Source organism: Stenotrophomonas maltophilia complex sp. Om-AH-Sm3 (assembly GCF_059337855.1).
Window position 1 is genome coordinate 1 of the sequence record NZ_JBYBLQ010000002.1, and the last position, 224,416, is coordinate 224,416.

A 224,416-nucleotide genomic window follows, 5' to 3' on the forward strand; every position below is an offset into this window, starting at 1 on the left:
CGCAACAGGTGATGGATCAACTGGCGGCCGGCACTACCGCGGCCTGGGGTCGCGCATCCACGCATGGCGTGGATCTACTTTAAGCCGAGCCCACGCTCGGCTTACCGCTGCGACGGCCCCCAATACCCCAGGTCCTTGCGGATCTGCAGGTCGCGCACCCAGCTCCCGAACGGCTTGCGCCGCAGCGCGCCCATCTCGCCGGACAGGAAATCCTCGGTGGCCGCGATCACGCGCTCGCTGGACAGGCCATCGCGGTACGGGTGGATGGCATCGGCGTAGCGCACGATCTCCGCCTGCAGCGTGGCGTCGGGATGCAGCGCGCGCTGCAGCATCGCCGGCAGCTGCACCGGGTCGTCGAAGTCGATCATGTGTGGCTTGGGCACCCGGTTGCGGAAGGTCACCACCGGCTTGTGCTGGACGATGAACTCCGAAACGATTGAGGACGTATCGGACACCAGCACATCGGCGGCGCGCTGTGCGGCCATCACCTGCTCCGGCTCGATGAAGCGCGCATTGGCACCGGCCAGCGCGCGGTAGCGTTCGAACAATTCCGGTGGGCACTTCGGGTGCAGGGTCAGCAGCCAGTAGCGCTTGCCCTCTGCGATGTCGGCAGCAATCTGCGCATGCAGGTGCGGGGCTGCGCTCAGGCGTTCGGTGAAGGTCGAACCGAACAGGATCACCGGGCGTCCTCCAGCGGCGGCGCGCAGCGCGGCGCTCTCGCCACCATCGTCGCGGAACAGCGGATCCAGCTTCGGCCAGCCGGTCTCGGCCACCGCGAAGTGGCCCTGCAGGGCCGCGATCTCGCGGAACGGCCCGGTGGTGGCCGGCCCCTGCGTGCAGTACAGGTCGAACATGCCGCGCACCCGGAAGTGGCCGCGCGCACTGTCCCGCTTCTCCACGTTGAAGCCATGGAACAGCTGCACCTTGGTTCCCGAAAGGAAGGTCGGCACCCAGTTGGCGGCGCTGAACACCGCCCGCGGCCGCATTGCCAGCGCCTGCTTGAGGCCGATGTTGGGCACTCCCGGCAGCTGGCTGCCGGCCGCGCCGCCCTCGAACCAGGCTGCCACCTCCTGCCCGGAGGCGTGCAAGGCCTGCGCCAACGGGGCGAGAATAGGCAGCGCATAGCGCTCCGTCGCAAACAACAGGTACCCGGCCATCATGTCCTCCACGACCGCTCCCATCGAACGGCCTCGCATCTCGGCCTGCATTATCGCGTTCAACGAGGCCGGCCGCATCGGCGACTGCCTGGCCTCGCTGGCCTTCTGCGATGAGATCGTCGTCGTGGACTCCTACTCCACCGATGCCACCGTGGCCATCGCCGAGGCCGCAGGCGCCCGCGTGCTGCAGCGCCCGTTCGACGGCTTCCGCAGCCAGAAGGCGTACTGCGTCGAGCAGGCCCGCCACGACTGGGTGCTGTGCCTGGACGCCGATGAGCGGATCAGCCCGGAACTGCGTGCGGCCATCGAACAGGCCCGCGATGGTGGCTTCGCTGGCCATGCCGGCTATCGCTTCGCACGCCTGTCGGAGTACTTCGGCAAGTTCCTGCGCCATGGCAATGCCTACCCGGACCGGGTGATGCGCCTGTTCGACCGCCGCCGTGGCGGCTGGCGCGGCAAGCGCGAGATCCACGAGGCCGCCAGCGTCGATGGCAGTGTCGGTACCCTGCGCGGCGACCTGGTCCACTATCCCTACCGCTCCTTGCAGCAGCAGCTGGCCAAGACCGAGAAGTACGCGCGGATGATGGCCGAGCACGAGTTCGCGCGCGGCAAGCGGGCCACGCTGGGCAAGCTGGTGCTGGCACCGGCCTGGCGGTTCTGGCGCGGCTTCGTGTTCCGTGGCGGCTTCCGCGACGGCTGGCATGGCCTGGTCTACGCCTATGTGCGCGCCAACTACGTGCGCCAGAAGACCATCATGCTGTGGATGCTGGGCAACGGCCAGGCCGTGGCCGACCCGCCGAACCCCTGATCGCCGGGCCCTGCCCGGCGCGCCGATGCGTCACGCCCCGGTGACTGCCCGGTGGCGCGCGCCTTCGACGATCGACAGGCCGGTCAGCAGGCCGACCAGGGTCACATAGAAACTGGCCGTCATCTGGTGCGCGAACATCGACTGGGTCAGGCCGCACAGCGCATAGGTGATCACCAGCATGATGCCGGCTGCGGCCGGCCCCCGGAAGGTCGTCCGTCCGCTGCGGCGATGAAGCCGCACGAACAACCCTAGCGGGATGCCATACACCGCCAGCAACAGCAGCAGGCCCGGTACGCCCTGGGTCGCTGCCCATTCGGCAACATCGTTGTGTGCATGCCCCAGGTGGCAACGCAACTCTTCCGGATTCTCACGGCAGACCGGCACGCGCAGCATCGCGCTGTCGAAATGCCCGATGCCAACGCCCACCAGCGGGTGATCGAGGAAGGTCTCCCAAGCCACCTGCAGGCGTTCCACGCGCGCACCGGCGGAAGAATCACTGTCGCCCAGTTCCATCCGCTGCACGTCACTGTGCAGCTCGCTCAGGCGCACCTGGTGACGCAGCTCCGGCACCGACAGCACCAGGGTCGCGCCGATCGCCAGCATGCCGGCCAGCACCGACAGGCGCGCCGCACCGGTGCGCCAGCGCAGGCTCAGTGCCAGCACCACCAGAAGCGCCAGCAGGGCGGCGAACACGCCGCGGCTGCCGGTCAGCACGATGGTGCCGCAGCCGGCGGCCGTGCCGAGGATCACCAGCGACCAGCGCCGCGACGGGCGACAGAACACCAGCAGCACCATCAACACCATCACGATGTCGGCCAGCACGATGGCGTTGGTGAACAACTCTGCGCGCGGGGCGCCACCCAGCACCTGCCACAGCGACATCGCGAAGGTGGCGAGCAGGCCGGTCAATGATCCGTACCAGAGCCACCGCAGGTTGGGACGCAGCGCGCAGACCCAGAGCGCGATCCACGGGATCACCACGAATCGCGAGCGGTTGTCGACGTCACGCAGGCCCTGCTCGAACAACACCACCGACAGTACGCCGAGCGCCAGCACCGCCAGCATCAGCCAGGCCAGCACTTTCACCGGCTGACCGGCCATGCCGCGCGCGCGCCACAGCAGCTCCGGCGCAAGCAGCGTGCTGAGCAGCAGCAGCAGGCCATACGGCAGCAGGTTGATCGGCACGGTCAGCACCAGTGCCGGCAGGCAGAACAGGCCCAGCTGGGCCAGCGCATGCGCGGCCCCATGGCGCCCACCGGCGGGAACGCCCAGCGGGTCGTCGGCCATGGGGTTCAGGTTGTCCGATGAAGCTGGCACGTCGGGAAGTATCGCTGCAATCTGCGGGAAGAACGGGAAGGACCAACGGAGGCCGTCCCAGCCTGCTGTTTTACTGCCTTTGGGCCCGCTTGGGCAGACTGGACAAGCCGGAATCGTGGTGGCTAGTCATGTTCCTGCAAACGCCGTTCACGTTCGCGCTCCTCTGCAGTGACCACGCAGGGCACCTTCACCGCTGCTGCCGGCACCAGCCACCAGCGCCGCCGGTTGGCCACGCCGGCCAGTTCAGAACGGTTGCGGTCGACGCACGACAGCATCGCGTATTCGTGCACCAGCAACCAGCGGCGTCCGGGCGCCAGCCGCTGCCAGCGCGTGGCCGCAATCAGCTGCTCGTCCCAGTCCGTCTCGAAACCGAAGGTCGCTGCGGGGCGGTCGGCCAACAGCAGATGCTGCTCCTTCCAGGCCACCAGCCCCAATTCGGCATCCGGTCCCAGACGGTCACCAACCGTGCGCATCAGGCCGCGGGCGGAACTGGAATCGTTCAGCAGCGGATAGCCGACCAGGCTGTACAGCACCCAGACCATCGCCAGGGTCGACACCAGCGCCAGATGCCGGCGACGGCCGCAGGCCAGCAGGCTCAATCCGCCCCACACGCCCATCGCCAGGATCGTCCAGGCCAGTGCGTCGACGGCGCCGGGCGCCAGCCCGCGGCTGTGGGTCAGGCGCAGCTCGAAGGCCGGCTCGCCCAGCACCGCCATCGCACCGGCCAGGGCCAGGCCCAGTGACAGCAGGCCGGTGAACACCCCCATCACGGCCTGCACATCGCGCCGCCTCAGCAATCCAGGCAACAGCGGCGCCAGCACCAGGCAGAACATCGGCAGTGCCGGCAGGATGTACACATCGCGCTTGCCGGCGGGAATCGAGAAGAACAGCACCACCATCAGCCACCAGGCCAGCGGCAGCAGGTAGCGCGGGTCGCGGCGGCGCAGCCGGCGGCGCCACGCCGGAATCGCCCAGGGCAGGGCCAGGAACGCCGGGATCCACATCAGCGGCATCGTCGCCAGGAAGTACCAGGCGGGCTGGTGATGGTCCCAGGAATGGGCGTAGCGCCGCGCCGTCTGCTGGAACAGGATGTCGTCCATGTAGGCCCGGTACTCGTCCGAGCCGGTGGCAAAGCCGGCCAGCAGCATCGGCGCCAGCCACAACGACACCGCCAGCAGGAAGGCCAGCGGCGCCAGCCAGAAACGCGCGTCGCGCGCATGCAGTCCCACCCGTGGCCACTGCAACGCCGCGGCGATGGCCGCAGGCACGAGCATCAGCAGCGCCAGCATCCCCACGCCCTTGGTGATCACGCCGATGCCAGCAAAGAACCAGCCCAGCCACCACCAGCGCCAGCTTGGTCCCAGCAAAAGGTGGCGCAGCAGGCCGTAGTTGGCCAGGGTGATGAACAGCAGCAGCAGTGGGTCGATCTGCGCCTTCTTCGCCTGGAAGGTGAACTGCAGCGCGAACAGCAGCGCCCAGCCGGCATACAGCCCCACCCGCCGCGTCCACAGGCGCCGCCCCAGGTCGACCACGCACCACAGCGTGCCCAGGGCCGCCAGCAGCGACGGCAGCAGGAAAGCCACGCGCCACTGCCCGACCAGGCTGTACAGCGTGGCCTGCCACCACATCAGCATCGGCGGCTTGTCCGAGTACAGCTCGGTGCCGCGATGCGGGAACAGCCACTGCCCGCTGTCGAACATCTGCTTGGCCACCAGCGCGAAGCGCGGTTCGTCCGACGGCCACGGATCACGAAGGCCCAACCCGGCCCCCAGCACCAGCAGGGCCATCACCACGAACAACCACGTCTCGCGCGACGCGCGGGATTTCAGCATGGGACTCGGAACGTCAGCGGGGTCAGGCTGTTTTTAGCAGACGCGCGTAAAAGAAACCGTCAGCATCGTTGTCACCCGGCAGGCGCTGGCGCGCAATCCCCTCGCAATCGAGGCCGAATGTGTCATCCAGAGGCTGTGCCGCTGCGTCCGGATGCCACTTCAGGAAGGCTCGCACCTGGTCGACGTTCTCGGCGCGCAGGATCGAACAGGTGGCGTACAGCAGCACGCCTCCCGGGCGCAGCATCGACCAGCAGGCCTCCAGCAGGCGGGCCTGCACGCCGACCAGCGCATCGATGTCCTCGGCGCGGCGGTGGAACATCACGTCCGGCTGGCGGCGGATCACGCCGGTGGCCGAGCACGGGGCATCCAGCAGGATGGCGTCGAACGGTGTGCCGTCCCACCAGGCCCCGGGATCGCTGGCATCGGCCACCCGGGTCTGCGCGCCCTCGCCCACACCGGTGCGGGTGTAGGTATCGCGGGCGCGCGCGAGGCGACGCGCATCGATATCGAGCGCCAGCAGGCGCAGACTGGGGTCACGTTCCAGCAGGTGCGCCGACTTGCCACCGGGTGCCGCACAGGCGTCCAGCACGCGGGCGCCGGTCGCGGGCGCCAGCGCGTCGGCTGCGCATTGCGCCGACAGGTCCTGTACCGACAGTGCACCGTCGGCAAAACCCGGCAGCTGGTTCACCGCAACGGGGGCCGCCAGGCGCAGTGCATCGGCGCAGAGCGCGCTGGGTTCGGCGGCAATGCCCGCCTCGGCCAGTGCCGCCAGTGCCTTGTCACGGCCGCCGTGCTGGCGGTTGGCACGCAGCCACAACGGTGCCGGTTGCAGGCTGGCGCTGAAGATCGCCTCGGCCTGTGCCGGCCAATCGCGTTCCACCGCATCGGCCAGCCATTCCGGGAAGGCATCGCGCGCCGGCTGCTCCGGGAAACCTTCGCGCTGCGCGCGGCGCAGGATCGCATTGACCAGGCCGGCCTGGCGCTCACGGCCCAGCGCACGCGCGGCATCGACCGTGGCCGACAGCGCCGCATGCGCCGGCAGTTCCAGAACGTCCAGCTGGGCGAAGCCCACCATCAACAGGGTGCGCAGATCGGCGTCGCGCGCCGACAGCGGCTTCTGCATCCACGACTGCAAGGCAGCGTCATAGGTACTGCGGCGACGCAGCACCGCAAAGCACAGCGCTTCCAGCAAGGCACGATCGCGGCTGTCGGCCAGCTTCGGCAGCGCCCAGGCCAGTTCGGCCTTCAATGAACGGCCACGGGTGAACACCTGTGCCAGCACACGTGCGGCCAGCATGCGGGTGGCCGCGCCCGGCGCCGCCTTGGCCACGGAGAAATCGTTCTGCTTCGACACCGCTTATGCTCCCACGCGCAGATCACGGCGGGCGTTGAGGTAGTCGGCGGCGGTGATCGCCTTGCCGCCTTCGCGCTGCAGCGTACGCAAGCGCAGTGCGCCCTGGCCGCAGGCGATGTCGATGCCATCGCGGCTGGCCGCCAGCACCGTGCCCGGCGCTTGGCCGTGGGCCTCCTCCAGCGCCACCGCGCCATGGATGCGCACGCGTTCGCCAGCCAGCGTCGCTTCGGCGATCGGCCACGGATTGAAGGCACGCACGGTACGCGCCAGCACATCGGCGCCCTGCGCCCAGTCCAGACGGGCTTCGGCCTTGTCCAGCTTGTGCGCATAGGTCACGCCCTGCTCCGGCTGCGGCCGCGCGATCGGCTTGATGCCGGCCCGCAGCAGGCCCAGGCCGTCGGACAGGACCTGTGCACCCAGCTCGGCCAGCTTGTCATGCAGCTGGCCACCGGTATCGGTGGCAGCGATCGGCAGTTCCTGGTGCAGCAGCACCGGGCCGGTATCCAGGCCCGCTTCCATCTGCATCAGGCACACACCGGTCTTTGCGTCACCGGCCTGGATCGCGCGCTGGATCGGCGCCGCCCCGCGCCAGCGTGGCAGCAGCGAGGCATGCACGTTCCAGCAGCCGTGGGTCGGGATCGCCAGTACCGCCTTGGGCAGGATCAGGCCGTAGGCCACCACCACCATCAGGTCCGGCTGCAGGTCGTGCAGCTGCTGCTGTGCAGCCTCGTCCTTCAGTGATTCGGGCTGGTAGACCGGAATGCCACGGGCCACGGCCTCGAGCTTGACCGGCGACGGTGCCAGGCCACGGCCACGGCCGGCCGGCCGGTCAGGCTGGGTATAGACGGCCACGACCTCGTGGTGGCGCGCCGCGGCGCGCAGCGACGACACCGCGAATTCCGGCGTACCGGCAAAGACAATCCTCATGGCTACCCCACTTGCAGGATGGATTCGTGCAGGAAAGAAAACGGCGCCGTCGGCCGGCGCCGTGCAGCCCGCGCGCGTCGCGCAGGCACGGGCCACCCGAAGGGCGGCCCGGATGGGCGATCACGCCACGTGCTTGCGCTGCTTGGCCAGCTTCTTGCGGACCATCTCGCGCTTGAGCGGCGACAGGTAGTCGATGAACAGCTTGCCGTCCAGGTGGTCCATCTCGTGCTGGATGCAGGTGGCCAGTACTTCACCCGCCTCCAGCTGCTGTTCCTGGCCGTTGCGGTCCAGGTACTTCACGGTGATGGTGTCGGCGCGGGTGACGTCGGCGAAGATGCCCGGGACCGACAGGCAGCCCTCCTGGTACACCCGGCCCCCGTCCCTGGCGACGATTTCCGGGTTGATGAACACATGCGGTTCATTCTTTTCTTCGCTGACATCGATGACCATGAAGCGCTTGTGCACGTCCACCTGGGTGGCCGCCAGGCCGATGCCCGGGGCGTCGTACATGGTCTGGAACATGTTGTCGATCAGTTCCTGGAAGGCCGGCGTGGTGACTTCGGCGGCGTCGATCAACGCAGCCTTGGTACGCAGGCGCGGATCGGGGAACTCGAGAATGGGGAGAAGGGCCATGGCTGTTTCCGGATAGGGGGCCGGCACGCCGGCATACGTCGCAGATTCTAGCTCCAACGCTTGCCTTGCGCCCCGGTTTCTGGACTATAGTGCGCGGACCTGTTGGGGAATCAGGGCTTCACACCTATGTTGCTTCGTTTTCGTACGGTCGTCGCCGCGGCGATGCTGACCGTGGCTGCCTATGCTACCGCCGTGGAAGTGAATGGCGGGCACCCGGACACCTATGTGGTCCGAAAAGGGGATACGTTGTGGGATATCGCCGCACGTTTCCTGCAGAAGCCTTGGCTGTGGCCGGAGATCTGGCAAGCCAATCCGCAGATCGCCAACCCGCACCTGATCTATCCAGGTGACGTGCTGAGCCTGGCCTACCTGGACCGGGTGACCGTGTCCCAGGCCGGCCCGCGCCAGGAGGCCCCGATCGACGCCATTCCGCTGGCCCAGGTCGAGCCGTTCCTGAAGCAGCTGAGCGTTGTCGACAGCATCAAGCAGCTGCCCTACGTGGTCGGCCTGGAGGACAGCCGCCTGCGCGTGTCCGGCGGTGACACCGTCTACGTGCGCCTGGCCGATGCCCAGGTGGGCCAGCGCTGGGCCGTGGTACGCCCGACCGTACGGTACGCCCAGCCCAAGCCGACCGAAGACCTGACCGCCAATGGCGACGTGACCCCGGGCAGCGGCAACCTGTGGAAGGCCTACAACGCGCCCAACGCCCGCCGTGGCGTGCTCGGCTACGAGCTGGCCCAGGTCGCTACCGGCACCATCACCCAGATTGCCGGCGGCAAGGTCGAGGCCTCCACGCTGGTGCTGGACAAGAACGACGGCGGCCGCGAAGTGCGCGCCGGTGACCGCCTGGTGCCCGTCGAAGCCAAGCCGTACGACCTGCAGTTCATCCCTCATGTACCCGCTGCCGGTGTCGAGGGTGTGGACGTGCGCGTGCTGGCCGTCACCGACATGTTCAATGCCGGTGGCCCGCGCGACGTGATCGCGATCTCGGCCGGCCGTGCCCAGGGCGTGGACAACGGCACCGTGTTCTCGCTGTGGCGCCCGGGCCGCCATGTGGCGCACCGCATGAAGTACCCGAACTCCTCGCGCATGGACGACTCGCTCAGCACCGGCGCGGGCCGGGTCTCGCTGCCGGATGAGTATGCCGCACACGCGATGGTGTTCCGTACCTTCGACAACGTCAGCTACGCGCTGGTGATGCAGGGCGTGAAGCCGGTGCAGGTCGGTTACAACGCGCTGCACCCGGACGCGAAGTAACCGTTGCCGGGCGTGCCGGCCGCTGCCCGGCAGGCGTCTGCGGGAAAACCTGACGATCACGTGCGAAGGCGCCCTAGGGCGCCTTTGTTGTGTGCGGCCGATAGTGGGGGATGACCACGCATGCATATGAGGCGCTGCTGCGCCTGTTGATGGCGGGAGGCGCACTGGCGCCACGACGGGCCCTGCTGCAGGCCGCGGGCGGTGCGCAAGCCGCCATCGCGCAAGGCCCGGCGAACTGGCGCGCGCACGGCTGCACGCCGGAGCAATGCGCCGCGCTGGAACGTCCCGACGCCCGGGCGCGTGCAGCCGCCCTGCGCTGGCTGGAACAGGACAACCATCACCTGCTGCCCTGCACCGATCCGGCCTTTCCACCCTCGTTGCTGGAGGTGCCCAACCCACCACTGGCGCTGTTCGTCGCCGGTGACCCCAGCCTGGCCTGGCGCCCGTCGGTGGCGCTGGTCGGCAGCCGTTCCCCCACCCCGGGCGGGCGCGCACTGGCCGCGCGTTTTGCCGGCTGCTTCGTCGAGGCGGGCCTGGCGGTGACCAGCGGCCTGGCCGCAGGCATCGATGCGGCTGCGCACCAGGCCACGCTCGAGGCCGGTGGCTGCACCGTGGCGGTGATCGGCACGGGCCCTGACCGCGCCTATCCGGACAGCCACGCCCAGCTGCAGGCGCGCATCGCCGCCGAGGGCGTGGTGCTCAGCGAGTACCTGCCGGGTACGGCGGCCCGCCCAGGTCACTTCCCCGCGCGCAACCGGCTGGTGGCCGGGCTGGCGCTGGCCACCGTGGTGGTCGAGGCCGCGCAGCGTTCGGGCGCGCTGATCACCGCGCGCCTGGCCGCCGAGGCAGGCCGCGAGGTCTGTGCCCTGCCCGGGTCGGTGCTCAACCCGCGCGCGGCTGGTTGCCACCGCCTGATCCGCGAGGGCGCGGCGCTGGTCGAGCGCCCCGAGGAGGTTCTGGAACTGCTCGCCCCTGCCCTTCGACTGCAGCTGCCGGGCTTGCAATCGCGGCTGTCCACCCCCACTGAACAGGCACTGCCGGCCCTCCTGCCGGCGCACTGGGCCGACGACCCTGACTACCAGTGCTTGTGGCGAGCCCTGGACCACAACCCAAGCGGTATGGATTCACTGATCACGCGCTGTGGATTGACGGCGCCCCAGGTGTCCTCCATGCTGCTGGCCATGGAACTGGCGGGAATCGTGGTGTGCGTACACGGCCGCTACTGTCGAACTCCCTAGTTTCTTCACCTCCACAGCGTCGCGCGACGCAGGCCGAGGGGCAATGAAAGAGAGCATCCTGGATGTACTGCTGTACCTGTTTGAACACTATTTCAGCGAAGATGCGGACCTGATCCGTGACCGCGATTCGCTGCAGAACGGCCTGATCCAGGCCGGTTTCAGCCCCACCGAGATCAACAAGGCGTTCGACTGGCTCGATGCCCTGGCCGCGCAGCGGCCGAGCGTGGCCCAGGCGCGGGTCGATGGCCCCGTGCGCATCTACCATGGCCCCGAGCTGGACAAGCTGGATGTGGAATGCCGCGGCTTCCTGCTGTACCTGGAACAGCACGGCATCCTCGACGCCGACCAGCGCGAGCTGGTGCTGGACCGGGCGATGGCCCTGGACCAGGACGAACTGGACCTGGACGACCTGAAATGGGTCGTGCTGATGGTGCTGTTCAACCAGCCCGGCTCCGAAGCGGCCTATGCCTGGATGGAGACGCAGATGTTCATGGACGAGCCAGAACCCCTTCACTGACCGTACACTTGGGGGCATAGCGCATTCAGGAGCGTCCCCGTGAGCGAGTGGTTCCATGCAGAAGGCAACCGGCAGCAAGGCCCGCTGCCGGCGGAACAGTTGGTCGAGTTGTTCCGAAACAACCAGATCACCCTGGACACCCTGGTCTGGCGCGACGGCCTGCCGCAATGGCAGCCGTTGCGCACCGTTGTCGACGAGCTGGGCCTGATCGTGCCGGCGCTGGACGTTGCTGCGCCGGCCCAGCAACCCGAGCCGGAACCGGAACCGGTCCCCCCCCCTCCGCCGCAGCCGCCTGTGCTGCCGCCGTCCACGCCCTATGCCACCCAAGCAGCGGCCGGGGTCCTGCCGCCGCCGAAGAAGAAGCTCTCCGGTTGCGCCCTGACCGCGATCATCGGCGGCGGCCTGCTGCTGGTACTGGTACCGATCCTGGCCATCCTCGCGGCGATCGCGCTGCCCGCATACAACGACTACACCGTGCGTGCCAGGATCGCGACCGCGGTCAATGCCCTGCAGCCGCTGAAACAGCAGGTGCAGCACTTCGCCGACGATGAAGGCCGCTGCCCCGGCGCCAACGATGCCGGTTTCCCGGCCCCGGGTGACTTCACCCAGGCCGGCCTGTCGGCGGTGAACATCGGCCGCTTCAACAACGGCCACTGTGGCATCGAAGCAACACTGGCCGTGCCCGGCAAGAGCCTCGATGGCGACCTGCTGTGGCTGGAATATGATCGCGACAGCGGCCGCTGGGAATGCAGCGGTGAAAGCGACGACAAGTACCTGCCGACGTCATGCCGCGGCTGAGCCACGCGCACGGCAGCACCTCCAAGGACGATCCAACAGGGAACATGCAATGACTGAGTGGTACTACGCCGTAGGACAGCAACGCCAGGGCCCGCTGTCGGTCCAGGAGATCCGCCAGCGCTTCCAGCGCGGCGAACTGAACCTGGACACCCTGGTCTGGCGCGAAGGCATGGCCCAGTGGGCTGCACTGCGCCAGGTGGTCGATGAACTGGGCCTGCAGACGCTGGCCGACGCCAGCACCGCCACTGCCAGTGGCGGCTTCGACCTGCGCAGCGACTACGCCGCCATCGACAACGGCACTGCGCCGCTGCCTGGCACGGGCGCGCTCAGCAGCTCGCCCTACAACGCCCCGGCCGCCACCGCTGCCGGTGGCGCGCGGCCGGTGATCGGCGGCGAGGTGGTCTACGCCGGCTTCTGGAAGCGCGTCGCGGCCTACATGATCGACTACTTCGTGCTGGCCGTACCGGGCGGCATCATCGGTGCCATCATCGGCGTGGTGCTTGGCGCCAGCATGGGCGCGGTGGGCAGTGGCGAAACCTCCATCGAAATCGTCGCGCAGCTGGCCAGCGCGCTGATCAACATGGCCATCGGCGTGGCCTACTACACCTGGTTCCATTCCTCGCAGGGCGGCGCCACGCTGGGCAAGATGGCGGTCGGCATCAAGGTCGTGCGCAGCAACGGTGACCGCCTGACCCGGGGCCGCGCCTTCGGTCGCTACTGGGCCATGCTGCTGAGCAGCTTCACCCTGGGCATCGGCTTCCTGATGGCCGCCTTCACCGAGCGCAAGCAGGGCCTGCACGACATGATCTGCGACACCCTGGTGGTCGACCGCTGGGCCTATACCGACCAGCCGCAGCTGCAGCGCCATGAGCTGGGTACGGTCACCATCGTGATCCTGGTACTGACCGGCCTGCTGACGGTGGCGGGCCTGGTGCTGCTGGTGGCTGCGGTCGGCTTCATCGCCAAGATGGCCTCATGAACGGCCATCCTCACGTCTGGCTGCTTGACAGGGGCTGGCCGGGCGTGATTCCTCTAATAAGGTGAAACCTGAACGCCCGGCACACTACCGGGCGTTCAGCGTATTGATTTGTCCGTGGCCGCTTCACTAATGCGGCCGTTTGCTCCACCCTAGCGGCCCCTTCCCTGCGGCTCGCCCCACAGACACTGCTGCCATGCCCAAGCACCTGCTCATCGTCGAATCGCCGGCCAAGGCCAAGACGATCAACAAATACCTCGGCAAGGACTACACCGTCCTGGCCTCGTATGGGCATGTGCGTGACCTGATTCCGAAGGAAGGCGCGGTCGACCCGGACAACGGGTTCGCCATGCACTACGACGTGATCGACAAGAACGAAAAGCATGTCGATGCGATCGCCAAGGCCGCCAAGGGCGCCGACGACATCCTGCTGGCAACCGACCCGGATCGCGAGGGTGAAGCGATCAGCTGGCATATCGCCGAGATCCTGAAGGAACGCGGGCTGGTCAAGGACAAGCCGATGCAGCGCGTGGTGTTCACCGAGATCACCCCGCGCGCCATCAAGGAAGCGATCAGCCAGCCGCGTGCGATCGCCAGCGACCTCGTCGACGCCCAGCAGGCCCGCCGCGCGCTGGACTACCTGGTCGGCTTCAACCTGTCGCCGGTGCTGTGGCGCAAGGTGCAGCGCGGCCTGTCTGCCGGCCGCGTGCAGAGCCCGGCGCTGCGCATGATCGTCGAGCGCGAGGAAGAGATCGAAGCCTTCATCGCCCGCGAGTACTGGTCGATCGCTGCCGAGTGCGCGCACCCGTCCCAGCACTTCAATGCCAAGCTGGTCAAACTGGACGGGCAGAAGTTCGAGCAGTTCACCGTCACCGATGGCGACACCGCTGAAGCGGCGCGCATGCGCATCCAGCAGGCCGCGCAGGGCTCGCTGCACGTCACCGACGTCGCCAGCAAGGAGCGCAAGCGCCGCCCGGCGCCGCCGTTCACCACCTCCACCCTGCAGCAGGAAGCCTCGCGCAAGCTCGGCTTCACCACCCGCAAGACCATGCAGGTGGCGCAGAAGCTGTATGAAGGCGTGGCCATCGGCGAGGAAGGCACCGTCGGCCTGATTTCGTACATGCGTACCGACTCGGTGAACCTGTCGCAGGACGCGCTGGCGGAAATCCGCGACGTGATCGCCCGCGACTACGGCATCGCCTCGCTGCCGGACCAGCCCAACACCTACCAGACCAAGTCGAAGAACGCCCAGGAAGCGCACGAAGCGGTGCGCCCGACCTCGGCCCTGCGCACGCCATCGCAGGTCGCCCGCTTCCTGACCGACGACGAGCGGCGCCTGTACGAGCTGATCTGGAAGCGTGCGGTGGCCTGCCAGATGATCCCGGCCACGCTCAACACGGTCAGCGTCGACCTGTCGGCCGGCAGCGAACACGTGTTCCGCGCCAGCGGCACCACCGTGGTGGTGCCCGGCTTCCTGGCCGTGTACGAGGAAGGCAAGGACAACAAGAGCGCCGAGGACGAGGATGAGGGCCGCAAGCTGCCCGCGATGAAGCCGGGCGACCGCATCCCGCTGGAACGCATCCTGGCCGAACAGCATTTCACCCAGCCACCGCCGCGCTACACCGAAGCGGCGCTGGTGAAGGCGCTGGAAGAGTACGGCATCGGCCGTCCCTCGACCTACGCCTCGATCATCCAGACCCTGCTGTTCCGCAAGTATGTGGAAATGGAAGGCCGCAGCTTCCGCCCGTCCGACGTGGGCCGCGCGGTGTCCAAGTTCCTGTCCAGCCACTTCACCCAGTACGTGGATTACGACTTCACTGCCAGGCTTGAGGACGAGCTCGATGCCGTCTCGCGCGGTGAGGAAGAATGGATCCCGCTGATGGCCCGTTTCTGGGAGCCGTTCAAGGAACTGGTCGAAGACAAGAAGGAATCGGTCGACCGCGCCGAGGCCAGTGGTGCGCGCGAGCTCGGCACCGACCCCAAGACCGGCAAGCCGGTCAGCGTGCGGCTGGGTCGCTTCGGGCCGTATGCCGCCATCGGCAGCACCGCCGAGGACGCCGAGGAAAAGCCGAAGTTCGCCTCATTGCGCCCCGGCCAGTCGATGCACACCATCTCGTTGGAAGACGCGCTGGAACTGTTCCTGATGCCGCGCGCACTGGGCGAGGACAATGGTGAGCCGGTCAGCGTCGGCATCGGCCGCTTCGGCCCGTTCGCCAAGCGCGGCAGCACCTACGCCTCGCTGAAGAAGGAAGACGACCCGTACACCATCGACCTGGCCCGCGCCGTATTCCTGATCGAAGAGAAGGAAGAGATCGCGCGCAACCGGATCATCAAGGAGTTCGAGGGCAGCGACATCCAGGTGCTGAACGGCCGCTTCGGCCCGTACATCAGCGATGGCAGGATGAACGGCAAGATCCCCAAGGATCGCGAGCCGTCATCGCTGACCCTGGCTGAAGTGCAGCAGCTGATGGAAGAAACCGGCAAGCCGGTGCGCAAGGGCTTCGGCGCCAAGAAGGCCGCTGCGAAGAAGGCACCGGCCAAGAAGGCTGCGGTGAAGAAGGAAGCAGCGCCGAAGAAGGCCGCGGCCAAGAAAGCGCCGGCCAAGAAGGCTGTGAAGAAAGCTGCCGCAAAGAAGGCACCGGCGAAGAAGGCCGTCAAGAAGACCGCTGCAAAGAAGTAGATCCACGCCATGCGCGGATGAGGGGTAGTGCCGGCCGCTGGCCGGCAACACCTGGAAGCCTCGGATGCCGGCCAGCGGCCGGCAATACCGAGCGGGCGCGTTCCACCCCTTCTGCACGCAGCGGGGGGATAATGGAGGCCCACGCCGGGCCGGTCGCCGTCATGAAAGAACTCACCCTGAACTCTGCTGTCGCCACGCTCCGCGCCGGTGGCGTGATCGCCTATCCGACCGAAGCGGTCTGGGGCCTGGGCTGCGATCCGTCACATGAAGCCGCGGTGCACGCGGTGCTGCGGCTGAAACAGCGCCCGATCGAGAAGGGCATGATCCTGGTCGCCGCCGAACTGTCGCAGCTGGAGGGCTGGGTCCGCCTGCAGGCGCTGCCCGACGCCCGCCAGCGTGCGGTTCTGGCCAGCTGGCCGGGCGCCAACACCTGGATCCTGCCGGCCGGTCCGCGCGCCCAACCGTGGGTCACCGGTGAACACAGCGGCATCGCCGTACGCATCAGCGCCCACCCGCTGGTCGCCGCCCTGTGCCGCGCCTGGGGTGGCCCGCTGGTCTCCACCAGCGCCAACCTGGCCGGTGAACCACCGGCCCGCAGCCGTGCCGAGCTCGATCCGCGCCTGCTGCGCCTGCTCGATGGCCTCCTCGACGGCGAGACCGGCGGCCTGGCCCAGCCAACCCCGATCCGCGACGCGCTCAGCGGCAACGTGCTGCGCTCCTGAACCGACGATTGCACTGCCGCGGACAATCACGCACCCTGCCGCCATGAACCTGCTGCGCACCGCCCTGGGCCTGTGCCTGTTGCTGCCATGGACCGCACCCGCCGCCGAGGACGTGCGCGTGTACCGCTGTGTCGCCAGCAACGGCGCCGTGGCCCTGCAGGACAAGCCATGCAGCAGTGGCCGGCAGGAAGTGCGTGACCTGCAGCGCCCGCGCGACCCGACGCCACGGGTGGTGCGCAGCGATGCGACGCCCGCGCCTCCCGACGAGGTTCCGGTGATGCGCGATCGCGAAGTCCGCCACGTCTACATCCAGCCGCCACAGCCGTTGTACGAATGCGTGAGCGACGACGGTCGCCGCTATACCAGCGACAACAACGAGGGCAATCCGCGCTGGGTACCGTTGTGGACCAGCGTCTACGGGCACCACGGCCCGGTCCATCCCGGCCCACGCCCGGCCTTCGGCACGCCGGTCGGCACCCCCATCGGTGAAGGAACCGGCTACCGGCCGCCTGCGGTGGGTGTCGGTGTGCAGGTTCCGGCCGGCAGCGTGCTGGTCCGCGACAGCTGCCATGCACTGCCGCCGCAGGAAGTCTGCGCGCGCCTGCGCGACCGCCGCTGGGAACTGGACCGCCGCTACAACAGTGCGCTGCAGAGCGAGCGTACTGCCATCAGCAACGAACAGCGTGGCATCGACGCACGCCTGTCGCGGGACTGCGACCGCTGAGCGCAGCACCTGCCGTGGCATGTACGCTGTGCGCATGAAGAACCTGATCTGGCTGGCCCTGGGCCTGTTCGCCGGCAACGCAGTGGCCGACGACGGGGTGATCTACCGCTGCACCTCCAGCAACAGCGATGTGCCCACCCTGCAACGTACGCCCTGCCCTGGCGGCAGCAAGCAGCAGGTGGTGCGGATTCCGGCCGCTGCCAGTGCGTCGCCCACGCCGACCCCTGTGCCGTCGCCACCCGAACCGGCGGCGGCGGGTATGCCGCCGGCTTTCGCGCCCAGCCCCCGCCGCCCCGGCGAAGGACGCACGATCATGGAAGCCGGCATGGTCGAACGCGAAGGCGGCGATCTGATACTCGACAGTGCATCGCTGCCACGCCAGGCCGATGCCGCGCCGGACAGCAATGCGCCGCCGAAGCCGCCGCTGCCGCCCATCTTCCAGTGCACCGACGGCCAGGGCGGTGGCTACCTGCACGAATACGAAGCTGCCCCCGGCCGCTGCGAACTGATGACCGTGCAGGGCCTGGGCGGCGCCACACCGGTCAACGCTGCAGGCTGCGAAGTGGTGCGCGACCGCTGCGAGGAACTGCCGGACGCGCAGCGCTGCAGCAGCTGGCAGCAACGCTTCCGCGACGCACGTGGCCGCGAGCGGTTCGCCTCGCCGGAGAACCGCGACAAGGCCCGCGGGGAACGCGAACGGTTGCAGGGCGTGCTGGAGGCCAGCAACTGCCCGGTACCGGGGTGACTGCCATGCGGTAGTGCCGGCCGCTGGCCGGCAACCACAGGATCTTCAGATGATTGCAGTTGCCGGCCAGCGGCCGGCACTACCCGCTGAAAGATCAGAACCCGTAGCGCAGGAAACCGCCATCCACTGCGATGCATTCGCCGGTGACATAGCTGGCCGCCGGCAGGCACAGGAAGCCCACGGCTGCGGCCACTTCCTCCGGTTCACCGATGCGGCGCATCGGCGTGCGGTTGACCACTTCCTCGTAGTAGTCCGGGTCCGACAATGGACCGGACGTGCGCCGCGTGCGGATGTACCAGGGCGCCACCGCGTTGACCCGGATGCCATCCTCGGCCCACTCGACGGCCAGGTTGCGGGTCATCTGGTGCATCGCGGCCTTGGTCATGCCGTAGACCACGCCACTGCGCACGTGGGTCAGCCCGGACACGCTGCCGACGTTGACGATGGACGACGACGCATGCCGCGCCAGCAGCGGATGCGCGTAGCGCGACAGCTCGAAGGCCGAGAACAGGTTGGTCTCGAAGATCTTGCGCCACTCGTCCTCGGAATACTCCGTGGCTGCCTTGGTGACGTTGCCACCAGCGTTGTTGACCAGGATGTGCAGGCCATCACTGTGGTCTTCCACCCAGTCCAGGATCTGGCGGCGGTCCTCGTCATCGGAGACGTCCGCGGCCAGCGCATGCACCTGGTGCTGCGGATACACATCCAGCAGTTCGTCGCGCGCGGTCTCCAGCATGTCGATATCGCGGCCGACGATCATCAGATCGGCGCCGAGCCCCGCCAGTTCATGCGCGATGGCCAGGCCGATGCCGGCGCTGGCGCCGGTGATCAGGGCCGTCTGGCCGTCCAGGCGCCACCGTTGCTGGGTCATGTGTCCTCCGGGGCCGCGCCCGCTGTGTTTCGATGCCGCAAGGATACGCGCTCACGGCAGGGCGTTGCCGGAGATGCGACACTGCGCGAACGCCCACCGCGGAGTACCGCCATGCGCATCCTGATCCTGTTCTTGTCCCTGCTGGCCATCGTGCAGCTGGTGGCCTGCCAGCGTCCGCCGACGCCGAACCCGGAGAAGCCACCGGTGCCCAAAGCGATGTCGCGTGCGATGCAGGAGCCGCTGGACCGCGCCAAGGGCGCGCAGAAGGCCGTGGATGAAGCCGCCGCACGCGAGCGCAAGGCCGAGGCCGACGCGGCGCAATGACGAGTGGCCTATGGGGTCAGAGCCCTTTACGAAGCCAAGGGATCCGACCCCATGAACGAAAACGCCCGGCCTGAGCCGGGCGTTTTCATTCGATAGCGTTGCCGGTCAGAACCCGCAGAAGCAGTACGCCAGCGCCTTCACCGGTGCGCCGTTGCCCTTTTCGCGGGCCGCGTTCTCGACGAAGCGCAACTGAGTGTCCACTTCCGGCATCGTGCGTGCCAGCATCATCCGCGCCATGCCCGAATCGGACAGCATCCAGGCACCGGCACGACTGCCAGCGAAACCGCTGACGAACTGCGCGAACGGCGTGGCTGCCTTCTCGATGTAGCGCACGCGATAGGTATCGGACTTGCCCAGCTTGGCGCGGCTGGCCGCATCGGCCACGGCATCCTTCAGGCCACCGAAGGCATCGACCAGGCCGCGTTCCTTGGCCTGCGCACCGCTCCACACGCGGCCGCGAGCCACCTCGTCCACCGCCTCGACCGGCTTCTTGCGGGCGTCGGCGACGCGACCGGTGAAGTCGGCGTAGCCCTTGTTGATCACCGACTGGATGACCTGTCCCACGGCCGGGTCCATCGGGCGGGTGACATCGAATGCACCGGCGAAACGGGTGGTGCCGACACCATCGGTGTGCACGCCGATCTTGTCCAGCGCGCGGCTGAAGTTCGGCACCATGCCGAAGATGCCGATCGAACCGGTGATGGTCGACGGATCGGCGTAGATGCGATCGGCATTCATGCTGATCCAGTAGCCACCGGAGGCAGCCAGGTCGCCCATCGACACCACCACCGGTTTGCCGGCGGCCTGCAGCGCCACCACTTCACGGCGGATCTGCTCGGAGGCGAACACCTCACCGCCCGGCGAATCGACGCGCAGCACCACGGCCTTCACGTTGTCGTCGTCGCGCGCGGCGCGCAACAGCGCTGAGGTCGACTCGCCGCCGATGCGGCCGGCCGGCAGGTCGCCACCGCTGATCTCGCCGGCAGCCACCACCACGGCCACCTGCGGACGCGAGTCCACCGGGTTGCGGCGCGCGTCGAGCAGGGCCAGATAGCGGCCGAAGTCGACGTTGCGGAAACCACCGTCGGCGTCTTCGTCGGCCACGCCGCGCTCGATCATCAGATCCTCGAACTCCTCGCGGGTCTTCAGCGCGGTCACCAGCTTCTGCTGCAGGGCGAACTTGGCCAGGTCACCACCGGCGGCGGCAATGCCTTCTGGCAGCGTGTCGATGCCGGCAGCCAGCTGCGCCGGATCCAGGCGGCGCGCCTTGGCGATGTCGCCCAGGTAGCGCTGCCAGACATCGTTCATCCAGAACAGGTCGGCTTCCTTGGAGGCCGGCGACGCGGCATCAAGCACGTACGGTTCGGCCGCGGACTTGTACTCGCCCACCTTGAACAGGTGCACGTCCACGCCCAGCTTGTCCTGCAGGCCGGTGCGGAAGTACTGGCGGTAGCGGCCGAGGCCTTCGAGCACGACCGAACCCATCGGGTCCAGGTAGACCTCGTCGGCCTGCGCGGCCAGCAGATACTGCGACTGGCCCATGCTCTCGCTGTAGGCCACCAGCTGCTTGCCGGAAGCGCGCAGATCCTGCAGCGCGGCGGCCACTTCACGCAGCGAAGCGAAGCCCGACGGCTGCAGCTTGTCCAGCTCCAGCACCACGCGCTCGATCTTCTTGTCGTCCTTGGCCGACTCGATCACCCGCAGCAGATCGCGCAGCTGGATCTCTTCGGCACCGTTGTCACCCACCGCCTTGGCGAGTGCGCGGCTGACCGGATCGGCACTGAACTGCTCGACCAGGCGGCCTTCCGGCGCGATCACGAGCGTCGTGCGGTCCTGCAGCGACTTGCTGGCACCGGCACCCATGCCGGCGGCGATGACGAACATCACCAGCAGCAGGAACAGCAGGCCGAAGAACACCAGGTTGAGGATCAACCGGCGGGTGAAGTTCATGACGTCCCACAGCCCGATGAAGAAACTGGCGACGGGGTTGCGACGCGCCGGGGGCAGCGGGGGCACGGGTTGATTCATGGAACGCTCCGGATGGCTTCTTGCCGTGGTACCAGCATAGCCGGTGCCGCGTGATGCGGCATCGGACACAAGTCAGGGGATCGCCCGTCACGGGTGAACGTGGCGGGCAGGAAGATCAGGACAGCGCGGACTGCCCGATGCGCTGGCTGCTGCGGCGCAGGCGCCAGCCCATCAGGATCGCAGCGGCGGTCAGGCCGACGATCAGGCCGATCCACATGCCCTGCGGGCCCATGCCCAGCCCCAGGCCGAGCCCGGCGCCGAGCGGCATGCCCAGGCCCCAGTACGCGAACATGGCGATGAACATCGGCACGCGGGTGTCCTTGAGGCCGCGCAGCGCACCCGCCGACAGCACCTGGATGCCGTCCGGGAACTGGAAGGTGGCCGCGTACAGCAGCAGGGTCGAGGCCAGGCCGGCCACTGCCAGGTCGTTGGTGTACACACCGACGATGGCATCGTGGCCGAACAGCAGCACCGCCGCTGACAACGTCTGCGTGCCCATGATGATCGCGTAACCGGCCCAGGCCGCACGCCGCACGCCGAAGCCGTCACCACGGCCGACCGCATGGCCGACGCGCACGGTGGTGGCCTCGGCCACGCCCATCGGGATCATGAAGCACAGCTGCGCGACGTTGATCGCGATCTGGTGTGCCGCCGCTTCATTGGCGCCCAGGCGGCCGATCAACAAGGCGGTAACGATGAACAGGCCACCTTCCATCAGCACGGTGATGCCGATCGGCAGGCCGGTTCGCAGCAGCTCCCAGATCGCCTTCCAGCGCGGTCCCTCGAAGTGCGAGAACAGCTGCAGATGGGCGAAGCGCTTGGTCCGCCACAGATACAGGGCGAATGCGGTTGCCTGCAGCCACATCATCACCGCCGAAGCGATGCCCAGGCCCTCGGCCCCCAACTCCGGGAAGCCGAGCTTGCCATTGGCCAGCACGTAGCCCATCGGTGCCAGCACCAGCAGGCCACCGAAGCCGAGCAGCATGGTCGGCAGCGTCCAGTGCATGCCCTCGCTGAGATAACGCATGCAGAAGTACAGGGTCAGCGCCGGGCCACCCCAGCGCACCGCATGCAGGAACGCGGTCGCCCCCGGCACGATGTCCGGCGCGATGCCGAAGGCCGGCAGCAGCGGCGGCACCACGGTGAGGAAGGTGAACATGATCAGCCCCAGCCCCAGCGCCAGCCACAGTGCCTGGCGGAACAGCGGGCCGATCTCGCGCTCGCGGCCGGCGCCATGCAGCTGCGACACCGAGGCGGTGAGCGAGATCAGGGTGCCGATCGGAATCAGCATCGGCAGCCACAACAGCGCCGTACCGATGGTGACTGCGGCAAGGGTCGCCGTAGCGTGGTGGCCGGCAATCACGTTGTCGACGAAGGAGATCAGACCGGTGGACACATGGCCCAGCACGAGCGGCAGGGCGAGCAGACCGGTGGCGCCGACTTCCTTGCTGAAGCGCGGCGTGGAGGTTGCAGTAGACATAAGGTGCTTGACGCGAACTGCGGTTGCGCGCGAAGGGCACAGGCACCGGGTTGCGGGCGCCCATCTTACGCGGGCGGCGCCTGCATTCCCATGACATGGCGTGAATGCTGGGTTTCAGCCGCCCCAAGCAAAAAGGGGACGGAGGGGATTAAGTCGCATTCGGCACTGACTGGCCTGATACGACTTAATCCCCTCCGTCCCCTTTTCTACTGGCCGGCCTGGCGCTTTAGCCAGCTGTCGCGCTCGGCGGCGGGCACGGCGAGGAAGGCGCTGCGCACCGTGTCGCGTTCCTGCGGCGGCGTGCGCTGCGCGACCAGGGTCAGCTGGGCCAGCTGCGCCGGGCTGAGTTGGCGCAGCACGGCCAGCGCGGTCTCGCGTTGCGCCGGTGGAACGAATCCGAACAGTCCGTGCAGCTTGGGGAATTCCAGGCCCAGCTGCGGGCCCAGCCGCCATCCGTCGCGGAACGCCTGATCCTGCGCCTGGAACTGCTGCCGCATGCGCTGCTGTTGATCGGCCGGCAGCGAATTGAAGCGCGCAGCCGCCTGACGGATGCGCTCGCGCTCTGCTTCCGGCAATGCGCGCCAGGCGGCGTAGTCGGCACGGCGCTGTCGCTGCTGCTGCGCATCCAGCTGGGCGAACTCCGCAGGTGCTGTTGCAGCGGCCGACGCCGGCGTGGCCGGCGAACTGCCCGCAACCGGTGGCGGCAACGGCACGCTCAACGGCTGCGGTGCGGCGAACAGCGACAGCGGCAGGGCCAGCAGCAGGCTGGCGAACACGGACTTATTCATCGGCGGCAGCAGTTTCCAGCGTGGCACTGGCCGGCTCCGGCCGGCTCGGCTTGGCTTGCGATTCATCCACCGGCAGCGGGCCGCCCGCGGCAGTCCACGCGTACAGGTCGGCATCGGCGACCAGCGGGTAGTCGCGATCTGCCAGCATCGCTGCGTCATCATTGGCTTGCGCCTGGCCCGCGTCCGGTGCGGCGTCGACCTTGCTCGGTGGCAGGGCTTCCACGGTCACCGGACCGGCTTCGGCCACCACGCCCTCCGGCAAGGGTGCATCGCTGCCGAACGAATGTCCCTGCAGGTGGCGCCAACCCAGCGCCGCGGCCAGCAGTACCGCCACGGTCACCAGCAGGATCAGCGGACCGCGCCAGCGCGGCTTGGCACTCGCCCGACGGCGCTTGGCGTTGGCAGTGGCCCGCTCGTCGCGCTGGGGAGCGCGCCAGCTGGAGGCCGGTGCTTCATTGTGGGTGGTGGGTGCGGCCGGCTGCTGCAGTTGCTGCAGGCGCGCGGCCGGCAGGTCACGGACACGGGCCTGTACCTGCTCGGCCAACTGGCGCCAGGCCGCGGCATCGGGCCGGCCCTGGGCATCACGCGGGCAGGCATCGGCCAGCAGGTGCTGGTAGCCGGCCTCGTCCTGGTCGAGCACGCGCATGGCAATGCCCTCGTCGAGGCTGCCGCCCACCCGCAGCAGCAGCGCCAGTCGTGGTAGTGGCGGCATCGCGCCCAACGCGGCCAACGACGGCGCCCACTGCCCGCCCGCCGGCTCGCGCAGCGCCTGGCGCTGGCCCAGCAGGGTCCAGAAGCGGGTCGGCCATTGCGCCATCGGCAGGTCGCTGGCGACCGCCGCAAACGCGCGCATCACCGCCACCAGGGTCTGCTCGGCACGCGCGGCATCGCCGCACTGCAGTTCAGCCACCACCAGGGCGCGGCGCTCGACGCCACGCAGGAACGCCGACAGCGCGCCGGCCGCGGTCGAGGAAACAGGGGCGGGCACAGCCGTCATCGGTCACTCCAAAGGTCTGCCGGCATGATAGCGGCAGCCCATCGGCACCCGTAGGACTTGCGCCCACAGGCACTTCGTGCTGCAGGTTGTGCACAGCACCACGCTCCCCGCGCGGGAAACTGCGGCATGCAGCTGAATTCACTCTGTTTCAGCAATGTTTCACACTCAAGTCGTTGATTTTGAATGACTTTGAAGTGTGGCGATTTTTTGACCAACCCAAGGGTGAGCTCGTCGCCATCGGCCTCCTGGGTTCCCGTCGACCGGTAACGCACAACGTTATCCACAGAACATGTGGATAAGACTGAATCTCCAATGGACACCGATATTTAGGTGACATTTATGATTCAACGGTCGTCGCCCGGGCACGTCTGCCCCCTGCCATTCCAGCGCGCATGGCCCGTTACACTGGCCCGATGCTTTCACCCATTCCGACCCTGCAGGTCGCCCTGCCCGTCCCGCTGCCGCGCCTGTTCGACTACCTGTCGCCGGAGGGCGATGGCCCCACGACCGCAGTCGGCTGCCGCCTGAAGGTGCCGTTCGGCAACCGCGAGCTGGTCGGCGTGGTGGCCGGCCACGGCCAGACCGACGACGGCCAGGGACTGCGCCAGGCGCTGGCCTGGTGCGACCTGCAGCCGCTGCTGCAGGGCGAACTCTGGCAGAGCCTGCAGTGGCTGGCGCGCTACACCCATGCGCCACTGGGCGAGGTGCTGAGCACCGCCCTGCCCGGCCCGCTGCGCCATGGCGAGGTCCTGCCCGACACACACCACTGGGGTTGGCAGCTGACCACCGAAGGCCACGCCCAGCGTGAAAAGCTGCGCGCCGGCAGCCGTCCGCGGCAACTGGCCGAGCTGCTGGCCGGGGCGATCGTGGATGAGGACGTGCTCGGCGAACGCATGGCCGACTGGCGCATCGCTGCACGCAGCCTGGCCAAGCGCGCGCTGGCCGAGCGTGTTGCGTTGAGCGTGGCCCCCCAGCATGCACAGCCACTGCCCGGCCCCACGCTCAACCCGGACCAGGCCGGGGCGGTGGCGGCGATCAACGCTGCCGACGGCTTCCAGCCGTTCCTGCTGGATGGCGTGACCGGCAGCGGCAAGACCGAGGTCTACCTGCAGGCGATCATCCACTGCCTGGCGCAGGGCAGACAGGCGCTGGTGCTGGTGCCGGAAATCGGCCTGACCCCGCAGACCCTGGCACGTTTCCGCGGTCGTCTCGGCATCGCCGTGCACGCCTTGCATTCGGGGTTGAATGACAACGAGCGCGCGCGCGTCTGGGCGGCCGCCTCACGTGGCGAAGCACGGGTCATCGTCGGCACCCGCTCGGCGGTGTTCACGCCGTTTCCGCAGGCCGGCCTGTTGATCGTCGACGAGGAACACGACGGCAGCTACAAGCAGCAGGACGGCATCCGTTATCACGCGCGCGATTTCGCTCTGGTCCGGGCCAAGGCGCTGGGCATTCCGGTACTGCTCGGCAGCGCCACGCCCTCGCTGGAAACCCTGCACAACGCCTATGCAGGCCGCTACACCCACCTGCGCCTGAAGCAGCGTGCCGGCGATGCACGGCCACCGCGCGTGCGCATCCTCGATGTGCGCAAACGGCCCTTGCACGACGGCCTCTCGGCCGACGTGCTGGCCGGCATCGGCGAGCACCTGCAGCGCGGCCAGCAGGTGCTGGTGTTCAAGAACCGCCGCGGCTACGCACCGGTGCTGCTGTGTCACGACTGCGGCTGGACCGCGCCGTGCCAGCGCTGCGATGCGCCGATGACCGTGCATGGCGGCGGCCGGCGCCTGCAATGCCACCACTGTGGCGCGCGCCAACCGGCGCCGTTGGCGTGCCCGGCCTGCGGCAGCCTGGCACTGCAGCCGCAAGGTATCGGCACCGAACGCCTGGAAGAACACCTCACCGCCGCCTTCGCCGACTTCCCGGTGGTGCGCATCGACCGCGGCACCACCTCGCGACGCGACGCGCTGGAACAGCAGCTGGCGAAACTGGGCGACCAGCCCGGCATCCTGGTCGGCACGCAGATCCTGGCCAAGGGCCACGACCTGCCGAAGCTGACCCTGGTGGTGGTGGTCGGCATCGACGAAGGCCTGTTCTCCGCCGACTTCCGCGCCAGCGAGAAGCTGGCGCAGCAGCTGATCCAGGTGGCCGGTCGTGCAGGACGTGCACGTGACCCCGGCGAGGTCTGGCTGCAGACCCATCACCCTGGTCACCCGCTGCTGGAAACCCTGGTCAGCGGTGGCTACCACCCGTTTGCGCAGGCCGAGTTGAACCAGCGCCAGGCGGCCGGGTTCCCGCCATTCGCGCATCTGGCGCTGATGCGTGCTGAAGCGCAGCAGGTCGAGCATGCCAATGCATTCCTGCTGGCTGCGCGGCAGTTGCTGGGCGAGCAGAACGTGGTGGAGGCGTACGGCCCGATGCCGGCGCCGATGCCGCGGCGCGCGGGCTACCAGCGCACACAGCTGCTGCTGTCGGCGCCGCAGCGGCCACCCTTGCATGGCGTGCTCGCGCAGCTGGTTCCGCAGCTGTATGCGCTGCCGGAAGCACGCAAGGTGCGCTGGTCGCTGGATGTGGATCCAACGGACCTGTATTGAGGGGTCAGAGCCCACCCGTCGGGTGGGATCCGACCCCGATGCCCAGGGGTCGGATCCCTTTTCGCAGAAAAGGGCTCTGACCCCGGACGCCTTCGCTTACGTCAGCGGCGACATCACGCCGCGCTGGTAGGCCGGGCGCTCACGCAGCCGCGCATACCAGTCAGCCAGATGTGGCAGCTCCGGTCGCTGGATCGGCAGCTCGTACCAGGCGTAGACCAGCGAGCCCAGCGGGATGTCGCCCATCGCGAACTTCTCGCCCGACAGCCACGGCTGCCTGGCCAGGGTAGCGTCGGCCATCGCCAGGTAGTCACCGGCGCGCACGATGGCGGCACTGATGCGCGCTTCGTCGCGGTCGGCCGGCGCGGTGCGCATGATGCCCCAGACCAGGTCGCTGTACAGCGGTGCCATGCGCGAAGTGCTCCAGTCCATCCACTTCTCGGCCTGGGCGCGTTCCATCGGGTCCTCGGCGTACAGCGTGCCCAGCGCATAGCGCGCGCTCAGGTAGCGCACGATGGCGTTCGATTCCCACAGCGGCAGGCCGTGGTCTTCGATCACCGGCACCAGGCCGTTGGGATTCATCGCCTGGTACTCCGGCGTCTGCGTGCCGCCGTGGCTGCCGCCGACCTCGATGGATTGGTACGGCAGGCCGATTTCCTCGGCACACCACAGCACCTTGCGGACGTTGCTGGAATTGCGGCGGCCCCAGATCTTCAACATGCGGGTTTCCTTTGCTGGCAATGCGAGCGGCAACGATACGCCTGATCGATACAGGTGTGTGCGTGCCGGATGCGGGACCTGGCATCCGGGCATTGCCGGCAAGCGGCCGGCACTACCGGTTCTTCTTTGGCAGCGCGCGCACGTAGGAGGACTTGCCATCCTTCTTCAGCTCGAACAGGCCGATCGCCGCCAGCAGATCGCTGAGCTTGCCGTAGCCGTAGTTGCGCGGATCGAACGAGGCCTGGTTGCCGATCTGGCTGCCAACCGGGCCGAGGTGCGACCAGCCATCCTCGCCCTCGGCCGCGGACACCGCACGGCGCAGCATCTTCACCAGCCGCGTGTCGCTGCGCATCTCCGCACCGCTCTTGCGTGGACGGGCATCGTCGTTGGCCACCGGCTCGTTCGAAGCCTGCTCGCTGGACGCCTGCTCGGCATCCGGCACGCTGGCATGGGTCTGGCCCAGTGCCTCCAGGTAGGTGAACTTCGAGCACGCATTGACGAACGGCTCGGGCGTCTTCTTCTCGCCGAAGCCATATACCTTCACGCCATCGGTCAGCAGGCGCATCACCATCGGGGTGAAGTCCGCATCGCTGGAGACGATGGCGAAGCCATCAAGGTTGCGCGCGTACAGCAGGTCCATGGCATCGATCACCATCGCCATGTCCGAAGCGTTCTTGCCCTTGCTGTAGGCGAACTGCTGGATGGGGCGGATCGCATACTCATGCAGCACCGCTTCCCACCCCTTCAGTCGCGGGCTCTTCCAGTTGCCGTAGGCACGGCGCACGTTGGCCACGCCGTAGCGGGCGACTTCCGCCAGGACCTCGTCGATCTTCGAGGCCGGCGCATTGTCGGCGTCGATCAACAGGGCGATGCGCTTTTCCGGTTCGCTCATGGGCTCCTCACGGGCCGTTGCCTGAACCCGAGTATCGCCGATCCGGGCAGGCGCTGACGTGACAGGTGGCCGCCGTGCGAAGATGCCAGGCGCTTCCCCCGATGCCCCCACTGGAGTGAGTCGATGAGTCGCGAGCGCGTTCCCCACCTGGTCGTTGTCGGCGGCGGTTTTGCCGGTCTCTGGGCCACCCGTGCCCTGGCCCGCGAGCGCATACGCATCACCCTGGTCGATCGCCGCAACCATCACCTGTTCCAGCCGCTGCTGTACCAGGTGGCCACCGCCGGCCTGTCCGCGCCGGATATCGCCGCACCGCTGCGCCACATCCTCGGCCACCAGCGCAATGTGGAAGTCCGCCTCGGCGAAGTGGTGGCCATCGACAAGCGGGCGCGGCAGATCCGCATGGCCGATGGCAGCACGCTGGACTACGACAGCCTGCTGCTGGCCACCGGCGCCACCCACGCCTACTTCGGCAACGATCAGTGGGCCGATGATGCGCCCGGCCTGAAGACGCTGGACGATGCCATCGCGCTGCGCCGCAAGCTGCTGCTGGCGTTCGAACGCGCCGAGGCCGAACCGGACCCGGCGAAGAAGGCGGCGTGGCTGAGTTTCGCCATCGTCGGCGGTGGTCCCACCGGCGTCGAACTGGCCGGCACCCTGGCCGAGATCGCGCGCCACACGCTGCGCAACGAATTCCGCCACATCGACCCGGCCAGCGCCAGGGTGCGGCTGGTCGAGGCTGGGCCCCGCGTGCTGTCCTCGTTCCCGGATGTGCTTTCGCTGAAGGCGCGCCGCCAACTGGAAAAGCTGGGCGTGGAAGTGCTGACCGGTACCCCGGTGAGCGACATCGACAGCCAGGGCTTCAAGCTCGGCGAACAGTTCGTACCGGCGCGCACCGTGGTCTGGGCCGCCGGCGTGGCCGCTTCACCGCTGGCGCGCACGCTGGACGTGCCGCTGGACCGCGCCGGACGCGTGCCGGTGCAACCGGACCTGACCCTGCCCGATCACCCGGAGCTGTTCGTGGCCGGCGACCTGGCCGCGCTGAGCCAGGCCGACGGCAAGCCGGTCCCCGGTGTGGCACCGGCCGCCAAGCAGATGGGCAAATACGTGGCCGAGGTGATCCGCGCACGGCTGCACGGCACGCCCGAGCCCGGTCCGTTCAAGTACGCGGACTACGGCAACCTGGCCACCATCGGCCGCATGGCCGCGATCGTGCACCTGGGCCGACTGCAGCTGTCGGGCGTGCTGGCGTGGTGGTTCTGGCTGGCCGCGCACGTGTTCTTCCTGATCGGCTTCCGCAACCGCATCGTGGTGCTGCTGAACTGGGCGGTCGCGTACTGGAGCTACCAGCGCAGTGCGCGCATCATCTTCGGTGATGACCGCGACGACCGGCGGCCGAAGCGGTAGGGCTGCACGCAACAGGGGTCGGATCCCTTTCCGCAGGAAAGGGCTCTGACCCCTTGCAGTAGATCCACGCCATGCGTGGATGAGCGCCCGCACATCCTCCCATCTCCATCCGTGCGTCAGCCCCCTGCATTTCGAGAAGCCGCAGTCAGGAATGGTGGCTGTACTTCCCGCCGCTCTCCTCAAGCAACGTATCGAATCACTTTCCCGTTGCACTTGAAGCCAAATTCAAACGCCGTGTCGATAGCACGCTCCGCGCTACCGACGATGTACTCCTGCAGCCCTGCGTAGTCTGCAAACTGCGGATTGATGACGTGGGACTTCGCTTCATTCACGGGATGGAAGAAGCCTAGTCCATACATGGCATGGTCGGGCAGGCCGTACTCCACGACCTCGATGCAGGGCACGGGAATCGAGATACTCACCTCGAACTCCTTGTCGGAAGGAAATCGCCTCGCGCGCTTGAAGATTCCAATGGCGTCAGTGTTGCAGATCGTCACGCCCATCAGCAGTCGCCATCCTTCCAGGTCGATGATGTTTACCTGTTGGATCTTCGCCTCCAGGAATCGACTCACCTTGTCGCTGGTTTCAGCCCAGTCCAGCACACCAGTGATGCCTGATTCACTCGAAGTGAAGCTTCTGATCTGCTGTGGCATGAGCATTGCACTGATGCCTGGGGATTCACTCGAAATGAGGCATCTGATCTGCGGCGACATGAGCATTCCCCCAATAAGGCCCGGAATCACAACTTGCCAAAAGGCGATTGATCTAGCCATTGTTCCACTCAATGCGCGAAGGCACGCACAAGGTGCTGAGTGAAGCTGCAACCAGAAATCCCCTGTCCTTCTGCACTCTCTTCCGCGCCAAGACTCATCAATAGCGGCTGGGGCGAATAGATCCTGAAAGGCACTTATGTACCAAAAGCGACATAAGTGATCGAGCGCCGGCCGCGCTCTGATGCCCCGAACAGTTCCGAGATGCCGTTCACGACGACCTCAATCAAGGACTCTGACCCCTTGCAGTAGATCCACGCCATGCGTGGATGAGTACCCGCACATCCCCCATCTTCATCCATGCGTCAGCCTCCTGCATTTTTGAGAAGCCGTAGTCAGGAATGGTTGCTGTGCTTCCCGCCGCTCTCGTCAAGCAACGTATCGAATCACTTTCCCGTTGCACTTGAAGCCCAAATCAAATGCCATGTCGATAGCACGCTCAGCGCTACCCACGAAGTACTCCTGCAGCCCTGCGTAGTCTGCAAACTGCGGATTGATGACGTGGGACTTCGCTTCATTCACGGGATGGAAGAAGCCTAATCCATACATGGCATGGTCGGGCAGGCCGTACTCCACGACCTTGATGCTGGGAACCGGAACCGAAATACTGACCAAGAACTCCATGCCGGAGGGGTATCGCCTCGTGCGTTTGAAAACTCCAATGGAATCGGTGTTCCGGATGACGACGAACATCTGCAATCGCCAACCTCCCAGATCCGCAACGTTCACCTGATCGATCTTCGTCTGCAGGTAGCAGTCCAACATACGGTTAATTTCAAAGATATCGAGCGTTCTGCTGACACCCGGAGATTCGCTCGAAACAATGCATCTGATCTGCTTTCTCATGAGTGTGCTGTCTGTCTGATGGCATCAGCCTTCCGCAATTCAACTTTCGTGGCAACTATTCCACCCACTGTGCCTGGCCACAGACCGGGATGAAATCAAGCCGGGCGTCTGGGATAAGGTGATTTTTCGCAGTCGCGACTTCCAGACAAGTTGCTCAGCGGCAAACGAGAGGTTTCGTGCTACGAATTCACTTTAGTGCCGTATACGACACAGCGGAGCGGAGAGTAGGACCATTCGCACACCGCGTGGATCTACCGTTTCATCGGGCCACCGGGCACCCGCCGTTTCGACCAGGTCCGGCAGAAGTCCTCCTTCCTCGCGGTGTCGGCAATCTGCGCGGCACTCCAATGCCGGGTGATCCAGATCGTCAATGCGGTACTGCTGAGCTGCCAGCGCAGCATGCCGCGCTGCGGTTGCCGCCACAGGTGGCGCCGGGCAATCCAGAAGGCCTCCCGCTCCACTTCCGGCACCTTCTTCTTCATCCCGTCCTTGTCGAAGAACTGCGCGGCGAAACGCCAGGGATTCATCGGCTGGTATCCCGCGCGTGGTTCACTGCTGCACGCAGCCATACCACTGGGTGCGCGGTCCGCCGGCGTCGGCCGACCGTCTACCAATGCCAGCCCGAGCAGATACAGCAGGCCAGGCAGCAGCGCGATACCGGCGACCAGCACGACAACGGAGATCCATGCTTTGACGGCGGCACGCATCGCTCACTGTGCCTTCGGTTTCGGGTACCACAGCGCGTTGACGATGACCCAGCGCTGGTCGAAACGGCCCATGTGGAAGTAGTCGACAAACCACGGGGTTTCCAGTCGCACCGAGGCCGCGTTGCCGGTCACACGTCCAGCACCGTGCAGCGACGATCCCATTGATCCTTCGGGGTCCTCAACGCGCCCTGCTTCGTCAGCGAGACCAGTTCTTCCTTCGACATCCGGCGCAGGCCCAGGCGTTCGTCGGGTGTATCGCCGAGCACAGCGCGCTTGGCCAGGTCCGGGTGCAGGGAACGGGCGACGCGCTGTGGGTCCGCCTCCAGCTGGCCATCGACGTAGTCATGGCAGGTGGCTTCGATGGCCGCGAGGGTGGCCGGGTCGGCGGCGGGGCTCGTTGCTGCGGAAAGAGCGAACAGCAGGGCGATCGTGGACATCCGGGTCTCCAGCGCTGAGGGCTGGGCGATCATGGCATGTGCAAGCCGCATCCACGCATGGCGTGGATCTACTGTAGAGCCGGGCCCATGCTCGGCTTCACCATCAGGCAGCAGCAACAACAGCCGAGCGTGGGCTCGGCCCTACAGAAGCGCGGGATCCGGCGCCTGCAGCCAGGCCAGCTTGCGTTCGCGCGGCTGCTGCTTGAGTTGCCACTCGGCCCGCGAGGCGGCGGCCCGGTCCGGGTATTCGCGCACGGCCAGCACGCGCAGCGGTGGCCGGGCCCGGGTGTAGCGCGCGCCCTTGCCGGCCTGGTGGGCGGCGAAACGCGCGTCCACGTCGGTGCTGATGCCGGCGTAATAGCTGCCGTCGCGGCATTCGAGCAGGTACAGGAACCACGGGCGGAGGGACGGGGCCATGCCCGGATTATGCCGTGCTGCACTGCAGCGGATATACTGGCGCCCGAATGCAGGAGAGTGGCGCCGCGCTGGCGCCCGCCGAAGGCGCAGGCTCCCATGATCGCTCAGGCCGGTGGGCTAGAATCCCACCAACCATGCATTCGACTCGCCGAGCTGGAGAGAGGTCACCGGGCACGCCCGGGACGATCCGCCGAAGGGGCACGCGGCCTACGCCGCTGAACTCTCAGGCAAAAGGACAGCGGGAGCGGCACCGGTCATCGTCATCCCGTCATTGCGCAGGCACTGGCGGTAGTCGCGCATGGCCGGCCCCACCGCGCCCGGAGCCTGTCCCATGCTGCTGTCCATCATCTACCTGATTGCCATTTCCGCCGAGGCCATGACTGGCGCACTGTCCGCAGGCCGCCGCCGCATGGACCTGTTCGGTGTGGTCATGATCGCCTGCGTGACCGCCCTCGGCGGCGGATCACTGCGCGACATCCTGCTCGGCCACTATCCGCTGGGCTGGGTGAAGCATCCCGAGTACCTGGGCTTCACCGTATGCGCGGCGCTGATCGCCACCTGGGTCGCACGTTGGATGCACCACTTCCGCCGCACCTTCCTGGTACTCGACGGCCTGGGCCTGATCGCCTTCACCCTGATCGGCTGCTCGATCGCGCGCGAAGCCGGCCATGCGATGCCCATCGTGCTGATTGCCGGCATGCTGACCGGCGCGTTCGGCGGCGTGCTGCGCGACATCCTCTGCAACGAGGTACCACTCATCTTCCAGAAGGAGCTGTACGCGATCATCGCGCTGCTGACCGGCGCGGCCTACCTGTTGCTGCTGCACTGGGGCGTGGCCGATGCCACCGCAATCCTATGCTGCCTCGGCGGCGGCTTCGCGCTGCGCCTGCTGGCGATCCACTACCGCTGGGAAATGCCGAAGTTCGTGTACCACGACGAAGTGCATTGAACGATGGCGTGTTCGCCGGGCATGGCCCGGCGCTACAGAAGAGCGGTATCCACGCATGGCGTGGATCTAGAGCATGAACTTCATGGGGCTGCCCCCCGCGCGTATCCGCTCTGGATAGTCAGCCGACGGATACCGTTGGGGTCCGCATCCCCAATCGGCGCCGGAATCGTCGACTTCCAGCAGCGCAGGATCAATCCATTGGCACAAGTAGTCGCTATCAGATCGCCTATCGAAGCCCGGGCAGTTCACTTTGCCCTCCACGTCAATGGAGTTGTGGGTGCTGCCGAGGTAGCTAGCGGTCAGGTGCCCCGCCACTTGTGTGTAGGTGCCGGTCTCGAGGAAGGTCTGAACAGTGATGTTGCCACCTACGGACAGAATCCCATCATTGAGTGAGCACGCGTACAGATGATCGCATTCCAGCTCATCACGCACGAACACCCAACCACCACAGTCGAGATTCCGGGCCCTGAGGCTCCCCAGTACGATCACGCAGAGCGTCTCGCTCAGATCGTTCAGTATCAGCGTGCCGTCTGCGATCAGATCACCATCGACAATCACGCAGTCGGTCTCGCAGTCGGATTTCCAGTCGCCACCTAGCGTTGTCGCAGGCACTACTTTGAATGAAGGCTCGTAGTCATCGGGCGCGGGCTCGGGAGATGCCGCGATCACCGCCCGGGCCTTCAGCGCAGGCCGCAGCAGCCCCTCGTCCCCTTCGCTGCTGTGGATCCTGATTCTTTCATCAAGATCCGCCAGCAGGCGCGCCTTCTCGAGGGACGGCTCAAACCAGTCTTCGATGACAGATACGGCATCTTCAGCGATTCGCCCGCCTTTCAAGCTCACGAGCGCCTTGGCAGCTTCACCGGAAATCGACCGACAAGCTGAATCCAGAAAGTTGTCATCCGGGAAAACACGCATTGGCGGGGTCCAGTCAGGCGAGGAACCCCATCTTCGGCCGAAATCGCAGGAGGACTCCATACAACTCTTCCGAAATCCTGCCGTGTGGCTCGCTGATATCCACGCATGGCGTGGGTCTACGTCTCACACCACCCCGGCGATGTACCTAGCGCTGTCGCTCATGCGCAGCGCCAGGCGCATCGCCGGTGCAGATGGGCCGGTCTCCAACTCCGACCGGCCCTGATCGCGGCCGCACCCCCGCAGGCGCTGGCCGCCATCCACACACGTGCCGCACTCAAGCGGCTTCGGACACCTTTACGTCGCGACGGGCGCGCACGGCCGCGGCCAGTCGCTCCAGCACCGTCACGGTGGTGTCCCAGTCGATGCAGCCATCGGTGATGCTCTGGCCGTAGACCAGCGGCTGGCCTTCCACCAGTTCCTGGCGGCCCCCGACCAGATGGCTCTCGATCATCACGCCCACGATGCGCTCTTCGCCGTCTTCCAGCTGAACAGCAATGTCCTCGATCACCTTCGGCTGGTTCTCCGGGTTCTTCAGGCTGTTGGCATGGCTGGCATCGATCATCAGGCGCGCCGGCAGCTTGGCCTTGGCCAGCGCCTGGCAGGCGTCGGCAACACTGGCTGCGTCGTAGTTCGGCTGCTTGCCCCCACGCAGGATCACATGGCAATCGGGGTTGCCGGTGGTCGACACGATGGCAGTGCCGCCCTGCTTGGTGACCGACAGGAAGTGATGCGGATTGGAAGCCGCACCCACCGCGTCGGCGGCGATCTTCACGTTGCCATCGGTGCCGTTCTTGAAGCCGACCGGGCACGACAGTCCCGAGGCCAGCTCACGGTGCACCTGGCTTTCGGTGGTACGCGCACCGATCGCGCCCCACGCCACCAGATCGGCGATGTACTGCGGTGAGATCACGTCGAGGAATTCAACACCCGCCGGCAGGCCAAGCTTGTTGATGTCGCGCAGCAGGCCACGGGCGATGCGCAGGCCCTTGTCGATCCTGAAGCTGCCATCCAGGTCCGGGTCATTGATCAGGCCCTTCCAGCCCACCGTGGTGCGTGGCTTCTCGAAGTACACGCGCATGACGATTTCCAGCTCGCCTGCCAGCGCGTCGCGCAGTGGCTTCAGGCGCTGGGCGTACTCGATGGCGGCGTTCGGGTCGTGGATCGAGCACGGGCCCACCACCACCGCCAGGCGGTCGTCACGGCCGTGCAGGATCTGGTGCAGCGCCGCGCGCGAGGCGCTGACGGTGCCGGAGGCTTCATCGTCACACGGCAGCATCGCCAGCAGCTGGGCAGGCGGTGTCAGCGGTTCGATGGTGCGGATACGCAGGTCGTCGGTGTGCGGGGGCATTGCAGGAGATCTCCGGAACGTTGGGGGTCCCCAGCGCGGCGGCATGAAAAAAGCCGCCAGGTTCGCTGGCGGCTTTCGGGAATGCGTCTGAAGCTTTCTTCAGGGTGAGCGCAGTCCTTCCTCCGCCAGTGGCTTCGGAAAGTAATACCAGTAAAAGCGGGTAGCGGCTGCGTTCATGGGATCTATTGATAGCACAGCTTTTGCGCAGTGCAAAATGTTTCATCCGCAACTGGGGGCGCGGTTCAGTGATGCGCCTGACTGCGCAGCGCACGCGGTGGCCGCTGTGCAACGTCGCTCATCTGCCATGCACTTCCACGTCCAGCAGCAGGCCTTCGTGGATGTCGGCCCAGCGCTCCAGCACGCGGTCCAGCTCCTGCCGGGCCTCGTCCAGCTGCTCGGGGTTGAGCAGGGAGCGTGCGGTGTAGAGGTCGGAGACCAATCGACGCAGGGCCGATTCCGGGATGGCCACCGACGGGTTCTCCTGCCCCGGCAACTGCAATGCCGGGCACTCGCCAAGCGGACCGAACAGCGTGACCTCGAGCTTGCTCTGCATGATCAACGTCCCTGCGGATGGACATGGGCAACGCACTGTTTACCGTGTATCGGTGACAGGCGCATGTGCCGCCCATGGCGGGGATCGCAGGCCGCCGCCGTACCACTAGAGCGCGGCCAGGTCGGCCAGATGCTGGCCCATGCTGTCCACCTCACCGATGGCATGGGTGGTGGTGAAGTAATCATGCCAGCCGGTGGCGGCGATCCCGGCCACCAGCGTGTCGGCCGCTTCGCGGCTGGCGCAGTGCCAGACCGCATAGAACTGCTCGCCGCTGCCACGCGGCACGTCCGTAGCGATGCGGCCCATGGCCACCGGCCTGATGCATTCCGGGTCGAAACGCTGCATGCCCTCACCGATGCGGGCGAAGAAGGCGGTGCGTTGTCCGGGCGAGAGCGCCGTCCAGGCGGGGGTGGCGGTGTAGAGCTCGATGAAGGTGTGGGGCATTGCGGTTCTTCCTTGAGGTTCATGGGATTGCCGGCCAGCGGCCGCCATTACCGCAGTGATCGCATGGCGCGTTTGCGGATGTAGGCGTTGGCATCGCTGTGGTGCTCGCGTTGCCAACGTGCGCACAGCCCACGCAGCCATTGCGGCTGCGTCTTGCCGGCATCGTTGAGCCAATTGCCGACGGAGTCCTGCACATAGCGCTCGGGGTCGTCGGCCAACGCGTCCAGCAACGGCACTGCGTGTTGGGGCTGCTGCTTGAACAGCGCGATATGCGTAGCCCGGACGCCCCGGGGACGCAGCGCCTCGCAGGCGAAACGGCGCAGGTACGGCGATACTTCCTGCGTCCACGGTTGCAGGTACCCAAGCGCCTGCAGCGGTGCAGCAACGATGTCCGCGCGCAGTGCCAGCCAGGCCCATTCGCGCACGCCGAAGTGCGGGTCATCGGCCAGCGTTCGTATCGCCTGCAGCTTCCCTGCCAGGGGCGTGCCGGCGTCACTGCCGATCAGGTAGCAGGCCCAGCCGCGCACGGTGTCGGACGCATGGTCCTGCCATTGCACGGGATCGCCCTGCCCCGCCTCACGCAGCAGTTGCGCAGCCAAGGCCATGCGCAGTGTGATGCCCTTGCCTGAAGCATCCTGCATGCGTTGCAGCGCTTCCGGTGCAAGCGCAGGCGCTACCACCTGCAGCAGCGCGGCGAAATCCACCGCCAGACACTCGGCCAGGTGGGTGGCGGCGACGCGGCCGGTGCTGAGCGCACGCAGGCGTTCGGCCGCAATAGGCGCGCTCATGCAGCGGATTCCTGCCCGGCATCGGTGTGCTGCCAGACCTTGTGCAGCAACCGTGAAAGCTGCTGCTGTTCGTCGGCCTCCAGCCCGTTGAACAGGCCCCCGATCCACTGCGTGTGCTGCTCGAACAGCGCCTCGGCGAGGCGTGTCCCCTGTGCGGTCAACACGATCCGCAGGCGGCGGCCATCTTCGGCATCGCTGTGGCGCTGCAGCAGGCCTTCGCGCTGCAGGCCGTCGAGCAGGCCACTGATGGTGGCGCGGGTCACGCCGGCACGCTCGGCCAGCTCATGCGGCGGCAGCGAGCCACCGGCCCCGTGCAGCAGGAACAACACGATGAAGCGGCCTTCGCTGAGGCCATGCGGTGCCAGCCGTGCGGCGCAGTCGTGGTCGATGGCGGCAGACAGTGACAGCAGTTGGAAGCACAGGCGCAGCTGGGCCAGGTTTACCTCGCCGCGGCGCGCAGCTTCCTTGAGCAGAGCGGTGTGTTTTGCTTCCAGCATGCCGGCCACCATGTGATTAGGCACCTAATCATAATCGATTTTCGCCCATGGAACCACGCTGTGCGGAGCATGCGGGGCCGGGTCCGGCCAAGCCCGCGCATCGCCCAAAAAGAAAAACCCCGCCTTGCGGCAGGGTTCTTCTCTACAACGGGAAGGTATGCCGACCCAGGGCCGGCATCCCAATGCCAGGGGCGAGGACTTAGAAGTCCATGCCGCCCATGCCACCCATGCCGCCCATGCCACCGGCGCCGCCCATGGCCGGCTCGTCCTTCTTCGGAGCTTCGGCCACCATGGCTTCGGTGGTGATCATCAGGCCAGCGATCGAGGCGGCGTTCTGCAGCGCCGAACGGGTCACCTTGGTCGGGTCCAGGATGCCGAACTGCAGCATGTCGCCGAACTCGCCGGTGGCCGCGTTGTAGCCGAAGCTGCCGGTGCCTTCCTTGACCTTGTTGATGATGACCGACGGCTCGTCACCGGCGTTGGCAACGATCTCGCGCAGCGGGGCTTCCATCGCACGCAGGGCAATCTGGATGCCGTGGTTCTGGTCTTCGTTGGCGCCCTTCAGACCGGCCAGCGCGGTGATCGCGCGGACCAGGGCAACACCGCCGCCCGGGACCACGCCTTCTTCAACGGCTGCACGGGTGGCGTGCAGGGCGTCGTCGACGCGGTCCTTCTTTTCCTTCATCTCGATTTCGGTCGAGGCGCCGACCTTGATCACGGCAACACCGCCGGCCAGCTTGGCCACGCGTTCCTGCAGCTTCTCGCGGTCGTAATCGGAGGAGGTGTCCTGGATCTGGGTCTTGATCTGCGCCACGCGTGCATCAACGTTGGCCTTGTCGCCGACGCCGTCGATGATGGTGGTGTTCTCCTTGGAGACCTGCACCTTCTTGGCGCGGCCCAGGTCCTTGATGGTGGCCTTTTCCAGCGACAGGCCGACTTCTTCGGAGATCACGGTGCCGCCGGTCAGCACGGCCATGTCTTCCAGCATCGCCTTGCGACGGTCGCCGAAGCCCGGGGCCTTGACGGCCACGACCTTGACGATGCCACGGATGGTGTTGACCACCAGGGTCGCCAGCGCTTCGCCTTCGACTTCCTCGGCCACGATCAGCAGCGGCTTGCCGGCCTTGGCGACGCCTTCCAGCACCGGCAGCAGGTCGCGGACGTTGGAGATCTTCTTGTCGTGCAGCAGGATGAACGGGTCATCCAGGTCAGCGGTCTGCGACTGCTGGTTGTTGATGAAGTACGGCGACAGGTAGCCGCGGTCGAACTGCATGCCCTTGACCACGTCCAGCTCGTTGTCCAGGCCCGAGCCTTCTTCAACGGTGATGACGCCTTCCTTGCCGACTTCCTTCATCGCGTCAGCGATGATCTGGCCGATCGACTCGTCCGAGTTGGCCGAGATGGTACCGACCTGGGCAATCGCCTTGTCGTCGGCGGTCGGCTTGGAGATGTTCTTCAGCTCGGCGACGGCGGCCGACACGGCCTTGTCGATACCGCGCTTGAGGTCCATCGGGTTCATGCCGGCGGCCACGGCCTTGGCGCCTTCGCGGATCAGGGCCTGGGCCAGCACGGTGGCGGTGGTGGTGCCGTCGCCGGCATCGTCGTTGGTGCGCGAAGCAACTTCCTTCACCATCTGCGCGCCCATGTTCTCGAACTTGTCAGCCAGTTCGATTTCCTTGGCGACGGAGACGCCGTCCTTGGTGATGGTCGGGGCGCCGAAGCTCTTTTCCAGCACGACGTTGCGGCCCTTCGGGCCCAGGGTGGCCTTGACGGCATTGGCGAGAACGTTCACGCCGCGCACCATGCGCGAACGGGCATCTTCACCGAAACGGATATCCTTGGCAGCCATGTGCAGTTACCTCATCTGGTAGCGCCGGGCCATGCCCGGCGGCTGGGTGTTGGAATCAGGGGATGGAACAGGTCTCGCCGGGGCTCAGCCGATGACGGCGAGCACGTCGTCTTCGCGCAGGACCTTGTACTCGACGCCTTCGCTCTTGTACGAGCTGCCGGCGTACTGGCCGTAGATGACCTTGTCGCCGACCTTCAGCGACGGCGCGCGCACGTTGCCGTTGTCCAGCGGCTTGCCCGGGCCGACGGCCACGACCTCACCCTTGGTGGACTTTTCCTTGGCCGAGTCGGGGATGACGATGCCACCGGCGGAGATTTCGTCGGCTTCGATCGGCTTGACCACAACGCGGTCGTGCAGCGGCTTGATGCTCATAGGAGACCTCTTAAGTGATTGATTGGTCTAAAAAAGTCCGGCGATGTTAGCACTCGCCCCAGACGAGTGCCAGAACCGCACGTGAAGAAACCCGACAACGTCGGGAGCAGGGCAGAGATGGAGCCCCGCCGCCCCCTTTCAAGGGCGGAATGAAAAAAATTTTTCCACCCGCGCGCCTCGGCCAGGGCGTCGGTCCAGATCAATTTCGGTGACAAGCGTCGCACTGTCAGACATCTGACGTTCATTTACGACAAAGTGTCACTGGATCGGCCTTAGGCTCGGTCCGGCATTCCCAATCACAAGGAGGAGTCGATGCGATTGCTGTCCCCGCTTGCCGCTGCCTGCCTGCTGGCGCTGGCCGCTGCGCCGGCCCAGGCCGAGGTCTTCATCAACGAACTGCACTACGACGACAGCACCGCCGCCGGTGACGTCGGCGAAGCGATCGAGGTCGTAGCCACTGCCGGTGAGGACCTGTCCGGCTACCGCCTGTACCTCTACAACGGCAGCAATCCGTCCGCCGCCACCGTCTATGCCAACACCCCGGTCCCGGCCGGCACCGCCGCCGGCTGCGGCAGCGCCACCATCGCCGTGGTCAGTTACCCGACCAACGGGATCCAGAACGGCCCGACCGACGGCATCGCCCTGGTCGATGCCAGTGGCAAAGTGGTCCAGTTCCTCAGCTATGAGGGCGCCATCACCGCCTCCGGTGGCCCTGCCGCCGGCATGACCAGCCAGAACATCCCGGTAGCCGAGACCAACAGCACCGCGCCGGGCACCTCGTTGCAGCTGACCGGCAGCGGCAGCCAGTACACCCACTTCACCTGGGCCGAATCGGCCGGCCAGACCTTCGGCAGCTGCAACAACGGCCAGACTTTCAGCGGCGGTGGCACGCCAGGCCCGAACACGCCGCCGTCGGTGTCCACCACCACCCCGGCGCAGGGCAGCAGCACCTTCCCGGCTGCGGCCGATCTGGAAGTGGTGTTCAGCGAAACCGTGAACCTGGCCAGCGGCGCGTTCGCGCTGAGCTGCGGCACCTCCGGCAGCGTGCCGCTGACCTTCCCGGCGAGCGGCCGCAGCGTGAAGCTGTCCACCAACACCGCGCTGGTGGCCGGTGAAGCCTGCCGCTTCGACATCCGCGCCGCGCGCATCACCGACCTGCTGGGCGCGCACCCGGCCGCCGACAGCCGCATCGCCTTCACCGTGGCCAGCACCGGCGGCAATCCGGACCCGGGCAACCCGGGCGTGCCGGCCGGCTACTACTCCAGGGTCAACACCAGCAGCCCCAGCCAGCTGCGCTGCTCGCTGCACGCCACCATCAAGGGCCACACCGCCTACCCGTACAGCGGCTCGGGCACCAGCACCTGGACCATCCTGGAAATCGCCGACGAGGATCCGAACAACCCGAACCGCATCCTCGATGCCTACCGCAACCGCAGCTACGCCAAGGTCAGTGATCGTGCGGGCACCGGCAGCGGCCTGACCTACAACCGCGAGCACACCTGGCCGAACTCGCTGGGCTTTGCCACCACCACCGGTGACAAGGGCCTGCCCTACGCGCCGTACACCGACACCCACATGCTGTACCTGACCGACGCGCAGTGGAACGCCGACCGTGGCAACAAGCCGTTCGGCAAGTGCGATGCCAGCTGCGGCGAGCGTGCCACCGAAGCCAACAATGGGCAGGGCGGCGGCAGCGGTGGCTACCCGGGCAATTCCAACTGGGTGCGCGCGCCGGACGGCAACACCGGCACCTTCGAGGTGTGGGGCAAGCGCAAGGGCGACATGGCGCGTGCGGTGATGTACATGGCGATCCGCTACGAAGGTGGCAAGGATGCGGCCACCGGTCAGTCCGAGCCGGACCTGGAGCTGACCGACGACCGCAGCAAGATCGTCAAGACCAGCAGTTCGCCGGCCTACATGGGCCTGCTGTCGACACTGATCGACTGGCACCTGTCCGATCCGCCGGATGATGCCGAGCGTGCCCGCAATGACGTGGTCTACAGCTTCCAGGGCAATCGCAACCCGTTCATCGACCACCCCGAGTGGGCGACCCCGGCCCTGTTCACCTCGGCCAAGCCAGCCACCTGCCAGCTGGCCAACTGACCGCGCAACGCTGCGGTCCACTGCCGCCGCCGGGCCCTGACCCGGCGGCGGCCCTATACTCGACGGTCATGTCGACCGTCGATCCCGTCCTGCTGCTGTTGACCACCTGCCCGGACCGGGCCAGTGCCGAGCGCATCGCGCACGCGCTGGTAGGCGAGCGCTTGGCGGCGTGCGTGACCCGCCTCGACGGCGCACAGTCGACCTACCGCTGGCAGGGCGAGGTGACCACCGACGCGGAGCTGCAGCTGCTGGTGAAAACCACCTCGAGCCGCGTCGATGACGCAATCGCCCGGATCGTCGAACTGCATCCGTATGAACTCCCGGAGTGCATCGCGGTCGAAACCCGGGCCGGCCTGCCGGCGTATCTGGATTGGATCCGGGCACAGACCCGGGAGGACACTGATTGAAGACTCTGTTTGCGCGTGGCGCTGCCTTGTGCGCCCTGTTGTGCCTTTCGCTGCCCGCCTTCGCCCTGGATGAGAAAGACCTGCTGCCGGTGGACCAGGCGTTCGCATTGACCGCCACTGCCCCCGAACGTGGCCAGGTGCAGCTGCAGTTCAAGATCGCGCCAGGCTATTACCTGTATCGCCACCGTACCAGCGTCAAAGCCGACCCGGCCTTCAATGCCGGCGCGCTGCAGATGCCCAAGGGCGACAAGCACCACGACGATTTCTTCGGCGAGGTCGAGACCTATCGCGAGCGCCTGCTGGCCACCCTGCCCGGCACGCCGACCGACGCTGCCGGCACCATCAGCCTGGAAGTGCGTTATCAGGGCTGCGCCGATGCCGGTGTCTGCTACCCGCCGCAGAAGCGCGTGGTGCAGGTCACCCTGCCGGGCGCCGGTGCGGCGGCGGCGGTGCCTGCCGCGCGTGCCGGTGCGGCCAGCCCGTTCAATAACCCGCTGGCCGGTGCCGGCAACAGCGGTGGCCTGCGCCTGCCGGGCGCGGCCAACAACAGCCAGGCCCTGCCGCTGCCGTCGGAACAGGCGTTCGGCTTCGATGCCATCGCCAGCGACGGCAACACCCTGCTGCTGCGCTTCAGCCCAGCGCCCGGCTATTACCTGTATCGCGACCGCACCTCGCTGAAGCTGGAAGGCAGCGCCGGCGTGCTGGCCGGCAAGCCGCGCTGGCCAGCCGCGCAATCGCATCGCGACGAGCACTTCGGCGATGTCTCGGTCTACTTCAACCAGGTGGAAGTGCCGCTGCCGCTGCGCCGCGCTGTCACTGATGCCGTCGACAGCACCCTGGTGGTGACCTTCCAGGGCTGCCAGACCGATGGCATCTGCTACCCGCCGATGACCCGCCGGGTGAAGCTGTCGATTCCGGCCGGCAAGGTCAGCGCCAGCGCCGACCAGGCGCCAGCGCGCAATGACGTGATCAACCCGCTGCCTGCTGCCAACGGTGCACCGCGCGAAGCCGCCAACGGCGCCCCGCTGCGCCTGCTGCCAACCGTGCCCAACACGGATGTAGCGGCACCGGCCGCCGCAGGTGGCGCCACCGCCAGCAGTGAATTCGCCACCGATGCACAGGGCGACAATGCGCTGCGCACGCGTCCGCCGGTGACGACGCCGAATCCTGATCGTTCGTTCGTCTGGGTCCTGCTGCTGGCGCTGGCCGGTGGCCTGGTACTGAACCTGATGCCCTGCGTGCTGCCGATCCTCTCGCTGAAGGTGCTGAGCCTGGCGCAGAGCGGCGAAAGCGCGCAGCGCGCACGCAGCCACGCGCTCTGGTACACGCTGGGCGTGCTGGTCGCGTTCGCCGTGATCGGCGCGTTGATGGTCGGCCTGCGCGCGATCGGCAATGCCGTCGGCATCGGCTTCCAGCTGCAGCACCCGGGTGTGGTGGCGGCGCTGGCCTACATCATGTTCGCGGTAGGCCTGAGCCTGTCCGGCGTGTTCACCCTGGGCGGCGGCATCGGCAATCTGGGCCAGTCGCTGGCCAGCCGCAGCGGCCCGGCCGGTGACTTCTTCACCGGTGCACTGGCCTGCGTGGTCGGCAGTGCCTGCGTCGGCCCGTTCATGGGTGGCGCGATCGCCTACGCGTTCATTGCCCCGCCGCTGAAGGCGATGACCGTGTTCCTGTTCCTCGGCCTGGGCCTGGCGCTGCCGTTCCTGCTGATCGGCTTCGTGCCGGCGCTCGCACGCCGCCTGCCCAAGCCGGGCCCGTGGATGGAAACGCTCAAGCACGTGCTGGCCTTCCCGATGTATGCCACCGCGCTGTGGCTCCTGTGGGTGCTGGGCAAGCAGCGTGGCGTGGATGGCATGGCGCTGGTGCTGGGTGGCCTGCTGCTGCTGGCGTTCGGCCTGTGGCTGTTCGAGCGCAACCGCTGGACCGGCTCGCGTGCGGTGACACTGCTGGGCGTACTGCTGGCGATCGGCGCGCTGGTGCCGGCCTGGGGTGTGACCCAGCTCGCACCGCCGGCGCGGGCCGCACAGGCCGCCAGCGACAACGTGGTCGAGTATTCACCGCAGTTGCTGGACCGCCTGCGCGCCGACAACCGGGTGGTGTTCGTCAACATGACCGCCGACTGGTGCGTAAGCTGCAAGGCCAACGAGCGCGCCGTGCTGTCGCGGCCGGAATTCAAGGAACTGCTCAAGCGCACCAACGCGGTGTACATGCGCGGCGACTACACCAATGTCGACCCGCAGATCACCACGTTCCTGGAAGAGCACAAGGCCGTCGGCGTGCCACTGTACGTGGTGTACGGCCCCGGCGCGCCGCCGACCGTGCTGCCGACCCTGCTGACCCAGGCGGTGGTGGAGGAAGCGCTGCTGCGCACCGCACGATGAAGTGGCAACGGCCAGCGCTGCTGTGGACAGCGGTGCTGGCCGCCGGCCTTGGCCTGTGGGCCGGCCATCGATTGACACCGGCGCCGGTGGCGCCTGAGGCCGTGCCGGGAGCGCCTGCTGTGGCGGCTGCCGCACCCACCCTGCAGGTCGGCGACAGCCTGCCCGCACTGTCGCTGCTGGATCTTGAAGGCCGGCCGCTGGACCTGCGCCAGCACGCTGGCGGTCGCCCGCTGTTGATCAATGTCTGGGCCAGCTGGTGCGCGCCCTGCGTTGAAGAAATGCCCGAACTGGCGCGTTTCGCACATGTCCAGGGCGAGCACGGTGTGCAGGTGCTGGGACTGGCGCTGGATACGCCGGAGGACGTGCGCCGTTTCCTGCAGCGGGTACCGGTGGATTACCCGATCGTGATCGAGACCCCGGGGCCGCGCGATGCCAGCGTGCAGCTGGGCAATACACAGGGCCTGCTGCCCTACAGCGTGCTGTTCGATGCACAGGGGCGGCTGGTGAAGGCGAAGCTGGGACCGTTCGCCCACGGCGAGATCGACAGCTGGGTGAAGTGAGGGTGTTTTTTTGCAGGGCTTGCAGCCCTGCACCCTGCTCAATGCAACGGCAACGGCCAGAGCCAAAGCCAAAGCGGGCTTTCCGTGGGATGGCGGGGTGGGTCCGGTTGAGGGGGCGTGAGCCGCATGGATGCGGCGACCGAGCTTACATGGGCGAGGGCGCTTTGCTTGCGAAGCACTGCTTCGCAAGCGCCCGAACGCACAGCCGCCAGCGGCTGGGCCGGGCCCCGGAGGGGGACTTGCAGCGTCCCCCTCAACCGGACCCACCCCGCCAACCCACGGAAAGCCAGCTTTTGACGTTGACGTTGCTCCGGCTTGTAGCGGGTGCAGGGCTGCAAAGCCCTGCAACAAAACCCTCCTTGACCGTAGCCCGTCCGCCACGGAGAATTCCGCGATTAATTCTCATTTGCTGTTGCGCAGGATGCGGGCGGCAGCCTTCGGGGCCCCCTCCTTCGATGTTCAAGAACGTCCTGTTCCAACTGCACTGGCTGCTGGGCATCACCGCCGGCGCCGTACTGGCCGTGATGGGCCTCAGCGGCGCCGTGCTGTCCTTCGAGGATGAGCTGCTGCGAGCGGCCAACCCCGGCTTCGCCGAGATCGCTGAACACCATGCTGATGGCCAGCTTCCGCTCGAACTCAGCGAACTGGCAACGCTGCTGCAGGCCGGCGGTGATCGCCCCCTGCAGCGCCTGCGCGTGGATGCCACCGGCCAGCGACCGTCGGTGGCGCGCTTTGCTGGCGGCAAGGAACACTGGGTGTACTTCGACCCCTACAGCGGTGAGCGCTTCAGCGCCCTGCGCGGGCAGGCGCTCTTTGACTTCGTCGAGGACCTGCATCGGCATCTTGCCGCCGGTGAGCGCGGCAAATGGATCACCGGCAGCTGCGCCATCGCCCTGCTGTTCTTCACCTTGTCCGGGCTCTACCTGCGCTGGCCACGACGCTGGTGGCACTGGCGCAGCTGGCTGGCAGTGGAGTGGAAGCGCAGTGGACGCGGCTTCCTGTGGAGCCTGCACTCCGTGGCCGGCACCTGGGTGCTGTTGATCTACCTGATGAGTGCGCTGACCGGCCTGTGGTGGTCCTTCGACTGGTACCGCAGCGCAGCCAACACCCTGCTGGGCGTCGCACCGGCCGCCAAACACAAGGTCGCCGCCGACGCCGCCCTGGACCTGGAGCGCATCGAAGCCACGCTGTATGCGCTGCCCGGCGTGCGCACCGGCTACATCGACCTGCGTCTGCCGGAGAAACCGGGGCAGGTACTGAATGTGCGCGTGATGGCCGGTGACCCGTCGCAGCGCGGTGGGCGGCATGACCGCGCGCACGATCTGCTGCAGCTGGATCCGGCCAGCGGGGCCATCCTCGATTCACGCCCCTACGCGCGCCAGGGCACCGGAGGACAGCTGGCCACCAGCGTGTTCGCATTGCACTCGGGCAGTTACTTCGGCATGCCCGGGCGGGTGGTGGTGATGCTCAGCAGCCTGGGCATGAGCCTGTTCTTCATCACTGGCTGGCTGCTGTACCTGGACCGGCGCAGCAGCCAGCGCGCTGCGCGCGGGCTGCGCAAGTCGCTACCAGCAACACCTGCAGATGGCGATGGCACGCCGTGGCTGGTGGTGCATGCCAGCCAGAGCGGACTGGGCGAACAACTCGCATGGCGCGCTGCCGCGCAGCTGCAAGCATCCGGCCATGCAGTGCAGGTTCTGCCGCTGGCCCGCGTCGATGCCGCGCGGCTGGCACGCACCGCACAGGCATTGTTCGTGCTGAGCACCTTTGGTGATGGCGAACCTCCGGATGCGGCGCGGGGCGCTGCGCGACGGCTGCTGGCACAAGCGCCGGATCTGTCGGGCCTGCAGTTCGGCCTGCTCGCCCTGGGTGACCGCCAGTACCCGCATTACTGCGGCTTTGGCCGCCAATTCGATGGCTGGCTGCTGGGCAACGGGGCACGTGCGCTGTTCGAGCGCATCGATGTCGATGCCGCTGCGATACCGGCGCTGCGCCAGTGGCAGCAACATCTCGGCGCGCTGACCGGCATCGCCACCGATGACAGCGTGTTGCCGACCGCGACGCAGATGCACGAGTGGCGCCTGCTCGGCCGTGACCGCCTCAATCCAGGCAGCGTGGGCGGCGCCATCTGGCACATCCGTCTTGCGCCACCGGCCGATGTGCAGTGGCAGGCGGGCGACATCCTGCACATCGCGCCCCGCCACAACGCGCGGCACGCCGTTGCGGTGCTGAAGGCACATGGGCTGGATCCCCAGCAGCCGCTGCTGATTGACGGCCAGCCGCGCACGCTGTTGGCGCTGGCCAGCGAGCGCGAGCTGCCCGATGCCGATGCTGCGCTGGCGGTGCAGGATGCCTGCCTCTGGCTGGCAGGGCTGCCACTGCTGCCGGGGCGCGAGTACTCCATCGCATCCTGTACGGATGACGGTGCCGTCGAACTGGTGGTACGGCTGGTCCATGACGAAACCGGACGCACCGGCCTGGGTTCGGGCTGGCTGTCGCTGCATGCGCCTGTCGGTGCCAGCATCGTGGCCCGTGTGCACCGCAACCCCGGTTTCCATCGCGTTGGCGGTGCGCCAATGGTGCTGATCGGCAATGGCACCGGCATCGCGGGCCTGCGCAGCCTGCTGCGCGAAGCCGCGCATGCAGGTGAGCACGGGCACTGGCTGCTGTTCGGCGAACGCCAGCGCGCGCACGACTTCCTGTTCGCCGATGAGATCGAAGCGTGGCAGGGCGATGGCCATCTCGCGCGGGTGGACCTGGCGTTCTCGCGCGATGGTAAGGGCGGCTATGTGCAGGATCGCCTGCGTGCGGCAGCCGATGCCCTGCGCGACTGGATGCAGCGCGGTGCGGTCATCCACGTCTGCGGTTCGCTGCTGGGCATGGCCGAAGGTGTGGACCAGGTGCTGCGCGAAGCACTGGGTGATGAAGCAGTGGAAACGCTGCTGGAGACCGGGCGCTACCGTCGCGACGTGTATTGAGCCACAAGGGTAGTACCGGCCGCCGGCCGGCACTACCGGAGCAGGATCAGGCCGCAGCGCGCGCCTGTGGCATCGACTGCAACTGGAACGCGCCCACCGCTTCGGCCAGCGCGTGTACCTGCGCCTGCATCTGCGCGGTGGAGGCACCAGCCTCTTCCACCAGGCTGGCGTTGCACTGGGTGCTGGCTTCCATCTGCACGATGGTCTGCTTCACCTGCGCGATGCCGGCATGCTGGTCCTGCGATGCACTGCGGATACCGGCCAGCAGCTCGGCCAGCTGCTGCACGCTGCCAACGATCTCGCCCATCGTGATGCCCGCCTGCTCGGCCTGCTGGTTGCCCTGGCCAACACGCGCCACCGAATCCTCGATCAGTCCTTTGATCTGCTTGGCCGCTTCGGCACTGCGCTGGGCCAGCAGGCGCACTTCCGCAGCCACCACGGCGAAGCTGCGGCCCTGCTCACCTGCGCGCGCAGCTTCCACCGCGGCATTCAGCGCGAGGATGTTGGTCTGGAAAGCGATGCCATCGATCAGCTGGGTGATGTCGCCGATCCGCCGCGAGGCCTCGCTGATGCCATGCATGGTTGCGACCACCTGGCCGACGGCCTCGCCACCGCGCTGGGCCACCGCGGCCGCCCCCTGCACCAGGGCATCGGCGCGACCCGCGGCATCGGCATTGCGGCCAACGGTGTCGGTCAACTCGTGCATCGACGCTGCCGTCTCTTCCAGGTTGGCCGCCTGCTGTTCGGTACGCTGCGACAGATCATGGTGACCGGCAACGATCTCACCCACACCGGTGTCGAGGCTGGACGTCGCCTGCTGGATGCGGGTGACGATGCGGCCCAGTTGCGCGACCGTGGCGTTGGCATCGTCGCGCATGCGTGCGAACACGCCCTGCAGCTCACCTTCCATGCGCACGCTGAGGTCACCACGGGCCAGCGCCGCCAGAAGCGCCTGCAGATCGCCGAGGTTGGTCTCGAAGGTCGCCAGCAGGCGGTTGATGCTGGTCGACAACGTGCGCACGAAGCCCTGTTTTCCCTCCAGCGCGATGCGGCCGTGCAGGTCGCCATGTGCGGCGGCGTCGACCAGTGCTGCCACTTCGGTTTCCAGCAGCGTTTCCAGCGCGCGGCTGCGCCACTCCACTGCCACGCCGAGGAAATGCCCTTCGTCGGTGATGGCATTGGCGATCAGCTGGTAGCGCACGCCGGCATGGCCGATCTCGCGCTCCTCGCGCTGGCGTACGCCGGCCAGGCTGGCCAACGCCGGATGCAGGCGTACCGCGTCGCTGCCCACCAGCGCTTCGTTCGTCAGTTCAAGCAGCTGCAGCAATGCCGGGTTGGCGTAGGCGACGTGCCCTTCCGCATCGATCACCATCAGGCCGGTCTGCGCGCTATCCAATGCCTGGCGCACGCGGGTGTTGCCGCGGGCCACCGCACGCTCGATCTCGATGCGCGCGCGCAGGCGCTGCTGCATGTCGACCAGGCGCTGGGCCAGTTGGCCGATCTCGTCGTTGGCGTTGTAGACGCGCAGGGTGGTGTCGAGGCGGTCGTCGGCGATGTCGCTGGCGAAGCGCAGGGTGTCCTGGATCGGCCGGCGCACCGCACGCAGCACCAGCATCAGGCTGGTGATCAGCACGCCGGCCACCAGCAGCAGGGTCAGTGCGAACAGCACGCTCATGGTGCGCGCGCCGGCCTGCTGGCGTGCCTGCGCCCTGGCCAGCGCCGCCACCTGCGCCCGCTGGAATGCGGCCAGTGCAGGCGCTACGTCCGCAGCGGCACCCAGCAGCGACTGCGCTTCCACATCCAGGCCGACACGGGCAGCGGCATACCCCAGCAATGCGGCCTGATACGCCTCCATCCCGGTGCGCAGGGTGTCCTGCACATCCGCAGGCAGGCCCGCCAGCGCGAGGTCGAACGGCAGCTTCTCCTCGCTGGCGCGGTCGGCGTGGGTGGAATCACCGTCGAGCAGCAGCAGTGCCTCCTGCCTTCGCATCTTCTGCAGGGACAGCGCCAGCGCGGGCCGTTGCTGCACATCCACCTGCGCCTGCAGAGTGTCGGCGGACTGCTGCAGCTGCGCAGCGAGGCCGGCATCACCACGGCCCATCTCGTCGACCCGTTCGAACAGGGCGGCCACACCCTGCGAGAACGCGTCGGCGGCTTCGGTCAGCGCCTGCAGAGCCTTGCGCCGGCCAGCATCCATCGGCATCGCGCGCAGCGCCTGCAGATCGGTCTGCAACGCCTTCTGCGTGGCCAACAGCTGCGCGCGGTCGGCATCATCGAAACTGCGTGCATACTGGGCCTGCAGGCGACGCGCTTCGGCCACCCGCGTGGACAGGCTGGCAGCCAGATCGCTGCCGCGCTGGTAGCTGGCCTGGCTGCGCGCAGCCAGTGCGTTGGCATGGCCAGTCCAGGCGTAGACAGCAGCGATCGCCACCAGGCCCAGGCCGCAGATCCACAGTGTGGCCTTGAGCTTGTTGGCCACGCTGAGCCGATGTGGCTGCAGCCAGCGCAGCAGCCCAGGGGACGCCGAGTGCAACGCAGCAAGGCGCGTGCGCAGGGACCGGAGGTGGGGGACAACGGCCGACATGACAGACTCCAGGCGGAAAGACGCATCTGTATCGGCCTGACTCAGGACAACTTTAGGGCGCTCCTGGTCCACTCCCACCGATTGCTGGCGGACGCGGCCTTTGTACCCGGCACAGGCGACAGGGGGATGACACCCGCGCAATGCTTGACCTCAACCCCGGTTGGGGGAGCACAGTAGATCTCCCTCCCCCGCCCGGCGCGCGCATGACGACGCTCGATGTCCCCCGCTACCTGCAACGCCTGCAGCTGGATGCACCGCCACCGCTGACGCTGGCGGGCCTGACCCTGCTGCAGCAGCGCCACAACGCACTGCTGCCGTTCGAAACCCTCAGCTGCCTGCTGCGCGATGCAGTACCGATCGACCTGGACAGCGTGCAGCGCAAGCTGCTCGACGACCGTCGTGGCGGCTACTGCTTCGAACTCAACGGCGGCCTGCTGGCACTGCTGCAGGCGCTGGGCTTCGATGCACAGCCGTTGAGCGCGCGCGTGCTGCTGGCCGCCCAGGACGGCGAACTGACCGCACGCACCCACCTGCTGCTGCGCGTGCAGGTGGACGGCGATGACTGGCTGGTGGATGCCGGTTTCGGCAGCCTGACCCCGACCGTGCCGCTGCGCCTGCATGATCCGCAGCCACAGGCCACGCCGCACGAGCGCTACCTGCTGCGCCGACTGCCTGGCAACGGTGATTTCGTGCTGTCGGCCGAGTCCCACGATGGCTGGCGGGCGATGTATCGGTTCGACCTGCAGGCGCCGGCACCAATCGACAACGTGGTGGGCAACTGGTACGTGTGCACCCATCCCGATTCCAGCTTCCCCGGCCAGCTGCGCGCATCGCTGACCGGGCCGGACTGGCGCCGCACGATCGGCAGCGGCAACTACACCGAGTACTGCCCCGGGCAGGCACCGGAGAAGCGCCCGCTGCATGATGTGGGTGATGTGCGTGCCGTGCTGCAACAGCGCTTCGGCATGCAGCTGCCGGACGACCCGCGACTGGACCCGGCGATCAACAACTGGCTGCAGCGCTCACGCGCCGCAACCTTGTAGCGCCGAGCCCATGCTCGGCTGAGCTTGGGCTGCTGGGTCAACAGCAGCCGAGCATGGGCTCGGCTCTACGCAACCGCGCGCGCCTGCAGCGCGATACGGTTGCCTTCACTGTCGAAGATCTCGGCCACGCGCCAGTCGCCCGCGTCGGCCGGTCCGAAGCGCAGCGCAGCGCCCGCTTGCAGTGTACGCTCCAGGCTCACCTCCAGGTCATCGACGCCGATGTAGATGCGCGCACCGTGGACGGAGGGCAGATAGTCGGCCCCCCGCACCAGCGCCATGCTGGCACCGGCGGCCTCATCGGAAAACGGCAGGTAGGCCATCCGGCAGTCGTGCAGCACCATGGGTTCGTCCACCGCCACCTGCAGCCACCGCTGGTAGAACGTGATGGCCCGGCCCAGATCACTGGCCGGTATTTCGACGTGCAGGATGGGGTTCATGCCCGCAGCATAACCGGACACTGGTACCCCCTTGCAGGGCAGCAATGGCATGCTGGGAGCGCCCTCAGCGCGGAGTCCTGCATGTCCCTGTCCGACCATCGACGTACCCTGGCACCGCACGGCTTCCTGCGCGTGGCGATCAACCTGGGCAACCCTGTGCTGGCACAGGGCGATGCGCGCTCACCGCGCGGTCCATCACTGGAACTGGCGACCGCGTTGGCGCAACGGATGGGCGTGCAGGCCCGCTTCACCTGCCACGACGCCGCAGCCTCGGTGGTTGCCGCGGCCGCCGAAGATGCCTGGGATCTGGCCTTCCTGGCGATCGATCCGGCGCGTGCCGACCGCATCGCCTTCAGCGCCCCCCTATGTGGAGATCGAAGGCACCTACCTGGTGCGCGAGGACAGCCCTGCGCAGCAGGTGGCCGACCTCGACCGCGAGGGGCTGCGCATCGCGGTGGGCCGCGGTGCAGCCTACGACCTGTTTCTCAGCCGTGAACTGCGCCACGCGATGATCGAGCGAGCCGAGACGTCGGCGGCGGCCATCACCCTGTTCGATCAGCAGCGCCTGGATGCCGCGGCCGGCGTGCGCCAGCCGCTGGCGGCCTGGGCGAAGGCACATCCCGGCCATCGGGTGCTGGCCGACCGTTTCACCGTGATCCAGCAGGCGGTCGCGGCGCCGGCCTCGCGCCCCGCCGATGCACTGCGGGCGCTGTTCGAGGAAGTGGAAGCGATCAAGGCGGGCCCGTTGCTGGAGGAAGCGTTCGCGCGTGGCGGGCAGGCGGTCACGCTGGTGCGATGAGTTTGGAGTCGAGCCATGCTCGACTCGCCCTCCGCAAGCGCAGTCGAGCGTGGCCCGACTCTACAGATGCAGATGCGATGGTCGAGCATGCCGCGACGCTACGGATGCGCGTCTGCCATGTGTCGCACATGCTCAGCAGCCTGCGCGTGCAACCAGTCGCGAAAGGCGAGGAAGCCGCGATGGCTGGCCGAGCGCTGCGGGTACACCAACCAATGCGGCCACGCCGTCTTCAGGCGCTGGCTGGACAGTGCGACCAGCTGGCCGGAGTCGAGCAGCAGCCTCGCCCGCGTCACTCGGCCGAGGGCCACGCCCACGCCGTCCAGAGCGGCGCGATGGTGCGCCTCCGAATCATCCAGCACTGCCACGAACCGCGCCGGCGCACTCTGCCCACTCAATGCAAACCACGCGCCCCAGGCGCCGTCCGGATCACCCAGCAGCGGCCACTGGTTCAGCGGCACGCGCTCGATCCCTCCCATGCGTTCGATCAGCGCCGGGCTGGCCATCGGCAGCAGCCATTCATCGAACAACGGTTCCACCACCAGGCCCGGCCATTGCCCGCTGCCCAGACGCAGCGCGGCGTCGAACTGGCGCTGCCGCTCGAAATCGACCAGGCGCTCGCTCGACTGCAGGTTGATCTCGATCTGTGGGTGCTCAGCCACGAAATGACCCAGGCGCGGTACCAGCCACGCCGACGCCATCGACGGCACCGCGCTGATCGTCAGTACGTGCTCGGCACGCGCCGCATAGGGCTGGAAGGCTTCGTTGATCGCATCCAGGTGCGGCCCCACCTGGTCGAGCAGGCGCTGTCCCTCCAGGGTGAGCGAGACACCCCGCGGCTGGCGGATCAGCAGCGGCTGCCCGAGCCGCTCTTCCAGTTGCCGCATCTGATGGCTGAGCGCGCTGACGGTCAGGTTCATCGACGCTGCCGCACGCGACAGGTTGCCCAGCCGGGCGGCAGCCACGAAGCCCTGCAGGGCATGGAGCGGAGCACGGGACATCAGGCTTGAAATCCTCTCACGTCACGCTTGCGGAAATGTCGCTTCTTGCCGCTTCATGCTGCCCGTATCGTGCAATCCACTCAAGTGGAGGCGCGCTCATGAACATCTTCGGCGGTTTGTTGTTCCTGCACGGCCACGTGGCCAGCGCCGAGCTGGCACGCCAGCTGGCCGGCCCGTCCACACCGGCTCCGCCGCGCGCGCCGCAACCGGCCACGCCGGTTCAGCGGCCGCGAACCCGTTGAACGCTCTTCAACCTGCATACCAGCGTTGGACGTGTTCAGGCAGCCACGGCATTGGATCGATATCCAATGCCCGACAACCGTCGAGGGTGTCCCGCAGCACACCCTCGCCGGGGCCGCCCGGCATCCGCAGGCCTTCCTCTTCCGGAAGCTGCACCGCCGCCCAGTCGTGCAGCCGGTCCATGCGCACGCGCAGCGCAGCCCGCAGCCATGCCTTCAGCGGGAAACAGCGATAGCCCTGTTCGCCCAACGCATCAACCGCGAGCAACAACGCCTGGTTGGCACCACGTACCCACTCGGTGTGGCCTCCGGCCTTGTCCTGGACCGTCATCGGCGCCGGTGCGCGGTGCGCCTTGAACGGCGAACGCAGCTGCAGCTCCAGATCCCGCGCATCGCGCTCGCTTTCCGCTTCCACCAGTGCACCGGCGTCGAGGTCGAAGAGCTCGAACCAGCGCCGGTGCAATGCGCTGATGCGTCCGAGCGGATCACGTGAAAAGCCGATCTTCGCGTAGTCTTCCCACGCACAGGGGAAGACATAGGCAAAGACACGACCGTCGATGCGGATATCCGATTGCATGTGCGCAGGCTGCCTCGTCAACAGCCCGGGCGCAACCGGGCGTTACCGTGTGCACTGCGGCGCTTGGGCAGTGCGGCTTCATGCCGCTGCGGACTATCCTTGCTGGCTGTCGCTGTCATCACCGCCGCCATGCCCTCTGCTGCACCTGCCCCCCTACCGGCCTCGTCCATCACTCTGGAAGCGGCCACCTTTGCGGTGATTCACCAGTACAACGCGGACATCGCCAGGCAACCGGCTTCGCTGACCAAGCTGATGACCGCCTATGCGGCTTACGAATGTGTGGAAGAGCGCGGGCGTTCGTGGGACGACGAAGTCCCCATCGCCGTCGACGACGTGCATGCGGTCGCCGACGATGAAACGCGCATGGGCCTGGTGCCCGGCGAGACAATTTCCCTGGCGCGCCTGCTGGAAGGGTTGATGGTGGTTTCCGGCAATGACGCTGCATTGGCGATCGCGCGCCACCTGGACGGATCGCAGGCGGCATTCCTGGAACGCATGAACCGGCACGCACGCCAGCTCGGGCTGGGCAGCACCTGTTTTGCCAGCGTGTCGGGCATCACCACACCGCACCATGCCTCCAGCGCGCGCGACATGGCCGTACTCGCCGCCTGCCTGCTGAATGACCATCCGCAGATCCTGGCGATCACCGCGCAGCGCGCGTTCGCCCATGGCAGCTTCAACCGCAACAACCAGAACGCCCTGCTCGGCGAAGACGGCGTGGACGGCTTGAAGACCGGCTACACCCAGGCCGCAGGCTTCTGCCTGGCCGCCACCGCGTGCCGGCCAGTACCCGGGCGGGACCAGCCGGTACGGCTGATCACCGTGGTGCTGGGCTCTGCAAGCCGCGACGCGCGCGACGCGCTGGTGCGCGACCGGCTGGCCGCGGGATTCGCCGCTCTGGCCGGCGGCTGACCGCTCGTGCGGCTCAGCGCCGCTTGACCGTCGCCACGATCAGCCGCTGCAGCTCGGCCACGGCACCGGCCTTGTCCAACGCGCCGGCAACAACACCCTCTGAAAGGGCTTCAGCCGCACCGAGGATGGCCCAGCGCCCCGCCAGCGACACCGTGCCGCCGGTTGCGAACGGGCCCAGCCAGACCTGGCAGTTGTCGATGAAATCCTGCTGGTAGCGCCGTCGCACCTCATACAGTTCCGGCGCCCCCACCAGCGCGGCGAGGATGCCTTGCACTTCGCTGCCCTGGCTGAGGACGCAGTCGATGTAGCCGGAGGCGATGGCCGCCGCCCGATCGACCAGTTGCGCCCGGGCGCGGCCGATGCGCTCGTGGAAGACCACGGTCTGGCGTCCGTCATAGTCATCGTAGAGCGCCGCCAGCAAGCCATTGCGGGTCACGAAGTGATCGTAGGCCACAGGCTTGGTCACGCCCGCCGCCTCGGCCAGCCGCCCCAGCGTCAACGCTCCGGTACCTTCTCCGCGAACCAGTGCCCAGGCCACATCCAGCAACTGGCGGGTGCGTTGCTCCCGGGTCATTCGGCGGCGCGTGGGGGTGGCGTTGGCGGGCATCGGCGGAGCACGGCGATCAGCGCATCGGAACACCGATTTTACGGCCGATCGCCAGCGCGGTCTGCAGATGCGCTTCAGCGGCACCGGTATCGGCGTCCAACAGCAGGTCGGACGACAGCACGCGTGCGCCGCAATAGTCGAAGATGCCCATGTCGATCTGCGTCCTCATTGCCGCGTCGTAGCCACGACGTTCGACCATGGCTGCGTCGGCGCCGCCCAGCGCCACCAGATGCACATTCAGGCGCTGCAGCTTCTTCACCAGCCTGCCCTGCGCGTCCTGCGCGTAGGCCCAGTCGTTGGTGAACACACGGTCGATCCAGCCTTTCAGCAGCGCCGGGAACGACCACCAGTACAACGGGAACACCAGCACCAGCGTATCGGTGGCATCCAGCCTCGCGTGCTCGGCAGCGACATCGGCGGGTACCGCGCCGGTGCTGCGGAACAACGCCTGGTCCTGCGGGTTGAAGCGCGGATCGAAGCCTTCGGCCATCAGGTCGGCATAGGCCACGGTGTTGCCGGTGTCGGCCGCGGCAATGGCATCACCGATGCGACGCGCCATCGCGTGGGTCAGTGAACCGGGCTCAGGGTGGGCGATGACAATGAGGCTGTGCATGGGGATCTCCAGACATCAATACCTACCAATGGTAAGTATCGATTCCGGGGAAACCAGCGCCACCGATGGGACGCTGTTTTCGCGTCCAACGTATAGTGCGGCGGTTCCCGCTGAGCTGCCCGACGATGCACCGGTATCTGCTTGCCCTTCTGCTGGCCCTGCCGATGGCAATGGACGTTACGCCCGCGCTGGCCGGTGAACTCAGTCCGGAAGACTCGGCCGCATTGCGCAAGGAGGTGCAGGCGATGATGGGCGCCTTCGCCCGTGGCGATACCGAGCTGATCATCGCGCGTACCCATCCCAGCCTGAAGCAGCTGGCCGGTGGCGACGAGGCCTATGCGCGGGCGACCCGCGACACGGTGAAGGCGCTGCGCAAGGCCGGCGTCACCATCATCAGCGACGAGGCAGGCGTGCCGGGCCGCACCTATGCGGCCGGTGACGAGGAAGTCTGCTTCGTACCGCGCCAGTCACTGCTGCGCGTGCGCGAAGCGCCGATGCGCAGCACGTCATTCATGGTTGCTGTGCGACGCGTCGGTACAACGCAATGGCGCTATCTGGACGGCGCGGCGATGCTGGACAACCCGGCACTGCTGCGGCAACTGCTGCCGGCACTGGAGCCGGGCGTGACGCTGCCCAGGGGTGGGATGGAAGCGCTGTAGTCGCAGGCGCGCGTCCATCCACGCCCGGGCTGGATCCATTGCAGGCCTGGGTGTGTGTCAGCGGAACAGCGCGTTCAACGCCGCGCCCGAAGCCGCCTGCTGCAGGCCATCGAAGCGTCCGTCCTGCACGATCGGCTGGGTCGCCTGCATCAACCCACCCCACGCAGCTCGCGCCAGCGCACCGCCCAGGCTGACCCGTCGCACGCCGAGTGCGGCGATGTCCTGCAGGCTCAGCGGTGTCGGTCCACCCACCAGCAGGTTCACCGGCTTCGCCCCCGCAGCGGCAACCACCGCGCTGATCTGTGCGCGCGTGCTGATGCCCGGTGCATACAGCACATCGGCGCCGGCCTCGGCATAGGCGCGCAGGCGCTGCAGGGTGTCCTCCAGATCCGGCACGCCAACGAAGAAATTCTCGGCCCGCGCGACCAGCAGCACATCGCCCCCCGCGCGGTCGATGGCCGCACGTGCTGCACACAGTCGCTCGACCGCCTGCCCGATCGGCCGCAGCGGCGCATCGGCCACGCCGCTGGCGTCCTCGATCGACAGCGCCGCGATACCGGTGTCGATGGCCGCCGCCACCGCCTCGCCCACTGCCTGTGGCGTGGCGCCGAAGCCATCACCGAAATCGGCGTTCAACGGCAGCGGTGTCGCGGCCGCCATCAGCCGCAGATGTTCCAGTGTGGCCTGCAGCGAAACCGCCCCATCCGGTCGCCCTTCACTCCAGGCGCAGCCGGCACTGGTCGTGGCCAGTGCCTGGAAGCCCTGCCGCTGCAGGTAGCGGGCGCTGCCCACGTCCCACGGATTGGGCAGCACGAAACAACCGCGCGCATGCAGCTGGCGGAAACGCGCGCGCTTGCGCTGGGTGTCGGCATCAAGCGAGGTCATGGCGGGTTCCCGGGCGGCGGACCTGCACCCTAGCCCGCCCCGCGGCGGCACTCAATCACGGCGTGGGCCAACGTGCATGAGGTGATGCCGGCTGCTTATTGGACACCACCGTGCACGCTGCCCGAGCGTGCTTGCCTGCCACACAGTGCCCCACGGAGCCCCAGATGCACCCGGACCCGCAGACCCTGATCGATGCCGGCGACGATGACACCCACTGGGCCGACCTGCTCTCGCCCGCACGCCGACGCCTGATCGCTTCGGCGGGTCTGGCCGCTGGCGGCCTGGCCAGTGCCTCGACCGCCGCCGCAGCACCGCGCGGCAACGACGCGGTGAACACCACCGAGCCTGGCCGCCCCGGCTTCCGGGCCATCGTGCCGCCAGCACCGGAAGGCCGCAGCCCCTGGGGCCAGGCCACGGCCAGCGAGCCTACCCCGCGCCCGGCCAGCGTGCGTCCCGGCGAGGCCACGCTTCCGACGCGCCCGCGCGCCTACACCGACATCAAGAGCTACCACGCTCACGTCTACTTCGATGAGGACAGCTTCGAAAAGGCCGCGCTGCTACGGCGCTGGGCCGCCGAGCGATTCCCGGTGGAGCTGGGCAACTGGAACCTTGAGCCGCGTGGGCCGCATGTCACGCCCTCGTTCTATTTCGGCTTCACCAACGACCTGCTCCCCGTGCTGGTGCCCTGGCTGCAGCTCAACAGCCTGGGCCTGACCATCCTGATCCATCCCAACACCGGGGACGGCCGCGCCGATCATCTGTATTACGCGTTGTGGGTGAACCGCGCGCAGCCGGTCAATGCCTACAACTGGCCGGCGCCGAAGCCCGGGCAGCCGGAACCGCTGGAAGAGGTGTTCCCGAACGTGGTGCCGACGGTGCCGCTGGAGACCTGACCCGCCTTTCCGGTGGGTGCGTAGCTTGCTGCGCAACCGGGGCCTGCCCTTCGGTGCGTACGTAGCTTGCTGCATATGGAACTTCCTTCATCCACGCATGGCGTGGATCTACTGACCGCCGGCCCCGTCGCCCGCGCTTGGCGCGGATCGACCGGCGTGGCCCTTGCCGCCATCGTCGGCCTACGTGCATCCATCCCCCGCCCGCAAGGCATTCAGCGCGCCTTGATCCGCCGCCCCGCATAGGGCCGCAAGCGCTTCCGCAGATTTCAAACGGTCGATTGAAACGCTGCAAACTTCGCCGAACTGGACAGCATCCGCCGGTTCCGCCAGACTGCCGCCCTTTCCCGTCTTCCGGATCCCATGGCGAAGCTGCTGGTCCTGCACGGCCCCAACCTCAACCTGCTCGGCACCCGCGAGCCGGAGGTCTACGGCCACACCACGCTGGCCGACATCGACCGGGCCCTGGTTGCCCAGGCCTCGGCCGCCGGGCACGCCGTAGAGAGCCTGCAGTCCAACGCCGAGCATGTGCTGGTCGACCGCGTGCAGGCTGCGCGCAACGACGGAACCGCTTTCATCCTGATCAACCCCGCCGCCTTCACCCACACCTCGGTGGCCCTGCGCGATGCGCTGGCGGCGGTGGCGGTGCCGTTCATCGAAATCCACCTGTCCAACCCGCATACCCGCGAACCCTTCCGCCAGCACAGCTTCTTCAGCGACAAGGCGGTGGGCGTGGTGTGTGGCTTCGGTGCCGACAGCTACCGCTACGCGATGGACGCGGCGCTGCTGCGCGTATCCGCCACCTGATTGTCGACCCGGGCGCCCACGGCGCTCTCCTCACCTAGATAGAAACCAAAGAGGCCCTCATGGATCTGCGCAAAATCAAGAAGCTGATCGACCTGCTGGAAGAGTCGAACCTGGCTGAAATCGAAATCAAGGAAGGCGAAGAGTCGGTGCGCCTGTCGCGCGCTCCGGTCGCTGGTTATGCCGCACCGGTCGCTGCTCCGGTGTACGCCGCCCCGGCGGCGCCGGCGGCGCAGGCGATGCCGATGCAGTCGCCGACCGAAGCCTCCACCGGCGGCACCGCCAAGCCGGGCCCGGCGCTGCCGGAAGGCCACGTGCTGCGCTCGCCGATGGTCGGCACCTTCTATGCCTCGTCCGCCCCGGACAAGCCGGCCTTCGTCACCGTGGGCCAGCAGGTCAAGGAAGGCGAAACCCTGGCCATCATCGAAGCGATGAAGATGTTCAACCCGATCGAAGCCGACACGTCCGGCACCATCGTCGCCATCCTCGGCGAGAACGGCCAGCCGGTGGAGTTCGACCAGCCGCTGTTCGTGATCGGCTGAGGGGCGCGCCATGCTCGACAAAGTCGTCATCGCCAACCGAGGGGAGATCGCGCTGCGCATCCTGCGCGCGTGCCACACCCTCGGCATCCGCACGGTGGCCGTGCACTCCACGGTCGACCGCAACCTCAAGCACGTCGCCATGGCCGACGAGTCGGTCTGCATCGGTCCGGCGCCGTCGCCGCAGAGCTACCTCAACATCCCGGCACTGATCGCCGCTGCTGAAGTCACCGACGCCCAGGCCATCCACCCCGGCTACGGCTTCCTGTCGGAGAACGCCGACTTCGCCGAGCGCGTGGAAGAGTCGGGCTTCATCTTCATCGGCCCCAAGGCTGACACCATCCGCATGATGGGTGACAAGGTCGAAGCCATCCGCGCGATGAAGGCCGCCGGCGTGCCGTGCGTGCCCGGTTCGGGCGGCCCGCTGGGCGATGACATCGTCGCCAACACCAAGATCGCCCGTGAGATCGGTTATCCGGTCATCATCAAGGCGGCCGGCGGTGGCGGTGGCCGTGGCATGCGCGTCGTGCACGCCGAAGCCTCGCTGAAGACCTCGATCGAAACCACCAAGAGCGAGGCCAAGGCCGCGTTCGGCAATGGCGAGGTCTACATGGAGAAGTTCCTGGAGAACCCGCGCCACGTGGAGATCCAGGTGCTGGCCGACGGACAGGGCAACGCCATCCACCTCGGCGAACGCGATTGCTCGATGCAGCGCCGCCACCAGAAGGTGGTGGAAGAAGCACCGGCACCGGGCATCACCGCCGAACAGCGCGAGCAGATCGGCAAGGTGTGCACCGAAGCCTGCATCCGCATCGGATACCGCGGCGCGGGCACGTTCGAGTTCCTGTACGAGGACGGCCGCTTCTACTTCATCGAAATGAACACCCGCATCCAGGTGGAACATCCGGTCACCGAAATGGTCACCGGCATCGACCTGGTGGCCGAGCAGCTGAAGATCGCCGCTGGCCAGAAGCTGTCGATCAAGCAGAGCGACGTGGTACTGACCGGCCATGCAATCGAGTGCCGCATCAACGCCGAAGATGCTGAGACCTTCGTGCCGAGCCCGGGCACCATCACCGGCTTCCATCCGCCGGGCGGCCCCGGCGTGCGCGTGGATACCCACATCTACAGTGGCTATCGCGTGCCGTCCAACTACGACTCGATGATCGGCAAGCTGATCGTGCACGGCCCGGACCGCGAAACCGCCATCGCCCGCATGCGGGTGGCGCTGAGCGAGATGGTGGTCGATGGCATCAAGACCAACATCGCCCTGCAGCAGCGGATCATGCGCGACAAGGGCTTCCAGGCCGGTGGACAGAACATCCACTACCTGGAAAAGCGCCTTGCCGAGCGCAAGAACAAGCCGATCGCGCTGACCTGATCGTCACCCGATGCTGGACATGGAAAGGGCGGGGATATCCCCGCCCTTTTCTGTTTTCCTTCCGGCAGCGCCGAGCCGTTCCCGGCTTGCGGGCGAGTGCAGCCGAGCATGGCTCGGCTCTACTGATGCGGCCTCAGCGCGCGTCCGCCGCGGTCGCCGGAATCTGCGAATTGGCCAGCGGCCGCACGCCATTGGGCGAGGTCGGATCGACGATCACCATGGTCTCGGTCGAGCCATCCGGCCACACTACCTGGAAAGTGCTGCCAGCCGGCAGTGAAGCGAACGGCATGCCCGTCTGCGCGCGATAGACCGCAGCGACCTGGCTGGCGCCGGCGCGGCGCACGTCTTCCTGCGCCTTCACCGTGGTCAGTTCCACCTTCGACAGATGCCGGTACCGATCCTCGTAGGTATCGATCATCAGCAGGCCGACCGCACCGGCAGAGTAGGCCACGAACAGCGCCACCCAGAACCAGAACTTGGCCCCATGCAGGAATCGACGGTAATTCATCGCCCGTCCCTCTTTCCAATCAATCGCTTGATCCATTCCTTCATTTTCCCAGCACCTTGCCGCGATACCGCAGCGTCATACACGAAATCCCGGAAATCCTGCGCTCCATCCTGCGAACAGATCCCTCCGTTCGCACAAAAACTGTTGACCAGCACGCTGTCCGCTCCACACGGTAGACCGAGTTCGCAGGCCGCAAGCCGCCATGCAAGCTCACTGAGCTGTTCGCCCGCCACCAGGCCGTCGAGTGCGCTGTCACCAGCGGCACGCACGCCCATGCCCGGCGCGATCGCCATATAGGCCTCCGGGTCACGCGAAGTGCGCACGCGCTCGACCAGGTCGCGGCGGTACTCGGCACTGTCATGCAACGGCTCACCCTCGGCGAACAACGATGCTTCTGCGGCCAGGTTGCCCTGCGCGGCCGCCTTGCGGCGTTCGGCCAGCACCAGCGCAGCGCCCAGCTTGTCGCCCGGAACGAAGCCGCCACACCGCTGCGCCACGCGCTCGCGGGCCTCGATCATCGCCGGCGCCGCGGTCAGGCCCAACCCGCTCAACACGTTGTTGTCCAAGCGGTAGCCACCCGGATCGAGTGCGTACTGCGCGCAATAGTCGTACACGCGGCTGAGCATCCAGCGCGCTTCATGGTTACCTGTATCGGCCTGCACGCGCAGTCGCTGGGCGTAGGCGTACAGATCGCTGGCGTCTTCGATGTCGGCGCGGAGGTCCAGCGGCAGGCCCGACGGCAGCGTGTTGCCGCGCTCGACGGTGGCCAGCCGGCGCGCCAGGGCTTCCGGCACCACCGGCAACGCCGCTCCGCTGTCGCGGCTGGCCACGACGGTCGGCAGGTCCGGCGACGGTGATGCCACGCCCGCCGCATGGCCGCTGGCCCGGTACCCGGCCACGCCCAGCACGGCCACCGCCGGCAGCACGAGCAACCAGGTTTTCAGGGTCGGGGCGAAGGCCATCGGCGGCGGTGAGCGTTCACGGCGCACAGGAAAGTGACGAGTTTAGCAAGGCCCGGCAGGCCTGTCTGAACTGCCCCCGTTCATCTCAAGGTGGCATCTCACGCGATACGGAGACGCTCCGATGGTCTAGCATGGCCCCCTTTCCCGTGATTACCCCCACCGCCATGCCGTTCCTGGAACTGACCCTGCGCTGCACCGAAGCCACCCAGCCCCGCTATGAAAGTGCGCTGGAGGACGTCGGCGCACTGGCTGTGACCCTGCTCGATGCCGAAGCCGACACCAGCAACGAACAGGCCATCCTCGAACCCGGCGTGGGTGAAACGCCGCTGTGGGACACCCTGGTGCTGAGCGCACTGTTCCCCGCCGACAGCAATGCGCTTTTGCTGCTGGCCGCGCTGGAATCGTTCGATCCGGAACTGGACTGGAGCAACGGCAGCTTCCGCGCCGTCGAGGATGAAGACTGGGAGCGCGCCTGGCTGGACCAGTTCCAGCCGATGGATTTCGGCAGCCGTACTTGGATCGTGCCGTGGAACCATGAACTGCCGGACGCCGCGCAGGCCGCCGATGCCGCCGTGGTGCGGCTGGACCCGGGCCTGGCCTTCGGCTCGGGCACCCACCCGACCACCGCCCTGTGCCTGCGCTGGCTGGACCAGCTGGCCGTGGACGGCCAGTTGCAGGGCCAGCGCGTGCTCGACTTCGGCTGCGGCTCGGGCATCCTCGCCCTGGCCGCGCTGAAGCTGGGTGCCGCCGAAGCGGTCGGCGTGGACAACGATCCACAGGCGCTGGTCGCCACCGCCGACAATGCCGAGCGCAACGGCGAGCAGGCGCGCATGCACGTGTACCTGCCGCAGGACGAACCTGTCGCCACCTACCCGATCGTGGTCGCCAACATCCTTGCCTCGGCACTGGACGCGTTGGCCGAGCTGCTGGCCGCGCGCGTCGCTGCCGGCGGCCGCATCGCCCTGTCCGGCATCCTGCAGGGCCAGGAAGGCGAACTGCTGCAGCGCTACGCCGCGTGGTTCGACGACCTGCAGGCGACCCAGGATGGCGACTGGATGCGCATCACCGGCATACGCCGCGCCTGATCGTGATTGAATGACCGCTGGATCCGAGCCCGCACCCTGAGCATGTCCGAGCCGAACCCGCCGCGCCGCCCGTTGGCCACCTTCCTGCGCCCCGCGTCGGAAGGCGAGGCTGCACCTGCGACCGATTCACGCACGCCCGACCCGGCGATGGATGACATCCCGCCAGCCCAAGCCCGCGCCCCCCTCGAAGCGGCGCTGCCACCGATGGCGGAAACGCGACAGTGCGATGACATCGTCAACCCCGACGAAGCGGCCGTGATCGAACCCGTCCTTGCCGCTCCGGCCCCGCAGGCCGTGGCCGGAGATGCACCCAGTTTCCTGGGCACCTCGCGGCCAAGCGCACTGCCGACGCCACGCTGGCACTGGGGGCTGGTCGCCGGACTGGCACTGCTGCTGGTCCTGCAGAGCGTTCTGGCCGATCGTGCGCGACTGGCCGCCGACGCCGGCAACCGCGCCTGGCTGGGCGCACTGTGCGGCGTATTGCGCTGCAGCCTGCCGGCCTGGCATGAACCCACCGCGTTCACCATGACCAGCCGCGAGATCCGCCCCCTGCCGGGCCAGGCCGGCGTACTGCAGGTGCAGGCCAGCATCCGCAACGATGCGCGCTGGGCACAGGCCTGGCCGGATCTGCGCCTGTCGCTGTCCGATGCCGATGGCCGGGTGATCGGCAGCGGCGTGTTCGCACCGGCGCAGTACCTCGGCGAGAACCCCGGCGCGGCCGTGCTGGAACCTGGCCAGAGTGCACGCATTGCGTTCCGCGTGCAGGAACCCGCCGCATCCACCGTCGCATTCACCTTCGACTTCCTCTGAGCAGGATAGAGGCGACCAGCCGTGGCAGGTCGGGCACGCTCGCGCTAGACTGGCCGCCACCACCTCGTCCGGCCGCGCGCTCCGCGCGCACGGGCCAACCGAATCGGGAACCCCCTTGAACGCTGTCCTCTCTCGTCCTGACAACAGTCGTGGCGCTCCCCGGCCACCGCTGCGTGAACACGTCGCCCAGTCCGTGCGCCGCTACCTGCGTGATCTTGATGGCTGCGACGCGGACGATGTCTACGAGATCGTGCTGCGCGAGATGGAAATCCCGCTGTTCGTGGAAGTGCTCAACCACTGCGAAGGCAACCAGAGCCGCGCCGCGGCGATGCTGGGCATCCACCGCGCCACCCTGCGCAAGAAGCTGAAGGAATACGGCATCAGCGCGTAAGCGCGCGTGGGTCGTGCCGGCCGCTGGCCGGCAACCCCATGAACGATGGCAGGACCGGTAGATCCACGCCATGCGTGGATCGAAGCCCGGCAGAATCAGCCGCCTCCGCCCGCCTTCCAGTAGTACCTCACCACATGGAAGAACACGGGCGCGGCGAAGCACACCGAATCCAGCCGGTCGAGCATGCCGCCATGGCCCTCGATCATGTGGCCCCAGTCCTTGATGCCACGGTCGCGCTTGATCGCCGACATCACCAGGCCGCCCCAGAACCCCATCAGGTTGATCAGCAGCGACAGGCCGAACGCCTGCAGCGGCGTGAACGGGGTGATCCACCACAGCGCCGCTCCCAGCGCGCTGGCACTCAGCACGCCGCCCACGAAGCCCTCCACCGTCTTCGACGGCGATAGCTTCGGGGCGATCAGGTGCCGGCCCAGCAGCTTGCCCCAGATGTACTGCAGCACATCCGAGGACTGCACCACGATCACCAGGAAGGCAAACAGCAGCACGTTGCGCGCCGGATCATGCCCGGGCACATGCAGGTTGAGCAGCAGCGGCACATGCGAGATGCAGAACACGCAGATCATCAGCCCCCACTGCACCTTCGCGGTGCGCTCCAGGTAGTGCGTGGTGTCACCACCGATGGTCGACAGGATCGGCAGGAACAGGAATGCGTAGACCGGAATCAGCAGCGTGTACATGCCGTACCAGTCGATCCACACCAGGTAGTACTGCCACGGCAGCACGATGTAGAACGCGGCCAGCAGCGCGTAGTAGTCGCCCGAGCGGGTCGGTGCCAGAGTGATGAACTCGCGCAGCGCGAACAGCGAGATGATCGCAAACAGTACGATCACCCCCGCGCGACCGAAGAACAGCGCCAGCCCGACCACGATCGCCATCACCCACCAGGCGCGGATGCGCGACACCAGGTTGGCGATCACTGCACTGGGCTGCCCACGCTGCCGCCAGCGCAGGGTCTCGGCCACCAGCGTGGCCAGCACCAGCACCGCGCCGACGCCGGCAAACAGCAGGCCGGTCTGCTGACCCACGCTGCGCGCGGCCAGGTCACCGGACATGTCCATCAGATAGCTCATGCGCGCCCTCCATTCGGCGCCAGGTCCAGCAGCGCCTGCCGGCTGCGGGCCAGGAATGCGGCCTTGTCCTCGTCGGCCTGCAGCCGCAGCGGCGTGCCGAACGTAGCCGTGCACAGCAGCGGCAGCGGCAGGAACCGGCCCTTCGGCATCACCCGCTTCAGGTTGTCGATCCACACCGGCACGAACTCCAGCTCCGGCCGTTGCCGCGCCAGGTGGTAGATGCCGCTCTTGAACGGCAGCAGCGGCTCATCGCCCACATTGCGCGTGCCTTCCGGGAACAGGATCAGCGAGCACTCTTCGTCGACCGCATCGCGCAGCACCTGCAACGGGTCCTGCTGGCGATGCCCGGCCTCACGCTCTACCAGTACACCGTTGAACACCGCATCGATCAGGTAGCGGCGCAGGCCGTCGCGCTGCCAGTATTCGGCGGCGGCCACCGGGCGTACCTGTCGCCGCAGCGCGGGCGGCATCGACGACCAGATCAGCACGAAGTCGCCATGGCTGGCGTGGTTGCCGTAGTACACGCGGCGCTCGCTGGACGGCGCACAGCCGATCCACAGCGCACGGGCGCCCGTCACCACGTGGATCGCGCCACTGCAGGCGCGTGCAATCAGTTCGGCGAACATCGGTCCCTCCCGTTCACGTCTGCGGCCACACTACGGCCAGTACCAGTAGTGCGGCCTGCACTGCCGTCAGCAGGTACTGGCACAGCAGCAGCCGGCGCATGCCGGCCCAACGCACGTCCCAGCCGCGCAGCGGCGCATCGGCCGGTGTGCGGCGCAGGCCACTGTCCTGCAGCAACTGGTCGGTACGGCGTGCAGCGGCTTCGCCTTCCAGGCCTTCATCGCGCAACAGCTGCAGCAGGCTCGCGTCCAGCCCGACCCGCCATGCATGGTAGGCCTGCACGAGCCCAGCGCCCACACTGAGCAGCAACAGCCCGGCGGCGATCATCGCCAACCCCGCTTCGATGCCCAGCAGTAGCAGCGCCACCAGCAGCAGCCCCAGCGACAGCAGCGCGGGCCAGCGTCCCTGGCGCAGCAGCAGTTGCATGGTCGCCAGATCGGGAACGGCACTCATGCACGCGCTCCAGCCGCTGCGGTGATGGCTTGCAGATGCTCCGGGCCCAGCACGATGCCGGGGCGTGCCGCACGCACGATGGCGACCGCCGCGCCGACTTCCGCGGCACGGCCCGTGCGCAGCAGCCACGTCGCCACGCTGGCGGCACTGCGCGAATAGCCCAGTGCACAGCACACCAGTAACGGCCCCTGCGGCCGCAGACGCTCGATGGCCTCGGCGGCCTCGCGCAGCTGCTCCGGCGTGGGCACCACCAGGTCCAGCATCGGCACGCTGCGATACGCCGCACCCGGCGCGCAGCAGGACAGCTCGGCGCAGGCATCGACCACGCCCACCAAAGGTGCCGGCAATACCGTGCAGGGAATCCGGCCCAGCCACACGCCGTCCAGCACCGGCACCGGCTGCGGCGCACGCCGTGTCCACAGCCGCGAGTTGACCCAGGCGGCGCCCAGGTACGGTGCCAGCAGCCAGCGTGCCGCCATGGTCAGGCGACCATCGGCGCGCTTCTGGAACACCGCCGTGCCCAGCCCGGCATACGCCAGCGCCACCAGCATCAGCGACACCACCGGCCACAGCAGCCACAACGCCGTACCCCGCAGCAGGACCACCGGCACCAGCAGCACGGCGGCCGCCAGCAGGTACAGCGCAGCCAATCGCCACCGCTTGGCATGCCGCGCGATGCGCCAGGCCCGCAGCGGTGGCGTGCCCTGCTCCGGCCACAGCCACACGCACAGCCAGCCGGCCAGCAGCCCGGTCGGGACGTCGATGAAATGATGCTGGAACGTGGTCAATACCGAGACGCCGATCAGCAGCGCCCACACATGCAGTACCCAGCGCCAGGCACCGTGCAGGTACTGCGCGAACTTCACCCACAGCACGATCAGCAGCACGATGTGCAGCGATGGCGCCTGGTTGAACGGCTTGTCGAAACCCAGCAGCACATCGAACAGCCAACCGAACACGCCGCCGATCTCCGGCCGCTCGAAGCTGAAGCGCAGCGGCCACAGCAGGAAGCAGCTCACGGCGATCAGCTGTGCACTGAACAGCCGCAATGCGTGCCGGTCCAGTTCGAGGCGCTGCCGGCACAGGAAGAACGAGACCGCGTAGAACAGGTCGATCGACCAGTACGGCACGATCGTCCATGGCATGAACGGAATCTGCGTTTCCCAGCCGAACGCCATCACCGGCAGTTCGGCGTGGCGGCCGGCCATCCAGTTGGCGAAGCCGTAGCTGGCAAAGAAGAACGGGCCCAGCAGGGCCAGCCACAGCAGCGCGCGCCGCCAGGGGCGCCCCGCCGTGGCAAGCGGAGTTGCAGCCAGCGTCGCCATCACGCGGTCCGGCGTGCCAGCGACACAGTGAAGATGCCGAAGTCATCGATGCGCTGCGCCACTTTCTCGAACCCGGCCAGGCGCACCAGTTCATCCATTTCCTGCTGGGTGCGGCGGCGCATCACCCAAGCAGCGCCACCACGATGACTGGTCAGCGCGCGGGCGATGAACTCCAGCTGCGGGTGCCAGGGCTGGCCGGTGTAGGCCAGGTAGCCACCCATCGGCACCGTTGCGGCGATGCCCTGCAGCGAGCGCAGCACGGCGTCGTTGTCGGGGAACAGTTCGTACAGGCCCGATACCACCGCCAGCGTCGGCGCCGGGTCGACCTGCGCCAGCTGCACCGGATCGAACGCATCGCCCTGTTCGAAACGGGCGATGTCGGACGCACCGAGGCGCTCGATCAACGCCTGGCCCTGGGTCACGTTCAGACCGCTGAAGTCGCGCAGCACGATGCGCTCGGCGCGTTGCTCGCCCTGGCCCAGCGCTTCCAGTACATAACGGCCATGGCCAGCGGCCACGTCCAGCACGCGCACCGGCATGCCCTGCCCGCGCAGGCGTTGGGCGGCATCGCGCAGCAGTTCCTGCAGGTGCCGACCGCGAATGCGGATGCCGCGCCAGCCGATCGCATCCAGGTAGTTGCGGTCGACCAGGCGACCCAACGGGCCCTTGCCGCGTGCTTCGTCGCGATAGATGTAGTCCAGCGTGCTGCCCGAATCGAAACCGGTCTGCAGGCCCAGTGCAATGCCTTCGGACAGTCTGCCGCCAAAGCGCAGGCCACCGCGCACCACGCGCCAGCGAAGATCGGCCAGGCTGTTGCGCTCGGGCGGCCAGGCCAGGATTTCAGACTCTTCAAATGTCGGCCCATGGCGGTGCGCATCGCGGCGCGACAGCTCGCGCAACGGCTCGGCGAAACGCGCCTGGATGAAGCTGCGGATGCGCGCCAGTGCCGGTGCCCGATCACGCTCGCCCAGCGTGTCGTGGAAGAAGCCCGGCAGATGCACGCGCTCCTTGATCGGGCTGGACAGGCGCTCGTAGAAGCGGTCCTGCGGGCCACGGTGCACGACGAAGTCCGAGCCGGACACCAGCAACTGCACCGGCACGCTGATGGCCTGCGCATCGGCGACGATGCGATCGGCCGCCTCGTACAGGCCCAGCAGCACCCGCACCGAGATTGGCCGGGTGATCAGTGGATCGGTGCGGTAGCTTTCCACCCGCGCCGGATCGTGGGTCAGCCATTGCGGCTTGACGTAACTGTTGACGAAGAAGTTGCCGCGCAGCTTCTGCATCAAGGCCAGGCCCGGGCGTGCGAACGGCACGTACAGCTTCACCTTGAACGCCGGGGAGGCCATCACCAGCGCGCGCAGGCGTGGCGCGTAGTCGTGCACCCAGGTGGCGGCGACCACGGCACCCACGCTCTGCGCGATCACCACGATGTCTTCCACCGCGATGCCATGCTCGGCGCCGATGTGGGCGATGAAGCTGTCCAGGTCGCGCACCAGCGCCGGAAAGCCCGGTGCATCGCCACGCGCGCCCGGCGAACGGCCATTGCCGCGCGCATCCCAGGCGAAGAAGGCGGTGTCAGGCAGGTCCAGCTCATCGACCAGATGGGTAACACGCCCGGAGTGCTCGTGCCCGCGGTGCAGCAGCACGATAGCCCGGGTGGCCGGGGTGGCTGTGGTGCCCGCCCAGTACCGGTAGAACAGCGGTACCTGGTCGAAGCTGTGGAATTCCCGTTCCTGCGCCTGACGCATGCAATCTCCTGATTGTCTTTTTCTATCTGCTTGATTAATTGGGCGAAACTGCGGTTTCCCGCAGTCCGCGACGGACCCGGTTGATCATCGTCAGCACGCACAGCACCGCCATGGCCGCGGCCACCCCCGTGACCGTCATCGCGCCAACCCACTCAAACGCCAGCAGCAGGCCCAGCGCACCGATCACGAAGGCGCGGTCGCTTTTGCCCATCGGGCCGTCATAGCGGCGGCTGGCGCCGACCATCAGCCCCAGCACGCCGGCGTATTCGCTCAGCGCCGCGGTCCAGGCCAGCAGCCACAGCGCCTCCGGGCGCACGCCCGGCACGCTGAGCAGGCTCAGGTACAGCGCCGCATCGGCGATCACATCGCACAATTCGTTCAGATAGGCACCCAGCCGCGACTGCTGGCCGAATTCGCGGGCCAGCATGCCGTCCACCGCGTTGAGCGCCATGCGCAGCAGCATCCACAGCGGCAGCAGCAGGTACAGCCATGGCTGAGCCGGCGCGCAGCACCAGACGGCGCCGGCCACCAGCAGCGAAACCACGGCAGCGGCCACGGTCACCGCATTGGCGGTGATCCCCATGCGGTACAGGCCGCGTACGGCCGGACGCAGGAGGTCCTGAAAACGTCCTTTCAATGCATAGATCGACACGATCCGAACCCGCTGATCCTTGGCAGTTCCCGCACAGCCTACCCGATTGGGGCAGCGTGCCCCATCGAATTGATTGCGGACCGCCCCCGTCCAGACGGTGCTGAAGGCGGCCACAGGCCATCGGTGCGGGTTGATTGCCACCGCCAGCGCCCGCCACCGGCCGCCACCGCCTACAATATCGGCCCCGCTCCGCTGCCGATTCTGTCCCATGACTGCTGATCTGTTGCCCGTCCGCCGGGCCCTCCTCTCCGTTTCCGACAAGACCGGTCTGGTCGAGCTGGCCACTGCGCTGGCGGCACGCGGCGTGGAGCTGCTGTCCACCGGCGGCACCGCCAAGGCGATCCGCGAGGCGGGCCTGGCAGTGAAGGACGTGGCCGAGGTCACCGGTTTCCCGGAAATGATGGACGGCCGGGTCAAGACCCTGCACCCGATGGTGCACGGCGGCCTGCTGGGCCGCTCCGGCCTGGATGACGCGGTGATGGCCGAGCACGGCATCGGCGCCATCGACCTGCTGGTGCTGAACCTGTACCCGTTCGAATCGGCCACCGCCAAGGCCGACTGCACCCTGGCCGACGCGGTCGAGAACATCGACATCGGCGGCCCGGCCATGCTGCGTTCGGCGGCCAAGAACTTCGCCCGCGTGGCAGTGGCCACCGACCCGTCGCAGTACCCCGAGCTGCTGGCCTCGCTGGAGGCCAACAACGGCCAGCTGACGGCTGCCACCCGCTTCGCGTTCTCGGTGGCCGCGTTCAACCGCGTCGCCCAGTACGATGCGGCGATCAGCAACTACCTGTCGGCGGTCACCGCCACCGACGCCGCCGTGCCGGCCCGTGCCGAATACCCGGCGCAGATGAACTCCACCTTCGTGAAGGTGATGGACCTGCGCTACGGCGAGAACCCGCACCAGAGCGGCGCGTTCTACCGCGACCTGTACCCGGTGCCGGGCACGCTGGCCACCTTCCAGCAGCTGCAGGGCAAAGAGCTGAGCTACAACAACCTGGCCGATGCCGATGCGGCGTGGGAATGCGTGCGCCAGTTCGATGCGCCGGCCTGCGTCATCGTCAAGCACGCCAACCCGTGCGGCGTGGCCGTCGGCGCCGGCAACGGCGATGCCTACGAGCTGGCCTACGCCACCGACCCGACCAGCGCCTTCGGCGGCATCATCGCCTTCAACAAGCCGCTGGACACCGCCACCGCCAAGGTGATCCTGGACCGCCAGTTCGTGGAAGTGCTGATTGCCCCGGACTACGAGCCGGCCGCGCTGGAATACGCGCAGAAGAAGGCCAACGTACGCGTGCTGCGCATCCCGCATGGCGACGGCCTGAACAACTTCGACAGCAAGCGCGTCGGCTCGGGCCTGCTGCTGCAGTCGTCGGACAACCGCGGCATGACCCGCGACGAGCTGAAGGTGGTCAGCAAGCTGGCGCCGACCGACAAGCAGTTCAGCGACCTGCTGTTTGCCTGGAAGGTGGCCAAGTTCGTGAAGTCCAACGCGATCGTCTATGCCAAGGACAACCGCACCATCGGTGTCGGCGCCGGCCAGATGAGCCGCGTGTACTCGGCCCGCATCGCCGGCATCAAGGCCGCCGACGCGAACCTGGTGGTCGAGGGTTCGGTGATGGCCTCCGATGCGTTCTTCCCGTTCCGCGACGGCATCGATGCCGCCGCTGCCGCCGGCATCAAGGCGGTCATCCAGCCGGGCGGTTCGATGCGCGATGCCGAAGTGATCGCCGCCGCCGACGAACATGGCCTGGCCATGGTGTTCACCGGCGTGCGCCACTTCCGCCACTGATCCGCATCACCAAGCCGGGCCCTGCCCGGCTTTTCTTTTCCGTATCCGAGAACCCTGTCCCATGAAGATCCTCGTCATCGGCTCCGGCGGCCGCGAACACGCCCTGGCATGGAAGCTGGCCCAGTCCTCCCGTGTCACCGACGTGATCGTGGCGCCCGGCAACGCCGGTACCGCCAGCGAAGACAAGTGCCGCAACGTGGCGGTGAAGGTGACCGATATCGACGGCCTGCTGGCGCTGGCCCAGGCCGAAGGCGTGGCGTTGACCGTGGTCGGCCCGGAAGTACCGCTGGTGGCCGGCGTGGTCGACCGCTTCCGCGCCGCCGGCCTGCGCACCTTCGGGCCGACCGCCGCCGCCGCGCAGCTGGAAGGCAGCAAGGCCTACGCCAAGGACTTCCTGGCTCGCCACAACATCCCCACCGCGTTCTATGCCGTGCACACCGACGTGGACGCTGCCCTGGCCTACATCCGCGAGAAGGGTGCACCGATCGTGGTCAAGGCCGATGGCCTGGCCGCCGGCAAGGGCGTGATCGTCGCAATGACGTTGGCCGAGGCCGAAGACGCGGTGCGTGACATGCTCTCCGGCAACGCGTTCGGCGATGCCGGCGCCCGCGTAGTGATCGAGGAATTCCTCGATGGCGAGGAAGCCAGCTTCATTTCGATGGTGGACGGCGTGCATGCGCTGCCGATGGCCACCTCGCAAGACCACAAGCGCGTCGGCGACGGCGACACCGGCCCCAACACGGGTGGCATGGGCGCGTACTCGCCGGCGCCGGTAGTGACGCCGGAGGTGCATGCACGCGTGATGCGCGAAGTGGTGAACCCGACCGTGCAGGGCATGATCGCCGACGGCATCCCGTTCACCGGTTTCCTCTACGCCGGCCTGATGATCGATGCCAGCGGCGCGCCGAAGGTGATCGAATTCAACGTGCGCTTCGGCGATCCGGAAACCCAGCCGGTGATGCTGCGCCTGCAGTCCGATCTGGTCGAACTGGTCGAAGCGGCCATCGACGGCCGGCTGGACCAGGTGGAAGCGCATTGGGACCCGCGCCCGTCGCTGGGCGTAGTGATGGCCGCCCGGCCGTATCCGGAATCGCCGATCACCGGTGATGTGATTTCCGGCCTCGGCGACGTGCCGGCCAGCGCCAAGGTGTTCCATGCCGGTACGGCATTGGATGCGCAGGGCCAGGTGGTCAGTGCCGGTGGCCGCGTGCTGTGCGTGGCGGCACTGGGCGACAGCGTGCGTGATGCGCAGACGAAGGCCTATGCCGGCGTGGCCAAGGTGAGCTGGGCCAACGCGTTCCACCGCACCGACATCGGCTGGCGCGCGATCGCACGCGAAGAGTGACCGCCGTGCCGCAGCCACGCGTGGCGTGGCTCTACTGACACTGGGTAGATCCACGCCATGCGTGGATGAGAACGCCGCAAAAAACAAAAAGGCCCGGCAATGCCGGGCCTTTCTTCATTCCAACGCCATCCCGCCTTACGCGGTGAACAGCGCCTTCATCTTCTTCAGCGCGTTCGCCTCGACCTGGCGGATGCGCTCGGCCGACACGCCGTACTCGTCGGCCAGCTCCTGCAGCGTCACCTTGCTGTCGGCATCCAGCCAGCGACGACGGATGATGTCGCGCGAACGCGCATCCAGTTCGGCCAGGCCTTCGCGCAGCAGCTGCATCTGGTTGTCTTCGCTGTCCTCGCGCTCGTAGGCCATCGACGGGTCTTCGTCATCGGCAACCAGGAACGCAGCCGGCGACGGCGGGGCGTGCTCGTTGTCCTCGTCGGTCGGCGCATCGAAACCGATATCGCGACCGGACAGGCGCGACTCCATTTCCATGACCTCGCGCTCGGACACGTTCAGGTCCTTGGCCACCGCGCTGACTTCAGCCGCGTTCATCCAGCCCAGGCGCGTCTTCGACTTGCGCAGGTTGAAGAAGAGCTTGCGCTGCGCCTTGGTGGTGGCGACCTTCACGATGCGCCAGTTCTTCAGGATGAACTCGTGCATTTCGGCACGGATCCAGTGCACGGCGAAGGAGACCAGGCGCACGCCCATGTCCGGGTCGAAGCGCTTGACCGCCTTCATCAGGCCGATGTTGCCTTCCTGGATCAGGTCGCCCAGCGCGAGGCCGTAGCCGTTGTAGCCGCGGGCCACGTGCACCACGAAGCGCAGGTGCGAATGCACCAGCTCGCGGGCGGCGTCCAGATCGTTGCCGTCGCGGAAGCGACGGGCCAGGTCCTGTTCGTCATCGACCGACAGCACCGGGATCTGGTGCACGGCACCGATGTAGGCGTCCAGCGAACCGAGCGCACTGGGAATCGGGAGATTGTTTGCCACAAGGGCAGTAGAGGTGTTCTGGCTCATAGGCACCCATCTTAGCAGTCCGGGATTTGGACTGCTAAAGGAGGAAAAAGTTCCAGCATCCTATTGATGCAACACTGGTCCCAAACAGAGCCCTACCGTAGCGCGATTTGATGACAGTGGCGAGCATGCTTTTCGGGATTCACAATCCCTTGGAATTCAAGCAATTACCTGGCAGAAACCGGCCGATTTCAGTCAAGCGGAGCTGAACGGGCCGTTCTGCAGACCCATTCAGGCCCGGAGACGTTGCCCGGTGTTCAGGCCCAGCAGCCCGACGGTGCTCAGAGCGCCGAACGCGGCGGCAGCGACCAGTCGATCGGGGCCTGGCCGCGGCGCTGCAGGTACTCGTTGGCCATCGAGAAATGCCGGCAGCCGAGGAAGCCACGATGGGCCGACAGCGGCGACGGGTGCGGCGACTTCAGCACGCGATGGCGACGGGTGTCGATGACCTTGCCCTTCTGCTGCGCATAGGCGCCCCACAGCATGAACACCAGGCCTTCGCGTTCGCGGTTGAGCACGTCCACCACGTGATCGGTGAAGCCCTCCCAGCCACGCCCCTGGTGGGCACCAGCCTTGCCCTCTTCCACCGTCAGCACGGCATTGAGCAGCAGCACCCCACGTTGCGCCCACGGAATCAGGCAGCCGTGGTCCGGGCGCGGGATGCCGAGATCGCTCTCGATCTCCTTGTAGATGTTCAGCAGCGACGGCGGCACCGGCACGCCCGGCGGCACCGAGAAACTCAGGCCATGCGCCTGGCCGCGGCCGTGATACGGGTCCTGCCCGAGGATCACCACCTTCACCTGCTCGAACGGCGTGGCGTCGAACGCGGCGAAGATCTGCGGGCCGGGCGGGAACACCGCCGCGCCACTGGCCTTGCGCTGGCGCAGGAAGCTGGACAGCTCGCGCATCTGCGGCTGCAGCAGGTAATCGCCGACATGCTGCTTCCAGCTCGGTTCCAGCTGGATCGTCGGGGTGTCGGCTACTTCATCCATCATCGAATCAGGGGTCCATCGTTCAATCGGGCCAGGCGCAGCTGGAACAGCACCTTGGTGACCAGCAGCCGCTCTTCGATCGGCTTGAGCACCAGGTCATTGGCACCGGACTGCAGCAGCCCGGTCTGGTTGTGCGGGTTGCCGTCACCGGTCATCACCAGCACCGGCAGGCGGCGCTTGCCGTAACCAAAGTCCACGCGCACGCGCTGCACCACGTCGCGCCCGCTCAGTTCGCCCTTCAGGGTGACATCGGTCAGCACCAGGTCGATGCGGTGGCGGCTGCGGCCCAGCGACTCGGCAGTGAGCAGGGTGAATGCCTCTTCGGCGCTGACCACGTGCAGCACGTTCAACTGCTGCCGCTCGAGCATGCGCTTGGTGGCCTCGGCCACTACGCGGCTGTCCTCGATATAGAGGATGGTGGCGCCGGGGATGGTCTGCGGCTGCACATAGCCACGGATGAAGGTCGCCAGCGCTTCATGGCCCAGGGATTTGTCGAAATAGTCGGTGACGTACTCGGTGAAGCGGCGCTGCTCCAGGTGCTGCTGGGCGTCGCCGGAAACCACGATCACCGGCACATAGGCCTGTCCGGCCGCTTCGCGGACCATGCGCGCCAGCGCCAGGCCGTCGCCGTCACGCAGGGTCAGCGAGGTCGTCACCAGGTCCACCGGGCCCTGCGCCAGCGCCTGCTGCGCGTCTTCGATGCTGTCGCAGCCAATCACCTCCACGCCCGGCAGGTCGCGCTGCAGGACGTCGGCGATCAGCTTGCGGACCAGCTTCGAGCCATCGACCACCATCACCCGCGTCGCGGGCCCTTCAAGGTGCTTCAGCGCTTGCGGTTGCATGCCGGTCTCAGGTGTCGGTCGGGCGGGTCTGGCGGAGGAAGTGGCCGGTTACCAGCCAGGCGCCCAGCCAGCCCAGCAGCAGCGTGCCGACCAGGACCAGGCCGCCGTGCAGCAGGTCCAGGCCATGCAGCACGAACGGGCTGCCGTAGCTGCGCGAGAGTTCGGCCAGCGGCACGCGCAGGGCGGCACCGGCGGCGCCGATCAGGGCCAGCGCTACCGCGCCGGCGCCCAGCCCGTACCACGCGCCCAGGTACAGGAACGGGCGGCGGATGAAGCCATCGCTCGCGCCGAGCAGCTGCAGCACGCCGATCTCTTCGCGACGGGCCTGGATGTCAAGGCGCACCGTGTTGCCGACCACCAGCGCGGCGCCCACGCCGAGCAGCACCGACAGCACCTGCACCAGACGTGCACCGAACGCCAGCCAGGCGTCCAGGCGCTGGCGCCACAGCGCATCGTGCTGCACCAGATCGGCCTCGGGCAGGCTTTCCAGCGCGCGTGCCAGACGTGCGTCGTCCTTGCCCTGGCCCGGGGTGATCACCAGCAGCGAGGGCAACGGATTGTCGTTGAGCGCATCGATCGCCTCACCGAGGCCGGCATCGCGCAGTTCCTGCAGGCCCTGCTCGGGTGTGCGCACATTCACTCCGGCCACATCATCGCGGTCGCGCAGCTGGCCGGCCAGGCGAAGCGCACCGGGACCATCGACGTTGCTCTTCAGGAACACGTTGATGTCGCGCGACTGCTGCACGCTGCCGGCGAACTGCTTGAGGTTGTCCAGCGCGATCGACAGCCCCAGCGGCAACGCCAGGGCCAGCGCCATGACCATCACGGTCAGCAGGGTCGCCCACGGCTTGCGGCAGGCGCGGCCCAGGCTGAACACCACGCTGTGCACGTGGTGCTGGAACCAGACGCCCACGCGCGACGGGGCGGCGGCTTCGCTGTTTTCGTTCTTCGCCATCGGTTACTCCGCCAGGTCCTGCGGCGAGATGTCATCCACCAGCCGGCCGTGGTCGAGGATCAATACGCGCTTGCGCATGCGGCGCAGCAGCGGCAGGTCGTGGCTGACCACCAGCACGCTGGTACCGCGCGAGGGCAGCTCGGCGAACAGGGCCATGATCTCCGCTGCCAGGGTCGGGTCGAGATTGCCGGTCGGCTCATCGGCCACCAGCAGCTTGGGCTCGCCGACGATGGCGCGGGCGATGCCGACGCGCTGCTGCTCGCCGGCCGACAACTGCGAGGGCAGTGCTTTCTCACGATGGCCCAGGCCCATGCGCTCGAGCACTGAACGCACGCGCTTGTTGATGTCGCCCCGGCGGGTACCACGCAGGATCAGCGGCAGCGCCACGTTCTCGGCAATCGAGCGATCCATCAGCAGGCGGTGGTCCTGGTAGACCGCCCCCACCGCGCGTCGGTGGCGCGGCACGTCGCCGCCGCGCACCTTCAGCAGGTTGCGCTCGTCGAACACCACCGCGCCGCGGCTGGGCCGCTCGTCGAGGTGGATCAACTTGAGCAGCGTACTTTTACCCGCACCGGAATGGCCGGTGACGAACAGCATCTCGCCCGGCGCGACCTCGAAGCTGACATCGGTCAGCGCCTCGTGGCCACCGGCGTACTGTTTGCTGACATTGTCGAAGCGCAGGACACTCATGCCCCGATTATGCAGGACCGGCGCGACGGCGTGGAGATGGTGGGTGCCACCGGCCCCGCCTGGTGGGTGCCGACCGTTGGTCGGCACACCTTTCAAAGCCACCCGACCAACGGTCGGGTGCTACCCGCTGATCGGCAGCGCCGATCAGCTGCCCGACAGCATCCGGCGGATCTTGCGGCCGATGCGGGTCAGGAACGAGTCACCGGTATCGGCGGCGGTACGCACCGGCTTGGCCACCACCTGCACCGGGGTGACCGGGCTGGCGCCGTTGCCGGCGTTGGCCTGCACACCCTCTGCACCCTCGACCGGACGGCCGTGGCGACGACGACGGCGCTTGCGCGGCTTGTGTTCACCATCCACGGCAGCGTCCGGTGCACCTTCGGCGCGCGGCGGACGCGGTGGACGCGGGGCCTGGGCAGCGGCGCCTTCAGCACCGGCGACCGGGGCGGCAGCCCCCTGCTCGCCTTCCACGCGCGGCTTGCGCGGGCCGCGCGAACGGCGCTCGCCGCTGCGCTCGCCGTCACGGCCACCACGACCACCACCACTGCCGGAACGACCGCCACTGCGGCCGCCACCCCGACGCTCTTCTTCGGCGGCGCGGGCTTCGCGCGCTTCACGGAAGATCTGGCCGACGCTTTCGTTGTCCTCGCCTTCCTCGCCTGCAGCCGGCGCCGGGCGTTCCGGGCGCGGCAGCGGCGTCAGCAGTTCCTTGGTGACCGGCTCGGAGGGAATCTTCTGCTCGATGTAGGCCTCGATGTCCGGCAGGCCCATCGCGTAGCGTTCGCAGGCGAAGCTGATCGCATCACCTTCTTCACCCAGGCGCGCGGTACGGCCGATGCGGTGCACGTAGTCTTCGGCATCGAACGGCAGGTCGTAGTTGTAGACGTACTTGATGCCATCGATGTGCAGGCCACGCGCGGCCACGTCGGTGGCCACCAGGATTTCCAGCTGGCCCTTCTGGAAGCGGTTGAGCAGGCTCTCGCGCTTCTTCTGCGGCACATCGCCGGACAGCACGCCGACACGGTAGCCGGCCTTTTCCAGCGAGCGGGCGACGCGCTCGACGAAGACCTTGGTGTTGACGAACACCATGGTCCGCGCGCCTTCGCTGCGCGACAGCAGGCCCAGCAGCAGCGGGATCTTCTCGTCGTCGGCCGGGAAGTAGATGCGCTGGCGCACGCGGGCAGCGGTGATGGTCTCGGCTTCGACCACCAGCTTCTGCGGCTCGTTCATGTGCTCGTAGGCCAGCTCCAGCACGCGATGGCTGAGGGTGGCGCTGAACAGCAGGGTCTGGCGGATGGTGCGTTCCGGCATGCGGCGCAGCAGGAAGCGGATGTCCTTGATGAAGCCCAGATCGAACATGCGGTCGGCTTCGTCCAGCACGCAGATCTCGCAGGCATGCAGCGAAACCACCTTGTGCTGCTTGACGTAGTCGATCAGGCGGCCCGGGGTGGCGATGATCACGTCCACGCCCTGCTGCAGCAGCTCGCGCTGCTTGTCGTAATCCACGCCACCGTAGACCAGCGCGAAACGCAGGCCCAGGTCGGAACCGAACTTCACCGCATCCTTGTGGATCTGGATGGCCAGCTCACGGGTCGGGGCGAGGATCAGGGCGCGGGGATCTTCCGGCTTGCGGTCGGCCAGCGCCGGACGGGTCAGCAGGCGGTTCACGACAGCCACCAGGAAGGCCAGGGTCTTGCCGGTACCGGTCTGGGCCTGGCCGGCAACATCACCACCGGGCAGCGCGACCGGCAGGGTCAGCGCCTGGATCGGGGTGCAGCGGGTGAATCCGGCTCCTTCAAGGCCGGCCTGCAGGGCCGGGTGCAGCTCGAAGGAGGAGAAGGTCAAATCGGTCAGCGGTTTGTCGCTCATGAGTCCGTCTTGGTATGGCCGCCGGCCCGTGGGGCGGCTGGCACTTCATCGTCTGGGGGCACCGTCGCAACTGCGGCCCCTGCGGCGGGTTGGCAGGCAGGGACCACCTGGTCCGCACGCCGCGCAATGCCCCAGTTTACCGCACTCGGGCAGGCAAACCGGAATGCGGCGTCTCACGGCATGCAGAGACACCACCTTCACCCAGCCACACCGGACTTGAACGGCCCGCACGGGGCGCTGGTGTCGCCGACTGCCAGCCCCATCTTCAGGAAGACAGTGAAATCCGACACATACCGGCCATCGAAGCGATCACGATACGCTGGGTTCCAGCCGGCGCCTGTCCCTGCCCCGCGATAGGGGTACACTGCCGGCCGTGAGCGTCCAGGCATCCCGCCGAACGCACCGCGGCAGTGCGCCGCGAGGCAACGACGAGGGTCGCGCCACCGGGCAAGGCCCAGTTCACCCACCTCCGGCATGGCCGGGTGCAATCCAAGACGAGAAACCAAGATGAGCGACAAGGTTGTACATGTCGGCGACGCCGACTTTGATAGCGCAGTGCTGAATTCCAAGGAACCGGTGCTGGTCGATTTCTGGGCCGAGTGGTGTGGCCCCTGCAAGATGATCGCCCCGGCGCTGGACGAGCTGGCCGATGCCTACCAGGGCCGCGCCAAGATCGCCAAGGTCAACGTTGACCACAACCGTGCGCTGGCCGCGAAGTACCACGTGCGTTCGATTCCGTACCTGGTCGTGTTCAAGGATGGCGAGAAGGTCGGCGAGCAGATCGGTGCGGTGGGCAAGGCCCAGCTGGCCGGCCTGCTGGACAAGGCCCTGGCCTGATCCTGCCGGTCTCCGGCAGCCGCCGAGCGCGGCTGCCGGCGGGCGCACCACGCCCATGATGAATGCTGTTCCCGGCGACCCTTGCATGGCGCCGCAGGCCGATGATAGTGTCGGCATATCCGGCCGCGTTCGCGTGCCGCACCCTCTGGACGCAGTTTCTTCCAGACCCATTCCCAACGTTCGCCGCCCCAGCCGGGCGCTCGCACCGTCAAGCGAGGAATAACGCTCTTGTCCGATAACACTTCCGAAACCGGCAGCGCTGATGCGCCCGCCGAAAAGCGCGTGCGCAAGCCCCGCGTGAGCAAGGCCGCCGCCCCGGCAGCCGCAGAAACCAGCGCCGCTCCGGCGCAGCCGACCCTGCCGCTGGCAGCTGCGCCCGAAGCACCGGCGCCGGCCGCAGCACCTGCGCCGAGCGCGCCCGCCGCCGAGGCCCCTGCCAGCAGTGGCGGTGGCGAGGGTGGCGAGGGCCGCGAATCCGGCCAGCCGCGGCAGCAGAATCACCAGGGGGGTGGCCAGAACCAGGGCCAGAACCCGTACAACCAGAACGGCCAGCAGGGCCAGCAGGGCCAGGGGCAAGGTCAGGGCAACCGACGCGACCGCTTCCGCAACCGCCGCGACCGTGACCGCAACAACCGCTTCCGCGACGATGGCATGTCCAATGACGGCGGCGAACAGCAGCCGTTCGTGCCGCGCCCGCACGCCAACGTGCCCGAGGGCTTCCCGGTCTACTCGCTGAGCGACCTCAAGCGCATGCCGGCACAGAAGCTGCTGGAAATCGCCGAGCAGCTGCAGATCTCCGAAGGCGTGGCCCGTGCCCGCAAGCAGGACGTGATCTTCGCCCTGCTGAAAGTGCTGACCCGCCACGGTGACGGCGTCGCCGCCGACGGTGTGCTGGAAATCCTGCCGGATGGCTTCGGTTTCCTGCGCGCGGCCGAAGCCAGCTATCTGGCCGGACCGGACGACACCTACATCTCGCCCAGCCAGATCCGCCGCTTCAACCTGCGCACCGGCGACCACATCTCCGGCCGCATCCGCTTCCCGAAGGACGGCGAGCGCTACTTCGCGCTGAACATCGTCGACACCATCAACGGCGAGCCGATCGAAGCGTCGAAGAACAAGGTGCTGTTCGAGAACCTGACCGCACTGTTCCCGCGCCGCCGCTTCACCCTGGAGCGTGGCAACGGTTCGTCGGAAGACATCACCGGCCGCATCCTCGACCTGATGGCGCCGCAGGGCAAGGGCCAGCGCTCGCTCATCGTGTCGCAGCCGAAAGCCGGCAAGACGATGATGATGCAGCAGGTCGCCACCGCCATCACCACCAACCATCCGGACGTGCACCTGATCGTGCTGCTGATCGACGAGCGCCCGGAAGAAGTGACCGAAATGCAGCGCACCGTGCGCGGCGAAGTCATCAGCTCGACCTTCGACGAGCCGGCCGCGCGCCACGTGCAGGTGGCGGAAATGGTCATCGAGCGCGCCAAGCGCCTGGTCGAGCACAAGAAGGATGTGGTGATCCTGCTCGACTCGATCACCCGCCTGGCCCGGGCCTACAACAACGTGGTGCCGAGCTCGGGCAAGGTGCTGACCGGTGGTGTGGACGCCAACGCCCTGCACCGCCCGAAGCGCTTCTTCGGTGCCGCGCGCAACGTGGAAGAAGGCGGCAGCCTGACCATCATCGCCACCGCGCTGGTCGACACCGGCTCGAAGATGGACGAGGTGATCTACGAAGAGTTCAAGGGCACCGGCAACAGCGAAGTGCACCTGAGCCGTCGTATCGCTGAAAAGCGCGTGTTCCCGGCCATCGACATCAACCGTTCCGGTACCCGCCGCGAAGACCTGCTGATCGAACCGGAGCTGCTGCAGAAGATCTGGATCCTGCGCAAGCTGCTGCATCCGATGGATGAAATGGCCGCGATGGAATTCCTGCTCGACAAGATGAAGAACACCAAGTCCAACGACGAGTTCTTCGGTTCGATGAAGCGCTGATCCACGGCATTGCATTGAAAAGAACCTGCCGCCCGCTGCGGCAGGTTTTTTTTTGGCTGCAGGGCGACCTGTTTCACTTTGCCGCCGCTGACTTTTGGCGATAATTCGCCCGACACCCTGCCCGGCCCCAAGGGCGTGGCCACCGATTCCCGCTGTCGCCCCTTCCGGAGAACCGGTCGGGTCCAGCCTACTGCCGGATCCGTCGACGCATGCGAACGCTGTCCCCCCGCCTCAACCTGGGCAAGCTGATCCTCGCCCTGGCCCTGCTCAGCGCCATCATCGCCCTGGCCAATACCCTGCTCGCCAGTTACCGCGTGCAGCGCGACCAGCTGGTCGGCAACACGCTGGAGGCCAACCGCGTCTATGCCACCAAGCTGGCCGAGACCACCCAGAATTTCCTGCTGGCCGCGCAGCAGGAGCTGGCCTACGCCGCCACCCGGCTCGGCCAGAATGATCTCGATCCGGCACAGGCCCAGGATGAAGCCAGCCGGCTGCAGCTGCAGACCAACAGCTTCAACTCCTCGCTGGTGGTCGACGCCGATGGTCTGGTGATCGCCACCTCGCCGCAGACCCTGCAGCTGCAGGGCGAGATCCTGCACAGCGCCGGCAACAACGCCGCACTGGCCGCGCGCCAGCCGATGATCAGCGATCCCTACCAGTCGACCACCGGCAAGCTGCTGGTCTCGCTGTCGCATCCGATCTTCGACCGCCAGGGCCGCTATCGCGGCTACGTCAGCGGCACCCTCTACCTGCGCCAGCGCAGTGCGCTGCACACGCTGCTGGGCAAGCACTACTACCGCGACGGCTCGTACCTGTACGTGGTGGACCGCAATGGCCGCCTGCTGTACCACGCCGATGGCAAGCGGGTCGGCGACTACGTGGTCGGCAACCCGGCGGTGAAGGCAGTCGTGCGCGGTGAACGCGGTGCGCAGCAGGTCCGCAACAACCTGGGCGTGTCGATGCTGGCCGGCTATGCACCGGTACCGGCCACCGGCTGGGGCATCGTCGCCCAGCGGCCGACCGAGGCCACGCTGCAGCCATTGTCGCGGTTGATGACCGCGGTGATCTGGAACGCGATCCCGCTCGGCCTGCTGTCACTGCTGGTCACCTGGTGGTTCGCCCGCCGCATCTCGCTGCCACTGTGGCAGCTCGCACGCAACGTGCAGGGCGGCGAAGACACTGGCAATGCGATCAGCCACGTCAGCGGCATCCGCGCGTGGTACTTCGAGGTCGCCCAACTCAAGCAGGCAGTGCTGCACAGCTTCAATGCCCTGCAGGACCGTATCGGTACGCTCAACCGTGCCAGCCGTACCGACCCGCTGACCGGCCTGTTCAACCGCCGCGGCCTGCAGCAGGCGCTGGACGCGCTGCAGGTGCAGGGCATCCCGTTCGCGATCCTGGCGCTGGACATCGACCGCTTCAAGTCGATCAACGACAGCCATGGCCACGACGTCGGCGACGCCGCCATCGTCCACATCGCCGACCAGATGCGCCGCTATTCGCGCGACAGCGACATCCTCTGCCGCGCCGGCGGCGAGGAATTCCTGCTGCTGCTGCCGGGCATCAGTACCGACTCGGCCCGCCAGGCCGGTGAACGCCTGCGCCAGCATATCGCCGATCACCCATTCGAACCGGTCGGCACCATCACCGTGTCGCTGGGCGTGGCTCACTTCCCCAGCTTCCATGTCGACGCCGAGCAGGCATTGCGGCTGGCCGACAAGGCGCTGTACATGGCCAAGGAACAGGGCCGCAACCGGGTGGTGGTCTACCCGTACGCCGACTGACGCGGAGCCGGGCTGCCCGGCTCCGCAGCGGGTCTCAGCTCTGTTGCAGCGGGGTCAGCAGGCGCAGGCCGCGCTTGGCGCCGTCCACCATGTAGACGCCGCCTTCCGGCAGCAGATCGCTGCCGGCCTGCTCGACCGGGTCAGCCTCGTGCCACGGCACGCTCTGCCGCGGCCCCGGAATGAAGGCGCGCCAGCGGCCATAGCGTTCCGCCTCTGCATTGGGATCATGGTTCAGGGCGAAGTTCACCGGGATGCGAACCGTCCAGCTGTCCCGGGTGCTGTCCTCGCCGGTGGTCGGCGGCTTGAAGGTCCAGGTACGGGCGGTGCTGACGCTGGCTCTGGCCAGGATGTCGCGCATCTTGGCCAGGGTCCGCTCGGACGCGACCACAGCCATGTTCACCTGCTCGGCGGCCACGTCGGCCACTGTTCCGTCGCGCGCCACCTTGACCAGCAGCAGCACCTCACCCTGGCCACCGTTTCGGTAGGCTGCCTCCGGGTAGCGCGGCGGTGTCATGTGCAGCGGGGTCACCGAATCAGTGGCCTTCGGATCGTACTCGCTGAAGTCGACACTGGTCATGCTGATTTCATAACCGCCATCGGCCGCAGCCTTGCCGCGCAGGCGAACGCGCAAAGGGGCCCGCGTGGCCACCGCCTGGCCAGCGCGCAGCGTGGGCTCGAAGCGCCAGCCCCCGATGGTGCCTTCGACGAAGGAGGCGATGCCCGGAGCGACCATGGCTTTCTGGTCCAGCACCAGCGAACTGACCGCGCCCTCCGGCGTGACCTCGATATGACCGGACAGCACCATGCTCATTTCCGCAGTCGCACGTACAGCGCGTGCGGTCTGCGCAGTGGCGTCACCTGCAAGCAGGGGGGCGCCGGCACCGACGGCCAGCGCGAGGGCGAGAAACAGTGGAGAACGCATCATTGCCGGATCCTTGGTGATGATCGGCGAGAGTACCTCAGCCCAAGCGCCCAGGACAGCCGGCTCAGGCCAGCCGGTGCGCGCCCGAATAGGGCGGCGTGTCCGGATAGTCACCTCGGCCGAAGCGTTCCTGCAGGCCCTGCCACCAGCCCGGGTCGAACAGGTGCCGGTAGTGCTCGCGCACCGCTGCCAGCTCTGCAGCGGGCAGGCCCATGAACGGGCCGAAGCGCTCGGGAAACACATCGCGCGGACCAACATGGAACCACGGCTCGTCGGACATCGCTTCCTCCGGCGTACGCGGCTGCGGCCAGGCGCGGAACACGCAGTCGCTGACCAGGCACAGCTCGTCGTAGTCGTAGAATACGGCCCGCCCATGCCGTGATACGCCGAAATTCTTCGGCAGCATGTCACCGGGGAAGATGTTGTTGCGCGCCATGTCGGTGATCGCCTGCGCATAGTCCAGTACCGCCGCGCGCACGGCCTCACCGCCCTGCTCGCGCAGGTACAGGTTCAATGGCCGGAAGCGGCGCTGTACGTAGCACAGTGCCACTTCCACCTCTTCGCCATCGACCCGCACGGTCTGCGCGCATTGCTGCAGCAGCTCTTCCAGCAAGGCCGGTGCGAAACGGTCTCGCGGGAAGCGCAGGTGGCGATACGGCTGCGCATCGAGCAGGCGGCCGACGCGGTCGAGGTTGAACACCAGCGCGTACTTCTCTTCCACCTGCTGCCGCGACATCGCCTTGGGCCAGGCGAAGCGGTCGCGGATCAGCTTGAACACCAGCGGATAGCTGGGCAGGGTGAACACCGCCATGACCATGCCCGGCGTGCCTTCGGCGGGCACCAGCCGCTCCTGCGGATGCTCGTTGAAGTGGCGGAAAAAGGTGCGGTAGCGCTCGGTCTTGCCCTGCTTGGCGCGTCCCAGCACCGTGTAGATCTCATCGATGGGCTTGCCCGGCAGCAGGCTGCGCAGGAACACCACCGCATCGCCGACCGTGGCGAGGTCAGCCTGGAAGTAACTGCGCGATACACCGAACAGGTGGGCGACGTCGCGACGACGGGTCAGCACCGCGTCGGCACGCAGGCCACGCTCATCGTTGACCAGTGCGATCACGCACGGTGAGAAGCGGTGCTCGCCGAACACGCGGCCAACCAGGTAGGCACGGCGCTCGCGATAGAACACGGTGTCGAGCAGCTCGATGCTGCGCACCGGCGTATCGCCCCAGTGCGCCAGATCATCCTGCAGGCGCACGGCGATCGCCGCCGCGCAGCGCAACTGGTGCGCATACGGAATGTCGAAACGGTAGTCGGCCAGCACGCGCTGCAGGGCCTCCACCGGCCGCGTCGGCGAGACGGCATAGGTATGCCGGGCGACCGGATGGGTGATCGCGTCGGACGGCTCGACATCGAAGGCGATGAACTCCAGCGCCGGATCCACGCCACGGATGGAAAACAGGCGCCGCGACAACGTGTTGTAGAAGGTCTTGTACAGTTCGGCGTCGATCAGCCCCCGCAGCAGTGCGCTGTACTGCGCATGCACCTGCAGCCACAGCGCGCGCTCGCCGATCGCTTCGCCGGCGAGGCGGCGCAGTGCATCCATCTGCTCGGCGATGCACAGGTCATACAACGCGATGCGCTCGACTGCATCCTGGCGCGCGCCCGCCCAGTCACGCTGCTCGAAGCGCTGCCGTGCACGGGCGGTGATCGCCGCGAAGCGGGCATGGTACTGCTCGAAACCATCGCGGATGGCGCCGGCGATGCGCGGCGCCAGCTCGGCAGCGATGTCAGGCTCGGACATGCAGGGCTCACCCGGAAGGACCGGCTTCACCATACGCTGGCGTGTGCAATGGCGTCGAGTGCGAAGGTAGTGCCGGCCGCTGGCCGGCAGCACCTGGACCGTCGATGGATCGATGCAGACGCCGGCCAGCGGCCGGCACTACCGGCTCAGATCGCCAGTTCGGCCTCTACGTCCTGCACCTTGCGTCGGGCCAGTGCAAGGTTGGACTTGGTCCGGTCCAGCACGATGTAGAAGAACAGGCCCTTCTTCTTCGCGACCGGTCGCATGATGTGGTACGCCTTGCCCAGCGAGATCAGGATATCCTCGATGCTGTCATTGAGGTTCAGCGAGGCGGCGGTCTTCATCTTGGCCCGGATCACTTCGGTATTGCCGGCGGCGGCCACTTCCATGTCCATGCCGGCACCGGCTTCGCCGAGCAGCATGCCGCTTTCGTAGTCGACCAGCGCCACTGCCTGCGCGCCGTCGATGCCCATCAGTGCGTTCAACGATTCATTCAATCCAGCCACGTCGCACCCCTTGTCGATGTTGGTTCGAGCCCCTCGTTCCCCTGCGGCCGGGCTCACGATCCGCCGAGTTCGGCCAGGATCGCCTGGCCACATTCCCTGCTCTGCCACAGCACCTGCCCGATCACGCTGCGCTGGTCGCAGGCCGCCATCAGCAGCAGCGGCGCACGCCCTTCGGCCTGGATCGCCAGCATCAGCACCTTCCCGCCGATCGCTTCGAGCATCAGCGTCTGCAGATCGCCCAGGACCAGTTCGCGCCCCACCGCTGCGGCCAACGCCAGCATCGCGCTGGTCATCGCCGCCAGCCGTTCACCGCGCCCGTCGGCTCCGGCGCTGACCAGGGCGAAGCCATCAACGCTGGCCAGGACCACGGTACGTACCCCTTCGACCCGCTGCTGCAGGTCCTGCAGCAGGGGTTGCAGGCGCTCACGCTGGCCGGCGTCGGGCAATACCGCCATCTGCCCGTCAGCCATGCGCAGCCACCAGTGCGTGCGCTTCCATTTCGCTCATCAGTACGTCCATCAGCAGCAGTCCCTGTTCCCGGTCACGGGCATCGATGGCCAGCAGCGGCAGTGGCTGGTCGTCCAGGCAGGCTCGGCTGGCCCAGTCATCCAGTGCCGCCTGCGGCGCCTGGTCGAGGTGGGTGACCGCCACCACCAGTGCCAAGGACGATGCAAACGGCTGCAGCACCTGCAGGTAGTCCTGCAGCTCGCTGGCCAGGCCCGCGCGACGTGCGTCCAGCAGCAGCACCGCGCCCCGTGCACCCTGCAGCAGGATCGGCCACAGGAAGTCGAAGCGCTGCTGGCCGGGCGTTCCGTACAGCCGCAGGCGCTCGCCGTTGGGCAGGTCGATGTCTGCATAGTCCAGCGCGACGGTGGTGGAGGCCTTGTCGGCACCGAGGCGATCACTGTTGGCCACATCGGTGTCGACTACGGCGCCGGCCGCGATGCTGCGCACCAGCGTCGACTTTCCGCTGCCCATGCCGCCCAGCACCACCACCTTGTGCTCACGCATTGCGCTCACTCCCACGCAGGTGCCGCCACAGGCGGGCAAGCAATCCGTTGTCGGTGCGGGTGCCACCGGTCGCCACCATCGGCGCCGCCGGGGCGGCCTGCAGCTGCGCGTAGCCACACAGGTAGGCCGCGTGGATGAAATCGCGAACGGCCGCCGCCGGCAGCTCAAGCAGCATCGCGCATTCTTCAACCGTGCACGCGCGCTTGAGCAGCAGCGAGCACAGGCGGAATCCATCGTGGTCGTGCCCCAGCACGCGGAAATCCGGCCAGCGCAGCAGCTTCACCGAAGCGCCGCGCAGGCGTTCGTCCAGTGCCTGCCAGTGGCGGCTGCGTTGCGCCCATTGCCACAGCAGCGGCCGCAGCGGCTGGCGTGGTCGCTCACCAGCCAGTGCCTGCAGGCGCGCCGGCGTCAGCGCATCCAGCTGCAGGCGTTCGAACGCATCGGCCAGGCGCTCCACCAGCACGCTCGCGGGTTCCTGCAACAGCACGGCCTGGTCGTGCTCCAGATCCATCAACAGCAAAGGTTCGCCCGCATCACTCAACAGTGCCTGGCCATGGCGCAGCGGCAACCGCTCGCGCAGCAGGCGGGTGATGGCGTGTGCGCCATCGGCCAGACGTATCAGCGCGGGTGCGGGCATGGCCAGGGGCTCCGGTGCCAACTGCATGCGACGCAGCGCGCGGCCGATGGCACCGTCGTCGAGCACATCCTGGTGTCCGTCGCCGTCGCGCAGTTGGCCGCCGTTGTCCTCGATCCAGCATTGCAGGCGCGGTCGCTGCTGGCGCATGCGCTGGGCCGCGTTGCGCAGCGCCGGGGTATCGCGGATGACCAGCAGGTCGCAATCGTCCAGGTCCTGGCTGCGGCGGACCTGGCCGTCCGGCAGTGCCGACGCCAGGCGCAGCCGTTGCAGCAGGGCCTGCTCGCCCTGGATGTCGGTCCCCACTACCAGCACGCGTGCCATCCGTGTTCCCCGGGCGACCACCTCCCCGGTGGTCTCGCGTCGCCAAGGCTAGGGTTTGCCGACGAAGGCCGTCGTGATCGACTGCTCAGATTGAGCGGGGCTACATCGGCGTGCTGATCGGTTCTGCGACGGCCATCGCGGGCAAGTTTCATGCCCCGTTGACGGCAGTCCGACAGCTGACGGATGTCACGGTTTCATCGCTCGGGGTCGGATCCCTTTTGCGCGCAGAAGGGATCTGACCCCGAGCGGCCCCGGAAAAAGAAAACCCGCGCCGAAGCGCGGGTTTCCATGTTGCGGCAGGCGAACGGCGCTGGATCAGCCGCGCAGCTGCTCCAGCGCGGCGTTGAAGGTCGCGCTCGGGCGCATCGCCTTGCTGGCCTTGGCCACATCCGGACGGTAGTAGCCCCCGATGTCCACGGCCTTGCCCTGCACTGCGATCAGCTCGTCGACGATCTTCTGCTCGTTGTCGGTCAGCGCCTTGGCCAGCGGGGCGAAGCGCGCCTTCAGTGCGGCGTCCTCGTCCTGCGCGGCCAGGGCCTGCGCCCAGTACAGCGCGATGTAGAAGTGGCTGCCGCGGTTGTCGATGCCACCCAGCTTGCGCGACGGCGACTTGTCGTTGTCCAGGAACTGGCCGTTGGCTTCGTCCAGCGCCTTGGCCAGCACACGGGCGGCGGCGTTGTCATAGCGGTTGCCCAGGTGTTCCAGCGACGCGGCCAGGGCCAGGAACTCACCCAGCGAATCCCAGCGCAGGTAGTCCTCTTCGACGAACTGCTGCACGTGCTTCGGGGCCGAACCACCGGCGCCGGTCTCGAACAGGCCACCACCGGCCATCAGCGGCACGATCGACAGCATCTTGGCGCTGGTGCCCAGCTCCATGATCGGGAACAGGTCGGTCAGGTAGTCGCGCAGCACGTTGCCGGTCACCGAGATGGTGTCCTCACCCTTGCGGATGCGGGCCAGCGAGAACGCGGTCGCTTCCACCGGCGGCAGGATGCGGATGTCCAGGCCGGTGGTGTCGTGGTCCTTCAGGTACTGCTCGACCTTGGCGATGACCTGCGCGTCGTGGGCGCGGGCGGCATCCAGCCAGAACACGGCCGGGGTGCTGCTCAGGCGGGCGCGCTCGACGGCGAGCTTGACCCAGTCCTGGATCGGCGCGTCCTTGGTCTGGCACATGCGCCAGATGTCACCGGCTTCCACGGCGTGCTCGAACACCACGGTGCCGGCATCGTCGGTGACCTTGACCACGCCATCGGCAGCGATCTGGAAGGTCTTGTCGTGCGAGCCGTACTCTTCGGCCTTCTGTGCCATCAGGCCGACGTTGGGCACCGAGCCCATGGTGGCCGGGTCGAAGGCGCCGTGCGCCTTGCAGTCGTCGATGACGGCCTGGTACACGCCGGCGTAGCAGCGGTCCGGAATGACCGCCTTGGTGTCCTGCAGCTTGCCTTCGGCGTTCCACATCTTGCCGGAGTCGCGGATCATCGCCGGCATCGAGGCGTCGACGATGACGTCGCTCGGCACGTGCAGGTTGGTGATGCCCTTGTCCGAATTGACCATGGCCACGCCCGGGCGCTGTGCGTACTCGGCAGCCAGGTCGGCTTCGATCGCAGCACGGGTGGCTTCCGGCAGCGACGGCAGGCGCGCAGCCAGGTCACCGATGCCGTTGTTGGCGTCGAAACCGGCCTGCTTGAGCACTTCGGCGTGCTTGGCCAGCACGTCCTTGTAGAACTCATTGACCGCCACGCCGAACATGATCGGGTCGGAGACCTTCATCATGGTCGCCTTCAGGTGCAGCGAGAACAGCACGCCCTGGGCCTTGGCATCGGCGATCTGCTCACCGATGAACGCGGCCAGCGCCTTGCGGCTCATCACGGCGGCGTCGACGATCTCGCCGGCCTTGACCGCAGTCTTTTCCTTCAGCACGACGGCGCTGCCGTCCTTGCCGTGGAAGGTGATCTTCAGCGAACCCGCGTTGGCGACGGTGGCCGACTTTTCGCTGCCATAGAAGTCACCGGCGGCCATGTGCGCGACGTGCGACTTCGAATCGGCCGACCAGGCACCCATGCGGTGCGGGTGCTTGCGCGCGTAGTTCTTCACCGACAGCGGTGCGCGGCGGTCGGAGTTGCCTTCGCGCAGCACCGGGTTCACCGCACTGCCCTTGACCTTGTCGTAGCGCGCCTTGTAGTCGCGCTGCTGATCGTCGGCCGGGGTTTCCGGGTAATCCGGCAGCGGATAGCCCTGGTCCTGCAGTTCCTTGATGGCCGCCTTCAGCTGCGGCACCGAGGCGGAGATGTTCGGCAGCTTGATGATGTTGGCGTCCGGGGTGGTCGCCAGCTGGCCGAGCTCGGCCAGGTCGTCGCTGACCTTCTGCGCGTCGGACAGCAGTTCCGGGAACTGCGACAGGATGCGGCCGGACAGCGAGATGTCACGGGTTTCCACCACGATGCCGGCAGTGGCGGTGTAGGCGTCAACGATCGGCAGCAGCGACTGGGTGGCCAGGAACGGTGCTTCGTCGGTCAGCGTGTAGAGGATCTTGGACATGGGGGACTTGGACTCTGTAGCAATGCTCAGGGGAAGGCCGGCGCCAGCGCCGGGCCACGTGCAACCGTGTCGCGCGCGGGGTTGGCCCCCGCGCTTTCCCCCGTCGCCGTCAGGGTGGGCGCGCGGCGGGGAAACCCCTGCATTGTCGCGTTTTCGGCCGCGCGGGGCAAAGCTGTGCCATACGCGGCGGTACTGCATGCCGGCAACGCTGTGATCCATCGACGCCTGGATGAAGCCGACCATCATCCAACAAAAAAGGACGCAGCCTCGCGGCTGCGTCCATCGTGAGCCCTGCCGGGAGAGAGTCGGCTGGACTTACTTGACCTCGAACTCCTGCGGCGTTCCGGCCGCCTTGCCATCGACGGTGACTTCGGCGCGGTACTTGCCGGCCGGCCAGCCCTTTGCATTCTTGAAGGTGACGTTGGTGGTTTCCGCACCGCTGGTGTTCAGCGTGGCATTCTGTTCGCCGGCCACCTGGCCGTCCTGGTAGGTCAGCTTCGCGCCAACGGTGACGTTGTTGGCAGCACCGTCGGTCTTGACCGAGACGATGATGTCGTCCTTCGGCGCGAACAGAGCCGTCGTCGCAACCGACTTGTCGGCGGCTGCGGTCTTGCCGACCGTGACCGACGAGACGCTGACAGCAGCGGCTTCGGCCATCGGCGGCGGCGCGCCGGTCATCGGGGCCGGTGCTGCCGGTTCGGCCGGAGCAGTCGCTGCCGGAGCGGCATTGGTGTCGGTCGACTCTTCTTTCTTCTTGCAACCGACCAGGGCGACGCTGCCCAGCAGGGCGGCGATCAGGGCGGTCTGGAGCGGGGTGGTCTTGATCATTCGGGGTTCCTCCCAGGGATTGTCGGATGGCGTTCGATCGCCGGCTTACTTCGGCGGCAGTTTCAGGGTCTGGCCCGGGAAGATCTTATCCGGGTCATCAAGCACATCGCGGTTGGCTTCGAAGATCTTCTTCCAGGCATTGGCGTCGCCCAGATGCTGCTTGGCGATCTTCGACAGCGAGTCACCCTTCTGCACGGTATAGGTGCCGCCGCTGACAACGTCTGCGGTGCTGTCCACCGAAGCGCTGACGCCGGAGAAGTCCGCCTTCGGCACCTGCTCGGCGGTACTGTCGACACTGCCACTGACGCCGGAGAAATCGGCTTTCTTCTCGGTACTCATCCACAACTCCCGTCTGCATGACTACGTGATTGGCACGGTGCCATGGCGGTTGTTAAATGGGGATGGTGCAGATGTGAAGCCGGCCCCGGGGGCGGCTGAACAATCGGGGGAATGGACACCCGGTAGTGCCGGCCGCTGGCCGGCTGTGCCACGGGATCCGGCCTTGGCCGATTGCCGGCCAGCGGCCGCCACTACCGGTAACCGCCTGCGGCGGTTACTGCCGCAGCTCGCGGTAGGTCGCGGCCGGGGCGACGATGCCCGGGCTGGCACGCCAGGGGTTGATGTCCAGGCCACCACGGCGGGTGTAGCGGGCCTCAACCTCCAGCCAGTGCGGCTGGCAGCGCGCGGACACCTCGCTGAAGATCCGCTCAACACACTGCTCGTGGAACTCGGCATGCTCGCGGTAGCTGACCAAGTAGCGCAGCAGGCCGGCGCGGTCGATCTTCGGCCCACGGTAACGCAGGCTGACCGTGGCCCAGTCCGGCTGGCCGGTGACCGGGCAGTTGGACTTCAGCAGCGCCGAGACCAGAGTCTCCTCCACCACCTCGCCCGCATCGGCGGCGAGGAAGTCCGCCTGCGGCGGGCCGTAGCAGTCGATCTCCACGTCCAGCCCGTCGATGGATTCGCCAAGCGGCGTCTCTTGCAGCTCCGGCAGGCCGAACTCCACCTGGACCGGCGCACCGGCGCAGGCCGACAGATCCGCCACGATGCGCGCGCGCAGCGCCTCGGCGTTGTCGATGCGGGTGCTGTTGAGGGAGTTCAGGTACAGCTTGAACGACTTCGATTCGATCAACCGCGGCGAGGTGCACGGCACCTGGACGGTGGCGACGGCGACCTGCGGCTTGCCACGCGGGTCGAGCCAGCTCAGCTCGAAGGCGTGCCAGCGGTCGTGGCCGACGAACGGCAGCGCGCCGTCATCGAGACCGATCTCGGCGCGGGCGCCGCTGCGCGGGATCGGAAACAGCAGGCCGGGATCGTACTGCGACGGGTAACTGACCTCGCGACCGAGGCTGGAATCCTGTGGGGTGTTCATGGGGGTCATTGTATCGCGCGGACGGCGGGCCTTCGGCCGGGCCGGCCAACGGCGAAGCCCCTCCGTGGTGGGGTGTTGGGTCGTCGAAAGCCTGGATTCCCGGGAGTGGGCCGGGCGGATGGGGCTGGCGGGGACGCCGTGAATCCGTCCCTGGAGGCTTAGCCGCGCCATCCATGGCGCGGATACCCCGCCAGCCCCACCCGCCCGGCCCCCCGACACATTTCTGCCGCCGATCCACCACGGGAAAGATCAGAAAATCAAAATCCGATCCTTCGGACATTCTCGATGTCTGCCATCCACGCATGGCGTGGATCTACCGGCAAGCCACGGGATCGGGTCTGGAGGAAAGCCCCCTGAGTCAGGGGGCGGCCGCGAAGCGGCAGGGGTCTGGAAGCTGGTAAGGGGGGCCCACCGTTCGCGCAGCGAACTGTGGGAGCGACAGCGCGCATGCGATGTCGCGTACCCAGGGCTGCAAGCCCTGCCGGAAACCCTCACCCCGCCGGAGTGCCGGCACCGTGCAGGTAATCCAGGCTCACCTGCAGCAACGCGCGCAGACCCACATCCAGCGCCTTCTCATCCAGCAGGAACTTCGGCGAATGATTGGCCGGCGCCGTCGCCGGGTCGATGCCCACGCTGGTGGAACCGACGAAGAAGAACATGCCAGGCACTTCCTTCGCGTACAGCGAGAAATCCTCCGCGCCCATCTGAAGCGGTGGCTCGTACACGTTGTCCTTGCCCACCACCGCCTGCAGGCTCGGCAGCATCTTCGCGGTCAGCGCCGGGTCGTTCACCGTGGCCGGGTTGCCCTCCGATTCGTAGATGTCGGTCACCGCCTTGGCACCGTGCGCGGCGGCCGTGTGCTCGGCCACGTTGCGCAGGTCGGCGAAGATCTGCTGGCGCATCCCTTCGTCGAAGGTGCGGATGGTGCCGACCATCTCCACTTCATCGGGAATGATGTTGTAGCGGATGCCGCCGTTGATTGCGCCGAAGGTCAGCACCGCCGGTTGCTTGGACAGGTTGGCACGGCGGCTGACGATGGTCTGCGCGGTGCCGACCAGATCGGCGGTGGCGACGATCGGGTCAACACCGTTCCACGGTGCCGAGCCATGCGTCTGGCGCCCGATCACTTTGATGCCGAAACGGTCCGAGGCGGCCATCAACGGGCCACCGCGCACCGCGATCTGGCCGGCCTGCACGCTGGAGAACACATGCAGGCCAAACACCGCCTCCGGCTTGAAATCGGCGAACAGCCCTTCCTTCAGCATGAGTGCGGCACCGCCCTCTTCCGGCGGCGGCGCGCCCTCCTCGGCCGGCTGGAAGATCAGCATCACCTGGCCCGGCAGGTCCTTCTTCATCGACACCAGTGCTTCGGCCACGCCGAGCAGCGTCGCGGTGTGCGCGTCGTGGCCACAGGCATGCATCACGCCCACGGTCTGCCCGCGGTACTGGTCAGTGGCCTTGGAAGCGAACGGCAGGCCGGTCTGCTCGGTCACCGGCAGCGCGTCCATGTCCGCGCGCAATGCGATCTTCGGGCCCGGCTTGCCGCCTTCGATGATCGCCACCACGCCGTGGTGGGCGATGCCGGTCTTCGGCTTCAGGCCCATCGCCCGCAGGCGCTTGGCGACTTCGGCCGAGGTACGCACTTCGCGGTTGGACAGCTCCGGGTGCTGGTGGAAATCACGACGCCACTCGATCACCTTGGACTGCAGCCGCTGCGCGGCGGCGGTCACTTCCGGGCGCTGCCCGTCCTGGGCGTGGGCAAGGGCCGGCAGGGCCAGCAGCAGGGCGGACAGCAGCAGCGAACGGCGCATCACAATCTCCACGGCAGGGGGTTCCAGCTGAATGTAGGGCAACACTGCCGCCACGGGAACCTCCGGCGCGGCATCCGGTCTTAGCGCCCGTCCCATCCGTCATGCAGGAAACGTGATGTGGCACAGGTATGCTTTGCGCATTGCCCCCGGGTCGCGCCCGGTCCAGCCCTTTTGGAGTCCTCGTAATGTCACGTGTTTGGAAGATCGTGCTGCTGGTCGTGGCAGTGCTGGTGCTGGCCGTGGTCGGCCTGCGGGTCATCGGCGGCGGCAAGGACGAGGCTGGAAAACCGGCTGCGGGCGCACGCCAGGGCGGCGAAGACCCGGATACGGGCCCGGTGCCGGTGACCGTGGTCGATGCCACCCGCCAGGACGTACCGGTGTACGCCAGCGCGCTGGGCACGGTGACCGCAATGAATACCGTTACGGTCAGCCCGCAGGTCGGCGGCCAGCTGATGAGCCTGAATTTCCGCGAAGGCCAGGAAGTGAAGCCGGGTGATGTGCTGGCGGTGATCGATCCGCGCACTGCCCAGGCCAGCTATGACCAGGCCGCGGCAGCCAAGCGCCAGAACGAAGCCCTGCTGGCCACCGCGCGCTCCAACTACCAGCGCTCCAACGCGCCGGAATACCGCCAGTACGTCGCCAAGACCGATCTGGATACACAGCGAAACCAAGTGGCACAGTACGAAAGCGCAGTCGCTGCGAACGAGGCCAGCATGCGCTCGGCGCAGGTGCAGCTGCAGTACACCCGGGTCACTGCGCCGATCTCCGGCATCGCCGGCATCCGTGCGGTCGATGCGGGCAACGTGGTCAACGCCGGCACCGCGCTGGTCACGCTGACCCAGATCCATCCGATCCACGTGCTGTTCAACCTGCCCGAGCGCCAGCTGGGTGATGTGCGCCAGGCACAGGCCGCCGGCACGGTGCCGGTGGCCGCGCTGGACCGCGCCGACTCGCATGTCCTGTCCGGCGACGGCAAGCTGGACGTGGTCGACAACCTGATCAGTGCGGACAGCGGCACGTTCAAGGCACGTGCGGTCTTCGACAACACCGACAATGGCCTGTGGCCGGGCCAGTTCGTCAACGTGCGCATGCAGCTGCGCACGATCGCCGGTGGCGTGGTCATCCCGACCCAGGCGGTGCTGCGTGGCCCGGATGGCGAATACGTCTATGTCGTGCAGGGCGACAACACGGTGAAGATGCAGACCGTGCGCAGCGGCGTGGAAGTGGGCGACAGCCAGGTGCAGATCGCCGAAGGCCTGAAGGGCGGCGAGCGGGTGGTCAGTGAAGGCCAGTTCCGCCTGAAGCCGGGCAGCAAGGTCACCGCACTGAAGCCGGGCGAGACCCCGGCCGCACCGACCGAGGCCGAACTGAAGGCAGCCGAGCAGAAGAACGCAGGCGGCGGTGGCCGTCGCGGTGGTGGCCCGCGCTGAGCGCAGGCCACGGTTCTCCCTCGCGCCGGCGGACCTGCCGGCGCCGACATTGAAGTGCCAGCAAGGATCAGTCCGTGGGCTTTTCGACGATCTTCATCCGCCGCCCGATCGCCACCTCGCTGTTGATGGCGGGCCTGTTGCTGCTGGGCATCCTCGGTTACCGCAAGCTGCCGGTGTCGGCGCTGCCGGAAATCGATGCGCCCAGCCTGGTGGTCACCACCCAGTACCCCGGTGCGAACGCCACCACCATGGCCTCGCTGGTCACCACCCCGCTGGAGCGCCAGTTCGGGCAGATTTCCGGGCTGGAGCTGATGACCTCCGACTCGTCGGCCGGGTTGTCGACGATCATCCTGCAGTTCTCGATGGACCGCGACATCGACATCGCCGCGCAGGACGTGCAGGCGGCGATCCGCCAGGCCACCCTGCCCTCGTCGCTGCCCTACCAGCCGGTCTACAACCGGGTGAACCCGGCCGACGCGGCCATCGTCACCCTGAAACTGACCTCTGACACGCGCCCGCTGCGCGACGTCAACAATTACGCCGATTCCATCCTGGCCCAGCGCCTGTCGCAGGTGCAGGGCGTGGGCCTGGTCTCGATCGCCGGCAATGTGCGCCCGGCCGTGCGCATCCAGGTCAATCCGGCGCAGCTGTCGAACATGGGCCTGACCCTGGAACAGCTGCGCAGCGCGCTGACCCAGGCCAACGTCAATGCGCCGAAGGGTTCGTTGAACGGCAAGACCCAGTCCTACAGCATCGGCACCAACGACCAGCTGGCCAGCGCCGCCGAGTACCGCGACACCATCATCAGCTACAAGAACGGCCGCCCGGTGCGGCTGTCGGACGTGGCCGAGGTGATCGATGGCGTGGAGAACGACCAGTTGGCCGCCTGGGCCGATGGCAAGCCGGCGGTGCTGCTGGAAGTGCGCCGCCAGCCCGGTGCCAACATCGTGCAGACCGTCGAGCGCATCCGTGCCATCCTGCCGCAGCTGCAGGGCGTGCTGCCGGCCGACGTGCACCTGGAGATCTTCAACGACCGCACCGAGACCATCCGCGCCTCGGTGCATGAAGTGCAGTTCACCCTGATCCTGACCATCGGGCTGGTGGTGGCGGTGATCTTCGTGTTCCTGCGCCGGTTGTGGGCCACGATCATTCCCTCGGTGGCGGTGCCGTTGTCGCTGGCCGGCACCTTCGCGGTGATGGCCTTCGCCGGCATGTCGCTGGACAACCTCTCGCTGATGGCGCTGGTGGTGGCCACCGGCTTCGTGGTCGACGATGCGATCGTGATGATCGAGAACATCGTGCGCTACATCGAGCAGGGCAAGAGTGGCAAGGAAGCGGCCGAGATCGGCGCACGCCAGATCGGCTTCACCGTGCTGTCGCTGACGGTCTCGCTGGTGGCGGTGTTCCTGCCGCTGCTGCTGATGCCCGGCGTCACCGGCCGCCTGTTCCACGAGTTCGCGTGGGTGCTGAGCATCGCCGTGGTGCTGTCGATGCTGATCTCGCTGACGCTGACCCCGATGATGTGCGCCTACCTGCTCAAGCCCGATGCCCTGCCCGAGGGCGAGGACGCGCATGAGCGCGCGGCGGCGGCCGGCAAGCAGAACCTGTGGACGCGCACCGTCGGCCTCTACGAGCACAGCCTGGACTGGGTGCTTGGCCACCAGCGGCTGACCCTGGCCGTGGCCGGTGGCGCGCTGGTGCTGACCGTGCTGCTGTACGTGCTGATTCCCAAGGGCCTGCTGCCCGAACAGGACACCGGCCTGATCACCGGCGTGGTGCAGGCCGACCAGAACATCGCCTTCCCGCAGATGGAGCAGCGCACCAGGCAGGTGGCCGAAGCGCTGCGCCAGGATCCAGACGTGACCGGCGTGTCGGCCTTCATCGGCGCCGGCAGCATGAACCCCACCCTCAACCAGGGCCAGCTGTCGATCGTGCTGAAGGAACGCGGCGAGCGCGATGGCCTGGATGAGATCCTGCCGCGCCTGCAGAAGGCGGTGGCCGGCATTCCGGGCGTGGCGCTGTACCTGAAGCCGGTGCAGGACGTGACCCTGGATACCCGCGTGGCCGCCACCGAGTACCAGTACTCGCTGTCGGACGTGGATTCGGCGACGGTGGCGACCCAGGCCACGCGCCTGACCGAAGCGCTGCGCAAGCGCCCGGAACTGGCCGACGTCGACAACAACCTGTCCAACCAGGGCCGCGCCTTGGAGCTGAACATCGACCGCGACAAGGCCAGCGTGCTGGGCGTGCCGATGCAGACCATCGACGACACGCTCTACGATGCGTTCGGCCAGCGCCAGATCTCGACCATCTTCACCGAGCTCAACCAGTATCGCGTGGTGCTGGAAGTGGCACCGGAGTTCCGCACCAGCACCGCGCTGATGGAACAGCTGGCGGTCGCCTCCAACGGCGCCGGCGCATTGACCGGCACCAATGCCACCAGCTTCGGCCAGGTCACCTCCTCCAACTCGTCCACCGCCACCGGCATCGGCGCGCAGAACACCGGCATCACCGTCGGCGCCGGCAACATCATCCCGCTGTCGGCGCTGGCCGAAGGCAAGGTCAGCAGCGCCCCGCTGGTGGTCAGCCACCAGCAGCAGCTGCCGGCGGTGACCGTGTCGTTCAACGTGGCGCCGGGCTATTCGCTGTCCGAAGCGGTGCGAGCGATCCAGGAGACCAAGGACAGCCTGGACATGCCCACCCACCTGCATGCCGAGTTCATCGGCAAGGCCGCCGAGTTCACCGGCAGCCAGACCGACGTGGTGTGGCTGCTGCTGGCCTCGCTGGTGGTGATCTACATCGTGTTGGGCGTGCTCTACGAGAGCTACATCCACCCGATCACGATCATCTCCACGCTGCCACCGGCCGGTGTCGGCGCGCTGCTGGCGCTGATGCTGTGCGGGCTGAGCCTGTCGGTGGATGGCATCGTCGGCATCGTGCTGCTGATCGGCATCGTCAAGAAGAACGGCATCATGATGGTCGACTTCGCGATCGAGGCGCGCCGCGCCGGTGCCAACGCGCACGAGGCGATCCGCCGCGCCTGCCTGCTGCGCTTCCGCCCGATCATGATGACCACCGCCGCGGCCATGCTCGGCGCACTGCCGCTGGCGCTGGGCACCGGCATCGGTTCGGAGCTGCGCCGCCCGCTGGGTATCGCCATCGTCGGTGGCCTGCTGCTGTCGCAGCTGGTGACGCTGTACACCACGCCGGTGATCTACCTGTACATGGAGCGCTTCTCCGAGTGGCTGGCGCGCCGCCGCGAACAGCGTGCGCTGCGCGAGGGTTCGCTGCAGGAGCCGCAGGCATGATCCACGCCCCGCTGCCGTGGGCGGCCGCACGATGAACCTGTCCGGCCCCTTCATCCGCCGCCCGATCGGCACCGCGCTGCTGGCCATCGGCTTGTTCATGGTCGGCCTGATCTGCTACCTGCGCCTGGGCGTATCGGCGCTGCCGAACATCGAGATCCCCGTGATCTTCGTGCATGCCAGCCAGTCCGGCGCCGACGCGGCGACCATGGCCTCGACGGTCACCGCGCCGCTGGAACGCCATCTCGGCCAGCTGCCAGGCATCGATCGCATGCGCTCGTCGAGCTCGGAAGGCAGCTCGCTGGTGTTCATGATCTTCCAGAGCGGCCACAACATCGATTCGGCCGCGTTGGACGTACAGACCGCGATCAACTCGGCACAGGCCGACCTGCCTTCGGGCATGGGCTCGCCGATGTACCAGAAGGCGAACCCGAACGACGACCCGGTGATCGCCATCGCGTTGACCTCGCAGACGCAGTCGGCCGACGAGCTCTACAACGTGGCCGACTCGCTGCTGGCGCAGCGCATCCGCCAGATCAGCGGCGTCGCCTCGGTCGACATCGCTGGCGCGTCGACGCCAGCGGTACGCGTGGACGTCAACCTGCGCCTGATGAACGCGCTGGGCCTGACCGCCGATGACCTGCGCAACGCGGTGCGCGCGGCCAACGTAACCTCGCCCACCGGCTTCCTCAGCGATGGCAACACCACCACGGCGATCATCGCCAACGACTCGGTGGCACGCGCCGCCGACTTCGCCGACCTGGTGGTCAAGACCCAGGGCGACGGCCGGGTGATCCGCCTGAAGGACATCGCCAACGTCTACGACGGCCAGCAGGATGCCTACCAGGCGGCGTGGTTCGACCACAAGCCGGCGGTGGTGATGTACGTGTTCACCCGCGCCGGCGCCAACATCGTGGAGACCGTAGACCGGGTCAAGGCGCAGATCCCGACCCTGCGCGACTACCTGCAGCCGGGCACCACGATGACGCCGTACTTCGACCGTACGCCGACCATCCGTTCGTCGCTGCATGAAGTGCAGATCACCCTGCTGATCAGCCTGGCGATGGTGGTGCTGACCATGGCGCTGTTCCTGCGCCGGCTGGCACCCACCCTGATCGCGGCGGTGACCGTGCCGCTGTCGCTGGCCGGCGCCGCGCTGGTCATGTACGTGATGGGCTTCACCCTGAACAACCTGAGCCTGCTGGCGCTGGTGATCGCGATCGGCTTCGTGGTCGACGATGCGATCGTGGTGATCGAGAACATCATGCGCCACCTCGACGAGGGCATGCCGCGCATGCAGGCGGCGTTGACCGGTGCGCGCGAGATCGGCTTCACCATCGTCTCGATCACCGCCTCGCTGGTGGCGGTGTTCATCCCGCTGCTGTTCGCCAGCGGCATGATGGGCGCGTTCTTCCGCGAGTTCACCGTCACCCTGGTGGCGGCCATCGTGGTCTCGATGATCGTCTCGCTGACATTGACCCCGGCGCTCTGCAGCCGCTTCCTCAGCGCGCACGACCACAGCGCGCCGCCGTCGCGTTTCGGCCGCTGGCTGGACGCCGGCCACGAGCGCATGCTGCGCATCTACACCGTATTCCTCGACTTCTCGCTGCGCCACGCGCTGCTCCTGTCGCTGACGCCGCTGATCCTGATCGGCGTCACCATCTTCCTGTTCGGCGCGGTGAAGAAGGGCGCGTTCCCGCCGCAGGACACCGGCCTGATCTGGGGCCGCGCCAACTCCAGTGCCACCGTGTCGTTCGAGGACATGGTCGCGCGCCAGCGCCGCATCACCGACATGCTGATGGCCGACCCGGCGGTGAAGACGGTGGGTGTACGCCTGGGCAGCGGCCGCCAGGGCTCCAGTGCACAGTTCAACATCGAGCTGAAATCTCGCAGTGAAGGCCGCCGCGAAACCACCGCGCATGCGTTGGCGCGCCTCAGCGCCAAGGCCGATCGCTATCCCGACCTGCAGCTGCGCCTGCGCGCGATCCAGGACCTGCCCAGCAACGATGGCGGCGGTTCCAGCCAGGGCGCGCAGTACCGCATTTCGCTGCAGGGCAACGACCTGGCCGCACTGCAGGAATGGCTGCCCAAGCTGCAGGCGGAACTGAAGAAGAACCCGAAGCTGCGCGACGTCGGGACCGACGTGGACAATGCCGGCCTGCGCCAGAACATCCAGATCGACCGCGCAAAGGCCGCGCGCCTGGGCATCACAGTGGGCGCCATCGACGGCGCGCTGTATGGTGCGTTCGGCCAGCGCCAGATCTCCACCATCTATTCGGACATCAACCAGTACAGCGTGGTGGTCAATGCCCTGCCCTCGCAGACAGCCACCCCGGCGGCGCTGGATGAGGTGTACGTGCGTGCGCGCAACGGCGACATGGTGCCGATCACCGCGGTGGCCACGCAGATGCCTGGCCTGGCCCCATCGCAGATCACCCACGAGAACCAGTACACGACGATGGACCTCAGCTACAACCTGGCTCCCAACGTGAGCATGGGCGAGGCCAAGGCGATCATCGACGCGACCGTGGCCGGCATGCGCATGCCCGGCGACATCCGCCTGGCCGACGATGCGGGCTTCGGCTTCAACTCAGATCCCAGCGACATGCTGATCCTGGTGTTCGCCGCAATCCTGACCGTGTACCTGGTACTGGGCATGCTCTACGAGAGCCTGATCCACCCGGTCACCATCCTGTCCACGCTGCCGGCGGCGGGTGTCGGTGCGCTGCTGGCCCTGTTCGGCAGCAACACCGAGCTGTCGGTGATCTCGATGATCGCGCTGGTGCTGCTGATCGGCATCGTCAAGAAGAACGCGATCATGATGATCGACTTCGCACTGGTGGCGCAGCGCGAGCATGGGCTGGCGCCGCGCGATGCCGCACGCGAGGCCAGCATCGTGCGCTTCCGCCCGATCATGATGACCACGATGGTCGCGATCCTGGCCGCAGTGCCGCTGGCGATCGGCCTGGGTGAAGGGTCCGAGCTGCGCCGCCCGCTGGGCATCGCGATGATCGGCGGCCTGCTGTTCTCGCAGAGCCTGACCCTGCTCAGTACGCCGGCACTGTACGTGATCTTCTCCTGCCTGGCCGAGCGCTGGCGCGCCCGTCGCGCGCGCAGGCGCGAAGCGAAGCTGCTCAAGCGCGCGCAGCGGGCGTAGTAGAGCCCATCCACGCATGGCGTGGATCTAGTTTTCGGTACTGCGAATCTGCCGGCCAGCGGCCGGCACTACCACCGGCGCGGAGGGTGGGTGCGGACCGTTGGTCCGCACGCCTCCGGGTTTGACGTGCTGTAACGAAAAGAGAACAATTCCCCTCCAGCCATGGTCCTGCGCCCCTTCGCGGCGCCCCGCTGCCCTCTCCGGCAAGCCTGCGTGATCCCAGCCATCAACCTTTCCCCCCATGCGGGCGGATGGCGCGTGGCCGTTCGCCGAGGATGACTGAACCATGCTCCTGCACCCACTCTGCCGCCCGGCCCTGCTTGCCGTTTCCCTGTCACTGGCCTGTGCCGCGCATGCCCAGTCCGTACCCGAGCGCACCAATCGGAACCGCAGTGCCACCGATCTGGATGCAGTGAAGGTCACCGCCGAACGCACCCACGCCGATACCGGCGCCCTTGGTGATCGCGTGCTGCGTGATACCCCGTTCGCGATCACCGCCGTGGGCCGCGAGCAGATCGAGCAGCGCCAAGTGGTCTCGCTGGGCGAAGCGTTCCTGCTCGACCCTTCGGTCACCACCCAGGTCAACGCGTATGCCAGTGGCTGGAGTTCGCCGATCCGCAACCGTGGCATCGACCTGAACTTCGACAGCTATCGCGTCAATGGCCTGCAGGTTTCCTCGTGGGGTACCGAGTGGCCGCTGGAAGTGATGGAACAGGTCGATCTGCTGAAAGGCCCGGGTGGATTCCTTTATGGTTTCGGTGCCCCCGGTGGCATCGTCAACTACATCACCAAGAAGCCGACCGATACGCCCACCTTCTCCGCCCAGCTGGGCTGGCGCGAGCAGGGCATCGTCAGTGCCGGGATGGACGTCGGCGGCCGCTTCGGCAACGAGCAGATGTTCGGTTATCGCTTCAATGCTTTCGAGGAAAAGGGTGAGACCTTCAATGGTGGCCACGTCGATCGCAAGGTGGGCGCACTGTCGCTGGACGCGCGCCTGAGCGACGCACTGATCTGGACCTTCGACGGCGTGTTCCAGTCACGCGACCTGCGCGAGGAATCGCCGCAATACTACTTCCGCGGACTGACCTCGTTGCCGCGACCGATCGCCGGGAATACCGGCAACAGTGTCCCCGGCACCTACTACGACACTCGTTCCAGCCTGTTGTCGACCCGCTTGGACTGGCAGATCAACAGCGACTGGAAAACCAGCCTGAGTTACGGCGTCAACACCTCGTGGAATGACGTCAACAAGATCTTCGCCTACATCGATTCGCCCAATGGCGACTATGACGTCAACGTCTATGAACTGGGTGGCAAGAGCGAGTGGAGGCTGGCCCAGGCGATGCTGCAGGGCAGCTTCCGCACCGGTCCGCTGCAGCATCAGGTGGTGGCAGGCATCAGTCACCAGACCGGGCTGGGCTGGGACCGTCCCTACGAATGGAGCCTGATCGGCCGCGCCAACCTGTACCAGCGCCATGACATCCGCCATGACGCCGTCGGTTCACGGATGATGACCCGTGGCGACGAGACCGTGCAGCAGGCCGTGTTCGCAAGCGATACCGTCGATCTCGGCAGCGGATGGTCGGTGCTGGCGGGCTGGCGCTACAACGATTACGAGACCAAGGGCCGCTACCACACCTATCCGGTCACACCGACCTATGCCGTGCTGTTCAAGCCCAGCGAGGCGGTCACCCTCTACGCCAGCTACATCGAATCGCTGGAGGCGGGCAGCCGCGTAGGCAACAACTACGTCAACGCCGGTGATGTGCTCGATCCGACCCTCAGCAAGCAGTACGAGATCGGCGCGAAGGCCGAGGCCGCGCGCTGGAACGCGAACGTGGCGGCGTTCCGGCTGGAACGTGGCGCCAACATCGATGAACTCACACCGGCCGGCAAGCGCCTGGTGCAGGACGGCATCACGCTGTACGAAGGCATCGAGGCCAGTGCCGACCTGCACCTCAGCGATGTCCTCACGGTTGGCGGAGGCGTCACCTGGCTGGCCCCGACCTACGACAGGCTGTCCCCGGCCAGCGCTGCACAGGAGGGCAACCGTACCGCCGGTGCGGCGCGCTGGAGCGGGGTCGTGCACGCCACCTACCAGCTGCCGTGGGTGGATGGCCTGGAAACATACGCCGCGGTGCGCTACTACGGCGATGTCTGGTACGACGCCGACAACACCCTGAAGCTGCCCGATTACACGCTGGTCAATGCAGGCATCGGCTACCGCCTGCTCGCCTCCGGTCATCCGCTGACCGTGCGCGCCAGCGTCGAGAACCTGGCCAACCGGAAGTACTGGTCCAACGCCGGCACAGGCCTGCCACGCACGTTCGCTGTGAGCGTGCGGTTCGACATGTAGGGCCGGGCAGCACCGTGGGTGCGGACCGTTGGTCCGCACTCCATATTTCACGCGCAGCCCGCAATAATGGTGGAAGACCCTTCCACCGAGCCTGCATGTCCGCCCGCCAATCCCGCCTCAGCCGACTGTGGGCCCACGAAAAGGCCAGCTACGGCCTGCGCGTGTTCATCGCGCTGACCGCGGCCGTGGCCGTGTGCTGGCAGTTCGAGGCGCTGACCGCCCTGCCCGGCGTGTTCCTCGGCATCATCGCAAGCGCCATCGCAGAAACCGACGACAACTGGTGGGGCCGGACCAAGGCCGTGGTGTTGTCCCTGTTGTGCTTCTGCATTGCGGCGGCTTCGGTGATCTGGCTGTTCCCGTGGCCGTGGATCTTCATCGGCGCGCTGGCACTGTCCACCTTCGGCCTGACCCTGCTTGGCGCGCTCGGCGAGCGCTACGCATCCATTGCCCAGGCCACGGTGACGCTGGCGATCTACACGATGATCGGCCTGGAACAACATGGTGCCAGCGACCTGCACAGCGCACTGGAAGCGGTCAGCCATCTGCTGGCCGGTGCGGTCTGGTACGGGCTGTTGTCGATCCTGTGGGCCGCGTTGTTCGCCAACCGGCCGGTGCGCGAACGCGTGGCGCGGCTGTACCTTGAGCTGGGCCGCTACCTGCAGCTGAAGGCTGCGCTGTTCGAGCCGGTGCGCGAAGCCGACCTGCAACGTCGCCAGCTCGACCTGGCCGAACAGAACCGCCGTGTGGTGGGTGCACTGAACGAGGCCAAGACAGCGATCCTTGCCCGCTTCGGCCGCTCCGGCCGGCCCGGGGTGAACTCCGGCCTGTACCTGCGCCTGTACTACATGGCGCAGGATTTCCACGAGCGCGCCAGTTCCTCGCACTACCCGTATGGCGCGCTGGTGGACGCCTTCTTCCACAGCGATGTGCTTTACCGCTGCCAGCGCCTGCTCGACCTGCAGGGCCAGGCCTGTGCCCGCCTGGGCGAGGCGATCCGGCTGCGTCGTCCGTTCGTATACGGTGAAAGCAACCAGCAGGCCGGGCGCGACCTGGCAGACGCGCTGGCCTACCTGCGTGACCAGCAGCGCCCGCAGTGGCAGCGCCTGCTCGGCTCGCTGGACCTGCTGGTTCACAACCTGCGCAGCATCGAGCGCCGCCTGCTGGATGCCGAACGTTCCGAAGCCAGCCTGGACAACGTCGACACCCGCCTGCGCGACAGCAACCCGCATACCCTGCGCGAGATGGGCGTGCGCATCCGCCAGCAGTTCACGCCCGGCTCGGTGCTGTTCCGCCATGGCCTGCGCATGGCACTGGCGCTGATCGCCGGCTTTGCAGCGATCCGGCTGTTCAATGCACAGAACGGTTCATGGGTACTGCTGACCATCGTGTTCGTGTGCCGGCCCAACTTCGGTGCCACCCGCCAGCGCCTGGCACAGCGCATCGTCGGCACCGTCGCCGGACTGGTGCTGACCTGGGCACTGCTGCAGCTGTTCCCGCAGCTGCACGTGCAGTTGCTGATCGCCCTGCTCTCTGCGCTGCTGTTCTTCTTCACCCGCACCGACCGCTACCTGGTGGCATCAGCCGCGATCACCGTGATGGCACTGACCTGCTTCAACCTGATCGGTGACGGCTTCGTGCTGATCGTACCGCGCATGGTCGATACGCTGCTGGGCTGCGCGATCGCAGCAGCGGCAGCATTCCTGATCCTGCCTGACTGGCAGGGCCGGCAGCTGCATCTCGTCCTGGCACGCGTGCTGGACACTGCGGCTCGCTACCTGGATTCGGTGCTGGGCCAGTACCGCAGCGGCATGCGCGACGACCTGGCCTACCGCATCGCCCGCCGCGACATGCACAACGCCGACGCCGCGCTGTCCACCGCGTTGTCGAACATGCTGCGCGAACCCGGCCACGTGCGCCGCAACCTGGATGCCGGCTTCCGCTTCCTGGCGCTGTCCAACACGCTGCTGGGGCATCTGTCGGCGCTGGGTGCGCACCGGGACCAGGTGGACAGCTACGCTGGCGATCCACTGGCGCTGGCCGCGGGCGATCGCGTGCGCAAGGCACTTCAGCAGCTGGCGACGGCGCTGACCGCGCGGCAACCGGTCGCGGACGATGACAACGACGCCGACCGCGCGGTGGCCGCCGAGCTGGAGCAGATCGACGAGGCGATGCCGCCGAAACTGCAGTTGATCCGTACCCAGATGGCGCTGGTACTGCGCATGCTGCCGAAGGTGCGTGCCGCGGCCAATGAGGCGGTGACCAACCTGACCTGATCCGTCATCGCTGCGGGCATCCCATCCACGCAGGGCGTGGATCTGCATCGCCGCGTGCAACGGCGCGTTGCACCTGGCGATGCAGTTCGATCACGCCGCCACGCGGATACTGGGCAGCTCCCGCTCCGGATCATCACCATGAAAATCGAACTCAGCGGCCGCACCGCGCTGGTGACCGCCTCCACCGCCGGTATCGGCCTGGCCATCGCCCTGGGCCTGGCCACCGCAGGCGCACGCGTCGTCCTTAATGGCCGCAGCACCAACAGCGTCGAGCGCGCCCGCCAGCATCTGCTCGCGGCCGTCCCGGGAGCCGACGTATTCGGTGTCGCCGCCGACCTCTCCGATGCGGCCGGTGTCGATACGCTGCTGGCTGGGCTGCCGAAGATCGACATCCTGGTCAACAACGCCGGCATCTTCGGCCCGCAGGACTTCTTTGAGACCGATGACGCCACCTGGGAGCGCTACTGGCAGACCAACGTGATGTCCGGCGTACGCCTGTCGCGTGCGCTGCTGCCAGCGATGGTCGATGCCGGCTGGGGCCGCGTGCTGTTCATCTCGTCCGAATCGGCGCGCAACATTCCGGCCGACATGATCCATTACGGGGTCAGCAAGACCGCGCAGCTGTCACTGTCACGCGGCCTGGCCAAGCGCGTGGCCGGCAGTGGCGTCACCGTCAACGCAGTGCTGCCTGGCCCGACCCTGTCCGATGGCTTCGCCGCGATGTTCGAGGATGAACGCCAGCGCAGCGGCAAGCCGCTGGAACAGATCGGCCGCGAGTTCGTGATGGCGCACCGGCCGTCTTCGGTGATCCAGCGCACCGCTACGGTCGAGGAAGTGGCCAACATGGTGGTGTACCTGGCGTCGCCACAGGCTTCGGCCACGTCCGGTGCGGCACTGCGCGTGGATGGCGGCGTGGTCGACGATATCGTCTGAGGGTGCTGGCAGGTGTGCGGACCAGCGGTCCGCACCCACAGGTCCGCACCCACAGCGGATGGGCAGGAATGCTAGGCTGCGCCGGTCAAGGAGGCTCCATGTCCGGTCACAACCAATTCGCCCTGCTGCGCCAGCGCCGTTTCCTGCCGTTCTTCGTCGTACAGGCGCTCGGTGCGTTCAACGACAACGTGTACCGGCAGGCGATCATCAGCATGTTGCTGTTCATGGCCGTGCCGGAGGAAGAACTGGGGTTGTACGCCACGTTGGCACCGGCCATCTTCATCCTGCCGTATTTCCTGTTCTCGGCGCTGGCCGGGCAGATCGCCGACAAACTGGAAAAATCGCGGCTGATCGTGACCACCACCACCATGGAGATCGTGATCATGTCGCTGGCGGCCACCGGCTTCCTCACCCAGAGCCTGCCGGTGCTGCTGGTCGCCCTGTTCTGTACCGGCATGCAGTCCACCCTGTTCGGCCCGGTGAAGTATTCGGTGCTGCCGTCGGTGCTCAGGCCCGAGGAACTGACCGGCGGCAACGGCCTGGTCGAGATGGGCACTTCAATGTCGATTCTCTCCGGCATGATCGTTGGCGGCCTGGTGTTCACCGTGGCCGGCAGCCACGGTACGGTGGTGGCTGCGTGCGCGATCATCGCCCTGGCGATCTGCGGCAACATCGCCGCGCGCCTGATTCCCAGGGTCGATGCAGGCGACCCGACCCTGAAGATCAACTGGAACCCGTTGCCGGAATCGCTGGCGGTACTGCGCATGGCGCGCCAGCAGAAGGCCGTGCGCAACTCGATCCTGGGCGTGTCCTGGTTCTGGTTCGTTGGCACCGTGCTGACCTCGCAGCTACCGGCCTACGCGGTGACCAACCTGGGCGGCGAGCCGACCCTGTACATCTTTGCGCTGGCCCTGTTCTCGGTCGGCACCGGCGTCGGCTCGCTGCTGTGCGAGAAGCTGTCAGCCCGTACGGTGGAAATCGGCCTGGTACCGCTGGGGGCGTTCGGCATGACCGCGTTCCTGCTCGACCTCTACTTCGCCCGCAGCGGCGAAGCGACGGTGCACGGACTGACCATCGCGCCGTTCCTGCAGCAGCCCGGCAGCATCCGCATCGTCATCGACCTGGTCGGCATCGGCCTGTTCACCGGCATCTTCGTGGTGCCACTGTTCGCACTGATCCAGAGCCGCACGCCGAAGGCACAGATGTCGCGCGTGTTCGCCGCACTGAACATCCAGAACTCGGGCTTCATCGTCGCTGCGGCGTTGCTGTCGCTGGCCGCGCACACGCTGCTGCACTGGACCATTCCGCAGCAGTTCCTGGCGCTGGCCATCGCCAACGCGCTGGTGGCGATCTACATCTTCACCATCGTCCCTGAATTCCTGATGCGCTTCCTCAGCTGGCTGATGGTGCGCACCCTGTACCGGCTGCGCCCGCACGGCATCGAGGCCAACGTGCCGGACGAAGGCGCCGCGCTGCTGGTCTGCAACCACGTCAGCTACATGGACGCGCTGATCCTGTCGGCGACGATTCCGCGCCCGGTGCGCTTCGTCATGTACTACAGGATCTTCAACATCCCGGTAATGCGCTGGATCTTCCGGACCGCCAAGGCGATCCCGATCGCCGGTGCGCGCGAAGACCCGGCACTGATGCAGCGGGCGTTCGACGAGATCGACGCTGCACTGGCCGAAGGCGAACTGGTCTGCATCTTCCCCGAGGGTGCGCTGACCCGCGACGGCGAGATGGCGCCGTTCAAGTCCGGCGTCGAGAAGATCCTCGAGCGGCGGCCGGTGCCGGTGGTGCCGATGGCGCTGCGCGGCATGTGGTCGAGCATGTGGAGTCGCCGCGACAGCCGCCTCGGCCGCATGCGGGTGCCGCGCCGTTTCCGCGCCACGGTCGAGGTCGTGGCGGCACCGGCCGTCGATGGCCACGCCACCCGCGCCCCGGTGCTGGAGGCGCAGGTACGGGCCTTGCGTGGCGATCACGCCTGATCGGCCCGGCAGCCGTCGGTAGCGCTTTCAGGCGATAGCCCCAATCCCTGGAATGACGGCCTCTGTTTCATGACAGAGGCCGGTCCAATAGCGCCCAGTCAAGGGGCATGCACGCCACCATCTGACTGTAAACGCATACATGCAGCGCAGGTTGAGGTAGATTACGCACCCACAGGGGGGAGGTTCGGCCAATGCACCATGGCCGGCCACCAAGGAATGGAGTCTTGCTTTGAATCAACCGCCACCGCTCAGCCGTCCGGTCTACATCCCCAACCATCTGGTCTGGGCGATCCTGACGACGCTGTTCTGCTGCCTGCCGTTGGGCGTGGTGTCGATCGTCTATGCCTCCCAGGTCGATGGCCGCCGCGCGGCCGGCGACCTGCCGGGGGCCTACAGCGCGTCGCGCAAGGCGGGCTGGTGGGCGGTGGCTTCGGCCGTGGCCCTGCCGGTCCTGTTGCTGTTGTGGTTCGGGCTGTTCGGCGGCTTGGCCGTACTGGGCGCTCTTTCCGACCAATGATTCACCACCACCACCCATCAAGGAGCTTGAACCCATGAATACCGCCACTCCGCAGGTCCCGAACAATCTGGTCTGGGCCATCCTGAGCACCCTGTTCTGCTGCCTGCCGGCCGGCATCGTGTCGATCGTCTACGCCGCCCAGGTCAACGGCAAGCTGGCCGCTGGCGACATCGCCGGTGCCCAGGAATCCTCGGCCAAGGCCAAGAAGTGGGCCATCTGGTCGGCCATTGCCGCCGTCGTGGTCGGCGTGCTGTACGGCATCCTGATCGTCGCTCTCGGCGGCATGGGTGCGATGAGCAACAGCGGCTACTGATCCGCGTGGACGGATCCGGCGTCTGCGCCGGATCCGTTGCTGCATGTCCGCACTGCCCACCCGATCCCGACTGGCCCGCTGGGCACCGCTGCTGGCCGCCACCGGCCTGGCCGCCGGTGCCGCGCTGGTGCTGCGCAACGTCAATCCGTATGTCGCCGGCAATCCCTTGCCGAGCTGCCCGCTGTACGCGCTGACCGGCCTGTACTGCCCGGGCTGTGGCAGCACCCGCTGCCTGTATTCGCTGGTCCATTTCGACCTGCCCGGCGCGATGGCGATGAACCCGCTGCTGGTCATCAGCCTGCCCTTCCTGCTGCTGATGCTGCTGAACGTCGCCGGCATCCGTCCGCGCCTGCTGGACCCGCTGATGCGGGTGCTGGCCAATCCCACGTTCTGGCTCTGGGTACTGCCTGGGTATGCGCTGCTGCGTAACCTGCCGTGGGCACCGTTCACGGCGCTGGCACCGATCTAGGATTCCAGCCAACGGCGCAGCCCCTCGTGGTGGGCGGCGTTTGTCGGTCATGGGATTGGCCGGGCGGGTGGACTGCGCAGGGGGCGCTGCAAGTACGTCCATGTAAGCTCGGTCGCCGCATCCATGCGGCTCACGCCCCTGCGCAGCCCACCCGCCCGGCCACGGACAGTTTCCGTGTGCGTCCACCACGGAAAAGAAACAGAAGATCAAAAGCGGAAGCGGATCGCTTCGCTCTGCATCCACGCATGGCGTGGATCTACCGTGTCGACCAAGGTCGACACCCACCGGCAGTCGCAGTTGACCCACCGTCACCGGGAAACTGTCGGGGGTGGGGCGGTGTGGGGCCGCAGGACCGTTGGCGCCATGGATGGCGCCATCGAGCCCCCAGGGGTGAGGGCGCTTTGCTTGCGAAGCACTGCTTCGCAAGCGCCCGAACGCACAGCCGCCAGCGGCTGGGCCGGTTTGGGGGTTTACGGCGTGTCCTGCAGCCCCACACCGCCCCGCCCAACCCTCAGCAACCCAGAGCCGCTTTGGCTTTGGCGTTGGCCTCTGCAGGTGCAGGGCTGCAAGCCCTGCACAACAACTACGTCACCCAGCCCGCAATCACCAGCAGGGCGAGGATCGCCAGCCACAGCAGCAGCATCCGCCACACCAGGCTCATCGCATCACGCAGGTCCGGCAGCCGCTGCCACACCGGCAACAGCCCCGCCTCGGTGTAATCGTGCGCGTCCTCGCGCAGCTCGGCGTTGACGCTGGCCCGCGCCACCGCGCCCAGGAACCCGATGGTGCCGACCAGGCGTTCGCCATGGGCCTGGCGCCAGGCCTTCCACGCCGTATCGAAGTTGCCGACCAGCGCCATCGAGAACGCCATCAGCTGCGCTACCGGCCACTCGATCCAGCCCAGCAGGCGCTGCGCCAGCGCCAGCGGCTCCACCGGCACGCGTGCACGCATCGGGCTTTCCGCCATCAACGCCAGCAAGCGGTAGCCCAGCGCACCGGCCGGGCCCAGCAGCAGGAACCAGAACAGCACCGCGAACCAGCGACGCAGCGCATTGAGCACGGTCGCCTCGACCAGCGACGGCACGTCTTCGCGCAGGCTGCCACCGGCGGCCTGCAGGTTGCGCACGGCTGCCTGCCGCGTCGCGGCGTCGTCCGCATCAATGATCGCTTCGATATCCCGATCCAGGTCACGCGGCCCCCAGCACCAGGCCAGCACGGCCACACCCAGCAGCAGCGACGGCAGGCCGAACAGCACTCCGCGCAGCAGCCACGCCAGCAGCCCCATCAGCAGCAACGGCGGCAGCAGCGCCAGCGCCACTCCAGCCGGTCCCTGCCAGGCCTTGCCACCACGCGCGTCCAGCCAGCCCAGCCAGCGCCGGAAGCCGTCGAAACGGCGCATCGAGGCGGCAGCGGCCGGGGCAACGTGGCCCAGGGCCAGCGCCACCAGCACGGCGGCCAGAGTGGTGAACATGGCAGGTCTCCCTACGAAACAGAACGCTCGGCGCCGCTACCTTACCTGTCGCAGCGGTGCCCTCGCGGGTGAACCGGACTGTAACCCGGGCCGTGTTCAGGTGGCGGCAATACAGCTGCCACGACCGGCCCGGCCGAAACGCCGACTCAGCCTCGCTGCTGGCGGTACCAGTGTTCGATCAGGCCCCGCGAAATCGAGATCGGTGGCGACAGGCGGATGCCCTGGCCGTCGTCCTCCACATCGCGCGCCAACGCGGCGCCGACCTCGTCGGCACTGAACCAGCGCGCGTCTTCCAGCTCGCCATCCACGGTCGGCAGGTCGTCATGCGCCTGTGCACGGAAGCCGACCATCAGCGCGCCGGGGAACGGCCAAGGCTGCGAACCGAGGTACTGGCAGGCGGTCACCCGCACCTTGCTCTCCTCATGGACTTCGCGCACCACGGTCTGCTCGAAGGTCTCGCCGGGTTCGACGAAGCCGGCCAGCACCGAGTAACGGCGCGGGGCCCAGTTCGACTGCCGGCCAAGCAGCAGCCGGCCCTGGTTTTCCACGGCGACGATCACCGCCGGATCGACGCGCGGATAGTGTTCGGTGGAACACTGCGCACAACGGCCGACGAAGCCGCCACGGGCAAACGCCACCGCGCCGCCGCATACGCCGCAGAAGCGGGTGCGCGAGTGCCAGTAGGACATGCCACGGGCATAGCTGAAAGCGGTGGCATCGGCCATCGGCCACAACAATGCAGCCTGGCGCAGATCGAGTCGGCGTGGCGCGCTCACGGTGACATTGGTGGCTTCGACCGAGAACCATGCCTGATCACCGCGAAGCCCCAGGAAAACTGCGGCGCCCGGGCCACCGCCGACGTCGGCGCCGGTCAGCGCCAGCGGCTGGTCGTCATCGCCGGTGAAGGCGCTGCCATCGTGATCGAGGACGAGGATGCGCGCGCCCGGCCACAGGCGCGCCAGTACATCAGCATCTTCGCGCAGGGCATCGGCGCGCTCCAACGGTTCGCCAACGAAGGCGAAACCGGAAAGCGGCGAAGGAGTATTGGGCATCCGCCAAGCGTGCCGCCAATCGATGCAGGTGGCAAGCCGCAGGCTTTGCGGAAACCGCCCGTGGGTGCGGAGCTTGCTCCACACACCTTGTCGCGCGGGACACAGGCCCCGCGCCCTGGTTACATGCTGAAACTGCTGCCGCAGCCGCAGGTGGTCTTTGCGTTGGGGTTGCGGATCACGAACTGGGCACCGGTCAGGCTCTCGGTGTAATCCACCTCCGCGCCCATCAGGTACTGCAGGCTCAGCGGGTCGACCAGCAGGGTCACCCCGCTGGTCTGTACCGCCAGGTCATCCTCGGCACGGTTCTCGTCGAACTCGAACCCGTACTGGAAGCCCGAACAGCCGCCTCCCTCGATGTACACACGCAGGGCCAGGTCGGGGTTGCCCTCTTCCTGGATCAGGGATTTGACCTTGGCGGCCGCCGACTCGGTGAAGTTCAGCGGGCGCTCCAGCGATTGGTAATCGGGCGCGGCAACCGGGGTGGCGCCGGGCAGGGAGACTAGCGTGCTCATGCTGCCAGCATGGGGGTGCCGACGACGGCTTTCAAGCCATCGCCTCGGCCAGCTTGCGACGCGCGGCGGTATCGCCCCTGCCATCATGGGCGTCTTCGCCTTCCGGCGCCGGCAAGGCTGCCATCGGGGCGCTGGCATGGATCAGGCGGCCGTTCAGCTGCGCGCCCGCGTTCATCTCCACCACCTGGTAATGGACGTTGCCATTGACCCGTGCGCTCGGGGTCAACTCGACCTTCTCGGTAGCGTGTACATCGCCGTCCAGGCGGCCACTGATGACCACCACCTGGGCCCGGATCTCACCTTCGATCACGCCGTGCTCGGCAACCGTCAGGGTCGCACCACTGGCGCCTTCGGCGGCGATCACCTTGCCGTGGATGCGGCCTTCCACATACAGGCCCCCACTGAATTCCACATCACCGCGGATCACCACCTGGTTGCCGATCAGGGCATCCACCACCAGCTGGCCTTCACGGTTGGATTTGCTGCTTCCGAACATCTGCCTACTCCCCTTTGCTGGCCGGCGCACCGGCCTGTTTCCAGTCGAATACCTGGGTGGTACCCCCCGTACCACTCCCCAATGTCACCCGCACGCGTTGCGGGGTGAAGTCAGCCGGCAGCATCACGCTGCCGGTGAGCTGCTGGAAGTACCGGAACGAGTAGTCCTGTCCCGGCACCTTGCTGCGCTGGTGCAGATCATCCCAGCTGATCGTGGCCAGCTTGCCGTTCTTCACGCCTTCCACGGTGAAGCGCATCTGCCCCTGGCTGATGGCCCCGCGGTTGAGGTTCTGGGTCAGCACGGCGGTGTACTGCCAGGTGCCGGCCGCTTCCGGGCTGAACTCGATCGAATGGGTGTTCAGGCCCTTGCGCTGGCTGGTCGAGCCGACCAGCCGCTCATAGAAGGCAACATCGGCGCGCAGCCCGGCGATTTCCTCATCGCGCTCTGCCAGCGAGGACTGCACCTCGGTATTGGCGGCACGGCTGATGCGGTCGGAGGCTTCCAGCGTGGCCTGCTTCTGGCGCAGCTCGGTCAGCTGTGCCTGCAGCGCCTCGGCACGCTTTTCGGCGGCCTGCAGGCGCTGGCCCTGGGCATCGCGCGGGGTGGCCATCCAGCAGCCGCCAAGCACCGCCAGCACCAGGCTGAGCAGCCAGATGCCGCCGATCACCAGCAGGCGGCGACGGTCGGCAGGCGGTTGCGGCGCGCCGGGCAGGCGGACCTGCACGCGCATGGGAGGACGGTTGGTCATGGGTGGTTTCCGGGGTATCGCAAGGGCGACACCGGTACGGCCCCTTTGGCAAACGACGGGCTAGTGTATGACAGGACGGGTGGGTTTCCTGCGCCGTGGCCGGCTACGGTCTGTGGCGTTCAGGCACGCCATCGTCGATAGTGTGGCCCCCTGCACAGTTCCGTCGCCGGAGCACCGCCATGACCGAAGCCCACCTGTTCGTGATCGGCATCCTGCTGGCCTGGCTGGCCGGTATCCGCGTCTACCTCACCGTGTTCGGTGTCGGCCTGGCCGGGCTGCTTGGCTGGGTCGACCTCCCCCCCGCCCTGCAGGCCACCGAATCCTGGTGGGTGCTGGGCACCTCGGCGGCGCTGGCGGTGGCCGAATTCTTCGCCGACAAGATCCCTGGCGTGGATTCGGTGTGGGACCTGGTGCAGACGCTCGCGCGCGTACCGGCCGGCGCATTCCTTGCAGCGGCCACGCTGTCGCCGGATGGCCAGCTGGGCACCGGTGCGCTCGCCGCCGGTGCCGGCGTCGCCCTGGCCAGCCATGGCCTGAAGGCCGGTACCCGCGCCCTGCTCAACACCTCGCCGGAACCGGCCAGCAACTGGGTCGCCTCTGCGGCCGAAGACACCGTCGTGATCGGTGGCCTGGCCCTCGCCCTGGCACACCCGTGGATCGCGCTGATCGTGGTGCTGGCCTGCAGCCTGGCCGGTGCGCTGCTGGTGTGGCTGGTCTGGCGCGCCCTGTGGAAGGGCGTGCGCTGGCTGGCGCGCGGTGCATCGGCAGCACCGCCAGGGCACAGCGGTACCGGCTGAGCGCCGGGCTTGTCGCATAATGGACGCGAACACCAGGAGCACCGATGGCCGCAAACGAATCCCCCGCGGGCGCCCGCCCGGGACGCGCTGAAACCCCTCCGGCCGACCATTGGCAACGCTGGGCCCCCGAGACGGCACCTCCGGCCGTGGACCCACCGATGGCGGCGACCCCATCCCCTGTCGCGGCCGATGCGTCCACGCCGGCCAACAGCGCGCCGCCGCCGCTGCCCGGCCCGATCGCACTGGCCGACGCCGGCAACAACGATCTGGCCCCGTCGCCATCGGACTCGCCCTACCGCGTGCTGATCGTTGAAGACGATCGGGCGCAGGCCCTGTTCGCGCAGAGCGTGCTGCACGGCGCCGGCATGCAGGCGATCGTCCACAACGATGCCGATGCCGCGCTGCAGGCCATCAAGGAGCACCGCCCCGACCTGATCCTGATGGATCTTCACCTGCCCGGCCTGGACGGCATGCGCCTGACCGCGCTGATCCGCCAGCAGCCCGGCCTGCAGCTGCTTCCGATCGTGTTCCTCAGCGGTGATCCGGATCCGGAGCGCCAGTTCGAAGTTCTCGACAGCGGCGCGGACGACTACCTGAGCAAGCCGATCCGGCCCCGCCACCTGATCGCAGCGGTGGCCAACCGCATCCGCCGCGCACGAGCCCAGGCCGCGACCCTGCCCGGCGCCACCGGCGCACCGGCCACCAGCAATCCGGAAACCGGCCTGCCGACGCGCCACCACGTGCTGCAGCAGCTCAACACCGCACTCGCCCACCGCGATCAGGGCGGCGTGTTCTTCATCGAAGTGGCCAGCGCGCTGGGCCTGCGCGAACGCTATGGCTATGCCGCGTTTGAACGGCTGATGGTGCAGGCCGGGCAGCGCCTGGCCGAAGCCGGCCATCCGCACCTGCTGGCACGCCTGAACGACAACAGCTTCCTGCTGCTGGCCCGCAGCGCCGACGAGGACGCCCTTGACAGCATCGCTGCCAGCCTGCGCGAGCAGCTGTCGGCACGTGCCTTCGTGATCCGCGACGACGAATCCGTGCACCTGCGCGGCGTAGTTGGCTACGCACCGCTGTCACCGGGCTTCGACGATGCCAACAGTGCGTTGGAAGCCGTCGAGCGCACCACCCTGCAGGCGCGCCTGCTCAGCGCCGGGGTGGCCGGCCATGTGCACCGCCAGGCAGTCACCGAACAGGAACACCTGGCGCTGCTGGAAGGACAGCTGGAACTGGCCTATCAGCCGATCGTCGCTGTTGCCGGCGGCAACACCGCGCAGTACCAGTTGCTGCTGCGCCTTCGCCAGGCCGACGGCACCGTGCTGGCGGCCGGGCAGGTGATCCCGGCAGCGGAAGCCGCAGGCCGCATTGCCGATCTCGACCAGCAGGTGATGGATCACGCGCTGGGGCTGCTGGACCTGTACCGCCACGCGACGCAGCCACTGAACCTGTTCGTCTCGCAGTCGCTGCGCACCCTGCAGCGCGACGCCTTCGCCGACTGGCTGCTGGAATCACTGCAGCAGCGCGACCTGCCGGGCAGTGCACTGGTGATCGACGTGCGCCTGCCGGACGCACTGATCCACACCGTGCCGCTGCAGCAGTTCTGCCAGCGCATGGCCAGTGCCGGGGTGCGCTTCTGCCTGAGCCAGTTCGAACCCAGCGGCGAGGCCGATGCCCTGCTGAACCAGCTGCCGCTGTCGTTCGTGCGCATGGCTGCGCGCTTTTCCAGCAGCCATGCCAATCCGGCCACGCGCGAGGAGCTGCGCAAGGCGATCGATCAGGCCCATGCCGCCGGGCTGCAGATCATCGGCCAGCAGATCGAGGATCCGCAGGCTGCGGCGGCGATGTGGGTCGGCGGCGTCGACTACATCCAGGGCAACATGGTGCAGTCGGCCGGCAGCGACCTGAACTTCGACTTCCACAACGCGGTGCTCTGACGTGCCGCTGTGGGGCGTGCTGCTGGTTGCCCTCGCCGCGGCCACCATCGCGCTGATGGTGCTGGGCCTGCGGCTTCGCGCGCGCGACCGTGCGCTGGCGCAGCTGCAGCGCACGCACGGAGCGCTGGCCGCTGAACGGGACCAGCTACGCCATACCACTGAACGCCAGGGCCAGCTGGAACAACAGCTGCTGCAGGCCAAGCAGGCCGCCGAGGCGGCCGTGCTGGCCAAGGGCGAGTTCCTGGCCACGATGAGCCATGAGATCCGCACCCCGCTCAATGGCATCCTGCCGATGCTGGAGCTGATCGCACGCGGGCCACTGAGCGAGGACCAGCGGCAGATGCTGGCCACCGCCTCGGCCAGCTCGCAGCAGCTGCTGCGCATCGTCGACGACATCCTCGACTACTCCCGGCTGGAAGCACAGGCGCTGGAGCTGGAAATCACCAGCTTCAACCTGCGCGATCTGCTCGATGGCGTGGTGCAGCTGATGCAGCGCGCCGCCGACGCCAAGGGCCTGGCACTGGGCCTGCAGCTGGATCCATCGGTGCGCCTGCCGGTGCGCGGCGACCCGGTGCGCCTGCGCCAGGTGCTGAGCAACCTGCTGGCCAATGCGATCAAGTTCACCGCCCGCGGCCAGGTGCAGCTGCGCGTGCTGCGCCTGGGCGAAGGTGCCGCGCAGCACCAGCTGCGCTTCGAGATCATCGATACCGGCATCGGCATCGACGACGCGCTGCAGGCACGCCTGTTCCAGTCTTTCAGCCAGGCCGACGCATCCACCACGCGCATCTACGGCGGCACCGGCCTGGGCCTGGCCATCTGCAAGCGCATCATCGACCTGATGCATGGGCGTATTGGTGTGCAGTCCACGCCCGGCCAGGGTGCTACGTTCTGGTTCGAGATCCCGCTCCTGAAGGTTCCTGGCGACCTGCCGGCGATGACGCGCGCGCCGGCACCGCTGCTGCTGTTCAGTGCCGATGCATCGCTGCAGGCACGCATCGAGCGCATCGCTGCCCACCATGGACTGCAGGTGCAGGTGCTGGCGCAACTGGACAGCGTGGTCGAGCGCCTGCGCGCTCCCGCGCGGCCCGGAAAACCGGCACCCGCCTGGCTGCTGGTCGATGCGCGCGCACGCCGCAACGGCGAGGCCACGCTGCAGCTCGCACTGGGGGAACGCGGCGACGACGATGCACTGCAGGTACTGTGGCTGCAGGAGGATGCGATTGCGCAACGCCCCCGCCAGCGCCAGCTGCCCTCCCACTTCGACGACGCCGCCCTGCATGCACTGCTGGCGGCACCGGTCGCCTCTGCCCGCCCCGCTGCGCTGCTGGCCAGCGCGGAACACGAGCAACCGGCTGCCACGCTGCCGCCGCTGCATCTGCGCGTGCTGGTGGTGGAGGACAATACGGTGAACAGGATGGTGGCCGAGCAGCTGCTGCGGGTGTTCCAGTGCGAGGTGCGCAACGCCGCCGATGGCGAACAGGCCCTGGCCGCCCTCCGCGAAGGCGGGCTGGACATCGTGCTGATGGATTGCCAGATGCCAGTGCTGGACGGCTACGCCGCCACGCGCCGCTGGCGCGCCGAAGAAGCGGAAACCGGGCATGCGCGATTGCCGATCATCGCGATGACCGCCAATGCGATGGCCGGCGACCGCGAGCGCTGCCTGCAGGCCGGCATGGACGATTACCTGTCCAAGCCGATCGCGCGCGCCACGCTGCATGCGCTGCTGCAGCGCTGGGGTGGCGGTAAAGCCGCAGCACCTGCACGGCCTTCTGTAGAGCCGGGTGATGCCCGGCTGACGGCCAATTGCAGTCGCACGCCATCAGCCGAGCATGGCTCGGCTCTACAGAATCCGGAAAAGCAGGTGGCGCCAGCACCACAACCGGTGCTCGACCGCGATGTGCTGGATGAACTGCACGCGGTGATCGGCGATGCTGCCACCCAGATCGTCACGGTATTTCTTGAAGATGCGCCGTCGATGGTGCAGCAGTTGCAGCTGGCCGCGCGGAACAGCGATGAACCGCGCATGCAGGCAGTCGCACACAGCCTGAAATCATCAAGCGCGAACGTGGGGGCGTTGTCGCTGTCGGCGATCGCGCAGCGGATCGAGCACGAGACCCGTAGTGGCAGCCTGCAGCGCCCCGCAGTGGCGGTGGCGCTGCTGGTTGCGGAATTCGCCCGGGCGCGCGTTGCACTGACGGGCTACCTGGCACAGCATCGCGCCGGCCAGGACCGCTGATTCACTCTTCCAGCTTGCTCAGCAGGTACTTCGGCTCGCCGATACGCTCGATCAGGTCGAGCTGGGTTTCCAGCCAGTCGATGTGCTCTTCCTCCGAGTCGAGGATCTTCACGAACAGCTGGCGGCTGACATAATCGCCAACCGAATCGGAATAGGCCACCGCCTCGCGCAGGGTGACCACGCCATCGCGTTCCAGCGACAGGTCGCACTGCAGGATTTCGGTGGGGTTCTCGCCGATGCGCAGCTTGCCCAGCGCCTGGAAGTTCGGCAGGCCTTCGAGGAACAGGATGCGGTCGGCGAGCATGTCGGCATGCTTCATCTCGTCGATCGATTCCTTGTACTCGTGTTCGGCCAGTTCCTTGATGCCCCAGTTCTTCAGCATCTTGGCGTGCAGGAAGTACTGGTTGATCGCGGTCAGCTCGTTGTAGAGGACCTTGTTGAGGAATTCGATGACCTTGGTGTCGCCCTTCATGGGGATGCTCCTGCACGCTGAAAACGCAGGCACTGTAACGCCTTGCGTGCGGTGGTGAAGGAACGCGAATCGTGCGCATTGGCCTGCGCGGCTGCAGGTGAAGGACGCGAAAGCGCGGCGTCAACGCGCCGCGAGGAAACGATCAGGCAACCTGGGCCAGGCCCAATACCGGCAGCGGCAGATCGTGCGTCGCGCGTGCCTTGGCCAGCAGGTCGCCGGCCATGTCCAGGCACGAACCGCAGGTGGCACCGCAACCGGTACGCATGGTCAGTTCCGCCACCGTGCTGACGCCATGGCTGGCGGCTTCGCGGATCTGGTGGTCGGTGACTCCGTTGCAGATGCAGACGTACACAGGCGGGAACCGGGCTGACAGGCCAGAAGCGGCCTGTTGCGTATTCCAATGGAAACGAGAATGGTTGTCAATCAGAGACCTGAACCATTCTCGATACCGTTCACAGTCGGATTGACCGGCCCGCCGGACAGCCCGGTCCTGCCGGAAACAGCCGGCGGGGACGCGTTGTGACGGATCGGCCCGCAGCCTGCGTGGCCTCCCATTCAAACCGCCCCGGACTCCCCCTTGGCCTTGCGCGGCCAGTAGCCGCCGCGCTTGGGCGTGCGCTTCCGGGGCCTGTCATGGCCGGCCGCGTGGCCCGGCATCCAGGCCTCGGCGGCACTCTTGGGCATGGCGCTGACGCCCTGCCCGGCCACCCCACGCGCCAACGGCGCCAGGTGTCGCAGCGCGCGCGCATAGACGCCACGCTTGAACATCACCACGTGCTCCACCGGGTACCAGAAGTCCACCCACCGCCAGTGGTCGAACTCGGGCGAGTCGGTATGGTCCAGCTGCACATGCGATTCATCGCCGGTCAGGCGCAGCAGGAACCAGACCTGCTTCTGCCCGATGCAGACCTGCCGTTCATTGCGGCGGATGGCCCGCGCCGGCAGCTTGTAGCGCAGCCAGCCGGGCGTCGCCCCGAGCACTTCCACGTGCTCAGGCAGCAGGCCGGTCTCTTCCTGCAGTTCACGATACATGGCCTCGACAGGCGTCTCGTCGGTGTTCATGCCACCCTGCGGGAACTGCCAGCCGTCCCGGCGCACGCGTCGTGCCCAGAACACCTGGCCGTCCTGCCGCATCAGCACGATGCCGACGTTCGGTCGATAGCCGTCCGGATCGATCACGATGCGGACTCCTAAGAAAATCTACTGGTCGGGACTATCCCATGCCCTCTGTCGGCCCACAAGCACGGCACAAAAGTGTTGACAGGGCCGATACACATCCGCAGAATAGCGGGCTCACCAAGGCTATGTAGCTCAGCCGGTTAGAGCACAGCACTCATAATGCTGGGGTCGGTGGTTCGAGTCCACCCATAGCCACCACACTGAAAATCAAGTTGTTTTTCAGTGTGAAAAGTGAGAAAATAGCTGCACGTTTTGCCCCGTCGCCAAGCGGTAAGGCACCTGACTCTGACTCAGGCATTCGGTGGTTCGAATCCATCCGGGGCAGCCAAATTAAAAGCAAAAGGCCAGATCGAAAGATCTGGCCTTTTGCTTTTAATTTGGTCGCGCATTCCACCTGATCCCTGCGCCTGTCGGCGCGCCCCCTTGAACATCAAGGGGGCTCTTCCCCAGAGAGGCGCCCGCGGGATCGGACCCTGCTCCGCAGGAAACGGCACCACCCCACCCCTTCCGAGATGCGACGCCCCGGGTAGTGCCGGCCGCTGGCCGGCAACCAGGACATCGATGCCCCCGAAACGACAAAAGCCCGGCCGAAGCCGGGCTTTTGCTTTCCCATCCAGCGGGCTCCCGAAGGAGCCCAACCAGGCGCGGTAGATCAGCGCTTGGAGAACTGGGTGGCGCGGCGGGCCTTGTGCAGACCAACCTTCTTACGCTCGACTTCACGGGCGTCACGGGTCATGAAGCCAGCCTTGCGCAGCTCGGACTTCAGGGTTTCGTCGTACTCGACCAGAGCACGGGCGATGCCCAGACGGATCGCACCGGCCTGGCCGGTGGTGCCGCCGCCAGCGGCGGTGACCAGGATGTCAAAGCTTTCGGTGTTCTTGGTCAGCTCGAGCGGCTGGCGCACGATCATGCGCGCGGTCTCACGACCAAAGAACTCGTCCAGCGGACGACCGTTGACGGTGATGTTGCCCGAACCCTTGCGCAGGAACACGCGAGCGGTGGAGGACTTGCGGCGGCCAGTGCCGTAGTTTTGAGTGATAGCCATGATTAGATATCCAGAACCTGCGGCTGCTGTGCGGCGTGCGGATGCTCAGTGCCGGCGTAGACCTTGAGCTTGCGGTACATCTGGCGACCCAGCGGGCCCTTCGGCAGCATGCCCTTGACGGCGATCTCGATCACGCGCTCCGGGTGGCGCTCCAGCGCCTGGGCCAGGGACTCGGTCTTCAGGTTGCCGATGTAACCGGTGAAACGGTGATACATCTTGTCCTGCAGCTTCTTGCCGGTGACGGCAATCTTTTCTGCATTGATGACGACCAGGTAGTCGCCGGTATCAACGTGCGGGGTGTAGACCGGCTTGTGCTTGCCACGCAGACGGCGGGCCAGCTCGGTGGCGAGACGGCCCAGGGTCTTGCCCTCGGCGTCGACGAGGTACCAGTCGCGCTGGACGGTCTCGTTCTTGGCAGTGAAAGTGCTCATGAAGAACTCTATGTTAGGTCGGGCTCATTGCGGCGAACGGCTCGCCGGAACTCTGCCACGCGTTGTGAAAGGTGAAGCGTAAGAGGCGGGATTGTACGCAGGTCAAGCCCCCGGTGCAAGCCGGCCATGTCCCGGGTTGGCAGGGGGCCGGAGCCGGGGGAGAATCGAGGGGTCTTCCGTCCCACCGCGTACCGCCATGACCGTGCTCCGCCAGACCACACCGCTGGACCATCTGCTGACCGAAGCGCAGCGCGCCTTGGACACGGTGTTCGGCAACCCGCCGGCAGCCCGCCCCTACCCGGCCGCGGACACCAGCGAGCCGGGCATGGACAACGCTGAACGCCGCCACGCGGCCGGGCTGATGCGGATCAACCACGTCGGCGAAGTCTGCGCACAGGGCCTGTATTTCGGGCAGGCCGCCGTGGCCCGCGACCCTGCCACGCGTGAACACCTGCTGGAAGCGGCCCAGGAGGAGACCGACCACCTGGCGTGGTGTGCCACCCGGCTGGGCGAGCTGGACAGCCGCCCGAGCCTGTTCAACCCGCTGTGGTACGCCGGCAGCTACACCATCGGCACCCTGGCCGGGCTGCGCGGCGACGGCTGGAACCTCGGCTTCGTGGTCGAAACCGAGCGCCAGGTGGAAGCCCATCTGGACGAGCACCTGGTCGATCTGCCGGCCAGCGACCTGCGCAGCCGTGCGGTCATCGAGGTGATGAAGGAAGACGAAGCCCGCCATGCGGAGCACGCCGAGCAGGCCGGCGCACGCCGCCTGCCGTTCCCGATCCCGGGCGTGATGGCGCTGGCCTCCAGGGTGATGAAGACCATCGCCTACCGCATCTGAAGGGTCGCCCGCACCAACGGTGCGGGCCTACCAGGAGGTGCGGGGGGCGACGGTGGGGGCCCGACCGTTGGTCGGGCCATCAATCAGTTGGGCGAGACCAGCTTCAGGCCGATCACGCCGGCCACGATCAGGCCCACGCAGGCCAGGCGGGCCGGCGACGCACTGTCATTGAACAGGTAGATGCCGAGCACAGCCACGCCCATGGCACCGATGCCGGTCCAGATCGCGTAGGCCGTACCGACCGGGATGCTCTTCATCGCCTGGCTCATCAGGTACAGGCTGATCAGGGCCGATACCACCGTGGCAACGGTGGGCAGGGGTTTGCTGAAGCCTTCGGAGTACTTCATTCCGAGGGCGAAACCGATCTCGAACAGGCCGGCCAGCAGCAGGTAGATCCAGGGCATGGGTGGGGGCTCCTTACCTTTTTTTGAGAAAAACGAAACGGCCCGGTGTTTTCACACCGGGCCGTGGGTCGGTACATCACCGTGGAACTGTAACGCGTGCGAGGCACTGGTTCCACGGGGCGGGTCGTCCCGCCTGGGTGGCGATGCCTGCGGGCATCGCACATGGGGCTTACTCGGACAGGTTCCGGCCGTGGAACAGCTCTTCGATCTCGCGCTTGAGCAGCGCTTCGATCTTCATGCGTTCCTTGAACGACAGGTTCTTGGCCTTTTCCTCGAACAGGTACTGGTCCAGGTCGAAGTCCTTCAGGTGCATCTTCGTGTGGAAGATGTTCTCCTGGTAGACGTTGACGTCGAACATCTCGTAACGCGACTTGATGTTCTTGGCCAGGAAGTTCTGGATCGAGTTGATCTTGTGGTCGATGAAGTGCTTCTTGCCCTTCACATCGCGGGTGAAGCCACGGACGCGGTAGTCCATGATCACGATGTCCGACTCGAGGCTCTCGATCAGGTAGTTCAGGGCCTTCAGCGGGGAAATGACGCCACAGGTGGCCACGTCGATGTCCGCGCGGAACGTGGCGATACCTTCCTGCGGATGGGTTTCCGGGTAGGTATGGACCGTGATGTGGCTCTTGTCCATGTGCGCGACCACGGCGTCGGAGATCAGCTCCTTGCCGGCCAGCTTCTTGTCGATCACCGGTTCTTCGGAGATCAGGATGGTCACCGAGGCACCCTGCGGATCGTAGTCCTGGCGGGCCACGTTCAGGATGTTGGCGCCGATGATCTCGGCGACATCGGTCAAGATCTGAGTCAGCCTGTCGGCGTTGTACTCTTCATCGATGTATTCAATGTAACGCTGACGCTCCTCTTCGGTGCGCGCGTAACACACGTCATAGATGTTGAAGCTCAGCGCCTTGGTGAGGTTGTTGAAACCCTGCAGCCTCAGGCGAGGCAACGGCTTGACCACGGCGGTCGATTCCTGTGTAAGAAGGGAAAGGGGGAATTATGGGGCAAACTGCCCCCGGGGGGAACGTGAAGACGCAAGAGTTCTGGCACACTGTTTGCCCTTAACAATTGCGCTGGTTAAGCTCCGCTATCGACCCCGTGAATCCGTTCATGCGCAGAGGGAGCGCTCCTATCGTGTCAACCGTGCGCCTAGCTAGCAGTCCACTGGCCCTGGATATCGCCACAATCGATCGTTTCCTGGCGCACAGCCACAGGCGGCGATATCCCACCCGTACCGACGTCTTCCGGCCCGGAGACCCGGCGGGAACCCTGTATTACGTCATCAGCGGCTCGGTTTCGATCATGGCCGAGGAAGATGACGATCGCGAGCTTGTGCTGGGCTACTTCGGTGCCGGCGAGTTCGTCGGCGAGATGGGCCTGTTCGTCGAATCGGACCGCCGCGAGGTGATCCTGCGGACCCGTACCGCCTGCGAGCTGGCTGAAATCAGCTACGAGCGCCTGCATCAGCTGTTCCTCGGCCCGCTGTCGGCCGATGCCCCGCGCCTGCTGTATGCGCTGGGCCAGCAGATTTCCAAGCGCCTGCTCGACACCAGCCGCAAGGCCAGCCGCCTGGCATTCCTGGACGTTACCGACCGGATCGTGCGCACCCTGCACGACCTGGCGCAGGAACCGGAGGCGATGAGCCACCCGCAGGGCAGCCAGCTGCGCGTCTCGCGACAGGAACTGGCGCGACTGGTCGGCTGCTCGCGCGAAATGGCCGGCCGCGTACTGAAGAAGCTGCAGACCGACGGCCTGCTGCATGCCCGCGGCAAGACCGTGGTGCTGTACGGCACCCGTTGATTGCAAGGCAACCCAAGGCTGCCGAGCCATCCTGTAGAGCCGAGCCGACGCTCGGCTGCGGTACGTCAAAGGCAGCCGCGCATGGGTTCAGCTCTACACGGCCCCTGCGCGGCCCGCTGGGCTAGGCTCGGTACATGGAGCTGAGCAGCGAATTCTGGTGGTTCATCCTCATCGGCCTCGGCGCACAGCTGGTGGACGGTGCATTGGGCATGGCGTTCGGCCTGGTGTCCTCGTCGGTGATGCTGAGCATGGGCCTGCCCCCGGCACAGGTCAGCGCCAGCATCCACACCGCCGAAGTGTTCACCACGGGCGCCTCGGGGGTGTCGCACCTCGCAGCCGGAAATGTCGATAAACGCCTGTTCCTGCGCCTGGCCCTGCCCGGCGCAGTGGGCGGTGCCCTGGGCGCGTACGTGCTCACGCAGGTCCCGGGCGAGATCATCCGGCCACTGATCTACCTGTACCTGCTGGTGCTGGCGATCCTCATCCTGGCCCGCGCCGCTGGGCGCTGGATGCCCAAGGGCGAGATCCGCCGGGTGCCGGTGCTGGGCTTCTTCGCCGGCCTGCTCGACGCCAGCGGCGGCGGTGGCTGGGGACCGATCGCGACGTCCACCCTGCTCGCCCGCGGCGGCCAGGCGCGCACCACCATCGGAACAGTCAACGCAGCCGAGTTCGTGGTCACGTTGACGGTGTCAGCGACCTTCCTGTTGTCGATGGGCGTGCAGCATCTGCAGATCGTTGCCGGCCTGCTGATCGGCGGCATGATGGCCGCTCCGGTGGCGGCGATCCTGGTCAAGCGGGTGAAGGAGCGCTGGGTGCTGGTGGCCGTGGGCGTGCTGGTACTGGGCATCAGCCTGTTCCAGATCGGGCATGCGGTGTACGGGCACCTGGGGCGCTGAGCGCTTGCCGGCCAGCGGCCGGCACTACCGGAACGGAGAAGGGTCAGCACAACCGCGACGGAGAAGGGTAGCGCCGCCGCTGGCCGGCAGATCCGTCATCGTGCGATGGGGTCAGAACCCCCATGGGATCTGGCCCCGGGCTACGCCTTGTCGCCGCCGCGATCCACACATCCCCAGTTGAGGATGCGGGTGCCGGCCGGCAGCACGCGGCGGAAGAACGCCACCCGCCCCGGCTTCGGGTTCACCACCACCGGCGCCTTGGCCGCCAGCAGCAGCGGCAGGTCGGCGGTGCTGTCGGAATAGGCGATATCGATGTCGCCATAGCCGCGTTCGCGCAGCATGCGCATCTTTTCTTCGTTGTGGCAGTGCCGGGTCGGGCCAACACCGCCCAGCCGCGGGCCGACCTCGGTACCGATCACCGGTACGTCCTGATGGGCGACGAAGGCCAGGATCGCGCGGGCCAGCTCCGGCGGCGCGCCGGTGGCAACCACCACGCGATCGCCTTTGGCGCGGTGCGCGGCGAACACGTCCAGCGCCTGCGGCAGCAGCTTGGCGCGCATCTGCGCCTGATTGCGCAGCACGTAGGCGTCGATCACCTTGTTGAAATCGCGCGCACGGTGCAGGCCGAAGCTGCCGATCCACACATAGACCGAGATGCCCGCGCGACGGGTCGGCAGCATCGCCACCATCGGCCCGGCGATCGGCGTGACCAGCAGCGCCGCCAGCATGCGCAGCGGGTTGCGCTTGATCAGCGAGGCGAACAGGTGGGTACCCGAATCGCCGTCGTAGAGGGTGTGGTCGAAGTCGAAGACCACCAGCGGCGCATCCTCGCGCGGCGTCGGATAGTGCGTTGTCATGTTGCGAAGAATAGCTGACGCAGGCCCTCGCCCGGCTCTTCCACGCGCATGAAGGCCTCGCCGACCAGGAAGGCATGGATGCCGGCGTCGCGCATCAGCGCCACGTCCTGCGGGCCGAGGATGCCGCTCTCGGTGACCAGCAGGCGGTCACGCGGCACCGCCTGCTGCATGTCCAGCGTGGTCTGCAGCGACACCTCGAAGGTGCGCAGGTTGCGGTTGTTGATGCCGATCATCGGCGCCGGCACTTGCAGGGCACGCTCCAGCTCGTCGATGTCGTGCACTTCCACCAGCACGTCCATGCCCAGCGACAACGCCAGTTCGGACAGCGTGGCCAGCTGGGTGTCGTCCAGCGCGGCGACGATCAGCAGGATGCAGTCGGCGCCCAGCACGCGTGCCTCGTACACCTGGTAGGCGTCGATCACGAAGTCCTTGCGCAGCACCGGCAGCGTGCAGGCTTCACGGGCCTGCTGCAGGTAGGTATCGGCGCCCTGGAAGAAGTCCACATCGGTCAGCACCGACAGGCAGCTGGCACCACCAAATTCGTAGCTGACGGCAATGTCGGCCGGGCGGAAATCCGGGCGGATGACGCCCTTGGACGGGCTGGCCTTCTTCACCTCGGCAATCACCGCCGGGTCGCCGTTGGCCACGGCCGCCTGCAACGCGCGCACGAAGCCACGTACCGGCGGGGCGCTGGCCACGGCGGCCTGCAGCTCCTCGAGCGGGCGCTGGGCGCGGCGCTGGGCTACTTCTTCGGCCTTGCGGGCCAGGATCTTCTGCAGGATGTCGCTCATCGTCTTCGATTCGGTGCGGGGGCGCTGAGGACGGCCATTATCGGCCATCGACGGGGTCAGGCTGAACCGCGCGCTCAGGCAACCAGCGCGCGGGTGGTCTCCACATACTGCTGCAGGCGCTGGCGGGCGCTGCCATTGGCGATGGCGGCACGGGCGCGGGCCAGGCCATCACCGATGTCGCTGGCCACGCCGGCCACGTACAGCGCGGCGCCGGCATTGAGCGCGACGATGTCCAGCGCCGGGCCGGGATCGTTGTCCAGCACCGCGCGCAGCATCTGGATGGACTGCTCCGGGCTGTCCACGCGCAGGTTGCGGCTGGCCGACATGGCGATGCCGAAGTCCTCCGGGTGGATCTCGTACTCGCGCACCTTGCCGTCGCGCAACTCGCCCACCAGGGTGCCGGCGCCGAGCGAGATCTCATCCATGTTGTCGCGGCCCCAGACCACCATGGCGCGCTCGGTGCCCAGCTCGCGCAGCACGCGCGCCTGGATACCCACCAGATCAGGATGGAACACGCCCATCAGCACCGACGGCGCGCTGGCGGGGTTGGTCAGCGGACCAAGGATGTTGAAGATGGTGCGCACGCCCATCTCGCGGCGGACCGGCGCGACGACCTTCATCGACGGATGATGGATCGGCGCGAACATGAAGCCGATGCCGGTCTGCTCGATGGCAGCGGCCACCTGCGCTGGCTGCAGCTCGATGGCCGCGCCCAGTGCTTCCACCGCATCGGCGCTGCCGGACTTGGACGACACGCTGCGGTTGCCGTGCTTGGCCACGCGCGCACCGGCCGCAGCCGCCACGAACATCGCGCAGGTGGAGATGTTGAAGGTGTGCGAGCCATCGCCACCGGTGCCGACGATGTCGACCAGGTGGGTGCTGTCGACCACCGGCACCGCCAGCGCGAATTCGCGCATGACCGTGGCGGCGGCGGCGATCTCGTCGATGGTTTCCTTCTTCACCCGCAGGCCGGTGAGGATGGCGGCGGTCATCATCGGCGACACGTCGCCGCGCATGATCTGCCGCATCAGGTCGACCATCTCGTCGAAGAAGATCTCGCGGTGCTCGATGGTGCGTTGCAGGGCTTCCTGGGGGGAGAAGCTCATGGGAATACTCCTTGGATCAGGCCGCCGGGCGCTGCAGGAAATTGCGCAGCAGGGCGTGACCGTGTTCGGTGAGGATGGATTCGGGGTGGAACTGCACGCCTTCCACCGGGAACTGGCGGTGGCGCAGGCCCATGATCTCTTCGATCGAGCCGTCCTCGTTCTCGGTCCAGGCGGTCACTTCCAGGCAGTCCGGCAGACTGTTCTTGTCCACCACCAGCGAGTGGTAGCGGGTGGCCTGGTAGCGGTCCGGCAGGCCGGCGAACACGCCCTTGCCTTCATGGCGGATCGGCGAGGTCTTGCCGTGCATGATGTTGCCGGCGCGGATCACGGTGCCGCCGTAGACCTGGCCGATGCCCTGGTGGCCCAGGCACACGCCGAGGATCGGCGTGGTCGGGCCCAGCCGCTGGATCAGCTCCAGCGACACGCCCGCTTCGTTGGGCGTGCACGGGCCGGGCGAAATGACGATGCGCTCGGGCTTCTGCGCGGCGATCTCGTCCACGCTCATCGCATCGTTGCGCACCACCTTCACCTCGGCGCCCAGCGTCTGCAGGTACTGCACGAGGTTGTAGGTGAAGCTGTCGTAGTTGTCGATCATCCACAACATGGTCAGGTTCCGTCGCTTATCAGGAAAATGGCGTACACGTTTTCGGTGTAGGTGATGGGGCCGGCTTCGACCGACTCGGGCAGGCGGGAGCCCGTGGTCTCGATGCTGTTCATCGGTGCCTCGGGCGCGGGCGGCGAAGGCGGCGTCACCAGATCCCCACTGCTCGGCCAACTGCCGGCCTGGATGCCATAAGCAAAGTTCGGCGCTACGTCGGAAATGCTGTACAGGCCGCGCAGCCGGGTGCCGTAGGCCTTGGCCAGGCCCTGCGCGGACTCGCGGGTCTGGGCCGCCGCCTCACCCTTGAGTTCGCGGCGCAGCGCCACTTCACCCGAATAGGTTGGCGCCAGGCTGCTGACCTGTACGTTCTCGTCGGCCTTCAACGCACCCAGCACATCCTGCATCGCCTTCACGCTGGCGAAGCTGGCGCGCAGCTGGCGCGACACGCGGGTGCCGATGAAGACCTGCCGGTTCTGCTCATAGCGCGTCGCCGGGCCGATCCGCAGGTTGTCCGCACGCACGCTGCCCTCCACCGCCTTGTGCTGCTTGAACAGCGCCAGCACGCGGGCCACGTTGCCCTGCACGCGGCGGCGCGCGGCGTCGGCGTCCATGTCGGTCTCTTCGATGTTCAACTGCAGGCCGAAGCGGTCGGGCATCACCGTGCGGGTACCCTGCCCCTTCACCAGCAGGTGCGGCTGCGAGGGGATGGTGTTGGCCTGCGCCCACGCAGACGGGGCCATCGTGGCCAGCAGCGACGACCACAGCAATGCGCTCAGCAGCTTCATGCGGTACTCCTTGTCTTCAATGGGAACAGCGGAAGATGCCGCGGCGCAGGCCACGGCACGGGGAGCGTCACAGGCCCTTGGCGGCCTGGGCGACGGCGCGGAACAGCGCACGGCCCTTGTTCATCGTCTCGTCCCATTCCTTGTCCGGGTCCGAGTCGTAGACGATGCCGGCGCCGGCCTGCACGTACAGGCGGCCATCCTTGATGACCGCAGTGCGGATCGCGATCGCGGTATCGGCATCGCCGTGCCAGCCGATGTAGCCGATGCTGCCGGCGTAGACGTTGCGCTTGATCGGTTCCAGTTCGCGGATCACTTCCAGCGCGCGGATCTTTGGCGCGCCGCTGACCGTGCCGGCCGGGAAGGTGGCGCGCAGCACGTCGGCATAGCTCAGGCCCGGCTGCAGTTGGCCGGTCACTTCGCTGACGATGTGCATGACATGGCTGTAGCGTTCGATCACGAACTGCTCGCCCACTTCCACGGTACCGGCCCTGGAGACGCGCCCGGCATCGTTGCGGCCGAGGTCGATCAGCATCAGGTGCTCGGCACGTTCCTTCGGATCGGCCAGCAGCTCGGCTTCCAGTGCCAGGTCCAGCTCGGGCGTGGCGCCACGCGGGCGGGTGCCGGCGATCGGGCGCACGGTCACTTCGCCATCCTGCAAACGCACCAGGATTTCCGGCGAGGAACCAACCACCTGCAGGTCGCCGACATCGAGGAAATACATGTACGGCGAGGGATTCAACGCGCGCAGCGCGCGGTACACATCCACCGGGCGCGCCTTGAACGGCACGCTCAGGCGCTGGCTGAGCACCACCTGGAAGATGTCACCGGCGCGGATGTATTCCTTGCTGCGCTGGACCGCATCGACGAAGCCTTCGCGGGTGAAGCCGGAGACGAAATCCGATTCGTCCAGCACGTCGCTGTTGAGCGGTGCCGGATAACCGGCGCCCGGTGCACGCAGCTTCGCAGTCAGTGCGTCCAGGCGCGCCTGCGCCTGTTCGAAGGCACCGTCGACACGCGGGTCGGCGTGCACGATCAGGTACAGCCGGCCCTTGAGATTGTCGAATACCGCCAGCTCGTTGGAGTCCAGCAGCAGGATGTCCGGCGTGCCCAGCTCATCACGGCCAGCCGGCGGGGCCAGGCGCGGCTCGATGTAGCCGATGCACTCGAAGCCGAACCAGCCGACCAGGCCGCCGGTGAAACCCGGCAGGCCTTCCAGCTTGGGCACCGAGTGGGCGCTGCGCAGCGCCTCGACTTCGGCGAAGGGATCGGCTACCTCGCGGGTGTCCACCACCTGGCCGTCTTCGCGCACGGTCAGCGTGTGGCCGTGGAGGGCATACACGCGGCGCGCCGGCAGGCCGATGATCGAGTAACGACCAAAGCGCTCGCCGCCTTCGACGGATTCAAACAGGTAGGTATTGGGGCCGTCGGCGAGCTTCAGATAGACCGAGAGCGGCGTGTCCAGGTCGGACAGCACTTCGCGGACGACGGGAATGTGGGTGTGGCCTTCAGCGGCCTGCTGCTGAAACTGAGCGTGCGAGTTCAAGACGACTTTCCTTCCGGGACACAGCGTTATGGGGGCGGACGACGGCAACGGGCCACCATCGCCACCAACGGCGTGCGGAAGAAAGAGTATGCGGGGTCGTCAGGCTGGACACCCCTCGACTGTATCGCAGCTTGCGCGGCAGGGGAACCCCGGGAGACTGAACCACGGGACGCCCGCAGCGGCCACGGGGACCGATGACTCTACCCCTGCCCGTCCAGCAACGGGCATCCGGTCGGCAGGTGCATCCGCACCCTGCCCGGCACGCACTCGACGCGGAAGTGACGGGCCTGCACCGGTTCGCCGTCCAGATTCAGGGTCAGCGCCTTGGGCGCATCGATCTGCAGCCACGACAGCCGCGCCCGTGTGGCCAGCTGTTCCAGTGCGGCCTGGGTACCGGACTTCAGCATCTGGCCGAGGGTGGCGGCGACCTCCCCTTCCAGTTCCGGAAGCACGGTCACATCCAGCAGTCCATCATCGATCAGTGCCTGCGGGCACAGCTGCTGGCCACCGCCTGCCTGGCGGCCATTACCGATGCCGAGCGCGATGAAGTCGCCTTCCCAGGCGAAGTCCGGGCCGGACAGGCGCGCGGCGATCGGCTCGATGCGGCCCAGCTTGGCGATGCCGGTGATCACGTAGGCCAGCCCACCGAGCATCTTCTTCAATCCGGCATCGGTCTCCACCGTCACCTGCGTACCGAAGCCACCGCTGGCGAGGTTGGCGCACCACCAGGGCGTGCCATCGGCATCCACGCGCAACAGGTCGATGGACCGTGCCGGCACCTGGCCGATCAGCGCGAGGGCATCGCCGGGCTCAGTGGGAATGCCTGCCGACGTGGCGAAGTCGTTGGCGGTCCCCATCGGAATCAACGCCAGCGAAGGCAGCGCTTCCGCCGGTTCCTCACGATGCGCCAGTGTCTCGGCCACCGCACTGAGCGTGCCATCGCCACCGGCGGCCACGATCACATCCACGCCATGATCGATCGCCTCGGCGACATAGCGCTCGGCGTCACCGTCCTCCCAGGTCACCCGCACTTCCAGCTGCACGCCCTGTTCGCGCCAATGGCCGACGGCGTCGCGCAACTCATCGTTGCCGGCGGATTTGCCGTTGAGGATCAGGCGCCAGCGCGGGGTGGTCATGCGATGCTTCCGTGAAGGGGTTGCACAGGCTATCAACGCAGCGTTTTCCCGTAGTGAACGATGCCTTGGCACGACTCTCGGAGATCCTGCCCACAGAGCAGACTCAGCATCGCTGATATAGACGCAGACAGGTGCAATGATGGTCAAGCGAATCCAGTGAACTCCAGTAAGCGCTCCGGCGAAAAAATGAGCAAAAATGGATAATCTACAGCGTCACCTTCACGCAGACTTGAGTGGACAGATGCCCATGCACTATTTTTTAGCGGGCATCAACAGATACGCAAAACGAATCTCAGGCAGCTCTAATTCATCGCGTAACAACATCGACCATGGCCATTACTGAAGACCTGAAGACCGAATTAAACAAGTGGGCACCTGCATTGGCAGAGAACTTGACCAACTTAGCGTATCTCGGATCAGGGCCATCGATGAGATGGCTGACCTCGTCCCCAGCAGCGATCGAATTTCAAAGACTTTTCTCAGAAGACGCCCATGAGTCTGCAACCGACATCTGGTGCAGCGTTATCCGAAATAAGAGAGATTTACCTGCCCCAATCTTCCTCCTCATCCAGGAGCATATGCGACGCAATCCAGCCAAGCTCGCGTCGACGCTCAGAGGGCGAGGCTTCAGACTCTCAATATCATTGGCAAACGTGTCCATGAGGGCTGCCGGCGCCATTTACGAAGACGCGAAGACCAGTTTCGCGAGGCATGAAATTGATATCGCAGCGAGCCGATTCAGAGCAGCCCTGTTTGATTTCAGATTCGCAATTGACAGCAACATTCTCGCGCTAGCGCCCTTGAGAATTGCGACAGGAAAGTACGCGGCAGCCGTAGCCATGATCGGGCGTTGGATTAACGTGAGCCCCGACACCATAACTCGAGCAATCGCGTACTCAAAGCAGTCAATGCAGCTAGGCAACCTAACAAGAGAACACCTAAATTACCGAATTGAGCTTCTTATACTTCGATTCGATCAAACTGGAGACACGGGATCTCTATACGACGCACTTACCCTTATTGAAAGCAACAGATCAATCGCAGCCGGATCAGAATTGATCGAAGCTGAAACGCACTATCGAATTTCCCTGCTGAAAAACAACTCACCAGAGAAACGAGAGAAGTGCATAGCCTCAGCGAAGAATGCCATTTCTCGAATTGGACCGAATAATTCAGGCAGCTTAGAAGAGGCCCGCAGCGCCATCCTCAGCATGCTCATATCTCAGACAGAGCAGCGTCAGATCGACATTTCCGCAACATCGGTAGCGATCCCTAGAGGGCTGCTATCCCATATGGCAAAGAAGCCTTCGGCGCAGGCATGGAAAGCAGCCAGACAAATAGTAAGAATGCTCGAAACCCTCCGACATAGAGAGTCCATCCCAGCTGCGGTACTCGGCGCCAACATTCTTCGCCAAATCGTAGAAGGCCCCTCGGAGCTACTTCAACAGAGAGACCTAACACTTTATGTGGAAGTTACGAAATGGCTTTCAGAAAATGCCCCATATAATCGGCATGCACGATGGGAAGCCGGCGCTGCTGCACTCACTGCCGCGAAGCGATCCGGAAAGAAAAAACTCGCCCTGAGTGCTCTAGATACATTCCAAAAATTAGCCTATCTCGACTCCGACTGGCCGCTGCCGAGGATAGGAATCGCCAGGGCAAGAGACTATCTCGGCGGAGGAGACAACAGCCCGATATCAACTGGCAGCTGGAAAGAAGCAGCAAAATTAACGTTAGCATCCCCCAATTATGCGAGATCAAATCTGGGTGGGCGAAATGAAGTCTTTGCCGTCACAGATGCACGCGGCTTCTTATCCTATACATTCGTGTTCAAGAGAACAACGAAACTCAAGGCTGAACATGAAGCCTCAATGCTTAAAAGTCTACGAGACGAGATAGACAATCAGGCAAAAGGAAACCTCTTCGAGGTCCCTCGGTCACTGGCAATAGTAGAGGTTCCTTCTGATGATGAAAGGAAGTGGGTTCATGTCACCCAGCGATCAGCTGGAAGACTTCTGAGTGAAATCCCAGCAAAGGAAGCATCTTCATACCTAGAATCTGTCACGTACCTACTCGCGACCTTCCATCAAGCAGCAGGCACCCCCCCCACCGGTAAATCAGCGTGGAGGCCTTTGAAGGTCTACTTGAAAATGTGGTCGCGCACCATATTCAAGAATGATCACTCCGACGAATTTGTGGCAGCCCTCCATAGGACATTCCCGAGCCACATAAGGCTGGTTAGGAAGCGCGATGGCCACGCCTCTAACTGGCTCATCGACCCAGCGGGGCGAATAGTTGCCATTGACTTTGAGTCTGTCGAATTTATCACTGCAGGTTACGATGTAGCCCAGCTAATTGAGGACTTCGCGATAATTCAACCAGACTCCGCCGGCTGGGAAAGGCGTATCGATATAATGACCCAATACATGCAATTGATTGAAATGGAGATTGATAGAGAAGGAATTTCAAACGCATATGGATGGTTTGCGATTACACGCGCACTGCGCTTGGGCACTGAACGACTGGCAAGCAAGAGCTTGAGACGCCACGCACGAGAGATATGTGCAATGGTCGCGGACCATTGCACTGACGATCTAGCGCAAATTGCGCGAGAACTTCAGCTTGCATTGGCACAGGTAGATCAGGCGGACGCGCACCAGTCACCGCCTAGCCATGATCATAGACGGCTTAGCAAATCAATGTCGCATTTGCTGCGCCACCATGGCCCCAAGAAGGGTGTTCCCGTGGACGAGTTCGGCTTCGCTGCGATGGATGACCTTGCTCGCGCCCTTGAGGTAGATGCCAGCAGCCTATTGGCAGTGGCAGAACATCCAGGCGAACCCAGATTTGAAGTGCGCGATGGATTCATTAGAGCACTGTACGGCCACTCCCTTGATGTAAAAATTGACGGCGTAATTAAGGTCGGCCCGCCTACAATCCTCTTCCATGGATCAAACTGGGGAACCATCGACAAGATAATTGAAGAAGGATTGAAACCGATGAGCCGCCGCATGGTTCATTTAACAAACAATGCGAACGAAGCCATTTCCGTCGCGGAGAGAAAGGGGGCAACCCTACTACTTTCTATAGACTACAGCGAAAATGAAGAACCTGTGGCGGAGGGCATTTGGGTTGCACCCAAAGTTGGTCCCGAGCGCCTACGCATAGTTAATATATTCCGGTACGAGAACGGCGTTTTTCATTAATGCCTCGCTACATTTTTCCCCATTCAAGCATCCGGCCTCACCACTCAGTCCAGAATAGCGCCGAGCCTGATTGCTTTGCGCTGCGTGATAGGGCGCCAGTTGCCCCCCCTATTGGCTCCAACTTAGAGATCTTTCCATTCCTCTGAAATTGACATACGGATGTAACCATCGGCCCGGAGAATGGAAGTCCATAGCAGGGACGATGGATGGAGGCAGGATCAGCCTCCCACGCATGCAGCGGGGCCACGCCAGTGATTGGCGTGGCTTTTTTTTTGCCCAGCAGTAGATCCACGCCATGCGTGGATGCACTTCGCCTCACCCGTTGGCGAAATCGTGCAATGCCTGGCCCTGCAGCCGGTACACGGTCCACTCGTCCTGCGGTTTGGCACCGGCGGCGGTGTAGAATTCGATGGCCGGAGTGTTCCAGTCCAGCACCGACCATTCGAAACGGCCGCAGCCTTCGGCCACGGCCTGGCGTGCGATGTACTTCAGCAGCGCCTTGCCGGCACCCACGCCACGCTTTTCCTGGCTGACATAGAGGTCTTCCAGGTAGATGCCCTTGCGGCCCAGCCAGGTGGAATAGTTGTAGAAATACACCGCATAGCCGATCGCTTCACCATCGGCTTCACAGATCAGTGCACGTGCAGTGGCATCGGGTCCGAACAGGCTTTCGGCGATGCCGATCTCATCGGTCTGCACCGAATGCTCGGCCTTCTCGTAGATGGCCAGCTCGCGGATGAAATGCAGGATCAGGCCAGCATCGGCCATGGTGGCCGGGCGGATGTTCAACACGGCCACCGTACTCATGGCTCAGCCCCGCGCCGCAGCGACGTTGGCGCGCATCTGCGCGATCACGTCCTGGTAGCTGGTCCTGGCGTTGAAGATGGCCGAGCCGGCGACGAAGGTATCGGCGCCGGCGGCAGCGATCTCACCGATGTTGTCGGCCTTCACGCCACCGTCGATCTCCAGGCGGATGTCCTTGCCGCTGGCATCGATCATCTTGCGCACCACGCGCAGCTTGTCCAGCGCCGAGGGGATGAAGGCCTGGCCGCCGAAGCCCGGGTTGACCGACATCAGCAGCACCAGGTCCAGGTCATCCAGCACCCAGTCGAGGATGTCCACCGGGGTGGCCGGATTGAGCACGATGCCCGGCTTGCAGCCCAGCGAGCGGATCAGCTGGATGGTGCGGTGCACGTGGCGGCTCGCCTCCGGGTGGAAGCTGATGTAGGTGGCACCGGCCTCGGCGAAGTCCGGGATGATGCGGTCCACCGGCTCGACCATCAGGTGCACGTCGATCGGCGCGGTGACGCCGTGCTTGCGCAGGGCCTGGCAGACCATCGGGCCGATGGTCAGGTTCGGCACGTAGTGGTTGTCCATCACGTCGAAGTGGACCCAGTCCGCACCGGCAGCGAGGACGTTGTCGACTTCCTCGCCGAGGCGGGCGAAGTTGGCGGACAGGATGGAGGGGGCGATGAGGCAGTGGGACATGGCCGGGCCTTGCAACGAGGGGAAAGTGGGTCAGCGCTTGCGCAGGGACTTGATGCGGTCGTAGGCGGCATTGATCCGCCGCGACTTCTGCTCGGCCTGCTGCTGCAGCTCGGGGGCGGCGCCGCCAAGCTTGTCGGGGTGGTACTGCGAGATCAGCTTGCGGTAGGCGCGTTCGATCTCGGCATCGGTGGCTTCGGAAGTCAGCCCCAGCTCCCGGTACGGGTTCTCCTTGTTCAGGCGGAACCAGTCCGAATCAAAGGCATGGCCGATCAGCAGGCCGACCACCGCGCCGAACAGCGGATTGGGCCGGAACAGCAGGGCGCCGGCGATGAATCCGAGCAGTTTTCCGTACCAGCGCATGGCGCTCCGGGGTCGACCGACGAAATGGACGCTCATTTTACGTCACAGCGGGCCCGGAGGGCTTTACACTAGGCCGCCCGCTGGTCAGCGGGCCCGCCGGGTCCGTTGGGCAGCCGTATCGACAACGCCCCAGGAGTGCCCGTGCCAACCACGCTGTTGCAATCCGATCTCCCCGGCCTGCCCTTGCGCCACCGCGGCAAGGTGCGTGATGTGTTCGATATCCCGCGCGAGCGGCTGCCCGCAGGGACCCCGCCGGGCGACTACCTGCTGATGGTGGCCACCGATCGCCTGTCGGCGTTCGACGTGGTCCTGCCCGACCCGATCCCGGGCAAGGGCGAGATGCTCTGCCAGGTCTCCAACTTCTGGTTCGCCAAGACTGCGCACCTGATGCCCAACCACCTGACCGGCATCGACGTGGCCAGCGTGCTGCCCGAAGGCGTGGACCCGGCCCTGTACGCCAAGCGCGCGGTGGTCACCCGCAAGCTGAAGCCGGTGCCGGTGGAAGCGATCGCCCGCGGCTACCTGATCGGCAGCGGCTGGAAGGATTACCAGCGCACCGGCAAGGTCAGCGGCATCGACCTGCCCGATGGCCTGCGCCAGGCCGAACAGCTGCCCGAGCCGATCTTCACGCCCTCGACCAAGGCCGCGGTCGGCGACCATGACGAGAACATCGATTTCGATGCGATGGTGAAGCAGGTCGGTGCGGACCTGGCCGAGCGGGTGCGCGACGCCACCCTGCGCATCTACAAGTTCGCCGCCGATTACGCCCGCGAACGCGGCATCCTCCTCGCCGACACCAAGTTCGAGTTCGGTACCGACGCCGATGGCCGCCTGTACATCATGGACGAGATGCTGACGCCGGATTCCTCGCGTTACTGGCCGGCCGACGAGTACGAAGTGGGTACCAGCCCGCCGAGCTACGACAAGCAGTTCGTGCGCGATTACCTGGAGACGCTGGACTGGGGCAAGACCGCCCCGGGTCCGAACATCCCGGCCGACATCATCGAGCGCACCCGCGCCAAGTACGCTGAGGCGCTGCAGCGCCTGGCCGGGATCAGCGTCGACTGACCCGCCTGCGCCCCCGGCCGGAAAGGCTGGGGGCGCGTTCGGTAGTGCCGGCCGCTGGCCGGCGACGTCGACGAACACCTGCAGCCAGGCATGGCCTGGCTCTACTGACGGGCCCGGCGGGAGTATGCTGGCCGCATGCAGACATCCACCGAGCTTGCGCGGCCGATCGACCGCTATTTCGCCAGCTACTCCGACGACCACCGCAACGTGATCAACCAGCGCATCCACGTGGTGGCGGTGCCGGCGATCCTGTGGTCGGTGGTGGCCCTGCTGTGGTGCCTGCCGCCGCTGATCACCTGGTTCCAGTACGGCATCTGGTCGGCGTTCGCGATGTTCAGCGCCTGGTGCTTCTACAACAAGCTGTCGCGCCCCTTGGGCATCGGCATGCTCGTCCAGTTCTTCGTATTCGGCTGCCTGTGCCGCCTGCTGGAGGCCGAGATCGGCCTGCATGCGCTGCGCTGGCTGGCGGTGGGCGTGTTCGTGGTGGCCTGGATCGCGCAGTTCATCGGCCACACGTTCGAGGGTCGCAAGCCCAGCTTCCTGACCGACCTGACCTACCTGCTGATCGGCCCGGCCTGGGTGATGGCCAAGTTCTATCGCAAGCTCGACTGGCGCTACTGATCGCGGGCGGCCGACAGCGGCCGTCGTTTCCTGAACGGGCGAATTCCATCACCCACACTCCACGGCGGCCCTGCCAGCCTGCGCCGGTGACTCGCTCCCCGCTTCCCGTCCGTTGACGGCAGCCCCTGTGCGACAGGGCCTGCGGTCTCCCTGCGTGGGCGTAGGGTGTCCCCCGAGAGCAACCCGGGAGGGACTGCAGGAACGTGATGTTGCGCCGCAGAAAAAATGAATCAGCGAACGTTACATGCAATTGATCGCTGTTCGATGGGTTTCGGCGACATTTCGCAGCCTGTTATTCTCCCTAACCTGCTCGTGAATCATGGATTCCCTGCATGCTCCCCAGCCTGCCCCTGCTGCTGGCCCTGCCGTTCCTGATGGCAGCGGCTGTTGCGGCCTTCCCCCGTAGTTCGCGCTCGACTGCTGCCTGGCTGGCGGCACTGGCGCCGTTGGGCGGGCTGGCCATCCTCGGCTGGCTGACCCCGGCAGTACTCGATGGCCAGGTGGTCCGCACCCTGGTCCCCTGGCTTCCACAGATCGGGCTGGACTTCACCCTGCGCCTGGACGGGCTGGCCTGGATGTTCGCCGGGCTGGTGCTCGGCATCGGCGCCCTGGTGGTGCTGTATGCGCGCTATTACCTGAGCCAGCAGGACAACGCGCACCGCTTCTACTGCTACCTGCTGCTGTTCATGGGCGCCATGCTGGGGATGGTGCTGTCGGGCAACCTGCTGTTGCTGATGATCTTCTGGGAAATGACCAGCATCAGCTCGTTCCTGCTGATCGGCTTCTGGTCGCACCGCCAGGACGCACGCGAAGGCGCGCGCATGGCGCTGGTGATCACCGGCGGCGGCGGCCTGGCCCTGCTCGGTGGCGTGCTGTTGATCGGCCGTATCGTCGGCAGCTTCGACCTGGATGTGGTGCTGGCCGCCGGCGAGCAGATCCGCGCCAGCACGCTGTATCCGTACGCCCTGTTCCTGGTGCTGGCCGGCATCTTCACCAAGAGCGCGCAGTTCCCGTTCCACTTCTGGCTGCCGCACGCGATGGCAGCGCCGACCCCGGTCTCGGCCTACCTGCACTCGGCCACCATGGTGAAGGCCGGCGTGTTCCTGCTGGCGCGGCTGCATCCGGCGCTGGCCGGCAGCGACCTGTTCTTCTATACGGTCAGCGGCATCGGCGCGCTGACCCTGCTGATCGGTGCCTGGAACGCGATCTTCCAGCACGACCTGAAAGGCCTGCTGGCGTACTCGACCATTTCCCACCTGGGCCTGATCACCCTGCTGTTCGGCCTGTCCACGCCGATGGCGGTGGTCGCCGGCGTGTTCCACATCCTCAACCACGCCACCTTCAAGGCCTCGCTGTTCATGGCCGCCGGCATCATCGATCACGAAACCGGCACCCGCGACATGCGCAAGCTGGGGGGGCTGCGCAGGCTGATGCCGTTCACCAGCGCGCTGGCGATCATCGCCTCGCTGGCGATGGCCGGGATCCCGCTGCTCAACGGCTTCCTGTCCAAGGAAATGCTGTTCGCCGAAGCGATTACGGCCGGCGGCCCGGGCATCATGCGCACGGCGGTGTCGATCGCGGCGTTGCTGGCAGGCGTGTTCGGCGTGGCGTACAGCCTGCGCTTCGTGCACGACACCTTCTTCGGCGCTGGCCCGCACGACCTGGACCGCGTGCCCCACGAGCCGCCGCGCTGGATGAAGGTGCCGGTGGAGCTGCTGGTGGTGATCTGTGTGGCGGTGGGCGTGGCACCCGCACTGACCGTCGCGCCGGTGCTGCACGCCGCTGCGGCCTCGATCCTTGGCACCGCCATGCCCGAATACAGCCTGGCGGTGTGGCACGGCTTCAACCTGCCGCTGGCGATGAGCGCGATCGGCGTGGTCGGTGGCGTGGCGCTGTACTTCGGCCTGCGCAGGCTGATCAACCTGCATGCCGTGACCAATGTCAGCACGGGCCGCAATGTGTTCCACGCCCAGCTGGACGCCGTGTCCGCGCTGGCGATGCGCCTGACCAATGGCATCGCCAATGGCAGCCTGCAGCGCATGCTGCTGGGCCTGGTGCTGGTGGCGATCGTGGTTGCCGCTGCGCCGTTCGTGGCCAACCCAGCCTCGCCGAACTGGACCGCGCCGCAGCCGATTCCGCTGCTGGGCTGGGCCCTGTGGCTGGTGATGATGGCCTGCGCGGTCGCCACCCTGCGCATCTACAAGCAGCGCCTGCTGGCGGTGCTGCTGGTCGGCGGCGTCGGCCTGATGGTGGCGCTGACCTTCGTGTTCCTGTCCGCGCCCGACCTGGCCCTCACCCAGCTGCTGGTGGAGATGGTGACGCTGGTGCTGATGCTGCTGGGCATGAATTACCTGCCCGCGCAGTCCGGGCCTGAGCGGCCGCGCTGGCGCAAGCGCCGCGACGCGGTGATCGCGATCATCGCCGGTGCCGGGCTTGGCGCGCTGGCCTATTCGGCGATGACCCTGCCGCCGAACACCATGGCCGGCGAGCTGCTCGCCCGCGCGTTGCCCGAGGCCTACGGCCAGAACGTGGTCAACGTGATCCTGGTCGACTTCCGCGGCTTCGATACCTTCGGCGAGATCACCGTGTTCGGCATCGCCGCGCTGGTGGTGCATGCGCTGCTGCGGCGTACGCGGATGGCACCGGAGCAGATCATGCCCGGCCCGCCGATCAAGCTGCCGGTGCCGGCCGACCTGGCGCAGATCATGTTCCCGCTGACCCTGACCGTGTCGATTTTCCTGTTCCTGCGCGGGCACAACGCACCGGGTGGCGGCTTCATCGCCGGCCTGGTGCTGGCGGTGCCGCTGCTGATCCAGTACGTGATCCAGGGCACTGCATCGGTGGAGTCGCGCTTCGGCTTCGACTACATCCGCTGCATCGGCATGGGCCTGCTGATCGCCCTGCTCAGCGGCAGCGCCTCGATGCTGTTCGGCGTGCCGTTCCTGACCAGCGGCCATCTCGACCTGCACCTGCCGCTGATCGGCGACGTACCGCTGGCCAGCGCAATCGGCTTCGACATCGGCGTCTATCTGGTGGTGTTCGGCGGCGCCATGCTGATGCTGTCGATGATGGGCACGATCAAGCCGTCGCGAACCCGCACCGCCCGCAAGGGTGAGATCGACCTGCAACGCCGCTCGGCACGCACCGGGGAGATGCACTGATGGAACTGGCCCTGGCTACCGCGATCGGCGTGCTGACCGCCATCGGCATCTACCTGCTGCTGCGTGCGCGCAGCTTCGATGTGATCCTCGGCATGACCTTCCTGTCCTACGCCACCAACCTGCTGATCTTCGCCGGCGGCCGCGTGGTGCTGGGCAAGGCACCGGTGCTGCAGGAAGGCGTGGACAGCCACCTGGGCAACTACACCGACCCGCTGCCACAGGCGCTGGTGCTGACCGCGATCGTGATCGCCTTTGCGATGACCGCGGTCAGCATCGTGCTGGCCATGCGCAGCCGCAGCGACAACCACAGCGACCACGTGGATGCCCACGAGCCGGATGACGACCTGCAGGACGAGCGCGTGCCACCGCGCCAGGGCGAGGACCGCGCATGAACCACCTGGTGATCCTGCCGATCCTGATTCCGCTGCTGGGGGCGGCGCTGTCGCTGTTCGTCGAACACCGCCGCTATGGCCCCAGGGTGCAGCGGGCGGTGGCCTGGACCGCGCTGTCGGCGCTGGCGCTGGCGGTCGGGCTGCTGTTTGCCACCACGGCCAGTGGTGAAATCAACGTCTACCTGCTTGGCGACTGGCCGTCGCGGCTGGGCATCGCGCTGGTGGCCGACCGGCTGTCGGCGTGGATGCTGCTGACCACCCTGCTGCTGGCCATTCCCTGCCTGCTGCACGCCTGCTCGGGCTGGGACCGCCGCGCGCCGCACTTCCATGCGCTGTTCCAGTTCCAGCTGGTCGGTCTCAACGGTGCGTTCCTGACTGGCGACATCTTCAACCTGTTCGTGTTCTTCGAAGTGATGCTGATCGCCTCCTACGGCCTGCTGCTCAGTGGTGGCCGCGGCCTGCGCATGCGCATCGGCCTGCATTACGTGGTGTTCAACGTCACCGCCTCGACCCTGTTCCTGGTCGCGCTGGGCCTGCTGTATGCCTCGCTGGGCTCATTGAACATGGCCGAGCTGTCGCAGCGCATCGCCGAGGTACCGCCGGCACAGCTGACCCTGGTGAAGGCAACCATGGGCCTGTTGCTGCTGGTGTTCTGCGCCAAGGCCGCGCTGATGCCGCTGTACCTGTGGCTGCCGGAAGCCTATTCGCGCGCACCGGCGGCGGTGGCGGCGCTGTTCGCGATCATGACCAAGGTCGGCCTGTACTCGGTGCTGCGCATCCAGATGCTGTGGTTCGGCGACGATGCCGGCGCAATGGCCGGCTATGGCCGCGACTGGCTGTTGTGGGCCGGCGTCGTGACGCTGGTGCTGGGCGGCCTCGGCGCGCTGGCCGCGACCCGCCTGCGCGTACTGATCTCCTACCTGGTGATCGTGTCGGCGGCCACGCTGTTCATCGCCTTCTCGGTGGGCACGCCACAGGTGCTCTCGGCTGGCCTGTACTACCTGCCACACAGCAGCTTCGTCGCTGCCGCGCTGTTCCTGGTTGCCGATCTGATCCGTCGCCGTCGCGGTGGCGCCAGCGACCGCAAGGAAGTGATCGCGCCGATGCCAGGCAAGGAGACGCCCGCCGTGTTGTTCCTGATCGGCGCGGTGTCGGTGGCCGGCCTGCCGCCGCTGTCCGGCTTCCTGGCCAAGGCTGCGCTGCTGGCCGGCATGCCGGCGCAGTACACCGGCCCGGTCTGGACCGCCGTTCTGGTCAGCAGCCTGCTGGTGATCATGGGCCTGACCCGGGGGGGCATCCGCCTGTTCTGGCGCGTGCCACCGGTCGATCCGGAAGCGCCGGTACCGCGCAAGGCGCGGCTGCGCCGGGTCGAGCTGTACGCGGCCTGCATCCTGCTGGCCTACGGCATCGGCATGACCCTGGCCGCAGCACCGCTGATGCGCTACACCGACGCCACCGCCGCGCAGCTGCTGCACCCCAGCGAGTACGTGCAGCAGCTGCGTGCGACTGCACCGGAGATCCGCCAGCCATGACCGCCCAGCGCTCCCTGTTCCGTCGCCTGATTCCGTCGCCGATGCTGAGCATCATGGTGGTGGCGTTCTGGCTGCTGATGTCCGACAGCTTCACCCTTGGCCAGATCGTGCTGGGCCTGCTGCTGGGCGTGGTGGTGCCGCTGTTCGCCGCACGCCTGGACCGCGAGTTCGCCCGCATCGGCACCCTGCGCCCGTTGCCGAAACTGCTGTGCGTGACCCTGTGGGACATCCTGATGTCCAACATCCGTGTCGCCCTGCAGGTACTGGGGCCGGAGAAGAACATCCACCCCGGTTTCATCTGGCTGCCGCTGGACATTGCCAACATCCATGGCATCGCTGCGCTGACCAGCATGATCACGCTGACCCCGGGCACGGTCTCGGCCGCGCTCAGCGACGACCGCAAGTACCTGCTGGTGCACGTGCTGCACCTGGAGGACCCGCAGGACCTGATCGATACGATCAAGCGCCGTTACGAGGCGCCGTTGATGGAGATCTTCCCATGACCGGTTTTGAAGTCATCCAGACCACCCTGGTGGTGTGCATGCACGTGGTCGGCCTGGCGATGCTGCTGGCCACCTGGCGGCTGTTGCGCGGGCCGACCGTGCCCGACCGCATCCTCGCGCTGGACACGCTGTCGGTGACCGCGATCGCTGAGCTGATGCTGTTCGGCATGTACCTCAACTCGCCGATCTACTTCGAGGCGGCGCTGATCATCGCCATGCTCGGCTTCGGCAGCACCGTGGTGCTGAGCAAGTTCGTGCTGCGCCGGGACATCGTCGAATGATCACCGCGATCCAGATCGTCCTGTCGATCCTGCTGCTGTTCGGCTGCTTCTTCATCCTGGTCGGCGCACTGGGCCTGGTGAAGCTGTCCACCTTCTTCAAGCGCCTGCACGCACCGACCAAGGCCAGCACGCTGGGCGTGGGCTGCGTGCTGGTGTGCTCGGTGTGCTACCACATCTTCCTCGGCCAGGACCCGCAGCCACGCGAGCTGCTGATCACCGTGTTCCTGTTCATCACCGCACCGATCAGCGCGCACATGATGGCCAAGGCGGCGTTGTCGCTGCTGATGGAAACCCGCCCCAGCCTGCCGGGCAACGAGCCGGCCGCCGAGGAGCAGCTGCCGCCGCCGGAACCGGTGCGGGAAGAAGAAACCACGCAGAACCGGTAGTGCCGGCCGCTGGCCGGCAATCGCAAAGGTTCCGTCAGAGGCAATGAGGTTGCCGGCCAGCGGCCGGCACTACCTCATGCCGCGCCGACCAGCAGCAGCTCCAGCACGAACCAGCCTACGAACGCGACCAGCAGGATCCCGCCTTCGCCACGACTGATCTTCAGGTCGCCGCGCAGCATCGGGTACAGCACCATCGAAAACGCCAACAGCGCCGGCAGTTCCAGGCGCACGAACGAGGCCGGCAAGGCCAACGGCTGCAACACCGCCATCGCACCGATCACCAGCAGCAGGTTGACCACGCTGGAACCCAGTACGTGGCCGAGCACCATGTCACCATGCCCGCGACGCGAGGCGGCAATGGCGGTGGCCACCTCGGGCAGTGCGGTGCCGATCGCCACCGGCAACAGGCCGACCAGCAACGGCGTCCAGCCCAGTGCGGCACCGAAGTCGGCCGCAGCACCCACCACCAGGCGCGCCCCCCAGTACAGGGTCAGTGCGGCGATCAGCACGCGCAGCACGTTCAACGGCAGGCTGGTGCGGCTCAGCGCGGATTCGGCGATGGCGGCCTGCACCTCGGCGCTCTCGACGCGGCTGCGGCGCAGCAGCAGCACCTGCATGACGATGAAGCCCGCCACCAGCACGCCGCCTTCCCAGCGCACCAGGCGACCATCCAGGCCGAACAGGATCAGCAGCACGGCGGCCGCCAGCAGAGACCACCACAGCACCGCCTGCAGGCGCGCGCGCAGCAGCAGGGGCGCGGCGATGGCGGCCACGGCCAGGGTCAGGCCCAGATTGACGATGCTGCTGCCGACCGCATTGCCCAGCGCCAGCTCTGGTTGGCCCACCGCCAGCGCGCGTGCGTTGACCGCCAGTTCCGGCAACGAGGTGGCCACCCCGAGCAGCAGCAATCCGGCAGTGAACGGGCTGGCCCCGAAGCGCTGGGCCAGGCCAGAGACGGCCTTGACGATGGAGTCCCCGCCCAGTGCCAGCAGCAGCAGGCCGAGCAGGAACCAGGCAATGGCAATGGCGATCATCGAGCACTCCCCAGCAGTGGTGGCGCGATTCTACGCTTGGCCCGAGCGCATGGCTGGGCGATGGATCAAGGATCAGCCACAGCCTTCCGCATAGTCGACCTGCGGGGTCTGCCCGACCCGCCAGGCCCCCACCCGGCCATCGGCACCGAGCGCGAAGTCGATCACTGCCCCGCCCTCCTGCGCCGGCCGCACGCGCAGGTGCTGGGCCTTCTCGTCGTACTTGTCGGGACCGACGTCTGCGCGCTCGGGATACAGCACCTGCAGCTCGCCCAGGGTCATGCCGACCTTGCCGCCGCCCGGTGCGGTGATGGCGGCACTGCGCACGTCGTAGCGCACCAGCTTGCGGCCTTCGATCATCAGCCGCGGGTCCTCGGCATCCTGCGGGCGAAGGAAGTAGCAGCCGTCGTTGCCGTCGTCGGCGGACAGCGGCTTGCCGGCGGCATCGGTGCCCAGCCCCTGCAGTGGCGTGCCAAAACCACTGCGGACTTCGGCGATGCCGGTGCCCAGCTTCGCACCCGCGAAGCCGTCCAGGCGGGCCGGACTGTCCTTGCGGAGGTCGTTCGCCGGGCGGGCCGCCAGATCAGGATCCGTCGACTGGGCCGGACCGGTCGCCGAGGCGGTTTCCGCCGGGGTATCGCTGCCGCTGCCGGCGGCGCCCTGCTTGTCGGGGCCGCCACTGCATGCGGCGAGCGAAAGGAGCAACAGACCAGCAATCGGGAGGTGCTTCATCGGTGCGGTTCCCTGGCACGAAGGTAGCTGCACGCTAGCGCAGCGCGCGTGCAGAGGCTGCATTGTCATCGCGGTTTCATCGCCCTCGTTCAGGCTCGGCATGCACCGACCTGGCTGTCCCTTCCATGCAACCGCGCAAGACCGAACTCGCCCGAACCGCGCTGCAGGCCCATCGCGCGCCGCTGGACATGCGCCAGCGCCGGTTGCTGATCCTGTGCGACGGCCAACGCAGCATCACCGACCTGACCGGTCTGCTCGGCCAGGACGCGCCCGCGATGGTCATCCAGCTGGTGCAGGCCGGCTACCTGAGCACCGGCACCGGTGCCGCAGCCCCACCACCGCCGCCGGCAGCCACGGTAGAGCCGCAGCCCGCGACACCTGCCGCAGCTGCTGCCACAGCGGTCGAACGCCGCCGCTCGCTGGTGTCCGCGCGCATCTATGTGCTGGGCATCCTGGAAATGCAGCGCCACCCGCAGGCGGCGGCGCTGTTCCGCGACCTGCAGCAGGCCCGCGCGGAAAGTGAAGTACTGCAGGTGCTGCACTCGGCGATGCGGATGCTGCCCGGGCTGACTTCGGAAGGCTATTGCCAGCGTGTACGCCAACGCCTGCTGGAAGCGCTGCCGTTGGAGCACTGCGACGCGTTCGCCGAGGTGGCCTGAAGAAAAAGGGGACGGAGGGGATTAAGTCGTTTCAAGCACACGTGTGCTGACTGCGGCTTAATCCCCTCCGTCCCCTTTTTCGGGTCAGCGGAAGTTGTTGCGCAGGCCGTTCCAGCACTGCTGGTAGTCGCCCTGACGGTGGCCGGCGGCCAGGGCCTGTGCGGTCGGGCGGATCACCGCGCGGGTCTCGAACATGAAGGCCATCGTGTCCTTGATCACGTCCGCCTTGGACAGATCGGCATTGGACGCCTTGTCGAAGGTCGGTGCGTCCGGGCCGTGGCCGCTCATGCAGTTGTGCAGCGATGCGCCGCCCGGCACGAAGCCTTCGGCCTTGGCATCGTAGGCACCGTGCACCAGGCCCATGAATTCGCTGGCGATGTTGCGGTGGAACCACGGCGGGCGGAACGTGTTCTGCGCCACCAGCCAGCGCGGCGGGAAGATCGCAAAATCCATGTTGCTGGTTCCCGGCGTGTCGCTGGGCGAATGCAGCACCAGGAAGATCGACGGATCCGGGTGGTCGTAGCTGATCGAGCCAATGGTGTTGAAGCGGCGCAGGTCGTAGCGGTACGGCGCGTAATTGCCGTGCCAGGCCACCACGTCCAGCGGCGAATGGTCGATCGGCGCACGCCACAGGCGGCCCTCGAACTTGGCGATCAGCTCGAAGTCACCGTCGATGTCCTCGAACGCTGCGTGCGGGGTCTCGAAGTCGCGCGGATTGGCCAGTCCGTTGGAACCGATCGGGCCTAGGTCGGGTAACTTCAGCAGCGCACCGTAGTTCTCGCAGATGTAGCCGCGGCTCGGGCCATCGGGCAGTTCAACGCGGAACCGCACGCCGCGCGGGATCACCGCGATCTGCTGCGGCTCGATCTCGATCACGCCCAGCTCGGTCAGCAGGCGCAGCGCGCCCAGCTGCGGCACGATCAGCAGCTCACCGTCGGCATCGTAGAAGTAGCGGCCGACCATGTCGCGGTTGGCAGCGTAGAGGTGGATGCCCACGCCAGCATGCGCGTCGGGCGAACCGTTGCCCCCCATCGTGTACAGGCCTTCGACGAAGTCGGTCGGCAGCTCCGGCAGCGGCAGCGGACTCCAGCGCAGCTGGTTCGGCGAGGCCGGCTGTGCGCCGAAATCACATTGCAGCTGCGACTGCGCGAACGGGGTGAACTCGCCATGGGTCACCGCCGGACGGATCCGGTACAGCCAGCTGCGGCGATTGCTGCCGCGCGGCGCGGTGAAGGCGGTGCCGGTCAACTGTTCGGCGTACAGGCCGTGGGCCACCTTCTGCGGCGAGTTCTGCCCGACCGGCAGCGCGCCGGCGACGGCCTCGGTGGCGAATTCGTTGCCGAAGCCGGACTGGTAGCCGCGGGCGATGATGGCGGGGGACATGGGGGCTCCTGAAAAACGGCAAGACCGGAACGGAAAGCAGCCGAGCATGGCTCGGCTCTACAGGCAAGCAGGCGCCGGGCGTGACCCGGCGCTGCCCAGGACCTTACAGCACGCCGCGGCGGATCTGGTCGCGCTCGATGCTCTCGAACAGCGCGGTGAAGTTGCCTTCGCCGAAGCCTTCGTTGCCCTTGCGCTGGATGATCTCGAAGAAGATCGGGCCGATGCAGTTCTGGGTGAAGATCTGCAGCAGCTTGCGCTGGTGGGTTTCCGGATCGGCATCGATGAGGATCTTGTTCTTGGCCAGGCGCGGTACGTCTTCACCGTGGTTCGGCACGCGCTGGTCGATCACCTCGAAGTAGGTCTCCGGCGTGTCGAGGAAATCCACGCCCTGCGCGCGCATCGCTTCGACGGTCTCGTAGATGTTCTCGGTGAAGCAGGCGATGTGCTGGATGCCCTCGCCCTTGTACGCGTCCAGGTACTCGTTGATCTGGCTCTTCGGGTCGGACGATTCGTTCAGCGGAATGCGCACGATGCCGTCCGGCGCGGTCATCGCCTTGGACACCAGGCCGGTCTTCAGGCCCTTGATGTCGAAGTAGCGGATCTCGCGGAAGTTGAACAGGCGCTCGTAGTAGTCCGACCACTGCTGCATGTTGCCGAAGTACAGGTTGTGGGTCAGGTGGTCGATGAAGGTCAGGCCGAAGCCCACCGGGTGAAGGTCGGCACCGGCGATCGGCTCGTAGTCGCCGTCGTAGATGCTGCCGGCCGCGCCGTAGCGGTCGACCAGGTAAAGCATGCAGTCGCCGATGCCCTTGATGACCGGGGCGCTGACCGCCTTGCTGTCCGGCTTGAAGGCAATGGCTTCGGCACCGTTGCCCAGTGCGGTCTGGTAGACCTCCTGACCCGGCTTCTTGAAGCGGATGGCGAAGCCGCAGGCGCACGGACCGTGCTTCTCGGCGAAGTCGGCGGCGAACGAATCGGGGTCTTCATTGACCAGGAAGTTGACGTCGCCCTGACGATAGACGGTAATCGAACGCTGCTTGTGCTTGAGCACCGCGCTGAAGCCCATCTTCCGGAAGTACTCGTGCAGCTCCTGGCCACGGCCGGCCGGGGCGGCGAATTCGACGAACTCGAAACCGTCGATGCCCATCGGGTTCTCGAAGGTGGTGACCTGCATGCCGGGGTTGGGGTGCGAGGCGGTCGGGACTGCGGTATTCATGGCGTGGCTCCGAATCGGTACCGCATCGGTACAAACCAGGTGCGGGCAGGTAGGGACCCGGCGAGAATGCAGGGTCTGGACCTACCCCTTATAGTTACACTTGAAACCACCAGCAAGGTGCACCGCAACATGAGCCCCGATCCCGCCTCGACCCGCCTGCGTGCCTCGCACGTCCTGCTCGACCTGGAACAGTTCCTGCCGTACCGGCTGAGCGTGCTGTCAAACCGGGTCAGCGGCAACATCGCCAAGCTGTACGGCGATCGTTACGGTCTGGCGATCCCCGAGTGGCGGGTGATCACCATCCTGGCGCTGTACCCGGGCTCCTCGGCCAGCGAGGTCTCCGACCGCACGGCGATGGACAAGGTGGCGGTCAGCCGCGCCGTGGCCCGCCTGCTGGAGCGCGGCTTCATCAAGCGCGAGACGCATGGCGACGACCGCCGCCGCTCGGTACTGGCGCTGTCGGCCGCCGGTTTCGAGGTGTACGAGACCATCGCGCCGATGGTGATCGAGATCACCCGCAAGCTGATGTCGGTGCTGAGCGAGGAGGAAGAGCAGGTGCTGGAAAAGCTGATCCTGCGCCTGGCCGACGAAGGCCTGGAGCGGATGGGCGAAGGGGTCTGAAAGAAAAAGGGGACGGAGGGGATTAAGTCGTAATGAGCACAGGTGTGCCTGAAACGACTTAATCCCCTCCGTCCCCTTTTTTCAGCTCAGGTGCTTGCGCCGTGCGTGGATCCACGGCACGGCCAGTGCTGCGATGGCGCCGCCGGCGAAGCCCAGCGAGGCGGCAACCGTGGCGGCTTCGACGGCCCCGGGCAGCGCCAGCGCCGCAGCCACCAGCAGCAGCGACGGCAGGCCGACGAAGGTGCCCAGGAAGAAATGCCAGCGCGGTGACCAGGTATTGAGCTGCAGCAGGCTGACCGGTTGCCAGGCGTCGAACGCGGCATCCTCGGCGATCTTCGCCACTACCTTGCCCAGATCCACTTCCGGCAGCGCGCGCCCCGGGCGGACGGTCGCCAGCAGTTCGGCCACGGCCTCCACCGGTGGGAAGCTGGACGGCCACGCCACCGGGGCCGGCACGCCGTAAGCGGTCAGCAGCGGCACGCTCAGCCACGGCGCCACCAGCGGGCGCATGCGGCGGCGGCCATGCACGCACCAGATCTGCGGCTGTCCCTGCGCGGTGACGTTGTACAGCGCCAGTTCGTTGGCGGGCGGATAACCCAGCATGGTCACCCGCGCCGCCAGACTGTCCTGGCCCATCGCACGCAGGAAGCCCGGGCGGCTGCGCCCTTCCTGCATCCACGCCAGGCCCAGCGCACCCACCAGGTGCGCCTCCGCCACGTCCTTGCTGCCCGCCGTGGCGCGCTCGTCACTGGCCAGGTACCACGCCAACGACTTCGGCTCGGTGACATCCTCCAGGCCCCATCGGCTGTCATCCCCCAGCACGTGCCGCACCGGCAGACGGGCAGGCGCGGTTTCGCCACGCTCCCCGGTCTGCAGGAACGGCAGCACGCCCTGGATGAAGGTGGACAGCTCGATCGCGCGCGCGCCATGGCCCTGCCATTCCGGCGGCAGCAGCCCGGCCAGCTGGCCTTCGGCGGCCAGCGCATCAAGGCGCGCCTTCTGCTCGACCAGTTTCTGCACCGCACCCTTCAGCACCACGTTATCGGGCAGCGCGATCTGCGGCAGGCGATGGCGCGGCGGGGCCAGTTCGACGGTTTCCTCGCCGGTGCCGGCGTCGTCCAACAGGGTTTCCTGCGCCGGCAAAGTCACGCCCTCGCCTGCCCCACCCTCGGCCAGGTGGCTGGCAGGTTCGGGCAATCGTTCGGCGTGGTCGCTGTGCATGGGCGTTCCGGTAGGTAGCATCGACGGGATGTCGACTGAGGTCCTTGCCGGTAACGGCGTGCTCACGGTGAAGTTGAGACACGGATTCAGAGAGTGTGACGGGGCGCGCAGTAGATCCGCGCAAGGCGTGGATGCGACCCGATGTCAGTGCCGACCAACGGTCGGCACCCACCGGGGTAGGCGGCCAGCGGTCGGCCCCCACCACAGCTGCCGGCCAGCGGCCGGCACTACCCTACTCCGGTTTATCAGGTGCCCACTGCTTGAGGAACGCGCTCACCCGCGCAGGCTGGAAGGCTTCGCCCCTGCGCAGTTCGCCGGTGGCCTGCGAGACCAGCAGGCTGCCATCGGCGTCCAGTACCAGCAGGTGCGGGTAGTCGCGCTCCATCACCGGGAACTGGGCGAAGAAGGCGGTGTTGGGTTGTTCGTCGCTGGCGTTGACCTTCACCCACACGTAGTGGGCGTCGCGGAAGCGGCGCAGGTCGCCGTTGCCCTCGACCATTTCGTCCAGCGCCCGGCAGCGATCGCAGGCGGCGTTGCCGATCTCGAGCAGGATGCGCTTCTTGCCGCGCTGGGCTTCCACCTTGGCGGTGGCCAGGTCATCGGCGGGGTCGCGGGCCGGGTCGAACTGCGCGCCGAGCCCGGCGATGGCGGCAATGTCCGCCGCCACCGGGGTGTTGCCCGAGGCCACCGGTTCGCTGGGGTCAGCGACCGGTGGCTCGGTGGGCCGGGTATCCAGGGGCTGCGTGGGCTCGGCGGTGGCAGGCGGTTGCGGTTGGGAACAGGCGCCGATCAGCGCCGCACAGACCACCACCATTGCACCACCGAGCTTGCTGCGCATGCCTTCTACCCTCGCTTCATTACTTGACGCCGTGCATCAGCTTGTTGATCAGCGGGGCGATCAGGAACAGCACCACGCCGGAGCCGATCAGGGCCCAGAACCCGAAGGTATACCCCTTCAGGGCCGACTCGACCGTCATGCCGCCTTCACCACTGACCACACCAGCGAAGATGCCCGACAGGTTGTTGCCGATGCCGGTGGACAGGAACCAGCCGCCCATGCCGAAGCCGACCAAGCGCACCGGGGCCAGCTTGGTCACCATCGACAGGCCGATAGGCGACAGGCACAGCTCACCCACCGACTGGATGACGTAGACCATGAACAGGGTCCAGAACGGGATCTTGCCGTCCACCACCATCTGCGACAGGGCGAACATCAGCAGCGCGAAGGCGGCGCCGTTGAACAGCAGGCCCAGGCCGAACTTGCGCGGGATGGACGGATTGGCGCGGCCCATCGCCACCCAGATCCAGGCGATGACCGGGGCCAGGGTGATGATCGCCACCGAGTTGACCGACTGGAACCACGCGGTCGGGAAGGTCCAGCTGCCGAACTGGCGGTTGACGATGTTCTCGGCCAGGAAGGTGAACGAGCTGCCGGCCTGCTCGAAGAACATCCAGAACATCACGTTGAAGGCGAAGATGATCAGCATGGCGATCACGCGGTCGCGCTGCACCTTGCCTTCCCGGATGCCCTCGACCAGCAGCAGTACGGCCAGCGCGGTGAACATCGCGCCCAGGATCCAGGCCAGCGCGGTGGCGCCGGTGGCCAGCAGGAAGTACGCGACCGGGATGGCGACCACGGCACCGGCCAGCACCATGATGATGCGGCCGAAACCTTCCGCGCCGGCCGGCGGTGCGCCGATGCCCTTCAGGCCGGCACGACCGATGTAGAACCACACCAGCGAGATCAGCATGCCCACGCCCGAGGCGATGAACACGACCTTGTAGGACGGCATCGCATCGGTACCGAACACCTTGCGGGCCAGGTACTCGGTCAGCACCGGGGCGATCATCGCGCCGATGTTGATGCCCATGTAGAAGATGGTGAAGCCCGAATCGCGGCGCTCGTCCTTCAGGCCGTACAGCTTGCCGACCATGGTCGAGATGTTGGGCTTGAACAGACCGTTGCCGACGATGATCGTGGCCAGGCCGAGCTTGAAGATGTGCTCCTGCGGAAGCGAGATCATGAACAGGCCGGCGGCCATGATGATCGCGCCGGTCAGGATCGAGCGCTGGTAGCCCAGTACCCGGTCGGCCACGTAGCCGCCGAAGATGGCCGCGGCGTACACCAGGGCCAGGTAGGCGCCATAGATGCGGCTGGCGTCGCCTTCACCGGCAGCGCTGCCGTTGTAGAACTGGGCAACGATGTAGAGCACCAACGCCCAGCGGATGCCGTAGAACGCAAAGCGTTCCCAGAACTCGGTCATGAACAGCATCCACAACGGGCGCGGGTGGCCCAGCGTGGTCTTGAAGTCCGGCAGTGCCGGCTCTGGGGTGTTCGCAGTGGCGTTTACGCTCATGCGGATTTCCTGGTTCGGTGGATGACGAGCACGTCCGCTGTGCAGTTGGAGCAACGCGCGAGGATCACCGACTTCTGGCGTTCACGTCAAATACACGCCGTTTGAGGCAGGTGGCAGCCTGCTCCCTGAACTTGCATCTGAAACGATCCAGCCGCGGGCCGGGAACCAAGCTGAATGGGGATCAGCCCAGCGCTGCCGGGGGCGCGGCCTGCAGGCTGGTGCGCACCTGGAACAGCTCGGGGAAGAAGGTCAGTTCCAGCGCCTTGGCCAGGAAGCCCACGCCGGACGAACCGCCGGTGCCACGCTTGAAGCCGATCACCCGCATCACGGTGCGCATGTGTCGGAATCGCCACAGCTGGAAGGCCGTCTCCAGGTCCACCAGGTCCTCGCACAGCGCGTACTCGCGCCAGTAGCGGTCGGTGTCCTGGTAGATGCGCTCGAAGACCGGCTGCAATGCGTCGTCGGCCACGTGCGGCTGGGTCCAGTCGTGGGCCTCGTAGACCGCCGGCACGGCATGGCCGAAGCGGGCCAGGTACTTCAGGAATTCCTCGTACAGGCTGGGCGCCTCCAGCACGGTGCGCAGCTGCGCCTGCCCGGCCGGGTCGTGCTCGAACACCTGCAGCATCTGCGCGTTCTTGTTGCCCAGCAGGAACTCGATGTAGCGGTACTGCAGCGACTGGAAGCCCGACGACGGGCCCAGCACGTCGCGGAAGCCCATGTACTCGGACGGGGTCAGCGTTTCCAGCACCGACCATTGCTCGGTCAGCTGGCGCAGCACCTGCTTGCTGCGCGCCAGCACCTTGCGGCACTGCCAGACTTCATCGCGCTGCAGGAAGCCGATTGCGGCACGCAGCTCATGGCCCAGCAGCTTCAGCCACAGCTCCGAGGTCTGGTGCTGGATGATGAAGAGCATCTCGTCATGGTGCGGCGGGCTGGACAGCGGCTGCTGCGCGCTGAGCAGCTGGTCCAGCCGCAGGTAGCCGCCGTAGGTCAGGCGTCCCTGCAGGTCGGTGTGGATGCCGGCTTCGAGATCGCGTTGGTTGTTGTCGACGGACATGGGCGGGACCAGATCGGGGGCGGCAAGGGTAGCGCGTTGCCGCCGCGCTGGCAGCCGCCCGGTCCATACCGGGGCGTGCGGCTGGCCGTGGAGCATCGGCCGACCACCGGCCTGCGCGTGGAACCGTCCGCGCCGTTGTACCGGCGGTCAGCCAGAGGCGTATTCTGATGCTTTGCAGCAACGACTGAATACGTTGTTGTTATTGGCCCCCCACCCGCCGGCAGGGGTAAAACGGGGAATCTCCGTGTTGCGGCGCAGGAAGGCTATTCCGTACGCGTTCCTTAACATGGCGATTCATATCATTTGTAACTTCTCTGTCGAAGGTGCAGTACGCAATGACGGTTGCCGCTGAATTCAAGATCGAATACCTGCAGTACCTGGACACGGACGGCACGCTCGTCCGTGACGACCTGCCCGTGTCGCTGCGCGACCCCAAGGTCCTGGTACCGCTGTTCAAGCAGATGCTGTTCGTACGCACGTTCGACAGCAAATCCATCGCGCTGCAGCGCACCGGCAAGCTCGGCACCTATGCCGCCTGCCTGGGCCATGAAGCCGCGCACGTGGGTATCGGCGCGGCGATGCAGAAGGACGACGTGTTCGCGCCTTCGTACCGCGAGTATGGCGCGATGTTCATGCGTGGCGTGCGCCCGCACGACGTGCTGATGTACTGGGGCGGCGACGAACGCGGCAACGATTACGGCGGCAACGCGGCCAGGGACTTCCCGTTCTGCGTGCCGATTTCCACCCAGTGCCTGCATGCGGCAGGTGCCGCGCTGAAGTTCAAGCTCAACAAGGAACCGCAGATCGCCGTGGCCGTGTGCGGCGACGGTGGCAGCTCCAAGACCGACTTCTACGCGGCACTGAACTCGGCCGGCGCCTACAAGCTGCCGCTGATCCTGTGCATCGTCAACAACGGCTGGGCCATCTCGGTGCCGCGTTCGGCCCAGACCGGTGCCGAAACGCTGGCGCAGAAGGGCCTGGCGGGCGGCCTGCACTGCCTGCAGGTGGACGGCAACGACCTGATCGCGGTGCTGGCGGCAATGGAACAGGCGCGCGAACGTGCGCTGGCCGGCGACGGTGGCACCGTGCTGGAACTGATGACCTACCGCCTGTCCGACCACACCACCGCTGATGACGCGCGCCGCTACCGCGACGATGCCGAAGTGAAGGATGCCTGGCAGCGCGAGCCGATGCTGCGCCTGCGCAAGTACCTGATCAACGCCGGGGTGTGGAGCGAGGAAGAAGAAGCCGCCTGGACCGCCGAGTGCGGCGCGCGCGTGGACGAGGAAGTGAACCTGTACCTCAACACGCCGGTGCAGCCGGTCGAGGCGATGTTCGACTTCCTGTATGCCGATCCGCCGCCGGACCTGCTGGCCCAGCGTGCCCAGGCGATCGCCCTGGAGAAGCGCCATGGATGAGATCAAGAACGGCGCGCCCGGCGCGCACACCAACGCCGCCGACAGCGCTGCGGTCGCGCGCGGAGATGACAGCATGACCACCACCCCGATCACCCTCATCGAAGCCATCACCCAGGCGCTGGCCTGGGAGCTGGAACACGATCCGTCGGTGCTGGTGCTGGGCGAGGACGTGGGCGTCAACGGCGGCGTGTTCCGCGCCACTGCCGGCCTGCAGCAGCGCTTCGGCTCGGACCGCATCCTCGACACCCCGCTGGACGAAACCACCATCGCCGGCCTGACCATCGGCCTGGCCGCACAGGGCATGAAGCCGGTGGCCGAAGCCCAGTTCGACGGCTTCATGTACCCGATGGTCGACCATATCGTCTGCCACGCCGCACGCCTGCGTTACCGCACGCGTGGCCGCCTGCACTGCCCGATGGTGCTGCGCGTGCCGTGGGGCGGTGGCATCCGCGCGCCGGAACACCACAGCGAAGCCAACGAGGCGATCTTCACCAACGTGCCGGGCCTGCGCGTGGTGCTGCCGTCGTCGCCGCAGCGTGCCTACGGCCTGCTGCTGGCTGCGATCCGCGAGCCGGATCCGGTGATCTACATGGAGCCCAAGCGCATCTATCGCCAGTACAAGGAAGTGGTCGTCAACGACGGCGAAGCGTTGCCGCTGGACGTCTGCTTCGTGCTGCGCGACGGCACCGACGTGACCCTGGTGACCTGGGGCGCGCAGGTGAAGGAAGCCCTGGAGGCGGCCGACAAGCTGGCCGGCGAAGGCATCAGTGCCGAAGTCATCGACGTGGCCACGTTGCGCCCGCTGGACTTCGCCACCATCGCCGAATCGGTGGCCAAGACCGGCCGCTGCGTGATCGTGCAGGAGGCCCCGAAGACCGCGGGCTTCGGCGCCGAGATCGCCGCGCGCCTGGCCGAGGAATCGATCTACGACCTGCTGGCCCCGGTCGAGCGCGTCACTGGCTACGACACCCACATTCCGCTGTTCCGCCTGGAAATGAAGTACCTGCCGAGCGTTGAGCGGATCGTGGCGGCGGCCAAGCGCGCGGTGGCGGCCGGCTGACATGCGGGCCCGCCTTCTGGGGGCTTACCGCAGCCAGTATCCCAACCCGCTCCGGTTCCACACCGGCCAGATCGTCGAAGTAGGTGTACGTGACGAGGAATGGCCGGCGTTTGCCTGGGTACGCACCAACGATGGGCGCGCTGGATGGGCGCCCATCGCCTGGTTGCAGCTGCTGGACGAGGGTCGCGCCGAAGCCCTGTGCGACTACGACGCCCGCGAGCTGGATGTGGAAAGCGGCGAGATGGTGAAGCTTCATCACGAACACGGCGGGTGGTGGTGGTCCGAGCGCGCCAATGGCGCGACGGGTTGGCTGCCGGCCCGCGAACTGGAACTGCTGGAAGAGAACTGCAAATGAGCCAGACCAAGAACTTCAACCTGCCCGACCTGGGCGAAGGCCTGCCGGACGCGACCATCGTCGAGTGGTTCGTCAAGGAAGGCGATGTGATCAAGCTGGACGAGCCGCTGGTGTCGATGGAGACCGCCAAGGCCGTGGTGGAAGTGCCCTCGCCGTTCTCCGGCAAGGTGCTGAAGCTGTCCGGCGCTGCCGGCGACATCATCCCGACCGGTTCGGTGCTGGCCAGCTTCGAACTGGACCCGAACCTGCCGCAGCGCGCCGATGGCCAAGACACCGGCCACAGCCATGGTCACGCCGCACCGGCGGCGCCGGCTGCCGCACCGACCCCGCCGCCGCTGCCGGCTGCGGCCGCTCCGGTTGCCGCCGAGGACGCCAAGCCCGCCGCAGCCGAGCGCGATGACGCCGGTACCGTGGTCGGCGCGATGCAGAGCTCCAATGCCGTGCACGCCGAGCAGGCGCTGGCCGTCGGTGGCGTCAAGGCCGTGCCGGCCGTGCGTGCGATGGCGCGCAAGCTGGGCGTGGACCTGAGCCGCGTGGCCGCTACCGGCACCGATGGCGCGGTGACCATGGCCGACGTCAAGCAGGCCGCCGCCAACGGCACCGCCAAACTCGGCGCCGCCCCGGCACCGGTTGCCGCCGCGTATGCCGCGCCGGCCCCGGGGCAGGTACCTGCCCCGGTGCAGAGCGAAGCCCGCACTCCGCTGTCCGCCGCCGGCAAGCCGATGCGCACCCAGCCGCCGGGCGTGGTCGCCAAGGGCCAGCCGGAACCGCTGAAGGGCGTGCGCCGCAACATGGCCCGCGTCATGGCCGACGCGCACAGCAAGGTCGTGCCGACCACGCTGAACGACGACGCCGACATCCACGCCTGGCTGCCGGGCAACGACGTCACCGCCCGCCTGGTTCGCGCCATCGTCGTTGCCGCACAGAAGGTGCCGGCCATGAACGCCTGGTTCGACGGCGAAGCACTGACCCGCACCCTGCACGCGCAGGTGGACATCGGCATCGCCGTGGACACCGACGACGGCCTGTTCGTGCCGGCCCTGCGCAATGCCGACATGCTCGATGCACGCGGCATCCGCGAAGGCGTCAATCGCCTGCGCGAGCAGGTGGAATCGCGTTCGATCGCCGCCTCGGAACTGAGTGGCTACACCATCTCGCTGTCCAACTTCGGCATGTTCGCCGGCCGCTACGCGACCCCGGTCGTGGTGCCGCCGTGCGTGGCCATCGTCGGTGCCGGCCGTGCCCGCCACCAGATGACCCCGGTGATGGGCGGCGTGGAAGCGCACAAGGTGATCCCGCTGTCGGTCACCTTCGACCACCGCGCAGCCACCGGCGGTGAAGCCGCCCGCTTCCTGCGCGCGATGATGGACGACCTGGCGCTGGCCAGCTGATCGGCCACCTTATCGGTGGGTGCCAACCTTGGGTTGGCGCATGAAACTGACTGGTGAGTGCCAACCTTGGTTGGCACATGAATTGGAGAAACGCCGGGCACTGCCCGGCGTTTTTTTGTGCCCGCTCCACTGTAGAGCCGAGCCCATGCTCGGCTTGCTTCATGCTTTCATCCACGCATGGCGTGGATCTACTGAAAAGCGGCCGAGCATGGGCTCGGCTCTACAGAATTCGTGCGATCAATCGCGCGCGACCAAACCCTCGGCGCGACTGTAGACACGCAGGCGGTGACCATCAGGGTCGGCACCGACGAAGGTGTGGCCGAATTCCAGTGTCACCGGTTCCAGCAGAATCCGCACGCCGAGCCCGCGCCACGCATCGTGCATCTGCTGCACGGTCTCCGGGTTGGCGACCACCATCGCCAGTTCGGCGGCACCGGCCTGCGCGGACACCGGCGGCTGCACGTCGTCGCGTTGCCACAAGCACAATGCGGCGCCATCGCCGAGCAGGAACAGGGCGAAACCGGGCGACTGCTCGACCGGTGGCTTGCCGAGAATGCCGCTGTAGAACGTGGCGCTGGTGGCGACGTCGCGCACGTACTGCAGCAGGGTGCTGGGTATGAACATGGGGAACCTCCGTTGTTGGGAGCGTTCATGGTGGAACACGCCTGCTGACATATTCTGTCAGTAGATCAAGCGGATGAAATCGATCGGGTAGAGTCGATCGTCGTTCGAACATCTCGCGTATTTCGGGCACTTCCGCCATCGGATGGAAAAACAGGCGACCCGCTGTGATCTCGCGATATATCGCAAAGCCAAGTCATGATGGGAGCTGTCGTCGGCGATGAACCTTCGCTCGGACCAATCAAAGGGAGACGCAGTTACCAGTTGCAACAGACAGAAGTGATTTAGAGTCAAATGCAGATGGAACGCAACTTCACGTAATACACATGAAAAGGAAAGTTCATGACCACAATACGCAGTTATCTCCCGTTGTTGGCAGCCATCCTCACCGCCTCTCCCGCCCTTGCGGACGACGCCCCCAAGGATGTAGCAATACAGCACTACGCGGAAACCATGCACATAGGCACGTTCGAAGCCGCGCAACGAATGGATGCGGAACGGGCGGCAGGTAAACTCAGCGCACGGCTTCAGAGGGAGAAGCCGGAGACGTTCGCCGGCCTTTACATCGAGCACTCCCCTGAATTCAGGATCGTGGTGAGGTTCACCGGCGATGCCTCACGCCAACTTTCTGCTTACACCAAGGACCGCCTCTACGTCGCAGAAACCGCGCCACGTTCTCTCGAGCTTCTCCGCGCCACCCAAGAGGAGGTGTCCGATCAGCTCGTCAAGGCCGGCATTGAGTTTGCAGCCACGGTAAACACGAAGAGCTCTATCGTAGAGGTATATGTACGTGATCCCGATGCCGTACGCGCCAGACTTTCCAAACTTCTCTCTGTCGCCGACTTCATCCACATAAAAGAGACCACAGGTTTCATAGAGCCAACAAACACCGTAGCGGGCGGGCGGCGACTGGAAGGCTACCAGCAGCAGCTCTGCACAGCCGGCTTCAACGTGGTCGAAACTGCAACTCGCGAACTAGGCTTGGCCACTGCCGGTCACTGTGACAATGACAATTATCAGCGCAATCCAACCGCTCGCATTCTGTTCAAGAGTGAACGCAACAAAGGATCTTACGACGTTCAGTGGGGTGCACAGCAGCGTGGCGGCGTCATCTTCTCCCAGTCGAACGAAATCATTGTCGATGGGGAAAAACTGACGATAACCGATGAGGCATCACTTGCCGACATGACACCAGGCACAACGGTCTGCAAGTTCGGCGTAACGACCGGTCGCACATGCGGATCCATCAAAGACGCAGAGTTCGCAGCCAACTGGAATGGGGAAGCCGGCACCTACGTCCAAGTCGTCAGCCTTGATGGAACCGTGATGAACAAAGGCGGCGATAGTGGTGGCCCCGTCTATGCCGGCAACTCGGCCTACGGCCTTGTTCATGGCAGGGGAAACGACGGCTCTCCTTGGGCGAATGACCTTTTCTTCATGCCCATAGAGAGGATGTCCACCCTGGGCGTGGCTACCTTGACGAAGCCATTTCAGCTGGACAGCGTTCCGAACGTGTCTGGAACAGGCGCCAGTGTTACTGCCACGATGAACTTCAGTGGGTATCCGAGGTTTCCGGTATATATCAACCTCGAGATCTTGACTTGTCCTGCCGGATGGATCTGCAGCGGTGGCCGCGCCAAAGTCGACAGGAACATCCCATCCCCCATCACCTTCACTTGGGGTTGTACACCAAGTAAACCTGGTGAACCTCAAGTTTCGAGAGTCAGGACATTCTTGGAAGATGCGTCGGGCCTCGTAACCCAGGCCATAGAGTCGACGATTACCTGTACCACCCCGGCCTCCCCCGGCACATAGCCCACCAGCTGTGTAAGCCCACCGCGTTGACGCACAGCGCCATTCCTCGATGTGGTTACGAGCGGTCCAACCAGTCCGGCGCGATGCCCTGCGCCTTCTGCCAGCGCCGCAGCAGCGTGGCGCGCGGCACGAGGTAGCGATCCTCCAGCACGCGCACCTGGCGGATGCGGTCCAGGCGGAAATGGCGGAAGTCCTCGCGGCCTTCGCACCACGCCGCCAGCATCGGCACTTCATCGAAGTAGCCCAGCGCGAACGGCCAGACAATGCGCTCGGTACGTTGGCCCTGCGCATCCTGGTAGCCGAACTGCAGGCGTTGTTGCGCGCTCACCGCTTCGCGCACAGCCTGCAGGCGTGCAGCAGGTACCTTGGCCGCAGCGCGCGAAGGGCCAACGCGCAGGCCGCTATCACGCAAGGCTTCCCGGCGTGCTGCGGGCAGCACATGCGCGATACGCGCCAAAGCATCACGCGCGGCCTCAGCCAGCGCCGGCTCGGTGCGGGCCGCAACCCAGCGCAGGCCAAGCACCAGTGCATCGATCTCGGCGGGCGGCAGGGTCATCGGCGGCAGGGTATCGCTCGGCGCCAGCTGGTAGCCGACGCCGGCCTCACCACGCAGGTCGGCGCCTTGCTCGCGCAGGGTCTCGATATCGCGGTATAGCGTGCGCAGGCTGATGCCCAGCGCTTCGGCCAGCGCCTGCCCGGCCACCGGCCGTCGATGACGGCGCAGCAGCTGCAGCAGCTGGGTCAGGCGCAGCGCTCGCGACATCAGCCGACCAGCGTGCTCGACGCCACCACGTGCTCGCCCGGCTGCGGGGCCAGCGCAGCCTCGACCAGCGCCCTGGCAATTTCGCTGGCCGGGTTGCTCCGCCATGCCCGTGGCAACACCGGCCCCAGTGCACCCAGCACCGTCAGTGCCAGGCGTTCGCCGCGGCGAACCTCGTTGCGCTCGCCACCGATCAGTCCTGGGCGGACCAGGGTCAACGAATTGAAGCCCAGCGCACGCAGATCACGCTCCAGCTCGCCCTTCACCCGGCTGTAGAAGATCGACGACTGTGGGTTGGCGCCGGCTGCGGAATTCAGCACATAGGTCTGCGCCCCCTGTGCTTTTGCCAGGCGTGCGAACGCCAGCGGGTAGTCATGATCGATGCGATGGAAGGCCTCGCGGCTGCCGGCCTGGGCCATGGTGCTGCCCAGCGCGCAGATGATCGCGTCGACGCGCGCCCATTCGGGCGAAGTAGGCAACGCGTCGAATGCCAGTACCGGGTTCTCCAGCTTCCCGTGAGTCAACGCCAGCGGGCGGCGGGTCGGGGCAACCACGGCGCTGCAGCGCGGGTCGTCCAGCAGCCTGCGCAGGGTCAGCCCGCCGACCAGGCCGGTCGCCCCCAGCAACATCACGCGCATCAGCACCTCCACTGCGGCATCCTGTCGCCCATCCTAGCCGTTCAAGCCCTCGGCGGCCGCGCCGATATGCTGGAACCAGTCCCTGCCAGCCCCAGGATTCGCTCCATGACGGACCAGCCCGACCACCGCCCTGCCCCCGGTACCGCCCTTGGGCCGCCGGCACGCGTGCGCGCGGTGGTGGACGATGGGCGGGGTGACCGCGTAGTGCTGCAGGGCGGCGGTGGCGTGGCGCTGCAGCAGCTGTTCGCAGGCGCCGATGCGCCGGAACCGCTGCTGGCGGCGTTCGCCAACGGCATGGCCACCCTGCCCGGCGAACTGGGCGACATGGGCGACCGCCTGCAGTCCGCACAGGCCAGCGCCGATTGGCCGCGCTATGGGCGCGCGATGCGGCAGCTGATCGACAAGTACATCCGCACCATCGAGCAGCATTCGCCGGACGGGCAGCCGGAAAGCCTGCGCCTGTCCGAGCAGCTGCGGCTGCTGCTGGGCGGTGCGGTGGTGGCCCTGCTGCAGCACGACCCGGACCTGCGCGAGCAAGCGCAGGCGCTGGCCCTGCGCCTGCGCCAATGGCAGCCGGGCACGGCCCTGGAACCCATCGAACAGGGCGTGCGCGAACTTGGCCACCAGGTCGGTGTGCGTGCCGAGAGCTGGCAGGAGCAGCAGGCGCTGCTGCTGGAGCTGTTCGCGTTGCTGCTGGAGAACGTGAGCGAGCTGCTGGATGACCGCAGCTGGCTGCAGGGCCAGATCGCGGCAGTGCGCCAGTTGCTGGACGGTCCGTTGGAAGCCGAAGCGGTCGAGCGCACCCGCGCCGAGTTGCGCGAAGTGATCTACAAGCAGGGCCTGCTGCGCCAGGGCATTGATGATTCGAAGGCCGCGATGCGCGGACTGATGGGCGAGTTCATCGAACGCATGGATGGCATGGCCACCAGCACCGGTGAATACCACGACCGCATCGGCAGCTACGCCCTGCAGCTGCGCGAGGCACGCAGCATCGCCGACCTCAACCAGCTGCTGCAGGAGGTGATGCGCGATACCGGCAAGGTGCAGCAGCAGGCCGCGCAGGCCCGCGATCACCTGGCCAGCGCGCGGCAGGAAGTGGAACGCGCAGAGCAGCGCATTGCCGAGCTGGAGCAGGAACTGCGTGCTGCCGGTGACCTGGCGCGTATCGATCCGCTGACCCAGGCACTGAATCGCCGCGGCCTGGACGAACTGCTGGAGCGCGAGCTGGCCCGCGCCGCACGCAACAACTCACCCCTGGGCGTGGCCGTGATCGACCTGGATGATTTCCACCTGACCAACGAGGCGCACGGTCACGCGGGTGGCGATGCTTTGCTGCAGCACCTGGTGGCCGTGTGCAAGCTGCTGCTGCGCGCCACCGACGGCATCGCACGGCTGGGCGGCGACGAGTTCGTGCTGGTGCTGCCGGAAACCCAGGGCGCCGACAGCATGGCCACCGTGCAGCGCCTGCAGCGCTCGCTGGCCCATCGCGTGCTGACCGTGCAGGAGCAGCGCGTGCCGGTGCATTTCAGCGCCGGGCTGGCGCAGTGGCAGCCCGGTGACGATACCGAAACCCTGCTGCGGCGCGCCGATAACGCGCTGTATGCGGCCAAGCGGCAGGGCAAGAACCGGGTGCAGGCGGGGTGATCGTGGAATGGGGTCAGATCCCTTTTCCAACGGGAAAGGGATCTGACCCCGAGGGTCTACGGGCTTATTTACCGCGCAGCTTCTGCAACCCGGTCACCGCCGCCAGCACGATGGCGCCGGCGATGATGCCGACCACCATGTTGGCCGCAGCACTGATCAGCCAGCCCCACTGCCCTTCGCCGCCCAGCGCCTGCACCGCGTGGTGCAGCGCCGGCACGTTGTGCACCAGGATGCCGCCGCCGACCAGGAACATGGCGATGGTGCCGGCCACCGACAGGAACTTCATCAGCCACGGCGCCGACGCCACCAGGCCTCGACCGAAGGCGGCAATGGCACCGCCCTTGCGCGACAGGTACAGCCCAACGTCGTCGAGCTTGACGATGCCCGCCACCAGTCCGTAGACGAACACGGTCATCGCCAGTGCGACCACGCTCAGGGTGAGGATCTGGTTGGTGAACGACGCAGTGGCGACCACGCCCAGGGTGAGCACGATGATCTCGGCCGAAAGGATGAAGTCGGTGCGGATCGCGCCCTTCACCTTGTCCTTCTCCCACGCCACCATGTCCACCTGCGCGTCAGCCAGCGCCTTGCGGCGTTCGGCCTGGCGCTCGGCATCGTCGTCGGAGGAATGCAGGAAGCGGTGCGCCAGCTTCTCCACGCCTTCGAAGCACAGGAAGGCACCGCCGATCATCATCAGCGGCACGATCAGCGGCACGTTCCAGCCGCGGCTGTGCAGCCAGGCTTCCAGCGCACTGATCGCCAGCGCCGCCGGCACCAGGATGACCTTGTTGACCAGCGAGCCCTTGGCCACCGCCCAGACCACCGGCAGTTCGCGGTTGGCGTTGACTCCGGTCACCTGCTGCGCGTTCAGCGCCAGATCGTCGCCCAGCACACCGGCGGTCTTCTTCGCCGCGACCTTGGTCAGGACCGAGACATCGTCGAGGAGGGAGGCGATATCGTCGAGCAGGGCAAACAGGCTGGCACCGGCCATGGGGCGTCCAAGAATGGGAATGAGCGGATTCTGACCGATCCGCCGGCCTCTGCGATAGCTGCGGGGTTCACCGCATGCCCACCTTCCCCCGGCGACACTGCCGAATCCGGACATTGCCGGCCAGCGGCCGGCACTACCGTCCTTGCCACATGGGAGTTCCGCTTGAGCAATCCGCCCACCGCCAATGGCAATCCTCCGCTGGTCAAAGGCATGAACCGGCGCAGCCAGATCCTGCGCCTGCTGCTGCGCTACCGCCATTCGGGCGTGTTCTCCGGCATGAACCTGGACGCCGCCAGCAACCAGGCCGACGTGCCCGCCGATGGCAACCCGGAACAGTTCGTCAGTGACCTGGAGGCCCTGGGGCCGACCTTCGTCAAGCTGGGCCAGATGCTGTCCACCCGCCCGGACATGGTGCCGGTGGAGTTCGCCACCGCCCTGGAACGCATGCAGGAAAAGGTGGCGCCGATCCCGGTCGAGCGCATCCACGCCATCATCGAGCAGGAGCTGGGGGTGGGGGTGAACAAGCTGTTTGCCTCGTTCGATCCCGAGCCGTTGGGTTGTGCGTCGATCGCGCAGGTACATCGCGCGGTGCTGCACGATGGCCGCCAGGTGGCAGTGAAAGTGCAGAAGCCTGAAGTGGCCGCGCAGCTGCGCTCGGACCTGGAAGCGCTGCGCAGCTTTGCGCTGGCCGCCGATCATCTGACCCAGGTGGGCCGCCGCGTGCGCCTGCGCGACTGGCTCAACGAGTTCGCCAAGACCCTGATGCAGGAGCTGGACTACCACACCGAGGCCGAGAACCTGGCCCGCTTCGGACGGCATCTGCGGCCCTTCCGCCGCCTGTGGGTACCGCAGCCGATCTGGGACTACAGCAGCCAGCGCGTGCTGACCATGGAGCTCGCCACCGGCGTGCGCGTGGATGCGATCTCTGGCGTGCGCCGCACCGAGCAGGACATGGATCCGCTGGCAGCGGCGCTGATCCGCGGCTACCTGGACCAGATCTTCGTGCATGGCGAGATCCATGCCGACCCGCACCCGGGCAACCTGCGGGTGATGCCCGATGGCCGGCTGGCGATCTTCGACCTGGGCATGGTCGCGCACATGCCGCCGCGCCTGCGCGAGCGGCTGCTGAAGATCCTGTTCGCCGCCGTCGATGGCCGCGGCGAAGAAGTGGCCGACGATCTGATCAGCATCAGCACGCGGCTGGAGGCCTTCGACGAAGAGCGCTACCTGCGCGAGACCGGCCAGCTGATCGCGCGCTACGCCGCCAGTGGCAGCTTCTCGGAAGGCCGCGTGGTGCTGGACATGGTGCGCATCGCCACTGCCTGCGGGCTGCGCACGCCGCCGGAACTGAGCCTGCTGGGCAAGGCCCTGCTCAACCTGGAAACCGTGTGCCGGCTGCTGGCACCGGAGCTGGACACGCGCCGCATCGTCGAGCGCCAGCTGCAGCACGTGATGCGCGCGCGCCTGAAGAAATCCCTGTCGGCGGCCAACATCGCCAGCGAGGCGATGGAGCTGCAGCAGCTGCTGCGCGATGGGCCGCGCAAGCTGTCGGACATCATGGCGCTGCTGGCCGAGAACCGCCTGCAGATGAAGGTGACCGGGCTGGAAGAATCGCGGTTGATGGAGAACCTGCAGAAGATCGCCAACCGCGTGGCGGCCGGCATCATCAGCGCCGCGTTGATCATGGCTGCGGCAATGATGATGAAGATCGACACCGGCTGGCACCTGTTCGGCTATCCCCTTATCGCACTGATACTGCTGTTGATCGGCGTGGTGCTGGGGCTGGGCATCGTTACCAGTGCATTGCTGTTCGATCGTCGCGCGCGGGCGCGCGAGGAACGCGGGCACCGCTGATGCACTGGCGAAAAGCCGCGTATTCATGCGGTTTTTAATGCAATCCAACGAAGCCTTTCACGCTCGTTTTACCTTCGCGGCGTGATTGCGCGCGCGTCATTCCAACAAACATTTCAGTCAGGTTCGTGCATGCACTATCGGGTCATCGGCCTGTCATGTGGATGTGCTTGCAGCAGCGCCGGTCGGATGGACACGCGTCGGTACGACGTCCATCACCACCACCCCGTCACTGCCGAAGCTGCCTATGCTCTGGATACTGCTGCTGTCGTTGTTGCTGCTGTGCTGGCTGTTCCTCGCGTCCGACAAGTGGGTGTGGTGGAAGGCCGGTGCATTCTCGCTGCTACTGCTGATGCTCAGCGCGTGGTGGCTGATCGACAAGCTGTCCGGGGATGGGCTCAACGCCGCCACGCTTTATCACCTCGGCGCCGACATGGAAGGCGCTGGTGTCTCCGACTTCAAGGGCTACATCGCCGGCTTCATCGTGCTGGCTCTGGTCTCGCTGCTGCCGCTGTTTGCCACGCGGGTGAAGCGCTGGCGCCGGCCCGGCCACGGTGGTGCGCTGTTCGCCGGTTTCGCGACCGTGTGGGTGGCCACGATCCTGATCAGTCCGCTGGCCCGTGACGGCCAACGCCTCTACCAGCAGCTGCGTCCGGTCGATTTCGCCCGCATCGCTCCCGAGTACCAGGTGCCGACGCAGCCGTTGCAGCGCCCGCGCAACATCGTATGGATCTACGGCGAGAGCCTGGAACGTACCTATCTGGACGAGGCCGTGTTTCCCGGCCTGATGCCCAACCTCAACCGCCTGGCATCCGAGTCGCTGGACGTACGTGGCCTGGCCTCGGCCGAAGGCAGCGGTTGGACCATCGCCGGCCTGGTGTCGTCAATGTGTGGCGTGCCGCTGACCACCTCGCAGGGCGACGAGAACAGCATGGACCGCATGGGCAGTTTCCTGCCCAAGGCGGTGTGCCTGGGCGACTACCTGAAGCAGCAGGGCTACACCAACCATTACCTGGGCGGCGCCAACGGCCAGTTCGCCGGCAAGGGCCAGTTCCTGGCCAGCCATGGCTTTGACGAAGTGCATGACCTTGCATGGTTCAAGCAGCAGAAGAAGATCGGCCGCATCCACTACTCGGCCTGGGGCGTGCACGACGACGTGCTGCTGGACACCGCCTACCAGCGCTTCGAGCAGCTCTCACGCGCCGGTTCACCGTTCATGCTGACCACGCTGACCATGGACACCCACCACCCGGCGGGCCACCTGCCGGTGTCGTGCAAGGGCGAGCGCTACCGGAGCGGGTACGGCAACATCGGCCTGCTCAATGCACTCAAGTGCACCGACCGCCTGATCTCACAGCTGGTCGAGCGTATCCAGGCCAGCCCGTATGGGAAGGACACGCTGATCGTGATCGCCTCCGACCACCTGGCGATGCCCAACGACCTCAGCCACGTGCTGGCCAAGCAGAAGCGCGAGAACCTGCTGCTGTTCCTCGGCGACGGCATTGCCCCGCAGCAGCTCAGTGCCGACGCTGGCACCACCCTGGATTCCGGTGCGACCCTGCTCAGCCTGCTGGACCCGAACCTGAAGACGATGGGCTTTGGCCGCTCGCTGATCGACCCGCAGCGCGCGCCCAGTGCCAGCGTGGCCGCGCGGCGCGTTGATGGCCGCGACTACCCGCAGTACCTGGCCTTCGCCCGTTCGCTGTGGCTGGGCCAGCCGACCCGCGAACTGAAGATCGATGGCGATGATCAGGTGGTCGTTGGCCTGCAGCACGTGCAGCCGCCGGTGCTGCTGGAGTACGACAAGGAGTGGGGCTTGAAGTCGGTGTACCTGGAAAACACCTCGCGCCAGTTCGATGATGCCAACCCGGACAACACCCTGGCCTATGTTGATCGCTGCACCGCGTTCGAAGACGGCTCGGCCGACGGCGACTGGTGTGCGCTGCTCGTCAACCGCGACAACGGCATCAAGCTTTACCGCGACGACGACCTGCGCGGTGGCATCGCGGTCGATGCACCGCTGGATGCATTCCAGGGCCCGCGCCCGAGCGTGCGCCAGGCACACATGATCACCCAGAACGGGCGCCGTACGCGTGCCGGCCAGTACATGCTGCAACTGGTGGCGAGCACGCGCCCGGACCGCGGTTTCTGGATCGAAGCGGTGTCCTCGCAGCGCAAGGTGGTACTGGCCCAGCAGTGGGTGCAGCCCGATGCCAACGGCAAGATCAACGTGTCGTTCGGGCTGGATCACGAAGTGGACGATCTGGAGATCCGCGCGTGGTTGAACCACGCCGAGAAGCTGGCGGTGGATACGTTCGCACTGGTGCCCTCGCGCAGCCGACCGCGGGGGTAGGGCTATTTGCAGGGCTGCGCCCTGCACCCGCTCCAAACCGGAGCAACGGCAACAGCGTGCATTCCGTGGTTGGGCGGGGCGGTGTCGGAGTGCGGGGACGCCGTAAATCCGTCCCTGGAGGCTTGGCAGCCGCATCCATGCGGCTGACACCCCGCACTCCGACACCGCCCCACCTCTGACAGATTCCTGCGGCTGTCGGTAGGTGTCGACCTTGGTCGACACAATCTGTCAGATATCGAAAATCAAAATGGGGTCAGATCCGTTTTCCTCCGGAAAACGGATCTGACCCCAAAAGCAGTTCCAAAAGATCGCGGAAAACTGTCGAAGGCGGGGTGGGTCCGGTTGCGGGGGCGTGAGCCGCATGGATGCGGCGACCGAGCTTACATGGGTGAGGGCGCTTCGCTTGCGAAGCACTGCTTCGCAAGCGCCCGAACGCGCAGCCGCCAGCGGCTGGGCCGGGCCCCGGAGGGGTACTTGCAGCGTCCCCCGCAACCGGACCCACCCCGCCATCCCACAGGAAACAAGCTTTTGCCGTTGCCGTTGCTCCGGCTTGTAGCGGGTGCAGGGCGCAGCCCTGCAAAGAAACCCCTACTCCTGCGGATCGCGGATGATGTGGATGTCGGTCGGGGTCGACAGCGGAATGTTCCGCTCGGCCAGGATCTGCAACAGGCTGAAGTACAGGTCGCTGCGGGTGGCGTACACCTGCCGCGGGCTGGCCACGTAAGCGAAGCTGTTGATGGTGATCTGGCCACCGGCAATGCTGTCGATGTAGACCGTCGGTGCCGGCTGTTTCAGCACGTTGGTGTGCGCGGTGTACGCATCCAGCAGCGCCTGCCGCAGATTGCCGACATCCGTGCTGGGCGGCACCGCGAACTGGATCTGGATGCGGCCCTGGTTGTTGCCCATCGTCATGTTGCGCACGGTCTTGGTGACCAGCTCGGAGTTGGGCACGATCAACGTCGACTTGTCGCCCACCTGGATCTCGGTCGATCGCAGGCTGATGCGGCGGATGTCGCCCTCCTGGTCGCCCAGCTTCACCCAGTCGCCGATCTTCACCGGCCGCTCGGCCAGCAGGATCAGGCCGGAAACAAAGTTCTGGGTGATCACCTGCAGGCCGAAACCGATACCCACCGACAGCGCGCTGACCAGCAATGCCAGCTTGCTCAGCTGCAGGCCCATCGCCGACAGCGCCCAGATCACCGCGATGATGATGCCCACATAGCGGGCAACGGTACTCACCGAATTGCGCGCGCCCAGATCCAGCTCGGTCTTGGGCAGGTAGGTGTCGGTCAGCCAGCGCTGTACCAGCTGGGTAACGGCCAGGCCAGCCAGCAGCACCAGCACCGCCAGCACGATGCGCACCGGCTCCAGCTTGGTTCCGCCAATGTCGAATCCAGAGGTGAACAGCGAGGAGAAGCGCTCCACCACCGCGCCGATGTTGCCGAACGGTGCCACCAGCGCCAGCAGCGCGATCAGTACGACGATGGTGCGCAACGCCGCCGACAGCAGCACGCCCGCCTGTTCCAGCCGCGATACGCTCAGGCCGGTGCTGAGCAGGATGGTCTGGCCGACCTTGCTGTCGGCGTTGAGCATCCAGGTGCTCAGGTCATCGACGAACTTGAACAGCAGGGTTGCGGCCAGCACGACGATGCTGCCGCCGATCAGCTGCTGGTTCACGAACTTGGCGAAATTCAGGTAGCCCAGCAACGTGGCAACGATGGCCGCCACCACCGCGATATTGCCCGCTACCCGGGCCAGCACCAGCCAGCTGCTGCGGCGCACGGGCGTGGTTGCCCCCACGCCATCGGCCTGTGCTTCCAGCTTGGCCTCGGCCTCGGCGGTCTGCCGGCGATGCAGGCGCGCCAGGGTCACCAGCATGGCCATGATCAGGCCGAGGTAAGTCAGGGCAATCAGGCCGTCCAACGCCACCGTGGTGACGTCGCTGGTGCGCGTAGCCTGGTCGAGGGCCACCAGCACCGTGCTCAGCCAGGCCAGCGCCGCCGCGCCCCAGGCATATTTGCGCAGCTTCAGCGCGGCGGTGTCGTCCAGGTTCAACAGCCGCCATGACGGGCGCTTGGGCACCAGCAGGCAGGCGCTGAGCGCGGCAATGAACGCCGCACGGAAGGTGGCGGTCTCCAGGCCGTCGGCCACGACCTGCAAGCGCGGCGCGATGGCATCGATCGCATCCAGCGCCGCCATCAGTACCACCACGGCATAACCGGGCAGCAGCGTGCCCACCAGCAGCAGCCACATCGCCAGGCCAGACCGGCGCAGTCGTCCATCAGGTGCGCGCTCGGACGCGGCGAACTGCCGCCCCAGCCTGCGCAGCCACAACCGCAGCGGGAACATCATCACCAGCGCGGCCAGCAGGCCCAGCAGCGGCGTGCCCCAGCCATGGGTGCGGATGCCGGCGACCAGCGCGTCACGCCCCTGCTCGGCCAACGGCGCAACGCGCGCGATATCGATCGGCAGGCGTTCGGCCACCTTGCTCCACAACGCAGGCGACAGCGGCGAGGCGACCTTTTGGCCCAGTTCTTCCGTACGTTGTGCGGTGCGCTGCTGCTCGATGTCCGCCGCCAGCTGCTGTGCACGCACGGCACTGGCCTTGGCCTGCGCTACCGACGCGGCCAGGCCGTCGCGCTGCCTGGTTATGGCCCGTCGCTGCGCTGCCAGCTCCGGCGGCTCCGTGGTGCCCTCGGCAGGCGTCCCCAGCTGCGCCAGCTGCTCGTTGATGCGATCCAGCTGGGGCTGCAGTGCCTTTTCCAGTGCCTCGGCGTCACGCCGTGCCTGCGAGGCATTCTCGGACAGCATCGCCAGCGTCTCGGTGGCTTCCGCATCGCCACGTTTGCGCTCGACATCCTTCAACCGCGAATCGATGTCCGCCAGCTGTTGCTTGGGCGTGGGGTCCTCCTCCTGCGCCAGCACCGGCGCGGACAGCAGGAAGGCAGTGCACAGCAGCAGGGCCCACCAGGGCCCTCGTGCACGGATCGATCGCAGGAAAGAAGACACGCAGCCACACCGGTTCGCGCGGACCACCGCGCCTGCGCGCGACTATACGGCAGAGGCGGTAAAGGACGGATGGGGGACGCGCAGCAGTATCAGTACTTGAGGCGCAGCTCTTCCACGGTCGGCTGCTGCAGCGCGTACCAGTCCTGGAACTCTTCCTCGGTGATCTCATCGGGCGCATATACCGCCACCGGGTGCCACTCGTGGTCGGTCGGCAGTGGCTGGCGCGGGCCGGCTCGCAGGCTGTAGCTGACGCCCTCGTAGTCGACCAGGTCGTCGACCTGCGGCCACTGTTCGCGCGCGAACGCGGATTCACTCTTCAACAGGATCACCTGGTACATCGGCACCTCCACCTCGGTTGGATCAGGAAAACACGGCGCTGGCGGCAGGATACCGCCATGTCGGTGACAACAGGCACGTCGCAGCGGCGACGGATCGTTCTGGACACGGCCATCGCCCCGGCTTCACCCGCCCATGGCGAGCCCATCGGCATCGTGGAGGCCCGCCCCTGCCACGATGACCGATGACCGAGCACCCGCCGCTGAAGACCGTCGCCGACCTCAAGCTGCCGCGCTACCTGGGCACCTGGTACGAGATCGCGCGCCTACCGATGCGCCACGAGCCGGAAGGCTGCACCGATGTGTCGGCGCACTACACCCTGCTCGACAACGGCAATGTCGGCGTCACCAACCGCTGCCGCATGGACGGCGAGATCGAAGAGGCCACCGGCGAGGCCTGCGCCGTCGACAACGACAGCGCGCGCCTGGAGGTCAGTTTCCTGCCCAAGGGCCTGCGCTGGCTGCCGTTCGCCAAGGGCGACTACTGGGTGATCCAGGTCGCCCCGGATTACAGCGTCTCGCTGGTCGGCAGCCCGGACCGCAAGTACCTGTGGCTGCTGGCGCGCGAGCCACGCCTGGACGCGACCGTGCAGGACCATTATCTGGCCGCGGCCCGCCTGCAGGGCTTCGATCTGTCCGAACTGATCCAGACCCCGCATACCGGCCACCCCACCGCCTGAGCACGACCACGCATGGACCTGAAAAGTGGCTACCCCTGGTGGGCAGTGCGCAACGGACTGCTGCAGGCCTTTCCCCCGCTGGAGCAGGATCTGCGCTGCGACGTGCTGGTGGTCGGTGGCGGCATCACCGGTGCGCTGATCGCCGACGAACTGTCCGCCCACGGCCACGAGGTGGCGGTGATCGAGCAGCGCGACATCGGCTGGGGCAGCACGGCGGCCAGCACCGCGCTGTTGCAGTATGAGATCGATACCCATCTGCTGGAACTGGCCGAGCGCTATGGCAAGGATGCCGCCGCCCTGGCCTACCTTGCCTGTGCCGACGCGATCCCGGCACTGGCTGAAGTGGCACGCGGGCTGAAGGAGGTGGACTTCCGGCAGATGGACAGCCTGTACCTGGCCAGCCGGCGGCGCGACGTGCCGCGCCTGATGGCCGAAGGAGCTGCACGCCGTGATATTGGACTGGACGCGCGTTGGCTGGACCGCGAAGCCCTGCGCGAACGCTTCGACGTGGATGCCGGCGGCGCCCTGTTGACCCGCCAGGCGGCGCAGGTCGATCCCTACTGCCTCACCTACGGCCTGCTCAAACGCGTGCGCCGTCGCGGCGGCCATGTGCACGACCGCACCGTGCTGCACACGCTCAAGCCTGGCGCGCAGGGCGTAACCGCGATGACCGAGGCCGGCGCCACGGTCCGTGCCCGCCACGTGGTCCTGGCCACGGGCTACGCCAACCAGCGTTGGCTTGAACAGCGGGTCGCGCGCAACCGCAGCAGCTACGCCTTCATCACCGACCCGATCGATGCGGACACGCTGGGCCGGCTGCAGCGCACGATGGTGTGGGAGAGCGCACGCCCGTACCTGTACCTGCGCGCCACCGGCGACCGCCGCCTGCTGGTGGGTGGGCTGGACGACGCCATCGATATCCCGGCGCGGCGCGACCGGCGCGTGCAGCGCAAGGCCGAAAAGCTGATGGATCAGCTACTGCATTGGTTCCCGCGGCTGGACCCGGTGCCCGCCTTTTCCTGGGCCGGCACCTTCGCCGAAACCGCCGACGGCCTGCCCTTCTTCGGCCCGCACGCGCAGTGGGGGTCGCGGGTGCATTTCGCCATGGCCTACGGCGGCAACGGCATCACTTATTCAATGATCGGCGCCCAACTGCTGCGCGCCCGGATCGAGCGGCGCAGGCATGCGCTGGAAGGGCTGTTCGGGTTCGGGCGGCTGTGACCTGCAGCCGGCCGTGGCCAGCTCTACCCCAATCCGGCGCCGACAGGCATCATTCAAGCAACCCCTGCTAGCGTCGGCCTGTACCGCCGCGTGTTGCGTGGCCACCTGTCCGCTGGAGCGCCGTCATGATCCGCCCCCTGACCCTGCTGCTGTGCCTGGCCCTGCCGGGAACCGTGCTGGCCCAGTCCGCCGCCGGCGCCACCGCGCCGCAGGCTGCCGGCCTGGACCTGACGCTGCCGCAGGCGCCGCTGCGCTACCTCAACGACCCGGCCCTGCAGCAGGACCCGCCCGGCACCTATTACGGTGACAAGAGCGGCCCGCGCGTGCACGACGACGCCAGGATCGCCGACGTCACCGACGACAAGGTCAAGGTGTCCGGCAGCTTCACCACCGGCATCGGCTATTCCAAGAACGGTGGCAACAGCCACTACAACGCGGCCACGCTGAACCTGAGCAAGAACTACACCACCGATGAGGGCAAGACCCACGGGGTCAACCTCAACATCCACGTGAGCGAGGGCAAGGGCCCGGGCTTCTTCGGCCCGTATGGCGGCTACTACGGCCGCGGCCCGGGCTGGGATTACCCACCGCCGTACGGCTGGTAAGCTCCGCGCCGGGCCCGGGCCGACCCAGGTCGGCCGCTACCGCTGCGTACGCTTGGTAGGTGTCGACCTTGGTCGACACGCTTTCTCCCCGTGAGCCGGCCAGCGGCCGGCATCTACCGGTACCTATGCCCGGTAGGTGTCGACCTTGGTCGACACGCTGTCTCCCCGTGTGCCGGCCAGCCGCCGGCACCTACCGGCACGCGAATCAATCCAGCCAGCCATCGCGCTCGCTGTGCAGGATGCGGCCGTCATAGCCGCTCAGGCGCACCTCTACCTTCTGGTTGCGGGCATTGCGGGCTTCCAGCGACCAGGTCGCACCATCGCGTTCCAGCGAATGGATCTCGCGCAGGCCATGCGACTGCGCCCGTGCCAGCACCTGCTCGGTAGTCAGCAGCGCGCGGCCGCTGTGCTCGTCGAAGATCTCGCCGGTCTTCGGGTCCACGTAGACCTCGCTGAAGCGGCCATCGGCGCGGCTCACGTCAGCCTCCCACAGGCCATCATCGCGTTCGATCTCGTGGATCTGGGTGTAGCCGGCCTTGCGCAGGGTCTGTTCAACCTGGGCCATGCCCAGCGGTGCGGCCTGTGCGGCCGGCGCGACGGCAAGCAGGGCAACAGTGGCGAGGGTGAGCGACTTCAACATGGGGGTTCTCCTGTTCGTGGCCGGACCATCCCGGCAACGCCACGATGCATGGCCCGGTTAACAGCGCCTTAGCCGTGGCTGTTAGCCGGCTGTTAGTCATCCCCGCCACACTCGCGCCTGTACCCCTCTCTCTTTCCTTACCCGCATGCTCGCCACCCTGCCCCTGCTGCTGGCCCTGGCCAACGCCCCGACCGCCGCCGCGCCCCTGCAGGACCCGGCGCAGCAGGTCGCGCGTCGCGCCGTGCAGCAGGGCCGCTACGTGCCGCTGGAAAGCGTGGTGCGCGATGCACTCAAGCGCTACCCCGGCCAGCTGCTGGAAGTGGAGCTGGACGACGGCGTCTACGAAGTGGAGATCCTGCGCGGCGACGGCGTAGTAGTGGAGCTGGACTATGATGCGCGCAGCGGAAAGCTGCTGAAGACGGAGCTCGACGACTGATGCGCATCCTGTTGGCCGAAGACGATGCCGCGCTGGCACAGCGCCTGGTGCCCCTGCTGGAACAGGCCGGTTATGTGGTGGCGGTGGTCGCTGACGGCCGCGAGGCCGAAGAAATTGGCCAGATCGAAGACCTGCAGGCCGCCATCGTCGACCTCGGCCTGCCCGGGCTGGATGGCCTGAGCGTGATCGAGCGCTGGCGCGGCAATGGCCGCAGCTTTCCGGTGCTGGTGCTGACCGCGCGCGGGCGCTGGCACGACAAGCTGGCTGGCTTCGATGCCGGTGCCGACGACTACCTGACCAAACCGTTCCAGGCCGACGAACTGGTGCTGCGGCTGCGCGCCTTGATCCGCCGCAGCCACGGCCACGCAAGCCCCCGCCTGCACTGCGGCCCGCTGCAGCTGGACGTCAACGCCGGCCGCTTTGAGCTGGATGGGCAGGCGCTGCCGCTCAGTCCGCAGGAGTTCCGGCTGCTCAGCTACTTCATCCATCACAGCGGCCAGGTGATCGGCCGTGATCGCCTCGGCGAACAGGTGTTCGACGGTGGCCACGACCCGGACTCCAACGCACTGGACGTGCTGCTCGGACGCGTGCGCCGCAAGCTCGGCATCGACCTGATCCAGACCGTGCGCGGCCAGGGCTGGCGGCTGGCCGCGCCGTGAGCCGGCAATCATCGCTGCGACGGCGCCTGCTGCTGGCCGGCGGCGTCGGCCTGCTGCTGGTCTCGCTGCTGGCCAGCGCGCTGCTGGGCGAGCTGTTCAAGCGCAGTGCGCGTGACCGCCTCGACCACGAACTGCAGCAGGACATGCTGACCCTGCTGGCGCAGGCCGAAGTGGATGCGGACGGACAGCTGCGCCTGCGCCAGGAACCCAATGACGCACGCTTCCAGCGCGTGTTCTCCGGTGCCTACTGGCAGATCGCCGGGGCCGATGGCCGCGTGTTGCTGCAGTCGCGCTCGCTGTGGGATGAAACCCTGCCGGCGCCGGTTGCCGGGCCGGCCACCCGCAACCTGGCCGGGCCGCTGCAGCAATCCCTGCGCGCACGCGTGCAGCAGGTGCGCCTGCCACGCGCCAGCGAACCGTTCGTAGCCGTGGTCGCCACCGATCGCAGCACACTGGATGCGGATGTCGCCGCGTTCCGCAACCGCACCGCCATCGCCCTGGGCGTACTGGTTGCGGCGTGGCTGGCGGTGCTGGCCAGCCAGGTGCACTTCGGCCTGCGCCCACTGCATCGCCTCGGTGCGCAGCTGGAACGGGTACGCCGCGGTGATGTGCAGCGCATCGACACGCAGGAGCTGGGCGCGGAGGTCGCACCGCTGGGGGAAGAACTCAATGCACTGCTGGACCACCAGCAACGCATGGTCGCGCGTGCGCGCACCAGTGCACAGGATCTGGCGCATGCGCTGAAAACCCCGCTGAGCGTGCTGGCCACCGAAGCTGACGGCGATGGCGCGGACTGGCGGGCGACCGTGCGCGAGCAGAGTGCGCGCATGCAGGCCAGTGTCGACCGTTACCTGGCTGCAGGACTGGCCGCCGACCATCGCCAGCGCACCGACGTGGCGGCCGTCGCACAGGCGATGTGCCGGCTGATGGCACGCGTGCATGGCGAACGTGGCATCGCGTTCACGGCGGCGGGCATCGACCCGACGCTGCAGTTCGCCGGTGCCAGTGCGGACTTGGAAGAGATGCTGGGCAACCTGCTGGACAATGCCGGGCGCTGGGCACAGCGGCAGGTCCAGGTCAGCGCGGAAGCCGACGACGGCCAGTTGCGCATTGAGGTCCGCGACGACGGCCCCGGCCTGGCCGCGGACGCCCTGCAACGGGTCACCCAGCGTGGCGTGCGGCTGGATGAGCGCGTGGGCAGCAGTGGATTGGGGCTGGCGATCGTCGGAGATATCGCCGCCAGTTATGGCGGACGCGTGGCGCTGGAGAATGTACAGCCGGGCCTGCGCGCGACGTTGTGGCTGCCGGTGGGGTGAAACGACCAACCTGACGGTGGGTAGTGCCGGCCGCTGGCCGGCAACCACGTGGTCACCGGGAACACCCTGCGGAAACCGGCCAGCGGCCGGCTCTACCAAGCGCCAATCCGACCGGTCGCCGTGCAGCAAGCATCAACGGTGGTGCATCCACCAGCAATCAATTGCGTCCAGCACGATGTGGATGATCAGACCGATGCCGAACAACCGCGTTTTCTTCGGCACGCACAGCCCGGCATAGACCGCAATGGCCGGTGCGGTGTGCAGCGGATGGAAACCAATGCTGCAGCGGTTCGGTGCATAGATCGGGTCGGCCAGCAGATGGTCCAGGTCGATGATCCAGCCCAGCAGCATCAACAACCACGCCGAGGCGAAGCGCTTGCGCCAGAACAGCCATGCCAGCAGGGCTGGCACGGCGGCATGCAGGAACAGGTGGAAGATCGCGCGCGCGCTCATCGGCAACAGTGGCACCGGGCGGGCCCGGTGCCGTCCATCACACCAGCGGTTCGTCAGACAGGTAGGTGTAACCGGTCAAGCCGGCTTCCAGCGCGTCCGACAGTTCCTGCGCGCGTTCCGGCGACAGCTGCGCTGCAGCCACGCGCTGCGCATAGGTCGCCCGCAGTTCGTCCAGGCGGTAACCCACGTAGTCCAGCATCACGTCGGTGGTATCGCCACGGCGCTGCTGGGTAATGGCATAGCCATCGGCATCGGCCAGCACTTCCACCGCGTCGGTATCGCCGAACAGGTTGTGGATGTCGCCCAGGATTTCCTGGTAGGCACCGACCATGAAGAAACCGATGCGATAGCTCTCGCCCGGCTTCATCTTGTGCAGCGGCAGCGAGCTGTCCAGGCTCTCGTTCTCGACATAGGTTTCCACCATGCCATCCGAGTCGCAGGTCATGTCGGCGATGATGCCGCGGCGGTCCGGGGTTTCATCCAGCCGCTCGATCGGCACGATCGGGAACACCTGGTCGATCGCCCACACGTCCGGGATCGATTCGAACACGCTGAAGTTGACGAAATACTTGTCGACCAGGCGCTCGTTCAGTTCGTCCAGCACCGGGCGATGGCTCTTCTCGTCATAGCTCAGGCGCGCACGCACGCCATGGGCGATGGCATAGAACAGGTCGTCGATGCGCGCACGCTGCGGCAGGTCGATCTGGCCCAGCGCGTAGCTGGCCAGGCCTTCGGCATGGAAATGCTGGGCTTCCTGGAACAGTTCCACCGCGGGGCGCACGTCCAGCTCGTCATGGATCTCGCGCAGGTGGCGAATCGCCGCCGGCTCGTCGTCGTGCTGGTCCGGCACGCGGCCTTCCTGCGCCTCTTCCACTTCCGAGACGTTGGCGATCAGCACCGCGTGGTGCGCGGTCATCGCGCGGCCGCACTCGGTGACGATGCGCGGTGGGGTCAGGCCGAACTCTTCGCAGGCATTGGCCAGCGGCTGCACGATGTTGCTGGCGTAGGAATGCAGGCCGTAGTTGATCGAGCAGAAGCTGCGCGAACGGGTGCCTTCATAATCCACGCCCAGGCCACCGCCCACGTCGACGTGGGTGATCTTCGCGCCCAGGCGCGACAGCTCCACGAAGTAGCGGGTGGCTTCGCGCATGCCGTTGGCGATGTCGCGCACGTTGGAGATCTGCGAGCCCATGTGGAAGTGCAGCAGGTTCAGGCAGTCGGCGTACTCGGTGTCACGCAGCGACTTCCACAGGTCCAGCAGCTGGCGCGGCGACAGGCCGAACTTGGCCTTGTCGCCACCGCTGTTCTGCCACTTGCCGGCGCCCAGCGAGGCCAGGCGCATGCGCACGCCCAGGCCCGGCTTCACGTCCAGCGCCTTGGACTCTTCCAGCACCAGCTTCAGCTCGGACGGCTTCTCGATGACGATGAAGGTCTGCAGGCCCAGCTTGCGGCCGATCAGGGCCAGGCGGATGTACTCGCGGTCCTTGTAGCCGTTGCAGACGATCAGCCCGCCCGGGCGCGACAGCGCCAGCACGGCCATCAGCTCGGGCTTGCTGCCCGCTTCCAGGCCGAAGCCCTCGCCGTGGTGGCTGGCCAGGGTGCCGGCCACGCCGCGGGTCTGGTTGACCTTGATCGGGTACACGGCGGTGTAGCCGCCGCTGTACTCCCAGTCCTGCTGGGCCTGGGCGAAGGCCGCCTGCAGCTTGCCCAGGCGCTGGCCGAGGATGTCCGGGAAGCGCACCAGCAGCGGCAGCTTGGCGCCCGCCGCGCGCGCCGCATCGACCACCTTGGGCAGCGACACCACCGGGCCGTCCGCCCCGGTCGGTCTCACCACCATGTGCCCGGCCTGATCCACGTCGAAGTAACCGTCCGCCCAATGCGGGATCGAGTAGGTCTTGCGGGCTTGGTCGAGGGACCAATCGGTCATTTCAGTCGGCCTTGTTGGCAATAAAAGGGGGGGCATGATAACGCCTATGTGCCCACAGGTTCGTTATCATGCGCGCCCGCGCCCGTGACAGGTTCCAACCTGAACGGGCCGATCCGTCCGGATGTGGCATCTGTGCCACGCGGCCCCGCCCGCCAGCCCGGCTCCACCCCTCCGAACAGGACCGTTTTCCAATGACTGACAGCAACAACTGGTACATCGAACACTTCGAGCGCACCGGCTCGGCCATCGGCTACCGCATCACCGGCAAGCTGGACGAGGTGCAGTCGCCGTTCCAGAAGATCGAGATCTTCCAGACCACCGACTGGGGCAACCTGATGACCATCGACGGGGCCATCATGCTGACCAGCAAGGACAACTTCTTCTACCACGAGATGATCAGCCACCCGGTGCTGTTCACCCACGCCGCGCCCAAGCGCGTGGTGATCATCGGTGGCGGCGACTGCGGCACCCTGCGCGAAGTGCTCAAGCACACCGGCGTTGAGAGCGTGACCCAGTGCGATATCGACGAGCAGGTCACCGTGATGGCGCGCAAGCACTTCCCGGAACTGTGCGACTCCAACGACGACGCCCGCGCCGAGCTGCTGTTCGACGACGGCGTGGCCTACATGGCCAACTGCCCGGCCGGCAGCGTGGACGTGGTGATCGTGGACTCGACCGACCCGGTCGGCCCGGGTGAAGGCCTGTTCAACAAGGCCTTCTACGAGAGCTGCTTCAAGGCCCTGAAGGACGACGGCATCCTGGTGCAGCAGTCCGAGTCGCCGCTGATGCAGCTGGAGCTGATCAACGAAATGCGCACCGAGATGGGCAAGGCCGGCTTCGGTTCGTTCAAGACCCTGCCGTTCCCGCAGCCGTGCTACCCCACCGGCTGGTGGAGCGTGACCATGGCGCGCAAGGGCGACAGCAGCTTCGACTTCCGCCAGGCTGACTCGGCCGCCAAGACCTTCAACACCCTGTACTACACCGCCGCGCTGCACACCGGCGTGCTGGTGACCCCGCCGTTCGTGCAGGCTGCATTGAAGTAAGGCGTGCCGACCGACGGTCGGCACCCACCAAGGCAAAAGAAAAACCCGCGCTGGCGACAACGCGGGTTTTTTCATGTTCCGGTAGTGCCGGCCGCTGGCCGGCAACCTCATGTAACGATCAAAGCGCCCAGATACCGGCGATCACCGCCACCACCAGGCCCCACTTGATCAGCTGGTAGGCCACCACGCTGCGCTCGCGCAGTGCCTTGGCCTTCAGGCGCACCTTGTAGACGCTGCCGAATGCCTTGTTGACGCCACCGGTCGGGTCACCCGGCAGGTTCGGCGAGGCGCCGCCGGCCAGCAGCGTGGCCGCCACCGCGCGGTTGAACAGCCCCGGCAAGCCGAAGCGCAGCGGGCGGGCGATGTCGCAGAACAGGATCACGCGGTCCTGCTGCGTCTCGTTGTGTGCATGGTGGATGTAGGTCTCGTCGAACATCATCCACTCGCCGTCGCGCCAGCTCTTCTTGATGCCGTCCACTTCGATGTAGCAGGCATCGTCGTTGGGCGTGCTCAGGCCCAGGTGCAGGCGCAGCGAGCCGGCGAACGGGTCGCGGTGCGGGCGCAGCTCACTGCCCGGCGGCAGCTGCGCGAACATTGCCGCACGCACATCCGGGATCGACTCGATCAGCGCCGTGGTCTTCGGGCACAGCGTCTTCGCCGACGGGTGCGACGGGCCGTACCACTTCAGGTAGAAGCGCTTCCAGCCACGACGGAAGAACGAATTGAAGCCGGCATCGTTGAACGTGCTGGAGGCGGCGATCTTCTGCGCGTCGCGCAGCGCCAGCGCCTCGTCGCGGATCATCTGCCAGTTCTGGCGCAGCGGCTCCAGCTGCGGGAACTCCTTGCCCGGGTCCAGGAACGGCGTGGTCGGCACCTTCGAGAACAGGTACATGACCACGTTGATCGGGGCCATGAAACTGGAGTGGTCCAGCAGCTGGCGCGACCAGCGCGCGCGGACCTTGCCACGGAAGTGGATGTACAGCACGCAGGCCACGAACAGCGCTGCAATGACGATTTTGATGATCAAAGCACTTTCCTCCAGCCGCGGCCGGAACGGGAAACGGGGCGATGCACGGCCAGGCGGCCAGCACCGATGGGGAACGCGGCAGGGGACGGGGACGTGCCGGAGGGGGGCGGCCGCCGATGTCGCGGGTTAACAGCTTATGGTCGGCAGGCCGTGCGCCGGGGTCAAGTTGCCCGTGCGCCGCGTTCAGCCGGTTGTGGACGAGGCGCAGGGCTGAGCGCGCAAGCGGTTGATACTAAAGGCCAACCGGAATAAGTGAGACAGAATTGTCCGATTCTGCGCGACGAACTGTTCCAGCCACGGCCCCGACATTTCTCCGACAAGTCGTGGAATAGCGAACTGGCGAGTACTAAAATTAACGAAAACTTAGTAACTTCCTGTAACACCGGTTCGCTTGACGCTTTGCGCCACCCACCGGGTCGTCCGAGACCCCGACATGCATCTTCCTGCCCTGCCCCCCTCCTCCTGCGGCGATGACGCCGCCTCCCCGCTGCTGCTCAAGCGCGGCGAGCGTTTCCTGGCCCCCGACGTCTACCGCACCTGCCTGGACGGGCGCGAGGCGGTCATCAAGGACTATTCCCGCTACCGCGGCACTCCCGTTTCGCTGATCGCGCGACTGATGGTGCGCCGGGAAGCCCGCATGCTGCAGCGCCTCGGCGGCTGGAAGCATGCCCCCGCGCTGCTCGGCACCCTCGGTGGCCTGGCACTGGGCATGGAGTTCATCCCGGGCCAGACCCTGAGCACCGCGCAGGCCGTGGGCAATGAAGTGTTCGAGCAGCTGCAGCACGCGCTCAGCCGCCTGCACGCCGCCGGCATCACCCACAACGACCTGCATGGCACCAACGTGGTGGTCAGCGGCGGCGTGCCGGTGCTGCTGGACTTCACCTCCGCCTGGCGCGCCCCGCGCTGGCTGCGCCGCAATCCACTGAGCCGGCAGATGCGCCGCAGCGACATGAAGAACCTGCTGAAGATCCGCCAGCGCGTAACCGGCCAGGCTCCGAGTGCCGCGCAGGCTGCGCTGGTGGCCGACCCGGGCTGGGTGGCCGCGGTGCGGCAGGGCTGGAAGCGGTTCTACAAGTGGGCGAAGCGCCGGTAAGCGCTGTTCGCCCTGCATTGCTTGCGCGACTTCTGTTTGCCCCTGCATTTGCCCCGGGCCACACGCCCGATGTGCTCTGCGATACTCGTCGGCACGCCACTCGCAAGGACGCTGGGGATGCCGACACCTGAACACACCCACCTGCTGACTGCAGCCGCAAGATCCATACTGCGCCCCTTGGGCTGCGTGCAGAAAGGCCGTTCGCGCACTTGGCTTGACGACCAGGGCTGGTGGGTCGGGGTGGTCGAATTCCAGCCTTCGGCATGGGACAGGGGCAGCTATCTCAATGTCGGCGCCTGCTGGCTCTGGGAAGAAAAGGACTACCTGTCCTTCGATGAGGGCGGCCGCGTCGCCGGATTCGAGCGCTTCACCGATGCCGTGAGCTTTGCCTCGGTCGCGCAGGCACTGGCCAAGCAGGCCGCAGCCGAGGTACTGGCCCTGCGTGATCGCTTTCCCACCCCGGGGCACGTGCGTACATTAATGAGCCGTCACCCCAATCCGGGCATCCGCGAACACATCCATGCCGGCATCACCGCCGGGCTGGCGGGCGCTTACGACGAGGGTCGCAGGCACTTCGCACTGGCCGCTACGGAGACCCACCCAGCGCCATGGGTCGATGTGCTGAAGCAACGCTGTGCCGAACTCATGCCGCTGCTGCAACCTGATGGCGGCTTCGAGGCAGAGATCGCCGCCATCGTGACGCGCACCCGCCGTGCGCTCGGTCTGCCGGAGTGGCGGTCGTCACCCCTCATTCCGCCGGGCTGATCACACCGGGAGGGCTCTTCATCGCATACGGGTGTTCGCGCCGCCCGATCCCGGCTGTAGACTCGAGCTTGCTCGACTCAACAACAAAGGGGTCAAGCATCCCGTCGCCCAGACTGCGCAGCGGTCCAGCCCCCCCCCGCGCTGCAGTCGGCCGCCCCCACCCCTACTTACAACGCGTCCGCGTCCAGTTCACCGGTACGAATACGCACCACGCTGCCCAGGTCGTACACGAACACCTTGCCGTCACCGATCTTGCCGGTGCCGGCGGCCTTCACGATGGCCTCAACCACCGCCTCCACCTGGTCATCGGTCACCGCCACTTCCAGCTTCACCTTCGGCAGGAAATCGACCACATACTCCGCGCCGCGGTACAGCTCGGTATGGCCCTTCTGGCGACCAAAGCCCTTCACTTCCGTCACCGTGATCCCGGTAACCCCACGCTCGGCCAGCGCTTCGCGCACGTCGTCGAGCTTGAACGGCTTGATCACCGCCATGACCATCTTCATCGTCTATCTCCTGTCTTCCGGCGTGGAGGATAGCGCCTGAACGCTGCCCGTGCGAAGCCGCTGCGGCCTGTCCGGGCAGTGGGTGCCAGCAGTATCCTTGTGCCCGAATGGCCTGCCCGCGCCGGATGCACGGCCCCCCCCACGGAGCACCTCATGATCGACCTGAATCAAATCGATGACCTCGCCCGTCGCCTCAGCGACCTGGTGCCCCCGGGCCTGCGCGAATCGCGCGAGGAACTGCAGGCCACCTTCAAGAGCGCACTGCAGGCCGGCCTGGCCAAGCTGGACCTGGTCACCCGCGAAGAGTTCGAAGTGCAGCGCGCCGTGCTGCTGAAGACCCGACAGAAGCTGGACGCACTGGAAACCGCCGTGCGCGAGCTGGAAGGGCGCGGCGCCGCAGAATGAAAAAAAAGGAGGCGCACCGCGCCTCCCGTTTACAGATTATTTCCCGGATGGGGCCTTGCAGCAAGGCCCACCGGGCGCCCTAGACTCGCCGGCCTGTCGATCCGGCAGCACAGAGAGGGGCAGCAGCGATGGCGCAGGACACCGATTGGACACCCATTTCGCATGACACCTGCGACCAGGTCGCAGGGCCGTTCTATCACGGCACCCGCGCTGATCTGGCGGTGGGCGAGCTGCTGAGTGCGGGCTTCCGCTCCAACTATCGCGACAGCGTGGTGATGAACCACATCTACTTCACCACCATTGCCAAGGGCGCTGGGCTGGCTGCGGAGATGGCCCGCGGTGAGGGGCGGCCGCGCGTGTATGTGGTGGAGCCGACCGGGCCGTTTGAGGACGATCCGAATGTGACCAACAAGAAGTTTCCCGGGAACCCGACGCGGTCGTATCGGAGTACGCAGCCGTTGCGGATTGTGGGGGAGATTGTGGAGTGGGAGCTGTATGACGCGGAGTTCGTCCGGCAGTTGAAGGCGTTTGTTGCTTCGGGGAGTGGGGAGATCATCAATTGATGACCTACTGGCGTTGGGCGTTGCACACCTCTTCATCGGCTTCATAGATGTCCAGCCCGAGCTCAATGCCGCGCTCACCCAAGGCGAGCAGCGCGCGAGGCGAAAGCGAGACACCACCGTTGCTGCTGCCCATGAAAAGACCGCAGAACAGATCAGGTCGGAAGCGTGCCAGAGACTGCCATACGGCGAGATCGCCGGTGAGCTGATCGAGGATTTCGAAGATCTGAGCGTCCAGATCTTCAGGCTCACGACGCTCCGCATCAAGTTGCCAGCTGCCAGTCCTGGCGATACGCACGGTGCCTGATGGGTTGCCTCTGAGTTCCTGGCCCTTGTGATGCGCGGCGGTTGGATTCGCGCCCAGCAAAGCAGTGATCTCGGCTGGATTGAGGTCATCCCCGAAGAGCCGGAGGGCTACCAGGGAGTGATGGAATATGGTCATTGGATTTCAGTTGCGTGCGTTCTGCTCTGTCAGCTTTCGGCCAGTAGCGAACGTTCAACGCCTGACTTAAGCCGTTCCGCGAAGCGGCATCGGCTTGAACAAATTGTTAGATCTGCGGCCTCGAATTCTCCGCGAGCAATTCGTCAAGTCGGGTGCAGGAGTCGCCTGCGTACTTCTTACGTCGCGTGGGTTCATGAGGCTCCGATTGTGCGCCCTAACGCTGGAGTTAAGCGGCTGCCCATATGGGTCGTCCGCCTTGAACGAACTGTTAGGTGCGTGTGCGACGTTGCACCGAGATCTGTTGGGTGATGCGGCGATTGATCTTGCGCTTCCATTCAAGCTGTTTTTCCGACAGCTTCCGCTTGAGGCGCGTACTGACCAAGAATTCATATTCAGTGTCATAGATGTACCCCATCTTGCGCCCATGCTCGATGACGTCGAGGTTAGCGTTGGCATACGGGTCTTTTGCGATGCGTTTCAGGCCATCGAACAGGTTGCCCGTATCAATGCCAATAAAGCGATTGATGCAAACGTTGCCAACGTAAGTCGACTTGCCTGTGATGCGATTTGTTATGTAGCAATGCTCTTTTATTTCTTGGCCGCAAGGGCAGTGATCGAACTCTTCCGTGATCTCCACACTCACCAAGTCCCACTCGGTGCGAGCTACCTCGAATAAGCCCGAGCGTGACAGCGGAAGTATGTGGGCTTTCAGCCTTTCGAAGTTATGTTCCACAGTGGCCTCCGGCACGGGCCTAACGCCTGAGTTGAGCCAACCGGCGAAGCCGGTTCGGCTTGAATGAATTGTTAGGCCTCAACGCCCCTCCGGAAAACGATTTGCAGCGAACCAGGCGAAATCAGACTTGGTGCCCGATGACTGGCGCTGGTGGGACTGCTCATGCGGACGCTGAAGCCGTGTTGAGCAAGAATGCCAAGCTCCCGAATCGACTCAACACGAACGTAGTCCTGCTCGAACCGACTCATGCTCGCTACGTACTTACCATCCTCATGCAGGTGCGGAGTGAGAACAGCGCCCGGCTCGTTGCCGCGCGACACGGTATAAGATATGGCCGTTGCTTCTGACACTTTGCGATCCCCTGTGATTGAGTCCTAACGCCAGAATTAAGCCGAGCCGCGAAGCGGATTCGGTTTGAATGACCTGTTAGGGCACGCACCGAGCAAGCCCAGCGCATGGTAGTAGGACGCCCCCTCCCGTTCGGCTTGGACTGCTGTGCAGCCGATACTGAAAAGTGACTGGAGTAATGGGCCACGAAGTGACCCAGCAGGAACTACTTTACGTCTGTCCGGACCCAGAGCAGTACGAAGAACATCTTGCGTTACACGGTGGGTAACATTGGCGATGCGAACCTGGTGAGCCTCCGGCGCTAGAGCAACAAGGGCCAAGAGGACCCTCTCCGTGAATCGTTGTCCTCTGGTGATGCATGCTCTCTCAATATTCTCTAGCTGGATCACGCACCGCGAAGAATTCAGCCAGCCCCTGATGTAAGGAAGGCTACGTTCTTGCGGCTCAGCGAGAGACGCCGAATAGTCAAGGGTTGAGAGCCTGACAGAAACGTGAAAGTCATCGCGGCCAAGCGAGAATGTCGATGCGCACCTCGACACAATCACTTCAACTTCCCGCTCGTTACCAGCAACTTCAGCTCGAAAGGTTCCGATTGACCGTTCACTTTGCACAGCGGCCCAACCACCTAGTAGACGGACCCTTGGGTCCGATTATACGACTTACGCACAAAGCACCGTATGGGGGACTTCTCCCTTGATACGGCGTGATCTTGGGGTGCCTGAGTCCGATTAACAAGCCAACGTAAACCGGACCCAGCGGTAGGCTCGACGACCGCAGCAAGCAGGGGTGCAAATGCCCGCTTTGGGTCGAAAGCGGAGAATAGCACAGGGCCAAGCGCCGGCGCAGTACTGATGTCTGCTTCCGGCCAGAAGCGGGAATCGTCGAGAATTGCAATCAACCAGTTGCAAATCAGAGTTGAACTCACTGGATCAGGGCGGGATGTCATCAGCGAACCCGCCAAGCCCTGAATCATTGAGTAAAGTGACGAAATCTCCTAGCTCTCGCACGCCTTTTGTCTTCTTGTGGAGCGCGTTGAGAAGACCGGGAAAATCAAAGCTCCCGACGATCTCCTCATTGGCTGCCGACCCTGTGATTATTCGCTGCGCATGCTCAACGGAGAGCTCAGATGCATATACTGTAAGTAATCGACCAGTTTTATTTGCCTCTGAGAAAGAGCGGGATCGCAGGTAGATGTCAATGAGGCGATCGGCCACTGAAGCAGGTATGTCAAACCAAAAGACGTTCTCGATCTCGTCGACGGTCGATCTCGCAATTCGCTTCTTTGCTTCTTTGGCAAAGGCATCGAAGGACAGGGCGTTCTCAATGACGTCGAACTTATCAGAGGGAAGTTCTCTGATGAAGCTTAATACCCGCTGTGAGACGTCAGCTTCTACGAGACTCCACGCCTCATTGCAAATCGAGAAGAATTCGACGACAACTCTTAGTTTGGTGTCGTCGAGCTGCCGGATCACGGGCGAGCAGTGTGCTCGGACAGCTTCATTCCATTGTTGATGATGTAAGTTGCGTACCGCCTTTAGCGCGGATGAGTAGCGCGATTTTTCAGGGTAGTCAGCTTCGCCGATCAGATAATCCTTAATAAGCACGGCCACGAAGTTGCGTGTAAGCGAATCACGAGGCCTGCGCATGGCGCCGTTAGCCAGCCACGCTTGTGCTTCGTCTACCTTCCTTGGAAACAGCTGCGACCTAACATCGGTTAGCAGCCGGTCCAGGGCATATTTCCCCTGCGCTGGAGGGTGCATAAGAAGCACCGTTACAGCGTTTCTGATATGTAAGCGTGCGAGTTCTCCAGGAGGAGAGTAGGCTTCCCCGTCCGCGACGAACGAGGGATGAGCGCAACGGTTTCTGTCGTCGTAGAGCCGCGTGAGGTCTATGTATTCTAGGTTGTTCACGAGCTCGAAGGGCGACTTTGCTTTGTTGAGGAGGTCCTTTTCGAACCGCATAGCTGCGGTCACGTCGCCGTTGGCCCTGATTCGCTCAAGGGCTTCCGCTTCTTTTCCCGCAGCAGCATCGCCGGCGATGGCAAGCTCGTGAAACTTTTGCATGATGTCAAAGCAGACTGCGATCCATGTTGAGACGATAGCCGCTCGAAATGCCCCAGCTCTGTAGCTGGACACTGCTTCCCGAATGTAGTTGCGTGCACGCTCATTTCTGCACTGGAGCACTAGCTCGTCCAAGTCATAAAGCGGCGAGGTCATTGGCGCTTCCGTCGTCTGAAAGCCCTAGTATCGGGCGTGTCTGCGAATTCGCCAAAGACTGCGATAGCTTTGGTCGAAATGCTACGTCTAATCAGTGACTTAGAACCGTTATTCGGGCTTCGGGTTTCGTCTAGGAGTAATGGGGGGCTCAACCTTACGCCGTCAACCCGGACGGACAGCGACAGGAAGTCGGGAGGCCAGAAGCCGCAGAGAGCCGGCCGACGCATCTTCCCAAAGGGTGTTGTATTAGAAGCCCTCCCGACGCAGAGCATCAAGTCGGTTGCACCGTAGGACCTGAGACACAGAAGACCCACCGATTGACGGAGGTGGGTACCGCCCTCTGAGGAGTTTCTAGGCTCCATGATTAGGATGCCGTTACTGAATTTTGGTGGTATCAATCGTTGGCAGGGCGAAATCCCGATTGGCGAGGGAAGCAATCAGTCCCAGATTTCAACCTTCAGCGTCTGCGAGAACGATGGCGGAGAATCGGGGCTGCTTTCGGCCAAGAGCGGACCCTCGCAATGCCTCGAACCGGCCCACGAATCTGCGTGGTATAGAACGAATATCGGGCCGAACCCTACTTGAACATCTCCAACAGATCCTTGTCTTCATGCCGCTGCTCCCACGTGGAGAGAAAACAAAAGCTCACACCACTTCGCATGGCAGTCTTCTGGAACCCGGCCAGTTCTTCCTTCGTGACCGGGTACTCAACCGGATCAAAGTGCAGAATCCCCCACGGCTTGACGAGAGAGAACCCAGGCATGAGTTCCGAGAAGATCGCCTTGAGCAGGGGCCGGATATTCGAAAAGTCATTGATCGGACCCGCGCGATTGCCAAGGGCGTGACACTGGCGGCGGATGGTCCTGTCTCCACCGACCAGGCGCGCAATAAAATGGTCCTGGTGCACTTGGACGTAGATCAGCTGGCGGCGAAAAATTCTCATCTTGCTCTCAACTCCGCACGCTCAATCATCGCCCAAGTGCAACATACCCTTCCATCAATGCGCCGGCTCCGCCTTCAGCGCGCTTGAATCCCTTCGCAGCAGATACAGCGCAACCAGGAACGGCCACAGCGAGTTGATCGACGAGAACACGCGCTGGGTCAGCCCCCTGAACCCCTCCGGATCCGCCCCCACCACGTTCAACCAGAGATAGACGATGCCCCCGATGCTCACCACAGCGGTCACGGCGTACGCCCTTCGGTTGGCAGACCACGCGCTCAATTCGATGTGCGACATCGCCGGTGCAATGATGTTTGCGATACCGATGGTGTAGAAGCCGTGCATCGGATGGCCCATGGGCCAGAGCCCGTTGGTCAGCATGGAAATGCCAAAGACCAACCAGCAGATTGCGCCTACGGCAATCCGGCGGCCGGACTCCCGCCATACCCCGATGGAGAACGCCACGAAGCCCATACCGGAGCCGATAGCCGCGATCCTGCCGCAGATGCTTGCAAGCGTTGGCGCCTGCAGCAACTCGCTGGCGTGCTGTGCAAGTGGGTTGTAGCCCGGCGCGAACACGGCGGCAACGCTGGTCCAGAACAGGAACCACGGAAGCGGGATCAGACCCGCGCAGAGAAGCAGTCGGCTGCGGCGTGACACGTACAGTGGTCCTTGTTTGGCCTGCGCCAGTGGGTGGAATCCAGTCGAACGCTGCAGAACCTTGCTGCTGTCGGCAGGACCGCCTTGATTGACTACAGCGGTAGTCAGATTGCGCGCGGCACTCGGTAGGTTCAATAGGCAGGAAGTCATTTAAACCATCCAGCCGGTGTCGCAGCGGTTCGGTTGCATGAGCGATCACGCATGTCCCATGGACGAGTGCTGTCGCATTTGCCGCGCCTGGCATCTCTGGCCGAAGGTTCTGCCGACTCCGTTCCAGAAGTGCAGTTCCGCTTGGCACGCCAAGGCTCTCGCCGCTTCCGGTGCTATGCGACAATGCCAAAAACGTCTCGGGTTTTGGCGGCATTGACCCCTACCCGTTGGCATTCCGAACAACAGCAGGTAATCGTTACTGCGCCACCGTGCATCGGTGGTCGGGACTCGAAAACCCGGATTGCTAGACGTAAGTTTGCGCTTGACAGCCGGCATCACCTCGCGTGGTGCCGGCTGGCAATCCGTCTGCCGGCTATGGCGGGCGGGGCGTGGGGGCCTCGTGCCCGCCGGCTTTGTCTAGCAACCGGTTTTCGAGCCACGCTCTGCCCGCCACCTTTATCGGTGGCGGCTTCCGCCTGCTTGCACGGAGCCCGCCATGACCACGCCGCACTCCCCTCCCCCGCGCCCGATCCAGGAAGCGCCGCCACCCGCGCCCGCGCTGGACCCCAACAGCCTCATCGCCATCCTGCACGCCATCGGCGCGGGCGCTGCGGCCGATGGCCAACCCTGGCCCGAGCGGCACCATCTACGCAGCCGGCAGATGCAGTTGTCCGACGCCGACTGCGCACTCACCGGCCAACGCATCGTGCAGGAGATCCTGCTGGCGGCCGAGCGCACGCGCCAGAACGGTGAGCCGGAGCAGTACGTCGGCGACCGGGTGATGGAGGGGCTGGTGATGGCCGATCTGGCGCTGACCGCCTTCATCCACGAGCGGATGCGCCCCAAGGACTGAGCGCGCTTATGGCGCTGACCTTTCTGCCTGTGTGCGGGGTGACGAATGAAGAAGCACGGCCTTGCCGCTGCGGCGGTGTGCGTCGCGGTGATCGGAGCGATGTGGGTGGAGTGGCCCGAGCCCGCGGGCGATCAGGTGTGGGCCTACCAGAAGCTGCAGCCGGCCGATTACCGCCTGCTGCACAGTGATGCGCGCGGCTTCGTGAGCGCGAAAGCCCACGAGGGATTTGAACTGCACGCGCGCCATGCCAGCGCAACATCCTTCGAGATCCGATGCAAGGGCGTGCTGGTGATGGAGGTGGAGAACGCGCCCTCGCGCGTGCTGATCCGCATGCCCGCCGATGCACGCTGGCGGGCGCCGGACATCGAACGTCTGCGCATCAGCTTCGAGCGCTGGCTGGATCTGCACCAGAGCCAGGGACGGTCGCTGGTGGAAAGCGCGGGGCCTTCGTGGGTTGAGGCACGGTTTGGGCGCTTCAATGGGCTGGTGCTGGATGAGCAACGGTGTCTGCTTGGGGCGCCCGGCATCCGCCAGCCCGATCCCACCAACGACTTCAACGCTGAAGTGCCTTCGTAGGCTGACGCTCACAGTTGCGCTGCGCCTGCACCGCAAGGGGCACGGCAACCGGTCAGGGGCCGAACCCAAGTGCCATTGCAACCACTTTTCCGTCCCGAACGTAGAAGCATATGTTCGATCCGCTTTCCGAGAATCCACAGGTGCGCTCGACCTTGAAGCTGCCCAGCGTTGCCTGCTCTGTGTCCCTCTGACCATACCCGCCTGCTGCGCTGGCGGCCTTGGGCGCCGGGTCACCCATGGCAACGCCTTTCAGCTTCACGCCGCGCAAGCTCTCGGTCCTGCCTGCAGCGGGTTGCCCCGCGCTGATCGATGAAACGCGGATTTCATCGATGGTTCGGAATTCCGGAGCGATGTCAGGGTTGGAGGTGATCAGCACCTCCAAGCGGGTAGCGGGATCCAGGTACCTGCGCCGTATCAGTCCTGCGGCGTCCACGACCATCTCGCCACGACCATAGCGGCGCAGGACATCCCGCTCGCTGTAGACATGGGGCATGAACCCACCATCTCGGAAGGCTTTCGATACAAAGTCCACACGTGGACCTCCTGCGGGAAAGCCTGCAGCTGCAGGCAACATACCCAGCGCAATCAAGATGAGTCTGCGTGTCTTCATGACAACTTCGTCCATCCATCTGCAGGAATGATCACGGGACATTCGTGACTCATGCACGGATAGCCCACTGGCTCCAGAGGCGTATCACCATTTCAGATCAAGCGGAATACTCTCCGCAGCACAGATTTTCCGCAACGCGGCCTCCAGCTTGCTGCCGTTGTCCAACGTTTTCAGTGTCACTGCAATCCCACCAGTGATCCCAAGCTTCCTCTGTGCACTTTCGGAGAGAGACAGCTCAAGCTCCATGCGCCGCAGAGAGATATGCACCAGACCGCCATAGCAAGGCTCAAGGCCTCCACCGACCTCGATATGGGCGTGCGCCATGCCCAGCTCTTCGTCCTGATCGTCGTACGCCTTCGCGTTCTGCAATATCACGTAACGAGACGGATTCGTTGAGCTGTCGGCCAGGCCAACTACGATGCAGTAGTCATCTTCCTCTATGGAAACGACTTCGGCCTTGAATCTGTACATTCCCTGGGTACTCCTGACATGTGGAAAACTCGATTTCTACTCCGCCGCTGTCCTGGTGCCGCTCTCAGGTTGCCCGTCATTGACCATCCGATCGGTATTGCAGTCGCTCCAGCCGCCGCATTCGCTTTACTTCCTTGCCTATCACAGGGTCGGATCGCAGCTCGTTCAGCAGCATCTTCGCCTTGGGGTTACGGGACTTCTTCAGGGCGAGCAGCAGTAGCACACGCTTGAAGCCAGCGCTGGGATCACTCGCCAGCCTGATGACATCATCAATGACGGTGTCGTCGGCTGCAGCGGACAGGACGCCAGCGGTCAGATAGTCGATCTGTGGCGGTAGCTCCAGCGTGTCACTTTCATACATTTCAACCAAGTGCGGCCACCACGTTCGCGCGCCGGGTGTGGCCAGGGCACGCAGAATTCCCTCGCGAACGCGCTCTGGATACGGGATCGGTGCATGCGCGAGAAGCACACGCAGGACCGCATCGTTGTCACCCTTCCAGCCCACAAGATCCCATACGGAATCGACGTTCATTCCGGCCCCGCGAAGCTCCCGGACCAGTCCGGCCTCCGCTTCCGCGAGGATCCCGGCGGCTTTCATTCGTTGCGACTCTCTTTCCTGCTCCCGCCGTACGAACTCCGGATCGGACATCAGTGAGTCCATCAACTGCGAGGCGGTGATACGTTCGCTCATGCGTTGGTCTCTCAAAGGAAACAAGGCCCAGCAGACGACGCCAACACATAACTCTCACTGGCTACTACACGGATGCGCAGTTTCAATGACTCTGATCGCCCTTGCCACTTCTTCGCGGGGGCTTACTGCTGGCGACAGGACCATTGGGCCGAGCTTGGATTCAATGAACGGCATCTTGTCCAGCGCATCATGCAGAAGAGGTAGCACTGGACGAGACCGGCACCCCAGGATCGCCAGCATTCTGGAGGCGTAGAACCGGCCCACATCCCCATCCACCTTTAGCAGAGAAGCGATCTCTTGCACGCTGGAAGGACTGGCTTCATCAATCTGTCGTTTCCCGAGACTCGACAAGCATTCAAGCAAGGCGCTCATGACCAAGGCCCTTCGATCCCCATTCGGCTGTGCTTTCAGCTCGCGAACCCGCTTGACGACATCCCGGTCCACATCGACGTGGCCAACATCAAGATAGCATCCCCTCATTTGGCGGATGGCCGAGGCAGAAGCAGAACCCGCCTCGATCCTGTGACCATCACCGTCGTCGCTGCCCGCGCTGACCGGGCCAACCAGACCAAGCCAAACAGCGAGGGCAACGCATGCAGCGGCGCGTATGGAACCGCTTCGCATCTGAGAATCGGCCCCGTACCGGGTAGCACTCGAGAAAGATGCAGGCACCATTACCACTCCTCTTATCTCCATTTCTCCATGCCAGCCCGCCATCAGTGAACCTGCGCAGGCGCCGCCCGGTTACCAGGAATGGCGCCATCCCTGCGTCGGCCAGTAGGGTTCCTGCGCCGCTGCATCGGGAATGCCTGCGTAGCCGGAGGCCGCCACGGACATGACGCACGCGGCAACGAGACGTATCGAATATCGCACCGGATCTCCTGGGCACTGACGGCGGAGGGCACTGCGTCGCATTGTGGGTCTGCCTGGCGCCGATTCTGCCACGGTATTGGGGCGAATCCATGGCGTTGACTGGGTGCCGCCCGCACCGCCTGCGAGGCCATCCGTATTTTGTATGTTCGCCCGATGCTCGATCATCAAGGATGGCGCTAACGTCAGGGGCGGTCTGTACTGACGGAAACCGAGCCGTCTTCCAGCAGGTGGACGCTTACATATGCGTCTGGCGGAGGTATCCGATCGATCGACGCCCCTGCGGGGAGAATGTCCCAACTTGTGATCGGGCCGCAGACTGTCCTATGCACCAATCGGCGACTATCCAACCCTCGCTTGGCAAGCTCGGCCACAACTACTTCAGGCGGCTGGCGGTCGAAGCCCTTGTAGGCTGTGCACGTCTCTCCCGTCTGGCCAATGGGATACGTTGAACTCTCCACCTCATCCCGGCACCCCGGCAGGCCCATGGCGAGCGAGAGGGCCATCAGTACTCGAATGCACTGCATTTCAGCTCGCTCCTTTCCTTCACTGCCCTGTAGTACGCCTTGTCTGACGCAAGACCTGCGAGACCGCCATCGCAGAGCCGCGCTGCACAGAAACATCTGCCCTTGATCCGAATGCTGCACCCTTTGCAGGCAGAAATACCCCGAGACGCATTGCCGGCAATCCCCGATAGTCCCACACAGTTTAGCTGCCGCACCATCAAGCGCCCTTCCGCAGGAAACCACACATGAGCCTGGCGCTGGTCCACAGCCGTGCCCGCGCCGGGGTCGATGCCCCGCTGGTGCGGGTGGAGGTGCATCTCTCTGGCGGCCTGCCTGCCACCCAGATTGTCGGACTGGCCGAGACCAGCGTGCGCGAATCGCGCGAGCGCGTGCGCGCCGCCCTGCTCTGCGCGCGCTTCGACTTTCCGCAGCGGCGCATCACGTTGAACCTGGCGCCCGCCGACTTGCCCAAGGAAGGCGGGCGTTACGACCTGGCCATCGCGCTGGGCATTCTGGCGGCCAGTGGCCAGGTCGATCCGCAGTCGCTGCTGCAGTACGAGTTCCTGGGCGAGCTGGGCCTGACCGGCGAGCTGAGGCCAGTGGCCGGCGCGCTGCCGGCGGCGATTGCAGCGGCTGACGCCGGGCGCATTCTGGTGGTGCCGCCGGGTAATGCCGCGGAGGCAGCACTAGCCGAGCACGCTGATGTGCGCGTGGCGCGCACGTTGCTGGAGTGCTGTGCTGGGCTGGGTAATCCGCGCCTGCTGCCACCCGTGGAGCGCGTGGACACGACGCCGTTGCCACTGCCCGATCTGGCCGACGTGCGCGGGCAGGCGCATGCACGGCGCGCGTTGGAAGTGGCTGCGGCCGGTGGGCACCATCTGCTGTTGATCGGCAGCCCTGGCTGCGGCAAGACGCTGTTGGCCTCGCGCCTACCCAGCCTGTTGCCGGATACAGAGGAGGGTGAGGCGCTGCAGCTGGCCGCGATTGCATCGGTGAGTGGCGAAGGACTGGACCCAAGACGATGGCGGCAGCGCCCCTTTCGGGCGCCACATCACAGTGCCAGTGCGGCGGCGCTGGTGGGCGGCGGCAACCCGCCCTGCCCCGGCGAGATCTCGCTGGCCCATCACGGCGTGCTGTTCCTGGATGAGCTTCCAGAGTGGAACCGCAGCGCGCTGGAGACCCTGCGCGAGCCGCTGGAATCCGGCCACATCCGCATCGCCCGCGCGGCACGCAGCGTGCAGTATCCGGCGCGATTCCAGCTGGTGGCGGCGATGAATCCCTGCCCCTGCGGCTGGGCCGGTGACCGCAGCAACCGCTGCCTGTGCAGTGATGAGCGCATCAACCGCTACCGCGCACGCGTGTCCGGCCCGCTGCTGGACCGCATCGACCTGCATATCAGCGTTGCGCGCATGGATGCGGTGGAGCTACGGGAAAGCACGCCGCTGGGTGAGCCCAGTGCCGCGGTACGTGCACGGGTGGAAGCCGCACATGCGCGGCAGCAGGTGCGTGGCGGGCTCAATGCGCATCTGCCGCCGGCGGCGCTGCGGGCCTGTACCCGACTGAGCGAGGCAGATCAGGACATGCTGGAACAGGCCATCGAGCGCCTGCAGCTGTCGGCGCGGGCGATGCACCGGATTCTGCGGGTGGCGCGCACGATTGCGGATCTGGCGGGTTGCGAGGACATCCAGACCGCGCATCTGGCTGAGGCGATCGGCTATCGGCAGTTGGACCGGGGAAAGCCTTAGAAATGCCGGTCGGGTTGGCTATTGGTAGAGTCGACCGTTGGTCGACTCTCGCGCGAAGCGCGGCCTTCTGAGAGGTAGATGCGAAGAGCGGTCGACTAACAGTCGACCCCACCAAGGGCAGGCATCAGGCTGCCGAATGCACCCGTCCCCGCCTCGCCAGCGACGCCACCCGACGGCTGACCAGCGCATGGAGCTCCGCCAGCTCCGACGCCCGGCCAGCCGTCATGTTGTCGCCGAACAGCACCCGCGACAGTCCCGCCGCGTCGCTGTCGTGCGGGTGCTGCCAGCGGTCGCGATACACCTTCTGGCACACCAGCCAGGCCTGCGGCAGCCCACCGCCGGGTAGCGGGCGGACCACGCGTTCGTAGACGTGCCAGAAGTGGTACTCGGCCTGCAGGTCGATCACAGGCGCCACGGACGGCGCCTGCCGGGGCCGTCCTGGGCCTCGGATGCCGAACAACAGGGTTGGCGGGGTCTGCTGTGCCATGCGCACAGGATGACCCAGCAGCATTGTGGGAACCTTGCGTCGCCGCCAGAAAATCCCTGTTGATTGCGCAAGGCGGGCTTCCGGGCGGGCTTCGGGGTCAGAGCCCTTTGCCGTGCAAAGGGATCTGACCCCCGATCACGGGATGGCTGCGGGGTCGGATCCCTTTGCGCAGCAAAGGGCTCTGACCCCGCCCTCGTCGCCTCAGAACGCCATCGAGGTACTGAACATCAGCTGCCGTGGCGCGCTGCGCTGCAGGGTCTGGTAATCCCCCGAGAACGACGAGCCGGCGATGGTGGCGGTGCCGATGTTGTGGCGGTTGAACAGGTTGCTCACGTCCAGCCGCAGCTCCAGCCCGGGCACTGGGCTGTCCGCACCGAATCGATACGCAGCATAGGTGTTGACCTGCCAGAACGTGGGCACGCGGATGTCGTTCTCGTAGGTGAAGGGCTGGCGCAGGTACGAGGTGCTGGTTGCACCAAAGCGCCAGTCACCGAAGTGGGCGGACAGGTCGCTGACCAGCGAGATCTGCGGGTAGCCCGGCTGGGCGTTGCCCTTGATCGGGTACACCGTGTCATCCACCACGAAATCGCTGTCATAGTACGAACGGGCCACGGCCACGCCCTGGTAGAACTGCAGGTGGTCGGTCAGGTCGGCGGTGATGCCGAGGTCGGCACCGATCACGTGCATCTTCGGCATCAACCGCACGGTGTTGATCTGTGCGAACTGGGTGCCGATGGCAGCCGACAGCAGGCGGTTGCGGATGTCGTTGTAGAACACGTCGCCGGTGATCGTCAGCCGGTCGAAGCGATGCGATGCACCCACGGTGAGGTTCCAGTTCTTTTCCGGACGCAGGGTACCCGCTACGCGGTCGAACTCTTCCTGGTCGGTGATGGTCCACGCCGAGGCGGTGTAGCCGATGTTGCCGCGCTGGGCCACGCGATATCCGTTCATGGTATTGGCCAGGTCGATGAAGGCATCGGTGGATTCGGTCGGGCTCCAGAACAGCGAGACATGCGGCAGGAAGTTGCTCTTCGCGCGCAGCGTGCCGTTCACCGGCCGGTCCTTGGCATCGCCGAGGCCGCCGCCGCGGGTGCGGAAGTCCACGGCCTTGAAACCAACGCCCAGCTTCAGCGTGTCGTTCAACACGATGTCGTCCTGCAGGTAGAACTGGCGCGAGCGGGTCACCCAGCTCGATGCGTTGTCGGTCTTGAACGCGGGACCGTACACATCGAACGGACCGGTGGCCCTCAGCGGCGGGCCCTCGCCCAGCAGTGGCTGCTGGTACCACTCGGTCTTGGCCGCAGCCTTGCTCTTCTCCTGCCAGAAGCCGGCGGTGAAGGTGTGCGCGCCGATCTCGAACTGCAGGTTGACCATGCCACCCAGCCGGTTGAGGCGCGGCGTCTGCACCTGTTCGGAGAACGGCGCACCGTTGGGCGATGGCACGGTCGGGTCGGTCAGCGTGGCCTGGGTGTGGCTGTTGGCGTTGTACAGCTGCACGTTGCCACTCAGCGCCGGGGTGATCTGGAAGCGATGGTTGATCGATGACACGCGGTCGCGGGTGATCTGGCCGGTGTCGTACGGAATCAGTTCGGACAGCTCGCCGCAGGTGTAGGCGCCGCAGGAATTGTCTGCATTCTCCGGCAAGGCCACGTACCACGCCCATGCGTAATCGGGATAGAAGATGTCGGCCTTCCAGCCCAGCTTGCGGATCATGTCGAAGGAAATGTTGTTGTAGCCCCAGACCTTGGCCTTGCTGTCGGACAGGAATACGTTGACATCGCCCCAGGCGACATCCTGCTGCAGCTTCAGGTCGCCACGCAGGAAGTTCTGCGTGCCCTCGCCCTGGTACTTGTCGGCGGACACGCGCTGCAGGTCGACCAGCACTTTCGGGCCCTGCTCGCCGAGCTGGCCGCTCTGCCCGGACACGGTGGTGACCAGCGTGTTGTTGCTGCCCACGCCCTGCTTCACGCGCAGACTGGGCGTGTCCTGCAGCTCGCGCAGGCGGTACTCCAGGCTGCCGCCATTGACGCTGCTGGAGAACACGCTGACCGGTGCGCCACCGGGGCTCACCGTGATCGCGCCGATGCCGTCGGGCACGCCCACGTTCACCACGCTGGTGCCGGTGAGCGAGAGGAAGCCGTTGTCGTTCAGCGGCACGCCTTCGAAGGTGATGCCCATTTCATTCATGCGGAAGCCGCGCACGAACAGGCTGGTGGCCGAGATATCCAGGCCCAGCCCGTCGGTGGCGGTGTAGCTCGCGCCCGGCACCTGCTTGAGCATGGCCAGGCCGTTGCTGCCGGTGACCATAGCGTCGAGGTCTTCGGCCTTGATGATGTAGCGGTTGGGACCAACCACCTGGGTCGGTGCCACGGCCGCACCGCGCGGTGTGGCGATGACCTGCAGGGCGTTGAGCGTGGTGGGCGTGTCGTGCGCGGCGTCGTGCGTTTCTGCGGCGTACGCAGGTGTGGTGATGGCCGCGATGATGGCCAGGGCGAGGCGCGTCGTGGGTGGGGTGTTCATGGGCAGATCCAGGTGCAGGGAGAGAGCGGCGCAGGCGCACGCCCAGCGCGTTGCAGCACCGGTGTCGGCGCCCTGGCTGGCGGTGCGATCGCGTTGAGAAGGTGACGGCGCGGTGCGCGCCGGTCAGCAGACGAAGACGATCATCTGCCGCAGGATTCGATGGCGTGATTTCGACGTGCGAAATTCTTGCATCGCGCTGCCGCATCCGCCATTGCACCGTGGTACAGCGCAGATGGCGATGGGGATGTATGGGCTATACGCAGGTATACATCCAAGCCAGGCTAGCGAGCAGTCGTGGACTGCTTCCACTCATCGATCAGAGCCACAACGGCAGCATGCAGCTGGGCGGCATCAAGCTCATACGCATGGCGATCTACATCTTCGTCGCAATACATGTCGGCAGCACAGAAGATGCTGGACAGGCACGTTGAAAGCGCTACGTCATCCAAAGCCAGCAAGTCGAGATCCCGCTCGATCTTCCATAGCTCGATGTAGGACTCGGAGAAAACGTGCGCCGACATCCGCTCATTGACGAAGGACTGAGCAAACATCATCAAAGTCCAGCTCATGATGTGCGTCCGATCATTGCAGGACGAAGCGCTCGATCGCACGCGCCACGCCTTCGTCGGCATTGCTGCCGGTCTCAAACCGCGCCACCGCCTTCACCGCATCGATGGCATTGCCCATCGCCACGCTGGTGCCGGCGTACTGCAGCATGGTCAGGTCGTTCTCCTGGTCACCGATGGCCATCACATTGGCGCGGTCGATGCCCAGGTGCTCGGCCAGCTTCTGCAGGCTCGGTCCCTTGCCGGCGCGGTGGTCGAACACTTCCAGGAAGAACGGTGCACTCTTCAGTACCGCGAAGCGCTCGGTCAGTTCGCTGGGCAGGCGCGCAATGGCGGCATCCAGCACATCCGGCGCGTCGATCATCATTAACTTGATGAAGGACATCGATGGATCCATGTCTTCCACGCGGCGATACGACAGCGGCATCCGCGAAAGATGCGAGTCGGCTACGGTGTAGTAGCTGATGTCCTGGTTGGGCGTGTACATGCGCTGGCTGTCCAGCGCCTGGAAGTGCACGCCCAGGTCGCGGGCCACCTGCTCGCAGAACAGGAAGTCGTCGAAGCTGAGCGGATATTCGACCACGGTTTCGCGCGTGCCGATGCGCTGCACCAGGCCGCCATTGCAGGCGATGCAGTAGTCGTCGTTGCCGGTGATGCCCAGCTCGTGCAGGTACGGCGCCAGGCCCGGAACCGGGCGGCCACTGGTCAGCACGATGTGCACGCCCAGTGCGCGCGCCTGCGCGATGGCCTGCCGAGCGCGTGCGGTGAGCTGGTGCGACGTGTCCAGCAGCGTGCCATCCATGTCGATGGCGACCAGTTCGATGGTCGATTGCCGGCGGCCCATGTCCATTGCGTTCAACTCGTGCGGGGCACGCCAGTTTACCCCCTCATGCCCGGTTCACCTCTTTGCCCACGTTGGCCGGGATACTGCGGGAGCCTGTGCGTCCCCCACCGCAGGACGGCCCGTTGACCGCCCTTCCCTGGAGAACCTTGCGACGCATGACCTACCGTGCCCCCGAAACCAATGACAGCGCACCCTTGGCCCAGCAGATCGAACAGATGATCGACGAGCTGCCCGGCGACCAGGTGAGCGTCGGCACCCTGCTCAGCGCGCTGGGCGATGAGGGCCTGCTGCTGATCGTGATCCTGCTCTCGGCCATCTTCATCATTCCTGTGTCGATTCCCGGGCTGAGTACGGTGTTTGGCGCCTCGATCCTGCTGATCGGCCTGAGCCGGGTGCGCAACCGCCCGCTGTGGGTGCCACAGAAGCTGGCCCGCCGCGAGATCGCCACCGACAAGCTGAAGACCAACCTCGGCCGTGCGCTGAAATGGGTGCACCGCATGGAGCGGCTGTCGCGGCCGATGCGGCTGGCGGTGATGGTGCGCTCGAAGAAGATGATGCGCCTGAACAACCTGATGCTGGTGTTCGCGACCCTGCTGCTGATGGCGCCGGCCGGGCCGATACCCTTCAGCAACACGCTGCCGGCGCTGGCGCTGATGTCCTTTGCCATTGGCTTCATCCAGCGCGATGGCGCGGCGGTGGCGGCCGGTTATGGCTTCGTGGTGGCCACGGTGGTGTATTTCGGCGTGCTGCTGGGCGGCGTGGGGTTTGCTGCGGAATCGGTGTTCAGCGGGTTCCGCAGCAGTACCGCGGAACTGTAGAGCCGAGCCCACGTTCGGCTGCTCTTCAACCTGCACGCGGAAACCCCGCGCTGCGCGCGCAAGCCGAGCATGGGCTCGGCTCTACAGAATTACCTGGCCGACACCCGCCACACCACGTCGCCCACGTCGTCGGCCACCAGCAGCGCGCCCTCGGCGTCCATGGCCATGCCCACCGGTGCGCCCATCAGGGTCTTCTCGTCCTTTGAGGCGAAGCCGCTCACCACGGTCTGCGGGCGCCCGGTCGGCTTGCCGTCCTTGAACGGTACATACACCACTTCGTAGCCGCTCAGCGGTGAACGGTCCCAGCTGCCGTGCTCGCCGATGAAGGCACCGCCGTGGTACTGCGCCGGCAGTGCCTGTCCGGTGTAGAACAACAGGCCCAGGGGTGCCACGTGCGAGCCGATGGCGTAGTCCGGCACGATTGCCTTGGCCACCAGGTCCGGCCGCTGCGGCTGCACGCGTTCGTCCACGTGCTGCCCGTAGTAGCTGTAGGGCCAGCCGTAGAAGCCATCTTCCTTCACCGAGGTGAGGTAGTCCGGCACCAGGTCGGCACCGATCTCGTCGCGTTCGTTTGCTACCGCCCACAGCTTCCCGGTGCTCGGCTCCCAGTCCAGTCCGGTCGGGTTGCGGATGCCCGACGCAAAGATGCGGCTGCCACGGGTGGCTACGTCCACCTCCAGCACGACCGCGCGGCGGTATTCGACGGCCAGGCCATTTTCAGTAATGTTGCTGTTGGAGCCGACGCCCACATACAGCTTGCGACCATCACGGCTGGCCAGCAGTTCCTTGGTCCAGTGGTGGTTGATGGTGCTGGGCAGGTCGGTGAACTCGCGGCCCTTGTCCGACATGCGGGTTTCGCCGGGCACGTAGTGGTACTGCATGATGTTGCCGGTGTTGGCCACGTACAGCGTGTCGCCGATCAGCTGGATGCCGAACGGCGAATGCAGGCCCTCGATGTAGACATGCTGGGTCCACGTATTCGTTCCCGGCGTGCGGCGCAGCAGGGTGACCCGGTTGCCGCCCTTGCCGGCCTTGCCCGAGCGCGCCTTCACCTTGCCGGCGATCCACTGCTTGGGCGTGGTGACCGGTTCTTCGCCGGGGCCGTTGCCCTCCACCACCAGCACATCGCCATTGGGCAGGGTCAGCAGCCGCCGCGGATGCTGCAGGTTGGCGGCGATGCGTTCGATCTTCAGGCCCTCGGCCACCGTGGGGGTCTGTCCATCAGCCCAGCCGACGCCCTTGGGCACCTGCATCGGCGGCATCAGGAAGTTGGCCGGCTTGGGCAGTGGCGGTTGCGGTCCCGACTGGTCGGCCGGGTGGTACTCGGCCTTGCCGGCACAGGCCGACAGCATCACGGCCAGCGCCAGGGCGCCCACGGTGGGCAGGATGTGCTTAGCCATGACGACCTCCCTGCAGCACCGGCGGCTGCAGTGACAGCAGGATCAGGCCCAGGGCGATCAGGGCCACGGTCAGCGCCGACAGGATCGTGCCCGGCACCGCAACGGCATACGCATCACGGCTGTGCATGAAGGCATTCCAGATGGCCAGCACTACCGCGACCAGGTTGAGGAAGAAGTCAATGCGGTCGATGCGGGTGGCCGTGCCGTCGCGGCGCCAGACTGCGAACAGGTTGATCAGGCGCGGCACGATGGCGATCAGCAGGCCGAAGGTGATCAGCCAGGCGGCGGCCTTGCCCCACATCACCTCGGCGCTGTTGAGGTAGATCGCGTCGAAGATCAAGGCGCCGACGAAGAAGCCGAAGGGTATCGGGTTCAACAGGCTGAACAGTGTGGTGCCGAGGCCGCGATGGGCCTGGGCGAGCGGATTGACCATCATCGTGCTCGGTGCGGAAGGGTGCACGGGCTGTAGTAGCACAGCGCGATGTGAGGACGCGCGATGATGCCCCGGCGGGCTGCCACACCCTCCGCGCAGGCACCGCGCTAAGTGGATTCGTCCTCGCGCACCTCGTGGAAGGGCAGCATCGTCTCGAAGCCGAATTCGTGTTCCATGCTGGTGCGGACCAGGCCGCCGATGGCGTAGCGGCTGGTGTTGGCATGCACGTCTATGCCACCGGGCCGCCACTCGGTGCGCAGATGCAGCGTCTCTGCGCGTCGCATGACGATCCGTTCCTCCTGCAGCAGTGCGCGACGGTGTTTCTTCATCAGCAGGCGCAGCGGTTTCACCGTGGTGATGCCGAATGCTGCCAGCTCGGGCAGCAACTCGGCGATATCGGCATCGTCGCCATAGTCGTGGCTGCGCGTATGCACGGACAGCACCACCTTGCGGATGACGGCAACCGAGAGCGGAGTCTGGTCCGCGCGTGCACGGGCACGCTGGCGTGCCTTCTTCATGTGTGACTTCACCTGCATGCGATTACCCACGTTTCCCGTACCTCGAAGCAAGCACGCGATGATGGCGTGAAGGCATTCGAGTGCCCCGTCATAACTTGACGTACTAAGTGTTTGTGACGCAATTGGCACATTCGCACATTGCGGGTGTGAAGAGGTAGGGGGTTGTTCGTTGTGTCGCGTTTGGCTCGTTGCGATGGGGCAGTTCCGCCCCGCCGTCCTGCCATGCCGATTCACAACAGAAGGATTCGTGTATGAAGCGACACACGCAACGCACCGCGCCACCGCGCTCCGCGCGCCTGGCCCTCGCCACTGCCCTGGTACTGGGCAGCCTGGCCGTCACCGCCCAGGCCCAACAGGCTGATCCGCTGGCGGGTATCCAGTGGCACCTGCTCAACACCGGTCAGACGGTCCCGGCCGACACGCTGCCGGTAGCCGGCAACGACCTGAACGTGGATGGCCTGTTCCGCAATGGCATCCGTGGCCAGGGCGTCACCATCGCCATCGTCGACGATGGCCTGCAGATCGCGCATCCGGACCTGGCGGCCAACGTGGCCGCGGTGGCCGGCAAGAACTTCACCAGTGGCTCGAACAACCCCACCCCGACCAACCCGGATGTCGACAACCACGGCACCATGGTCGGTGGCATCGCCGGTGCGGTGGGCGCCAACAACCTGGGCGTGCGCGGTGTGGCCCCGGCGGCGACGTTGAAGGGCTTCAACCCGATTTCGCGCTCGGCCCTGGGCAACCAGCAGAGCAACATCGAGTACGCCTGGTGGGACGGCGCGGAATCAGCCGACGTGCAGGTGTTCAACAACAGCTGGGGCGCCGGCCCGGGCAATCCGAACCTGCCGCTGGCGTACAGCGAAAACACGATTCGTTCGTACGAGCAGGCACTGTCGGGGACGCGCGGTGGCCGCGGCGGCATCTACGTGAAGTCGGCCGGCAACAACTTCAACAATGCCTCGATCAGCCAGACCCAGGATGTCTGCACCACCGACACCAAGAACCGCAACACCGGCTGCGTGCCGGCCGGCCGTGATCCGCGCAACAACCTGTTCAACGTGATCACCGTGGGCGCGGTGCGCGCCGATGGCGTGCGCTCGTCTTACTCCTCCACCGGCTCGGCCCTGTGGGTTTCGGCCTTTGGTGGTGAGTACGGCCTGCAGGCGCAGTACGCGCCCGGCCTGGTGGCACGCGCGTACGACCCGGCCATCGTCACCACCGACGTGACCGGATGCACCCAGGGCAGCAACAAGAACACCAACCGCCAGAACACACTGGACAGCAACCTGTCGGCCATCGACAGCACCTGCAACTACACCGCCAAGATGAACGGCACTTCGGCGTCGGCGCCGATGGTATCGGGCGTGGCGGCACTGGTGCTGGAAGCCAATCCGAACCTGTCCTATCGCGATGTGAAGTACATCCTGGCCACCACCGCCACGCGCAACCACCCGAACCAGCCGGCGGTGACGCTGGCCGACGGGCGCACGCTGGTGCCGGGCTGGACGGTGAATGCCGCCGGCCGTGCCTACAGCAACTGGTATGGCTTCGGCGTGGTCAACGCTGCACGTGCAGTGCAGGTGGCCGAGAACTTCCAGTCGCTCGGTGCGCTGGTCGACAGCGGCTGGCGCACCACGACGCGAACCGTGGCCATCGGCAACACCTCGGCCGCCGCCGCACGCCTGACCTTCCAGTTGGCCAACGGCGCGCGCAACATCGAAAGCGTGCAGCTGGGCTTCCGGGTCAACCACCGCAACACGCGCCAGCTGCAGTTCGTGCTGGTGTCGCCCAGCGGCACCCGCAGCGTGGTGCAACCGGCGTTCACCGCGATCGGTTCGGGCACGGGTGGCGCGCAGAGCAACTTCACCAGCTGGGACCTGCTGTCCAGCAATGCCTTCCTGGATGAGAATGCCAGCGGCACCTGGACGCTGGAAGTGACCGACATGGGGCAGGCCGCGACCGCAGCATCGCGCGGCAACCTCGAATTCTTCAAGATCCGCGTTCTGGGGCACTGATGATGAAGACCACCATTCTGTTGAGCACGCTCGCCTTCGCGGCGATGACCTCCCCTGCCTGGGCGCAGAGCTCGGGGCAGACCCCTCCAGCCAGGACCCTGTCGACCGTGGATGCGCAGGAACTGAAGGCCTCCGCTACCGGCCGCACGTTCGATGTGGGCGGCACGCGATTCCAGCTGTCCCCCTCGGCCACCGTGAAGCAGGCCAGCGGCGGCCAGTTCACGATCACCCCGCAGGCGGCGGCGACCACCAGCTCGCGTACCAAGCGTTCGCTGGATGGCGCAACGGCGGCACCTGCCGATGCCGGCGCCGGCAAGTTCGCGGCGGCGGTCTCCCGTGACGGCGCGCCGGTGGTGGCGACGTCGCGGGTCAAGGTGTTCTTCACCGATGCAGCATCGGCCCAGCGCGCAGCCGCCGCCACTGGCGGTACCGTGGTGAAGGTCTCCAAGGCTTCAGGCCAGGCCATCGTGGAGTACCCGTCGGTGAACGCGGCGCTGGATGCGACCACCAGGCTGCTGTCCACCGCCGGTATCCGCGCGACCGAGCCGGACGTGGTGCAGTGGGAAGAGACCAAGTAAGGCGTTGAGTGGTGCCCCTGGCCGGTTGGCTCTCCTGGCCGGCCGGGGGATTGGTGTGCGTTGCGACTGTAGAGCTCAGACGATGTTCGGCACTACAGTTCTGCATCAACGGAAGGATTGACCGGTTGCTGTCGAACGCGCTGCCGGCGATCGAGCGGTAACCGCTGCCCGGCGGACGATTCCCCGGTGCGGTTGGAATGTGCCAACCAAGGTTGGCACCTACCAAAGCAGGGTGATGTGCCGTCCCACGGTCGGCCCCCACCCGGTCGGTAGTGCTGGCCGCTGGCCGGCAGCTGCTCGTGGGCGACGATCATGAGGTTGCCGGCCAGCGGCCGGCACTACCGTTTACGGTCAGGCCAGGGCCGCGAGGGCCTGCACTAGTGCATCCATCTGCGCCGGCCGGGTGAACACCGACGGTGTCACCCGCACGCAGGCGCCCGACTCCAGGCCATCGCGATGGGTGGTGAAGATCCGATGCTCATCCAGCAAGCGCTTCTGCAGTGCCTGATTCTGTTCTACCGAGGTGTGGCCGCGCAGGCGGAAGCTGGCCAATGCGCTGGCCAGCGCCGGATCAGGCGAAGACAGCACTTCGATATGCGCCATCTGCCGCGCAGGCACGGTCCAGCGCTCGCGCAGGTAGCGCAGGCGCGCCTGCTTGTTGGCCGCGCCGATGCGCTGGTGCAGCGCGATCGCTTCCGGCAGCGCCAGATAGGCGGCGAAGTTGACCGTACCGGTGTGCACACGGCTGCCCACGCGGCCATCGTCGGTCTCGCCCATGTACGGCTCCAGGTCCCCAACGCGGCCCTTGCGCACATACATCGCGCCGACGCCGACCGGTGCACCGATCCACTTGTGCAGGTTGATGCCAACGAAGTCGGCCTTGAGCTGCGGCACCGCGTAGTCGATCTGGCCAAACCCGTGTGCTGCATCAACGATCACGTCGATGCCGCGTGCCCGCGCACGTTCGGCGATTTCGGCCACCGGCAGCACCAGTCCATGGCGATGGCTGACCTGGGTCAGCAGCACCAGTTTCAGGCGTGGCAGCCGCGCGAACGCGGCCTCGTAGGCCTGCAGGATCTGCGCATGGTCGGGCACGGCCGGCAGCGCGATGCGCTCGACCTGCACGCCGCGGCGCTGCTGCAGCCAGCGCATCGCGCCGATCATGCTGTCGTAGTCGATGTCGGCGTACAGCACCTGGTCGCCAGGCTGCAGGCGGTTGTAGCCGCCGATCAGCGCCAGCATCGCCTCGGTGGCACCGCGGGTGAGCGCGATCTCGTCGGCGCCCACGCCCAGCAGTTCGGCCACCTGCCGCTGCACCGCCATGTACTGCGCCGGGAACTCACGGCGGCCATACCAGGCATTGCCTCGGTTCACTTCCGCGGTGTGGCGCTGGTAGCTGGCCAGCGTCTGGCGGCCCATCGCGCCCCAGTAGCCGTTCTCCAGATGGTTCACTTCGTCGGTGACATCGAAGTGGCTGGCCACGGCGGCCCAGTAGTTTTCATCGCGGGCCAGCACGTCCGGCGCCACGGTCGTTGCGGGAATCTGCATGGACGCAGCGTAACGCGTGGCAGCCATGGCCGGCAGTGAAGAAAGTGCGGCTGCGGCCGGCAGCAACGCGCCGGCACGCAACAGGGAGCGGCGGGCCGGGTCCATCAGAAGCTCAGCCGGTACTGTGCGTACAGGTTGGCACCGTCGGTGTCGTATGGCGCGTTGCGCGAGTAGACCAGGCCGCGACTGGCCTGGAAGGTGGCTTCGTCCGGATAGCGGTCGAATACGTTGTCGGCACCGACGCGCAGGCTGTGATGTTCGTTGATGCGATAGCCGACGGCCAGGTCGAGGAAGCTCATCGCGCCGAAGCGCTGATAGATATCGCCCACTGCATTGCCGCTGGAATCGGTCCAGGCGCCGTAGTAGCGCATGCGTGCCATCAGCGACCAGGCGCCGATGTCCCAGCTGCCGGTCAGGCTGCCCTTGTGCTCGGGCAGGCGATCCTCGAACAGCACGCGCTGGGTCTCGTTGGTGGCCACTGAGGTGCTGCCGTTGTCCACGCGGGTGCGGTTGTAGTTGTAGGCCAGGGTCAGCGTCATGCGGCCGGCGCCGAGATCGCGCAGGTAGTTGCCGACCACGTCCACGCCGGTAGTGGTGGTATCGAAGTCGTTGGTGAAATAGTTCACCGAGGTATAGCCCAGCGGATTGGCAGTACCGGCCGGAATGGCGAAACTGGCCGACTGGCTGAAGCGGTCGCTGAGCTTGATCTGGTAGACATCCACCGAGCCGGAAAGGCCCAGGTCGGTGCGCCAGGTCAGGCCAAGCGACGCGGTACGCGATTGTTCCGGCTTCAGCGGCCTGGCGCCGAGCAGCTGCGCCAGTGGATCGTTCGGCGACAGGCGGCCACTGGTGAAGATCTGCAGCGTGCGCGTATCCAAACCCTGGGTGGTGCTGGTGGTGTTGAGCTGCGCCGGCGTCGGCGCGCGGAAGCCGGTGGACACGGTGCCGCGCAGGGCGACGTCCGGGGTGATCGCGAAGCGCGCCGAGAGCTTGCCGTCCAGCGTGCTGCCGAAGCTGGAGAAGTCCTCGTAGCGGCCGGCTGCACCGATGCTCCAGCGCTCGCCCAGCGGTACTTCCATGTCCACGTAGGCGGCCTTGCTGCGCTGGCTCCACTGCCCGGCCTGGCTGGCCGAGAAGCCGGGCGCGCCATTGGAATTGGCCTCCAGGCCCGCCGCAGCGCCCGGACCCACCGCGTACGAGGCCGGGTCGCCGGCACGCACCTGGTAGGTCTCCTGGCGGAACTCGCCACCGAAGGCGACGTTGACCGGCTGGGACAGCGCGGCCACGTCCCACTCGTAGTTGAAGTCTGCGTTGGCGTTCTTCTCGGTCTGGGTCAGGCGGCCAAGATCGAACGCGGTCGGGCTGGCCGGGCCGAGCGAGGCATTGATCGAGTTCTTCAAGCTGTAGTCGATGGCGTTGCGGCCATACGAGGCGCTGACATCCCAGCGCAGCTTCGGCGTGATCTCGCCGCGCAGGCCGCCGACCAGCTGCAGGTCGTTCTGGACGTTGCCGTACTGCGGGCTGAAGCCGACCGGATACAGCGAGCGCAGGTTCCAGCCCGGGAAGATGGCGGTGGTGCGGTACGCGCCGGTGGTGGTGTCCGGGTTGCGCCAGTTGAAATCACTGACGCCATCGCTGTGGCTGTACAAGCCGAAGGCATAGAACTCCAGCGTCTCGCTGGCATTGGCCTTCACATTGAAGCCGACGCGGCGGCTTTCCAGCTCCGGCTGGCCCCAGCGTTGCACCGGATTGGGCACGTCCAGTTCCGGATGTGCAGCCTGGAAGGCGATCGCGTCCGGGCGCTGGCGCGTGCGCGAGGTAGCGTCGGAGTTGGACGATTCGGCGAACAGCACCAGGCTGCCATAGTCGCCCAGCGACCAGCCGGTGCGCGCACTGAAGTCGCGCGAGGCACCGTCGCCCTGCGCGTACTGCGAATAGCCGGCGGTGATCTCGCTACCCGGGTCAACCTCGAGGATGATGTTGATGACACCGGCGATGGCGTCCGAGCCGTACTGCGCCGACGCGCCATCACGCAGCACCTCGATGCGCTTGATCGCACTGGTGGGAATCTGTGCCAGATCAGCCGCCTGCGCACCGCGGTTGCCGAGCAGCGCGCTGCGATGGAAGCGGCGACCGTTGACCAGCACCAGGGTCTGGTCCGGCGACAGGCCACGCAGGGTGGCCGGACGCACGAACACCTGGCCGTCCGCCATCGGCAGGCGCTGCACCACGAACGATGGCACCAGCTGCGCCAGCACGTCCTTCAGGTCGGTGGATTCAACGGACCTGATGTCTTCCTTGCTGAACACATCCACCGGCGCCAGCGTTTCGAACTGGGTGCGGTTGGACGCGCGCGTACCGGTGACCAGCATCGCGTCGAGCTGGGTGGGCGCGGCGCGGCTGCCGCCGGCGGCATCGACCGCATCGGCCTCCGCTGCAATCGCGCCTCCTGCGCTGGCCATGCAAAGGGCAAGGAGGATGGAACGCGAAAGCTTCGAACGATGCACGGCAGGGCTCCGGGAGGACGCGACAGGGCCAGCACCTGCGGGGGTAGCGCAGGCCTGGACAAGGCGCGCAGTCTCGGCGCGATCTGTGAAGGAGGCATGACGTCAGTGCGACAGCTTGAGTCCGCACAGGCGCAAGAACTGCTAAACGCCGCGCCTGCCGATCCGCTACTGTGCCGGCATTGGATCCGGGGAACGGCAGGATGAGCGCGACAGGCAAGGCGTTGTGGTACATCGAAACCCACGCGGACCAGCCACTGGCGCTGGCCGACATTGCCGCTGCGGCGGGCCTGTCGCCATTCCATCTGTCGCGCCTGTTCCAGGCCCGCACCGGCACCTCGGTGGTGCGCTACCTGCGCGGGCGCCGCCTGACCGCTGCCGCGCAGCAGTTGGCCAGCGGCGCCGGCGACATCCTGCAGGTGGCGCTGGGTGCCGGCTATACCACCCATGCCGCCTTCACGCGTGCCTTCAGCGAACAGTTCGGACAGACGCCGGAGCGCGTACGCGAACAGGGCACCGATGGGCTGGCGCTGGTGCAGGCGATCCGCATGGACGAGGCCCCGTCCGCCTGCATTGAAGCCCCCCGCCTGCTCGAGACGCCCGCGTTCCAGGTGGCCGGCATCGGCGTGCGGCATACCCGCGACAGTGGCGGCGCGATTCCCGGCCAGTGGGCGCAGCTCAACCGCGAATGGCCGATGCCGGCGCCGATCAGCTTCGGCGTGTGCTGCAACAGTGATGACAAGGGTGGCTTCGATTACATCGCGGCACTGCCGGCAAGCACGGTGCCGAGCGTGCCTGCGCACTGGCAACGCGTGGACATCCCGGCGCGCCGCTACCTGGTGGCCTGGCACAGCGGGCACATCTCGGCCATCCGCTCGACCTGGTTCTGGTTGCTGGATCATTATCTTCCTGCTTCCAACCTGAGCCTCGCCGATGCGCCGGATCTGGAGCGCTACGACGCCCGGTTCGACGAGCACACCGGCCAGGGCGGCGTGGAAATCTGGCTGCCCGTCGACGACCGTCCCCACTGACAAGGAGTTGAAGATGCGCATGACCGCTGCTGTGCTGGGAGCGATGCTGATGGCGTTCACAAGCACCGGCGCCGCTCGCGAAAGCGGGGTGGCCGGCGAGCGCCACGGCACAACGACGCTGGCCAGCGCCGCCGTGCGCGACGCAGAGCGCCGCGACGCCTTGCGCTACACGGTCTGGTATCCGGCACCTGCAGGCAGCCGGGAGACCGTGCTGACCATCGGTCCACCCGACGCGCCGCTGTTCGAGGTCGGCCGGTCGTCCAAGGATGCGCCGGTCGCCGGTGATCGCCTGCCGACCTTGCTGCTCTCCCATGGCAACGGCGGCAGCGCGCGCATGATGGGCTGGCTGGGCACCGCGTTGGCGCGGGCAGGCTATCTGGTGATCGCAGTCGATCATCCGGGCAACAACGGCGTTGACAGCATGACCCTGCCCGGCAGCGTACTGACCTGGCTGCGCGCCGATGACCTGCGTGCCGCACTGGCGGCTGTGCAGGCCGATCCGGTGCTGGGCCCGCATGTCGATCCTGAGCGCCTGGGGGTCGCCGGATTCTCGGCCGGCGGCTACACCGCACTGGTGGCGGCCGGTGCGCGACCGGACCTGCAGCGACTGCTGGCCTTCTGCACGGCGCATCCGGATGACGGCGTCTGCCGGCCCCAGCAGGAAGCGGCCACGCACACGATGGAGGCGCGTGTTGCCGCTGCGGCGTCGCCCGAGCTGTCGCCGTGGATGTCCCACGCCAACGACGCGCGCGCCATTCCCGGCGTGCGCGCGGTGTTCCTGCTGGCACCGGCAATCGTGCAGGCCTTTGCGCCCGAGCAGCTCTCCTCGCTGGAACAGCCCGTGTCGATCGTACTGGGCGAGGCTGACACGATCGCGCCACCGCAGACCAATGGCGAGGCTGCGCGTGCGGTGATTGCGGGCGCTGCACTGCAGGCGCTGCCCGGTGTCGGCCATTACGATTTCCTCGCCGCATGCACCCCGACCGGACAGCAGCGGCTGCAGGACCTGTGCAGCACATCGGTGCCGAAGGCGCAGACCCACGCGCAGGCAGTGGACGCAGCAATACGATTCTTCAACCATTCACTGCGCTAGTGGCCGCCGGGCAGGCCCCAGCGTTACAGTGAGCGCGTCCATGGAGAATCGGTCATGCGCCTGCTTCACCTCACCCTGCCGGTGTCCGACGTCGCCACCGTCGCCGCGTATTTCCACGATGTGCTGCAGCAGCGCGTGGTCGGCAACCATGTGCACATCGGCTGGAGCACGATCGAACTGCAGGCGGCGGGTGATCACCCCGTCGGTGGCGTGCACCTGGCCTTCAACGTACCGGACAACCGCTTCAGCGAGGCGATGGCCTGGTTGCGCGAACGTACCCCACTGCAACGTAATCCTGAGGGCCTGGATTACTTTGCGCTGGAGAGCAGCTGGCAGTCGCAGTCGGTGTACTTCACCGGTCCCGATGGCCTGATCCTCGAGTTGATCGGCCGGCGCCGTCTGCCAGTCAGCACGCGCGCAGGCGCTTTCCATGGCAGCGAGCTGACCTGCCTGAGCGAGGTTGGCCTGCCCAGCCACGATGTCGATGCGGTGCGCGAACAGTCCAGCCAGCGCTTCGGCCTGCAGCCGATCAGCCCGCCGTCGCCGCAGTTCGCGCCGATGGGCGACGACGAGGGCCTGCTGATCATCGTCGCCGCCGACCGTCGTTGGTTCCCCGAGCAGAAGGACCTGCCCAATGCGCAGGGCGTGCAGCTGCAGGTGGGTGATGTGAGCGGCAGCGGCGAACTGCGCGATGCCGCGCTGGGCTGGCGGGTGTGGGCGGCCTGAACTACCAGCTGCCCGAAGCGCCGCCGCCGCCGCTGCGACCACCGCCACCGGACCAGCCGCCGGAACTGCTTGAGGACGAACTCGACGACGAGGTGCTGGACGAGGAACGGTAGCCTTGGGACGACCTTCGTCCGCTGCGTGCTTTTTCGCCGGGCAGCAGGGTGAACACCCAGATGAAGTACAGGAACAGCGTGCCTACGCTGGACACGATCATCGCCAACACGCGTGCGTTCTCGTCGCTGGCCCGGTCGATGGCCAGCAGCGCGCCCAGCGCATAGCCGCCGGTCAACAGCACCAGTACCACCAGGCGCACGGCGAAGCTGTTGCGGTTCTTCCGCCAGCGCGCGCGGCCGGCCTGCACCAGGAAGAACACCAGCATGGCGGCAATGGCGACCGCCAGGTTCAGCAACGTGTGCAGGGCAAGGCTGGGCGGCAACTGACCACGGACCAGCATCATCACAAAGAAACCGATACTGACGGCCAACATGCCGGACAGCACGATGCGCACACCACGACTGCGACGCCAGCACCACCCCAGCAGGGCCGCCACCGGTACAGCGGGTAACAGCACGAAGAACAGCGCAGGCAGCACATGCCGCGGCAGCAGCAGCGTCGCCGAAACCAACCCAGCGGGCATGACTGCCGTTACCAGCAACGGTCTGCCCCAGGCCGGCAATGTCGGCCAGTTCGGCCTGGGCATTGCCGCATTGGCTGCCAGTGCATTGCGCCGCCGCTCACGGCGTTTACCGCTGAACTCGGCTTCGGTCCTGGTGGCCAGCAGGCGCGGCGGTGATCGCCACAGACCGGCCTGGAACCCCACCAGCAACGTCAGGGCAACGACCGAATCCCCTGTGCGCCAATCCGCTGGCAACAGGTTGCGTGCGGATGAATCTTCCTCGGGCGGCAGCGGCTCGCCATCGATCAGCGCCACCAGCACCCTGCTGCCATCCAGCATGCCCTGGTCCAGGTTTCCTTCGCGCAGGCGCGGCACGATGGCTTTGTCGATGATGCGCGCGGCATAGGCATCGGGAATGGTGCCTTCCAGGCCATAGCCGGTCTGGATGCGTACGCGCCTGTCCTGTACCGCCACCAGCAGCAACACCCCGTCATCGACACCGGCGCGGCCCAGCTGCCACTGGTCGAAGACACGCTGTGCATAGGCTTCGATGCCGTCATCGCCAACACTGGGCACCACCAGCACCTGCAGTTGCGCGCCTTTGCGTGCCTGCAGCTGCAATGCCTGCTCGCGCAGCGTGGCGCGGGTGCTGGCGGACAGCGCGTTGGCGGTGTCCACCACCGGGTCGTCCAGTGCCGGAATCGGGACCGCCGCCAGCACTGGCAGCGGCAGCAGGCAGAGCAGCAGTGCCAGCCCTACCCACTGCCATGCGTTGCGCCACCGCAGCACCCAGCTCATGTGGACGCCGTGCCTTGCAATGGCGGCGTGCTGTGCATCATGCGAAACGGCATCCGTGTATGTCCTTGCCCCATGAACGGAAAAGCCGGCCGGATTGCCCCGGCCGGCCTCCTTTACCACACACCTCTTCACACGCAGCGGTCAACGGCCCATGGCCACTCGCTGCTGCTCGTCCTGCACGTGTTGCTGCGAAGGCTCATGCTTGGCCAGCATTGCAGCGCTGGTCTCCTGCAGGCTCGGTGCCGTCTGGGTCATGTCCACCGCAGTACGGAAGCCGGGAACGGTGCCGATGACGAAGGCCTTGCCATCCTGCACCGTGACGCCCTGCAGCTTTTCCGGTGAATCGATGCCGGCGGCCTTGGCCTGGGCGGTCACGTGCGCGCTCATCTCGTTGCAGATCATGCCCGGCATGTGGCCGCGGATCGCATTGTGCAGCGGCGTATCCGGATGCGCCTTGTCGCCCAGCTGCGGCCCCTTCGGCGCCGCCTCGGCATGGCTGCGGCCTTCGGCCAGCTTGCCCAGCGTCGCCGGACCCGCCACGCCGTCGGCGGAGAGCCCGTGCTGCTTCTGGTAGGCGATCAGTGCGTCCCTGGTATTGGCACCGAACTTGCCGTCCTCGCTCAGCGGATTGCCTTGGCCGTCGCGCACGCCCAGGCGGTTGAGTTCCTTCTGCAGCGCAGTCACTTCCTCGCCCTTGGCCCCCTGGCGCAGCACACCGTTGTGGTCGGCGTCATGCGAATGGCCACCCTTGCCGGTTTCCTTCAGCTTGCCGTGGTCCCAGAAGTCCTGCGGGCTGATCAGCTTGCCGTGCGGATCCTTC

207 protein-coding genes, 2 tRNA genes, 3 pseudogenes and 2 riboswitches (1 of these 214 cut by a window edge) are annotated in these 224,416 nt (G+C 66.5%); of the genes and pseudogenes, 93 read left to right on the forward strand and 119 right to left on the reverse strand.

The window, feature by feature from the left end; genetic code table 11:
* Positions 1 to 101: 101 nt before the first annotated feature.
* Positions 102 to 1,160: a CDP-glycerol glycerophosphotransferase family protein gene (locus AC10QF_RS02670; protein ID WP_494541815.1), complete on the reverse strand. Its 1,059-nt coding sequence runs from the start codon at positions 1,158 to 1,160 to the stop codon at positions 102 to 104.
* On the opposite strand from AC10QF_RS02670, the gene AC10QF_RS02675 reads away from it, so the two are divergent.
* Positions 1,159 to 1,965: a glycosyltransferase family 2 protein gene (locus AC10QF_RS02675; protein ID WP_065178794.1), complete on the forward strand. Its 807-nt coding sequence runs from the start codon at positions 1,159 to 1,161 to the stop codon at positions 1,963 to 1,965. The genes AC10QF_RS02670 and AC10QF_RS02675 overlap by 2 nt on opposite strands.
* A 30-nt stretch (positions 1,966 to 1,995) precedes the next feature.
* Here the strand turns inward: AC10QF_RS02675 and AC10QF_RS02680 are convergent, their stop codons facing one another.
* The 5 genes from AC10QF_RS02680 to def all read right to left on the reverse strand — a co-directional run bounded on the left by AC10QF_RS02680 (position 1,996) and on the right by def (position 8,028).
* Positions 1,996 to 3,252 (reverse strand): O-antigen ligase family protein, encoded by a 1,257-nt coding sequence (locus AC10QF_RS02680; RefSeq protein WP_494541705.1) that lies wholly within the window; start codon positions 3,250 to 3,252, stop codon positions 1,996 to 1,998.
* Positions 3,253 to 3,404: 152 nt separating this feature from the next.
* Positions 3,405 to 5,114: an ArnT family glycosyltransferase gene (locus AC10QF_RS02685; RefSeq protein ID WP_069139678.1), complete on the reverse strand. Its 1,710-nt coding sequence runs from the start codon at positions 5,112 to 5,114 to the stop codon at positions 3,405 to 3,407.
* A gap of 22 nt (positions 5,115 to 5,136) precedes the next feature.
* Positions 5,137 to 6,468: a 16S rRNA (cytosine(967)-C(5))-methyltransferase RsmB gene (gene rsmB, locus AC10QF_RS02690; protein ID WP_061478129.1), complete on the reverse strand. Its 1,332-nt coding sequence runs from the start codon at positions 6,466 to 6,468 to the stop codon at positions 5,137 to 5,139.
* 3 nt (positions 6,469 to 6,471) lie between these two features.
* Positions 6,472 to 7,395 carry a methionyl-tRNA formyltransferase gene (gene fmt / locus AC10QF_RS02695; RefSeq protein ID WP_494541706.1) on the reverse strand — a complete coding sequence of 308 codons (924 nt, stop codon included), beginning with the start codon at positions 7,393 to 7,395 and terminating at the stop codon, positions 6,472 to 6,474.
* Between the two features lie 120 nt (positions 7,396 to 7,515).
* On the reverse strand, positions 7,516 to 8,028 hold the full coding sequence (def, locus tag AC10QF_RS02700; protein ID WP_005419619.1) for a peptide deformylase: 513 nt from the start codon (positions 8,026 to 8,028) through the stop codon (positions 7,516 to 7,518).
* 126 nt (positions 8,029 to 8,154) lie between these two features.
* Here def and AC10QF_RS02705 point away from each other — a divergent pair, with 126 nt between their 5' ends.
* The 9 genes from AC10QF_RS02705 (at position 8,155) to AC10QF_RS02745 (ending at position 17,685) form a co-directional block, all read left to right on the forward strand.
* Positions 8,155 to 9,285: a LysM peptidoglycan-binding domain-containing protein gene (locus tag AC10QF_RS02705; protein ID WP_005419620.1), complete on the forward strand. Its 1,131-nt coding sequence runs from the start codon at positions 8,155 to 8,157 to the stop codon at positions 9,283 to 9,285.
* Between the two features lie 110 nt (positions 9,286 to 9,395).
* Entirely contained in the window at positions 9,396 to 10,523 is a 1,128-nt protein-coding gene (gene dprA, locus AC10QF_RS02710; protein ID WP_494541707.1) for a DNA-processing protein DprA, read from the forward strand.
* A gap of 43 nt (positions 10,524 to 10,566) precedes the next feature.
* On the forward strand, positions 10,567 to 11,040 hold the full coding sequence (locus tag AC10QF_RS02715) for a DUF494 family protein (protein WP_005419622.1): 474 nt from the start codon (positions 10,567 to 10,569) through the stop codon (positions 11,038 to 11,040).
* Positions 11,041 to 11,079: 39 nt separating this feature from the next.
* Positions 11,080 to 11,838, forward strand: a complete 759-nt coding sequence (locus tag AC10QF_RS02720; protein ID WP_069139675.1) for a pilin — start codon at positions 11,080 to 11,082, stop codon at positions 11,836 to 11,838.
* Between the two features lie 49 nt (positions 11,839 to 11,887).
* Positions 11,888 to 12,817, forward strand: coding sequence for an RDD family protein (locus AC10QF_RS02725; RefSeq protein WP_235646956.1), 930 nt, complete (start codon positions 11,888 to 11,890; stop codon positions 12,815 to 12,817).
* A 193-nt stretch (positions 12,818 to 13,010) separates the two neighbouring features.
* On the forward strand, positions 13,011 to 15,494 hold the full coding sequence (locus AC10QF_RS02730; RefSeq protein WP_494541708.1) for a DNA topoisomerase I: 2,484 nt from the start codon (positions 13,011 to 13,013) through the stop codon (positions 15,492 to 15,494).
* A 131-nt stretch (positions 15,495 to 15,625) separates the two neighbouring features.
* Positions 15,626 to 16,216 (forward strand): L-threonylcarbamoyladenylate synthase type 1 TsaC, encoded by a 591-nt coding sequence (gene tsaC / locus AC10QF_RS02735; RefSeq protein WP_081275815.1) that lies wholly within the window; start codon positions 15,626 to 15,628, stop codon positions 16,214 to 16,216.
* A 43-nt stretch (positions 16,217 to 16,259) separates the two neighbouring features.
* The gene (locus AC10QF_RS02740; RefSeq protein WP_494541709.1) at positions 16,260 to 16,940 is read left to right on the forward strand and encodes a DUF4124 domain-containing protein; all 681 of its coding nucleotides are present in this window, start codon (positions 16,260 to 16,262) and stop codon (positions 16,938 to 16,940) included.
* 34 nt (positions 16,941 to 16,974) lie between these two features.
* Positions 16,975 to 17,685 carry a hypothetical protein gene (locus AC10QF_RS02745; RefSeq protein ID WP_494541710.1) on the forward strand — a complete coding sequence of 237 codons (711 nt, stop codon included), beginning with the start codon at positions 16,975 to 16,977 and terminating at the stop codon, positions 17,683 to 17,685.
* A gap of 94 nt (positions 17,686 to 17,779) precedes the next feature.
* Here the strand turns inward: AC10QF_RS02745 and AC10QF_RS02750 are convergent, their stop codons facing one another.
* The gene (locus AC10QF_RS02750) at positions 17,780 to 18,556 is read right to left on the reverse strand and encodes an SDR family oxidoreductase (RefSeq protein ID WP_005419635.1); all 777 of its coding nucleotides are present in this window, start codon (positions 18,554 to 18,556) and stop codon (positions 17,780 to 17,782) included.
* 111 nt (positions 18,557 to 18,667) lie between these two features.
* Here AC10QF_RS02750 and AC10QF_RS02755 point away from each other — a divergent pair, with 111 nt between their 5' ends.
* Positions 18,668 to 18,880, forward strand: coding sequence for a hypothetical protein (locus AC10QF_RS02755; protein WP_111175347.1), 213 nt, complete (start codon positions 18,668 to 18,670; stop codon positions 18,878 to 18,880).
* 105 nt (positions 18,881 to 18,985) lie between these two features.
* Here AC10QF_RS02755 and sppA read toward each other — a convergent pair whose 3' ends face one another.
* The 4 genes from sppA to AC10QF_RS02775 all read right to left on the reverse strand — a co-directional run bounded on the left by sppA (position 18,986) and on the right by AC10QF_RS02775 (position 24,173).
* Positions 18,986 to 20,908 (reverse strand): signal peptide peptidase SppA, encoded by a 1,923-nt coding sequence (gene sppA / locus AC10QF_RS02760; protein WP_069139668.1) that lies wholly within the window; start codon positions 20,906 to 20,908, stop codon positions 18,986 to 18,988.
* A gap of 115 nt (positions 20,909 to 21,023) precedes the next feature.
* Positions 21,024 to 22,388, reverse strand: coding sequence for an MATE family efflux transporter (locus AC10QF_RS02765; RefSeq protein ID WP_005419642.1), 1,365 nt, complete (start codon positions 22,386 to 22,388; stop codon positions 21,024 to 21,026).
* A 206-nt stretch (positions 22,389 to 22,594) separates the two neighbouring features.
* On the reverse strand, positions 22,595 to 23,176 hold the full coding sequence (locus tag AC10QF_RS02770; protein WP_099494888.1) for a DUF3106 domain-containing protein: 582 nt from the start codon (positions 23,174 to 23,176) through the stop codon (positions 22,595 to 22,597).
* Positions 23,169 to 24,173, reverse strand: coding sequence for a hypothetical protein (locus AC10QF_RS02775; RefSeq protein WP_049411873.1), 1,005 nt, complete (start codon positions 24,171 to 24,173; stop codon positions 23,169 to 23,171). The genes AC10QF_RS02770 and AC10QF_RS02775 overlap by 8 nt, the downstream gene beginning before the upstream one ends.
* 413 nt (positions 24,174 to 24,586) lie before the next feature.
* Here AC10QF_RS02775 and AC10QF_RS02780 point away from each other — a divergent pair, with 413 nt between their 5' ends.
* Positions 24,587 to 26,764 (forward strand): primosomal protein N', encoded by a 2,178-nt coding sequence (locus AC10QF_RS02780; protein ID WP_494541816.1) that lies wholly within the window; start codon positions 24,587 to 24,589, stop codon positions 26,762 to 26,764.
* A gap of 96 nt (positions 26,765 to 26,860) precedes the next feature.
* Here the strand turns inward: AC10QF_RS02780 and AC10QF_RS02785 are convergent, their stop codons facing one another.
* Both AC10QF_RS02785 and AC10QF_RS02790 read right to left on the reverse strand, forming a co-directional pair.
* The gene (locus tag AC10QF_RS02785) at positions 26,861 to 27,481 is read right to left on the reverse strand and encodes a glutathione S-transferase family protein (RefSeq protein WP_099494887.1); all 621 of its coding nucleotides are present in this window, start codon (positions 27,479 to 27,481) and stop codon (positions 26,861 to 26,863) included.
* A 112-nt stretch (positions 27,482 to 27,593) separates the two neighbouring features.
* Complete coding sequence (locus AC10QF_RS02790; RefSeq protein ID WP_049470953.1) at positions 27,594 to 28,373, reverse strand: NYN domain-containing protein; 780 nt, start codon at positions 28,371 to 28,373, stop codon at positions 27,594 to 27,596.
* A gap of 123 nt (positions 28,374 to 28,496) precedes the next feature.
* Between AC10QF_RS02790 and AC10QF_RS02795 the strand changes: the two genes are divergently transcribed.
* Positions 28,497 to 29,777: an NAD(P)/FAD-dependent oxidoreductase gene (locus AC10QF_RS02795; protein WP_111175339.1), complete on the forward strand. Its 1,281-nt coding sequence runs from the start codon at positions 28,497 to 28,499 to the stop codon at positions 29,775 to 29,777.
* Between the two features lie 179 nt (positions 29,778 to 29,956).
* Here the strand turns inward: AC10QF_RS02795 and imm9 (AC10QF_RS02800) are convergent, their stop codons facing one another.
* From imm9 (AC10QF_RS02800) to AC10QF_RS02820, 5 genes and pseudogenes are all read right to left on the reverse strand, one after another.
* Positions 29,957 to 30,490 carry an Imm9 family immunity protein gene (imm9, locus tag AC10QF_RS02800; protein WP_346469732.1) on the reverse strand — a complete coding sequence of 178 codons (534 nt, stop codon included), beginning with the start codon at positions 30,488 to 30,490 and terminating at the stop codon, positions 29,957 to 29,959.
* A 426-nt stretch (positions 30,491 to 30,916) separates the two neighbouring features.
* On the reverse strand, positions 30,917 to 31,393 hold the full coding sequence (imm9, locus tag AC10QF_RS02805) for an Imm9 family immunity protein (RefSeq protein WP_171952582.1): 477 nt from the start codon (positions 31,391 to 31,393) through the stop codon (positions 30,917 to 30,919).
* A 251-nt stretch (positions 31,394 to 31,644) separates the two neighbouring features.
* Complete coding sequence (locus AC10QF_RS02810; protein ID WP_346469731.1) at positions 31,645 to 32,100, reverse strand: hypothetical protein; 456 nt, start codon at positions 32,098 to 32,100, stop codon at positions 31,645 to 31,647.
* A gap of 3 nt (positions 32,101 to 32,103) precedes the next feature.
* Positions 32,104 to 32,537 (reverse strand): annotated as a pseudogene (locus AC10QF_RS02815) (nuclear transport factor 2 family protein).
* Between the two features lie 141 nt (positions 32,538 to 32,678).
* Positions 32,679 to 32,954 carry a GIY-YIG nuclease family protein gene (locus AC10QF_RS02820; RefSeq protein ID WP_012481382.1) on the reverse strand — a complete coding sequence of 92 codons (276 nt, stop codon included), beginning with the start codon at positions 32,952 to 32,954 and terminating at the stop codon, positions 32,679 to 32,681.
* Between the two features lie 40 nt (positions 32,955 to 32,994).
* Positions 32,995 to 33,084, forward strand: a riboswitch (glycine riboswitch).
* A gap of 13 nt (positions 33,085 to 33,097) precedes the next feature.
* Positions 33,098 to 33,201, forward strand: a riboswitch (glycine riboswitch).
* Positions 33,202 to 33,285: 84 nt separating this feature from the next.
* On the opposite strand from AC10QF_RS02820, the gene AC10QF_RS02825 reads away from it, so the two are divergent.
* The gene (locus tag AC10QF_RS02825) at positions 33,286 to 33,903 is read left to right on the forward strand and encodes a trimeric intracellular cation channel family protein (RefSeq protein WP_005411215.1); all 618 of its coding nucleotides are present in this window, start codon (positions 33,286 to 33,288) and stop codon (positions 33,901 to 33,903) included.
* A gap of 66 nt (positions 33,904 to 33,969) precedes the next feature.
* On the opposite strand, the gene AC10QF_RS02830 is transcribed toward AC10QF_RS02825, so the two are convergent.
* The 8 genes from AC10QF_RS02830 to AC10QF_RS02865 all read right to left on the reverse strand — a co-directional run bounded on the left by AC10QF_RS02830 (position 33,970) and on the right by AC10QF_RS02865 (position 40,669).
* The gene (locus AC10QF_RS02830) at positions 33,970 to 34,818 is read right to left on the reverse strand and encodes a hypothetical protein (RefSeq protein ID WP_346474634.1); all 849 of its coding nucleotides are present in this window, start codon (positions 34,816 to 34,818) and stop codon (positions 33,970 to 33,972) included.
* A 274-nt stretch (positions 34,819 to 35,092) separates the two neighbouring features.
* Entirely contained in the window at positions 35,093 to 36,166 is a 1,074-nt protein-coding gene (locus AC10QF_RS02835) for a 3-deoxy-7-phosphoheptulonate synthase (RefSeq protein WP_332329159.1), read from the reverse strand.
* A 295-nt stretch (positions 36,167 to 36,461) separates the two neighbouring features.
* Entirely contained in the window at positions 36,462 to 36,719 is a 258-nt protein-coding gene (locus AC10QF_RS02840) for a hypothetical protein (protein ID WP_111097643.1), read from the reverse strand.
* Between the two features lie 105 nt (positions 36,720 to 36,824).
* The gene (locus AC10QF_RS02845; protein WP_171952579.1) at positions 36,825 to 37,163 is read right to left on the reverse strand and encodes a DUF6616 family protein; all 339 of its coding nucleotides are present in this window, start codon (positions 37,161 to 37,163) and stop codon (positions 36,825 to 36,827) included.
* Between the two features lie 47 nt (positions 37,164 to 37,210).
* On the reverse strand, positions 37,211 to 37,951 hold the full coding sequence (locus tag AC10QF_RS02850; protein WP_494541711.1) for a DNA alkylation repair protein: 741 nt from the start codon (positions 37,949 to 37,951) through the stop codon (positions 37,211 to 37,213).
* Positions 37,948 to 38,448 carry a MarR family winged helix-turn-helix transcriptional regulator gene (locus tag AC10QF_RS02855; protein WP_227844028.1) on the reverse strand — a complete coding sequence of 167 codons (501 nt, stop codon included), beginning with the start codon at positions 38,446 to 38,448 and terminating at the stop codon, positions 37,948 to 37,950. Before AC10QF_RS02855 ends, AC10QF_RS02850 begins: the two co-directional genes overlap by 4 nt.
* Before the next feature lie 199 nt (positions 38,449 to 38,647).
* Positions 38,648 to 40,297, reverse strand: a complete 1,650-nt coding sequence (gene groL / locus AC10QF_RS02860) for a chaperonin GroEL (RefSeq protein ID WP_005411226.1) — start codon at positions 40,295 to 40,297, stop codon at positions 38,648 to 38,650.
* Positions 40,298 to 40,381: 84 nt separating this feature from the next.
* The gene (locus AC10QF_RS02865) at positions 40,382 to 40,669 is read right to left on the reverse strand and encodes a co-chaperone GroES (protein ID WP_005411227.1); all 288 of its coding nucleotides are present in this window, start codon (positions 40,667 to 40,669) and stop codon (positions 40,382 to 40,384) included.
* Between the two features lie 312 nt (positions 40,670 to 40,981).
* Here AC10QF_RS02865 and AC10QF_RS02870 point away from each other — a divergent pair, with 312 nt between their 5' ends.
* The 5 genes from AC10QF_RS02870 (at position 40,982) to AC10QF_RS02890 (ending at position 49,098) form a co-directional block, all read left to right on the forward strand.
* Entirely contained in the window at positions 40,982 to 42,772 is a 1,791-nt protein-coding gene (locus AC10QF_RS02870) for an endonuclease (RefSeq protein WP_494541712.1), read from the forward strand.
* A gap of 68 nt (positions 42,773 to 42,840) precedes the next feature.
* Entirely contained in the window at positions 42,841 to 43,179 is a 339-nt protein-coding gene (gene cutA, locus AC10QF_RS02875; RefSeq protein ID WP_019660807.1) for a divalent-cation tolerance protein CutA, read from the forward strand.
* Positions 43,176 to 45,560, forward strand: a complete 2,385-nt coding sequence (locus AC10QF_RS02880) for a protein-disulfide reductase DsbD family protein (protein WP_332329157.1) — start codon at positions 43,176 to 43,178, stop codon at positions 45,558 to 45,560. Before cutA ends, AC10QF_RS02880 begins: the two co-directional genes overlap by 4 nt.
* Positions 45,557 to 46,120 (forward strand): TlpA family protein disulfide reductase, encoded by a 564-nt coding sequence (locus AC10QF_RS02885; protein ID WP_155030201.1) that lies wholly within the window; start codon positions 45,557 to 45,559, stop codon positions 46,118 to 46,120. The genes AC10QF_RS02880 and AC10QF_RS02885 overlap by 4 nt, the downstream gene beginning before the upstream one ends.
* A gap of 455 nt (positions 46,121 to 46,575) precedes the next feature.
* Positions 46,576 to 49,098 (forward strand): PepSY domain-containing protein, encoded by a 2,523-nt coding sequence (locus tag AC10QF_RS02890; RefSeq protein ID WP_346474635.1) that lies wholly within the window; start codon positions 46,576 to 46,578, stop codon positions 49,096 to 49,098.
* 46 nt (positions 49,099 to 49,144) lie between these two features.
* Here AC10QF_RS02890 and AC10QF_RS02895 read toward each other — a convergent pair whose 3' ends face one another.
* Positions 49,145 to 51,682 (reverse strand): methyl-accepting chemotaxis protein, encoded by a 2,538-nt coding sequence (locus tag AC10QF_RS02895; protein ID WP_494541713.1) that lies wholly within the window; start codon positions 51,680 to 51,682, stop codon positions 49,145 to 49,147.
* Positions 51,683 to 51,885: 203 nt separating this feature from the next.
* Between AC10QF_RS02895 and AC10QF_RS02900 the strand changes: the two genes are divergently transcribed.
* Positions 51,886 to 52,725 carry an arylamine N-acetyltransferase family protein gene (locus AC10QF_RS02900; protein WP_180877953.1) on the forward strand — a complete coding sequence of 280 codons (840 nt, stop codon included), beginning with the start codon at positions 51,886 to 51,888 and terminating at the stop codon, positions 52,723 to 52,725.
* 65 nt (positions 52,726 to 52,790) lie between these two features.
* Here the strand turns inward: AC10QF_RS02900 and AC10QF_RS02905 are convergent, their stop codons facing one another.
* Positions 52,791 to 53,162: a VOC family protein gene (locus tag AC10QF_RS02905; protein ID WP_227844025.1), complete on the reverse strand. Its 372-nt coding sequence runs from the start codon at positions 53,160 to 53,162 to the stop codon at positions 52,791 to 52,793.
* Between the two features lie 81 nt (positions 53,163 to 53,243).
* On the opposite strand from AC10QF_RS02905, the pseudogene AC10QF_RS02910 reads away from it, so the two are divergent.
* Positions 53,244 to 53,961 (forward strand): annotated as a pseudogene (locus tag AC10QF_RS02910) (transporter substrate-binding domain-containing protein).
* A gap of 98 nt (positions 53,962 to 54,059) precedes the next feature.
* Here the strand turns inward: AC10QF_RS02910 and AC10QF_RS02915 are convergent.
* Positions 54,060 to 54,959, reverse strand: coding sequence for a LysR substrate-binding domain-containing protein (locus AC10QF_RS02915; RefSeq protein WP_134730090.1), 900 nt, complete (start codon positions 54,957 to 54,959; stop codon positions 54,060 to 54,062).
* Positions 54,960 to 55,057: 98 nt separating this feature from the next.
* On the opposite strand from AC10QF_RS02915, the gene AC10QF_RS02920 reads away from it, so the two are divergent.
* Positions 55,058 to 55,201, forward strand: a complete 144-nt coding sequence (locus AC10QF_RS02920) for a hypothetical protein (protein WP_019660816.1) — start codon at positions 55,058 to 55,060, stop codon at positions 55,199 to 55,201.
* Positions 55,202 to 55,208: 7 nt separating this feature from the next.
* Here the strand turns inward: AC10QF_RS02920 and AC10QF_RS02925 are convergent, their stop codons facing one another.
* Positions 55,209 to 55,775, reverse strand: a complete 567-nt coding sequence (locus AC10QF_RS02925; RefSeq protein WP_155030205.1) for a GIY-YIG nuclease family protein — start codon at positions 55,773 to 55,775, stop codon at positions 55,209 to 55,211.
* A 129-nt stretch (positions 55,776 to 55,904) separates the two neighbouring features.
* Here AC10QF_RS02925 and AC10QF_RS02930 point away from each other — a divergent pair, with 129 nt between their 5' ends.
* A complete protein-coding gene (locus tag AC10QF_RS02930) occupies positions 55,905 to 56,687 on the forward strand; it encodes a D-alanyl-D-alanine carboxypeptidase family protein (RefSeq protein WP_171952701.1) in 783 nt (260 codons plus the stop codon).
* A 13-nt stretch (positions 56,688 to 56,700) separates the two neighbouring features.
* Here AC10QF_RS02930 and AC10QF_RS02935 read toward each other — a convergent pair whose 3' ends face one another.
* Both AC10QF_RS02935 and AC10QF_RS02940 read right to left on the reverse strand, forming a co-directional pair.
* Positions 56,701 to 57,294, reverse strand: coding sequence for a TetR/AcrR family transcriptional regulator (locus tag AC10QF_RS02935; protein ID WP_021203264.1), 594 nt, complete (start codon positions 57,292 to 57,294; stop codon positions 56,701 to 56,703).
* A 16-nt stretch (positions 57,295 to 57,310) separates the two neighbouring features.
* Positions 57,311 to 57,907 carry an NAD(P)H-dependent oxidoreductase gene (locus AC10QF_RS02940; protein ID WP_019660820.1) on the reverse strand — a complete coding sequence of 199 codons (597 nt, stop codon included), beginning with the start codon at positions 57,905 to 57,907 and terminating at the stop codon, positions 57,311 to 57,313.
* A 125-nt stretch (positions 57,908 to 58,032) separates the two neighbouring features.
* Between AC10QF_RS02940 and AC10QF_RS02945 the strand changes: the two genes are divergently transcribed.
* Positions 58,033 to 58,566 carry a hypothetical protein gene (locus tag AC10QF_RS02945; protein WP_049407907.1) on the forward strand — a complete coding sequence of 178 codons (534 nt, stop codon included), beginning with the start codon at positions 58,033 to 58,035 and terminating at the stop codon, positions 58,564 to 58,566.
* Positions 58,567 to 58,623: 57 nt separating this feature from the next.
* Here AC10QF_RS02945 and AC10QF_RS02950 read toward each other — a convergent pair whose 3' ends face one another.
* Entirely contained in the window at positions 58,624 to 59,451 is an 828-nt protein-coding gene (locus AC10QF_RS02950; RefSeq protein ID WP_227852516.1) for an isocitrate lyase/PEP mutase family protein, read from the reverse strand.
* Between the two features lie 164 nt (positions 59,452 to 59,615).
* Here AC10QF_RS02950 and AC10QF_RS02955 point away from each other — a divergent pair, with 164 nt between their 5' ends.
* The 4 genes from AC10QF_RS02955 (at position 59,616) to accC (ending at position 63,065) form a co-directional block, all read left to right on the forward strand.
* Positions 59,616 to 60,344, forward strand: a complete 729-nt coding sequence (locus tag AC10QF_RS02955) for a DOPA 4,5-dioxygenase family protein (RefSeq protein WP_494541714.1) — start codon at positions 59,616 to 59,618, stop codon at positions 60,342 to 60,344.
* A 360-nt stretch (positions 60,345 to 60,704) separates the two neighbouring features.
* On the forward strand, positions 60,705 to 61,148 hold the full coding sequence (gene aroQ, locus AC10QF_RS02960) for a type II 3-dehydroquinate dehydratase (protein ID WP_494541715.1): 444 nt from the start codon (positions 60,705 to 60,707) through the stop codon (positions 61,146 to 61,148).
* A 59-nt stretch (positions 61,149 to 61,207) separates the two neighbouring features.
* Positions 61,208 to 61,687 (forward strand): acetyl-CoA carboxylase biotin carboxyl carrier protein, encoded by a 480-nt coding sequence (gene accB, locus AC10QF_RS02965; protein WP_019660824.1) that lies wholly within the window; start codon positions 61,208 to 61,210, stop codon positions 61,685 to 61,687.
* A gap of 10 nt (positions 61,688 to 61,697) precedes the next feature.
* Complete coding sequence (gene accC / locus AC10QF_RS02970; RefSeq protein ID WP_005419697.1) at positions 61,698 to 63,065, forward strand: acetyl-CoA carboxylase biotin carboxylase subunit; 1,368 nt, start codon at positions 61,698 to 61,700, stop codon at positions 63,063 to 63,065.
* A 133-nt stretch (positions 63,066 to 63,198) separates the two neighbouring features.
* Here accC and AC10QF_RS02975 read toward each other — a convergent pair whose 3' ends face one another.
* Positions 63,199 to 63,573, reverse strand: coding sequence for a hypothetical protein (locus AC10QF_RS02975; RefSeq protein ID WP_005419699.1), 375 nt, complete (start codon positions 63,571 to 63,573; stop codon positions 63,199 to 63,201).
* A complete protein-coding gene (locus tag AC10QF_RS02980) occupies positions 63,570 to 64,535 on the reverse strand; it encodes a hypothetical protein (RefSeq protein WP_065178827.1) in 966 nt (321 codons plus the stop codon). The genes AC10QF_RS02975 and AC10QF_RS02980 overlap by 4 nt, the downstream gene beginning before the upstream one ends.
* Before the next feature lie 164 nt (positions 64,536 to 64,699).
* Here AC10QF_RS02980 and prmA point away from each other — a divergent pair, with 164 nt between their 5' ends.
* The 3 genes from prmA (at position 64,700) to fis (ending at position 66,821) form a co-directional block, all read left to right on the forward strand.
* Complete coding sequence (gene prmA / locus AC10QF_RS02985; RefSeq protein WP_494541817.1) at positions 64,700 to 65,620, forward strand: 50S ribosomal protein L11 methyltransferase; 921 nt, start codon at positions 64,700 to 64,702, stop codon at positions 65,618 to 65,620.
* A 42-nt stretch (positions 65,621 to 65,662) separates the two neighbouring features.
* A complete protein-coding gene (locus AC10QF_RS02990; RefSeq protein WP_494541716.1) occupies positions 65,663 to 66,430 on the forward strand; it encodes a DUF3426 domain-containing protein in 768 nt (255 codons plus the stop codon).
* Between the two features lie 115 nt (positions 66,431 to 66,545).
* The gene (gene fis / locus AC10QF_RS02995; protein ID WP_005419706.1) at positions 66,546 to 66,821 is read left to right on the forward strand and encodes a DNA-binding transcriptional regulator Fis; all 276 of its coding nucleotides are present in this window, start codon (positions 66,546 to 66,548) and stop codon (positions 66,819 to 66,821) included.
* A gap of 95 nt (positions 66,822 to 66,916) precedes the next feature.
* Here fis and AC10QF_RS03000 read toward each other — a convergent pair whose 3' ends face one another.
* Genes AC10QF_RS03000 through AC10QF_RS03025 form a run of 6 tightly spaced genes read right to left on the reverse strand, consistent with a single transcriptional unit; the run spans position 66,917 to position 72,717 of the window.
* Positions 66,917 to 67,912, reverse strand: coding sequence for a phosphatidate cytidylyltransferase (locus tag AC10QF_RS03000; protein WP_447901786.1), 996 nt, complete (start codon positions 67,910 to 67,912; stop codon positions 66,917 to 66,919).
* Entirely contained in the window at positions 67,909 to 68,538 is a 630-nt protein-coding gene (locus AC10QF_RS03005; protein WP_005419712.1) for a lysophospholipid acyltransferase family protein, read from the reverse strand. Before AC10QF_RS03005 ends, AC10QF_RS03000 begins: the two co-directional genes overlap by 4 nt.
* Before the next feature lie 13 nt (positions 68,539 to 68,551).
* Complete coding sequence (locus tag AC10QF_RS03010; protein ID WP_111178164.1) at positions 68,552 to 68,989, reverse strand: hypothetical protein; 438 nt, start codon at positions 68,987 to 68,989, stop codon at positions 68,552 to 68,554.
* Complete coding sequence (locus AC10QF_RS03015; RefSeq protein WP_494541717.1) at positions 68,986 to 70,314, reverse strand: phosphatase PAP2/dual specificity phosphatase family protein; 1,329 nt, start codon at positions 70,312 to 70,314, stop codon at positions 68,986 to 68,988. The genes AC10QF_RS03010 and AC10QF_RS03015 overlap by 4 nt, the downstream gene beginning before the upstream one ends.
* Positions 70,314 to 72,065: a bifunctional alpha/beta hydrolase/class I SAM-dependent methyltransferase gene (locus tag AC10QF_RS03020; protein ID WP_138952289.1), complete on the reverse strand. Its 1,752-nt coding sequence runs from the start codon at positions 72,063 to 72,065 to the stop codon at positions 70,314 to 70,316. Before AC10QF_RS03020 ends, AC10QF_RS03015 begins: the two co-directional genes overlap by 1 nt.
* Before the next feature lie 34 nt (positions 72,066 to 72,099).
* Positions 72,100 to 72,717 (reverse strand): CDP-alcohol phosphatidyltransferase family protein, encoded by a 618-nt coding sequence (locus AC10QF_RS03025; RefSeq protein ID WP_099485488.1) that lies wholly within the window; start codon positions 72,715 to 72,717, stop codon positions 72,100 to 72,102.
* 208 nt (positions 72,718 to 72,925) lie between these two features.
* On the opposite strand from AC10QF_RS03025, the gene purH reads away from it, so the two are divergent.
* Both purH and purD read left to right on the forward strand, forming a co-directional pair.
* Positions 72,926 to 74,509: a bifunctional phosphoribosylaminoimidazolecarboxamide formyltransferase/IMP cyclohydrolase gene (purH, locus tag AC10QF_RS03030; RefSeq protein ID WP_494541718.1), complete on the forward strand. Its 1,584-nt coding sequence runs from the start codon at positions 72,926 to 72,928 to the stop codon at positions 74,507 to 74,509.
* Between the two features lie 61 nt (positions 74,510 to 74,570).
* Complete coding sequence (purD, locus tag AC10QF_RS03035) at positions 74,571 to 75,854, forward strand: phosphoribosylamine--glycine ligase (RefSeq protein ID WP_494541719.1); 1,284 nt, start codon at positions 74,571 to 74,573, stop codon at positions 75,852 to 75,854.
* A 135-nt stretch (positions 75,855 to 75,989) separates the two neighbouring features.
* Here the strand turns inward: purD and rpoH are convergent, their stop codons facing one another.
* The 6 genes from rpoH to rhlB all read right to left on the reverse strand — a co-directional run bounded on the left by rpoH (position 75,990) and on the right by rhlB (position 82,210).
* Positions 75,990 to 76,865, reverse strand: coding sequence for an RNA polymerase sigma factor RpoH (gene rpoH / locus AC10QF_RS03040; RefSeq protein ID WP_005411269.1), 876 nt, complete (start codon positions 76,863 to 76,865; stop codon positions 75,990 to 75,992).
* 278 nt (positions 76,866 to 77,143) lie between these two features.
* Positions 77,144 to 77,857: a uracil-DNA glycosylase gene (ung, locus tag AC10QF_RS03045; RefSeq protein WP_005419723.1), complete on the reverse strand. Its 714-nt coding sequence runs from the start codon at positions 77,855 to 77,857 to the stop codon at positions 77,144 to 77,146.
* A complete protein-coding gene (locus AC10QF_RS03050) occupies positions 77,854 to 78,696 on the reverse strand; it encodes a response regulator (protein WP_005414663.1) in 843 nt (280 codons plus the stop codon). The genes ung and AC10QF_RS03050 overlap by 4 nt, the downstream gene beginning before the upstream one ends.
* Positions 78,697 to 78,703: 7 nt before the next feature.
* Entirely contained in the window at positions 78,704 to 79,651 is a 948-nt protein-coding gene (gene ftsX / locus AC10QF_RS03055) for a permease-like cell division protein FtsX (protein WP_049441097.1), read from the reverse strand.
* A gap of 3 nt (positions 79,652 to 79,654) precedes the next feature.
* Positions 79,655 to 80,341, reverse strand: a complete 687-nt coding sequence (gene ftsE / locus AC10QF_RS03060) for a cell division ATP-binding protein FtsE (protein ID WP_005419728.1) — start codon at positions 80,339 to 80,341, stop codon at positions 79,655 to 79,657.
* A gap of 144 nt (positions 80,342 to 80,485) precedes the next feature.
* Positions 80,486 to 82,210 (reverse strand): ATP-dependent RNA helicase RhlB, encoded by a 1,725-nt coding sequence (rhlB, locus tag AC10QF_RS03065; RefSeq protein WP_494541720.1) that lies wholly within the window; start codon positions 82,208 to 82,210, stop codon positions 80,486 to 80,488.
* A 507-nt stretch (positions 82,211 to 82,717) separates the two neighbouring features.
* On the opposite strand from rhlB, the gene trxA reads away from it, so the two are divergent.
* The 3 genes from trxA to AC10QF_RS03080 all read left to right on the forward strand — a co-directional run bounded on the left by trxA (position 82,718) and on the right by AC10QF_RS03080 (position 86,817).
* Positions 82,718 to 83,047, forward strand: coding sequence for a thioredoxin (trxA, locus tag AC10QF_RS03070; RefSeq protein WP_005411275.1), 330 nt, complete (start codon positions 82,718 to 82,720; stop codon positions 83,045 to 83,047).
* Positions 83,048 to 83,275: 228 nt separating this feature from the next.
* Complete coding sequence (gene rho / locus AC10QF_RS03075) at positions 83,276 to 85,033, forward strand: transcription termination factor Rho (RefSeq protein WP_049441105.1); 1,758 nt, start codon at positions 83,276 to 83,278, stop codon at positions 85,031 to 85,033.
* Between the two features lie 209 nt (positions 85,034 to 85,242).
* Complete coding sequence (locus AC10QF_RS03080) at positions 85,243 to 86,817, forward strand: sensor domain-containing diguanylate cyclase (RefSeq protein WP_494541721.1); 1,575 nt, start codon at positions 85,243 to 85,245, stop codon at positions 86,815 to 86,817.
* 34 nt (positions 86,818 to 86,851) lie between these two features.
* Here the strand turns inward: AC10QF_RS03080 and AC10QF_RS03085 are convergent, their stop codons facing one another.
* The 11 genes from AC10QF_RS03085 to AC10QF_RS03135 all read right to left on the reverse strand — a co-directional run bounded on the left by AC10QF_RS03085 (position 86,852) and on the right by AC10QF_RS03135 (position 98,558).
* Positions 86,852 to 87,742, reverse strand: coding sequence for an energy transducer TonB (locus AC10QF_RS03085; RefSeq protein WP_134730138.1), 891 nt, complete (start codon positions 87,740 to 87,742; stop codon positions 86,852 to 86,854).
* Positions 87,743 to 87,803: 61 nt separating this feature from the next.
* Positions 87,804 to 89,534, reverse strand: a complete 1,731-nt coding sequence (gene aceK / locus AC10QF_RS03090; protein WP_494541722.1) for a bifunctional isocitrate dehydrogenase kinase/phosphatase — start codon at positions 89,532 to 89,534, stop codon at positions 87,804 to 87,806.
* A 146-nt stretch (positions 89,535 to 89,680) separates the two neighbouring features.
* Positions 89,681 to 90,040 carry a hypothetical protein gene (locus AC10QF_RS03095; protein ID WP_005419760.1) on the reverse strand — a complete coding sequence of 120 codons (360 nt, stop codon included), beginning with the start codon at positions 90,038 to 90,040 and terminating at the stop codon, positions 89,681 to 89,683.
* A 53-nt stretch (positions 90,041 to 90,093) separates the two neighbouring features.
* A complete protein-coding gene (locus tag AC10QF_RS03100) occupies positions 90,094 to 90,510 on the reverse strand; it encodes a roadblock/LC7 domain-containing protein (protein WP_111097311.1) in 417 nt (138 codons plus the stop codon).
* Positions 90,503 to 91,051 carry a GTP-binding protein gene (locus AC10QF_RS03105; protein ID WP_049410698.1) on the reverse strand — a complete coding sequence of 183 codons (549 nt, stop codon included), beginning with the start codon at positions 91,049 to 91,051 and terminating at the stop codon, positions 90,503 to 90,505. Before AC10QF_RS03105 ends, AC10QF_RS03100 begins: the two co-directional genes overlap by 8 nt.
* The gene (locus tag AC10QF_RS03110) at positions 91,044 to 92,009 is read right to left on the reverse strand and encodes a hypothetical protein (RefSeq protein ID WP_049410695.1); all 966 of its coding nucleotides are present in this window, start codon (positions 92,007 to 92,009) and stop codon (positions 91,044 to 91,046) included. Before AC10QF_RS03110 ends, AC10QF_RS03105 begins: the two co-directional genes overlap by 8 nt.
* A 315-nt stretch (positions 92,010 to 92,324) precedes the next feature.
* On the reverse strand, positions 92,325 to 94,547 hold the full coding sequence (locus AC10QF_RS03115) for an NADP-dependent isocitrate dehydrogenase (protein ID WP_111097310.1): 2,223 nt from the start codon (positions 94,545 to 94,547) through the stop codon (positions 92,325 to 92,327).
* A gap of 315 nt (positions 94,548 to 94,862) precedes the next feature.
* Positions 94,863 to 95,375, reverse strand: coding sequence for a hypothetical protein (locus AC10QF_RS03120; RefSeq protein ID WP_049410689.1), 513 nt, complete (start codon positions 95,373 to 95,375; stop codon positions 94,863 to 94,865).
* Positions 95,376 to 95,420: 45 nt separating this feature from the next.
* Positions 95,421 to 95,714, reverse strand: coding sequence for a LysM peptidoglycan-binding domain-containing protein (locus AC10QF_RS03125; RefSeq protein ID WP_005419771.1), 294 nt, complete (start codon positions 95,712 to 95,714; stop codon positions 95,421 to 95,423).
* Between the two features lie 214 nt (positions 95,715 to 95,928).
* Positions 95,929 to 96,747, reverse strand: coding sequence for an NADPH-dependent 7-cyano-7-deazaguanine reductase QueF (queF, locus tag AC10QF_RS03130; protein WP_155030217.1), 819 nt, complete (start codon positions 96,745 to 96,747; stop codon positions 95,929 to 95,931).
* 491 nt (positions 96,748 to 97,238) lie between these two features.
* Positions 97,239 to 98,558, reverse strand: a complete 1,320-nt coding sequence (locus AC10QF_RS03135; RefSeq protein ID WP_155030218.1) for a M20 family metallopeptidase — start codon at positions 98,556 to 98,558, stop codon at positions 97,239 to 97,241.
* Between the two features lie 185 nt (positions 98,559 to 98,743).
* Between AC10QF_RS03135 and AC10QF_RS03140 the strand changes: the two genes are divergently transcribed.
* From AC10QF_RS03140 to AC10QF_RS03185, 10 genes are all read left to right on the forward strand, one after another.
* Positions 98,744 to 99,988: an efflux RND transporter periplasmic adaptor subunit gene (locus AC10QF_RS03140; protein ID WP_494541723.1), complete on the forward strand. Its 1,245-nt coding sequence runs from the start codon at positions 98,744 to 98,746 to the stop codon at positions 99,986 to 99,988.
* A 74-nt stretch (positions 99,989 to 100,062) separates the two neighbouring features.
* Entirely contained in the window at positions 100,063 to 103,296 is a 3,234-nt protein-coding gene (locus AC10QF_RS03145) for an efflux RND transporter permease subunit (RefSeq protein WP_065197067.1), read from the forward strand.
* 31 nt (positions 103,297 to 103,327) lie between these two features.
* Positions 103,328 to 106,450 carry an efflux RND transporter permease subunit gene (locus AC10QF_RS03150; protein ID WP_494541724.1) on the forward strand — a complete coding sequence of 1,041 codons (3,123 nt, stop codon included), beginning with the start codon at positions 103,328 to 103,330 and terminating at the stop codon, positions 106,448 to 106,450.
* A gap of 286 nt (positions 106,451 to 106,736) precedes the next feature.
* Positions 106,737 to 108,806, forward strand: coding sequence for a TonB-dependent siderophore receptor (locus AC10QF_RS03155; RefSeq protein ID WP_494541725.1), 2,070 nt, complete (start codon positions 106,737 to 106,739; stop codon positions 108,804 to 108,806).
* A 95-nt stretch (positions 108,807 to 108,901) separates the two neighbouring features.
* Positions 108,902 to 111,079: a YccS family putative transporter gene (yccS, locus tag AC10QF_RS03160; protein ID WP_053500204.1), complete on the forward strand. Its 2,178-nt coding sequence runs from the start codon at positions 108,902 to 108,904 to the stop codon at positions 111,077 to 111,079.
* A gap of 138 nt (positions 111,080 to 111,217) precedes the next feature.
* Positions 111,218 to 112,012: an SDR family NAD(P)-dependent oxidoreductase gene (locus AC10QF_RS03165; protein ID WP_053500202.1), complete on the forward strand. Its 795-nt coding sequence runs from the start codon at positions 111,218 to 111,220 to the stop codon at positions 112,010 to 112,012.
* Positions 112,013 to 112,110: 98 nt separating this feature from the next.
* The gene (locus AC10QF_RS03170) at positions 112,111 to 114,000 is read left to right on the forward strand and encodes an MFS transporter (RefSeq protein ID WP_494541726.1); all 1,890 of its coding nucleotides are present in this window, start codon (positions 112,111 to 112,113) and stop codon (positions 113,998 to 114,000) included.
* A gap of 229 nt (positions 114,001 to 114,229) precedes the next feature.
* A complete protein-coding gene (locus AC10QF_RS03175; protein ID WP_005419784.1) occupies positions 114,230 to 114,517 on the forward strand; it encodes a CD225/dispanin family protein in 288 nt (95 codons plus the stop codon).
* 34 nt (positions 114,518 to 114,551) lie between these two features.
* Complete coding sequence (locus tag AC10QF_RS03180; RefSeq protein ID WP_005419785.1) at positions 114,552 to 114,830, forward strand: CD225/dispanin family protein; 279 nt, start codon at positions 114,552 to 114,554, stop codon at positions 114,828 to 114,830.
* A 43-nt stretch (positions 114,831 to 114,873) separates the two neighbouring features.
* Entirely contained in the window at positions 114,874 to 115,299 is a 426-nt protein-coding gene (locus AC10QF_RS03185) for a DUF2752 domain-containing protein (protein WP_049410657.1), read from the forward strand.
* A 583-nt stretch (positions 115,300 to 115,882) separates the two neighbouring features.
* On the opposite strand, the gene ampE is transcribed toward AC10QF_RS03185, so the two are convergent.
* The 5 genes from ampE to AC10QF_RS03210 form a co-directional block, all read right to left on the reverse strand.
* Complete coding sequence (gene ampE, locus AC10QF_RS03190; protein WP_072168916.1) at positions 115,883 to 116,770, reverse strand: regulatory signaling modulator protein AmpE; 888 nt, start codon at positions 116,768 to 116,770, stop codon at positions 115,883 to 115,885.
* Between the two features lie 146 nt (positions 116,771 to 116,916).
* Positions 116,917 to 117,822, reverse strand: a complete 906-nt coding sequence (gene nudC / locus AC10QF_RS03195; protein WP_494541727.1) for an NAD(+) diphosphatase — start codon at positions 117,820 to 117,822, stop codon at positions 116,917 to 116,919.
* A 119-nt stretch (positions 117,823 to 117,941) separates the two neighbouring features.
* The gene (gene erpA / locus AC10QF_RS03200) at positions 117,942 to 118,334 is read right to left on the reverse strand and encodes an iron-sulfur cluster insertion protein ErpA (RefSeq protein ID WP_005419789.1); all 393 of its coding nucleotides are present in this window, start codon (positions 118,332 to 118,334) and stop codon (positions 117,942 to 117,944) included.
* 31 nt (positions 118,335 to 118,365) lie between these two features.
* Positions 118,366 to 118,830, reverse strand: coding sequence for a bactofilin family protein (locus tag AC10QF_RS03205; protein ID WP_494541728.1), 465 nt, complete (start codon positions 118,828 to 118,830; stop codon positions 118,366 to 118,368).
* Between the two features lie 4 nt (positions 118,831 to 118,834).
* Positions 118,835 to 119,578 (reverse strand): DUF6776 family protein, encoded by a 744-nt coding sequence (locus tag AC10QF_RS03210; protein ID WP_005419791.1) that lies wholly within the window; start codon positions 119,576 to 119,578, stop codon positions 118,835 to 118,837.
* A 179-nt stretch (positions 119,579 to 119,757) separates the two neighbouring features.
* Between AC10QF_RS03210 and AC10QF_RS03215 the strand changes: the two genes are divergently transcribed.
* From AC10QF_RS03215 to AC10QF_RS03225, 3 genes are read left to right on the forward strand one after another with little or no spacing between them, the layout of a single operon-like run.
* Positions 119,758 to 120,375, forward strand: a complete 618-nt coding sequence (locus AC10QF_RS03215; protein WP_053497674.1) for a DUF4126 domain-containing protein — start codon at positions 119,758 to 119,760, stop codon at positions 120,373 to 120,375.
* A 44-nt stretch (positions 120,376 to 120,419) separates the two neighbouring features.
* On the forward strand, positions 120,420 to 122,309 hold the full coding sequence (locus tag AC10QF_RS03220) for an EAL domain-containing protein (RefSeq protein ID WP_099495302.1): 1,890 nt from the start codon (positions 120,420 to 120,422) through the stop codon (positions 122,307 to 122,309).
* Position 122,310: 1 nt separating this feature from the next.
* Complete coding sequence (locus AC10QF_RS03225; RefSeq protein ID WP_494541729.1) at positions 122,311 to 124,545, forward strand: ATP-binding protein; 2,235 nt, start codon at positions 122,311 to 122,313, stop codon at positions 124,543 to 124,545.
* A 1-nt stretch (position 124,546) separates the two neighbouring features.
* Here the strand turns inward: AC10QF_RS03225 and bfr are convergent, their stop codons facing one another.
* The 3 genes from bfr to AC10QF_RS03240 all read right to left on the reverse strand — a co-directional run bounded on the left by bfr (position 124,547) and on the right by AC10QF_RS03240 (position 126,196).
* Positions 124,547 to 125,017 (reverse strand): bacterioferritin, encoded by a 471-nt coding sequence (bfr, locus tag AC10QF_RS03230; protein ID WP_005419804.1) that lies wholly within the window; start codon positions 125,015 to 125,017, stop codon positions 124,547 to 124,549.
* A 142-nt stretch (positions 125,018 to 125,159) separates the two neighbouring features.
* Positions 125,160 to 125,369: a (2Fe-2S)-binding protein gene (locus AC10QF_RS03235; protein WP_005411309.1), complete on the reverse strand. Its 210-nt coding sequence runs from the start codon at positions 125,367 to 125,369 to the stop codon at positions 125,160 to 125,162.
* 203 nt (positions 125,370 to 125,572) lie between these two features.
* A complete protein-coding gene (locus AC10QF_RS03240) occupies positions 125,573 to 126,196 on the reverse strand; it encodes an RNA pyrophosphohydrolase (RefSeq protein ID WP_005419809.1) in 624 nt (207 codons plus the stop codon).
* Positions 126,197 to 126,317: 121 nt separating this feature from the next.
* Between AC10QF_RS03240 and AC10QF_RS03245 the strand changes: the two genes are divergently transcribed.
* Together AC10QF_RS03245 and AC10QF_RS03250 are read left to right on the forward strand one after the other, a co-directional pair.
* Positions 126,318 to 126,394, forward strand: a tRNA-Met gene (locus AC10QF_RS03245).
* A 55-nt stretch (positions 126,395 to 126,449) separates the two neighbouring features.
* Positions 126,450 to 126,524, forward strand: a tRNA-Gln gene (locus tag AC10QF_RS03250).
* Positions 126,525 to 126,848: 324 nt separating this feature from the next.
* Here the strand turns inward: AC10QF_RS03250 and rpsI are convergent.
* A complete protein-coding gene (gene rpsI / locus AC10QF_RS03255) occupies positions 126,849 to 127,241 on the reverse strand; it encodes a 30S ribosomal protein S9 (RefSeq protein ID WP_005411311.1) in 393 nt (130 codons plus the stop codon).
* A 2-nt stretch (positions 127,242 to 127,243) separates the two neighbouring features.
* Entirely contained in the window at positions 127,244 to 127,672 is a 429-nt protein-coding gene (gene rplM / locus AC10QF_RS03260; protein WP_005414692.1) for a 50S ribosomal protein L13, read from the reverse strand.
* A 196-nt stretch (positions 127,673 to 127,868) separates the two neighbouring features.
* Between rplM and coq7 the strand changes: the two genes are divergently transcribed.
* Entirely contained in the window at positions 127,869 to 128,513 is a 645-nt protein-coding gene (gene coq7, locus AC10QF_RS03265; protein ID WP_494541730.1) for a 2-polyprenyl-3-methyl-6-methoxy-1,4-benzoquinone monooxygenase, read from the forward strand.
* 83 nt (positions 128,514 to 128,596) lie between these two features.
* Here the strand turns inward: coq7 and AC10QF_RS03270 are convergent, their stop codons facing one another.
* A complete protein-coding gene (locus AC10QF_RS03270) occupies positions 128,597 to 128,917 on the reverse strand; it encodes a DMT family transporter (RefSeq protein WP_005419816.1) in 321 nt (106 codons plus the stop codon).
* A 169-nt stretch (positions 128,918 to 129,086) separates the two neighbouring features.
* The gene (gene speD, locus AC10QF_RS03275) at positions 129,087 to 129,881 is read right to left on the reverse strand and encodes an adenosylmethionine decarboxylase (RefSeq protein WP_005411315.1); all 795 of its coding nucleotides are present in this window, start codon (positions 129,879 to 129,881) and stop codon (positions 129,087 to 129,089) included.
* A gap of 149 nt (positions 129,882 to 130,030) precedes the next feature.
* On the opposite strand from speD, the gene crp reads away from it, so the two are divergent.
* The gene (crp, locus tag AC10QF_RS03280; RefSeq protein ID WP_010482649.1) at positions 130,031 to 130,720 is read left to right on the forward strand and encodes a cAMP-activated global transcriptional regulator CRP; all 690 of its coding nucleotides are present in this window, start codon (positions 130,031 to 130,033) and stop codon (positions 130,718 to 130,720) included.
* A 134-nt stretch (positions 130,721 to 130,854) separates the two neighbouring features.
* Entirely contained in the window at positions 130,855 to 131,616 is a 762-nt protein-coding gene (locus AC10QF_RS03285) for a sulfite exporter TauE/SafE family protein (RefSeq protein ID WP_111178475.1), read from the forward strand.
* A gap of 140 nt (positions 131,617 to 131,756) precedes the next feature.
* Here AC10QF_RS03285 and AC10QF_RS03290 read toward each other — a convergent pair whose 3' ends face one another.
* From AC10QF_RS03290 to yegS, 7 genes are all read right to left on the reverse strand, one after another.
* Positions 131,757 to 132,473, reverse strand: a complete 717-nt coding sequence (locus AC10QF_RS03290) for a haloacid dehalogenase-like hydrolase (RefSeq protein ID WP_053497682.1) — start codon at positions 132,471 to 132,473, stop codon at positions 131,757 to 131,759.
* Positions 132,470 to 133,264, reverse strand: coding sequence for an indole-3-glycerol phosphate synthase TrpC (gene trpC, locus AC10QF_RS03295; RefSeq protein WP_494541731.1), 795 nt, complete (start codon positions 133,262 to 133,264; stop codon positions 132,470 to 132,472). The genes AC10QF_RS03290 and trpC overlap by 4 nt, the downstream gene beginning before the upstream one ends.
* Before the next feature lie 74 nt (positions 133,265 to 133,338).
* The gene (gene trpD, locus AC10QF_RS03300) at positions 133,339 to 134,370 is read right to left on the reverse strand and encodes an anthranilate phosphoribosyltransferase (RefSeq protein WP_494541732.1); all 1,032 of its coding nucleotides are present in this window, start codon (positions 134,368 to 134,370) and stop codon (positions 133,339 to 133,341) included.
* 16 nt (positions 134,371 to 134,386) lie between these two features.
* Positions 134,387 to 134,974, reverse strand: a complete 588-nt coding sequence (locus AC10QF_RS03305) for an anthranilate synthase component II (protein WP_005419831.1) — start codon at positions 134,972 to 134,974, stop codon at positions 134,387 to 134,389.
* Positions 134,975 to 134,976: 2 nt separating this feature from the next.
* Positions 134,977 to 135,756 carry an SIMPL domain-containing protein gene (locus tag AC10QF_RS03310; RefSeq protein ID WP_111178481.1) on the reverse strand — a complete coding sequence of 260 codons (780 nt, stop codon included), beginning with the start codon at positions 135,754 to 135,756 and terminating at the stop codon, positions 134,977 to 134,979.
* Between the two features lie 67 nt (positions 135,757 to 135,823).
* A complete protein-coding gene (gene trpE, locus AC10QF_RS03315; RefSeq protein WP_494541733.1) occupies positions 135,824 to 137,299 on the reverse strand; it encodes an anthranilate synthase component I in 1,476 nt (491 codons plus the stop codon).
* 200 nt (positions 137,300 to 137,499) lie between these two features.
* Positions 137,500 to 138,435, reverse strand: coding sequence for a lipid kinase YegS (yegS, locus tag AC10QF_RS03320; protein ID WP_494541734.1), 936 nt, complete (start codon positions 138,433 to 138,435; stop codon positions 137,500 to 137,502).
* 329 nt (positions 138,436 to 138,764) lie between these two features.
* On the opposite strand from yegS, the gene AC10QF_RS03325 reads away from it, so the two are divergent.
* Positions 138,765 to 141,641 carry an RNA 2'-phosphotransferase gene (locus tag AC10QF_RS03325; protein WP_494541735.1) on the forward strand — a complete coding sequence of 959 codons (2,877 nt, stop codon included), beginning with the start codon at positions 138,765 to 138,767 and terminating at the stop codon, positions 141,639 to 141,641.
* Between the two features lie 315 nt (positions 141,642 to 141,956).
* Here AC10QF_RS03325 and AC10QF_RS03330 read toward each other — a convergent pair whose 3' ends face one another.
* The 3 genes from AC10QF_RS03330 to AC10QF_RS03340 are packed head-to-tail and all read right to left on the reverse strand — an operon-like array spanning position 141,957 to position 143,489.
* Entirely contained in the window at positions 141,957 to 142,439 is a 483-nt protein-coding gene (locus AC10QF_RS03330; RefSeq protein WP_494541818.1) for a GNAT family N-acetyltransferase, read from the reverse strand.
* Positions 142,440 to 142,451: 12 nt separating this feature from the next.
* Positions 142,452 to 143,129, reverse strand: coding sequence for a ribulose-phosphate 3-epimerase (gene rpe / locus AC10QF_RS03335; RefSeq protein WP_005419843.1), 678 nt, complete (start codon positions 143,127 to 143,129; stop codon positions 142,452 to 142,454).
* A 30-nt stretch (positions 143,130 to 143,159) separates the two neighbouring features.
* Positions 143,160 to 143,489 (reverse strand): J domain-containing protein, encoded by a 330-nt coding sequence (locus AC10QF_RS03340; RefSeq protein ID WP_005419845.1) that lies wholly within the window; start codon positions 143,487 to 143,489, stop codon positions 143,160 to 143,162.
* A gap of 141 nt (positions 143,490 to 143,630) precedes the next feature.
* Here AC10QF_RS03340 and AC10QF_RS03345 point away from each other — a divergent pair, with 141 nt between their 5' ends.
* From AC10QF_RS03345 to AC10QF_RS03380, 8 genes are all read left to right on the forward strand, one after another.
* On the forward strand, positions 143,631 to 144,557 hold the full coding sequence (locus AC10QF_RS03345) for a phosphoribosylaminoimidazolesuccinocarboxamide synthase (RefSeq protein WP_494541736.1): 927 nt from the start codon (positions 143,631 to 143,633) through the stop codon (positions 144,555 to 144,557).
* Between the two features lie 135 nt (positions 144,558 to 144,692).
* Positions 144,693 to 145,178: an Mpo1 family 2-hydroxy fatty acid dioxygenase gene (locus AC10QF_RS03350; RefSeq protein ID WP_053497697.1), complete on the forward strand. Its 486-nt coding sequence runs from the start codon at positions 144,693 to 144,695 to the stop codon at positions 145,176 to 145,178.
* Positions 145,179 to 145,510: 332 nt separating this feature from the next.
* On the forward strand, positions 145,511 to 148,339 hold the full coding sequence (locus tag AC10QF_RS03355; protein WP_053497699.1) for a monovalent cation/H+ antiporter subunit A: 2,829 nt from the start codon (positions 145,511 to 145,513) through the stop codon (positions 148,337 to 148,339).
* Entirely contained in the window at positions 148,339 to 148,731 is a 393-nt protein-coding gene (locus AC10QF_RS03360; protein ID WP_005419863.1) for a Na+/H+ antiporter subunit C, read from the forward strand. The genes AC10QF_RS03355 and AC10QF_RS03360 overlap by 1 nt, the downstream gene beginning before the upstream one ends.
* Positions 148,728 to 150,263, forward strand: coding sequence for a monovalent cation/H+ antiporter subunit D (locus tag AC10QF_RS03365; RefSeq protein ID WP_494541737.1), 1,536 nt, complete (start codon positions 148,728 to 148,730; stop codon positions 150,261 to 150,263). The genes AC10QF_RS03360 and AC10QF_RS03365 overlap by 4 nt, the downstream gene beginning before the upstream one ends.
* A complete protein-coding gene (locus AC10QF_RS03370) occupies positions 150,260 to 150,766 on the forward strand; it encodes a Na+/H+ antiporter subunit E (protein ID WP_005419867.1) in 507 nt (168 codons plus the stop codon). The genes AC10QF_RS03365 and AC10QF_RS03370 overlap by 4 nt, the downstream gene beginning before the upstream one ends.
* A complete protein-coding gene (locus AC10QF_RS03375; protein ID WP_005411334.1) occupies positions 150,763 to 151,047 on the forward strand; it encodes a K+/H+ antiporter subunit F in 285 nt (94 codons plus the stop codon). Before AC10QF_RS03370 ends, AC10QF_RS03375 begins: the two co-directional genes overlap by 4 nt.
* Complete coding sequence (locus AC10QF_RS03380; RefSeq protein ID WP_005419868.1) at positions 151,044 to 151,433, forward strand: Na+/H+ antiporter subunit G; 390 nt, start codon at positions 151,044 to 151,046, stop codon at positions 151,431 to 151,433. The genes AC10QF_RS03375 and AC10QF_RS03380 overlap by 4 nt, the downstream gene beginning before the upstream one ends.
* A 74-nt stretch (positions 151,434 to 151,507) precedes the next feature.
* Here AC10QF_RS03380 and AC10QF_RS03385 read toward each other — a convergent pair whose 3' ends face one another.
* Both AC10QF_RS03385 and AC10QF_RS03390 read right to left on the reverse strand, forming a co-directional pair.
* Entirely contained in the window at positions 151,508 to 152,467 is a 960-nt protein-coding gene (locus AC10QF_RS03385; RefSeq protein WP_494541738.1) for a sodium:calcium antiporter, read from the reverse strand.
* 72 nt (positions 152,468 to 152,539) lie between these two features.
* A complete protein-coding gene (locus AC10QF_RS03390; protein ID WP_005419872.1) occupies positions 152,540 to 153,196 on the reverse strand; it encodes a hypothetical protein in 657 nt (218 codons plus the stop codon).
* A 125-nt stretch (positions 153,197 to 153,321) separates the two neighbouring features.
* Between AC10QF_RS03390 and AC10QF_RS03395 the strand changes: the two genes are divergently transcribed.
* Positions 153,322 to 153,855 carry a hypothetical protein gene (locus tag AC10QF_RS03395; RefSeq protein ID WP_069138716.1) on the forward strand — a complete coding sequence of 178 codons (534 nt, stop codon included), beginning with the start codon at positions 153,322 to 153,324 and terminating at the stop codon, positions 153,853 to 153,855.
* 84 nt (positions 153,856 to 153,939) lie between these two features.
* Here the strand turns inward: AC10QF_RS03395 and hmgA are convergent, their stop codons facing one another.
* Together hmgA and hppD are read right to left on the reverse strand one after the other, a co-directional pair.
* Positions 153,940 to 155,238, reverse strand: coding sequence for a homogentisate 1,2-dioxygenase (gene hmgA / locus AC10QF_RS03400; RefSeq protein WP_065197056.1), 1,299 nt, complete (start codon positions 155,236 to 155,238; stop codon positions 153,940 to 153,942).
* A 103-nt stretch (positions 155,239 to 155,341) separates the two neighbouring features.
* Positions 155,342 to 156,454 (reverse strand): 4-hydroxyphenylpyruvate dioxygenase, encoded by a 1,113-nt coding sequence (hppD, locus tag AC10QF_RS03405; RefSeq protein ID WP_177178897.1) that lies wholly within the window; start codon positions 156,452 to 156,454, stop codon positions 155,342 to 155,344.
* 129 nt (positions 156,455 to 156,583) lie between these two features.
* Here hppD and AC10QF_RS03410 point away from each other — a divergent pair, with 129 nt between their 5' ends.
* On the forward strand, positions 156,584 to 157,075 hold the full coding sequence (locus AC10QF_RS03410; protein ID WP_069138718.1) for a MarR family winged helix-turn-helix transcriptional regulator: 492 nt from the start codon (positions 156,584 to 156,586) through the stop codon (positions 157,073 to 157,075).
* An 81-nt stretch (positions 157,076 to 157,156) separates the two neighbouring features.
* Here the strand turns inward: AC10QF_RS03410 and AC10QF_RS03415 are convergent, their stop codons facing one another.
* The 4 genes from AC10QF_RS03415 to AC10QF_RS03430 all read right to left on the reverse strand — a co-directional run bounded on the left by AC10QF_RS03415 (position 157,157) and on the right by AC10QF_RS03430 (position 161,710).
* Complete coding sequence (locus AC10QF_RS03415; RefSeq protein ID WP_494541739.1) at positions 157,157 to 158,296, reverse strand: hypothetical protein; 1,140 nt, start codon at positions 158,294 to 158,296, stop codon at positions 157,157 to 157,159.
* A gap of 232 nt (positions 158,297 to 158,528) precedes the next feature.
* Complete coding sequence (locus AC10QF_RS03420) at positions 158,529 to 159,134, reverse strand: thioredoxin family protein (RefSeq protein WP_069138720.1); 606 nt, start codon at positions 159,132 to 159,134, stop codon at positions 158,529 to 158,531.
* Positions 159,135 to 159,153: 19 nt separating this feature from the next.
* A complete protein-coding gene (locus tag AC10QF_RS03425) occupies positions 159,154 to 160,653 on the reverse strand; it encodes a peptide MFS transporter (RefSeq protein ID WP_005419890.1) in 1,500 nt (499 codons plus the stop codon).
* A 181-nt stretch (positions 160,654 to 160,834) separates the two neighbouring features.
* Positions 160,835 to 161,710 (reverse strand): tryptophan 2,3-dioxygenase, encoded by an 876-nt coding sequence (locus AC10QF_RS03430; protein WP_005419892.1) that lies wholly within the window; start codon positions 161,708 to 161,710, stop codon positions 160,835 to 160,837.
* Between the two features lie 335 nt (positions 161,711 to 162,045).
* On the opposite strand from AC10QF_RS03430, the gene pdhA reads away from it, so the two are divergent.
* The 4 genes from pdhA to AC10QF_RS03450 are packed head-to-tail and all read left to right on the forward strand — an operon-like array spanning position 162,046 to position 165,934.
* The gene (gene pdhA, locus AC10QF_RS03435; protein ID WP_065186527.1) at positions 162,046 to 163,128 is read left to right on the forward strand and encodes a pyruvate dehydrogenase (acetyl-transferring) E1 component subunit alpha; all 1,083 of its coding nucleotides are present in this window, start codon (positions 162,046 to 162,048) and stop codon (positions 163,126 to 163,128) included.
* Positions 163,121 to 164,188, forward strand: coding sequence for an alpha-ketoacid dehydrogenase subunit beta (locus AC10QF_RS03440; RefSeq protein WP_005419896.1), 1,068 nt, complete (start codon positions 163,121 to 163,123; stop codon positions 164,186 to 164,188). The genes pdhA and AC10QF_RS03440 overlap by 8 nt, the downstream gene beginning before the upstream one ends.
* 1 nt (position 164,189) lies before the next feature.
* Entirely contained in the window at positions 164,190 to 164,543 is a 354-nt protein-coding gene (locus tag AC10QF_RS03445; RefSeq protein ID WP_005411349.1) for an SH3 domain-containing protein, read from the forward strand.
* Positions 164,540 to 165,934: a dihydrolipoamide acetyltransferase family protein gene (locus AC10QF_RS03450; protein WP_188247859.1), complete on the forward strand. Its 1,395-nt coding sequence runs from the start codon at positions 164,540 to 164,542 to the stop codon at positions 165,932 to 165,934. The genes AC10QF_RS03445 and AC10QF_RS03450 overlap by 4 nt, the downstream gene beginning before the upstream one ends.
* Before the next feature lie 237 nt (positions 165,935 to 166,171).
* Here the strand turns inward: AC10QF_RS03450 and AC10QF_RS03455 are convergent, their stop codons facing one another.
* Complete coding sequence (locus AC10QF_RS03455; protein ID WP_049415490.1) at positions 166,172 to 166,558, reverse strand: VOC family protein; 387 nt, start codon at positions 166,556 to 166,558, stop codon at positions 166,172 to 166,174.
* Positions 166,559 to 166,897: 339 nt separating this feature from the next.
* On the opposite strand from AC10QF_RS03455, the gene AC10QF_RS03460 reads away from it, so the two are divergent.
* Positions 166,898 to 168,370, forward strand: a complete 1,473-nt coding sequence (locus tag AC10QF_RS03460) for a S1 family peptidase (RefSeq protein WP_049415493.1) — start codon at positions 166,898 to 166,900, stop codon at positions 168,368 to 168,370.
* Positions 168,371 to 168,425: 55 nt separating this feature from the next.
* On the opposite strand, the gene AC10QF_RS03465 is transcribed toward AC10QF_RS03460, so the two are convergent.
* A complete protein-coding gene (locus AC10QF_RS03465; protein ID WP_070490182.1) occupies positions 168,426 to 169,133 on the reverse strand; it encodes a helix-turn-helix transcriptional regulator in 708 nt (235 codons plus the stop codon).
* Entirely contained in the window at positions 169,133 to 169,768 is a 636-nt protein-coding gene (locus AC10QF_RS03470) for a Rossmann-fold NAD(P)-binding domain-containing protein (RefSeq protein WP_478408129.1), read from the reverse strand. The genes AC10QF_RS03465 and AC10QF_RS03470 overlap by 1 nt, the downstream gene beginning before the upstream one ends.
* A gap of 105 nt (positions 169,769 to 169,873) precedes the next feature.
* Between AC10QF_RS03470 and AC10QF_RS03475 the strand changes: the two genes are divergently transcribed.
* A complete protein-coding gene (locus AC10QF_RS03475) occupies positions 169,874 to 171,412 on the forward strand; it encodes a GGDEF domain-containing protein (RefSeq protein ID WP_494541740.1) in 1,539 nt (512 codons plus the stop codon).
* A 64-nt stretch (positions 171,413 to 171,476) separates the two neighbouring features.
* Here AC10QF_RS03475 and AC10QF_RS03480 read toward each other — a convergent pair whose 3' ends face one another.
* Positions 171,477 to 172,403: a DUF808 domain-containing protein gene (locus AC10QF_RS03480; protein WP_069138723.1), complete on the reverse strand. Its 927-nt coding sequence runs from the start codon at positions 172,401 to 172,403 to the stop codon at positions 171,477 to 171,479.
* A 207-nt stretch (positions 172,404 to 172,610) separates the two neighbouring features.
* Between AC10QF_RS03480 and AC10QF_RS03485 the strand changes: the two are divergent.
* Together AC10QF_RS03485 and AC10QF_RS03490 are read left to right on the forward strand one after the other, a co-directional pair.
* Positions 172,611 to 174,257: pseudogene (locus AC10QF_RS03485) on the forward strand (ABC1 kinase family protein); the annotation flags it as partial.
* A 244-nt stretch (positions 174,258 to 174,501) separates the two neighbouring features.
* Complete coding sequence (locus AC10QF_RS03490) at positions 174,502 to 176,607, forward strand: phosphoglycerol transferase I (protein WP_494541741.1); 2,106 nt, start codon at positions 174,502 to 174,504, stop codon at positions 176,605 to 176,607.
* A 588-nt stretch (positions 176,608 to 177,195) separates the two neighbouring features.
* Here AC10QF_RS03490 and AC10QF_RS03495 read toward each other — a convergent pair.
* Entirely contained in the window at positions 177,196 to 179,616 is a 2,421-nt protein-coding gene (locus tag AC10QF_RS03495; RefSeq protein ID WP_053497450.1) for a DUF3772 domain-containing protein, read from the reverse strand.
* Between the two features lie 89 nt (positions 179,617 to 179,705).
* Entirely contained in the window at positions 179,706 to 179,954 is a 249-nt protein-coding gene (locus AC10QF_RS03500) for a hypothetical protein (RefSeq protein WP_005419952.1), read from the reverse strand.
* 182 nt (positions 179,955 to 180,136) lie between these two features.
* On the opposite strand from AC10QF_RS03500, the gene AC10QF_RS03505 reads away from it, so the two are divergent.
* From AC10QF_RS03505 to AC10QF_RS03515, 3 genes are all read left to right on the forward strand, one after another.
* Entirely contained in the window at positions 180,137 to 180,631 is a 495-nt protein-coding gene (locus AC10QF_RS03505) for a lipocalin family protein (protein WP_005419954.1), read from the forward strand.
* Positions 180,632 to 180,643: 12 nt separating this feature from the next.
* Positions 180,644 to 181,852 (forward strand): NAD(P)/FAD-dependent oxidoreductase, encoded by a 1,209-nt coding sequence (locus AC10QF_RS03510; RefSeq protein ID WP_494541742.1) that lies wholly within the window; start codon positions 180,644 to 180,646, stop codon positions 181,850 to 181,852.
* A 125-nt stretch (positions 181,853 to 181,977) separates the two neighbouring features.
* Positions 181,978 to 182,457, forward strand: a complete 480-nt coding sequence (locus AC10QF_RS03515; protein ID WP_111175842.1) for a hypothetical protein — start codon at positions 181,978 to 181,980, stop codon at positions 182,455 to 182,457.
* 205 nt (positions 182,458 to 182,662) lie between these two features.
* On the opposite strand, the gene AC10QF_RS03520 is transcribed toward AC10QF_RS03515, so the two are convergent.
* A complete protein-coding gene (locus AC10QF_RS03520; RefSeq protein WP_069138728.1) occupies positions 182,663 to 183,097 on the reverse strand; it encodes a PepSY domain-containing protein in 435 nt (144 codons plus the stop codon).
* 145 nt (positions 183,098 to 183,242) lie between these two features.
* Between AC10QF_RS03520 and AC10QF_RS03525 the strand changes: the two genes are divergently transcribed.
* The 3 genes from AC10QF_RS03525 to AC10QF_RS03535 are packed head-to-tail and all read left to right on the forward strand — an operon-like array spanning position 183,243 to position 185,508.
* Positions 183,243 to 183,533: a PepSY domain-containing protein gene (locus AC10QF_RS03525; protein ID WP_049403791.1), complete on the forward strand. Its 291-nt coding sequence runs from the start codon at positions 183,243 to 183,245 to the stop codon at positions 183,531 to 183,533.
* Entirely contained in the window at positions 183,533 to 184,192 is a 660-nt protein-coding gene (locus AC10QF_RS03530; RefSeq protein WP_049440493.1) for a response regulator transcription factor, read from the forward strand. Before AC10QF_RS03525 ends, AC10QF_RS03530 begins: the two co-directional genes overlap by 1 nt.
* Complete coding sequence (locus AC10QF_RS03535; RefSeq protein WP_111175844.1) at positions 184,189 to 185,508, forward strand: sensor histidine kinase; 1,320 nt, start codon at positions 184,189 to 184,191, stop codon at positions 185,506 to 185,508. Before AC10QF_RS03530 ends, AC10QF_RS03535 begins: the two co-directional genes overlap by 4 nt.
* A 132-nt stretch (positions 185,509 to 185,640) precedes the next feature.
* Here AC10QF_RS03535 and AC10QF_RS03540 read toward each other — a convergent pair whose 3' ends face one another.
* The gene (locus AC10QF_RS03540) at positions 185,641 to 185,961 is read right to left on the reverse strand and encodes a DUF6122 family protein (protein ID WP_005411369.1); all 321 of its coding nucleotides are present in this window, start codon (positions 185,959 to 185,961) and stop codon (positions 185,641 to 185,643) included.
* 37 nt (positions 185,962 to 185,998) lie between these two features.
* Positions 185,999 to 187,888 carry an arginine decarboxylase gene (speA, locus tag AC10QF_RS03545; protein ID WP_061480252.1) on the reverse strand — a complete coding sequence of 630 codons (1,890 nt, stop codon included), beginning with the start codon at positions 187,886 to 187,888 and terminating at the stop codon, positions 185,999 to 186,001.
* Between the two features lie 191 nt (positions 187,889 to 188,079).
* Here speA and speE point away from each other — a divergent pair, with 191 nt between their 5' ends.
* Positions 188,080 to 188,931: a polyamine aminopropyltransferase gene (speE, locus tag AC10QF_RS03550; protein ID WP_005411371.1), complete on the forward strand. Its 852-nt coding sequence runs from the start codon at positions 188,080 to 188,082 to the stop codon at positions 188,929 to 188,931.
* Between the two features lie 118 nt (positions 188,932 to 189,049).
* Here the strand turns inward: speE and AC10QF_RS03555 are convergent, their stop codons facing one another.
* Entirely contained in the window at positions 189,050 to 189,955 is a 906-nt protein-coding gene (locus AC10QF_RS03555) for an aspartyl/asparaginyl beta-hydroxylase domain-containing protein (protein WP_175421911.1), read from the reverse strand.
* Positions 189,956 to 190,391: 436 nt separating this feature from the next.
* Here AC10QF_RS03555 and AC10QF_RS03560 point away from each other — a divergent pair, with 436 nt between their 5' ends.
* Together AC10QF_RS03560 and AC10QF_RS03565 are read left to right on the forward strand one after the other, a co-directional pair.
* On the forward strand, positions 190,392 to 191,051 hold the full coding sequence (locus AC10QF_RS03560; RefSeq protein WP_005419978.1) for an RIO1 family regulatory kinase/ATPase domain-containing protein: 660 nt from the start codon (positions 190,392 to 190,394) through the stop codon (positions 191,049 to 191,051).
* Between the two features lie 117 nt (positions 191,052 to 191,168).
* Entirely contained in the window at positions 191,169 to 191,816 is a 648-nt protein-coding gene (locus AC10QF_RS03565) for a hypothetical protein (RefSeq protein ID WP_240431559.1), read from the forward strand.
* 167 nt (positions 191,817 to 191,983) lie between these two features.
* On the opposite strand, the gene AC10QF_RS03570 is transcribed toward AC10QF_RS03565, so the two are convergent.
* Complete coding sequence (locus AC10QF_RS03570; RefSeq protein ID WP_005411374.1) at positions 191,984 to 192,322, reverse strand: P-II family nitrogen regulator; 339 nt, start codon at positions 192,320 to 192,322, stop codon at positions 191,984 to 191,986.
* Positions 192,323 to 192,475: 153 nt separating this feature from the next.
* Here AC10QF_RS03570 and ubiK point away from each other — a divergent pair, with 153 nt between their 5' ends.
* Positions 192,476 to 192,727: a ubiquinone biosynthesis accessory factor UbiK gene (ubiK, locus tag AC10QF_RS03575; protein WP_005419983.1), complete on the forward strand. Its 252-nt coding sequence runs from the start codon at positions 192,476 to 192,478 to the stop codon at positions 192,725 to 192,727.
* 128 nt (positions 192,728 to 192,855) lie between these two features.
* Entirely contained in the window at positions 192,856 to 193,290 is a 435-nt protein-coding gene (arr, locus tag AC10QF_RS03580; protein ID WP_494541743.1) for an NAD(+)--rifampin ADP-ribosyltransferase, read from the forward strand.
* Positions 193,291 to 193,294: 4 nt separating this feature from the next.
* Here the strand turns inward: arr and AC10QF_RS03585 are convergent, their stop codons facing one another.
* The 5 genes from AC10QF_RS03585 to AC10QF_RS03605 all read right to left on the reverse strand — a co-directional run bounded on the left by AC10QF_RS03585 (position 193,295) and on the right by AC10QF_RS03605 (position 198,626).
* Positions 193,295 to 193,729: a DUF4279 domain-containing protein gene (locus tag AC10QF_RS03585; RefSeq protein ID WP_494541744.1), complete on the reverse strand. Its 435-nt coding sequence runs from the start codon at positions 193,727 to 193,729 to the stop codon at positions 193,295 to 193,297.
* A 268-nt stretch (positions 193,730 to 193,997) separates the two neighbouring features.
* Positions 193,998 to 194,462, reverse strand: a complete 465-nt coding sequence (locus AC10QF_RS03590) for a hypothetical protein (RefSeq protein ID WP_164262924.1) — start codon at positions 194,460 to 194,462, stop codon at positions 193,998 to 194,000.
* Between the two features lie 1,277 nt (positions 194,463 to 195,739).
* Positions 195,740 to 197,026 (reverse strand): hypothetical protein, encoded by a 1,287-nt coding sequence (locus AC10QF_RS03595; protein ID WP_494541745.1) that lies wholly within the window; start codon positions 197,024 to 197,026, stop codon positions 195,740 to 195,742.
* A gap of 577 nt (positions 197,027 to 197,603) precedes the next feature.
* Positions 197,604 to 197,969, reverse strand: a complete 366-nt coding sequence (locus AC10QF_RS03600) for a hypothetical protein (protein WP_494541746.1) — start codon at positions 197,967 to 197,969, stop codon at positions 197,604 to 197,606.
* Positions 197,970 to 198,023: 54 nt separating this feature from the next.
* Complete coding sequence (locus tag AC10QF_RS03605) at positions 198,024 to 198,626, reverse strand: DUF998 domain-containing protein (protein WP_494541819.1); 603 nt, start codon at positions 198,624 to 198,626, stop codon at positions 198,024 to 198,026.
* A gap of 646 nt (positions 198,627 to 199,272) precedes the next feature.
* Between AC10QF_RS03605 and AC10QF_RS03610 the strand changes: the two genes are divergently transcribed.
* A complete protein-coding gene (locus AC10QF_RS03610) occupies positions 199,273 to 199,629 on the forward strand; it encodes a hypothetical protein (RefSeq protein WP_329847074.1) in 357 nt (118 codons plus the stop codon).
* A 45-nt stretch (positions 199,630 to 199,674) separates the two neighbouring features.
* Complete coding sequence (locus AC10QF_RS03615; protein ID WP_494541747.1) at positions 199,675 to 200,205, forward strand: cold-shock protein; 531 nt, start codon at positions 199,675 to 199,677, stop codon at positions 200,203 to 200,205.
* 52 nt (positions 200,206 to 200,257) lie between these two features.
* Here AC10QF_RS03615 and AC10QF_RS03620 read toward each other — a convergent pair whose 3' ends face one another.
* From AC10QF_RS03620 to AC10QF_RS03635, 4 genes are all read right to left on the reverse strand, one after another.
* Positions 200,258 to 200,830 carry a hypothetical protein gene (locus AC10QF_RS03620; protein WP_222523823.1) on the reverse strand — a complete coding sequence of 191 codons (573 nt, stop codon included), beginning with the start codon at positions 200,828 to 200,830 and terminating at the stop codon, positions 200,258 to 200,260.
* 69 nt (positions 200,831 to 200,899) lie between these two features.
* Positions 200,900 to 201,286, reverse strand: a complete 387-nt coding sequence (locus tag AC10QF_RS03625; RefSeq protein WP_494541748.1) for an Imm10 family immunity protein — start codon at positions 201,284 to 201,286, stop codon at positions 200,900 to 200,902.
* 76 nt (positions 201,287 to 201,362) lie between these two features.
* On the reverse strand, positions 201,363 to 201,977 hold the full coding sequence (locus tag AC10QF_RS03630; protein ID WP_494541749.1) for a hypothetical protein: 615 nt from the start codon (positions 201,975 to 201,977) through the stop codon (positions 201,363 to 201,365).
* 54 nt (positions 201,978 to 202,031) lie between these two features.
* On the reverse strand, positions 202,032 to 202,601 hold the full coding sequence (locus tag AC10QF_RS03635) for a hypothetical protein (RefSeq protein ID WP_146257508.1): 570 nt from the start codon (positions 202,599 to 202,601) through the stop codon (positions 202,032 to 202,034).
* A gap of 997 nt (positions 202,602 to 203,598) precedes the next feature.
* On the opposite strand from AC10QF_RS03635, the gene AC10QF_RS03640 reads away from it, so the two are divergent.
* Positions 203,599 to 205,098, forward strand: a complete 1,500-nt coding sequence (locus AC10QF_RS03640) for a YifB family Mg chelatase-like AAA ATPase (protein ID WP_494541750.1) — start codon at positions 203,599 to 203,601, stop codon at positions 205,096 to 205,098.
* A 124-nt stretch (positions 205,099 to 205,222) separates the two neighbouring features.
* On the opposite strand, the gene AC10QF_RS03645 is transcribed toward AC10QF_RS03640, so the two are convergent.
* From AC10QF_RS03645 to yidA, 4 genes are all read right to left on the reverse strand, one after another.
* The gene (locus tag AC10QF_RS03645) at positions 205,223 to 205,609 is read right to left on the reverse strand and encodes a hypothetical protein (protein ID WP_111178082.1); all 387 of its coding nucleotides are present in this window, start codon (positions 205,607 to 205,609) and stop codon (positions 205,223 to 205,225) included.
* A 177-nt stretch (positions 205,610 to 205,786) separates the two neighbouring features.
* Positions 205,787 to 208,105, reverse strand: a complete 2,319-nt coding sequence (locus tag AC10QF_RS03650) for a TonB-dependent receptor (protein ID WP_494541751.1) — start codon at positions 208,103 to 208,105, stop codon at positions 205,787 to 205,789.
* Between the two features lie 281 nt (positions 208,106 to 208,386).
* Positions 208,387 to 208,674 carry a colicin immunity domain-containing protein gene (locus AC10QF_RS03655; protein WP_032954607.1) on the reverse strand — a complete coding sequence of 96 codons (288 nt, stop codon included), beginning with the start codon at positions 208,672 to 208,674 and terminating at the stop codon, positions 208,387 to 208,389.
* Positions 208,675 to 208,687: 13 nt separating this feature from the next.
* A complete protein-coding gene (gene yidA, locus AC10QF_RS03660; RefSeq protein WP_111178086.1) occupies positions 208,688 to 209,521 on the reverse strand; it encodes a sugar-phosphatase in 834 nt (277 codons plus the stop codon).
* A gap of 149 nt (positions 209,522 to 209,670) precedes the next feature.
* On the opposite strand from yidA, the gene AC10QF_RS03665 reads away from it, so the two are divergent.
* Positions 209,671 to 210,333, forward strand: a complete 663-nt coding sequence (locus AC10QF_RS03665; RefSeq protein WP_088497379.1) for an exopolysaccharide biosynthesis protein — start codon at positions 209,671 to 209,673, stop codon at positions 210,331 to 210,333.
* Positions 210,334 to 210,422: 89 nt separating this feature from the next.
* Here AC10QF_RS03665 and AC10QF_RS03670 read toward each other — a convergent pair whose 3' ends face one another.
* From AC10QF_RS03670 to AC10QF_RS03680, 3 genes are all read right to left on the reverse strand, one after another.
* The gene (locus AC10QF_RS03670) at positions 210,423 to 211,733 is read right to left on the reverse strand and encodes a PQQ-dependent sugar dehydrogenase (protein ID WP_494541752.1); all 1,311 of its coding nucleotides are present in this window, start codon (positions 211,731 to 211,733) and stop codon (positions 210,423 to 210,425) included.
* Positions 211,726 to 212,166, reverse strand: coding sequence for a DUF2231 domain-containing protein (locus AC10QF_RS03675; RefSeq protein ID WP_494541753.1), 441 nt, complete (start codon positions 212,164 to 212,166; stop codon positions 211,726 to 211,728). The genes AC10QF_RS03670 and AC10QF_RS03675 overlap by 8 nt, the downstream gene beginning before the upstream one ends.
* 107 nt (positions 212,167 to 212,273) lie before the next feature.
* Positions 212,274 to 212,684: a hypothetical protein gene (locus AC10QF_RS03680; RefSeq protein WP_494541754.1), complete on the reverse strand. Its 411-nt coding sequence runs from the start codon at positions 212,682 to 212,684 to the stop codon at positions 212,274 to 212,276.
* A 251-nt stretch (positions 212,685 to 212,935) separates the two neighbouring features.
* Here AC10QF_RS03680 and AC10QF_RS03685 point away from each other — a divergent pair, with 251 nt between their 5' ends.
* Together AC10QF_RS03685 and AC10QF_RS03690 are read left to right on the forward strand one after the other, a co-directional pair.
* On the forward strand, positions 212,936 to 214,702 hold the full coding sequence (locus tag AC10QF_RS03685) for a S8 family serine peptidase (protein ID WP_494541755.1): 1,767 nt from the start codon (positions 212,936 to 212,938) through the stop codon (positions 214,700 to 214,702).
* Entirely contained in the window at positions 214,702 to 215,280 is a 579-nt protein-coding gene (locus AC10QF_RS03690; RefSeq protein ID WP_061479728.1) for a hypothetical protein, read from the forward strand. The genes AC10QF_RS03685 and AC10QF_RS03690 overlap by 1 nt, the downstream gene beginning before the upstream one ends.
* 351 nt (positions 215,281 to 215,631) lie before the next feature.
* Here the strand turns inward: AC10QF_RS03690 and AC10QF_RS03695 are convergent, their stop codons facing one another.
* Both AC10QF_RS03695 and AC10QF_RS03700 read right to left on the reverse strand, forming a co-directional pair.
* Entirely contained in the window at positions 215,632 to 216,933 is a 1,302-nt protein-coding gene (locus tag AC10QF_RS03695; protein ID WP_494541756.1) for an aminotransferase class V-fold PLP-dependent enzyme, read from the reverse strand.
* On the reverse strand, positions 216,933 to 219,335 hold the full coding sequence (locus tag AC10QF_RS03700; RefSeq protein ID WP_494541757.1) for a TonB-dependent receptor plug domain-containing protein: 2,403 nt from the start codon (positions 219,333 to 219,335) through the stop codon (positions 216,933 to 216,935). Before AC10QF_RS03700 ends, AC10QF_RS03695 begins: the two co-directional genes overlap by 1 nt.
* Positions 219,336 to 219,535: 200 nt before the next feature.
* On the opposite strand from AC10QF_RS03700, the gene AC10QF_RS03705 reads away from it, so the two are divergent.
* From AC10QF_RS03705 to AC10QF_RS03715, 3 genes are read left to right on the forward strand one after another with little or no spacing between them, the layout of a single operon-like run.
* The gene (locus AC10QF_RS03705; RefSeq protein WP_494541758.1) at positions 219,536 to 220,363 is read left to right on the forward strand and encodes an AraC family transcriptional regulator; all 828 of its coding nucleotides are present in this window, start codon (positions 219,536 to 219,538) and stop codon (positions 220,361 to 220,363) included.
* 13 nt (positions 220,364 to 220,376) lie between these two features.
* Entirely contained in the window at positions 220,377 to 221,456 is a 1,080-nt protein-coding gene (locus AC10QF_RS03710) for an alpha/beta hydrolase family protein (protein WP_494541759.1), read from the forward strand.
* A gap of 54 nt (positions 221,457 to 221,510) precedes the next feature.
* Complete coding sequence (locus AC10QF_RS03715) at positions 221,511 to 222,182, forward strand: VOC family protein (protein ID WP_414604359.1); 672 nt, start codon at positions 221,511 to 221,513, stop codon at positions 222,180 to 222,182.
* 1 nt (position 222,183) lies between these two features.
* On the opposite strand, the gene AC10QF_RS03720 is transcribed toward AC10QF_RS03715, so the two are convergent.
* Complete coding sequence (locus tag AC10QF_RS03720; protein ID WP_494541760.1) at positions 222,184 to 223,596, reverse strand: TPM domain-containing protein; 1,413 nt, start codon at positions 223,594 to 223,596, stop codon at positions 222,184 to 222,186.
* Positions 223,597 to 223,737: 141 nt separating this feature from the next.
* Positions 223,738 to 224,416, reverse strand: the final stretch of a protein-coding gene (locus AC10QF_RS03725; protein WP_494541761.1) for a peptidoglycan-binding protein. The gene runs 1,046 nt beyond the window's last position; only the last 679 of its 1,725 coding nucleotides appear in the window; the start codon falls outside the window, past its right edge — the gene reads right to left on this strand; the stop codon is at positions 223,738 to 223,740.

What these genes read in the sequence shown, in the direction of transcription:
- AC10QF_RS02675 (WP_065178794.1), top strand. Translation starts at nt 1,159, where the DNA reads ATGTCCTCCACGACCGCTCCCATCGAACGGCCTCGCATCTCGGCCTGC.
- AC10QF_RS02670 (WP_494541815.1), bottom strand. Translation starts at nt 1,160, where the DNA reads ATGATGGCCGGGTACCTGTTGTTTGCGACGGAGCGCTATGCGCTGCCT.
- AC10QF_RS02680 (WP_494541705.1), bottom strand. Translation starts at nt 3,252, where the DNA reads ATGGCCGACGACCCGCTGGGCGTTCCCGCCGGTGGGCGCCATGGGGCC.
- AC10QF_RS02685 (WP_069139678.1), bottom strand. Translation starts at nt 5,114, where the DNA reads ATGCTGAAATCCCGCGCGTCGCGCGAGACGTGGTTGTTCGTGGTGATG.
- fmt (WP_494541706.1), bottom strand. Translation starts at nt 7,395, where the DNA reads ATGAGGATTGTCTTTGCCGGTACGCCGGAATTCGCGGTGTCGTCGCTG.
- def (WP_005419619.1), bottom strand. Translation starts at nt 8,028, where the DNA reads ATGGCCCTTCTCCCCATTCTCGAGTTCCCCGATCCGCGCCTGCGTACC.
- AC10QF_RS02705 (WP_005419620.1), top strand. Translation starts at nt 8,155, where the DNA reads ATGTTGCTTCGTTTTCGTACGGTCGTCGCCGCGGCGATGCTGACCGTG.
- dprA (WP_494541707.1), top strand. Translation starts at nt 9,396, where the DNA reads ATGACCACGCATGCATATGAGGCGCTGCTGCGCCTGTTGATGGCGGGA.
- AC10QF_RS02715 (WP_005419622.1), top strand. Translation starts at nt 10,567, where the DNA reads ATGAAAGAGAGCATCCTGGATGTACTGCTGTACCTGTTTGAACACTAT.
- AC10QF_RS02725 (WP_235646956.1), top strand. Translation starts at nt 11,888, where the DNA reads ATGACTGAGTGGTACTACGCCGTAGGACAGCAACGCCAGGGCCCGCTG.
- AC10QF_RS02730 (WP_494541708.1), top strand. Translation starts at nt 13,011, where the DNA reads ATGCCCAAGCACCTGCTCATCGTCGAATCGCCGGCCAAGGCCAAGACG.
- tsaC (WP_081275815.1), top strand. Translation starts at nt 15,626, where the DNA reads ATGGAGGCCCACGCCGGGCCGGTCGCCGTCATGAAAGAACTCACCCTG.
- AC10QF_RS02740 (WP_494541709.1), top strand. Translation starts at nt 16,260, where the DNA reads ATGAACCTGCTGCGCACCGCCCTGGGCCTGTGCCTGTTGCTGCCATGG.
- AC10QF_RS02745 (WP_494541710.1), top strand. Translation starts at nt 16,975, where the DNA reads ATGAAGAACCTGATCTGGCTGGCCCTGGGCCTGTTCGCCGGCAACGCA.
- AC10QF_RS02750 (WP_005419635.1), bottom strand. Translation starts at nt 18,556, where the DNA reads ATGACCCAGCAACGGTGGCGCCTGGACGGCCAGACGGCCCTGATCACC.
- AC10QF_RS02755 (WP_111175347.1), top strand. Translation starts at nt 18,668, where the DNA reads ATGCGCATCCTGATCCTGTTCTTGTCCCTGCTGGCCATCGTGCAGCTG.
- sppA (WP_069139668.1), bottom strand. Translation starts at nt 20,908, where the DNA reads ATGAATCAACCCGTGCCCCCGCTGCCCCCGGCGCGTCGCAACCCCGTC.
- AC10QF_RS02765 (WP_005419642.1), bottom strand. Translation starts at nt 22,388, where the DNA reads ATGTCTACTGCAACCTCCACGCCGCGCTTCAGCAAGGAAGTCGGCGCC.
- AC10QF_RS02770 (WP_099494888.1), bottom strand. Translation starts at nt 23,176, where the DNA reads ATGAATAAGTCCGTGTTCGCCAGCCTGCTGCTGGCCCTGCCGCTGTCG.
- AC10QF_RS02775 (WP_049411873.1), bottom strand. Translation starts at nt 24,173, where the DNA reads ATGACGGCTGTGCCCGCCCCTGTTTCCTCGACCGCGGCCGGCGCGCTG.
- AC10QF_RS02780 (WP_494541816.1), top strand. Translation starts at nt 24,587, where the DNA reads ATGCTTTCACCCATTCCGACCCTGCAGGTCGCCCTGCCCGTCCCGCTG.
- AC10QF_RS02785 (WP_099494887.1), bottom strand. Translation starts at nt 27,481, where the DNA reads ATGTTGAAGATCTGGGGCCGCCGCAATTCCAGCAACGTCCGCAAGGTG.
- AC10QF_RS02790 (WP_049470953.1), bottom strand. Translation starts at nt 28,373, where the DNA reads ATGAGCGAACCGGAAAAGCGCATCGCCCTGTTGATCGACGCCGACAAT.
- AC10QF_RS02795 (WP_111175339.1), top strand. Translation starts at nt 28,497, where the DNA reads ATGAGTCGCGAGCGCGTTCCCCACCTGGTCGTTGTCGGCGGCGGTTTT.
- imm9 (WP_346469732.1), bottom strand. Translation starts at nt 30,490, where the DNA reads ATGTCGCCGCAGATCAGATGCCTCATTTCGAGTGAATCCCCAGGCATC.
- imm9 (WP_171952582.1), bottom strand. Translation starts at nt 31,393, where the DNA reads ATGAGAAAGCAGATCAGATGCATTGTTTCGAGCGAATCTCCGGGTGTC.
- AC10QF_RS02810 (WP_346469731.1), bottom strand. Translation starts at nt 32,100, where the DNA reads ATGCGTGCCGCCGTCAAAGCATGGATCTCCGTTGTCGTGCTGGTCGCC.
- AC10QF_RS02820 (WP_012481382.1), bottom strand. Translation starts at nt 32,954, where the DNA reads ATGGCCCCGTCCCTCCGCCCGTGGTTCCTGTACCTGCTCGAATGCCGC.
- AC10QF_RS02825 (WP_005411215.1), top strand. Translation starts at nt 33,286, where the DNA reads ATGCTGCTGTCCATCATCTACCTGATTGCCATTTCCGCCGAGGCCATG.
- AC10QF_RS02830 (WP_346474634.1), bottom strand. Translation starts at nt 34,818, where the DNA reads ATGCGTGTTTTCCCGGATGACAACTTTCTGGATTCAGCTTGTCGGTCG.
- AC10QF_RS02835 (WP_332329159.1), bottom strand. Translation starts at nt 36,166, where the DNA reads ATGCCCCCGCACACCGACGACCTGCGTATCCGCACCATCGAACCGCTG.
- AC10QF_RS02840 (WP_111097643.1), bottom strand. Translation starts at nt 36,719, where the DNA reads ATGCAGAGCAAGCTCGAGGTCACGCTGTTCGGTCCGCTTGGCGAGTGC.
- AC10QF_RS02845 (WP_171952579.1), bottom strand. Translation starts at nt 37,163, where the DNA reads ATGCCCCACACCTTCATCGAGCTCTACACCGCCACCCCCGCCTGGACG.
- AC10QF_RS02850 (WP_494541711.1), bottom strand. Translation starts at nt 37,951, where the DNA reads ATGAGCGCGCCTATTGCGGCCGAACGCCTGCGTGCGCTCAGCACCGGC.
- AC10QF_RS02855 (WP_227844028.1), bottom strand. Translation starts at nt 38,448, where the DNA reads ATGCTGGAAGCAAAACACACCGCTCTGCTCAAGGAAGCTGCGCGCCGC.
- groL (WP_005411226.1), bottom strand. Translation starts at nt 40,297, where the DNA reads ATGGCTGCCAAGGATATCCGTTTCGGTGAAGATGCCCGTTCGCGCATG.
- AC10QF_RS02865 (WP_005411227.1), bottom strand. Translation starts at nt 40,669, where the DNA reads ATGAGCATCAAGCCGCTGCACGACCGCGTTGTGGTCAAGCCGATCGAA.
- AC10QF_RS02870 (WP_494541712.1), top strand. Translation starts at nt 40,982, where the DNA reads ATGCGATTGCTGTCCCCGCTTGCCGCTGCCTGCCTGCTGGCGCTGGCC.
- cutA (WP_019660807.1), top strand. Translation starts at nt 42,841, where the DNA reads ATGTCGACCGTCGATCCCGTCCTGCTGCTGTTGACCACCTGCCCGGAC.
- AC10QF_RS02885 (WP_155030201.1), top strand. Translation starts at nt 45,557, where the DNA reads ATGAAGTGGCAACGGCCAGCGCTGCTGTGGACAGCGGTGCTGGCCGCC.
- AC10QF_RS02890 (WP_346474635.1), top strand. Translation starts at nt 46,576, where the DNA reads ATGTTCAAGAACGTCCTGTTCCAACTGCACTGGCTGCTGGGCATCACC.
- AC10QF_RS02895 (WP_494541713.1), bottom strand. Translation starts at nt 51,682, where the DNA reads ATGTCGGCCGTTGTCCCCCACCTCCGGTCCCTGCGCACGCGCCTTGCT.
- AC10QF_RS02900 (WP_180877953.1), top strand. Translation starts at nt 51,886, where the DNA reads ATGACGACGCTCGATGTCCCCCGCTACCTGCAACGCCTGCAGCTGGAT.
- AC10QF_RS02905 (WP_227844025.1), bottom strand. Translation starts at nt 53,162, where the DNA reads ATGAACCCCATCCTGCACGTCGAAATACCGGCCAGTGATCTGGGCCGG.
- AC10QF_RS02915 (WP_134730090.1), bottom strand. Translation starts at nt 54,959, where the DNA reads ATGTCCCGTGCTCCGCTCCATGCCCTGCAGGGCTTCGTGGCTGCCGCC.
- AC10QF_RS02920 (WP_019660816.1), top strand. Translation starts at nt 55,058, where the DNA reads ATGAACATCTTCGGCGGTTTGTTGTTCCTGCACGGCCACGTGGCCAGC.
- AC10QF_RS02925 (WP_155030205.1), bottom strand. Translation starts at nt 55,775, where the DNA reads ATGCAATCGGATATCCGCATCGACGGTCGTGTCTTTGCCTATGTCTTC.
- AC10QF_RS02930 (WP_171952701.1), top strand. Translation starts at nt 55,905, where the DNA reads ATGCCCTCTGCTGCACCTGCCCCCCTACCGGCCTCGTCCATCACTCTG.
- AC10QF_RS02935 (WP_021203264.1), bottom strand. Translation starts at nt 57,294, where the DNA reads ATGCCCGCCAACGCCACCCCCACGCGCCGCCGAATGACCCGGGAGCAA.
- AC10QF_RS02940 (WP_019660820.1), bottom strand. Translation starts at nt 57,907, where the DNA reads ATGCACAGCCTCATTGTCATCGCCCACCCTGAGCCCGGTTCACTGACC.
- AC10QF_RS02945 (WP_049407907.1), top strand. Translation starts at nt 58,033, where the DNA reads ATGCACCGGTATCTGCTTGCCCTTCTGCTGGCCCTGCCGATGGCAATG.
- AC10QF_RS02950 (WP_227852516.1), bottom strand. Translation starts at nt 59,451, where the DNA reads ATGACCTCGCTTGATGCCGACACCCAGCGCAAGCGCGCGCGTTTCCGC.
- AC10QF_RS02955 (WP_494541714.1), top strand. Translation starts at nt 59,616, where the DNA reads ATGCACCCGGACCCGCAGACCCTGATCGATGCCGGCGACGATGACACC.
- aroQ (WP_494541715.1), top strand. Translation starts at nt 60,705, where the DNA reads ATGGCGAAGCTGCTGGTCCTGCACGGCCCCAACCTCAACCTGCTCGGC.
- accB (WP_019660824.1), top strand. Translation starts at nt 61,208, where the DNA reads ATGGATCTGCGCAAAATCAAGAAGCTGATCGACCTGCTGGAAGAGTCG.
- accC (WP_005419697.1), top strand. Translation starts at nt 61,698, where the DNA reads ATGCTCGACAAAGTCGTCATCGCCAACCGAGGGGAGATCGCGCTGCGC.
- AC10QF_RS02975 (WP_005419699.1), bottom strand. Translation starts at nt 63,573, where the DNA reads ATGAATTACCGTCGATTCCTGCATGGGGCCAAGTTCTGGTTCTGGGTG.
- AC10QF_RS02980 (WP_065178827.1), bottom strand. Translation starts at nt 64,535, where the DNA reads ATGGCCTTCGCCCCGACCCTGAAAACCTGGTTGCTCGTGCTGCCGGCG.
- prmA (WP_494541817.1), top strand. Translation starts at nt 64,700, where the DNA reads ATGCCGTTCCTGGAACTGACCCTGCGCTGCACCGAAGCCACCCAGCCC.
- AC10QF_RS02990 (WP_494541716.1), top strand. Translation starts at nt 65,663, where the DNA reads ATGTCCGAGCCGAACCCGCCGCGCCGCCCGTTGGCCACCTTCCTGCGC.
- AC10QF_RS03000 (WP_447901786.1), bottom strand. Translation starts at nt 67,912, where the DNA reads ATGAGCTATCTGATGGACATGTCCGGTGACCTGGCCGCGCGCAGCGTG.
- AC10QF_RS03005 (WP_005419712.1), bottom strand. Translation starts at nt 68,538, where the DNA reads ATGTTCGCCGAACTGATTGCACGCGCCTGCAGTGGCGCGATCCACGTG.
- AC10QF_RS03010 (WP_111178164.1), bottom strand. Translation starts at nt 68,989, where the DNA reads ATGAGTGCCGTTCCCGATCTGGCGACCATGCAACTGCTGCTGCGCCAG.
- AC10QF_RS03015 (WP_494541717.1), bottom strand. Translation starts at nt 70,314, where the DNA reads ATGGCGACGCTGGCTGCAACTCCGCTTGCCACGGCGGGGCGCCCCTGG.
- AC10QF_RS03020 (WP_138952289.1), bottom strand. Translation starts at nt 72,065, where the DNA reads ATGCGTCAGGCGCAGGAACGGGAATTCCACAGCTTCGACCAGGTACCG.
- purH (WP_494541718.1), top strand. Translation starts at nt 72,926, where the DNA reads ATGACTGCTGATCTGTTGCCCGTCCGCCGGGCCCTCCTCTCCGTTTCC.
- purD (WP_494541719.1), top strand. Translation starts at nt 74,571, where the DNA reads ATGAAGATCCTCGTCATCGGCTCCGGCGGCCGCGAACACGCCCTGGCA.
- rpoH (WP_005411269.1), bottom strand. Translation starts at nt 76,865, where the DNA reads ATGAGCCAGAACACCTCTACTGCCCTTGTGGCAAACAATCTCCCGATT.
- ung (WP_005419723.1), bottom strand. Translation starts at nt 77,857, where the DNA reads ATGATGGATGAAGTAGCCGACACCCCGACGATCCAGCTGGAACCGAGC.
- AC10QF_RS03050 (WP_005414663.1), bottom strand. Translation starts at nt 78,696, where the DNA reads ATGCAACCGCAAGCGCTGAAGCACCTTGAAGGGCCCGCGACGCGGGTG.
- ftsX (WP_049441097.1), bottom strand. Translation starts at nt 79,651, where the DNA reads ATGGCGAAGAACGAAAACAGCGAAGCCGCCGCCCCGTCGCGCGTGGGC.
- ftsE (WP_005419728.1), bottom strand. Translation starts at nt 80,341, where the DNA reads ATGAGTGTCCTGCGCTTCGACAATGTCAGCAAACAGTACGCCGGTGGC.
- rhlB (WP_494541720.1), bottom strand. Translation starts at nt 82,210, where the DNA reads ATGAGCGACAAACCGCTGACCGATTTGACCTTCTCCTCCTTCGAGCTG.
- trxA (WP_005411275.1), top strand. Translation starts at nt 82,718, where the DNA reads ATGAGCGACAAGGTTGTACATGTCGGCGACGCCGACTTTGATAGCGCA.
- AC10QF_RS03080 (WP_494541721.1), top strand. Translation starts at nt 85,243, where the DNA reads ATGCGAACGCTGTCCCCCCGCCTCAACCTGGGCAAGCTGATCCTCGCC.
- AC10QF_RS03085 (WP_134730138.1), bottom strand. Translation starts at nt 87,742, where the DNA reads ATGATGCGTTCTCCACTGTTTCTCGCCCTCGCGCTGGCCGTCGGTGCC.
- aceK (WP_494541722.1), bottom strand. Translation starts at nt 89,534, where the DNA reads ATGTCCGAGCCTGACATCGCTGCCGAGCTGGCGCCGCGCATCGCCGGC.
- AC10QF_RS03100 (WP_111097311.1), bottom strand. Translation starts at nt 90,510, where the DNA reads ATGGCTGACGGGCAGATGGCGGTATTGCCCGACGCCGGCCAGCGTGAG.
- AC10QF_RS03105 (WP_049410698.1), bottom strand. Translation starts at nt 91,051, where the DNA reads ATGCGTGAGCACAAGGTGGTGGTGCTGGGCGGCATGGGCAGCGGAAAG.
- AC10QF_RS03110 (WP_049410695.1), bottom strand. Translation starts at nt 92,009, where the DNA reads ATGGCACGCGTGCTGGTAGTGGGGACCGACATCCAGGGCGAGCAGGCC.
- AC10QF_RS03115 (WP_111097310.1), bottom strand. Translation starts at nt 94,547, where the DNA reads ATGTCCAAGATCCTCTACACGCTGACCGACGAAGCACCGTTCCTGGCC.
- AC10QF_RS03120 (WP_049410689.1), bottom strand. Translation starts at nt 95,375, where the DNA reads ATGATCAAGACCACCCCGCTCCAGACCGCCCTGATCGCCGCCCTGCTG.
- AC10QF_RS03125 (WP_005419771.1), bottom strand. Translation starts at nt 95,714, where the DNA reads ATGAGTACCGAGAAGAAAGCCGATTTCTCCGGCGTCAGTGGCAGTGTC.
- queF (WP_155030217.1), bottom strand. Translation starts at nt 96,747, where the DNA reads ATGAACACCCCACAGGATTCCAGCCTCGGTCGCGAGGTCAGTTACCCG.
- AC10QF_RS03135 (WP_155030218.1), bottom strand. Translation starts at nt 98,558, where the DNA reads ATGCGCCGTTCGCTGCTGCTGTCCGCCCTGCTGCTGGCCCTGCCGGCC.
- AC10QF_RS03140 (WP_494541723.1), top strand. Translation starts at nt 98,744, where the DNA reads ATGTCACGTGTTTGGAAGATCGTGCTGCTGGTCGTGGCAGTGCTGGTG.
- AC10QF_RS03150 (WP_494541724.1), top strand. Translation starts at nt 103,328, where the DNA reads ATGAACCTGTCCGGCCCCTTCATCCGCCGCCCGATCGGCACCGCGCTG.
- AC10QF_RS03155 (WP_494541725.1), top strand. Translation starts at nt 106,737, where the DNA reads ATGCTCCTGCACCCACTCTGCCGCCCGGCCCTGCTTGCCGTTTCCCTG.
- yccS (WP_053500204.1), top strand. Translation starts at nt 108,902, where the DNA reads ATGTCCGCCCGCCAATCCCGCCTCAGCCGACTGTGGGCCCACGAAAAG.
- AC10QF_RS03165 (WP_053500202.1), top strand. Translation starts at nt 111,218, where the DNA reads ATGAAAATCGAACTCAGCGGCCGCACCGCGCTGGTGACCGCCTCCACC.
- AC10QF_RS03170 (WP_494541726.1), top strand. Translation starts at nt 112,111, where the DNA reads ATGTCCGGTCACAACCAATTCGCCCTGCTGCGCCAGCGCCGTTTCCTG.
- AC10QF_RS03180 (WP_005419785.1), top strand. Translation starts at nt 114,552, where the DNA reads ATGAATACCGCCACTCCGCAGGTCCCGAACAATCTGGTCTGGGCCATC.
- AC10QF_RS03185 (WP_049410657.1), top strand. Translation starts at nt 114,874, where the DNA reads ATGTCCGCACTGCCCACCCGATCCCGACTGGCCCGCTGGGCACCGCTG.
- ampE (WP_072168916.1), bottom strand. Translation starts at nt 116,770, where the DNA reads ATGTTCACCACTCTGGCCGCCGTGCTGGTGGCGCTGGCCCTGGGCCAC.
- nudC (WP_494541727.1), bottom strand. Translation starts at nt 117,822, where the DNA reads ATGCCCAATACTCCTTCGCCGCTTTCCGGTTTCGCCTTCGTTGGCGAA.
- erpA (WP_005419789.1), bottom strand. Translation starts at nt 118,334, where the DNA reads ATGAGCACGCTAGTCTCCCTGCCCGGCGCCACCCCGGTTGCCGCGCCC.
- AC10QF_RS03205 (WP_494541728.1), bottom strand. Translation starts at nt 118,830, where the DNA reads ATGTTCGGAAGCAGCAAATCCAACCGTGAAGGCCAGCTGGTGGTGGAT.
- AC10QF_RS03210 (WP_005419791.1), bottom strand. Translation starts at nt 119,578, where the DNA reads ATGACCAACCGTCCTCCCATGCGCGTGCAGGTCCGCCTGCCCGGCGCG.
- AC10QF_RS03215 (WP_053497674.1), top strand. Translation starts at nt 119,758, where the DNA reads ATGACCGAAGCCCACCTGTTCGTGATCGGCATCCTGCTGGCCTGGCTG.
- AC10QF_RS03220 (WP_099495302.1), top strand. Translation starts at nt 120,420, where the DNA reads ATGGCCGCAAACGAATCCCCCGCGGGCGCCCGCCCGGGACGCGCTGAA.
- bfr (WP_005419804.1), bottom strand. Translation starts at nt 125,017, where the DNA reads ATGAAGGGCGACACCAAGGTCATCGAATTCCTCAACAAGGTCCTCTAC.
- rpsI (WP_005411311.1), bottom strand. Translation starts at nt 127,241, where the DNA reads ATGGCTATCACTCAAAACTACGGCACTGGCCGCCGCAAGTCCTCCACC.
- rplM (WP_005414692.1), bottom strand. Translation starts at nt 127,672, where the DNA reads ATGAGCACTTTCACTGCCAAGAACGAGACCGTCCAGCGCGACTGGTAC.
- coq7 (WP_494541730.1), top strand. Translation starts at nt 127,869, where the DNA reads ATGACCGTGCTCCGCCAGACCACACCGCTGGACCATCTGCTGACCGAA.
- AC10QF_RS03270 (WP_005419816.1), bottom strand. Translation starts at nt 128,917, where the DNA reads ATGCCCTGGATCTACCTGCTGCTGGCCGGCCTGTTCGAGATCGGTTTC.
- crp (WP_010482649.1), top strand. Translation starts at nt 130,031, where the DNA reads ATGCGCAGAGGGAGCGCTCCTATCGTGTCAACCGTGCGCCTAGCTAGC.
- AC10QF_RS03285 (WP_111178475.1), top strand. Translation starts at nt 130,855, where the DNA reads ATGGAGCTGAGCAGCGAATTCTGGTGGTTCATCCTCATCGGCCTCGGC.
- AC10QF_RS03290 (WP_053497682.1), bottom strand. Translation starts at nt 132,473, where the DNA reads ATGACAACGCACTATCCGACGCCGCGCGAGGATGCGCCGCTGGTGGTC.
- trpC (WP_494541731.1), bottom strand. Translation starts at nt 133,264, where the DNA reads ATGAGCGACATCCTGCAGAAGATCCTGGCCCGCAAGGCCGAAGAAGTA.
- trpD (WP_494541732.1), bottom strand. Translation starts at nt 134,370, where the DNA reads ATGAGCTTCTCCCCCCAGGAAGCCCTGCAACGCACCATCGAGCACCGC.
- AC10QF_RS03305 (WP_005419831.1), bottom strand. Translation starts at nt 134,974, where the DNA reads ATGTTGTGGATGATCGACAACTACGACAGCTTCACCTACAACCTCGTG.
- AC10QF_RS03310 (WP_111178481.1), bottom strand. Translation starts at nt 135,756, where the DNA reads ATGAAGCTGCTGAGCGCATTGCTGTGGTCGTCGCTGCTGGCCACGATG.
- yegS (WP_494541734.1), bottom strand. Translation starts at nt 138,435, where the DNA reads ATGACCACCCCGCGCTGGCGCCTGATCCTCAACGGCAAATCCGCCGGC.
- AC10QF_RS03325 (WP_494541735.1), top strand. Translation starts at nt 138,765, where the DNA reads ATGGCCATTACTGAAGACCTGAAGACCGAATTAAACAAGTGGGCACCT.
- rpe (WP_005419843.1), bottom strand. Translation starts at nt 143,129, where the DNA reads ATGTCCCACTGCCTCATCGCCCCCTCCATCCTGTCCGCCAACTTCGCC.
- AC10QF_RS03340 (WP_005419845.1), bottom strand. Translation starts at nt 143,489, where the DNA reads ATGCGCTGGTACGGAAAACTGCTCGGATTCATCGCCGGCGCCCTGCTG.
- AC10QF_RS03350 (WP_053497697.1), top strand. Translation starts at nt 144,693, where the DNA reads ATGCAGACATCCACCGAGCTTGCGCGGCCGATCGACCGCTATTTCGCC.
- AC10QF_RS03355 (WP_053497699.1), top strand. Translation starts at nt 145,511, where the DNA reads ATGCTCCCCAGCCTGCCCCTGCTGCTGGCCCTGCCGTTCCTGATGGCA.
- AC10QF_RS03360 (WP_005419863.1), top strand. Translation starts at nt 148,339, where the DNA reads ATGGAACTGGCCCTGGCTACCGCGATCGGCGTGCTGACCGCCATCGGC.
- AC10QF_RS03365 (WP_494541737.1), top strand. Translation starts at nt 148,728, where the DNA reads ATGAACCACCTGGTGATCCTGCCGATCCTGATTCCGCTGCTGGGGGCG.
- AC10QF_RS03370 (WP_005419867.1), top strand. Translation starts at nt 150,260, where the DNA reads ATGACCGCCCAGCGCTCCCTGTTCCGTCGCCTGATTCCGTCGCCGATG.
- AC10QF_RS03375 (WP_005411334.1), top strand. Translation starts at nt 150,763, where the DNA reads ATGACCGGTTTTGAAGTCATCCAGACCACCCTGGTGGTGTGCATGCAC.
- AC10QF_RS03380 (WP_005419868.1), top strand. Translation starts at nt 151,044, where the DNA reads ATGATCACCGCGATCCAGATCGTCCTGTCGATCCTGCTGCTGTTCGGC.
- AC10QF_RS03385 (WP_494541738.1), bottom strand. Translation starts at nt 152,467, where the DNA reads ATGATCGCCATTGCCATTGCCTGGTTCCTGCTCGGCCTGCTGCTGCTG.
- AC10QF_RS03390 (WP_005419872.1), bottom strand. Translation starts at nt 153,196, where the DNA reads ATGAAGCACCTCCCGATTGCTGGTCTGTTGCTCCTTTCGCTCGCCGCA.
- AC10QF_RS03395 (WP_069138716.1), top strand. Translation starts at nt 153,322, where the DNA reads ATGCAACCGCGCAAGACCGAACTCGCCCGAACCGCGCTGCAGGCCCAT.
- hmgA (WP_065197056.1), bottom strand. Translation starts at nt 155,238, where the DNA reads ATGTCCCCCGCCATCATCGCCCGCGGCTACCAGTCCGGCTTCGGCAAC.
- hppD (WP_177178897.1), bottom strand. Translation starts at nt 156,454, where the DNA reads ATGAATACCGCAGTCCCGACCGCCTCGCACCCCAACCCCGGCATGCAG.
- AC10QF_RS03410 (WP_069138718.1), top strand. Translation starts at nt 156,584, where the DNA reads ATGAGCCCCGATCCCGCCTCGACCCGCCTGCGTGCCTCGCACGTCCTG.
- AC10QF_RS03415 (WP_494541739.1), bottom strand. Translation starts at nt 158,296, where the DNA reads ATGCACAGCGACCACGCCGAACGATTGCCCGAACCTGCCAGCCACCTG.
- AC10QF_RS03420 (WP_069138720.1), bottom strand. Translation starts at nt 159,134, where the DNA reads ATGCGCAGCAAGCTCGGTGGTGCAATGGTGGTGGTCTGTGCGGCGCTG.
- AC10QF_RS03425 (WP_005419890.1), bottom strand. Translation starts at nt 160,653, where the DNA reads ATGAGCGTAAACGCCACTGCGAACACCCCAGAGCCGGCACTGCCGGAC.
- AC10QF_RS03430 (WP_005419892.1), bottom strand. Translation starts at nt 161,710, where the DNA reads ATGTCCGTCGACAACAACCAACGCGATCTCGAAGCCGGCATCCACACC.
- pdhA (WP_065186527.1), top strand. Translation starts at nt 162,046, where the DNA reads ATGACGGTTGCCGCTGAATTCAAGATCGAATACCTGCAGTACCTGGAC.
- AC10QF_RS03440 (WP_005419896.1), top strand. Translation starts at nt 163,121, where the DNA reads ATGGATGAGATCAAGAACGGCGCGCCCGGCGCGCACACCAACGCCGCC.
- AC10QF_RS03445 (WP_005411349.1), top strand. Translation starts at nt 164,190, where the DNA reads ATGCGGGCCCGCCTTCTGGGGGCTTACCGCAGCCAGTATCCCAACCCG.
- AC10QF_RS03450 (WP_188247859.1), top strand. Translation starts at nt 164,540, where the DNA reads ATGAGCCAGACCAAGAACTTCAACCTGCCCGACCTGGGCGAAGGCCTG.
- AC10QF_RS03455 (WP_049415490.1), bottom strand. Translation starts at nt 166,558, where the DNA reads ATGTTCATACCCAGCACCCTGCTGCAGTACGTGCGCGACGTCGCCACC.
- AC10QF_RS03460 (WP_049415493.1), top strand. Translation starts at nt 166,898, where the DNA reads ATGACCACAATACGCAGTTATCTCCCGTTGTTGGCAGCCATCCTCACC.
- AC10QF_RS03465 (WP_070490182.1), bottom strand. Translation starts at nt 169,133, where the DNA reads ATGTCGCGAGCGCTGCGCCTGACCCAGCTGCTGCAGCTGCTGCGCCGT.
- AC10QF_RS03470 (WP_478408129.1), bottom strand. Translation starts at nt 169,768, where the DNA reads ATGCGCGTGATGTTGCTGGGGGCGACCGGCCTGGTCGGCGGGCTGACC.
- AC10QF_RS03475 (WP_494541740.1), top strand. Translation starts at nt 169,874, where the DNA reads ATGACGGACCAGCCCGACCACCGCCCTGCCCCCGGTACCGCCCTTGGG.
- AC10QF_RS03480 (WP_069138723.1), bottom strand. Translation starts at nt 172,403, where the DNA reads ATGGCCGGTGCCAGCCTGTTTGCCCTGCTCGACGATATCGCCTCCCTC.
- AC10QF_RS03490 (WP_494541741.1), top strand. Translation starts at nt 174,502, where the DNA reads ATGCTCTGGATACTGCTGCTGTCGTTGTTGCTGCTGTGCTGGCTGTTC.
- AC10QF_RS03500 (WP_005419952.1), bottom strand. Translation starts at nt 179,954, where the DNA reads ATGTACCAGGTGATCCTGTTGAAGAGTGAATCCGCGTTCGCGCGCGAA.
- AC10QF_RS03505 (WP_005419954.1), top strand. Translation starts at nt 180,137, where the DNA reads ATGACCGAGCACCCGCCGCTGAAGACCGTCGCCGACCTCAAGCTGCCG.
- AC10QF_RS03510 (WP_494541742.1), top strand. Translation starts at nt 180,644, where the DNA reads ATGGACCTGAAAAGTGGCTACCCCTGGTGGGCAGTGCGCAACGGACTG.
- AC10QF_RS03515 (WP_111175842.1), top strand. Translation starts at nt 181,978, where the DNA reads ATGATCCGCCCCCTGACCCTGCTGCTGTGCCTGGCCCTGCCGGGAACC.
- AC10QF_RS03520 (WP_069138728.1), bottom strand. Translation starts at nt 183,097, where the DNA reads ATGTTGAAGTCGCTCACCCTCGCCACTGTTGCCCTGCTTGCCGTCGCG.
- AC10QF_RS03525 (WP_049403791.1), top strand. Translation starts at nt 183,243, where the DNA reads ATGCTCGCCACCCTGCCCCTGCTGCTGGCCCTGGCCAACGCCCCGACC.
- AC10QF_RS03530 (WP_049440493.1), top strand. Translation starts at nt 183,533, where the DNA reads ATGCGCATCCTGTTGGCCGAAGACGATGCCGCGCTGGCACAGCGCCTG.
- AC10QF_RS03540 (WP_005411369.1), bottom strand. Translation starts at nt 185,961, where the DNA reads ATGAGCGCGCGCGCGATCTTCCACCTGTTCCTGCATGCCGCCGTGCCA.
- speA (WP_061480252.1), bottom strand. Translation starts at nt 187,888, where the DNA reads ATGACCGATTGGTCCCTCGACCAAGCCCGCAAGACCTACTCGATCCCG.
- speE (WP_005411371.1), top strand. Translation starts at nt 188,080, where the DNA reads ATGACTGACAGCAACAACTGGTACATCGAACACTTCGAGCGCACCGGC.
- AC10QF_RS03560 (WP_005419978.1), top strand. Translation starts at nt 190,392, where the DNA reads ATGCATCTTCCTGCCCTGCCCCCCTCCTCCTGCGGCGATGACGCCGCC.
- AC10QF_RS03565 (WP_240431559.1), top strand. Translation starts at nt 191,169, where the DNA reads ATGCCGACACCTGAACACACCCACCTGCTGACTGCAGCCGCAAGATCC.
- AC10QF_RS03570 (WP_005411374.1), bottom strand. Translation starts at nt 192,322, where the DNA reads ATGAAGATGGTCATGGCGGTGATCAAGCCGTTCAAGCTCGACGACGTG.
- ubiK (WP_005419983.1), top strand. Translation starts at nt 192,476, where the DNA reads ATGATCGACCTGAATCAAATCGATGACCTCGCCCGTCGCCTCAGCGAC.
- arr (WP_494541743.1), top strand. Translation starts at nt 192,856, where the DNA reads ATGGCGCAGGACACCGATTGGACACCCATTTCGCATGACACCTGCGAC.
- AC10QF_RS03585 (WP_494541744.1), bottom strand. Translation starts at nt 193,729, where the DNA reads ATGACCATATTCCATCACTCCCTGGTAGCCCTCCGGCTCTTCGGGGAT.
- AC10QF_RS03595 (WP_494541745.1), bottom strand. Translation starts at nt 197,026, where the DNA reads ATGACCTCGCCGCTTTATGACTTGGACGAGCTAGTGCTCCAGTGCAGA.
- AC10QF_RS03600 (WP_494541746.1), bottom strand. Translation starts at nt 197,969, where the DNA reads ATGAGAATTTTTCGCCGCCAGCTGATCTACGTCCAAGTGCACCAGGAC.
- AC10QF_RS03610 (WP_329847074.1), top strand. Translation starts at nt 199,273, where the DNA reads ATGACCACGCCGCACTCCCCTCCCCCGCGCCCGATCCAGGAAGCGCCG.
- AC10QF_RS03615 (WP_494541747.1), top strand. Translation starts at nt 199,675, where the DNA reads ATGAAGAAGCACGGCCTTGCCGCTGCGGCGGTGTGCGTCGCGGTGATC.
- AC10QF_RS03620 (WP_222523823.1), bottom strand. Translation starts at nt 200,830, where the DNA reads ATGGACGAAGTTGTCATGAAGACACGCAGACTCATCTTGATTGCGCTG.
- AC10QF_RS03625 (WP_494541748.1), bottom strand. Translation starts at nt 201,286, where the DNA reads ATGTACAGATTCAAGGCCGAAGTCGTTTCCATAGAGGAAGATGACTAC.
- AC10QF_RS03630 (WP_494541749.1), bottom strand. Translation starts at nt 201,977, where the DNA reads ATGAGCGAACGTATCACCGCCTCGCAGTTGATGGACTCACTGATGTCC.
- AC10QF_RS03635 (WP_146257508.1), bottom strand. Translation starts at nt 202,601, where the DNA reads ATGCGAAGCGGTTCCATACGCGCCGCTGCATGCGTTGCCCTCGCTGTT.
- AC10QF_RS03640 (WP_494541750.1), top strand. Translation starts at nt 203,599, where the DNA reads ATGAGCCTGGCGCTGGTCCACAGCCGTGCCCGCGCCGGGGTCGATGCC.
- AC10QF_RS03645 (WP_111178082.1), bottom strand. Translation starts at nt 205,609, where the DNA reads ATGCTGCTGGGTCATCCTGTGCGCATGGCACAGCAGACCCCGCCAACC.
- AC10QF_RS03650 (WP_494541751.1), bottom strand. Translation starts at nt 208,105, where the DNA reads ATGAACACCCCACCCACGACGCGCCTCGCCCTGGCCATCATCGCGGCC.
- AC10QF_RS03655 (WP_032954607.1), bottom strand. Translation starts at nt 208,674, where the DNA reads ATGAGCTGGACTTTGATGATGTTTGCTCAGTCCTTCGTCAATGAGCGG.
- yidA (WP_111178086.1), bottom strand. Translation starts at nt 209,521, where the DNA reads ATGGACATGGGCCGCCGGCAATCGACCATCGAACTGGTCGCCATCGAC.
- AC10QF_RS03665 (WP_088497379.1), top strand. Translation starts at nt 209,671, where the DNA reads ATGACCTACCGTGCCCCCGAAACCAATGACAGCGCACCCTTGGCCCAG.
- AC10QF_RS03670 (WP_494541752.1), bottom strand. Translation starts at nt 211,733, where the DNA reads ATGGCTAAGCACATCCTGCCCACCGTGGGCGCCCTGGCGCTGGCCGTG.
- AC10QF_RS03675 (WP_494541753.1), bottom strand. Translation starts at nt 212,166, where the DNA reads ATGGTCAATCCGCTCGCCCAGGCCCATCGCGGCCTCGGCACCACACTG.
- AC10QF_RS03680 (WP_494541754.1), bottom strand. Translation starts at nt 212,684, where the DNA reads ATGAAGAAGGCACGCCAGCGTGCCCGTGCACGCGCGGACCAGACTCCG.
- AC10QF_RS03685 (WP_494541755.1), top strand. Translation starts at nt 212,936, where the DNA reads ATGAAGCGACACACGCAACGCACCGCGCCACCGCGCTCCGCGCGCCTG.
- AC10QF_RS03690 (WP_061479728.1), top strand. Translation starts at nt 214,702, where the DNA reads ATGATGAAGACCACCATTCTGTTGAGCACGCTCGCCTTCGCGGCGATG.
- AC10QF_RS03695 (WP_494541756.1), bottom strand. Translation starts at nt 216,933, where the DNA reads ATGGACCCGGCCCGCCGCTCCCTGTTGCGTGCCGGCGCGTTGCTGCCG.
- AC10QF_RS03705 (WP_494541758.1), top strand. Translation starts at nt 219,536, where the DNA reads ATGAGCGCGACAGGCAAGGCGTTGTGGTACATCGAAACCCACGCGGAC.
- AC10QF_RS03710 (WP_494541759.1), top strand. Translation starts at nt 220,377, where the DNA reads ATGCGCATGACCGCTGCTGTGCTGGGAGCGATGCTGATGGCGTTCACA.
- AC10QF_RS03715 (WP_414604359.1), top strand. Translation starts at nt 221,511, where the DNA reads ATGCGCCTGCTTCACCTCACCCTGCCGGTGTCCGACGTCGCCACCGTC.
- AC10QF_RS03720 (WP_494541760.1), bottom strand. Translation starts at nt 223,596, where the DNA reads ATGAGCTGGGTGCTGCGGTGGCGCAACGCATGGCAGTGGGTAGGGCTG.